Genomic DNA, 230,686 nt, shown 5'->3' with positions numbered 1-230,686 from the left:
TAATAGGTACTTCACGCCAGCCAACAATCGCTAGAGTTTCATCTAAGATCTCTTCTTCAACAATACGCCGGCAGTCAGCGGCAATCGCGTCATCTTGACTTAAAAAGATCATACCAACAGCATAATTGCGTGCTAAGCGCCAACCCTGATCCTGTGCAACTAAATGAAAAAAACGGTCGGGTTTTTGCAATAGCAATCCACATCCATCGCCCGTTTTACCGTCGGCAAGGATCGCTCCACGATGCTGCATTCTTGCAAGTGCGTGGATTGCTGTTCTGACGATTTTATGGCTAGGCTCACCTTCAATATGAGCGATAAGGCCGAAGCCACAATTGTCTTTTTCTAATCTTTTATCGTACAGCATAGATTCTCCGTCGTCTTTCGTACTACAACGTTGTTACCTGCGTTTTGCTCCCTAGTCAGCTTGAACTGTGTCTAAGGATTCATTCTCCTATCGCCGAGTTGTAGTGTGAAATACAGGGAGGAAGAGTCCTGTAAAGACCATAACTACAACTGTTTTAGCGTACTTCTTTGCTCATTCATTACAAATCTAATAAATTCAAATGGTTAGTTTCTATAAGCAGAACGAACTCATTGTTTTTAATTTACTCATTTATTATTTATTCATTATTTTTAGTGGCTAATCTTCTGCGCACACCAAATGACAGCGTCAGTAATTCGCTGTTTTCATTATTAATAAAAATAAACAGTGTATGAGGGTAATCGTTATGTATACGTCATCAGATGAGAGGGCGGACACGGTAAGGTTTTAAATTAGCGAGATTCTTTTTCTAGGTCAAATAGCGCGTAAATAACATTATTTGCGATATAAAATAATGTTATTTAATTGATTAAGAAGAAAAAAGTTACCAAAAATGCTTTTGTGACACAGGTCTTGTTTTTGTAAATGCTGTGATATACATCACTAATAAGTGTGCTTTTTGGTCGCAACTCTATCGGGTTTTACTTATTAGGTAATGATATATTTTTAATTTTTAAATTTATCTGGTTTTTTGCTCTGTTTTTTGTCGTTTTATAAAATTAATAAGATAACGGGAAATCATCATAAATACTTATGATTTTGAAAAATAAAGTTTATTTTTCATTTTTGGTGCTATTTTGGCTTGATTATATTAAATATTACATTATTTTATTTGGTAATAATAAAGCGATGACCATAAAGATTTCACCGAGTACGGTGAAATATCGTGTCGATAAAAACACTTAAGATTAATGAGCCGGATCGACATTTTTTACCAACAATGAATCGAATGTGCCTCATTTGATATATGATTCAGTGAGTATCATATTAAGGGGTGGTTATGAAAGTACTTCGCGGTCTTGCGCAATATTATGTCGATCTCATGATGAAGCTAGGGCTAGTTAGGTTTTCTCTCCTGCTTGCATCTGCGTTAGTCGTTCTGGCGATGATAATGCAAATGGCAGTAACTATTGTGTTACGTGGGCAGGTCGATAGTCTCGATCTCGTCGGTTCTATTTTCTTTGGCTTAATTATTACGCCTCTGGCTGTTTATTTTTTATCTGTTGTTGTTGAACAGCTGGAAGAGTCACGACAACGCCTCTCTCGCATGGTTGATAAGTTGGAGGTGATGCGTAAGCGTGATGCAGAACTAAATAGTCAATTACAAGGCAATATTGAGCAGCTAAATCAGGAAATTATTGAGCGTGAAAGGGCAGAAAGAGCCCACCTTGAGTTGCTTGAGCAATTAAAACAAGAAATGAAGCATCGCGAGCAAACTCAAATTGAGCTTGAACAACAATCTGTGCTGTTACGCTCATTCCTTGATGCCTCACCTGACTTGGTTTATTACCGCAATGAGAATAACGAGTTTTCAGGGTGTAACCGAGCCATGGAGTTACTCACAGGTAAGAGTGAAAAACACCTCGTTGGTTTAACGCCGATGGATATCTATGATATTGAAATCGCCTCAAAAGTTATGGAAACCGATGAAAAGGTTTTTCGTCACAATGTCTCGCTTACCTATGAACAATGGCTTGTTTATCCTGATGGTAGAAAAGCGTGTTTCGAGCTACGTAAAGTTCCTTTCTATGACAGAGTGGGTAAACGACACGGTTTGATGGGCTTTGGTCGAGATATTACGGAACGTAAGCGTTATCAAGAGGCTTTAGAGAACGCAAGTAGGGATAAAACAACGTTTATTTCTACAATCAGCCATGAATTACGTACACCACTTAATGGTATTGTTGGGCTGAGTCGTATTCTATTAGATACCGACCTAACAGCTGAACAAATGAATTACCTAAAAACGATTCATGTCAGTGCAGTCACATTGGGGAATATTTTCAATGATGTGATTGAAATGGATAAAATTGAGCGTCGTAAGGTACAACTGGATAACCAGCCTGTCGTATTACCGCAATTTGTTAATGATTTAGAAAACCTTAGTGGCTTGTTAGTGCAACCGAAAGGCTTGAGATTTGTGATGGATGTTGCGACAGGCCTACCAGAGACAGTGCTGACAGATGGCACACGACTTCGTCAAATTCTATGGAATTTAATTGGCAACGCCGTCAAATTCACGCAGCAAGGTGAGGTTAAATTAAGCATCTGGCGAGAAGGAGAAGACAAACTGTTTTTCAGTGTGCAAGACAGTGGTATTGGTATTCCGAAAGACGAACTCGATAAAATTTTTGCGATGTATTATCAAGTGACCGATAGCGCTGGTGGTAAACCTGCAACAGGAACTGGCATCGGTTTATCGGTATCGCGTCGTTTAGCCCAAAACATGGGGGGAGATATTCAGGTTGAAAGTGAAATAGGCAAAGGTTCAACCTTTACGCTTTCGATCGTTGCCCCTGTTGTTGAAGAAGAAGTTATCGATTCTCAAGAAAGTGATGATGACTATCCATTACCAGCCTTGCATATTTTGCTGGTGGAAGATATTGAACTCAATGTGGTTGTGGCGTGCTCTGTGCTAGAAAAATTGGGTAACACCGTTGATGTCGCAATGAATGGCAAAGAGGCGTTAGCGATGTTTACCCCTGGTGAATACGATTTAGTGTTGCTGGATATTCAGCTCCCTGATATGACTGGAATTGATATCGCACAACAATTAAACCAGCGTTATCGCAAAGACGAACTTCCTCCGCTCATTGCACTGACTGCAAATGTTCTAAAAGATAAGAAAGAGTATTTCGACGCAGGAATGGATGGCGTTTTAAGTAAACCACTAGCGGTATCCGCCCTTAAACAGGTCATAGAGCAATACTGGGGTGAGAATACCAACGAAACGCCTCAGGATGGCGTACAAAGCGTTTCTAGCGATACCGATGAGTCAGTACTCGATTGCGAAATGCTAGAACAATACTTGTCGTTGATCGGTCCGAAGGTCATTTACGATGGCCTTGAAGTCTTTGAAAAAATGATACCGGGATATTTGGCTATTTTAGATTCCAATATGGTGGCTAAAGATCAGAAAGGTATCGTTGAAGAGGCGCATAAAATTAAAGGGGCAGCCGGTTCTGTCGGGTTGAAGAACCTACAAAACATCGCCCAGCAGATCCAATCACCTGAACTTCCTGCTTGGTGGGATAATGTACAAGAGTGGGTTGATGAATTAAAGCAAGATTGGAAGTCGGATATAGAAACTTTAAGAAACTACGTTGATAGACGTACAAAAAAATAACCCCAACCGAAGTTGGGGTGCGCGAATACTGCGCCAACACCAGGGAAATCGTTGATCTACCTATGGTTTTCTTTTTGGGCAGACCTTTAAAATTTGATTACTGCTCAAGGGAATAATACCAAGATACCAAATATTAGCGATTTTGTTACAAGATTCATTAAAATCTGTGATGAAGATTGATGTTTATTCCCTTTTCGCGGTTCAGTGATAATTTACTACAAATGGAGCAAGATATGAAATCAATTGCGGTTATTTTAAGTGGATGCGGTGTTTTTGATGGAAGCGAGATTCATGAGTCAGTGTTAACTATGCTTGCTTTGAGTAAAAAAAATGCTGAAGTTCATTTTTTTGCACCAAATGAATCTCAACCTACTGTAATAAATCACATTACTGGTGAATTGAAAAAGGATAATCGTAATCAAATGGAGGAAGCTGCACGTATTTCTCGTGGGAAAATAGCGCCTTTATCCTCTGCTGACGCAAATAAGCTGGATGCCCTCATAATTCCTGGTGGTTTTGGTGCGGCAAAGAATTTATGTGATTTTGCGGTTAAAGGAAGTGACTGTGAAATTAATAAAGAACTATTAAGTTTAGTCCAACAAATGTACCAGCAGAAAAAGCCTCTAGGTCTGATGTGCATAGCACCGGTCATGCTTCCTAAGCTCCTCAATACTTCAGTTGAATTAACAATTGGTAATGATAAGGAAACGATTGCTCAGATCGAAAAGATGGGGGGTAAACACATTACCTGCACAGTGGATAATATTGTAGTCGATCATGCTAATAAAGTTGTTACGACTCCCGCTTATATGCTGGCTCAATCAATCTCCGAGGCTGAAGTCGGTATTAATAAGCTCGTTGAGAAAGTATTAGAAATGGCATAATTGACTCGATGAGCATGATAATTTCTCGATTATGGCGCTGGTTACGGAAAGTTTTGCTTTCGCTAGTCGCGGTTTGGTTTTTGACTGTGATTGCGTTTAAATTCGTGCCAGTGCCATTTTCTGCTGTCATGGTAGAAAGGCAATTATCCGCATGGGTAAACTTAAATTTTTCTTATGTTTCTCGTTCGGAATGGGTTGATGAAAATCACATTTCTCCTTACTTATATTTGGCTGTTATAGCAGCAGAAGATCAAAATTTTCCTCATCACTGGGGTTTTGATCTTGAAGCTATAGAGAAGGCTTATAAGCATAATATGAGTAAAAAAAGCACAATTCGAGGGGCTTCAACTATCTCTCAACAGACAGTAAAAAACTTGTGGTTATGGGATGGAAGAAGCTGGATAAGAAAAGGCCTTGAAACATTGATGACTCCTGTTATGGAGCTTATGTGGTCAAAAACAAGAATATTGACTGTTTATTTAAACATAGTTGAGTTTGATGAGGGGGTTTTTGGGGTTGAAGAGGCATCAAAAAAATTCTTTAAAAAGTCAGCAAATCAACTAACTATGGAAGAAGCTGCACTATTAGTGGCTGTTTTGCCGAATCCTCACAGGTTTAAGGTGAAATCACCCTCTTCATATGTGTTAAAGAGACAGGCTTGGATCTTGAATCAGATGTACCTTCTTGGGGGTAGGAATTATCTGAAAAATAATACCATCGGTCCTGACGAATAAAAAAGTCATGAATTTTCATTCATGACTTTTCTTTTTATAACAATATATTATTGTTTATGATTAATTGAGATAGGTGAAAGCGGTCGTGACACGACGAACACCTTCTGTTTCACTGGCGATTTTTGCCGCAGCATCCCCTTCTTGTTTGGTTAAAATACCCAATAAGAAGACTTCACCATTTTCAGTAATCACTTTCACGCTGGATGACTTCACAGCATCACTGGTGAGGATCTTTGATTTCACTTTCGTTGTCAGCCAAGTATCTTTTGACGCGGTGCCTAAATCAACAGGTTCACCTTGACGAACTTCATTATAGACAGCGTTAGTTCCTTCAACATTTGCTGCTATTTGTTTTGCTCGCTCAGCCCAAGATAAATCAGGGCTTTGACCTGTCAGCAAAACATTTCCTTTATAAGCGGTCGCAATAATGCGAGCTTTGCCTGTTATGTCTTTATCTTTATTCAATTGGCCGCTGACGCGCGCTTCTAACGTACCATCATCAACTTGTTGGCCGACAGAACGTGGGTCAGTTGCGCTTTTTGTCGCAACTGCTGCAGAACCGACAACGGCAGCGCCGATACAGCCTTGTAGCATTGTCATACTAAGAATAATGGCTACTATTGGGAGTAATCGCATTTTTGCTCCTTAATCATCCTGATGAGGGAAAAGTGTATTATCGATGAGATCACAAAGACAATTCACCGTAAGAAGATGAACCTCTTGGATTCTGACACTACGTTGTGATGGTATACGTATTTCAACATCTTGTGGTCCCAAGAGACCCGCAAGTTCGCCGCCATCATAACCTGTCAGAGCAACAATTGTCATATCACGAGTGACAGCAGCTTCAACGGCTTTGATAATATCACTGCTATTACCATGTGTTGAGATAGCCATTAAAACATCACCATGCTGACCGAGTGCTCTCACCTGTTTAGCATAGATTTCAGTGGGTTGTTTGCTACCGGAAATGGCCGTTAACACTGCATTATCCGTATTGAGAGCGAGTGCGGGTAGGCTTGGACGCTCAGTTTCAAATCGGTGGATCATGCTAGTCGCAAAGCGTTGCGCTGTTGCGGCAGAAGCCCCATTTCCACAACATAAAATTTTGTTACCGTTTAGCAGTGATTGAACCATCATCATTGCTGCGCGTGATATAGCATCGGGCAGCGCTTCTGCTGCTGCTATCTGAGTTTGAATACTTTCTGTAAAACAGACTTTAATTCTATCCAGCACTTGCTTATTTTCCTGTGAAATTAACCAACATGTTCACTATCGTTAAAGGCATTCTGTATCCATTCAAACTGACGATCAGTAATCGCACAGATATCAAAACGACATGCAGTAGTTTCGAAGCTTTCTTGTTTTTCGGCAAGCCAATATTTAGCAGCAGCAATCAGTTTCCTGCGTTTGCATCTATCGATTGATAAGAGTGCGCCACCATATCGTTTGTCTTGACGAAAACGTACTTCAACAAATACCCAACCAGTATCATCGCGCATAATTAGGTCGATTTCACCATGGCGATTTCTGGCATTTCGCTCAACAAATGTTAACCCCTGTTGTTGCAGGAAGGCCTGTACTTGACTTTCATAGTACCGACCAGCTAACCATTTTAATGTTTTTTTGAGAGGTTGCATGACGTCCTTGTCTTAAAGTTGGGCAATCATCCTAATTGCACGGCAAGATTATCTTGCTAATTTGATTTGTCCTTGGTTGAACTGTAACCAAGGAAGGTCGCGGTAAACAACACAGTTTTCTCCCACACTCAAAGTACCTGATGCACCTTGTAGACGGAATTGGGCATTTTGTTGTAGTTGATCGTAGTTATTCGCTAGCGACCAAGCATCGATACCTAACGCATAGAGGCGCAACAACGAATAATCATTATTTATCTTTTGTTGGGCCTGTTTGCGTAAATTGTTATTTGCACCAGCTAATAATGGGATATCACTGAATTTTAAGCCTTCCATTTCGAAACGAAAATCAGCGCCATTGCCTGCTTGGTTACTGCGTGAACTTGCATATAGGGCTGGGCGTTGACGGCTACTAATCGCCATTTCAATCATCGGCTTGATCAAGGTTAGCTCATCACGAGTAGCAACAATATAGACCGCATCGATAGAATTAGAGGAACTCATTTGAGGCTCTGGTTGTGAAAGCTCAGGATAGTTTTGCCCATCAATCGATTTTGCTGCAACTGGGGGATTGATGACGACAGGTGTACCGGTCATACGAATCCCCGCGCCTCGGTTAATCGACTCTTTCAGCGAGGCCACAGAACCAAAAGATTGTTTAAGGACGGTAGACCCCCCTTTTGATTGCCACTCTTCAGCAAATGCTTTGGCAATACGTTCACCAAAGGCATTGTTCGGCACTAAAATTAATGGCGCTCGTTTACCTTCCGCCATGATATGTGCTGCGGCATTCTTAGCTTCATCTTCAGGAGACAGTGAAAAATAGCAAAGGTTGGGGCGGGGCTGCAATTTATCGGCATCTAACTCATTCAGTGTTAGGACACTTAACGGCGAACCTGCTTGTGCAATCGCCTGTACTTCAGGTTTCAATAACGGGCCTACCACTAAAGTAAAGCCTTCACTTTGGGCTTGTTGCAACAACTGAGAGATTTGCTTTCCATTGGTATCAAATACTTTGATACTTTGGGAATTGGTTGGTGTAGCTGCAATACTCAAAGACGGGTTAACGATATCTGCATCATTGGTTGCATTATCATTACCTGTTGCCGCGGCCACCTCAGCGTAAATTTGCTCTAATACATCATTATGACTACTTTGCTCAGGCGTTGGTGCTGTATTTGACGTTGCAGCCGGCGCTTGTGGTAAACCTTTTTGTGCATCCATGAAGCCTTTCATGATAGCTTCACCGAAAACTTTTCCTTGACCACTCATTGGCAGAAAAAGGGCTATTTTAGGGTTTTTACCGACAGGTGGCTGCATGGATTGTAGCAGTTGGCTCGGCGGTGTTTGTGCTGCTGGGTGATTTGGATAACGAATTTTCCAATCATCAACACCTGCTTTTAGCGTTGCAACATCATCTCGATTATTGAGATAAATATCGAGTAAATCGACCCAGCCTGCTAAGGTGATTTCGTCAGCGCCAATGCCTTGAATTTGCTCAGGCGTCATTTGTGTTAACATTTGCCATGTGCTATCGATATTGGCTTGGCGGGCTGTTTGTTCGGTCAATAAGGCTTCTTGACCAATATAAGCACGCAGAACATCGCTAGAAGGCTTACCTTGCGCGGAATCAATGATAGACTGATACCGATTTATTTCGGAACTGATCTGTTCCGGTGTCGTTGGGGTAATAGGTGCTTTGTTATCCCCTGTAAGCTGACAGCCTGACAGCATTAAAGCTGATAGCATTGCTGTGCAGATTAACCCTTTTTTTACATGCAAAAAAATTGAAGGACGCATACTGTATCCAGTGGTGTATTTTCAGTTGCTTAATTTTAAACCGGCTATTCGGATGAAACAATGAATCAACCTAATCAAGCAGTGGTTATGGCATCCACGCTGTATATCGTGCCCACCCCTATCGGTAATATGGGCGATATCACGCAACGTGCGTTGGATGTTCTTAAACATGTTGACCTTGTCGCTGCAGAAGACACACGGCATTCAGGAATACTGTTACAGAATTTTGCCATTAATGCACGCATGTTCGCCTTGCATGATCATAATGAACAGCAGAAGGCAGATCAATTAATTAGCAGACTTCAACAGGGCGATAGTATCGCATTAGTTTCCGATGCAGGTACACCTTTAATTAACGATCCTGGCTATCATTTAGTCACTCGTTGCCGTGAAGCGGGGATCCGTGTTGTGCCATTACCCGGAGCATGCGCTGCAATCACGGCGCTTAGTGCCGCGGGTTTGCCTTCTGACCGTTTTTGCTATGAGGGATTTCTGCCCGCCAAAAGTAAAGGCAGAAAAGATGTCCTTAAAGCACTTGAACGAGAAACGCGTACATTAATTTTTTATGAGTCAACACATCGCTTACTCGATAGTTTAGCAGACATGATTGAAGTTTGGGGACCCGAGCGTCATGTGGTGCTTGCTCGTGAAATCACAAAGACTTGGGAGTCAATTGAAGGACGGCCTGTCGGGGAGCTATTCGCTTGGGTAAAAGAGGATGAAAATCGTCATCGTGGTGAGATGGTGCTGATAGTCGAAGGCTATAAAGCAAATCCGGATGACGATGACATTTCACCTGATGTTATCCGTACGTTGAATCTGCTACAGCAGGAGCTCCCCCCTAAAAAAGCGGCAGCGATTACTGCTGAAATTTATGGCTTAAAGAAAAATCGCCTTTATAAATTGATGCTTGAACAACCTAATAACGATTGATAACTGCATAAACCCCTATACAAGGCTAGGCAAAGTGCCTATAATCCGCAGCGGAGTTGGCCAGACAACCGCTGCTCTATCGTTGTCCTTCGGGAGACGGGTAGAGGGGAGGAAAGTCCGGGCTCCATAGGGCAGGGTGCCAGATAACGTCTGGGAGGCGCAAGCCTACGACTAGTGCAACAGAGAGCAAACCGCCGATGGCCTGTTTACAGGCACAGGTAAGGGTGAAAGGGTGCGGTAAGAGCGCACCGCGCGACTGGCAACAGTTCGTGGCACGGTAAACTCCACCCGGAGCAAGACCAAATAGGGGTTCATATGGTGCGGCCCGCATTGAACTCGGGTAGGTTGCTGGAGCCAGTGCGCAAGTGCTGGCCTAGATGAATGGTTGTCCAAGACAGAACCCGGCTTATCGGCCAACTCCAATTTTTTCATCATACTTCAAACCGTGGCTGCGTTGGCCCTAGTGACATACCTTTGTATGCACCTAGGGATATCTTCGTTTTGCCGCCTTGCCACAACTGGAATGACTGAGCAAAAATTCCAGTGATCCAGTTGCTGCCTTACCATAACGTGAGTTACTGAGAAAAAACGTCAGTGCTATTCAAACTTATTAAAAAAGAATCACTGCTGACGGTTTTTTAAATGGCTACTTAACGGCTTGTTTAACCATTTCTAGCAACTTACGCACATCGTCTGGACGGGTGTCGCCGCTTTCTTTATCAATGATTGAACTGTAAATGTGCGGAATAATTTTCTTCACACCAGCATCGAGGGCGATTTGCAGGATTTGTGGAAAATTCTCCAAATCAATGCCACCTGTTGGTTCTAGTGAAAAATCAAACTTAGCACAGGCTTTAGCAACCGCTTTATATTCTTCAATATAAGTTAATCCTTTCATATTAAAGAACTTGATAGAGCTTGCCCCCATATCTTTCAGCATCATAATGGCGGTTTCAACAGGAACGATTCCTTCTGGCGCCTGAGAGCTGAGTGGGCCAGTAGAGATTTTTACCATACCAACAGTACCACTCGGTGAGACTAACGCGTTGACAAACGTTTCATTTTGTCCAAGCAGTGCACGGCTAATCGGTGCACCTGTGAACACTTGGTTGACGTGCTGTGGTTGGATTTCCTGAGAAATTAATGAAACTATGGTGGATTGATTAGGGTCACCTGCCCCAAGTCCTACAGATAGCGCATTATCGGTCTCTTTTGCGTAAACACGCATATCCGCAATCGCGCTATCTAAATCAGGGTAATTTTTCGATAGTACACCAACAACGACAAAGGTTTCAGCTGCTTGATAGATATCTTTGGCATTTTGATGGCTGCCAGCGAGGACATTCAGGCAAACACGGTTTTGGTAAAAATTTGGTGATAATTTCATGTTAAATTCCTTTGACTAACAAACGGATACGCTCTGCAATGATATTCAGTTGATCATTGCTGACACTGCGAATATCCGCTTCTACCTTACCTTCATTGGCTTTATATTCGCGAAAGTAGATTGCAGTATCCCCTTGTTTTAATTCGCTCATGATTTGATAGGTCGTTTTACCCATCATTTTTTCATCAAAGCTAATTTCAGCGCGGGCGATATCACGTCCGGCAGCATCCCATACGATGCGAGCCGAAATCGCAGGGATCCCATTGAGCTCTTCAATAAAGCCATTCATGCGATTCACCATTTCAGCGCCAGTTTCTTTTGTGGCGGTTAAGTATTGTTCTATCGCCAGTGTTAATCCTAAAATGCCTTCCTTGCCGACTTTCATTGCGCGGCCAATACCTTGGCTTTGGCGTTTTACCCATTCGATATAGGTTTTTTTACCCACAACGAGGCCGCTGGTTGGTCCTTCGATCGCTTTAGCACCACTGTAAATCACTAAATCAGCGCCTGATTGATAGTAGCTGGTCAGATCTTCCTCTGCCGCGGCGTCAACGATCAGTGGCACATGATGTTGACGAGCAACAGCCGCGGCTTCGCTCACGCTAAGCATACTTTTTTGCACTGTGTGGTGGGATTTGATGTACAGAATAGCTGCTGTTTGTGGCGTGATCTTCGCGGAAAGTTGAGCCGCCGAACATTCATTAGCAAAACCCGCTTCAATCACTTTGCCGCCACCGAGTGTGATCATCGTATCGACGGGGGCACCAAAATTAACGTTATGACCTTTGGGTAAGACGATTTCACGTGGAACAGCCTTAGAGGATGAGTGTAAATTTAGCAGCAAGTCATCGTTATCACGTACAATCACAGCAGCAACGGCTTGTGCGATCCCCGCGGAAGCACAAGAAACCACAACGGCACTTTCAACATCAAGTAATTTCGCAATGTAATCGCCAGTTTTATTCACTAAATCTTTAATTTCAAAATAGTGATTAAGGCCATAAGCGACACGTTCAACCACCTCTGGTGTTGGGGTTGAAACGCCAAGAATGGTCATGCGGCCAGAGGCGTTAATCACGTGTTTTAGTTGATACTTCTCATAAATCGATTGCATGTTCAGATTCGCCTTCTGCATGAATAATATGTTTTCCACCAATAATCGCGGCAATGGGTACAAAGCGATGAGTACCGATGCGGCGTTCGCCTTCAGCATCCGTGAGTTCAGTGGCTTCTTCTTTTAAATCAAACAGTGTGATGTCGGCATCAAAGCCAGGCTTTAAATAACCTTTTGCAGGTAGAGCTAATAAATCGGCGGCTTTTTCTGTCACACAGCGCAATATTTTTTCTGCGCTAAAGCCCATACACAGGAATTTGGTCATCACAAAAGCAAGGCTATAAACTGGACCATTAACCCGATTTCGATGATAGATATCAGAGCTAATAATGTCTGGATAGGTACCAATACGCATCGCTTGTTCTGCGACTTTAAAGCTAAAGCTTTCACCGCCATGACCGACATCTAAGATCACACCGCGCGCAAGTGCACGTGCAATCGACGGTTTTAAATTTCCATCACTATCAAGAATGCGATTCGGCTTACCATTAAAGCAGTGAGTAATAATATCCCCACGCGTCAATAAATCTGCAATCTCATCAATATTAGGTGGGTTATTACCAATGTGTACCATTAATGGCAATCGATGCTTTTTCTGCATCTGTTTGGCTTTGAGGAGGGGAGCAATACCGTTGTCACCAACGACACTTTTACTCATGCGTGCTTTCATTCCAACAACAAAACCTTCGTGGCGTTCTATAGCCTCTTGGAAACAGGTTTCGTCGATATTATTCATATCAGATAATTCATTTTGCGCGATAATACCGATACGTGAAATGTTTAATAAGGAAAATACGTTAGTCTGGGCTTTTTGTGTTAGCTGATAAAATTTATCAATATCATCAGCACCGACACTGCCTGCATCAACCAGTGAGGTAACCCCACCAGCAGCACCTGCTAAATCGGGGTCATCGAAGTAAATAGGTGACTCCACAAAACAGTGAGCGTGCGAATCAATCCACCCTGCGCTGACATAGGTTTTTCCTTTTAGATCAATCCATTTTTCAGCTTGTTGGTTGCAGGCCAACGCCGGGCCCGCAGCTTCGATCTTTCCATTTTTAATCAGAATATCGATTAATGTTCCATCGATATGTTTACCCTGTTTGATGATTAAAGAATACATAATTACCTTCTTTGCTATTTAGTCATTAGGCGGCGAGAGGGAAGAAATAACCAAATAACATCGCGCCTAAAATTGCACCACCTGCGACAGGTTTCTGCCATACATAGAAGATGAGTGAACCAATCAGCGAACCAATACCAATCGGAATGGAGGCAGCCATCGCAGCCAAAATAATTAAAGGACCTAAGAAACGACCGGACGTATTACCTGCTCCCATCATTATGTCAGCACCGAATGTCGAGTTGGCTTGTGCGATGGTAAATTTACGCGCAAATACAATGATCAAGCCAATTAACACGCCGAGTAACAAACCAGTAATCAGGGAGATCCAGAAATTGGTAACCAAAATATCCCAACCCGCCGCAAGAAATAGCGCTGGGACGCCAAGGCCAATACCTGTTTGTAATGCACCACCGATATCCAAAATACCGACTAGGGAGCCTTCGATGATCCGTGCGAACAGGAAGCTCGCACCAAATGCCGCAACAGCGCCATAAACGCCTGTATCTAAGCCTGCTTTTAACATTGCGACGAAAGCAACTTCGTTAAATGCGCCGAATCCGTAAACAACATACATGTGAGTCCCAGCAAAAATGCCTGCTGATAATAGCCCGACAAAAATAGGGAACGACCACTCAGCGTACCAAAAATCTTGTTTGTTAATTTCAGTTGTCATAATTATTTCCCGCTCAGTAATCCATGGATGTATTCAAGCCACAGAGGTTTATCTAAGTTGAAAGAGGTGATCATCTTCAGGTCAAACTCACGGAAGAAGCCACTTAAAACAAACAGTAAGACAACGGTGATCATCATCGTACGTGTGACACGGTTCCAGCCGTTATCATCAACACCTTTACCGATCAGGATACCCAGAACCAAGCCAGGGATAGCATTTCCCATAATGAGTTGTGCACAGCCACCGAAAAGGGTAGCCCAAAAACCTGAGCGTCGACCTGCATCCATCGCGGCTAACCAGAAAATAACTGGCATTACGGTATTTACCAGTAGGTTTGCAGCAGGCACTAATACGTTGATTGCTGTCGTTTGTAACGCAGCAGGAACAGCGGACGCTGTTGTATTTAAGAAGGCAACAACCAATGCACCGATAATGGTACAAGCTAGAGCCATTTTTTTCGGGTTATGCAGTGTTTCAGCGACATTACGGTTTTTAGAGAGCAATGCAGCCGCACCCCAGTTAGGAATGATGCGGTGGTCAACGTCTTGTGTGAATGCACCGGCGGCAACCGAGGATGCCCATGCGTTAAAGAAGAAGCCTAAACCGAACGAGAAGTGAGAAGCAGGATCGCCTTCACATGCATTCAGTTCACCGAGTGTACGGAATGCCCCCATCCCTTGGACTGTAGGAGCGTGGAACATGCGGGCAGCACCTGCACCAAGGCCAAAGCCACATAGGCCGCCTATAATGAGGGACATACCCAGTATTTCTAAGAAAGATGCAGTTTCACTCATGGAAATGCCTCCAGACCTGAATTGTTTTTATTGTTCTGTAAATGGTATTTCGTTGACAGAAAGTAGGGTGACATCTAGCGAAACGTCGAGCACCACACGGAAATGTTCACGTTTGCGCGGCAGAAAAACGAAAAGAAACTTTTCTGTCCGCGAGTGCGAATATGCACTCACAACGGCAACATCCTTAGGTTCGATTCGCAGGATAATGTCATTGCTCTCTTTTAGTACCGTGCGTTGAATCGAGTTCAGTGCATCAGCAATGGCTTTTTGTTTGCTGTCACCTTGCCCAGAGACTCGCACAACCGTTTCGATAGATTTCTTCATTACGCGTCGCCGTATTTTTTGAGGTAAGCTTTAACTAAGCGCTCGCCTAATTCTTCTTTATCCATAAAGCCAAAGCCTAAAACAGTGCAACCCTCAGCAATCGCGGTTTCACCTTCCTCAATCGAGCGCATGCCATAACGCGCCTTATAGCCGTATTTAGTTTGTGCTGTGATAGCACCTGCACCACCACTTCCACAAAAGGAGATACCTAAATCAGCGTGTTCAGCATTCATAACATCACCGAGCTTCATATCTGCCGCTACACCCGGGACAACAATGGCTTTACCGCCTGCACTTTCAACTCCTACTGCCACTTTTTGGCCTTTTCCTAAACGGTCTCCGATAGCAACAACAACTTGTTTCATAGTGATATTCCTCAAAAATTAATCATTCGAACGGATAACTTCAAAGTGAACAGAGAGTAAAAATGTCTCTTCTGGCGCGAGCCCTGGTAGGGTATCGACAACACGTTGCGATAAAGCAATCGAGTGTTCTGAAATCTCATCAAATAGGCTGATATCGACTTCAGGTAAGGCTTCACCCGTTTTAGCTCTAACCACCATGGCTCTAAGATGAGACTCCAACATCTGTTGTTGTACATCCGTGGTGTAGCAATTTTCCTGTTTAAGCCAGCCACTAATGACGGCCAGCAGTTCTTGTGTTACCTCATCGATATCGAGGTTATTTTCCGACATCTTAAAAACGACAACTGATTCACTCATAACTGTTTAAAATCCAAGGTAATAATGCAATTAAACTGCTTTGTTCCTTTATGATAAATACCTTAGTCGCTTCAAGAGAACTTGTGCAGACATTGAATTTCCACTTGTAAGTGGAAATTAATTGGAAGGATATAACGTGCTTTTGTGTATGAAATCCGAGCTAATCGGAAATTAAATGGAAATTTAGACTTTTTTCGATTATTGAAAATAAGTAGTCTTAAGTAGGGAGCTACATTAATGTATTAAAATTCAACCTATTAATGATTTTCTGCTAGTGATGGAAAACAGGCATTGTGATTAAAAAAGAAGTGGAAATGAAAAAGTGGAAATAGGCGCTAAAGGTCATTTTGCATTTCCACTTACGAATATGGCACAACAAAAAGGCGATTTTGGTGATAAATAAAATGATGGATTTGCGGTCATGATCACGCAAAATGCCGGAATAGCGATTTTTCCAATAATAAGTGGAAGCAAACTATACGTCGCTTTCATTGAGAAGTGCATCTTAATGATGAAATATAACCTGATTGTTAAGGTGTTAAATGACAAAGTAAACCGCAATATACTAGCGTCTCAAGTCAAAATTCTTGGTCTAGTTACTGAATATGGTGATACAAAAAAATATAACAGTTAGGATATAGAAGATAAAAAGTACACCTTTTGGTAAAGGGAATGATCTAGTGCATCAAACCATTAGATGACTACCTGTAACTTTTCCTAGTATTTGTCTAAATAAGTTTGATAAGAAAAACATGGGTGATTGGATTATCATCTTTTATTGAGTCCTGTACAACTATAAAGAGGGGTACAATCTATAGCGATAGTATTAATTCCTCACATAAAAATGTCGTATGATTTTGTTTCAAATTTAGAATAAATAACAGTTAAATCCAATAATGATTTTTATCTGCAATATCATCTCAGCATAGTTACGATGATATTGCGCTTAGCAGCTTATCTTAAAATAATAAATTATTCTAAGAGTGATTTTTTATTGATGATTTGCCATATTCTTTGAATATATCAGAACGGGCGAGCTGATAGAGCTGACATAATAGCGGTCAAGACATCAATAAATATCATTGTTTATTAGTTAATTTATTAATTTTACTGATTTTTCTTTAAGGTCCTAATAATTTTAAAGAAAAGGTATTAGCTTGTTAGGCTGTTAACGATAATAACCATTACATCGGCGATATCTTTGCGCTGCTTATATGCATTCTGGTACTCAATAGAATGGTAACATGAGAGTGCGGTTTCATAGTCTTTAAATTCTATAACAACATGTTTCTCATAAGTTTTTCCCTCTAATGTTATGGCATTTTCTCCTCTTGCAAGAAATTTGCCTTGATATTTCTGTAAGGCTGTCGCAGCAAGCTGCATATATTGAGGATATTTTTGAGTATCAAAAACGGTAACATGTGCAATCCAGTATGCGGGCATATTATTTTTCCTGTTTTTCTAATATAGATTTAGCAATAATCGATGCTTCAGTTAAGTGTTCAACCACCGCAGTTTTAGCGGCTTCACCATCATTTTTCTCAATGGCAGAGTAGATTCGTTTCATTCTTTCGAATCCTGTTATTTTTCGATCTTTTGTTTTTAATGTCATAGCTCTTAGTCGGCTAATTCTGCTATTTAGGCGCTGAACAATTTCCCAAGCAATAGAGTGTGTAGCGATAGAAAATAACGTTTCATAGAATTCAGTTGAGGCAGTGATTGATTTAAAATCATCCTGACTTAATGAAGCATCATCAATTTTTTGCAGTTTATCTAAAAGTATTTTTTTATCCTGAGCGGTCGCTTTTTCGGCACAGGCTTTAGCCGCTTCTTGCTCTAGTAAGATACGGATATTATATATTTGTTCAGCTTGCTGCCAATTTAACATGGCAACAATAGGCCCTTTTTTGGCTAATATCTCAATTAATCCTTCAGATTCAAGATACCTTAAAACTTCTCTGACAATACTACGACTAACTCCAAGCTCTTCACATAAACTTCGTTCTACTAGCCTATCACCAGCTTTAAAGTAGCCAGAAATAATAGCTTGACGAATTTTTTCAAGAGCGATCTCCCGCAGTGTTAACGGAACATTATTAATTTTTAATGAATGTGAACTGTCCATTTTTACCCATTTAATCATCAAATATTTGATCTCTACTATACAACAAAAAAGTTTTAATAGTAAAAATTTGACATCTTGTATGTTGGTATGCCAACTTACAATAATACAATATAGGCTTGACAATTAATTAACAAGAGGTCGTTATGCATCCAATAATCCGTAAGACAATTTTGAGCACCGAAACGATTTATATTGATGGTCATAAAGAAGCAGATAAGCCGCTTATCATGATTGCTGCGGCAGCAGTAATAAAAAATCCATGGGTAGGGGAAGGATATGTTGATGATTTATCCTTAAAAATTAGAGAGCTAGCACCTGTATTAGGAAAAGTGCTAACGAACATGATTATTGAAGAAGCTGGTGGTGGTGAGTGTATTGAAGCTTTTGGTAAATGTGCAGTTGTTGGATTAAAAGGTGAGCTTGAGCATGCATCGGCTTTGATTCATACGTTACATTTTGGTAACCATTATCGTAATGCAGTAGGTGGAAAATCTTATTTAGCATTCAATAACACTCGAGGACCTGCTAATTCACCGATTTTAATTCCTATGATGGGTAAAAACGATGAAGGGAGCCGAGCTCATTATTTAACTTTCCAATTCAATATTTCTGATGCTCCGTTTGAAGATGAAATTGTCATTGCGTTAGGTGCTGCATTAGGTGGTCGCCCTCACCACAGGATTGGCGATCGTTATCAAGATTTAAAAGAGTTAGGTCATGATCAGAAGAACCCAGCAGCTATCTAATTTAAATATGGAAGTTAGCTACTTAGAAGAAGGCCAAGGTAGGCCTCTTGTTTTAATCCATGGTGTCGGTATGTGTGCTGAAACATGGGAAGAACAAATTGAGTCTTTGTCAGCTTTTTATCAAGTGATTGCGGTGGATATGCCGGGTCATGGTTATAGTTCGGGTTTTGTATATCGGCCAGAACTACAAAATTATGTTTCTTGGATGGGGGCATTCTTACAATCTCTTGGTTTAGCAGATGTCATATTAGTTGGCCACTCTATGGGAGGCTTAATTACTGGGGGAGTGTGTATTGAATATCCGCAATTAATCAAAGGTGCCGTCATTATCAGTAGTGTATATCGCCGTGATGAACAGGCAAAAATTGCAGTTAGACAAAGAGCAATAGAACTTGCCTCTGGCCAAGCTCAGATAGATGCGCCATTGCAGCGTTGGTTTGATGGCTCAAAAGAACAGCAACAAATTAGGCGAAAAGTTATGAATTGGCTGAATCAGGTTAATCTTGATGGTTATGCTAAAGCTTATTATGCCTTTGCTAATGGTGATGATATTTACGCAAAAAACTGGCATGAGATAAGTTGCCCCCTTTTAGTTATTACAGGGGAAAATGACAATAATTCTAGCCCAAGTATGGCAATAAAAATGGCAGAGAATAGCCAAAAAGGAAGGGCAATTATTATTCCAGGTGAAAGGCATATGCTAACACTCACTGCATCTCGGCTAGTTTCTTATGAAATAAAAGAATTTGTTGAAAATATATGTAATTCAGAAAACTACATGATGTGAGGGTAATTGTATGGAAATACAAGATCGCCGACAATTGAGAGATGCATTTGGCTCTTTTTTAACGGGAGTAACAGTAGTAACTAGCAGAGACTCAAATAATGAACCTATAGGATTTACTGCGAATTCATTCTCATCAGTGTCATTAGATCCTGCTTTGTTACTTATTAGTATCGATAAACGTTCTGCAAATTTTGATAATTTTACACGTTGTGAGCATTTTGCTGTAAATATACTTTCTGAGAAACAAAAAGACATATCCAATATTTTTGCACAGAAAATTGAAGATCGTTTTTCACATGTCAATTGGTTTACTGCGACATCAGATAGTCCAATTATCAGTGAAAGTTCCGCTTGGTTCGATTGCAGCCTATATCAAGTCATTGATGCTGGAGATCACGCCATTCTTATTGGAAAAGTAGTCGATTTTCATTCGGAAGGTACAGCAGGGCTTGGTTTTTACCGAGGTGCTTATTTTACTCCTTATGAGAGTGCGCAATCAGTTATTCAAAATCCAGAATTAATCATTAGTGCACTTATAGAATCTGAAAATAAAGTCATTATGTTTAGAGACAGTTTGAATAATTATTGTCTACCTTCTAGCGTTATTAGTGAAAAAGGAGTTCATGAAACATTAGAATATTTGTTTAATAAAATAGGTATTCAAGCCAGCCCAGGGTTTATTTATTCCGTTTACGAAGATAGAAAAAATAAAAAACAACATATTGTTTTTTTATGTGCAGTTGCGACTGATACATTTTCAATACTGAAAAATGGTCAATTTATTAATATCGATGAACTATCAAAAATTAAACTTGATGATTATGCCGTAAATTCGCTGATTAAACGTTTTACTCAGGAAGCCACAGCCGGAAATTATAGTGTGTATTACGGTGATGAGAATAATGGACAAGTAAAACAGTTAATAGCTTAAATTTAAATAAAGGATCATAGTATGCAATTTTCACTTTTTATCCATATGGAAAGAATTTCACCTGAGGAATCACAAGAGAAACTGTATCAAGAAATGATTGAACTGTGCAAGATAGCAGATCAAGGAGGGATGCACGCTATTTGGACAGGAGAGCATCATGGTATGAATTTTACTATTGCTCCTAATCCATTTATTAATCTTGTTGATATCGCAAGACAAACTAAAAATGTTCGATTAGGAACGGGAACTATTGTAGCGCCTTTTAACCACCCCATCCGCTTAGCTGGTGAAGCTGCTATGACGGACTTAATTACGGATGGTCGTCTTGATCTGGGAATTGCTAGAGGAGCATATTCATTTGAATATGAAAGATTATCACCAGGCTTAACGCCTTGGGAAGCAGGGCAACGCATGCGTGAATTAATTCCAGCCGTAAAAGCGCTATGGAAAGGAGACTATGAACATAAAGGTGAGTTTTGGTCTTTTCCTTCAACAACATCCGCTCCCTTGCCAAAGCAAAGACCTCATCCCCCGATTTGGGTAGCAGCACGTGATCCTAATAGCCATGAATTTGCAGTGAAAAATGAATGTAATGTGCAGGTTACACCATTGCATCAAGGTGAAGAGGAAATCGCACGATTAGTGACATGCTTTAAAGAAGCGAAGGAAAAATTTCCACCTAAAGTACCATTAAAGATCATGATGTTACAACATGGTTATGTTGCTGATAATGAAGAGGATGCTCAATTAGCAGCCATTGAACTAAATCGCTTTTATCAGTATTTCGGAGCTTGGTTTAAAAATGAAAGGCCAATAAAACAAGGTTTAATTGAACCATTAACTGAAGAGGAAATTGAGCGGAATTCATACTATACACCTGAAATCATGAGAAAAAACCTTGCTATAGGCCCAGCGAATGAAGTCATTGAGAAATTAAAAAAATATGAACGAATGGGATATGACGAGTTTTCCCTTTGGATCGACAGTGGTATGCCATTTGAACGCAAAAAAGCGTCATTAGAGCGTTTTATTACTCAAGTCATGCCTGCATTTGCATAATAGTGAGGGGAAAATGGAAAAGTTTCAATTATATATTAATGGGCAATTTGAACTAGGGGTGAGACAGTTCGAAAGTATCAACCCTGCAAATGAAAAACCGTGGGCACAAGTTGCAGAGGCAGGACGTGATGAAACAGAACGTGCCGTCGAGTCAGCTTATGAGGCCTTTCATTCCCCAATTTGGAAAGCTTATACAGCGAGCCAAAGAGGAAAATTACTCTTACGTTTAGCCGATTTGATCGAACAACATGCAGCTGAACTTGCAAGATTAGAAACACAAGATACCGGAAAAATTATTCGGGAAACACAAGCTCAAATTTCTTATGTGGCTGAATATTATCGTTATTATGCTGGTTTGGCAGATAAGATGGAAGGTGCTTATTTGTCTATTGATAAGCCTGATATGGAAACGTGGATCCGACGTGAGCCAATCGGTGTTGTCGCGGCTATTATTCCATGGAATAGCCAATTATTTTTATCAGCAGTCAAAATTGGCCCAGCAATAGCGGCTGGCTGTACCTTGGTAATTAAAGCTTCTGAATACGCCCCTACACCGTTACTTGCATTAGCAAGCTTGATCCATCAAGCAGGATTTCCAGCTGGGGTTTGTAATATTATTACAGGTTTTTCATCGGAATGTGGGGAGATACTGACGCAACACCCGAAAGTGAATCATATTGCATTCACAGGTGGTGTTGAGACGGCAAAGTATATTGTTCGTAATAGCGCTGAAAACCTTGCAAGCCAATCTCTTGAATTAGGTGGTAAATCCCCTTTTATTGTTTTTGATGATGCAGACCTAGAGAGTGCAGCAAATGCGCAAGTTGCTGCAATATTTGCAGCATCTGGTCAAAGTTGTGTTGCTGGTTCACGCCTATTAGTTTCTCAATCTATTAAAGATGAATTTTTAAATAAACTAAAAGAGAAAGCTCAAGCTATCGTTATTGGTGATCCTAAACAACATAGTACCCAGTTTGGGCCACTCTGTACTTTAAAGCAGATAGAAAAAATAAAACAAGTTGTTGATAACTCTATAAAACAAGGCGCTGCATTAATTACGGGACATTATGATGTAACAGAAAAGGGTTATTACTATCCCCCCACAATTCTTGATTGCACAAAAGTACCAAAAGCAGATTGTGTAAAACTTGAATTATTTGGCCCCGTACTTTCTGTTCAAAGCTTTGATAGTGAAGCCGAAGCACTCGCATTGGCGAATGATTCTGACTATGGTCTTGCTGCCGGCATTTTTACTAAAAATCTTACTCGTGCACACCGCCTGACAAAGCAATTACGTACAGGGATTGTATGGCTGAATACCTATCGAGCAGTCTCTCCTTTGGCGCCTTTTGGTGGTTATAAGCTATCTGGCCATGGTAGAGAAGGAGGTTTGGATGCTGCAATGCAATATACCACTACAAAAACGGTCTGGTTACGGACGAGTGATGAAGCAATTGATGACCCATTTATAATGAGATAATAGTTATGAAAAACGTACTTTTACGCGAGAAGGGATGGGTCAATGGAGAATGGATCGATTCCATTAATGGAGCTACCACCCCTATTTATAACCCTGCAACAAAAATGTTGCTTGGGGAAGTTGCTAGCTTAGGCGCTCAGGAAACTCAAATAGCTATAGATGGGGCACAGCTGGCATTAGTTGACTGGAAAAAAGTGCCAGCCCGTCGGCGTGCAAATATATTACACCTTTGGTATCAGTTAATTATCAAATATCAAAATGAATTAGCTGATATCTTAACTCAAGAACAAGGAAAAGTTTTATCAGAGGCGCGTGGTGAAATTATTTATGCAGCAAATTATGTACGTTGGTTTGCTGAAGAGGTATTGCGTATTAATGGGGAAGTACTCCCAGGTGAATCAACGAGTCAAAAAGTTATTGTTTCTAAACACCCTATAGGGGTTGTTGCTGCGATTACACCATGGAATTTTCCGGCGGCAATGATCACGCGTAAAGTTGCGCCAGCTTTAGCGGCGGGTTGTACTTGTATTGTTAAACCGTCACCTGAAACACCTTTTACTGCGTTGGCTTTAGCAGAATTAGCTGCACAGGCAGGGTTACCAGCAGGATGCTTAAATATTGTTCCTGGTGATGCAATTGATATTGGCAGTACATTGATGCAAAGCGAAGTTGTCAGAAAACTCAGTTTCACTGGTTCAACTCCTGTCGGGAAATTATTGATGGCTCAGGCTGCACAAAATGTAAAGCGACTTTCCCTTGAGCTTGGTGGAAATGCACCTTTTATTGTTTTTTCTGATGCTGATATTACAAAAGCTGTTGATGCTGCAATGTATGGAAAGTTTAGAAACTCAGGCCAAACATGTGTTTGTATTAATAGATTTTTAGTGCATGAATCTGTACATGATAAATTTACTAATTTATTAAAAAATAAAATGCAAGCATTAAAGGTTGGTAATGGAATAATAACAAGTTCTGATATGGGACCACTTATTAATCAACAGGCAGTTGAAAAGATAAAGGAGCATATTTTAGATGCAATAGAAAAAGGGGGAGAATTATTATGTGGTGGAGATTATTTCCAACAAGAAACATTGTTTTTCCAACCAACGTTAATAACTAATGGTCACTCAGATATGTTGGCATTTAGTGAGGAAACGTTTGGTCCATTAGCTGTTATTTATCCTTTTAGCACCGAAGAAGAAGCAATTAATTTAGCAAATAAAACAGAGTATGGCCTTGCTGCATACTGTTTTACTCAGAGTTTAGCTACTGCATGGAAAATGCAAGAGGAACTTGAATACGGTATGGTTGGTATTAATTCAACACATATTTCTAATGAAATAGTACCTTTTGGTGGAATTAAACAATCTGGTTTTGGACGGGAAGGCTCTCATCATGGAATTAATGAATATTTAGAAATTAAATATACGCTTTTTGGAGATTAATTGTGAAAAATAGTCATCAATCGTTATATGAAAAAGGTTTAAAAATAAGGAAAGATGTTTTAGGTAGTGAATATGTTTTACAATCAATTAATAATGCTACCGAGTTTAATAAACCTCTTCAAGAGTTAGTGACTGAATATTGTTGGGGGGCAGTATGGGGGCGTAATGGTTTAGAAAAAAAAGAGCGAAGTATGATTAATCTTGCCATGATATCGGCCTTAAATCGTCCACATGAACTTAAGTTACATGTAAAAGGCGCTCTACGAAATGGTTTAACGCCAGAGCAAATTAGTGAAGTATTGTTGCAGGTTGCTATTTATTGTGGGGTGCCAACAGCAGTTGATAGTTTTAGAATTGCGACACAGGCTATAGATGCTGTCTCTAATCCACTTTGAATGTTCCCGCCGGCCCCTACCTTCCTAACTCGGATTAATGTCCTTCCGCTAACAACAATATATCCGTCAGCGCACTTAACGCCTGTAAACAAGGCTGTGAACAGAATTAATTGAAAGTAAATCTATCGATTATGTTCCAGAAAATGAAAGACACGGTAAGCCTAGAGATTTATTTACCCTTTGGTTTTGTACAAACATTGCACCGTTGGCAATATTTGTAGGGGCAACGTCAACACAAGTCTACAATCTCAATATTATTAGTGCAATTATAGCGATTATATGTGGACATTTATTTGGTGGCTTATTTCTTGCGCTAACCTCTGCACAAGGGCCACAGGTTGGTATTCCCCAAATGGTTCAAAGTCGAGCTCAATTTGGCCGATATGGTTCACTATTAGTTATTATATTTACCGCGGTCATTTACTTAGGTTTTTTTATTTCAAATATTATTTTATCTGGAAAGGCATTGCATATTGTAGCACCCAAAATAGAAATCCATTTTGCAACTATTATCGGTGCAATCAGTGCAACATTTATTGGTGTTGTAGGTTATAATTTTATCCATAAAATCAATAAAATTGGTTCGTGGGTGATGGGGGAGCACTATTATCAGGCTTTATTTATATGCTTTCTCAACCTTTGCCTAGTGACTTTTGGTATAAAGGTTCATTTAGTCTTGTAGGATGGTTTGCTGTTTTTAGTATTAGTGCCGTCTGGCAAATAAGTTTTTCTCCGTATACTTCTGATTACTCAAGATACTTACCGAAAGATGTTGGGATAGCTAAACCTTTTTGGTATACCTATTTTGGGGCATGTGGGGAACTATTTTAGCATTTTTGTTTGGCGTTTTTGCTGTAAATAGTGCACCGCATGTTCAAGAATCTATGGAAGCGGTAAAATTAGTTACTGGCTTTTTAGGTCCAATATTAATGATACTTTTTTTAATTAATATTATCTGCCATAACGCTATGAATTTATATGGTGCAGTTCTTTCTATTATTACTGCGATTCAAACGTTTATACCTCATTGGAAAACATCAACAAGTGTAAGGGTTATTTATTCTACTATTGTTTTGTTGGGGGCAACGCTTATCGCATTGGCTTCATCTGCAAGTTTTGTTTCGTTCTTCTTAAATATGATATTTGCACTTAGTTCTGTGTTAATTCCTTGGGCAATTATTAATCTTTTAGATTTTTATTTAATTAAAAAGAAAATTTATAATATTAATGCTATTTTTGATGAGAAAGGCGGTGTGTATGGTTTATTTAATGTAAATTCCCTATCAGTATATTTTATTGGAATACTAGTTCAGATACCATTTATTAAAAATACTTTTTTCATAGGTCCGTATGCAGAATTGATTCAGTGTTGATCTTTCATGGTTAATTAGTCTTGTTTGTACTTCACTACTTTATTCACTTTTTCATAATAAGAAACATACAATGAGTCAGTTAGAGGTTTATAATCAAAAGTATTAACTTGTATCTAATGTATAAAATTATTTTAGAGACTATTAATAAATTATACTTATAGTAACCTTATTTTTCACATTATTTATTTGATTGTTGTTTTTATAATCAGTTTGTTTCTCATGCGTGAGATGTTTCATTGTAAAAATGATTATCATACTCACTCTATTGAGTGAGTTTGTTTTAAATCAATAATAAGGAAAAAAGATATGAAATCTTTTGTATAAATAAAAATTAATTAATGAATTTTTATTGAAAACTTTAGTTTCAATGAAAAATAAAAATATATTTATTTAATGAAGAGTGTCGTGTTTTTAAATGTTGTGTTATTGATTAATTTATTTAGCTATAATGCACCATTGCCTATCTCTGGATATCCAAAGAAATAGGCAGTGCTTTCATTCTAAATTGATATAACCCCTATATTCGCGCTAGGCTGTCCTTAGCAATGACTTGGAACTCATTGAAATTCTTAACAGTGATAAGTCTACGGGTGGTTTTTTCTTTCACAAACGTGACAAACAGGTCGTAGATCGCCATGGCTTCTTCATAGTCAGCTTTACTGATTGCCAGCAGGAAAATCACGTACGCGTTTTCTTTCGTCTCTCTATTCCATTCAATACCTTTGGGGGCGACAATGGTGACAACCACCGTTTTATTTGCCAGTAAACCTAAAGAGTGGGGTAATGCAATTCCTTCACCAAGCAAAGTAGAAACAATCGATTCACGTTCTTGTAATGAGGGATAGAAATCAGCAGTGACATAGCCATCTTGTTGTAATTTATGGCAAACGGTTTGGAATAAAGTTTCTTGGCTGATCTTGTCATTAATCACCATAAAGTAACGTTCATCAAAGAAGCGTTCAATAATATAAGGGCGAGTTTGATCCATCATTGCCAATTTACCGACTTGTTCTAATTGATAAGGCGTCGGGAAAGGGGCTATTTTTATGACAGGCTTATTCTTTTCCGAAATACGCACTGTGGTGATCACAAAGTCTTCCTCGACCTCATCTAACGACTCATATTCTTGCAGTGTTAGTCCTCGGCTAAATTTGAGTTGTGGAAACTCACGCATGATCTTTGATTCAACAACTCGAAATGTTGAATTTCCAGCATCGGTGACGACAAGCACTTCTGTTTGACGAATTGACCCTGCACCATAATTCCTTTCTAGACTGACGCCGATATGCACCGCAAGGTAGCCAAGTTCATCTTCATTGATGGGGTAAGGTAGTAATTGCTTACTGGCACTGGTGAGTGCGCTGAGAGTGACATCATATGCAAAGGGATAATATTGTTTTATATCACTTAATAATGGATTAGGGGTAATAATGTGATATTGAAGCCGTGTCATTAATGCAGCGATGTGAGTATTGAGATCCTTTTTCAGCTTTTCATCACTGCGTAGGTCATAGTTATACAATTCGTTAATATAATTAAGAATATATTCAACCAATTCATTGTGATTAGCACTTTTTTGCTGAGCGGCATCTTGATGACTGATCCGCTGGGCGATGATTTGATCATGTAGGTAACTCAGCTCTGCACTGGATAAGTCGTTTCCAAGAAAATAGATCAATCCTTTAGAGACTTCTTCACAGGCTTTACGTAGCGTCTCTTCACTATCATGGTTTTTCACCGTAGATGTTAATTCATGACCACGAGTAATACGTAAGATCGTCACAGCACAGTTGAAAACCAAATATAAGTGCCCCTCATTACTTAAGCGAACATCGAAACGGTTCATGCTGTTATGAAGAACCTTATCGATATAGGTTAAATCGAGGTTATCTAAACACTCAGGCTGAAAAATGGATAAGTCCTGATTGATTTGCAATGAAAAACGTCGCCAAAGGGTTTCTGTCATACAGGCCCGAATAGCCCATTCGCTTCCGTTTAAACGGATTCCTTGATGTGGAATGCTTTCTAATAAGATCTGATATTTCTGCAAATGTTCTCTGACAATGCTCATGTCTTGTTGCAGGGTTCCACGGCTAATAAACCACTCTTCGGCAATATCATCCAATTTTACTGGCAAAGACAGCATTAATAGTTTTAGCAGTAAGGCATCGACACGCTCTTTACTTGTCCGAGGGATACTATTTTCGACTTGAGTTTGTTGGGTCAGTTTAGCAAAAAGCCCTTCATCATCGATTTTTAAGCGATAGCCACGGCCTCGCTCATAGAGAATATGGGCACTGTAGTTTTGTATTAGCTCATTTATTTCATTGATATCAGAGCGTATCGTCCGTGTTGAAACAGAAAAACGCTTTGCGAGCTCATCTTGAGGGACAACCTCTTCGAGTATACTTGCAAAAATTTGATTAAGTCGCTGTTGAGTGAATAAAGCCACAAAAATACCTTCTAGACCTAAAATAATAAGCTTAATAACCAAAATACCCACTCTATTTTGGCTGACTATTGCTTGGACTCTATCATAAGGCTATCAACATGCGGAGTATGGAAGATCATAAATTTGAGAATATCTTCGCAAAAAAAGAGGATTTTTAGGAGGAAGGCATTTTTTGAGGGGCCAAAAAAGAAAGTTGGCCCTTCAAAGGTTATTCACCAATATCAATAAGTAAAGCGCGCATTGATTTTGCTGATGAGAGTGTTAACGTATTTTCGTCCTGAATGAAAACGCCATCATTGCAACTCATTTCTATTGTGTTACCACTACTACCTTGTAGGCGAGCTCCACCGTGAATAGATTGGAGATAAGCATTTTTTCCCCTCAACTGAATGTGTTGTGGATTATCTGACGTGACATTAAGCTGTGTAACCCAAATTTGTTGACGTAATTGAATACTGCCATTTACCCCATCGGGTGAGGCGACTAACATGTTACTTTCTGTTGGTAAACTGATCTTTTGAGTCGGATAATACTCTTGTTGCGGGCAAGCATTTAACCACAACTGTAGGCGTGTTAAGGGTTTATGTGAACACATATTGTGTTCGCTGTAACTTAAATCAGGGCGTGGTGAGAAGCGGATACATTCACCTTCACTGACTTCAATTTTATTTCCTAAACTATCGCGATACTCTGCACTGCCTTGTAATACAAAATTAAGAATATCCACATGTGGGTAGGTTTTAGGCTGAAAAGCACTCTCAGGTGCGATAACTTCCTGATTAAGTACTCTTAATGTCTTAAATCCCATAAAATCAGGATCAAAGTAATGGCCGAAGGAAAACGCGTAACGCGCTTGTAACCAACCATAGTCAGCCTTACCACAGTGTTTTACTTGTCTTAATGTCATCATGGTGGCTAACCCTCCTTCAATCGACAAAAATATACAAAAATTTATATTGTTATAATAAATAGCTGGACGTTGAATTGTTAGCCAGTTAATCTGTTTACTTCATTCAAATTTACTGAAAGAGATATTCCATGAGTAAAGAGAGAGCATTAACACTTGAATCATTAAGGGTGATGGATGCAATCGACCGGCGTGGTAGTTTCGCTGCTGCTGCTGACGAATTGGGTCGAGTGCCCTCGGCGCTCAGCTATACGATGCAAAAATTAGAAGAAGAATTAGATGTTATTCTATTTGATCGTTCAGGGCATAGAACGAAATTCACTAACGTTGGCAGAATGCTGTTAGAGCGAGGCAGAGTATTACTTGAAGCCGCGGAAAAGCTAACCTCCGATGCTGAAGCGCTGGCTAAAGGCTGGGAAACTCACCTGACAATTGTATGTGAAGCATTAATACCTGCATACTACTTATTCCCCTTGGTTGATAAGTTAGCAGAAAAATCAGACACGCAACTTTCTATTTTAACGGAAGTACTCGCGGGAGCGTGGGAGCGGCTTGAGAGTGGTAAAGCTGATATTGTCATCGCTCCAGATATGCATTTTCGCTCATCGTCTGAAATTAACTCTAAATCCTTATACAGCATTAACCATGTATATGTGGCTAGTCCAGAACACCCGATTCATCAAGAACCAGAACCGCTTTCGGATACAACTCGCATTAAATATAGGGGGATTGCTGTTGCTGATACAGCACGGGAGCGTCCTGTTATCACTGTGCAGCTATTAGATAAACAGCAAAGATTAACGGTATCAACGATCGAAGATAAGCGTAATGCTTTATTGGCTGGATTAGGCGTGGCAACGATGCCATATCCTATGGTTGAACAGGATATACGTGAAGGACGTTTACGCGTTGTTAGTGCGGAATATAGCCATCAAACGAATATTATTATGGCATGGCGTCGAGATAGCATGGGAGAAGCAAAATCTTGGTGCTTACGAGAAATACCTAAATTATTTGTTAATAAATAACGAATAAAAAAGCACCTCTATACAAGATATATAGAGGTGCAAACCAAAGTCGGTTATCAAGTTAAGATAAGGCTAATGATGAAAAAGACGTTTATTACCACTTTTTATTGAGTAAGTGGTCAATACTCAATTTACCAGGGCCTGTGACTGCTAGTAATAAATAGCCGCCAGCGATGGTCATATTTTTCATAAACATCAAGCTATTAGGCGCTACACTGAAATCAATATGGAAAAGCAGCGATGTTAATACACAAAAAATCGCAGTAAAAATAGCCACTGTTCTTGTCAGAAAACCAAACAGAACAGCGAGTCCACCCCCAAGCTCTAATAAAATCGTTAGAGGCAGTAAAAATCCTGGAACGCCCATCGCTTGCATATATTGTTGAGTACCTGCGTAAGCATCACCTAATTTGCCATACCCAGCGACGATAAACAGAATTGGCATCATAATTCGAGCGAGTAATAACACGCTACTTTCTAAATTTTTCATTAAGATTCTCCAGCTAACGAGGGTCAGCAAATATCAATAAAATGCGACTTTTATCGCGATATATTGTTTTTTTTAGCACTAAATGATTAGAAATCATTTGATATGGCTATATTAGTTATTTGTAGATTCAATAAAAAGCAAAGGTTATTAACAAAGATGGGCAAAAAATTTGAATAAGAGACGAATGAAGAAAAACCTGAAAGAGGTTACTTCAGGTTTAGAGAGGAAAAAGATTATTTTTTACTTATATTTACCGCATTCTGGATAGAGCGCACTAATCCCCATGTTGTTAGTGCTTTTTTTCCTAGAGAGAAGATCCGCTTAGGTTGCTTTAGGGTATAAATAGATATCAAACCAGCGGCAGCAATGAAAATAGGGCGAAAAGAGACAAAAATTTGCCACGACCGATCGTAAGGTTCAGTGACTTCCAGCCATTCCTTTGACGCCATAGATAGCTGATGACGCTGCTGTTCAATTTGCTTGATCAAGCGTTGTTTTTTTTCAGCCACTGATTGTCGCTTATTTTTGTTCATCTTCTGCGCTCGTTAGTGCCTTCGAATCTTCCTTCAACTGTTCTCGGGTTGCACCTAATAAAGTCGACTGCCTTGCTTTTTTTAGCGTCCAAATGGCGCCAGTGATGGCGAGCAATATGAGAACTCCGGTCGTAATAGCAAGAGCTTGATAGCGATAAATCGGATCAACTGACCAAAAAATTAAGCCGATAAGGCACATTAAACCGAATGCAGTGAAGAGTAGGGTGATACCCGCCATTAAAATAAGTTGAATCAGTGTGGCTTTTTCTTCCTCTAATTCAACGGCAATTAACTGGATGCGAGTCTCAACCATTTGTACCGCAATGCCTGCGATACGTTGTAGTGTGTTAAGGACCCCTTTACCGGGGCCCTGACGCTCTTGTTGTTCCATACAAATTAACGCTTAGCGAGTAGTACGCCTAGAACGACACCAACGGCAGCACCAATGCCAATACCCGTCCATGGATTTTCACGGACATAGTTATCTGCTCGGCCTGCAATTTCTTTGGTCTGCTCTGTAATTTTTTCACTTGCTTGGTTTAGTTTAGCGCGTGAAGTATATAGAGCGTCCTGAGCTTTTTGTTTTAGGCTGTCTATTTCTTCTTTCGATTTGTTTCCAGTATCGTTAAGCATCGCTTCGAGAGAGTCAGCCAGTGATTTTAGTTCTGCGCGTAGATCTTCTGATGAATTGTTCGATGACATAATGGAACCTCCTATCAATAGAAAAAATATAAATTGTAGTTATTAACAATAGCTATTTTTACAGTAAGTGCAATGACTAATAGGCTAATTATTGATTAAATTAATGTAAAAGAGTGTGCGATTTTAAATAAGAAAAAATAATGTAAAAGTTATGTAAAATAAAAAGCAGAATTCATCAAAAATAGATTATTCAATAGTGAGTTATCGGGAAGGTAAGAGAAACATGAGAGGCTTATAGAGCCTCTCATCGGTTAGTTCGCTTTTTTTGTGGAAAGCTTTTTCTTAATCACCACTGCAATGCTGCCAATCAGGCCAATGATAAGGAGGCCTACAGGGATTAGCATCAACACGTTCATAATATGATGTTCATACTGAAGAAATATTGGGCTCTTCCCGAAACCAAAACCGATGGCTGTCAGGATTAATACCCAAAGTAGGCCACTTAACCAGTTAAAGACTTGAAAGCGACCATTTTGCAGTCCCGCGAGCCCAGCAATTGTTGGTAGCAGTGTTCTAACAAAAGCAAGAAAGCGGCCAATTAATAATGCAGCCAGACCGTGACGATGGAATAAACCATATGCACGTTGGTGATAATGCTCAGGGAGATGCGCTAGCCAACCCTTAACGAGTTTGGTGTTGCCAAGCCATCGACCTTGAATATAACCAACCCAACAGCCAAGGCTAGCTCCTGCTGTCAAAATGACAATCGTTAACGGGTAGCTTAGTGTTCCTTTTGCTATGAGAACACCAACGAGGATCAATAAACTGTCACCTGGTAGGAATGCGGCAGGAAGCACCCCATTCTCAAGAAAAAGAATCGCGAATAACATAAAATAAATAGCCCAGACCAACGCTGGGTTGGATAGGGTTACGTAGTCTTGATGCCAAAGGGCAAAAAATAGTTCTTTAACTAATTCCATTAATGTTTCCTAAACGGCAATAACAGCAACAATCTTATTGTTGGGTAGGGAAGACATGGATTATGCGAATACCTAAAAGAAAAGTCATATTTCCTCAGGCTGTTAGTTTAAAGCATGCCCACTTTAACAAAACAAAAAATAACTAAACAGCAAATTCTCGTTCTATTTTTAGAATTCATTTAAGTTTTTGAGTTAGTGGCCCTTCTTGGAGACTATCACTATAAGGGATAGATAACGTAAAAATAGCGTCTATTAGTGTATTTTTTGATGAAAATGGTAAAAAAAGCGCTTTGCTAGTGCAAGGGAATTTGAAAAATTATTCGTTAAATAGGCTTTGCTAATTATTGCTTTTTAGGACTAATTACCCTATCTTATGCATCATAGCAAAGGGGAGTAACTTCTTCTTGTCGGTTTATCGTCATTACGGTGCATAAAAAAGCACCCGGTAACCGAGCACCACGATTTCCAATCTTGGGTTATTGTGTTGTAAGTGAGACCTTGCCAGAAGGCGAGGTATGCTCATTGTTGACAACCAAAAGATAATAACTCTAGGTTAAAGCATTTAAGCGGCTGATGTCTTCTGAAGATGTCAGCCGTTTTTTGTTATTAAGGAAATAATATGCACTCTGTTGGTAACCCTGTTTTATGGGGTAGTTTCGCCGTTATCATACTCATTATGTTACTTGTTGACCTGTTTTGGCAGGGTAAACATAAAGGCCAAGCGATGTCGATGAAACAAGCCGCTGCTTGGAGTACGGTTTGGGTCACTCTATCGTTAATTTTTGCTGGCGGCTTTTGGTGGTATTTAAATGATACGGTTAGCCCTGAATTCGCCAATAGCCAGACCATGGCTTTCTTAACGGGGTATCTGTTAGAAAAAGCGTTGGCCGTTGATAATGTTTTTGTATGGCTGATGTTATTTAGCTATTTTGCGATCCCTGCTAATTTGCAACGAAGAGTGTTGGTCTACGGCGTACTGGGTGCGATTGTTTTACGTACCATAATGATTTTCGCAGGGAGTTGGTTAGTTTCTCAATTTAGCTGGATTCTATATATTTTTGGCCTGTTTTTGTTGTTTACAGGGATTAAAATGGCTTTCGCTAAAGAGGATGATTCTCCGATTACGGATAAGCCATTAGTGAAATGGGTGCGCTCTCATTTACGTATGACGGATGAATTGCACGGCGAGAAATTTTTCATTAAACGCAATGGCTTACTTTTTGCGACCCCACTGATTTTAGTGCTGATCCTCGTGGAAATCAGTGACGTCATCTTTGCTGTTGATAGCATTCCTGCAATTTTTGCGGTGACAACAGACCCATTTATTGTATTGACCTCTAACCTATTTGCGATTTTAGGCTTACGTGCGATGTACTTTTTATTGGCAGGGGTAGCTGAGAAATTCAGTATGTTGAAGTATGGCTTAGCTGTTATTTTGACCTTTATCGGCATAAAAATGTTGCTAATGGATATTTATCACATTCCAACAGCAATTTCGTTAGGTACAGTCGCGGCTATTTTAATTATCACACTAGTGATTAATGCGATCGTGAATAAGAGAAACGAAGCGAAAAACTAACATTTCACTCCTAGTTAGATTCAAGCACTCGACTTAAAAAATCGAGTGCTTTTTTATTTAAGAGACTGAAAAATATCATACATTTTCAATGTTGAGATCCTACTATAAGAAACAAAATACAATTAGGATCACAGATATGTAAATATATTGTTAAATAAAATAAATTATTGTCTATATTTAAAATAATCGCCTTTTAATAAGGTATTTATTCCTTATACTGGCAAGGCAAACACATTTTATTCCTAATAATGATTAATAAAATATAGGTCTTCTATGGAAACGAACAAAACAGGGTTATGGCAAGTTATCACTAAGGGCAGCTTAGTTAAGCAAATACTCGTTGGTTTGATTGCGGGTATTTTATTGGCGTGGTTATGGCCTTCAGCCGCTAAAAATGTTGGGTTATTAGGTGATTTATTCGTTAGTGCGTTAAAAGCAGTTGCACCGATATTGGTTTGGGTATTGGTCATGGCATCGATCGCTAACCACCGTAAGGGGCAAAAAACTAATATTCGACCCATTTTAGTATTGTATATTCTAGGTACCTTCTTTGCGGCATTAGTGGCAGTGGTTGGCTCATTTATGTTCCCATCGAAGTTGGTATTGGTGGTAGGTGATACACAACTGACGCCACCGGGGAATATAGGGGAAGTACTTAAAGGGTTATTAATCAATATATTTGCCAACCCCGTTGATGCGCTGATTAAAGGTAATTATATCGGCATTCTTGCTTGGGCAATTGGTCTTGGTATTGCTTTACGTCATGCAAATGACACGACGAAAAGTATGATCCAAGATTTCTCAGAAAGCGTGACTCAGTTAGTGAGAGTGGTCATTCGCTTAGCGCCATTGGGGATTTTTGGCTTAGTATCTTCAACGATTGCAACCACTGGATTTGCAACGTTAAAAGGTTACTTCCATGTCCTCGCGGTATTGATTGGCTGTATGTTAATCGTTGCATTAATTGTTAACCCATTAATAGTTTATTGGAAAATTAAACGCAATCCATATCCATTAGTGTTTGCATGCCTACGTGAAAGCGGTGTTACCGCCTTCTTTACCCGCAGTTCAGCGGCGAATATTCCTGTGAATATGGGGATGTGTCGTCGTATGAATTTACATGAAGACACTTATTCAGTTTCTATTCCGCTAGGAGCGACGATTAACATGGGCGGTGCAGCAGTGACAATCACTGTACTGACACTCGCTGCTGTGATTACCTTAGGCATCCCTGTTGATATTCCAACGGCTCTGTTGTTGAGCGTAGTAGCGGCAGTCTGTGCGTGTGGCGCTTCAGGTGTGGCTGGCGGTTCTTTATTACTTATTCCATTGGCTTGTAACATGTTTGGCATTTCAAACGAAATTGCGATGCAAGTGGTTGCGGTTGGTGTCATGATTGGTGTGCTGCAAGACTCGGCTGAAACAGCGCTGAACTCTTCAACGGATGTCTTGTTTACCGCTGCGGTTTGCCTAGCTGAAGATGAAAGGCTGGCTGATCCAATAGCGCAATTATCACAAGAAGACTAATACATTATTTAATCATAAAAACCCGCTTCAATAGCGGGTTTTTATTGTCTATTCATGATGATAAATAACGCTTGTTATATCTGGTAGGCGACCTTCATTCCTTGCTCTATCGCTCTTCTTGCATCAAGTTCTGCTGCAACATCGGCACCACCAATGACATAAGCCTGAATACCTTGCTCTGCAAGCGACTCTTTCAACGGATGATAGGGTTCTTGGCCAGCACAAAGAATCACGTTATCAACGGGAAGGCAATGTAATTTGTCTTGGTAGCGAATATGTAGCCCTTCATCATCAACTCGCATATATTCAACACCGTTAAACATCTGCACCCCGCGTTTCATTAATGATAAACGGTGCACCCAACCAGTTGTTTTTCCAAGACCAGCACCGACTTTACTATTTTTTCGTTGCAGTAAATAAAGTTGGCGAGATGATTGTACTGGGGTAGGCCGGCTATTAAAAATCCCTCCCGCAGAATGAATACGGGTGTCAATATTCCATTCTTGGTTGAATAGTGAGCTATTTAAGCTGCTGCTTTCACCTTTTTGACTTAAAAATTCGGCAATATCAAAACCAATACCTCCGGCTCCAATAATGGCCGCTGACTGGCCAACAGAACGCTTACCAGTTAAAACATCAATATAAGATAATACTTTTTGATGCTCTCTTCCTTCTAGACTAATGGTTCGAGGGACCACACCTGTCGCGATAACCACGTTATCAAATCCAACGAGATCACTGGCTTTTGCTTGATGTTCAAGTTTGACATCAATATTCAATATTTCTAATTGACGACAAAAATAACGGATCGTTTCATGAAATTCTTCTTTACCTGGGATCTGCTTTGCCATGTTAAATTGGCCACCGATTTGATCAGCTTTTTCAAAGAGTGTGACTGTATGGCCGCGTTTGGCTGCATAAATCGCACATGAAAGCCCCGCGGGACCTGCACCGACAACGGCAACCGATTTTATCTGCGTTGCTTTTTCATTTGGAAAATCTAGCTCTCTAACCGCTTGTGGATTAACGAGGCAAGTCGCAAGTTTGCCAATAAAAATTTGATCAAGGCAAGCTTGATTGCAACCAATACACGTGTTGATTTCATCGGCTCGATTCTCTTGGGCTTTACGAACAAACGCTTCATCGGCAAGAAATGGTCGAGCCATTGAAACCATGTCAGCTTGGCCTGATTCGAGGATCCGTTCAGCTACAAATGGATCATTTATTCTATTGGTTGTAATCAGTGGAATAGCGACTTTGCCCATTAGTTTTTCAGTTACCCAGCTAAAAGCATGCCGTGGAACTTGTGTGGCAATCGTTGGAACCCTTGCTTCATGCCAGCCGATACCAGTATTAATCATTGTTGCACCGGCCTGCTCAATGGCTTTTGCGAGATGCTCGATTTCTTCCCAATTGGAGCCATCCTCAACAAGGTCTAACATAGAAAGACGGTAAATAATAATGAAGTCGCTTCCTACCGCTTGGCGAGTTTGGCGCACAATCTCAAGCGGAAAGCGGATCCGATTATCGTAGCTACCACCCCATTCATCGGTCCTCTGATTGGTACGTTTTGCAATAAATTGATTAATTAGATAGCCCTCAGAACCCATAATTTCAACGCCATCATAACCAGCTTGTTGCGCCAGCTTAGCGGTGGTGACAAAATCACTTATTGTTTTCTGGATTTGCTCGGGCGTTAGTTCTTTCGGTGCAAAAGGAATGATTTCTGCTTGAATGGCGCTTGGTGCCACGATATCAGGGTGTAGGCCATAGCGGCCCGCATGTAAGATCTGTAGAGCGATTTTACCGTCAGCACGATGTACCGCTGAGGTTATTTCTTGGTGGAAAGGGAGCTGTTCAGTTTTATCGAGTACTGCGCCATGTTTAGTCAATGCCCCTTCTTGATTCGGTGCAATCCCACCAGTAATAATCAGACTTACGCCATTTTCTGCCCGTAGCCGATAAAAGTGAGCTAAACGGCGGCTTCCTTCAGGATGTTCTTCAAGACCCGTATGCATGGATCCCATTAAAATACGATTTTTTAATACGGTGTGCCCCAAATCAAGAGGGGTGAAAAGATGTGGAAAATTGCTCATATTTATACTCCCCAGCGGGATTTTGTAACAGGTCAGATGAGTTAACTCTAGCTCAATGGGGCTATCAATAGAAAAATATGTTAAAAAAATGTGATATTTATCATATGATTTATGAGTAAATTGCTGACAAGTTGACTGAGCAACGGTTATTTTATTTTTTTGTCATACTTAAGGTGTAAAACAATTTTGTTATCAAGGTCGTTAGCCAATAAGTCGTTAGTTTTTCCGTCACGTACTGATAAAGAGGATTAATTATGAAAGAACTTCACCAAGCTATTGAACTTGAAGGCAAGTACGTGAGACTTGAGTTGCTAACCCATCAATATGACCAGCAGTTTAGGGAAATTATCCAGCGGGATAATCTGCATAAGCTGTGGTATACCTCAGTACCCGAACCAGAAAATGTCACTAAAGATGTGGATCGTCGTTTAAAGCTCTATCAGCAAAAAGAGATGCTGCCTTTTACCGTCATCGATAAAAGTTCTAATCAGCCAGTTGGGATGACTTCTTACAATAAAATTGATCAAGAGACTCGTCGTGTGGAAATTGGAGCGACATGGTATAGCAAAGAAGTGCAACGAACGGCTATTAATACAGAAGCGAAGTTTTTATTGCTGCAACATGCGTTTGATAGCTTATCTTGTGTCGCTGTTGAATTCAGAACGCATTTTTTGAATCAACAAAGCCGAAGAGCAATTGAAAGGCTTGGCGCAAAACTGGATGGAATTTTAAGAAGCCATGTTTATACCCGAACAGGGGAGCTACGTGATACCTGCGTTTACAGTATTATTATGTCTGAATGGCCATCAATCAAACGACATTTGCAGTGGCAGATGGAGAGACCGCGTTAGTATTAACTTTGGTGTTTGGCTAGCTATTAGATAGTCGTTTTGATCCTTATCTATATGTTCATATGGTCAATTTCAAAGAATTGGGAGCAGCCTCTAAATGCTATGATTTAATTGAGAATGATAGTTTTTGATAATGATATGTTGCTGAACAATAAGGCGGTTAATGGAGATGGACAGAAAATCACCATACAGTTTTTAAAGACTAGACCTGAGAGAAAACAGCACGTATAATCGCTCCCACTTCGGCCCCTTAGCTCAGTTGGTTAGAGCAGTCGACTCATAATCGATTGGTCGCTGGTTCAAGTCCAGCAGGGGCCACCAAATTTTAGCTGTTAAATCAGCGCATTAAGCCACTTTGAAAGAAGTGGCTTTTTTGTATCTAAAAGCCAATGGCAACAAAATGGCGACAGAGATTCACCACTGTTATGACTAATTCCGTTTTCTTCTCCAGCAGTCGAGTGCTATTGAATCTAGAATGTGATAATTTGCTGCAAACTTAGGAGTAATCAATGGCTGACCCTTTAGCAACGGTTTTAACGCATTTAACTAACTTAGTGTCCTTCAAATCATCTTTAAGGTTACTAATTATAGCGGGTTCAATTATTTGTAGTTGGGTATTCATTGAACCCAGCCTAAGCCCATTCAATTTACCAAGTGAATTATCTCTTACTTTAATAACAGTGATAGGCTTTTCATTAGGCGCATTAGCATCTTCAATATTATTTAGCTCATTAGCTTTAGTTATTAATTATACGAAAAGCAATATCAGTGCTAGAAAAAATAAATTAGAACTTCAAAATCAAGCACTGAAAAAGGAGAGTGCTGATAGAAGAAAAATAGAGCTAGTTAGGAGTAGTTTCGATGATTATTCTTATTCTGCCCGTAATATATTATTAAAACTAAAAGATAATGACTGCACTATACCATCAGATTCATATCGAGATTCCGAGCATAACAAAGCTTTCCTAGGGCTACTTGAAAGCAAGATAGTGCTACCTGAACATAGGCTAGATAAAAATAACACGTTTTGCACCATTAACCCTCTTTACAAAGAAGTTATAAAACAATTATTTGAAGAAAAACACCGTAAAGATGTTGAAGCATTATTTGATTTGAATCCAGACGGATTTAAGGTGTTAATAAAAAAATTCCAAAATTTAACCTATAAAGAAGAACATATCTTCCATATAGCTTATTTAATGTATAACAACAGGTATAGCTATACCCCTGTCATAAAGCATGAACTATATGAACTAGGTGAATTTATCGATAACTGTAATATTCAATTTTATATTCCTGATGAGTACTACCCATTTATCTGTGAAAAGTTAGGGGGAGAGATAAGGGGGTATGTGCTTGGCAAGTATGACGAAGAATAGGCCATTAAGCGATGTGGATGATCGGTATCTTAATACGAACTTTTCCATTTAACAGGGATAGCCTGAGTACAGTTTTTCAGTAGCGTTAGATGTTTCATACACACGTAAAGCCACATGGTTACTGACTTTTTAAAATTGCGTAGCTAATATCGCAATCCAATCAAACTCACGTAAAATAGAAATTCTCTATATCTTTCATTGTGTTGTGTTTTTAACGCGATCCAGTTGGCGATCTGAAAATTGAAATCTATTGAAATCCTTTTCACACATTTCAGTTTGAGATTTTCGGCAAGTCCCTAGTATTGGCGCGGCTTGGCGATATGGTTTGTAGAATTTTAAAACTGAAATAATTTTTAGATCCAAATTGTGCAGGCGGGTGCGGTGTAGTCAAGATTACGTGGTGAATGATTTTACTTCGTGGGTTCTGTAATTCCTCAGTACTACGCAGTGAGCGCGATCCGTTTTATTTATTGCTGGATGTGTTTACATTTATTGATGTGGCTGTAGTAGCTATGAGGTGGTTTTATCAGTGGTATAAATATTAAAGGCTACCGATGGTTAGTCGGTAGCCTTAATTACGTTTTCGTTATTACATGAATGAACGAATCAATTTTAGTACTGCTGTCGCAGCTTCTAAAACGATGATCAAGGTATCAAGTACTTGCTTCATCCGCATCACTCCTTAAATTAAGGAGTGCGATTAACCTAGCATCACCCATACACTGCCTGTCAGACTAGGCCTCATCCAGTGTTAGTTGAAGAGTGTCGCACAACTTGGCTAGGGTATTAAGCCAGCACCACCTGTCACTTAATCAGGACTTTTACTTTCCGTATAAATACGAAATGCAGAATTCCGTTTCTACTAATCAAAAAGAATACTTTTTGATGTGTATAAGACCATGTTAACGACACTCATCTAACAAGGCATAATTATAGGGGGAATTCAAAATGGATCAATCGATTAAATTTGATAATGTTAAAAAACAAAAAAACCCAACTGGTGAGGTTGAGTTTCTTTGTTTTTCAAGCTAATGCTTGATGTATGTTTGCCCTTGTTGGTGCAAGGGGCGCATAATATAGCGCAACACTCTTCAACTAACAATAGAGAGTCTAATACTTTTGTTATTAAATCTCAACCAATAACAGGTGAGTATTTTTGTTGATCAGTAACATTATTTTTTATTTTAATCTCAATATTTTTATTAAGCTTTTGTTGTAAAACACTAAGTTCATTTTGTGAAAATGTTGTAGATGGTTTGACACCCCTAACCGAGGTAAACTCAACCCCAACTCACCTTAAGCGGTAAGTGATTGAATGAGTAGGGGTTTTAAGTAAGCAGTTACTATACCCTCACTCGCCAAGCCTAGCAGTTGATTATCCGGGTGAGTGGGGGAGTAAGATTTTCAAGGAAGATCCCAGCACTGAACAGGGATCTTTATACATTTAAAAATCAGACCACTCTGCGTAGCTAATATCATCTTCGGTTAATTCAGTAAAGCCATCTTGACTTAGCATTTTATTAAAATAAAGGATCGTATCTTCTAACGCCATCCTCGATGGTATCTCCATACCCAATAGCACATTCGGGAGAACCATCAAATTTTCTTTTTATTGCTAACTCAGTCATTTCAGTGAAATTTCCAGATTGGCTTTCATAAATTTTCACCTTCATTTTTGAATAAGGTAAAATAGGGATCATCGTAACCGTGAATTCAGCAACTGTTTTTCTTATCCGACCCACATTCGTAATATGTAAATCATGCCACATAACGTATTCACCTTTTATTGTTTTCCAAACGATATTATCTTTCCATCGACTGTTTTATCTAGATATTTTCCATTTTTATAATAACGAGTTACATTATCAGTCGCGCCTCTTATCTTAGCAGTTCGAGCGCCTTTTAAATTACAGTCTCGGTTTAAAGTCTGGATCTTCATCATCATGATCCCAAAATGGGTGGGGTTCCATGTAATCGCCGTTTTCAATGACTGAACACCATCCAAAATCGCTATAAAAAACGCAGAGATCAACGACTCTATACATCCCTCTACTAGCACGACTTAATGTTATTAAAGATGGCTCATTATAGATATAATTGCCACCAGCTCTGGCTATAACTCTTTGTTCGAACAATGTTCTATTATATTCGCTCACTTCTCCAATAATTCTTGTTGATTCAATTTCAAAAACAACTTCAAACTTATTAGATACTTGTATGTGACAAGGTATTTTTTTTTGCTGTTCTAGTTGACTTAACAATAAATTATCTGGAAATTCGATTTGTAAAATCATTTCTGCCATCCTTTAGGAATAATCACTTTCCCTGTAAAGTGTTTTCCCATGGTTCTCTAATTGCGACAACAGGGATGCCATTCCTACTCGCTACTCTATCAACAGCAAAACAACAATATGAAGAAAATATTCCCATCATTTTTATCTATAATTCTAACCATAATAGGTGCTCCATTCGAAGTATAACGAGATATGTCATTAACTTTACGACCAGCCCATGCACTTGCTTCAACATCTTCTGCTTTTAAAATTCCAGCGACTTGCATAGGTGTTGTTCCCCTCGGTGCTGAGGGAGTTTTATTGATCAAGTCTACTATATTTACAGGTTTACCCATTGTATCTAAAACCATTCCATAAGAATTATGCCCACATGTAGGTAGCACTCCTTGGTTAACAATAGCTCTATCACCATTTCGAGGAATTGCATCATCTAGCAAAGGATGTTTTGTACCAGATGGCGATGTTGCTGTAGGAGGAAGCTTTTCTATCTCATTTTTAGATTGAGCAACCTTCTGAAGTGTTTTTGCCATTGCTCCAGAAACTACGACGCTCCTACCTGCATTTCCTAGAATTTTACCTTGTCATGCACCTAATATTGGTTCTACCAAATTAGGATCATTAGCTAACGCATATTCATACAGCTCATCCCATTGAATTGCTGAAACTTTAATTGCATCAATAGTCTGATCATAATTCGAAATAGCTGTCGATAAATCTATAACAGTATCAATAGGATAAAGAATTGAGTTAACAATGCCTTCTAAAACGTCAACAGCACCATCTTTTAAACCTTCTTTTTTTACTAAACAAACCCAAAGCATAGCCTTTGTCGGTGATTCGATTTATTGCCCGTCGTGTAAAAGCAGAGACAATTATTGAAGGTGATAGCGTAATGAAAGTTAAGGTTATTCCTGTTACGTTAGAAGGGAACAAAATCGTTTTTGAATGTTCAGGTGGCTGTCTATTTTCCGCAGCAAAGTAGATTATAATACAGACAATAATTAATCAATATTCTCTATGTATTTAACTGTTCGATAATAATGATTAAAAAATAGTGAGTTTATGCTCTTTATTTATATTAAAAGAGTGTGATTTTGCTTTTTAATTAAAACTTAAATACGTGGTGTGTTAAATGTATAAACATAATTGTCGTTGTTGGTTTATATATGACAATGCTTATGAATGAATCGTTCTATTTTAAAATTAGAAATTCTATAGGGGTAAATTTATCATTCATTTATGAAGCTGAGTAAGTTTTAATTGTTTTCGTTTTTAATTATTTTTCATTTGGTTAATATCAATATTATGATGTATTCGTTTATTAATTATCTTAATTGGATGTTCTTTATTGGTCTTTTTTGTATCTAGTGAATACGAGTCATTAATTTAATTAATGTAATTGTTCTCTAGCCTTATGTGGGTATATTCAAAATATATAATTTAGGGTTTATAGTGATTGTTGATTTTGGATTATCACTTAAGTTGAATATGTTAATAATTTATATTTTATTAATAATAATGTTGATAATCGTTATGCTTATTCTATTATATAAGTAATTTAATATTGTAAGAATGGGCTTATTTATAACATTAATAAGAATAAGTGTTTATAGGTTTATATGACTATCAGATGAGATAATGTTTATGGAAAATATATTGTCGGTTTTGGATGTTCCAAATACAGCCTTTATGTTGCTATGTACAAGTTTAGTTATGTTAATGACTCCAGGACTGGCTTTTTTTTATGGTGGCCTAGTTTCTCGTAAAAGTGTTATTACCATAATGTCCCAAAGTTTCTTCTCTATGGGATGGGTGGCTATTATTTGGTTTGTTGTCGGTTATTCATTATCTTTTGGCCCATCGATTAATGGCATCATTGGCGATCCGTTTTATTATGCGTTTTTAAATAACATTAGTCCTCAAACGATGTATACAGGAAATGATGGCGGGCTACCCATACTGGTGCATTTCAGCTATCAGATGATGTTTGCCATTATTACACCTGCATTAATTACAGGCGCTTTCGCAAATAGGGTTAACTTCCCTGCTTACCTAATCTTTTTGACCTTATGGACGTTATTTGTTTACTGTCCATTTGTTCACATGGTGTGGAGCCCAGAGGGGCTTTTTGCTAAGTGGGGTGTTGTTGACTTTGCGGGTGGGATTGTTGTTCATGCAACAGCAGGTTTTGCTGCTATAGCATCAGCGCTGTATGTTGGCAAACGAATGGTGCCATCAGACGGAACACATAATATTCCTTATATTGCATTAGGTGCTGCTTTACTGTGGTTCGGTTGGTATGGCTTTAACGCTGGTTCTGAGCTGCAAGTGAATACAGTAACGGTTTCTGCATTTTTAACTACTGATATTGCGGCGGCTTTCGCAGCAGTCACTTGGTTTATCATCGAGCGTCTGCATACTGGTAAGCCAAAACTAGTTGGTTTCTTAACGGGAGCCGTGGCCGGTTTAGCAACGATCACTCCGGCTTCAGGTTATGTGTCAATCAGCTCAGCGGCAATCATTGGTATTATTGCTAGCCTTGTTTGTTATTTCTTTGTTTTCTTAGTGAGACGTCATTTAGACGATGCACTTGATGTTTTTGGTGTGCATGGTGTAGGTGGGATCACGGGTTCTATTTTGGTCGGGGTATTTGCTTCAACCGTTTGGAACCCTAAAGGACCTGCTGGTTTACTTGAAGGAAATGGCATGCAAATTGTTAAGCAACTTGTTGCTGTTGTCTTTACGAGTTTATGGTCGTTCGTATTTACATTGTTAATTCTATGGGTCATCAATAAATTTACCCCAGTCAAAGTGAATCAACAGACTGTAGGTGATGATTTAGATATCACTGAATTTGATGAAGATGCTTATAGAGAAAAATCCAACTAGTGTTTAGTCACTAAGCCACTTAGGTGGCTTAGTTTCTGATTAAACCTATTTTTAAATAACAATATTATAAAAATGAACAAAATATGAAGAGGATAAGATGAAAAAGAAATTAGCAATAGCGATTCAAGCTGCATGCTTAATGGGGCTATCTATGGGGGCTTTAGCCGATTCTATCCCACAAGATCAACATACTTTACGTCTGGCGATTGGTTCTGAGCCAACAGAAGGTTTTGACCCTATGTTAGGGTGGAGCCATGGCAGCTATATGCTTCTTCATAGCCCGCTGTTAAAACAGAATGCAGATTTATCATGGCATAGTTATATGCTTGATAAATATGAACATTCTGATGATGGTAAAATTTGGACGCTAAAATTAAAGAAAGATTTAAAATTTTCTGATGGTTCGCCATTAGCGGCAAAAGATGTGGTTTTCACTTATAACAATGCCGCTGCAAGTGGCGGTAAAGTGGATATGGGGAATTTTGCTAAGGCTGAAGCGATTGATCCGTTAACCGTTAAGATTACATTATCATCGCCTCAAAGTACCTTTATTAACGTATTAGGTTCATTAGGTATTGTTTCTGCTGATAAGTACGATGCTAAAAAATATGCACATAATCCGATTGGTGCGGGTCCATATCGTTTGGTGGAGTTTCAACCTGGACAGCAATTGATTGTTGAACAAAATCCATACTATGCGGGGCCAAAAAACGATTTTAATAAGATGGTTTTCGTATTCCTTGATGAGGACTCCGCTTTTGCGGCGGCACAGAGTCGTCAACTTGATATCGTGCGTATTCCTGCTGCTATCGCAGCTAATGCTAAAAATGTCAAAGATATGAAATTGGTTGAACGCCATAGTGTAGAGAATCGAGGGATCTCTTTCCCTATTCCTCCCGCAGGTGAAAAAGATGCGCAAGGTAATCCAATTGGTAACGATATCACCTCCGATGTAGCAGTGCGAAAAGCGATTAACTATGTGATCGACCGTAAATTATTGGCTGAAACAGTACTCGAAGGATTTGCTATCCCTGCTTATACAGGGGTTGAAGGGCTACCTTGGAATAACCCTAAATCATCGTTTAAAGATGGTGATGTAGAAAAAGCGAAAGCTATTTTAGAAGAGGCGGGCTGGAAATTAAATAAAGATGGTCTGAGAGAAAAAGACGGTAAAGTTGCCAAGCTGACCCTATGGTATGCCAGCGGTGATACGACTCGTCGTGATTTAGCTCAAGCGGTCAGAGCAAGTTTGAAACCTATCGGTATTGAGATGGATCTGAAATCAGGAAGTTGGGAAACCGTTGAACGCTACATGCATGCCAACCCAACATTATTTGGTTGGGGTAGCCTTGATCCAATGGAACTTGTGCATAACTATAGCAGTAAGGCTGCTGGTGTTGGCTTCTATAACCCTGGGTATTATAAAAATCCAGCCATCGATGAAGTTATTGAAGAGGCATTGCGTCAACCAGACCAAACCGCAGCGATTCCATTATGGCAGCAAGTGGACTGGAATGGTCAAACAGGAACGGGTATCCAAGGGGATGCGGCTTGGGCATGGTTGATGAATATTCAACATATCTATTTATTAGATAACTGTGTTGAATTAGGTAAAGGTGCACCTGAAATTCATGGTTCTTGGTCTGTATTGAATAACGTTGATGATTGGGCTTGGACCTGTAAATAATGCGCACAACAGTAGGGCTTTTACTGCGATTTATTTGTTTGTTATTGGTGACAGCGATAGGGGTTTTTATCCTCTTAAGCTATTCACCTATTGATCCGATAAAAGCTTATATTGGTAATGATTTAATGCATGTTCCCCCTGAGCAGTATCCACTGATTGCTGCTCGTTGGGGACTTGACCAGCCATTATGGATGCAGTTCTGGCGTTGGTTTTCGCAGCTATTACAAGGTGATATGGGCTATTCTATGCTCTATAACACGCCAGTATCACAAGTCATAGCTGATAGATTAGCGCCTTCATTAGCATTATTGATATCAGCGTGGTTATTTTCTGGGATTATAGGTTTTGTCTTAGGATTAGTGGCGGGGCGTTACCTGAATCGTTGGCCAGATAGGGTGATTTCAACATTATCCTACTTATTAGCTTCTATCCCTGTGTTTTGGATAGGATTGTTATTACTGTCATTATTTGCAGTTTCGTTGCATTGGGCACCAATTTGTTGTGCGTGGCCAATCGGCTTAGATGAACAAACAGCGACATGGTCACAAAAAATCCATCATTTGGTGCTACCAGTGATTGCTCTAGGGCTGCTGGGAGTGGGAAATATCGCCTTACACACTCGTTCTAAAGTGGCGGAAGTGATGAATAGTGAGTTTATCCACTATGCGAAAGCGCAGGGTGATAAAGGGTGGCCAATGGTGAGTTTTCATGTTTTAAAACATGCGATTACACCAGCGATGTGTTTACAGTTTGCTTCGGTGGGGGAATTACTCAGTGGTGCATTATTGGCTGAAAAGGTATTTGCGTACCCCGGTTTAGGGCAAGCGACTATTGATGCAGGGCTACGGGGAGATATTCCATTGCTGATGGGGATTGTTATGCTGTGTGCAGTAGTGATCTTTTTCAGCAATAGCCTTTCAGATTTGTTATTGAAAAAGATTAATCAGGGAGTGATTAGAGGATCATGACCTATAACCCAAACCGAGCTTTACTGAAGTTAGTTATTTCTTTAGTTTGTTTATGTGTGTTAGCGATTTATGCCATATGGCTTTCACAAACGGATATCGAAGTAAACCTGTTAGATCGTCGTCAAGCACCGTCATTAGTTCATTTATTCGGTACTGATAATTTGGGGCGTGATTTATGGGATAGGGTATTTCAAGGTTTAGCGACTAGTTTACAGATTGGTACGACGGCAGCGATATCGAGTGGTTTAATCGCAGTCGTGATGGCGGGTTTATCGTCATTTAGCAAAACAATGGATTACATCGTACGTGGTATCATCGATTCATTATTAGCACTGCCTCATTTGCTTTTGCTGATCTTAATCTGCTTTACCCTCGGGGGAGGGAAGGCGGGCGTTATTTGGGCGGTTGCATTAACTCACTGGCCAAAATTAACGCTTATCTTACGTTCTGAGTTATTGCGAGTGCAGCAAGCAGATTACATCATGTTATCGCGTCGCATTGGTAACAGTGCGCTATACCGTTGCCGATATGATTATCTGCCAATGATTTTACCGCAGTGGATGGTTGGAACATTATTGATGTTTCCACATGCTATTTTACACAGCGCTGCATTGAGTTTTCTGGGTTTTGGCTTGTCACCACATGAGCCATCGTTAGGGATCTTATTATCGGATGCGCTGCGTTATTTAAGTACAGGTGCTTGGTGGTTAGCGATGTTTCCGGGGCTTGCATTAGTAGGATTGGTATTGTTATTTGACCAGTTTGCTAAATCTGTCCAGAACTTATGGTTAAGGGGAGCATGATGTTAAGTTTTGATCATTTAACCGTAGATGTGGCACAGTTTCGTTGGCTAGGAAAGAAACGTTGGCAGCCATTGTTGAACGATATCTCATTGGATGTCCGCCCTGGAGAGATGGTTGCGCTAGTGGGCGGCAGTGGTGAAGGCAAAAGCCTATTATTACAAAGTGGCTTAGGCCTATTACCTGACAATATGCGCTGTCATGGCAATATCGTGTTAAATGGTAATAAGCTAACGGAAAAAACTAAGCAGCAGTATCGTGGTAACTCTTTATGTTATATACCACAAGGGGTGAGTGCTTTAAATCCTTTAATTCGGATCGGCCCTCAACTAGAAAGGGCTGCCGTGCTCAGTGGGCAACATATCAAAATGCATGATGTGGCTCAGCATTTGCAGCAATATAACTTGCAATCAAGTGTGGTGAATAATTATCCAAGTCAATTATCAGGTGGAATGGCAAAACGTGTTCTAGCCTGTAGTGCTACATTATCACGTGCTGAATATATCTTAGCCGATGAGATTTCTTCTTGGCTGGATGATGAACATGCCATCCAACTATTGGAACATATCAAGTCATTGTGTAGAGATGGGAAAGGTATTTTGTGGGTAACGCACGATCTTGCGATGGCTGTTCGTTTCGCTGATCGTATTGCACTTTTACGCAATGGGTCACTGGAAGAAGTATTAACGAGTGAAAAATTACAAAATGGCGGAGGGGGTAAATGGCTTCAATCGTTATGGAACTCTTTACCTGAGCATCAATTTATGAAGTTTAAACAATAACTATTTTGCGCTTAATTAAATAGGATGCCAAATTTTTTAATCTAAAATCATTAATAATATTAACAAACTTATTTTGACTAATCATTTAATGATTGTCTTTTTAATAAAATAAGATGCTTTTAATATGAATGTTTTTTAAATACAGCGAACTTGTTATTTGTTTTTACAAGGAGTCATATCGCAACGGATTGTTTATATTTGTCATGCTTTAAGTTTCAGTGGGAGTGACTACGCTCAGCGAGCCGGACTATATCGTTTATCTATGTCCACGCCTATTTTCGATTGTCGCTAACCTACATCTCGAATTATTTTTAGTATGGCTATTTAACGCGTTTAATAAATATTTATCTGTATTGATAAATACAAACTTTTATCAATCGAGGAGGCGTTATGCAATTAACCCCAAGGGAAATTGAAAAATTGATGGTTTATACACTCGCAGACGTTGCACAAAAACGTCGTGATCGTGGTGTGAAATTAAATTATCCAGAAGCGGTTGCCATTATTACGGTTACGGCTTTAGAAGGTGCACGCGATGGTAAAACCGTTGAAGATGTGATGAAAGAAGCCGCATCTGTCTTAACTAAAAAAGATGTTATGGATGGTGTGTGGGATTTAATTCCAAACGTACAGGTTGAAGCTATTTTTACTGATGGCACACGTCTGGTGACTGTTCATAATCCGATAAAATAAGCTAATGACGAGGTGAACATATGAGCAACGCGAAAACAGATACAAAAGCACCTACACCTTTAGGTGGGGTTATTTTAGCGGATACCCCAATTGAATTTAATGTAGGCAAACCTGAAACTAAAATAAAAGTGCGAAATACAGGTGACCGCCCGATACAAATAGGTTCTCACTTTCATTTTTTTGAAGTTAACCACGCATTAGAATTTGATCGTTCTGCGGCTTATGGTAAGCGTTTAAATATTGCTTCTACGACTGCAATACGTTTTGAGCCAGGCGATGAAATTGAAGTATCACTTATCCCTTTCGGTGGAAAACAAACTGTTTATGGATTTAATAACCTCGTTGATGGTTGGGCAGGTAATAACGTCGCAACAACAGAACGTCCAGCAAAAGCGATTGCATTAAATGAAGCGATCGCTCGCGGTTACAAACATAAAGAACAGTAATTGTGTTGTTTATCGATAACGATAAATAACTATGTACCTTATTAACTTTAAAGGTAAATAAAATGCCACAAATTTCTAGACAAGAATATAGCGGCCTATTTGGCCCAACAGTCGGCGATAAAATTCGTTTAGGTGATACAGATCTGTATATTGAAATCGAGAAAGATTTGCGTGGATATGGCGAAGAGTCTGTCTATGGTGGAGGTAAATCTTTACGTGATGGTATGGGGGCAAATAATACCTTTACCAGTGATAACGGCGTTCTTGATCTCGTTATTACCAACGTCACGATTGTGGATGCACGTTTAGGTGTGATCAAAGCTGATGTAGGGATTAAAAACGGTAAAATTGTTGGGGTTGGTAAAAGTGGTAACCCAAATGTTCAAGACAATATTACCCCTGGAATGGTCGTGGGTGTCGCAACGGATGCTATCTCAGGTGAACACTTAATTTTAACTGCCGCAGGTATCGATACCCATATTCATTTAATTTCACCTCAGCAGGCTTATGCGGCGTTATCAAATGGTGTGACGACTTTCTTTGGTGGGGGCATTGGACCCACTGATGGCACTAACGGTACCACAGTAACTGCGGGTCCATGGAACATGCGTGCGATGTTGCGTGCCATTGAAGGCTTACCAATCAACGTCGGTATTTTGGGTAAAGGTAACTCATATACGCGCGAACCATTAATAGAGCAATTGGTTGCTGGTGCAGCAGGTTTAAAAGTACATGAAGACTGGGGCGCAACAGGTAACGCAATCCGTCACGCACTGCGTATCGCGGATGAGTTTGATGTGCAAATTTCTGTGCATACAGACAGCCTGAACGAAGGTGGTTATGTAGAAGATACGATCGAAGCTTTCGAAGGCCGTACTATCCACACCTATCACACTGAGGGGGCGGGTGGCGGTCACGCACCAGATATTATTAAAGTTGTTAGCCAGCCCAATGTGTTGCCAAGTTCAACTAACCCAACACTTCCTTTTGGTGTTAATAGCCAATCAGAATTGTTTGATATGATCATGGTTTGCCACAACTTAAACCCCAATATTCCATCAGACGTTTCTTTTGCTGAAAGCCGTGTTCGTCCTGAAACTATCGCAGCGGAAAACGTATTGCATGATATGGGAGCAATTTCGATGTTCTCGAGTGACTCACAAGCGATGGGTCGTGTTGGTGAGAACTGGTTAAGAATCATTCAAACTGCTAATGCCATGAAAGCTTCACGTGGCAAACTGCCTGAAGATGCACCGGGTAATGATAACTTCCGCGTTCTACGTTACGTTGCAAAAATCACCATTAACCCAGCGATTGCTCAGGGTGTGAGTCACATCTTAGGTTCAATCGAGGTTGGCAAAATGGCTGACTTGGTGTTGTGGGATCCAAAAATGTTTGGTGCTAAACCAAAACTGGTTATTAAAGGTGGCCTGATTAACTGGGCGGCAATGGGGGATCCAAATGCATCACTGCCGACACCACAGCCAGTATTCTATCGTCCAATGTTCGGTGCTATGGGTAAAACAGTTAATGACACATGTGTCACATTTGTTTCCCAAGCGGCATTAGATGATGGTGTTAAAGAAAAAGCAGGTTTAGAGCGCCAAGTTGTTGCGGTTAACAACTGCCGTGCGATTGGTAAGCGTGATTTAGTTCGTAATGGTGAAACTCCGAACATTGAAGTTGATCCTGAAACTTTTGCTGTAAAAGTAAATGGCGAACATGCTACTTGCCAACCGATTAGTGAAGCAGCGATGAACCAACGTTATTTCTTTGGTTAATACTGCGACACGTCCCGTAATTTGATTGTTTTACTTTCTGCCTGCTTTAAGCAGGCAGAATTAACGTAATAGGTAATGCGATGATCATCATTGAACAAATTCTTGGAAATGTAAAAAAGGATCCAGTTTGGCAAGAAAAAAGTCAAAAAGCGCAGCTAGATGTTTTGATACTTGACCAACGTGAAGCACAGAAGAGTCGTTGTCGTAAACATACAGAAAAAGGCCTAGATCTCGGTATAGCATTAGATCGTAATGTTTTGCTTTCTGATGGCGATGTAATTTTATTTGATGAAGCTGCCAATACGATGGTTATTGTGCAAATTTCTTTGCGTGACGTGATGATGGTTAATTTGCAACGTCTGCAAACGCTCAGCGCTGAAGAGCAAATTCGTGTCAGTTTTGAACTGGGGCATGCGTTAGGAAACCAGCACTGGAAAGCAGTTTTAAAAGATAATCAAGTTTATGTGCCATTAACCGTAAGTGAAAAAGTCATGGAATCGGTCATGCGTACCCATGGTTTTTCTCCAGATACCTTTGCCTTTGTAAAAGGTGAGTCTATTTTACCAAAACTGACTCATTCAGAAGCACGTTTATTATTCGGTGGCGCAGAAGATACTGATACGCATGTGCATGTTGCAATTGGTCAAATCCATGAACATGCACATAGTCACTCACATGACCACGATCATGACCACGACCACGATCACGACCATCACCATCATGGGCATAGCCATACACATAAGCATTAATGGTCATTGCCGGTAAGGATTATGGTATGAAGGCATCTGATTTAATTAGGATAATGCAGTTTGGTGACTCAGCGCTACCTATCGGTGCATTTACCTTTTCGAATGGCGTAGAGGCGGCAATACAAAAAGGCGTTGTGCACGATAAAGAAACGCTAAGGTCATTTGTCCGTACATCACTCAATGTCGCGGCAAGCTCTGATGGTATTGCGGTAGTTGCTGCCCATAGAGCTGTTATCGCACAAGATAATGAGGCATTAATTAATATCGATTGGGCTGTACACAATCGTAAATTAAATGAAGAAGCGAGAATAATGACTACCCGTATGGGAAAGAAACTCGCTGAGATATCAGTACATATATTTGAAAACCAGCAGGTTGCTTGGTGGCTAGAACAAATAAAAAATGGCACAGCGCCAGGAACTCAGCCAGTGACACAAGCCATTGTAATGGCGGTTCAAGGGATAACAGAAAGAGATGTGGTGGTCATGCATCAATATGGTATTGCCATGACTATTTTGAGTGCGGCGATGCGCTTGATGCGTATTACGCATTATGAAACACAACATATTCTGTTTGAATTGAATGAAGATATCGACATTTTTTGTGACATTGCAGCATGTGGCGATATTCAACAAATGGCCTCGTATGTGCCAGTGATTGATGTACTGGCAGCGGTACATACAAAATCGTTTGTTCGCTTGTTTATGAACTGATGATTAACTAAAAAATTTTTGAGGAATAATGATGAAAAAAATGACTCGGATTGGTATCGGTGGACCAGTAGGTTCAGGAAAAACAGCAATTATTGAAGTAATTACTCCGATCCTCATTGAGCGTGGTGTTAAACCGTTAATTATCACTAATGACATTGTGACCACTGAAGATGCGAAACAAGTTAAACGTACTTTAAAAGGAATTTTAGACGAAGAGAAAATTTTAGGTGTCGAGACCGGAGCATGTCCACATACTGCTGTTCGTGAAGATCCAAGTATGAACATTGCCGCAGTAGAAGATATGGAAGAGCGTTTTCCTGATAGCGATGTGATCATGATTGAAAGTGGTGGTGACAACCTAACATTGACCTTTAGTCCAGCATTGGCTGACTTTTATATCTATGTTATCGATGTGGCTGAAGGCGAAAAAATTCCCCGTAAAAATGGTCCTGGTTTAGTACAGGCTGATATTTTAGTGATTAACAAAATTGACTTAGCCCCCTACGTTGGCGCGAGCCTTGAAGTGATGGAGCACGACACGAAAGTGGTTCGTGGTAATCGCCCGTATGTGATGACTAACTGTAAAACTGGGGAAGGTGTTGTTGAACTGGTTGATATGATTATGGATAAATTCTTATTTACCCATCAATCATCAAGGGGCTAAATATGACTCAATTCAGGGCAGATATCGCAAATACACCATCACGTGTTCAAGCACATACACTCGGTAACAATGCACCTGAACTTGCCATCTATCAAGATGAGCCTAAACAAATGCAAAGCGGTGCGGTGGGTAAAAGTGGTTATCTCAAGCTAAGATTCGCACAAGGCGAATATCGCAGCGAGCTCGTAGAGATGGAACGTCGTGTTCCATCTTTGGTGCAAAAAGCACTCTATTGGGATGAAATGATGCCACAGTTACCTTGTGTCACCATGATTTCTACGTCAGGGTGCCTATTGCAGGGTGACCGCCAAGCGCTAGATATCATTGTTGAAACGGGGGCATGTGCTCATGTAACCACACAATCTGCAACGAAAGTGCATATGATGGAAGCAAATTATGCAACACAATTCCAAAATATTATCGTTGAAGAAGATGGTTATTTAGAGTATTTACCTGATCCCATTATACCTCATCGTAATTCACGTTTTATTACTGATACTCGGATTAATATTCATCCGAGTGCGACAATGATATATTCTGAAATATTGATGTCGGGGCGTAAATATCATCACCAAGATGAGCAATTTGGTTTTGATATTTTTTCTTCGCATATCAGAGCAGAGTCTTCATCAAATAAAGAGTTGTTTGTTGAGAAATATATTTTAGAGCCTAAAAAAGAACAATTAATGACTACTGCGGTGATGAATAAGTTTGATACGTTCGGTAATGTTATTTTGTTAACGCCAAAAATTCACCATAGTCGTATTTTAGAGCGCCTAGAAGCTATTTATGATACAGAGAACAATATTGCATTTGGGGCGACTCAATTACCGAATGATTGTGGTTTAATTTTTAAAGCATTGGGTGTTGATAGTCCAAAAGTGAAAGAGGCTGTGAGATATTTCTGGCAAATAGCACGTGAAGAAATATTGGGAATAACTTTACAAGAGCCTTTTTTATGGCGTTAAACCTACGAGCTTATTAAGTTACAAAGATAATTCGTCAAATAATGATAATTAGGATCGTGGATTAACGATCTTAATTATCCCTATGCCAAGGACTAGAAGGGACATTACGATGAACACTTCAACAATAAATAAAAATGCTTGGAATCAGCTTGCTGATAAAAATATAACAGTACAGTTTATTGATGTCACACTTCGTGGCTGTGCTCAAGTGATGTTTCAAAATAACCCATTAACTGGGCTGCTATTTTTTATCGCAATTTTTATCGGGGCATTTTTAGAAAGTATGCCCGCAGTGGCTTTTGGTTGTTTACTTGGTACGGTTGTATCAACGCTAACCGCTTATATTAGCAAGCTGGATACAGCCTCATTGCGCTCAGGGCTATATGGTTATAATGGTTGTTTAGTCGGGGTGGCTTTACCCACCTTTTTAGAAAATACTCCCTTTGTTTGGTTATCGATTGTTTTAGGTAGTATTGTTTCGGTGATCGCGACCATATCATTAATGGATTTCTTGAAAAACTGGAAAGTTGCGGCATTAACTGCGCCTTTTGTATTGGTTTCTTGGACTATCTTATTAGCAAGTTATAGTTTTTTAGGCATAAAAGGTGTTGCTTTACCAGCACCAGCACTTCCTCAACAATTTATTGAACCAATTGGTAGTATTCCACATAGTGATATTGTTGCTGATATTTTCCGTGGCGTTTCTGAAGTCTTTTTACTGAGTAGTGTGATTGTCGGTATTATTTTTGTTATTGGACTTGCTGTGAGCTCAATATGGGCGGCGGTGTTTGCCATTGTTGGTTCGTTATTAGCATTTATTGTTGCAATATTATTGAAAGGCGATTTTGTTAGCATCCATACTGGATTATATTCATTTAGTGCCGTTTTAACGGCAATTGCTTTAGGTTCAACATTTAATAAGCCGAGTTATCGAGTATTAGCCTATGCCATCGTTGGCGTTATTTTTACTGTTTTTGTTCAAGGTGCATTAGACATTATTTTGGAGCCATTTGGCATACCGACATTAACGATGCCTTTTGTATTAGCGTCATGGCTATTTTTAGTACCGAACCAAGATATTATGCCTGAGCATAGGCAGTCATAATTAGAATATAATTTTAGGTTATATCAATATGAAAAAGAATGCAATTTATAAATACATTCAAAATATGACGATAATAAGGACAACATTAGCTTTATTGATCTTACTTGATGGGCTATTGATAATACTCCCTATTTTATCATCATATAATATTAATTTATCCTCACAACACCATAATTTTGTTGATTGGTTGCAATCCTTAGGTTTTATTAAACTGCTCGATATCCCTCGGTTTGCTATCGGGGTTGTATTGATTATTTTGGCATTACCTATTTATTTAGGTATCAGAATAGGATGGGTATTTAGTTGCTTTATGCTGTTTGTTCTTGTTCTCATTAACTTGCTATTAGCAAGAGAAAATGTATTAACGGGAACTCTCTCATTGCTGATATTAATTGCATTGATTGCAAATTGGAAAATATTTCACCGTCATAGCTTATCAGGTGCTGGCTTTGTTGCATTTGTCAGTTTGATTGCTTTACTGGGATATTCAGTATTTGGGTCATTGTATCTTGGTGACCAATTCCAACCTCATATAACCGATATCTCCTCTGCATTTTATTTTGCACTGGTTTGTATGACAACGGTAGGATTCGGGGATATTGTTCCTATTAGTGTAGAGGCAAGATTATTTACCATTTCTATTGTGATATTAGGTATTACAATTTTTACCACTTCTATTGTTTATTTTTTAGGCGTGTTTGCAAAGAGCACACAAGAGATTGTCAAAAAGAGATTATTCCGTATGAAAGATCATTATGTCATTATCGGTGCTAGCCCTTTAGCGTTAAACACCTACCATGGATTAAAAAAGCGTGATTTAGATGTCATGGTGCTGTGTAAAGAAGAACACAAAAACAATTATCCAGATAATGCTCCAGTGATCACGACATCACAAATCAATAAAAAAAGTTTAAACCAAGTGAATTTAGCTGATGCTAAGGCATTGTTTATACTTGGAGATTTAGATGCCGAAAACACGATTGCCATGCTGGCGGCTAAAGAGATCGTTGGTGCCAATATTAAAAGTGTTATGGTCGTCAATGATGATAATAACTACGAAAATCTGAAATTACTGCACGCGGATCTGTTGATCTCTTTGTCGTCATTAGGCAGTGAAGTATTAATTAAAATGATTTTTGGTGAGAATATTAATAGCCAAATAATTGAAAGTATTATTTTCTCGAACAATATTCTAGATACTTAGAAGATGAGTAGAGAGATGACTATGAGCTGTGAAGTGACGACAGCTCATTATTTTATTTTAGTTTAGTTCAAATGAAATAATACAAGAATAAAAATGGTGAGCTAAATATGGATTCAATTATTATTATTTTCGTGCTTGTTTATATCGCGATGGCTTTTGGCACGTTTCCAGGAATAAAAATTGACCGTACGGGGGCGGCTGTTGCAGGCGCCTTGGCAATGATTGGTTTTGGTTTTATTACTCCGCGAGCTTCTTGGGATGCGATTGATTATCAAGCCGTTGGATTACTATTTGGGTTGATGGTGGTATCGGCTTCATTCACCGTTTCTGGCTTTTATCATAAAGTCGCGAATGAAATGGCTATCCTCAAAATTAGTCCACCAAAGTTGTTACTTGTCTTTATTATTGTTGGTGCTGTGCTAGCGTCGATACTGACTAATGATGTGGTGGTTGTGGCAATGACGCCATTATTAATTTCAATCACATTAGCAAGAGGACTGAACCCAATTCCATTTTTATTGGGTTTTTGTTTCGCAGCAAACAATGGGGCGGCAGGTTCATTGATTGGTAGTCCTAAAAATATGATAGTCGCCCAAGGCTTAGACCTTTCATTTATCGGAGTGCTACATATTACCGCTATTCCTGTATTGCTTTCTTTACCTGTCGTTTGGTGTGTCATTAGCTTACTTTATCATAAAAATTGGTATTTACCTGAAAGCCAAAAAGCTGCGTTACCTCCTAAAACACATACGGTGATCCCATTTAATCAATGGGAAACGGGCAAAGCAGCCATTGTAATTGCCATTGTGATTATTGCGTTTTTGTTTACAGACTTACCTAGAGAGTTAGTTGCACTCTCCGCGGCTTGTTTTTTATTATTAAATAGGAAAATCGCCTCTAGTGATATGCTAAAACATGTCAATGGTGACTTGTTGCTGCTAATAATGGGGCTGTTCATTATTAATGCCGCATTTGCTAAGACCGGCGTCCCGCAGGATATTTTGCATTATTTATTAAATAAAGGCATCGACCTGAGTAGCCCTATTACGCTATTTTTGGTCTCAAGTATTATGAGTATCTTTATTGGTACAACACCGACTGTGATGCTGTTAATTCAATTCGTCTCCCCAGATGGTAATGCCGACCCACTCGGTGCAGCACTCATTTTTGGAGCCTGTTTTTCAAGTAACATTTTTGTTTTTGGTAGCCTTGCAGGCATTATTTCTGTCGATCAATCAGCCCAACATGGTATTAAAATTTCATTTTTAGAGTTTACAAAGTCAGGCGGTATTATTGCATTAATCTGTATGTCGATTGCAGCGGGTTGGATCTTATTTAGCTAATAATGATTATTTTTGAGTGTAAGGAGGAGGGGGGATGTTAGAAGTAAAAAATATACGTATCACTCAGGGAGGGAATACACTATGGAGCGACCTTTCTTTTTGCTTACATAATAATGAGCGCTTAGGATTTTCTGCACCAAGTGGTTTTGGTAAAACCACGTTAGGTCGAGTATTAGCGCAATGGCAAGCGCCCTCTAATGGTTCAATTTTATTTGAAGGTAAGCCATTACCGGCAACAGGTTATTGTCCAATACAGTTGGTACCTCAACATCCAGAGAAAAGTTTTAATCCATACCGAACGGTTGGCTCGAGTGTCAATGATGCATGGGAACCAGTCGCGGAATATCTTGAACGTTTGTCAATTAAAGCAGAATGGTTAGAAAGACGCCCGAGTGAGCTTTCGGGCGGAGAACTTGCACGTATTGCGCTATTAAGAGCACTTGATCCCCGCACTAAAGTATTAATCGCCGATGAAATAACCGCGCAGCTTGATGCGCATTTGCAAAAAGATATTTGGCAATTTCTGATTGAATTATCACAAGAAAGGCCATTAGCAATGATTATTTTTAGTCATAATAAAATGTTATTAGAAAAGGTATGTACGTCAGTTTGGGAAATATCCTCTACTTGAAGTATGACAATGATATTTTAAATTAAATAAATTGGGGCACTCAATATGGTTGCTTTTGATATAGCGTTAGTCGGTGCTGGTGGTGGAATCGGTTCATTATTACGCTGGTGGATTGGGCGTTTAGTCGGTGAAAAATACCACGGTAAGTTTCCTTTATCGACCTTCATTATTAATGTGTCAGGTGCTTTTATAATCGGTTTTTTAAGCAGTTATTTTTTGTTAGATTGGGATGACCGTTATGGCTCATTCTTACAATCAGCCATATTAACTGGCCTATTAGGCGGTTATACAACATTTAGTAGTATGCAGCTTGATGCGTTAAAGCTGACACAAACTAAACAAAAAATGTTAGCGTTGCTTTATTTATTACTGTCAATTATTGCGGGTCTGATTGCTGCGTTTTTTGGCGCATGGTTGATTAACTAAAGGATAAGAATATGAATATTGCAATCTTAGTTTTTATCGGTGGTGCTATTGGCGCAATTTTTCGCGAGCTATTAATGATTTCTGTACCGAAAATGGCAGACCAGTTCCCTTTAGATATCTTTATCGCCAATATTAGTGCTTCGTTTTTATTGGGTATTGTTGCAGGGCTACTCACCAGTAAACGCATTGGTCAATCAATGAATGCTTTTTTTGCCACAGGCGTGATGGGAGGGCTGTCTACATTTTCTAGTTTTGTGTACGGTGCAGTAGAGATAATAAAATATCCTCAATATGTATGGACTGGCGTCGTATATTTAATATTGAGTGTTGTCGTTGGATTTATGGTTATTTATTTCGGTTATATATTAGGTAGCAAAAAATACAGAAACAGCCCTAATCATAGTGTTTGATTTTAGTATATGCTCGTCATACTTCAAATTTCAGCAATTTTGTTAAGGTGTAGTATTCCTAGCGACTGACTCAATGGTTAGGAATCTCAGTCAATACAGTGTGCATTAATGGGGATCTCTATACCTCCATTAAATTCTGGCTATTTTATTGTTGCCTAACCATGAGAAAAGAAATTTGATTAAACTATCATCTCAAAGCCAAATAATAGGCTCTCAGTTCCTAAATTGTGTTTTGCTAGTGGCACCTTTAGCTATTGGTATTTGAGTAAGGGATAATATTAGTTAAATGCATGGTTTGTTATATGGGCTAAGCGACTGTACTTGCCAGAGTAATCATTTTATCGTTATATAGAAAAATAATATTGAGATTATCATTTTTATTCTCGTAGCTTCTATAGCTATCCATTTCCTTTTCTTAAAAATCAATTTTTTAACTTTAGAGCCAATTTAAACATCAAATCTAACTTATAAACAATATAAGTTAGATTTGATTTTGCTGTTTATTTTTGATAAATGGTTCTATAAAAATTCACCAGTAATCTAAAAAAAATTGTGTTTTGGGTTTTAAATCTGTATTTTTATTGTTCTCTGGCTTTATTTAATTTTTTATTATGTTTTTTTATAATTTTAATGTTGTAAATTTTGTGGGTTGAGTTTTTATTGGGTTTTTCTACTGTTTTTTTATCTATTTTGTTGGGATTAGTCTTAAATGGCACTTTTTTATTTGCGTTAAGGCCTGCTTTTATTGCTTTTTTTATTATTAGATTTTGTTTAATGCGTTGATTTTATTGGCTTTTGATTTTTTGTTTGATGTGTTTTTTAAATTTATATATTGAATTAGGTACCTTTTCAGTATTGAAATTTTGAAAGTGCTAGAATAATATTGAACACGAATTAGGTGTAACGACGATTTAAATATGTTGGTTAAATTTAGATTATACTCGCTGTATAAATAGCTTGTTCCTCCCAGGTTTAGCTTTAATAGCGATACTATATTCTTAAGTTTAATTTTTTGTCTATATTGCTATTTCTACAATCACAATTATTTATTAACTTTTGGTTACTGTATATTTGTGTTGTAGAAATGGTTTTTTTTTAGTGAAAATCTTTGTGCATTAAAATCTGTTATCTTGATGGTCTATCTATCGGTCATTAATCTGATGAGGACTTAAGAGAAATAATGTCATTTATTTTCTTTAAGTAAACGGTATCTAGCATCATATAATACTGAGTTACATTTAGGAAAACGAAATATTTTAATAGGTATAACCTATTAAAATAACCTGATATTCTCAGCTGAAGTATGATTTATCAAAAAAATAACCTGATATTCTCAGCTGAAGTATGATTTATCAAAAAGTTATTAAAGTACTTTATACGGCTGATAAAACTGAATATTCGTCTATCTCCTGACTAGCCGCATTCGTGGTTTTGTGAGATTGATATTATATAGAGTCATCAGAGAATAGCCGTGTTCTCGATCTATTGAATATCTAATTTGGTATTTTATTCTTTATTATTAAGGACTTTGATATTTAGGAGGCTAATACCTAAGTCCTTATGTCATTTATTTAAATGTTATGGCTTTGAGCGCACCATAAAATAAGCAGCTAAAACCAATGAACATAGAATACATAAGATAGCAAAACTGATAAATGGCATCATGTTTGTCGAGTTCGCTATTATATATCCACCAATAGCAGGCCCAATCGCCATCCCTCCACCAATGACTAAATTCATGTTGTTCATTAACCTACCGCTGGTATCTAGCTGAGATACCGCCCCCATAATAAATGGGAGTACAAATGTCCACGTGAATTTAAATAATAGCGCGGCTATGACAAATCGTACTACAGTCGGTGAGGCAATTAATAGAAGAACGCTTATCACTAATAGTGTATACCCTAGCAAAACTAATTTGCTGGTTTTAAAGCGGGTAGAAATAACAGCCGCAATAATTGCTCCAATCATGCCTAAAATCGTCGCAATTGCCAAAACTTGGCCATTTTCTTCAGCATTTAATCCACTGTTCTGACCAAACACGCTTATAAAGGTCCAAACTTGGCTCAAAAAAATATAAAAAATCAATACGGCTAAAATGGCGATCGCTTTATTCGCGAATGTACTTTTTAAATTGACGGGTGTTGATTGATGTTGCTCTTCGCTCATTATGACATTGGGAAATGCACGAATAAGAGGAAAAGAAAGGAGCATACAAGCCGCAAGTATAAAGTAAACAATACGTAGCCCGTATAGTTCAAATAAAGGTGGTAAAACAAGCAGACCTATAGTCCCTAATGCGAGTTGTCCAAGTACCCAAAAAGCATACATTCGGCTTGGGTTTTTTGTTTTGCCAGCGCTTGATATGCATAAGATCATCAGCGTTCCACCTGCAAATGATGCAATAAAACGAATAATCAGTAAAACGGTGTAGGTGGTTGCGAATGCAGAAATTAAGTTACCAATAATAAAAATGATTGCGGAGATAATCGCTATTTTTTGCCAGCTAATGCGGTTGATCCAATACCATGCAGGAATAGTGGCAAAGCTCATTGCACCTAGCTCTGCTGAAAATAAATAACCGATTTTGTCAGCAGATAAATGCCATTGTAAGCCCAGTTGTGCTGCAACAGCGGGAGCCGTCATTAGAATACCGGGTGCAATAGCGGAAAAAATAATAATCGCAAGCAATAAACTTAATGAGGATTTTAGAACAACGGTAGAAGGTGGAGCATTGACATCTTGTGTGTGCAGCGATTCGCTCATATTAGCACCTCGGTCAATAATGAATATTATTTTATGATATTTGTTAAATAAAGGTTAAATCACGGTCGATTTTAGTGCGAAATTACGGATAGTGACTATCATTCTAAAGAACGAATATTAGGATTTTATGGTGATATACGGAGTAGGTATAAGAAGTAAACGGAATCAATGTAGAAAGAGGGAGACCGTGAGCCCATTTAAACTCACGGCTATAGATTCTAAAAATGGGTAGAGCTTTGCCTTTCCAATTCTAAACAAGCTTTTTCTAAACCCCCCTTACAAGCCAGCTCAAAATAGTAGCGTGCGGCATAGGGTGAAGCATTTTCTACTTCACCTTTTTGCATTAACCACCCTAAATTATATTGTGCATAAGCATTACCTTGCTCTGCTGAGCGCATAAACCATTTTTGAGCTTTTTCAATTGAAGCAGGAATCCCATCACCTTGATAATAAATTAAGCCAAGGTTTAATTGTGCATCTTTATCACCTAACTCTGCGGCCTGAATAAAGTAGTTCAATGCTTTTTCTTTATCAGTGATCCCTGATTTACCTTCCCAATAAAACCACCCTAGGTTATTTAATGCATATGGATTATCTTGGTTTGCCGCTGCTTGATACCATTTTAATGCTTCACTGATATTCGGTTGCCCATCTGCACCATTTTCATATAACCAGCCTAGCATATTTTGTGCGGATGCATGCCCTTGCTCAGCGGCGGCTTTAAACCATTTCATGGCAGATTGTTGTGAGGTTTGATTGCTTTCATTTTCTTCCATATATAGCCAACCTAATTGGTGCTGTGCATCTGGGTCCCCTTGCTCAGCAGCAAGAGTTAGCCAATACAATGCTTGGCTACGTGATTTCTCGACTCCTTCCCCCTTTTCATAAATCAAACCTAATTGATATTGGGCGGGTAAGTTACCTTGTATAGCGGCTTCTTTAAACCAATGGACTGCTTCTGACCATGATTGTTCTACACCTAATCCTGATTCAAATAATGCTGCTAAATAAAGTTGGGCGTCTTGGTTACCATGTTCGGCGGCTTGTTTAAAATATTTGGCAGCCTGTGAGTAATTAGGGGGATCAGCGTTATAATGGGCTAGGCCTTCCATAAAGCTGTTTTTAGCATCAATAGAAGGTGACGCTGTTTCGGCTGATTGTGAACTTTCAGGAGAGGCATTATCACCACAACCTACAACCAAAACTGAAACTATTATAGAAAAAATTAAGATTGATATTCTCATAGCCATTTCTGATATTAACGTGCTGTTGTCGGTTTTATATCGGCAATACGTAAGGTATACATAATGGATGCTCCAGGCGGTACTGCCGGTGGATAACCTTCATCACCATAGGCTAATTCAGGCGGGACAATAAAAGTGATTTCCCCATGATTTTGTAAATGCTTAATTGCTGATTGGAAGAGAGGAGGATAACTGTCTAAAGGGAGTGTTAGTGATTTGTCTTGTAAATCCATGTCACTTACCACGGTACCATCTAATAATGACTCTTTTACAACAATACTAACGGTATCGTTTTCTTGAATTTTACCTTGCCCTACATAGTTAATTTTATAGGAATAGCCTAGCGGGTCAGAAACAACGCCTTTTTGTTTTGACCAATTAGATAAAAAGTTTTTTGCCAGTTTAGTTTGTTCTTCTTTTTTAGCATCACGATTTTTTGTGACTGCTGAATTAGAGGCAATTAATGCTGTCTGTAATTCGGTTGGTGAAAGTAAAGAGCGACCCTCAATAGCATCGGTAATACCGGCTAAATATGCTTTTTTATCCATATCTTGACCAAAAGATTGATTCTCTTTATGGATAGTCATTGCATCTTGGCCAATAGCAATACCGGCAGCATAAGCTTGTTTTAAAGCTTCACTGCCTTTTAATTTTTCAACCGCTATGGGTTGTTTGAGAGATAGCGCTTGTTCGATTGCTATTTTTTGTGCTTTTTCTGATTCTTCGAGTCTTTGACTTAATAATTTTATATTGTTGCTCAAATTAAGATTGTCATTTTTGGATTTATTTAGAGATTCTTCTATTTGAGACTGTAGTTTTTCTTGTTGTTGTAACTTTAGTTGCATATTTTGCTTGTTCAATAAAATTGATAAGTCATCATTAATTTTATTCATCTTAGCTTGTAATAGCTCTTTCTCTTGTTGTTGAATTCGTATTTTATACTGTCTCTCATTAATACTTAATGCCTGAATTTTCTGGTTGAGTATCTTCAGTTTTAGTTGAGGTAATTGAATTCCACTTTCTTCATCATCATAAGGTTGGTTCTCCTTAATACCGTTCAACCGTTTTTTTTCTTCATACTCATTAGCAAACTTTAATAACCCAGGAAGTTGATTTTCATTTGCTGATAGAGAATGTGAAAAGATAAAACTTGATGAGGTTATCGACAAATAAGCGATATAGTGAATGATTTTATTCATAATAAGATCTCGAAAATAAGTAAGCCACCTTCACTTAATGATGACTTTTCCAAAGTGGATTAGGTATTAATGATAATTTTTCTTAATTAAGAAGGATTCTATCAGAATATAAATAAAAAAATAAATGTTCAATAAAAATAAGTTTTCTATCTCATTTAATGTTGAATAATTAGTGTTATTAAAATTGTATTACAGATATTACAAAATATAATATCCAAAAAAGAAGGAAACATAAAAAGCAGGCTGTCATATAACCATTTGATTTTAATGGATTTGCTTTATTTTAATTATCGAAATAAAATTTTTTCACATTATCATACCTAGGTGTTATTACTTAATATCTGAAAAAGTGTAAATTTAAGAATTATTTATCTATTTAACAATCTTTTTGGGATTTTTTCAAGATAAAGCTCTGGGCTAATTTGTACCTTCTTAATAAGAATGTTGAATGTATCAGGGGAATGTGATTTTTTGTGCTCTGATTACTCGTTATTTGGATATTTAGCTTATATCAATAACTGCTTGATAGATATTGGCTTGTTTGATTTTATGTGGCAGGTAAAGTAAATTTATTTGCAACAAAGCGAGGCAATAAACATTTTCGTACAAGCGGGCTTTAATAAATGAAGTTAGTTGTATCAGGAATTGGGAGCCTAATATGATAGTGGAACAAGAAGTGTCAAAAAGTATTTTTATGACTGCGGTAGGAAAAGAGATATTTCGCTTAAGGAAGAAGCGAGGGTTGACGGGTAAACAGTTAGCTGAAAAATTAAATGTCTCTCAGCAGCAAATATCTCGGTATGAAAGAGGGGTCTGCAATATTAATGTTGATACTCTCTTTGTTATTTTACATGAGTTAGATTGTAGTTTAAGTAATTTCTTCAGTTCGGTTTATCTTAATATTAATGATATGGAAAAGAATGTCAGTTCTCATTATATTAATTTATTTTTGCCTCCAGCTCCTTACTATAAAGGTGAGAATGCTCTGTCAGCAAAGATGAATAATTTAATCGGCTAATGCTAACGTAGTCGATTAATATTTCACTGAAGAATATTGAGTTATTTAAAGTTTTAAATTTAACTGAGAATAAAGAAAATACTTTCTGTTCTCAGAAAGTATTCTATTTGTTTTTATTTATTAAAAATAAATACCATTAATTATTTAACCAAGTGAGCTTATTAATAGCTTGCTCTTTTTAGTGTTCATCGTAAAGGCGTAACCAATATGAAAAAGATTATTTTAGCAACCCTGATTTCTGGCGCAATAAGTGCATCGGCTTTAGCTGTTGATGCAGGCTCAGGTACTGTAACGTTTAACGGTTCAATCATCGAAGCACCTTGCTCAATCGCGCCAGGTGAAGAAAACCAGACTGTTGAGCTGGGCCAAGTTTCTAACGTCACTTTGGCTGCGGGTGGTGAATCTTCAGCGCAACCTTTCTCTATTAAATTGGAAGGTTGTAACTTGGAAAAAAATAACCAAGTAACTATCACTTTCGCGGGTACAGAAGCCGTTGATGGCGAAGCAGCAAACACGGGTTTACTGCAAATCACTGGTGATGCAGCGGGTGCAGCTGTCAAAATCATGAACTCTTCTAGCGCACAAATCAATGTTAACGCTGGTAGCACTCAAAACTATGTTCAAGGTAGCAACGAACTGAAATTCCAAGCTGCTCTGAAAGGCCTTGCTGGTGCAACTGTTATTCCAGGCAACTTCTCTGCGGTGACTAACTTTACTTTAGCATACAACTAATTTTTAAAAATTAAGGTATGTACGTCATGAAGTGCTTTTGCACTTCATGACTTATTCAGTAATGGAGGTGATCGTGAAGCGAACAGGACTGTTAAAGGCAGCACTATTGTCGGTTAGTGCATTAGGCGCAATGCCTGTACATGCGGCTCCAGGGGAACTTTGGGGTAAGGTGAGTATGCAAGGTAGCATCGTTGATACCGCTTGTGCCATTGATACAGGCTCTTATGAGCAATCTATTGATATGGGTATTTTACCAATTGGTTTGTTACGCCAAGTTGGGCATGGACCTATACAGCCTTTTTCGATCACCTTGATTGGTTGTCAATTAACTCCCCAAGATGGCGACAATTGGCAAACTTTTTCTGTCACTTTTGATGGCCCTGCAAATGGTGAATGGTTCAGCGTTTCAGGTGCAGCAAAAGGTGTCGCTCTATCATTGCAAGATGCGTCAGGACAGATAGTTAGACCTGGTTTAGCGACAGCAAAACAAGATATCAAACCCGGTAATTATATTCTTAATTATGGTTTAAGACTGGTATCAGATGAAACGCCGCTCCGTCCAGGAGAATACCAGACAGCGATTCGTTTTAAGCTCGACTACTACTAATAAAAATGCTGATTCTTCCTGATACTGAATTTTAGGGATGTTACTTATGTCTTTGTTCAATGCTTGTTTACCAAAGCCTCGCTTGTTGAGCGTGATTATTGCGATGGCGCTTCACGGGGTCGCTTTACCTGTTATAGCGGCAGAAGCTATTCAATTTAATACCGATGTATTAGACCTCGAAGACAAAAGTAACATTGATTTAAATCAGTTTGCGCGCGCTGGTCATATTATGCCAGGAACTTATTCATTAACACTGAAAGTGAATGATGAAACATTACCTGAAATCAGTGTGCCATTTTATGTTCCCGAGAATGATCCGGAAGGCAGTGTAGCCTGTTTAGCGCCTGAATATATTAATCAACTTGCTTTGACCTCATCATCGCTAAAAGAGTTAACGTGGTGGCATGATGGGCAGTGTTTAAACCCTGAAAGTCTACCAGGCATGCAGATCCGCGGTGATCTCGCAACGTCATCACTGTATGTCAGTATTCCACAAGCCTATATGGAGTATACGGCACCTAATTGGGATCCTCCCTCGCGTTGGGATGATGGTATTCCAGCGATTCTGGCTGATTACAGTATCAATGCCAATGCAAATAACTCTTACCGTAAAGGTGGTAACAACAGTTATCAAGTGAATGGTAATGGCGTTGTGGGGATTAACGCAGGTGCATGGCGCTTGCGTGCAGATTGGCAGGGTCGTTTAAGCCATCAAAATGGTAAAAACGCAGGAACAGATAAAGATTTCCAATGGAACCGTTTCTACGCTTATCGTGCAGTTCCAACATTGCAAGCTAAATTAACGCTGGGTGAAGATTATCTTGAATCGAATATGTTTGACAGCTTCCGTTTTACAGGGGCAAGTTTGCGTTCAGATAACAATATGATGCCACCAAGCTTACGTGGCTATGCACCGGAAGTGACAGGTATCGCCAAAACTAACGCAACCGTCACGGTGAGTCAGCAAGGACGAATTTTATATGAAACTCAAGTCGCACCGGGGCCATTTAGGATCCAAGACCTGAGTGATGCTATCAACGGTAAACTTGATGTCACGATTAAAGAAGAAGATGGTTCTGTACAAGAATTCCAAGTTGATACGGCAAATCTACCGTACTTAACGCGTCCGGGTCAGGTTCAATATAAATTAGCGTTAGGTCAACCAACTAATTATGACCGTCATAGTCAAGGGAATAGCTTCTTAACAGGGGAGTTCTCTTGGGGGGTCAACAACGGTTGGTCACTGTTTGGTGGGAGCTTAAATAGTCAAAACTATAATGCCTTATCAGCAGGTATCGGACGTGACTTACTGGCCTTTGGTGCCGTCTCTTTTGACGTAACGCAGTCTTTTGCACGTTTACCGGGTGAAAGCACCATTAGTGGTGGTTCATACCGTGTTAACTATTCAAAGCGTTTTGAACAGTACGATAGCCAAGTGCAGTTTGCGGGCTATCGCTTCTCTGAACGTGACTTTATGTCAATGTCAGATTACTTGAATGCGAAAGAAACCGGCGTACGTTACGGCGGAAGTAAAGAGCTGTATACGATCTCCGTTAACAAAAACTTCCGTGACGCGGGGGTGTCTCTGTATGCCAACTATAACCACCAAACCTATTGGGATCGTCCAAGTAATGATTATTACAGTGTGATGCTCTCGAAGTATATGGATATTGGCTCGATTAAAAATATCAGCATTAACTTATCAGCAAACCGCAGTGTTTATAACGGTGTGAATGATGATAGTGCTTATCTGTCACTCTCTTTCCCTTGGGGAAATACGGGTAGCGTTGGTTACTCATTAAATACTAGCCGTAATGATACCACTAACCGTGCTACTTATTATGACCGCATTGATGACCGTACGACCTATCAAGTCAGTGCGGGGAGTAGCCGTTACGGGGCTTCAACCAGTGCATTTGTTAACCATCAAGCAGACATTGCTCGGGTCAGTGCTAATGCCAGCTATCAACATGGTCAATACAGTGCCTATGGTTTATCGGCATCAGGTGGTTTTACCATGACGGCTGAAGGTGGAGGCTTCCATCGTGTGAACTCGATGGGGGGGACACGTATGGTGGTGGATACTGATGGCGTCGCAGGCGTACCAATCAAAGGTTTTGGGGCTCCAGTAGAATCTAATATGTTTGGTAAAGCGGTCGTGGGTGATGTGAACAGCTACTACCGCAGTAAAGCACAGATTGATTTGAATAAACTGCCAGATAACGTGGATGCCCAGCAGTCCGTGGTACAAGCTACTATGACCGAAGGAGCGGTTGGCTTCCGCCGCTTTGAGGTGGTATCAGGTCAGAAAGCCATGACGATTCTAAGTTTGACTGATGGTTCACATCCACCGTTTGGTGCGCAGGTAAAAAATGCCAAAGACCAAAATACAGGCATTGTCGGGGATGCGGGTAGTGCTTATATCAGCGGTATAAATCCAGGGGATGCGATGACGGTGACATGGGGCGAAAATAAGGCCTGTAAAGTGACTTTCCCTGCACAGTAAGGCTCACTTGAACAAGCGCTGTTATTACCTTGTGTCCCTATTGTGGCTGCGAGTACTCAGCCTCAAGAAATTACGCAACGTTAAGTGTGATTAACAATCGGTTTTTAATGTAAATAGGTTGCTCGGAAGATTAACCGAGCAACAAAAAATAGGTTACTACAGCATGAAAAAGATAACTCAACTCAGTGTTGTTGCAAGTTTAACGGGTCTTGTTCTGTGTTCTTCGGTTGCACATGCAGCGGTATCAATGGATCGCACCCGCGTCATTTATGATGGCGGTCAAAAATCCATCTCATTAAATATTTCCAATAACAATAAGCAGTTGCCTTACTTGGCTCAAGGTTGGATGGAAAACGCAGAAGGCGAAAAAATCAACTCACCACTGGTGGTATTACCGCCTGTTCAACGCTTAGAGCCCGGTAAATCAAGCCAAGTCAAAATTGAAGCATTGCCAGCAGCCAATATGCTGCCTAATGACCGTGAGAGTTTGTTTTACTTTAACTTGCGTGAAATTCCACCCAAAAGCGATAAGCCGAACACATTGCAAATTGCTTTACAAACTCGAGTGAAGTTGTTTTATCGCCCAAAAGCCATTATTCCTGAGAAAAATGCCGCACCAGCGCAAGATAAACTCACTTTAGAAAAACAGGGTGAAACGGTGATGTTGAAGAACCCAACGCCTTACTACGTCACCATTATTAATGCTGGCGCAACCGCAAAATCCGACGCAAAAGATTTTACGCCAGTGATGGTTGCGCCTTTTGCGAGTGAAAATCTCGGGGTAAGTGCTAGTAAGCTGGGTAACTCACCGGTACTGACGTATATCAATGATTACGGTGGTCGTCCAGAGCTGAATTTCCGTTGTCAGGCATCAAGCTGTCAGGTTGTTACTGAAACAAAATAATCGATTATCTCAGGCCTGTCGGCATGAATGGAAAGGAGAGAACCATGACTCAACAAAAATTGACTCAGCATATTCGCAACAGCCTTTTAGCTTGCTTATTTGCAGGGGCAAGTAGCTTATCTGCATTTGCAGATGATAATAACCGTGCTTTGTACCGTCCTGTCGATAATTGGAATACCGATGGTCAACATGGTGTGCTCTATGTGTCTGGTTCATTGACTGAAAGCCCATGCCGATTAGCAATGACTTCAAGTTATCAATCTGTCTTACTCGGCAACGCTGAAACGGCGGATTTTAAAGGTACGGGGGGGCAAGGCCGTCCTATCCCCTTTCAAATTGAGTTACTGGATTGTTTAGAAACACCAACGTCACTAGAAAACGTCCAAACAGGGCAAACGGCTTGGAGTTCAACGCAACCCGCAGTCAAAGTGCGTTTTTTAGCCCCCACGGTTCCGTTTATGCCGAACTATGCGCGAGTGAATGGCGCACAAGGCATAGGCTTAGTGCTTAGTGATAGCCAAGGTCAAACCTTGCCATTAGGTCAAGAAAGTAACCCTATATTGCTAGCTTCTGGACAAGATAAGCTGACCTATTATGTGACTCCAGTAAGAACCTCTGGGCCATTAGAACCGGGTGCGTATTCAGCACTGATCGCCTTTGAAATGATTTATGAGTAAGGGGCGGAAGATGAATTCTATCACAAAAAAAATAGTAGGCTACAGGCCAGTGAAATCATTACTTACAGCAATGATCTCGGGGGGATTATTGCTAGTGAGTGGGCAAAGTAGCGCTGAAGTTTTTACTATTCAAGTAAAAGTGACTGTTGTTGAAAAAACCTGCGATATTTATGGTAATGGGGGAAAGAATGGCCCTATTACAGTGACTTTCCCTGATTTAGTGATTAGGAATATTGATGGTATAGCATATGGCGCTACACCAATTGAATATCAATTAGATTGTGAAGATGCAGCAGATAACCCTGCGTTAAAAATCCAGTTTATAGGTGTGGATGCTCAGGCGGTGCCAAATAGTACCTTTAAGGAAGCTGGAAAATTAAAAACAACCGACAATAACCTAGCGATTAAAATAACGGCAAATGGCCAACAATTAAAATTAAGGGATTGGTTTCCTTTTAATTATAAAACAAAGCCAACATTAATGGCGGTTCCTGTACCTAGTGATGCAGGGGGAATTCGTGGTGGTGAATTTACTGCAACGGGCACACTAAGCGTGGAGTATCAATAATGTTCATTCAGAGTTCTAAGAATAGGGTATTAGGATTACTTGGCGGTGTAGCATTATTGACACTTAGTACCGCGCAGGCGGTTGAAGTTAATTTTTCAGGAAATTTAATTGAAAATCCGCCTTGTGATGTCGCTGGCCTTAAAGGGCCTAACCAGCCAATTAAGGTTGATTTTGGTGAAATCGGTATTACTAAAATTGATGGCGTTAACTACCAACAGGATTTTACTTTAACTTTAAGTTGTGGGCCTGAATTAGGTAATTCAGTCCCACTCTATTTGCAATATATGAGTCCTTTTATTGCTTCTTTTGATAATAAAGCGTTAAGAACAAGCATCAATGGATTAGGTATCCGTCTTTATCATGAAGGCGTTGTCATTGCGCCTAATACGGGCTCTCCAATAAAGATGTCTAGCAATGGAACCGCAACATTACCTTTATATGCCGTTCCTGTTCGCGACCCTAAGATAACTTTATTTGAAGGTGATTTTACTGCATCGGCAACAGTTCAAATGTTGTATCCCTAAGGAGCTGATGATGAAAAAGCAGAGTTTTATTAGTGGTTTTCTTTTTGCCTTAATGGGGATATTACCTTCAGCTAGCTTTGCTGAAAGCAGTAATACCATCGAATATAGCGGTAGTTTGATTGCCTTGCCTTGTACTGTTAATCCTGGCTCTGAAAATGGTTATGTCTATTTTGGTGAGAACGTTAATGCGAAAGACTTATATACAGGGCAACGTGGCGCATATAGCGATAAAGAGTTTGATTTTTATCTTGATGATTGCGACACCTCTTTAGGTAATACCATCTCAGCTAAATTTAATGGGAATGCAACAGCGGATGGCTTATTAAAATTTGATCCTGAAAGTGAAGCCAGTGGAGTAGTGATCGGTTTAGAAACCATGAGTGGTAAGCCATTACCTATTAATGATGCGAAAGTTGAGCCTATTTATCCAATTAAAGACGGTGATATGGTTATTCCAATACGTGCTTATTTAAAAGCGGATGCTGATGCATTAAAAAATAAAACCATTAAGCCTGGTTGGTTTAGCGCTACGCTGACTTATACCCTAGTGTATGAATGATAAGTGGCGTCACAATTGGATATTAGCCTATCACTGGCTTTGTCAACGGCGGCAACATTATCCGGCTAATACCGACGTTTGGCACCTGCGTTTTCATTGGCAAACAAAATGTGAGGTGTTATGGCAACGTATTCGTTTAGGCCAATATCACTTGAAGCCGATGGAAGTGATTACAACTTGGGATGGGCGACGAACGGTACAATGGTGTGCAGAAGATGCATTAGCCCTTAAATGGCTAACTTTATGTTTAACACCATTATTGCCAAAACATCCCACTTGTCGTCACCTAAAAGGCCATGGTGGTGTACAGGGTTCAATTTTGGCGACAAAACTGGCGATAGCGGGTGGGGAATATCAATTTGTTTATCGTACGGATATAAAAGGATATTACGAACACTTCCCAAAAGAACGTTTATGGCAATGGTGTCAGCAATACACAGATTCACCCGTACTATTAAACTTATTGTCTCAGTATATCGATTACAGTGTAGAAGAAGGTGGTGAATTTAATATGTTGGCACGCGGTATCTGCCGTGGCTGTGCCCTGAGTCCATTGATTGGCGGCTCTTATTTATATTCACTGGATAACGAATTAGCAAACCGAAAAGGTCTTTTTTATGAAAGCTATATGGATGATTTTTTGCTGTTATCGCCAACGCGCTGGCCCTTAAAGCGTGCGATAGCAGATTTACAAGGTTCTTTGGCATTAGATGGCTTTACCTGTCACCCGGATAAGACCCAAATGGGACGGATAGAAAAGGGATTTGATTGGTTAGGTCAGTGGTTTACGGCGACTGAGACGACCCGTTCACCGCGTTCATTAGCCCGTGCAAAAGAACGAAAAATTGAAAAAGAACAACGCCTACGGCTTTATGAGCAAGCTTGTGTTAATAGACAAGTGTAGGGTTTCATTTTATCTTTGTATCGTAAAGATACAGCCAGCGAAGAAGAAAGAACATATGATTAATATCGCACGCCTACTCCATTCTTCCTCTATTCTAACTATTCTACTTGCGTCGTTTTCCTCGTCTCCTGCGACTCCGGAGTTAAATATTTATGAGGGGATCGCTAATTGCTCTTATACCTACCCCGCTTGTTCTGAAATTGAAAGCCCCTATAAATATAATTATGAATATCGCGACATCTCAGTGAACGGCCAATGGTTTCCTTCTCTCGGTGGGGCACTAACCGCGGAATTTTTGATGAAATTTCAGCCCTGCGACTTGGAATTACGTGCAGAATTTACTTACCATTCTGGCTATCCTGCATGGACCGGTGGGGCGACACCTGCTGGTTTCACCCCGTCAAGTACAGGCCATTTCAAACGCAAAGACCCCCGCGATTGCCTATCCGCCGTCCTTGACCTCGGGGTAGGTATTGGTACCTTCAGCAACACCAACATGCGTCTCAAGGGAGCCTATCATGGTATGGAAAGTGGGATAAGAGTCTATGTCTCCGTCGTCGGTCGTGATTATGACTACCTTTATGGCCGATGCACTACTGGTGACCAATACTGGAGGACTTGCGGTTCGCCCTCTGCCGTCCCTAACTACACCTGCTCCATCGATATCCCTCCGACGATCGATATGGGCCTGATCGGGCTCACCACCGGTCCGTCTGAATACTCCGAACAGATTAAGATACAGTGTTCGGGGCCAGATGTACCCAATGCGGTTGTCCTCAAGATCGAAAATGAAACCACCGCAATTGGTGACGGGATTCTTACCTCGAACCTCTGTAATGAACAAGGGGCTAGCTGTTCCTCCAGTGTCACTACCGGGGTTAACTCCCTCGTGGTGATGAAATTTATCGCCGCCGGGTTCTTAAGTCCGGGACCGAAATCAGGCAATGTGATAGTGACCTCATCATATAATTGATTAAATGTTCGGCACTCGCTTGGACCACATCCCCTCCATCGATTGCCGAATTATCCTTCACTGAGTAAATGCTCCATTAATCCTCTGAGGTTCTGCTGTATATTATCTTCCACCCTTTTGTTGTTCTGACCTGCATAAATAAGACCGAACTCTTGCTTCATTATCATGAATCTATTCCCCGCCTATCGTATACCGACCTGTTTACTCTACTCCGATATATTATTACATCTGGGTACCACTTTAGGCCGCCGTACGCAGTTAAACATATGTCCAACATCGGTGGCCTCTTTTACATTTTCCGGTTTTTAGTTTCTGTTACACCTGGAGCGGAACTCGTTGCTGTTCCGTCTGGTTAGAACATGGATTCCGATGCAAGAGCTGAGCTATTAGCGCTTCGATAATATAATAAAGAAATTAGGATGGAGAAAGAGATCATAAAACAAACCAGCGCGCTCCTGTTCTAGGAAACCGAGTATCGATAAAAACGTGTAACCAATTGTCTATCCATGGGCGTGATGCCGCGCTCAGATTGGCTTAACTAGTCGTTCAGCCTAGTCCGCCTGGCTTCAACTCCCTGCTGAATTAAATCACCGCAGAACAACTTTGCCTGTACCGAAGAGATGAAATTATCTTTGAACAGAGTCGAAATCGCTTAGGGAACAGAACGTTAATCAACGGTTATGCAAAGAGGGCATGAGCTGAGCGCTTATGGCGTCCAAAGGCTAATGGCTCCGCTTGGTCTAGTCGTCACTCCGCGTGTTGCTTAGAAAGTCACCACCGAACGGTAACACCGTGATGCCGTCGTCGAGCAATTTGAGCAAACACAATTTCTAATCCTCACGCGCTCCCCGCAGTGTGAGCGGGTGATGTGACCTATTTATAAAAGGGGGATGGCTAGATGTATTTCGCCATCCTGATGAACTTATACTCACTCCGTCTTGTAGGTTGGCATTTCGATAAACGGATGACGGCAGTTTTAGTCAGTAAGACCTTGATGAAAGCGTATAACTTACGTCACCCCGAAAAAAGCTTAGTCTTTCATAGCGATAGGGATTACAATATACGAGTAAGCGCTATCGTCACTTACAGAAAAGTTATGGAATTCGAGCAAGTATGGGCGATGTCGGAGCCTGTTGGGATAGCGCCGTTGTTGAACGATTTTTTGGTAGTTTAAACCCGATTGGGTACTGAAAATCCCTCGGCCATAACGGAAAGCTGATGAAAGGAGATGTTATCTCGATATGCGCTATTACACCATAGAAAGGCTTCTTACTCCCAACGGTGATCTGCCACCCATTGACTATGAACAAAATTCCTTAAGAAAAGGTCCTGATTTAGTTGCGCAGAACATTAACCATTGAATGAAGTTTAAACCCATAAAACTCGCCCTCGCTACCCTGAGCAAATTGACTGTGCTACTACAATTATAACAAATTTACTATTACTAGTAATATTTTAAGCCTATTGATTATCAATTATCAGTGAAGTTTTTTATTTTTAATTTTAATATTCACTGAAAGTGTCAATAAATATACATAATAGGCGTAAAAACAATGTTATCAACTTTAGCTTTTTCCTAATACAGTAAGATGTAATAAGTGATTTGACTTAGAATGGCAATTCGTATTTGATCTCTTGTGTTATAGCAGGCTAAACCATGGAAAAACAAATTATAGGGACACTTATCGAGTTGACCTTTCGAGGCAACGATGATGTCAAGATTGCAGCGATCTCCGCATTGGGTGATTATAAAGCGACAATAGAACAACAAGATGCAGTGATTAGATTAATTGAACTATGCAAAGATCCAAATAAAGAAGTGGCGGTATCTTCCATCCGCTCTTTAAGCAAGCTATCTGAGCATTTTAGTCGCTTAGTTACATATAATGACTGAGGCTCTCTGATAAATTAATTTTATGATATTGACCAACCTTTAATTAGTTTAAAAATATTAAACAATAATAATTTATACTCTCTTTAGTATGTATTTTTATTTCAGCTTTTTAACAGCAAAAAATTTTTTGTTATGTTGTTAATTAGTTGTCATTAATAATGACTTATTTTTTGTTATTAAAATGACTTAATCGGATGGTCGCTTTTGTTTTATTATAATCTTATTATCCTAATAAGATTATATAAACTTTAATAAGTTTGTGATAAAAATAAACAGCCACATTGTTATGCATTATTTATACACATAAGAGGTTTATAATGAAAAAGATTGTTATCTCTAGCGTTTTAGCTGCAATGGCAGCATTCTCTTTTAATGCGATGGCTGCGGACTCGAATATTGTCACGCCTGAAAAAATGACTTGTCAGGAATATATTAACCTGAACCCGCAAAGCTGGGCACCTGTTGCATTGTGGATCACCAATATGGATACACAATTTAAAGGTGGTGATTATGTTGCGTTAACAGAACAGAGTGTTGCAGAAGCGCCACAAATCGTTGAGTTCTGTAAGAAACATCCTGAAGGCACACTACAAGATTACTTAGCGTCAAAAAAATAAGTTAAGTTTATACCCTAAATAATTTGAGTTTAACTTAGGTGATAAGTGAGCAAGTCGTTAAGCACAGATAAATGTTGTGGCGAGTACGAGCTAACCTAATCAGCAACGTTGTCACTTGAAATATCATGGGTAGTACAAAATCAAAGCCTTGTTAATGTGGTGTTTGTTTTTAGTTTAATTAAAGGCAAACACCCTACTATTTGTTTTATATATCGTTTTAATTAGAGCAACGCTTTCTAGCCACTTTATTTATAAGTGTCCATTAATGGCAATTCAAGATTCGATAATTCTGCTTTTTGTCTGACCTTCTCCAACATTTCTTTTTCTGATTTATAAATATTCTGCTTTTCCCTCTTCTTTCCGTCGGCGATGTCTAAAAAAAGACGCAAGAATGATAATAGTTCTTAATAGTATGTTTATTATCAGTTAAAATTATCCGCTAATTTAGCCGGATAAAAAGCCGTAATGTTATCGGCAGCGGCCTGTAAAAAAACACGACAACCTATTAGGATCTTAGGCACATGAAAATTAGGCATCTTTGGATACTCTCTCCATGTTTTGCTTCTTTTATTGCACCAGCAACATTCGCAGCAGAAAACAAACAAGATGAAATGACAGTCTCGGCAACGCGTTCTTATCGAAGTGTGTCGGAGATGGCTCAAACTACTTGGGTTATCGATAATGCGGAAATAGAACAGCAAGCAGAAGGAGGTAAAGAGTTAAAAGATATTCTGTCACAATTGATCCCCGGCATGAGTGTTAGCGGTCAAGGGCGTACTAATTACGGTATGAATATGCGTGGCCGCTCAATGATTGTGATGGTGGATGGGGTCCGTTTAAATTCTTCACGTAGTGATAGCCGCCAATTAGATTCTATCGACCCGTTTAATATTAACCATATTGAAGTGATTTCTGGCGCCACTTCTTTATATGGTGGCGGTAGTAGTGGTGGATTAATTAATATTGTCACCAAAAAAGGCCAAGAAGAAAAACAAGTCGACTTACAAATTGGCGGAAAAACCGGCTTTAGTAATGGCAAAGATCATGATGAAAATATTGCCGCGGCCATGAGTGGGGGGAATGAAAACGCCCATGGTCGTTTATCCGTTGCCTATCAACGTTATGGTGGCTGGTATGATGGCAAAGGTAAGGCAATTAATATTGATAATACACAAACAGGCCTACAATTTTCTGACCGCTTGGATGTCATGGGCGCTGGGGTTATTAATATTGATGATAATCAGCAGCTACAAGCCACGGTTCAATATTATAAAAGTGAGTCCGATGGTAAACATGGGCTTTATTTAGGCAAAGATTTTGCGGCGGTGAAAGGCCAAGGCGAGGCTCATAATAGTGATAAATTAAATTCAGATCGCTTACCTGGGACTGAGCGTCACATGCTGAATTTACAATATTCGAATGGTGACCTTTGGGGGCAAGATTTTGTTGCCCAAGTTTATTATCGTGATGAGTCACAAAAATTCTATCCATTCCCTACGCTAAATAAGGCAAAGGATGTCACCAGTATTAGCGCCTCTGATCAAAAAACCAATTTCTATGGTACTAAGCTGACGTTTAATAGCGAGCCGGTTGAGCATTTGACGCTGACGTATGGTGCTGACGCTGAGCACGAACAATTTCGTGCCAACCAAATGTTCTTTAATTTAGATAAAGCGAAAGAATCGGGTGGCATGGATTTGAAAAAAGCCTATCAAGTTGGGCGTTATCCAAGTTATACCACAACCAATATGGCCGCTTTCTTGCAAAGTAGCTACGATATTAATCCAATATTCACTTTAAGCGGCGGTGTGCGCTATCAATATACTGAAAACAAAGTGGATGACTTTGTTGGGTATGCGCAACAACAGCAAATAGCAGAAGGTAAAATTAAATCTGCCGATGCTGTGCCGGGGGGGAATACCGATTATAATAACTTGTTATTTAATGCAGGCTTATTGGTGAATTTAACTGAAAACCAGCAAACATGGTTTAATTTCTCTCAAGGTTTTGAAATTCCCGATATTGCCAAATATTATGGAACAGGGAAATATGCAGCAACCCCAGATGCTAATGGGCATCTTGCATTAGAAAATAGCGTTAATATTAATGATACTAAAGTGAAAGGTATTAAAGTTGACTCCTATGAACTGGGGTGGCGCTATACTGGAGATAATTTACGCACACAAATTGCCGCTTATTATTCATTGTCAGACAGAAGTTATGACATTAATAACGCGGATATGACTATCTATATGAAGTCAGATAAACGTCGTATTTATGGCGTGGAAGGGGCTGTTGATTATTTCTTTGAAGATAGTGATTGGAGTGTTGGTAGTAACTTTAATCTGCAAAAATCAGAAACCAAAGTGGATGGTAAATGGGAGAAATGGAGCGTTAAATTTGCTAGCCCATCAAAAGTGACTGCATATGTGGGATGGGAGCCAAATGATTGGTCTCTACGTTTACAAAGCCAGCAAACCTTTAATGTTTCCGATGCGGATGGTAACAAGCTTGATGGTTATAATACCGTGGATTTCTTAAGCAGTTATTTATTGCCAGTTGGTAAAGTCAGTTTTGCGGTAGAAAATTTACTGGATGAAGATTACACCACGATTTGGGGGCAACGTGCGCCAAAATTATATAGTCCGAATTATGGTGCAGCAGATCTGTATACCTATAAAGGTAGAGGAAGAACTTTTGCGTTGAATTATAGTGTGACGTTTTAAGTTGAATATCTTGTGAGCCATCTTATTGATGGCTCATCTTTATGACTCAATGAGGTTATTGAATGAAATGGCTATTAACTGGGTTACTATGTTTAGTCAGTGTGATTGCATCAGCTAAAACGCCCACTGTGATGACTGATTTGCAAGGCCGCAAAGTGAGTGTCGATCTTCCCGTCGACAAACTATTTTTGATCGATGGGCGAGATATTTTATCGGTCGATATTGCGGGGGGAAAAGACGCTTTCTCACGTATTGTTGGCTGGAGTGATTCGTTAGAACAGTACGCGCCTGATTTAAAACAGGCTTATTTTTCTGCGGTTCCTGAATTAGCTAACATACCAACCTTAAGAAAAACCCGCGAAACGGGCATTCAAATTGAAAAATTACTTGAGCTGGCGCCTGAAGTGGTATTAATGCATAAATCTAATTATGCAGCGATGCGCGATAGCCAATTTATGCCACAACTGGAAGCCGCAGGGATCAAGGTTATTTTTATTGACTTCCGTATGGATATCGCCAATAACACGCCAAAAAGTATTGTGTTATTAGGCGAATTATTAGGAACTCAGGAACGTGCAAACCGCTTTGCGACACTGTACCAAGAAAAACTAGCCGCCATTGAAGGGCAGCTGAAAAAACCTTACCCGTCGGTATTAATTGAGGCTAATGCAGGCTTATTTGCCGATAGTTGTTGCCAACTTTATGGTCGTTCAGGTTTTGGGGTTTTAGCAAGCCTTGCGGGTGGTAACAATTTAGTGGAAGACAGTTTTCCGGCTAAAGGTGCTGAAAGCTCAATTGAAAATATTATTACCTTAAACCCTGAATTTTATGTATTAACCGGTGCAGATTGGCAGAATTTTAATCGTCGCTCAACGGCCGTTAAACTGGGTTATGATGCAGATGCAACGGTGGCTAAAAAGCAATTGGCTAAGCTTGTCGATCGCCAAGGGATTTCATCGCTGACAGCAGTGAAAGAGAAGCATGTCATGGCGATTTATCATAACTTCTATAATAACCCAATGAATATTTTTGCTATTGAAGCTATGGCTAAGTTTATGCATCCGCAAACTTTTACAACTTTACAGCCTGAACAAAATTTGCAGGAATTCTTACAGCAGTTTACGGCTATTAAAGCGAATGGGGTGTTTTGGATAGCCCTTTAATATACTCGTCATACTTTACGCTTTGCTGATGACGCTGACTCACACTCACACAAGTCTGTGCTCTAGCGCCTTAGTCATTTATTGCCTAGCCGCACCTAGCGTTATTGACAGTTGCGATGCTATTTTAAGGCTGTGTTTCGATGAGACACGGCTTTTTTATAGGCTAAATTTTCCAACTAAGTAATCAATAAATACACGAGTTTTTGCAGGTAGAGTGGTGCTATTGGGATAAAGTAGCTGAATATTCTGTGAAGGTAGATAAAACTCAGGTAGTAAACGAATGAGACGCCCTGCATGAATATCATCATTAACTAGCCAATCAGGACAGATAGCGACACCTAGAGAGGCCAGTACCATTTGGTGGATCACCGATGCTGAATTCGATTCATATTGGCCTTTTATGATGGGAAGAGGGTATTTTTCCCCTAGCGTATTTTTTAGAACGTATTGTGTATCTTGCCAATTGAGTAATGAATGGGTTATCCAAGGAATTTGTGCTAAATCGTTAATCCCTTTAACGGGATAGTGTTTTAATAGTTCAGGGGTCGCCACAATAGAGATTTGGTATTCACCAATTTTACGTATTTTTAGGGATGAGCTTTTTAAATTACCTAAACGTATCGCGAGATCTAATTTTTCGGTGACCAAATCATCTAATGATGAATTAAAGCTGTATTGCAGGCGTAACTTCGGGTAAAGGCGACAAAATTCAGGGAGTAATGGCAAAATATAACGTTGGCCAAATTCATTCGTGGATGAAAAACGCAGTAAGCCTGTGACGTTTGTTGCTAAATTTTGGCTTCTTTCAAACGCTTCTTCTATCTCTAGTTGAATACGTTTAAAGTCATCATAAAAATGCTTACCCGCCTCGGTGAGGGCAATATTGCGCGTATTACGTATGAGCAGGCTGACATTCAGCCGTATCTCTAACTGCTTGATATCAATACTGACCATAGAGCGGCTCATGCCTAAAATATCAGCCGCTTTGGTAAAAGATCCCGAATCAACCACTTGTAGAAAAGTGGTTATTTGCTTAAGGTTTTTTTGCATAATCAGTCTGATTGTTTGCCATTATTAAACAATGAGTTTAATCCTCTTATATCGACAAAGAAAGGGGGAATACCTACTCTTGTGCGCTGGAGGTAGGTATGTCTTATCGATATAAAATCGCAACTGTTTTTTTAATTGGCTTCTTTATCGACTGTATTAATATTTTTATGTCAGCGATTGCATTGCCTGATATTGCTTCAGCGTTTTCTACCAGCCAATCAATGGTGGCTTGGGTCGCTAATAGTTATATCTTAGGTTTAGTCTTGATCATGCCATTGAGTTTATGGCTAGCAGGACAATTAGGTAACCAAAAGCTGCTCAGTCTGTCTATGTTGTTATTCTCAGTCAGTGTTTTATTGTGTGGACTGAGTCATTCAATTTATAGCTTGATCATTTGGCGTTTTATTCAAGGTGTTGCTGGTGGGTTACTGATCCCTGTGGGACAGGCGCTTGTTTTTGAGCTATTTCCAGGTAAAGAGCGCCATCGTATTTCAACCTTAATTATGGTTGTCGCCCTAACTGCGCCTGCATTTTCTCCGGCGGTAGGGGGAATGATTATTGATTCATTCTCGTGGCGCTGGGTATTTTACGCAAATCTGCCTTTTTCATTATTTGCGGCAATTTTAGCGTGGTCATGGGTGAAAAATGATGGACGGCAACAAAGAGAAAAGCCTGATGTATTAGGGTTGATTATGGTGAGTTTTAGTTTACTGTTCTTGTTGTTATCTTTTTCCTTTTATAACGATTATCACAGTACCGTACTAGCTCTGAGCAGTTTTCTATTTTCTGCTTTTATTCTGGTTTTATATCTTCAATACGCCAAAAAATGTTCGGCGCCTATTTTGAATTTTCAGTTACTCGTAAATAGTCATTTGCGTAATGCTTTTATTGTTTATTACGCAGTACCTGGTGTATTTACCGGTGTCAATTTACTCAATATTTTTAACTTACAAAATAATTTACATTTTAGCGCAGCTCAGACGGGCATGTTTATGCTGTTATATGCCGCGGGGGCACTACTATCAATGCTAAGTGGTGGTTATCTCTATCACCAGATTGGTAAGAAAACGCTATTTTTTGCAGGAATTACGACTCATAGCTTAGGGATTATGTTGCTGTTTTGGGTATCAAGTTACTCAGATTTGGCCTTACTCATAGTTGCTTATTTATTAATGGGAGCAGGTGGAGGGCTGTGTACTAATACTGCTCAGATCAGTGCATTAATTGATTTTACAGGGAAGGATTTATTGCAAGGTAGTGTGTTATGGAACATTAATCGCCAAGTTGCGTTCAGTGTAGGAACGGTCGTGTTGGTGTCTATTTTTAGTGTCGTCAGCGTCCAAAATGACTTATTGCGCTATCAATATACTTTTATGGCCGCAGCGATTATCGGTTTACTGTCATTAGTCGCAGTATTAAAAGAGAGATAAACTATGGGTAACATGGAAAAAGCATTGCAGAGTGTGATAGATCTGCATATTTCGATTGAAAATGTATTTACTGGTAAAGATCAGAATGCATTAGGGCCTTTATTAGCTAGCTTTGATAAAAATTTTGCCATGGTGACAATAAAGGGAGAACGCATCGGTTTAGAACAGATTAACACCTTATTTAATCATAATATGGGAACAAGACCTTCATTAAAGATCACGCTTTCTGATATTAAACCTATTTTAGATACAGGGGAGTATTGTTGGCTACAATACCAAGAGCGACATGAAACAGCGGATTCATGGCTATTACGAACTTCCACGGTATGTATTAAGGTAGATGGAGAGCATTGTCTTTGGGTATACTTACATGAAACTCCTCAGCAATAAATATTAATTGATAGGTTTAAGTGTTAGCTTTTAGTCAACGCTAACACTTAACTAGATGATTTTTTTAATTGTTTAATCTATTTTTCTGCTTATTTTCTTGAATTATTTCAATATAAATACCATCCAAATTTTATCTACAGTGCATTACTACACGTTCGTTAATTTGCTTTTTAAATCGAACTTATTTCACTTCTATCGTTAACTTAACCTATTTTCTTTATTTGAATAATAAAGATATTACAAAATAGATGATTATGACTCGTTTGATGAGTTATGTTATGTATCACTAAAAACGACTTATTTAGATTGTCTTTTTAAAAACATAATGCGCTAATTTTTGTAGCGCATGCAGTAAATGACAATATTTTTGAGTAAAAGTGTTTTTATCTCATCGTCAATTTAAATCACAGGGAGTAAAAATTGAGAAACGCATAATAAGAATTATCTTATGCGATAAAAAGTTTTGTACTGACGCTATTTGTCACTGAGTTTGATATTCTTTGTGCAATCAATCTTAACCTAAATCATAGTTGGTGATAAAATGGATGACTATAAAAAAAATCAAGGAGTCAGATTAGCGACAATTATTCTCGAAACTTATCTTTATGGTGAAGTCGATAAATGTGAGCTAGCTTCTCGTTTTAAAGTCAGCGAGCGGACAATTTATCGAGATTTGAATTCATTAAGCTTAATTTTAGAGCATAAAGGGAATTCGAAGTACGGTTTTTCGACAGTTGTCGAATATTATAAAATGATTTCTTTTTTTGGCATAGATAAGTATTTACCTGATTTTAGTCAATCTTTTCTGAAAAGTATTCCTGAGACTATTCAGAATAGAAGTGTTCTCATTAAATTTAATGGTATTGAGCATAAGATTAAGAGTTACTTAAAAAAACATTATGAAAAAATAAGGTATGCAATTGATAATAAAAGAGAATGTCATATTCTCTATAAAAACAAAAATCGGACAATACATCCCTATAAACTGGTATGTCACAATACGATTTGGTACTTGAATGCAATGGAAGAGGGGAAGCTTAAGTCATTTTCATTGAATAGAATTGAATGGTTAGATGTAAGCAAAGTAACATTTTCACCAGATGATAATATTTTGAATATATTAATGGGAAGTAAGGACCCATGGACTAGCCATAATAATTTTAATGTTCGAGTACAGGTTTTATCATCAATATCTGATTACTTCAAGAGAAGGGATGTGTTACCAAATCAGTATATTGTTGATGAAAATAGTGAGTATTTAACAGTTTCATGTTCTGCAATGAGTGAAAAACAGATTTTACCTTTAATCCAATACTGGATCCCAAATATTAAAATATTAGAGCCAGAATGGTTAAAGGTAAAGTTTGAAAAAAAATTACAAGATTATATTAGTCACTTGTAACGAGTTATTTTAATTTTATCAAAATTGAGAGGATTGTATGGCAATACCATTTATTATTGCAGGTGCGGCTATTGCTGCCGCCGCGTTTGGTGGAAAGAAAGCTTATGACGGTTACCAAACAAAATCAGAAGCGGATGATATGTTAGCGAAAGCTCAACGCCGTTATGATGAAAATAAAGAGGTTCTGGAATCTATTAATGTCAGTACGACCAATGAATTAGAGAAGCTAGGTACGCTTGAATTACAAATTGGTGAAAGTTTCAGTAAGTTTAATACTATCGCACAATCAATATTAAAACAGCTAAATGAATCAGGACAGGATATTTCTATCTCTATTCCTCGTCATGAAATTAATAAAATTGAAAACTTAGCGATTTCAGCAACAGAGTATCTAGGAACCTTAGTCGGTGCCGGTGCATCAAGTGCTGCGGCAGGTTTTGCTGTTTATGGCGGTGTGATGGCATTTGCCGCGGCATCGACGGGAACACCAATTGCAGCGCTTTCAGGTGCGGCTGCTTATAATGCGACAATGGCGGCTATCGGTGGTGGTTCACTGGCCGCTGGGGGATGGGGGATGGCCGGTGGCGCAATGGTGTTAGGCGGTGCCGTTGTTGCTCCTATCTTAGCTATTGCGGGTTGGGCTTATAATTCCCATGCCGAAAAAGCGTTAGATAATGCTCGAAAAATTCGTTCTGAAGTTAATGGTGCCGTTGCAAAAATGACTTTAGCACATGAGAATTTAACGAAAACTAAAGAGTATGTTGTCGCTATTTATCATGTTTTGGAAGCACAATTCAATGTGTTTAAACCCTATTTATTGGCGCTTATAGAGGCAGACAAGATAATTCAACGTAATAAAGCATTGGGCAACACAAATACCCATGGTATTACGGATGAATTAAAATTGACCATTAATAATGGCTATAAGCTCGCCGCTATTATGACCAATCTAATTACGACACCATTATTTAAGCCAAAATTAAATGAAAATAATGAGGTTGTTATCGTTGATGACGTTATCGAAATTGAAACGGATAGCCACGGGCTAAAAGTTATCAATCAGGATTGCCTAGATAAACAGTTAGATGAAACTGAGCGTTTTACTCTATCTTAATGACATCATAAATTATAAGTAGCAGTGCTCGGCTGCTACTTATCGGTAAAGCATATGCAGCAGAAAAATTATAATTGGCAAAAGGAAGTGAACGATACAATTGTTCAAAGTTTAGTGACTTCTTTTGGTTTAGATTTTTTATTATTAAAAGATAAAAAAGGGGGCGATGTTGATACCATCCATAATGTCAGAAACGATATTTGGGCGACAGAAGTAGAAAAAGATCGTTATGAGAATCGTGGGCAATACGATTCTCATGAATATCACAGTCATGAAAACTACAAAGAAACAAACCGTAGAGGTAAGCAACAAAAATTATCCGGTGAATTAATTGATTCTTACACTGGCGAAACTTTTAGTCAGCAAGATGTGACTAATCTTGATCACATTATTGCCGCTTATGAGGTCCATAATGACCCTGCACGTGTTCTTGCTGAAATTGATGGTGCGGATTTAGCGAACCGTGACTCAAATTTGACCTTTACGAATGAAACATTAAATAAGTCGAAAAAAGCCCAAAAAATGGCAGACTTTATGGTGAATTTAAAATCACAGCAAACACAGATTAAAACAGAAATTAATGTGTTAGAAAGTAAAGGGCAACTAACCGATATTGAGCTAAAAAAACTCAAGACACTTAAGAATAAGCAAAAAGCCAATTTTGATGTCATGGAGGCTATCGATAAAAAGGCCAGAAAACAGTATGACGCTGAAATTAGTCGTAAGTACTACAGTAGCAGTAAGTTTTTTGTGAATACGGCCTCAGCGGCCATTAACACTGGGTTGAGAATGGGAGCAAGGCAAATGCTAGGGATTGTATTTGCAGAGCTTTGGTTTGAATTAAAAGACGCTATCCCGAAGTTGATTGAACAGCATAAAACAAACTTTAAACTTAAAATCTTCATTGAAGATTTGAGGGATGTTGTTACAAATATTTGGGAAAGATTAAAGGTCCGTTTTAAAGATTTTTGGACTGAGTTTAATAATGGGCTGTTTGGTGGGCTATTAGCGAGTGTAACAACTACGATGCTGAATATCTTCCTGACATCCACAAAACTGATAGTAAAATTAATTCGAGAGTCAGTAAATAGTTTATTTTCAGCGGCTAAGCTACTATTTTTTAACCCTGAAAATTTAGCATTAGGCGATTTGCTAAAATCAGCCATTAAAATTATTTCGACCAGTATCTCTGTTATTTTAGGTTCAATGATAACAACATACTTGAATGGAATATTATCATTTCCTTTCGGTAATGATGTGGCAGTATTTATTGGCGTTTTGATTTCCGGTTTATTGACATTGGCGATGTGTTATTTTTTAGAACATAGTGAGTTCATGCAAAAAATTTGGAATTTTTTGAATAAATTCCGAAATAAATATGAGCTGACATTACAGTACTACCGAGAAGTTAATGCGGCTTTAGATGAATATCTTGTCAAACTTGTTCAGCTCGAGTTTAACTTTAATGTGACTGAAATGCAGGTATTTACCAATGCATTACAAGTGACGAATTCAGAATATGAGCGAAAAATTATTCTCAATCAGGAAATTAAGAGAAATAATATTGTATTGCCCTTTGATGCAGAAAGTGATGATTCATTCAGCGAGTGGCTGGACTCATTATGAGCTTAGAAACCGAGTCGCTATTTCCTTGTGATAAATGTGGGGCATGCTGCCGCCATGTTGATCGTGCGCATGAAACTCAATTTCTTGATCGAGGTGATGGCGTTTGTAAGAATTATAATGAAACTAATATGTTATGTACTATCTATGATGAGCGTCCAGATATCTGCCGTGTCGATAAACAGTATTCGCTTCATTATCACAAACAATATACATGGCATGAATTCATTGAAATTAACAGAATTGCTTGTGAGATAATACTGGGCAGTGAATAGTGTTGATGTATGACATGCTGATTAATGAAGTCATGACTAAAATGGTCATTTATCGTTTAGTGACATAAAAAAACACCTGCCGAAGCAGGTGTTTGATGACTAATTAAAGGCTCATTATTCGTCAAGGAAGCTACGTAGAACTTCAGAGCGGCTTGGATGACGCAATTTACGTAGAGCTTTAGCCTCGATTTGACGAATACGCTCACGCGTAACGTCGAACTGTTTACCCACCTCTTCTAAGGTATGGTCGGTGTTCATATCGATACCAAAACGCATACGTAGAACTTTTGCTTCACGAGCCGTCAGACCTGCTAGCACTTCATGAGTTGCTGAACGCAGACTTTCTGATGTCGCTGAGTCTAATGGTAGCTCTAACGTGTTATCTTCAATAAAGTCGCCGAGATGTGAATCTTCATCATCACCGATTGGCGTTTCCATTGAGATTGGCTCTTTAGCGATCTTCAGGACTTTACGGATCTTGTCTTCCGGCATCATCATACGTTCCGCTAACTCTTCAGGGGAAGGTTCACGGCCCATTTCCTGTAGCATCTGACGAGAGATACGGTTCAGTTTGTTGATGGTTTCAATCATATGTACCGGAATACGAATGGTACGAGCCTGATCCGCGATAGAACGTGTAATTGCCTGACGGATCCACCAAGTTGCATAGGTCGAGAATTTATAACCACGGCGATATTCAAATTTATCAACCGCTTTCATCAGACCAATATTACCTTCTTGGATTAGGTCAAGGAATTGCAAACCACGGTTGGTATATTTCTTCGCGATAGAAATTACCAGACGTAAGTTTGCTTCAACCATCTCTTTTTTCGCACGGCGTGCTTTCGCTTCACCGATAGACATACGACGGTTAATATCTTTTACCTGTTCAATTGTCAGGCCAGTTTCTTCTTCAATTTGACGTAATCTTTGCAGACAACGCAAAATTTCTTCTTCAACTTCTAGCAGCTTTTCACACCAAGGCTTGTTCATCGCTTTGGCTGCTGTTAACCAAGTTTCACTGGTTTCATTGCCACTGAATAACGTGATGAAGTTTTTCTTAGGCATTTTGCACTGTTCAACACATAGCTTCATGATAGTACGTTCTTGGAAACGAACGCGATCCATCATTTCACGCATGTTATTGACCAGATAGTCAAATTGCTTAGGCACTAAACGGAATTGCTTGAAGACTTCAGAAAGTTCTTCGATAGCAAGTGCTGTTTGTGCATTGCTACGACCAAACTGCTTAATGTGCTGACGCGTTTTTTCGTATTGCGTACGCAATTCACCGAATTTTTCACGGGCTAGTTCAGGATCGATGCTGTTATCATCATCGCTATCACTGTCATCGCCGTCTTCGTCTTCATCATCGTCTTCATCATCGTCTTTATCCAACTCTTCTTGTGGAAGCTCAGAACCAACGTGTGTTGCGGTTGGTGCTAAATCTTCTTCAGCGTTAGGATCGACGAAACCAGTAATCAAATCGGATAAGCGGCTTTCGCCTGCTTCAACGAGGTCATACTGTTCGAGTAGATAAGTAATGGCTTCAGGGTACTCTGCAACAGAGCACTGAACTTGGTTGATGCCATCTTCGATACGTTTTGCTATGTCGATCTCACCTTCACGGGTTAAGAGTTCGACGGTACCCATTTCACGCATGTACATGCGCACAGGGTCTGTAGTACGACCAATTTCACTTTCCACACTGGATAGAACTTGAGCAGCGGCTTCTGCTGCATCTTCATCCGTATCGGAAGTGGTTTCAGCGAGTATCAAATCATCGGCGTCAGGTGCTTCTTCCATGACCTGGATGCCCATGTCATTAATCATCTGGATGATATCTTCAATCTGATCTGAATCGACGATATCTTCCGGCAGATGGTCGTTGACCTCAGCATAGGTTAAGTAACCTTGCTCCTTACCCTTGGTTACGAGTAGCTTAAGCTGCGACTGCGGGTTTTGCTCCATAAGACGGTATCCACACTTCTGAGTATTTAGATTGGTGTCGGTCGGCGAAACAATCGGCCAACAAGAACATTCAAAGGGGATTTTTATTGTTACGCTACGCCCCTTTAATTTCGTAGCATTTTACAGGCATTTGCCTTTAGTAAATCGGCACTTAAGCCGTTTGGTATTCATTATATTTTCACACGTGACAGTGTGATAAGGCGGACTTCGGCGCGTTCTTCTGGGGTCAGCCCTTCAGTTCGTTCTTTGGCTATCAAATAGTCAAAACGCTCATCAAGCGCGCTGTTAAATAGATGGTTTAAAGCATCTTTAAATGTCTTTTCCGCTATTTCCTCTATTTCTATATCGTTCCAAGTTGCCAGTTTTTCAAGTTGATTCGCAAATTTATTATCACGATACAGCTCAAGCAACTGCCCAGTCGTCATTCCGGGGTTGGATTGGCAAACATCGACCAATTCCTGAAATAGAGAAAGCCCCGGCATTTGAATATGGGCGATCCCCTCTAATGAGGGAACGGATTCCGAAAAACTCGGATTCTGCACCAACAAAGCGATTAAAATTCGCATTGTGGTTGGTTTTAATTTTGGTGCTTGGTAACTGACCGGTTCAGCATTCTCTCTATCAATCATAGCAAGAACCTGAGAAATATCAGGTATACCGATAAAATTTCCCAATTCTTGTGCCATATAGAGGCGCAATGTTTCACCAGGTATTTGTTTTATCAAAGGGATGGCAAGTTTACTAAATTTTGCTCTCCCTTCTTGTGTCTTTAAATCAACCTGTGGTACGAGTGAGTCGAATAGAAATGACGATAATGTTTGTGCGTCATTCATTCGTAATTCAAATGCCTCTTTACCTTCTTTGCGGACTAAAGAGTCAGGATCTTCACCATCAGGTAAAAACATAAATCGTAACTGGCGGCCATCAGTCAAATAAGGCAGTGCTGTTTCAAGTGCACGCCACGCTGCTTCTCTTCCTGCTCGGTCACCGTCATAACAACAAATAACAGTATCTGTTGAACGATAGAGCAATTGAATATGCTCAGACGTTGTCGAGGTACCGAGTGATGCAACCGCATAACGGATGCCATATTGGGCTAACGCCACGACATCCATATAGCCTTCAACAACCAGTAACTTATTAAGTTCATTACTGTGTTGTGTCGCCTCATAGAGACCAAATAATTGACGGCCTTTATGAAAGATATCGGTTTCGGGCGAGTTTAAATATTTAGGTAACGCATCACCTAAAACTCGGCCACCAAAAGCAATAACACGACCACGACGATCACGAATTGGGAACATGACTCGTTCCCTGAATCGGTCATAAGTACGGCCATTATCATTGGTCACTAACATGCCTGCATCATCAAGCTGTTTGCGACTTTCTGGGTTTACAGCAAATTTTTTGAGCAAATTATCCCACCCCGCTGGGGCAAAACCTATCGAAAAATGCTCAATAATGTCAGCTGTTAAACCACGTTGGCTTAAATAATCTTTAGCTTTAGTTGCCGATGGATGACTTAAGGCAGCGTGGTAAAAATGGTTTATTTTCTCCATCAATTGGTACAGATTTTGCCGTTGATGAAGTTCGATTTGGCTTGCGCCTGTTCCTGTTTCATAAGGAACATCAAGGCCATGTAAAGCAGAAAGTTCTTCGATGGCTTCGACAAAGTCGAGCTTGTCGTAATTCATCAAAAAGTCGATCGCATTACCATGTGCACCACAGCCAAAACAGTAATAAAACTGCCTTTCACTATTTACGGTGAAAGAAGGTGTTTTTTCGTTATGGAACGGACAGCACGCGTGATGATTTTTACCCTGTTTTTTTAACGGGACTTTTGCATCGACTAAATCGATGATGTCGGTTCTCGCTAACAAATCATTGATAAATGAACGCGGGATTCGTCCAGCCATAAGCCTCTTTTTCGCCTGTTGATGAACGATAATAAGCCGCGCTTCCCTCAGGAAAGCACGGCCTTTAACTGCTAACTAATACTGCCTGCTATGGTTGCGGTGGCTACCGCGCCCAAATTAGTACAGACGAGTACGGCGTGCGTTTTCGCGAGCCAGTTTCTTAGCGTGACGCTTAACAGCAGATGCTTTAGCGCGTTTACGCTCAGTCGTTGGTTTTTCATAGAATTCACGACGACGTACTTCAGCTAAGACTCCTGCTTTTTCGCAGGAACGTTTGAAACGACGCAGTGCAACGTCGAATGGCTCGTTTTCACGTACTTTAATTACCGGCATGTGCCTCTCACCTCAATAGAAATCGGGTTGTTGCTGGCTTTATTCAACCAGCCGTCATTTAAAATGGTGCGGAATTTTACTTCAATGAGTACGGGTTTGTAAAGTGCCGTATAAAATTGAAACACACAAGATTACCAGTTCGTTGTTTTATTTGATGAAAAAAACAGCGAAGTAGGGTAATAATGAAATTAGCCACACGAAATTTATTACAGGGTAGTGATTATAGACTATACAACAGGAAAAGTCAGCCTTTTGGCATCATAAATTATACGATAGATTGAATTTAATGGTAGACTTTGCCTTATGCAATAAACAAGGGTAGTGCAATGCGCGTTTTAGGTATCGAAACATCCTGCGATGAAACCGGAATCGCAATCTATGATGATAAGGCCGGTCTATTAGCTAACCAATTATACAGTCAGATAAAAGTCCATGCTGACTACGGTGGGGTGGTCCCTGAACTGGCTTCTCGCGATCACATTCGTAAAACGGTTCCACTGATTCAAGCTGCGCTCAAACAAGCCAACCTGACAAGTGCCGACATCGATGCTGTCGCTTATACAGCAGGCCCAGGGCTTGTTGGAGCATTAATGGTTGGTGCGACAGTGGGACGCTCGCTCGCGTTTGCATGGGGCGTACCAGCAGTTGCTGTTCATCATATGGAAGGGCATTTACTCGCTCCTATGCTTGAAGAGAAAAGCCCTGAATTTCCATTCGTTGCTTTGCTCGTTTCGGGGGGACACACCCAGTTAATTAGCGTAACGGGTATTGGTGAGTATGAATTACTTGGTGAATCGATTGATGACGCAGCGGGCGAAGCGTTTGATAAAACAGCAAAACTATTAGGGTTAGATTATCCGGGTGGTCCAGCGTTATCACGTATGGCGCAGCAAGGTACGCAAGGGCGCTTTGTTTTTCCGCGGCCAATGACCGATCGCCCGGGACTGGATTTTAGTTTTTCAGGCTTAAAAACGTTCGCAGCAAATACCATTCGAGAAAATGCAGACGATGAGCAAACACGTGCGGATATTGCCCGTGCTTTTGAAGATGCGGTTGTCGATACGTTAGCAATAAAATGTAAGCGTGCACTTGAGAAAACAGGCTTTAAACGCTTAGTGATGGCGGGCGGGGTTAGCGCAAATCGCACATTACGCGCCAAAATGGAAGAGGTGTTGAAACAACGCGGCGGTGAAGCATTTTATGCACGCCCTGAGTTTTGTACCGATAATGGTGCCATGATCGCATTAGCTGGGCTAATTCGTTTAAAAGGTGGCGCAACAACGGGATTAGGTATCACAGTTCGTCCTCGTTGGCCGTTGGCAGAATTACCTCCGTTAGTGGAAAGTGATCAATAAGCCATCCGGATTGATTAAGAAAAATCAACGGCGACATTAGGTATTATGGTGAGTCACCGTTGATTTTTTACTGTGTTATTTCCCTTCTGTTTTTAATCAAAAATAGCGTTTTTATGACGCTAATTCATTGATGATTAATGTAAAATAACAATGGCATCATCAAGTCGTATGGCATGTTTTTGGACGATTTCTGATGCGTTGGCACTTTGTTCTACCAAAATGGTATTTTTCTGAGCGATCGACTCAAGTTCAAATACCGCTTGAGTGATTTCTGTCAGTCCAGCGGCTTGTTCAGAGGTTGCATGGCTGATGTGATTAATTAATTGGGTCACATTTTGCACTTGATTGACCACGTCTTGTAATGTGTCTCCGGTGGTATGAACATGAAGTTTGCCGGAGTGCACTTTATTCTCACAGTCATCAATAAGATCTCGGATATCATTAACCGCGCTGGCACTGCGACTGGCTAGACTACGCACTTCATCGGCGACAACGGCAAAGCCTTTTCCTTGCTCTCCGGCTCGGGCCGCTTCAACCGCGGCATTGAGTGCCAAAATATTGGTTTGAAAAGCGATGGTTTTTATCACATCGGTTATGGCGTTGATTTTGCTGGTACTGTGAACGATCTCATCCATGGTGTGTACCACGTTTTTCATGGCTTCTGCCGCATGTAACGCGGTATCACTGGTTTCGCTGGACAGTTTATCTGCTCGAATTGTATTTTCAGCATTCATTTGTACTGAAACGGATATTTGGTTCATTGCAGCAACGGTTTGTTGTACATAGCCAACGGTTTTTTGCGTGTGTTGCTCAAGCTCATCACAGTCTTTTACTAATAATTCACTTTCTTGATGTACATTGCCAATTTGGCAAGACACATCATTGGTTAGCCAACGACAGACTAATCCTAACTGGCCAATAGAGCGTAACATCATGCCAATTTCATCAACACGATGTAGAGGATTGATGCTATGTTTCTGACCTCTAGCAATATCAAGTGCTTGTTTGGCTACATTTTCAATAGGTTTGGCAATCATCTGTTCAAGTAAGAAATTACCGGTGCCCAGTATGATTAAAGCGAGCAGTGTCGTGAGAAAAAGAGCAGAGCCTTGCAGGCTTGATAACGCAGCCAAGCTTATCCACGTTGTTAATAATAGCAGCATGAGTCCGCGAATTCGCCAGCGTATTGACAGGGCGGGGTATTGGCTAAACCAATACGACGTCAGCACCAATCCTTTATGAAGTTTGCGATGACGATGACCTTCATTTAATGATTGATAGAGTGGCTCAGCCACGGCAATTTCCTCGCGTGAAGCCTTAGTGCGAATTGACATGTAACCCGTCATCACGCCTTCTCTCACCATCGGACAAATATTGGCTCTCACCCAATAGTGGTCACCATTTTTACGGCGGTTTTTCACTATCCCCGTCCAGGGTTCGCCATTTTTTAACGTGTTCCACATGTCGGCAAATGCCGCTTTAGGCATATCGGGGTGGCGGATGATATTGTGAGGCTGATGCATGAGTTCAGAAAGTGAATAACCACTAACTTTTATAAAGTCATCGTTTGCGTGTGTGATATTTCCCTCTAAGTCGCTAGTGGTCATGAGGGTGGTATCGTCTTCTAGTTGATATTCGTTTTGTGTAATAAAAGGAATGCTCGTCATAAGTACACCATTATAATTGTTGAGTTTCTCAATGGTATATTTCGACTTATTTCAAATTATCATTAGGCATTATTTAGAATTATTTGAAGTTTATCTTATTTTTTTTGCAATATGCCTTAAGTTTGGTACAGAGTTTGGTTAAATACAGTGAGATGTGAAAAAAAGGCTGTTATTACAGCCTTTTAATATTAATCCTCTTGTTCTTGCTCTTTTGCTTCTTGGGCTATCTCTTTCGCCGTTTTTTTCTTTTTATTTTTTAGTTTTTGCCAAATCCGACTTTCTTGGCCTCGCCATAGTCGTTGGATATTACCATGGTGACGTACCAAGATAAGACACGAGAGCATCGCAACGGGAAAGGTGAATTCTGGCTTAAACCACCACACGTAAAAGGGGGCAAGTAGGGCACCAACAATAGCGCCTAATGATGAATAACCACTGAGAAGCACAGTCAGCAGCCAAGTACCAGCGATGACTCCAGAGAGATCCCAACCGATAGCCGCAATAGAACCGAATGCTGTCGCGACGCCTTTTCCTCCTTTAAAACGGAAGAAAACGGGATAAATATGCCCAAGGCAAGCTGCAATTGCGACAAAGCCAAGATAGAATGGTGGAACTTTTAAATAGTAAGCCAACCAAACGGGTATCATCCCTTTGAGGATGTCGCAAATGAGGACACCAGCAGCAGCTAATTTACCGCCGACACGCAAAACGTTTGTTGCTCCGGGGTTACCTGAGCCATGTTGACGAGGATCGGGTAATCTTGCCAATCGGCAGATCAGTATAGCACTCGAAACTGAGCCACAAAGGTAGGCAAAGATTATCATGCCAAGCGCGGTTGCACTCATAGCTAACTCCAAAACAGTTAGTGTAAAGACTCTGAATAATTCGAGTTGCAGCTAGGCGACAAGTTAATGAGCCGCTTAGAGCAATATCGGTCTGTGACTCGTGCAAAATGCGCGTAGTCAACAATGCTACAACTTGAAGTATAACGAGCGTAGATTCACAATTTATTTCACTTCTTGGATAATACGCACATTTTCCAAGAAGTGGTATCAATTCAGCACATAAACGAGAAAATGACGTGATGGATATCGTATTTATTGAACAATTATCAGTCATCACCACTATTGGTGTATATGACTGGGAACAAGAAATTGAGCAGAAACTGGTGCTCGATATCGAAATGGGATGGGATAACAAACGAGCATCAAGGAGCGATAAAGTAAAAGATTGTCTCGATTACGCGCAAATTAGCCAAGCCATCATAACTCATGTTAGCAAAAATAAATTTGGCTTAGTAGAGAGAGTTGCTGAAGAGGTGGCTCAACTTTTATTAAATGACTTTTGTAGTCCTTGGGTGCGCATTAAAGTCGCTAAACCCGGTGCCGTTGCCCGCGCTAAAAGTGTCGGTGTAGTGATTGAAAGAGGCACTAAAAGGGCTTAACTCCTGTCATTGGCGGTCAACTACCGCCAATGATTATGGATGAAGTGATAAGGTGGTTTGTTGTTGTCGCCACTGTTCTACATGTGCAATACGTTGACGAGTGAGTTCTTCGCGGATTTGTGGCCCTTGAAAGCCTTGCTCGATAATAGGTTTAACACTGACTGTTTGCGCGGTGGCAAAGGCTTGGCGCAGGAATTCTCCTTGTGGGTAAGCTTGCTGTTCAAGGCCAGCTCGTCCACGTGCGTCAGCCTCACTGATTAGGCTTAACTGAATAATTCGTTCAGGTTTACGCCAACTATCCAATCCATCAAACAATTGAATGAGTTCTGTCGCGCTTAGCCTATTAATCACATGGATTTTGTCATGAAAACGGGCACTGAGTCGTGCCTGCTCTCTAGCACTATTGGGAACTTTCAATCGATCGCATAAATTATCTATCAGCGCGACACCTGCTTCACCATGATTAGGGTGGCTAGGCCAAAGATGTTTTGGTGTGAGTGCCTTACCGACATCATGGCAGAGTACAGAGAAGCGAATGTCGACGTCAGAGCTGAGTTCTGCTGCCATACCTAATGCCATGAGAGTGTGGATACCCGTATCAATTTCAGGGTGCCACTTGGCTGGAGCTGGAATACCAAACAGATTATCAATTTCAGGGAACAGAACCGCAAGGGCACCGCATTGACGCAATACCTCAAAGTAGACCTGTGGCGAGTTTGACCTCAGCGCTTTTTCAGTTTCGGCCCAAACACGCTCTGCGGTGAGATGTGTTAGCTCACCGGATGCGGTCATGGTTTGCATCAACGTCATGGTTTCAGGCGCGATCTGAAACCCCAGTGCTGAGAAACGTGCGGCAAAACGTGCAACACGCAGTATACGTAGTGGATCTTCAGCAAAGGCATCGGAAACGTGGCGTAGAATACGTGCGTTGAGGTCATCTACCCCATGATAGGGGTCAGTGAGTTGGCCTTGGTCATCTTTAGCGATGGCATTAATGGTGAGGTCGCGACGTAAAAGGTCATCCTCAATAGTGACATCTGGCGCTGAATAGCAACTAAATCCAGTATAGCCAGAACCTGTTTTACGTTCTGTTCTGGCTAAAGCATACTCTTCATGCGTTTTCGGATGCAGAAATACAGGGAAGTCCTTTCCCACCTGTTGAAAACCTTGTGCCAACATCTCATCGGGTGTTGACCCGACTACCACATAGTCTCTATCGGAGACTGGAAGCCCAAGCAATTCATCGCGAACGGCTCCGCCCACCAGATATATTTTCATCATTAACGTGTTAGCTCATCCAACGGTCATTACGTTTTTTACGGCGTGGAATAATATGTGGCAAGATCAGACCAAAAATAAGCCCAGCACCTGCAACACCACCACCATACATAAACCATTGTAGTATAAGTTCACGACGGCGATCATCCAGATTGACCTCGGCAATTTCTAATTTCTTACCTGATTTGATCAATTCGTTTTTCAGTTTTTCATTTTCTGCTTTCAGCTGATTGACGATTTTATCGTTATCAGCGACGCGTTGTTGCATATCAGCGGTTCGGGTATTCCAAGTGCTATCAATGTTTTCGAGTTGCTGGCGTAATTTTTGATTTTCGGCTTCTAATTCAGGAATACGAACTTTCATACTGGGGGTGTCACTAAGTTGGTTTTCTGGCAGCCATACTGTGCGCCCGCGTTCGTCTTTGACTTGAGCGAAATTACCATCCGTTGAAATCAATTCAACACTTTCACCCGCATTGAGCGTACCAACAATGCGGTATTTCGTTCCTGGTCCACTATGCACATAAGTTGATAAGTCGTCAGAAATATAGCGTTTTTCAGCCGCAAAGGTGCTGACTGATAGGCTTAGCCCCATGATTGAAAGGAGTAATAATGGTATTTTTCGCATAATCGTATTTACTTTCTATTCTTTATGGTGAATGAATGCGGCATATGTGTGTAGATCTACTTTACATAATTCGAGATACAGCGTGTCGATAAGTGTTTAACTCATGCTACAACTTGAAGTACGACGAGTATAGATACTAAAGAGTTAAGTTTGCGTGTGCAAATGTAAAACCAGAATGGGAACTATCCTAACTCACTATATAGCGTATAATTCCTTGCATTTCTTGACACAAATATCTGGAATAAATAGAGACGATAGAATTTTTGGTTTCAGTGCGCTTTATTTTCTCACTCTACGCTGATTGGGGTAATATGATGTCAGAGATATTATCAATTAAGGAAATGTATGAGCCACATCGAAGTTGAACTTAAATTGGCTGCTCAAACTGCCGCAATAGAGCCAGTACGCCAATTTTTATCGACGCTTGCCCACCAACATATTGAGCCTAAGAAACTGACTAACATTTATTTCGATAGCGAAGATCGCTTGCTCCGTCAATGGGATATGGGCTTACGTATTCGTGGTTGTGATGGGCATTATGAAATGACGATAAAAACCGCGGGTCAAGTTATCGGCGGATTACATCAACGTCCTGAATATAATGTGGACATTGATGTACCAGAATTGAATTTAGCTGCTTTTCCTACCGAAATTTGGCCGGAAGGAACGGATACGCAACAGTTACAATCTCAATTACACATTCTGTTTAGTACGCATTTTATGCGTGAAAAGTGGTTGGTAACATTTGAAGACAGTGAAATTGAAATTGTTTTTGACCAAGGAGAGATCTCCGCTGGAGCCCGTGAACTGCCTATTCAAGAATTTGAGTTGGAACTCAAACAAGGTTTTGTTGCTGACGTACTGAATTTAGCAAAAAAGTTAGCAGATATTGACGGCCTACGCCTGTCTTCCGCCTCGAAAGCGGCTAGAGGATACTCTTTGATGCAAACCGAAGAGGCTCCACTGCAACAGCCTGAAACGATATTCGATTATGAACAGCTGCCAATAGAGCAAGCGTTGTTGCATATACAGCAGTTATGCCAACAGCATGAGGCTTATTGGCTGGCAGATGAAACCGCAGCTCGTGAAGGGTTTGATGTATTTTTGCGTTTTGTCCAAGCATTCTTAGTCCACTATCGCAATTCTGCACCACAGTTTATCCAAGATATCCCATTAGACCAGCTTAGAGCCGACCTCGCAGATGAAAGCTTAAGTGCGGAAGCCTTTTGCTACAGCAGTCGTTGGTTAAAATGTAAGCTAGCCTTTACGCAATGGCTAATTGCTTTGAAGTATACTGATATTCATTAAGGTGTTGATATGCATCCTTTCCCTGAATTATTACATCGCCAACGTCAACACGTTCTCGCACGTTTAGCGGATCAGCAAAGTGAATTGTTGCCATTGAACGATGAAGAAATGACGGTCTTAAGCTTCAGTGATTTTGTGTTAAAGCAGGTGTTATCCCACTCTCGCTTTTTGCAAAATATCCGTCAATCCGAGCCAAAGCCTGATGAATGGCAACATTACACATCGTGGTTGGCCGAGGATCTTGCATCGGTTGTCGATGAAGAGCATTTGATGCGGGTGTTACGAATATTTCGTCATCAAATGTTAGTCAGGGCTGCTTGGATGCAGACATTAAATGTCAGCACTGAGAATGAAACATTACAACAATTGAGCCAGCTAGCCGAAACGTTGATCGTTGCAGCAAGGGATTGGCTATATCAGCAATATTGTCAATCATGGGGCACGCCTAGCGATAGCGAAGGAAATCCACAGCCATTATTAGTTTTAGGCATGGGAAAACTGGGGGGTGGGGAGCTTAATTTTTCTTCTGATATCGATTTGATTTTTGCTTATCCCGAAAATGGCGTGACCCGTGGGGGACGCAAAGAACTCGATAATGCGCAATTTTTTACCCGTTTAGGACAAAAATTGATCCGCGTACTCGACCAAGTCACTGTTGATGGTTTTGTTTATCGTGTTGATATGCGTTTACGTCCATTCGGCGATAGTGGGCCTTTGGTTTTCAGTTTCTCCGCTTTAGAAGATTACTATCAAGAACAGGGGCGTGATTGGGAACGTTACGCCATGGTCAAAGCCCGTATTATGGGGCCAGATAGCCTACATTATACAGATACTTTGCGTCGGCTACTGCGGCCTTTTGTTTATCGTCGCTATATTGATTTTAGTGTGATTCAATCGCTACGTAATATGAAAAATATGATTGAGCGAGAAGTCAGACGCCGTGGCTTGGTTGATAACATTAAACTTGGCGCAGGCGGTATTCGAGAAATTGAATTTATTACCCAAGTGTTCCAATTAATTCGTGGTGGGCGTGAACCCGCATTGCAGTCTCAATCATTATTATTAGCGATGAAAGGCATCCGTGAGCTTGGGTTGCTTCCTGATGAGCAAGTGGAGCAACTAGAGGATAGCTATTTATTTTTGCGGCGCGTTGAAAACTTATTACAAAGTATTGATGACCAACAGACCCAAACGCTTCCTGATGATGCGCTTAATCAAACGCGTTTGGCGTGGGGAATGGGGTTTGAGTGCTGGAATGATTTCTATCAAGCGCTAATGCAAAGAATGGCGATGGTTCATCATGTTTTTACTGAGCAAATTGGTCAGGATGACGAAGACGATAATCAAGATACGTTCGATGAAATTTATATCACACTGTGGCAAGGCGAGTTGTCTAAAGACGAACTCGCGCCTTATTTGCCTTCTCAAGATGAAGAGATAGCACAGAAAATCATCCATGGCATTTTGATGTTCCGCCATGATCTCAATAAACGCACTATAGGCCCTCGAGGGCGAGACGTCCTTGATGAGTTAATGCCAAAATTGTTGGCAAAAGTTGGGGAAAGGGCAGATGCGGGGCAAGTCATTGAGCGCTTAACACCCTTGCTATTGAGTATTGTTAGTCGAACAACTTACTTAGAGTTGATACTTGAATTTGATGAAGTGCTTACGCATGTTATTCGTTTATGTGCGGCATCTCCGATGATAGCAGAGCAACTTGCTCGCCACCCTTTATTGCTCGATGAATTACTTGATCCTAAATCCCTTTACCAACCATTACCTTTAACCTCATATCGTGATGAATTGCGTCAATATTTAATGCGCGTGCCTGAAGATGATGAAGAGCAACAACTAGAGGCTTTAAGGCAATTTAAGCAAGCGCAATTATTGCGTATCGCAGCGGAAGACATTACGGGTGTTTTGCCTGTTATGAAAGTGAGTGATCACTTAACGTATTTGGCTGAGGCGATTATTGATGCTGTTGTCCGCCAAGCTTGGCAAAAAATGGTCAAACGCTATGGCGAGCCTGCGCACCTAGTCCAAGAAGAAAATAAGCAATATGGTTTCGCAGTATTAGGTTATGGAAAATTGGGGGGATGGGAGCTTGGTTACAGTTCTGATTTAGATTTAGTGTTTTTATTTGATTGTCCTATGGGCGTTGTGACGAACGGCGACCGTTCTATCGATGCCAGACAATTTTATTTGCGTGTCGCCCAACGCATTATCCATTTGTTTAGCACTCGTACTGCCTCAGGAGTGCTGTATGAAGTGGATGCACGTTTAAGGCCATCAGGTGAGTCAGGCATGTTAGTCAGCACTATTGAAGCTTTTGATGATTATCAAAAAAATGAAGCTTGGACATGGGAGCATCAAGCTTTAATTCGTGCTCGAATGGTTTTTGGTGATGCCAAACTGCAACAAGAATTTCATCGAATTCGTCATGAAACCTTATGTATGCCACAAGAGGCAGAAACGTTGCGTCAACAAGTACGTGATATGCGGCTAAAAATGCATCAGCATTTAGGGAGTCATCAACAGGATCAGTTTGATTTAAAAGCCGATCCCGGTGGAATTACCGATATTGAATTTATCGCACAATATCTCGTTTTACGCTATGCATCTGAGAATCCCACATTAACGCGTTGGTCGGATAATGTCCGTATTTTTGAGTTGATGGTACAAAATCATTTAATGGCCGCGGATGAAGCGAATGCCCTCACTCAAGCCTATGTCACCATGCGTGATGAACTGCATCATCTTGCTTTACAGTCGTTGCCTAGCCGTGTTGATATCAGCCGGTTTGTTGCTGAACGGGAACAGGTGCTAGCAAGTTGGGCAAAATGGTTGGGGGTAGGTGAACAGCGTGATTAACGCGAACTATTGCTTTGTGATAATATCGCATTAATTAATGATAGCTTCCTTTTGAAAACTGGAGTTTTGGGATGAAAGTGATACTCCCTGATTATAAACAAGCAGGCGTACTTGTTGTTGGTGATGTCATGCTAGATCGTTATTGGCATGGTCCAGCAAGTCGTATTTCACCAGAAGCACCGGTTCCGGTGGTTAAAGTCAACATGGTTGAAGAGCGTCCTGGTGGTGCTGCAAACGTTGCAATGAATATTGCTTCATTAGGGGCGCAATCTTATCTTGTCGGCTTAACGGGTGTCGATGATGCGGCTAAAGCCCTAACTGACAGCTTGCATGCCGTTAAAGTACGTTGTGACTTTGTGCCTATCCCAACACATCCCACGATCACAAAATTACGCGTTTTATCACGTAATCAACAATTGCTACGCCTTGATTTTGAGGAAGGCTTTGAAAATGTTGATGTACAACCAATGCTGGAACGCATTGAGCAAGCCTTACCTAATATCGGAGCGTTAGTGCTCTCTGATTATGCGAAAGGAGCGCTCTCTCAAGTACAGAAAATGATCGCGTTGGCAAATAATGCGGGTGTTCCTGTGCTGATCGACCCGAAAGGAAACGATTTTGAACGCTATCGTGGTGCAACGCTGTTGACACCAAATATGTCTGAATTTGAAGCGATCGTCGGTCGCTGTCGTGATAATCAAGATGTTGAAGAGAAGGGAATGCATCTTTTGCAATCTCTTGATTTAACTGCATTATTGATCACGCGCTCTGAGCAAGGCATGAGTCTGATCCGCCGTAATGAACCCCCATTACATTTACCGACCGAGGCGCAAGAAGTTTACGATGTGACAGGAGCTGGGGATACTGTTATTGGTGTATTAGCCGCATCTATCGCGTCAGGTCGTCCATTACATGAAGCTTGTGCATTAGCGAATGCCGCTGCTGGCGTGGTGGTCGGCAAATTGGGAACTTCGACTGTCTCGCCAATCGAACTTGAAAATGCAATCCGCGGACGTGCTGATAATGGTTTTGGCGTTATGGATGAAAACCAATTAAAACAGGCCGTAGCAAATGCGAGGCAGCGTGGCGAACGTGTTGTGATGACCAATGGCTGCTTTGATATTTTGCATGCAGGGCACGTATCTTATCTCGCAAATGCGCGTAAGCTTGGCGATAGGCTTATAGTGGCCGTTAACAGTGATGCATCGACACGTCGTTTAAAAGGGGAAACTCGTCCGGTTAATCCATTGGAACAACGTATGATCGTGCTCGGCGCGCTAGAGTCGGTTGATTGGGTGGTTCCTTTTGAAGAGGACACACCACAACGCTTAATCAGTGAAGTTCTTCCTGATGTACTGGTTAAAGGTGGCGATTATCGTCCAGAAGAGATTGCAGGGAGTGAAGAAGTTTGGGCTGCGGGTGGTGAAGTTAAAGTCCTGAATTTTGAAGATGGTATTTCGACCACTAATATCATTAAAAATATAATGAAAAGTAGCTAAGACCCCTTAAATATCCATGAGATAAGGCCTGTGATAGGAAAATTCACAGGTCTTACAGAAAATGATTAATGTTCTGACGGTTTCTCTTCAAGCGCTTTTGTATCGTTAAAACGTTCTTCTAACGCTTTTACACGCTGTTCCATTTGCGCTAATTTTTCGCGAGTACGCAGCAACACTTGAGTTTGAATATCAAACTCTTCACGGCTAACCAGATCAAGTTTGCCAAGCTGTGATTGCAGCAGTGAGCGTAGTTTCTTATCAAAGTCTTCACCCAGATCACGGACACCTTTTGGTAAAGCGCCTTGAATTTGACGGGCTACTTGTTCAATTTTTTTCGGATCGAGCATTCGCGGGTCCTTAAGTTTTAAAAGATCAATTTGCCGATAGTGTAATACTAGAATGCTTTGTAATAAAGCCCATATACCTACCGAACATGAAGTTAGGCTAACGATATCGCAAGTTAAGCTAACCCTTGATACCTTTTCGTTTCTGTATTCACTCATTTTAACAAGTTCATGCCCAATTTGTTATTAAGCATTGAGCTATCTTGTTAGCGCCTTATTTTTTATTGATTTTTTTGACTTAAAATGTGAGTTGAATGCCAAATTTAGGCTTGCCCGTTGCACGTTATAATTATTGGCGCTATATTGGGGACGCTTATCTCAGGGCGGGGTGGAAGTCCCCACCGGCGGTAACATGCTTATGCATGAAGCCCGCGAGCGCTTTATCATCGATGAGGGTAAAGGTCAGCAGATCCAGTGTGAATCTGGAGCCGACGGTTATAGTCCGGATGGGAGAGAATAACGGTATTAGCATCATTGTGCTGTTAGGCACTGTATTGCTTTTCATATCTGAATATGCAGAAAGCACGTTTACGGCTATTGTGTTTATTCAGTTCTCGTACTCCTAAGACTGCCCTGATTCTGGTAACTAATAAATTATCACTTAAGAGGTTTTTACCATGAATCAGACGCTACTTTCCGAATTCGGTAATCCAATCGAACGTGTTGAACGTGCTATTGAAGCATTGCGCCAAGGTCAAGGCGTACTCGTACTTGACGATGAAGATCGTGAAAACGAAGGTGACCTTGTTTTTGCTGCTGAGACGATGACACCAGAACAAATGGCAATGACAATCCGTTATAGCAGCGGCATTGTTTGTCTATGCATTACTGAAGAACGTCGTAAGCAGCTTGAATTACCAATGATGGTTCAAAATAATACGAGCCAAAATAACACCGCTTTTACGGTTACGATTGAAGCCGCAAAAGGAGTCACGACAGGGGTTTCAGCCGCCGATCGTATTACCACTATTCGTGCCGCTATCGCTGACAATGCAGTGCCTGCGGATCTTCACCACCCAGGTCACGTATTTCCATTACGTGGTCGTGATGGCGGTGTTCTCGTACGTCGTGGTCATACCGAAGCAAGTATCGACCTTGCAACATTAGCCGGCTTTAAACCTGCGGGCGTATTGTGTGAATTGACGAATGATGATGGCACGATGGCGCGCGCTCCAGAAGTTGTCGCTTTCGCAAGAGAGCACAACCTGACGGTATTGACCATTGAAGATTTAGTTGCATATCGCTTACAAGCCGAAAAGAAAGCAAGCTAAATCAGATAACATACAGAAACGTTTAGCCTATAAGATGAAAGCCACAAAGTTGCACACCTTTGTGGCTTTTTCAATTTATTTGATGAAGATAGTCAAGCCTACCTTACTGTCATTCACCCTAAAACTGAGTATTCTGGCAATAGAATTCGTAAGATGGAGCATGAAATATCATGTCAACGAACAGAATGCCAGCTCTTTTCATTGGTCATGGCAGCCCAATGAATGCCGTGTCAGATAATCCTTATACTCAGGCATGGGAAGCTCTCGGTCGCTCTTTACCTAAACCTAAAGCGATATTGATGGTATCGGCGCACTGGTATACTCGCGGAACTGCTGTCACTGCGATGGCTCAACCAAAAACAATACATGATTTTGGCGGTTTTCCTGAGGCGTTATACCAAGTGCAATACTCTGCCTCCGGCTCCCCTGAACTCGCACAACAAATTGCAAATTTATTAGCCCCATTACCCGTTTATTTAGATAACCATGAATGGGGGTTAGACCATGGTACATGGGAGATCCTTGTTCGTATGTATCCTCAGGCAGATATCCCTGTTGTACAACTCAGTATAGATGGCACAAAACCTGCCACTTGGCACTTAGAAATAGGGCGTAAATTGGCTTTATTAAGGGAGCAGGGCGTGATGATTATGGGCAGCGGAAATGTGGTACATAATCTACGTGAAATGGATTGGCAAAATGCAGCGGCTAAGCCTTATCCTTGGGCGCGTACATTTGAACAATTTGTGATTGAGCACTTAGGAAGCAAGCAGTCACCTCATCCTTTAACACAGGCTCTTGAAAGAGAAGATGGTCAGCGTTCAAATCCATCACCTGAACATTTTTTACCTTTGCTGTATGTTATTGGTTGCTGGGATGGTAAAGAACCGATATCAACACCGACAGAAGGCATTGTATCTGGTTCATTGAGTATGCTATCGGTGCAGATAGGCGAATAAAATGGATAATCGTTATTTTATTCTGGTTGCGAGATAAATAATTATTGCGTGTTTTATCGTGGCCATGAAAGTCAACGGCATGCATTCACATGCCGTTGATGAATCAATCAATGATAACGTGAGGATAGAAACGAGAAAGATCTTGAGTGATTAGCTCTTTATCTTCACGAATACAAATCCCAGCAGGTTGATCATTAACCAGCCAACTCCCCACTAAGGTATAGTTACCTTCAAATTGTGGTAATGGATGGAATTGTTGGATGATCATTCCTTCCTCGCCATAGGGGCCATCCGCTGATGCGATTTCTTTACCGTTTTCAATAACACGGATATTCGCACCTTCGCGAGAGAATAATGGTTTTACCACATAGCTTTCTAATGCTGGCTGATTACCATCGGCAAAGTAGGCAGGTAGTAAATTAGGATGATCAGGGAACATCTCCCATAACATAGGCAATAATGCTTTATTGGAAATAATGCTTTTCCATGCAGGTTCTAACCAACGTACACCAGCATCTTCCAATTTGGTTGAGAACATCTCTCTAAGCATAAATTCCCATGGATACAGTTTGAACAGATTACTAATGATCTGATCTTGTGTATCCGTAAATTCACCGCGTTCACCTAAACCGATTTCATCCATATAGAGAAATTCAGTTGCCACACCAGCTTCATGAGCACAGTCTTGTAGGTACTGCACGGTACCGCGATCTTCTTCGGTATCACGGCAGCACGCCATATGTAACAGGCGGAAACCATGTTGATCTTTAAGCTGGGTGAAGCGTTCGATCAATTGTTCTTGAATGCTATTAAACTGATCAGCACCTTCAGGTAAGTTACCTGCCTCTAATTGATCTTCTAGCCAAATCCATTGGAAAAATGCCGACTCGTATAATGAAGTTGGAGTATCAGCATTATTTTCCAGCAGTTTAGGTGGGTTAACACCATCGTAAGCTAGGTCAAGACGCGAATAGAGAGAGGGTTGGCTCGTTTTCCATGAATGGCGTACGAAGCCCCAGCAATGTTTTGGAATTTGAAAACGGGTGAGTAACTCGTCGCTTTCAATAACACGCTCAACCACCTTCAAACACATTTGGTGTAGTTCAGCCGTCGCTTCTTCAATTTCGTCAATCTGCGCCATTGAAAATTGGTAATAAGCATCTTCAGACCAGTATGGTTCGCCATACATAGTGTGAAAACCAAAACCAAATTCAGCTGCTTTTTCGCGCCAATCAGGGCGCTCAATAATTGGAACTCGTTTCATTACTTATCAACCACCCATTGAACGGGAAGATGAAGAAGATTTAGAAGACGACGACTTCTGAGCCATTGCTTGTTTATTTACTGTATCGCCAAATCCACCACGCGTGATAGTTGATGTGGTTGGTGGCTTAGGTGCCATTGCGGTTTTTGGTACGCTGATCGAACGGCCACCGGCAACCGCTGGGCCATAGCTTTTACCTGTCGCGTCAACAAATTTTCCGTTTGCTGGGCTAGCTGGGTTTTTAGAACTGAATAATGGTTGAGAAGGTGCACCTCCGCCCATCATACGGCCCATCATATAACCCATCATAAGAGGCATCCACATGCTACCTGAGCTGCTTTGTGCTTGAGCGGTTTGTTCCCCATTCCCTGTGTTCGTGGATGAAAAACTTGCTTGTGCTGGTGCTTGGGTACACATAGCTTCACCAAATTCAGCAATACAATCTTCTTGAGTCGCATACTTAGGGGCGGTCTTCGCTGCTTCTTGTAATGCATTGTTATAGGCTAGTGTGCATTGCTCCGCCTGAGAAGGGTTAGCTTGGCTACAATCTTGTGCGTTAGTATACAAAGAAACAGTTTCATCACTTTCTTCACAAGCAGAAAGCATAAATACAGCACTGACAGCGATAGCAACAGGTGCTAAACGATATGAACGCCAAGACTTACGAAATGCGTCTTGATTGATATTCTTGGTACGCTTCATGGTCATGGTAATTACCCTGAATTAAGAGTGAGTAAGATGTGAGTTTTGTTAACACTAGGATAGGGGAAATACGCTGAAAATTAAAGCAGAAATACCAATGAAATGAGATTTAATAATAAATTTTGCAAATTCATGGGGACAAGTAATACGTAACACGAGAATTTTCTGAAAAAACAGCGTTATTTTTGTTGAATTTCAATAAATTGTATTTTATTTATTTGTTGATGTATCACCTAATATTTATTATCGATATTCATGATTTCTGGCTAAGAAAGGTATAATAAGGCGATGTTAGATACATTTATAGGATAAAGAGAATATTTATATTAGTTTCTATGGTGACGATATGCTGTTGTAGGTTTTTTTGAGCCTTGAAAGTGTAGGTTTAAGTGATTGTTACCACAAAATCGAAGGGGCTTTATGGGGGAAAGATGGCTAGCTTGCGACATAATGGGTGACTTACATACATAAGTGCACCCATTCATGTGAAAACGGACTATGGTCTTGGAGGTGTTTTCGCTTTAATTTTTTTCGGTGCTTTTTTCTTTTTCGGTGGCGGTATTGGTTTTTTGTTTTTATGTATTTTCATTGGTGATGCAGCCGCTTTTACCTCAGGATGGTGAGGCTGTGGTGCTGCTTGTACATTCACTGTTGGTAATATAAGTGTTGTGCATAAAGTAAGAAGAATAACTCTCTTCATAATATTTCCATCTGTTATCTCTTTATTCAGAAGCCAGCGTTATATCACTCTCTTATTTTTGATAAAAATGGCTTTGCACTCACTGACATAAACTCCATAATTTATACTTATTTCTTGTTTAATATATTGATTTTATTTATAAAACTATTCGCATAAGATTTATGAATAACCTTATTATTATGAGGTATTAAATAATAAAAAATAAATTAATAGCGTTGTTAGAGGTAAAAATGAGAAAGGAAGTTAGGCGAGAAATAATAAATCTGAGGGGGTCAGTTGATTGACCCCCTTTGCAACACATTACTTAATTTGTGGTGCTTCGATATTACGAATGATGCTGCTGGATGAGGTTGAAACCTCTTTTCCTAGGCTTGCATTCAAGCGAGCAATATCTTCTTCATTCAGTGTGCCACGTGCAAACTCAATGTTTAATTGATTAATCATATAATCATAACGTGCATTAGACAGGTTTTGTTTAGCCTGATAGAGGGCAGTCGTCGCGGTTAACACGTCAACGATAGTACGAGTTCCCACTTGGTAGCCAGCTTCCATCGCATCTAATGAACTTTGCGCCGAAACGACGACTTGTTTATATGCATTGATACTACTAATAGAAGATGACACGTTATTGTAAGAAGAACGGACTAACTGAATCACGTTACGATACACACTTTCAAGTTGTTCACTCGCACCTTGGAAACCATATTGTGCTTGTTCTACTTGTGAACTTACCGCACCCCCACTATATAATGGTAGGCTTAATGTCAGGCCGATCGAGTTTTGTCCTGTGTAGCTATTACGGTCAAGACCTGTGTAATTACTACCATGGTTATGGGTATTTGCCACACTGGTCGCCGCATCAAGATTAACGGTTGGCATATGGCCAGTTTCCGCTAAACGAATGTTCTCACGCGAAACGTCTTGCGCTAAGCGAGCACTTAGAAGGCTGAGGTTACGCTCTTCCGCTTCTTTTAGGATCGCTTCAACTTGATCTGGGTTTACCGTTTTGAAGCGGTCGATATTCAGTGATGCTAGCTGGTTATAATAGACGCCGCTGACTTGACGAAGTTTTTCAACCGCATTTTCTAAGTCATTACGACCAGCAACTTCTTGTGCTAATACGCTGTCATAGTTAGCACGGGCGTTTTGTACGTCAGTGATAGCAACTAAGCCAACATTAAAACGTTGAGTCGTTTGGTCTAATTGGCGGTAAACAGCTTCTTTATTTGCTTCAATATAGGATAAGGCATCAATCGCCTTTAATACGTTGAAATAAGCGGTCGCAGTATCCAAAATCAGCTGTTGTTGATTGGTTTGATACGTCACATCAGAGATACCAGCCGTTTTTTCTTGCACACTGAGTTGGCGCCATTTTGACATATCAAAGACGACTTGAGTCAGTTTTAAAGAGGCATTTAAACCATTACTTTCAGTGTCTCTCGCATCTCGATAACCACTTCCATAAGTCATACCAGCACCTAAGCCTAATTGTGGTAACAATGGGCTACGAGCTTCATTAATCTTTTCGAAAGCTTGGTTGCGTTCTGCTAATGATTTTCTCAAATCAGGGTTGCTTTCTTTCGATTTTTGGTAAACCTGAAGTAGATCTTCTGCGTAGCTATTCGTACTGAGACCCACAAAACTCAATGCAATAAAAAGGGGAAGCAGTTTCTTCATTTGGATTCCTTGATTAAACAGCAAATAGGTGGAGTCTGTTACCTATATGCTCACCATACTTCAAGTTGCCGCGTTGTTGGCGACGCTCACTTGCGTGAGTCACATACCTCAGTATGCTTCTAGCGACTCGCTGACTTGTCGCCTAGCAGCATCTTGAATGATTTAGAGCATAGCCCATCTGAGATTAAGACGGATAAATAGGGCGATCACCGTAAACTAAATCATCAGCACTATAAACAAAATATTAAAACAGACTCTGTTGTTGCCCATAAATTTAAATAATGGTGCTTATTGTAGCAGAGTATCGCTTGTCTTAACGGTAGCGTTTTGTGCCATTTTGTCTCAATTTATTTAAACATTAACTCAAATAAGGAGAAAAAGCCCTAAAAACTATTTTATTCCATCATTTTTCCTTAATATGGAAATGAGCAGCTTAGGAGATTGTTATGACAAATCGTGTAGAACAGCCAATTAAATACAATAAAAATGATGTTGAAATTATATCTAAGCGTAAATTATTTAATGGTTTTTTTCAAATGGTCGAATATCGTTTTCGTCATCGGTTATTTGAGGGGGGATGGAGCCCAGAAATTACCCGTGAGGTTTTTGAAAGAGGGCATGCTGGCGTCATTCTCCCTTACGACCCAAAGGCAGATAAAGTTGTACTCATTGAACAAATTCGCTTACCTGCAATTGAAACCAGTGAAACACCTTGGCTACTCGAAGCCGTTGCCGGCATGATCGAACCCAATGAAACCGTTGAAAATGTGATCCGTAGAGAGGCAGATGAAGAAGCGGGGCTTGCCATCGGTCGTACTGAAAAAGCGTTAAGTTATTTATCTAGCCCAGGTGGTACTTCTGAACGCATGTATGTTTATGTGGGGGAGGTTGATAGCTCTCAAGCCTCTGGAATTCATGGCTTACAGTCAGAAAATGAGGATATCCGTGTTCATGTGGTGAGCCGTGAGCAAGCCTATCAGTGGGTTGAGGATGGTGTAATTGATAATGCGGCAACGGTTATTGTCATTCAGTGGTTACAGCTCAATTATGAAAAATTGCAACAAAAGTGGGTGAAACTGTCTTAAATAACCATTAATCTAATGAAATGTGTGCTATTTAGCAGATATTAACCTTACGTTAACGCTAGAATAGCAAAACAACAGTGACATTTTTTATGGGAACAAGGAAAACTTTTGGACAGCCAGCTCGAAGTGACTGCTCGTAATTCGAAGGTAGTCAGGATTTTACAAGTTACTGATACGCATCTCTTTGCTGATACAGCGAATACCTTATTGGGAATTAACACGCACCAGAGCTATCATGCCGTCCTTGATGCTATTTTAGAACAAAATCAGCCTATCGACCTGATTGTGGCTACGGGAGATTTGGTTCAAGACCAATCACCGGAAGCCTATCAGCACTTTGCAGATGGCATTGAGCTGATACCCGCCCCTTGTGTTTGGTTACCAGGTAACCATGACTATCAGCCGGCTATGGTTCGTTCTTTAAAGCTCGCCGGTATTTCCAGCGCGAAAGAAATATTGATTGGCGATGACTGGCAAATTTTGATGCTGGATAGCCAGTTACAAGATGTCCCGCACGGTGAATTATCTGAACAGCAACTTGATTGGATGAAAGCGTGTTTGGATAAACAGCCACAGCGCACCACGCTTATCATGCTGCATCACCATCCATTGCCTTCAGGCTGTACTTGGTTGGACCAACACAGTCTACGCAATTCGCATATTCTTGCTGAATATTTAAAAGGATACCCACAAGTGAAAGTGATGCTTTGCGGTCATATTCATCAAGAAATGGATGAGAATTGGCATGGTATTCGTTTACTTGCTACCCCTTCAACTTGCGTACAGTTTAAGCCTCATTGTACAAACTTTGCCTTAGATACTGTCGCTCCGGGATGGCGTTATCTTGAACTAACGGTTGATGAAAAAGGTCATAGGCATATTAGTACTCAAGTACATCGTCTAAATACACAAAAATTTAGTCCTGATTTTGATTCGGACGGTTACTAATGTCGACACTTCTTTATATCCACGGGTTTAATAGCTCACCTCAATCAGTGAAAGCCAATGGTCTAAAACAGTGGGTTAATGAGCACTATCCGCATATTAAGATGATTGTGCCGCAGTTGCCTAATTATCCGCAGCAAGCGGCGTCGATGTTAGAAGAGATTGTATTACAGCATAAAGATGACCCAATGGGGCTAGTGGGGTCCTCATTGGGCGGCTACTTTTCTATTTGGTTTTCGCAACGTTTTAATTTGCCTGCTGTTGTGGTCAACCCAGCAGTTCGTCCTTTTGATTTACTGCAAGACTATCTTGGTGAAAATATCAATCCTTATACCCATGAGCGTTATTTTCTTGAACCTAAACATATGCATGAGCTTAAAGCATTGCATCTGCCTCAGGTCGAAAAACCGGATTTAATTTGGTTGTTACAACAAATGGGTGATGAAGTGCTTGATTATCGTCAAGCGGTTTCCTATCTTGAAAAATGCAAACAAACTGTTGAACCACAAGGCAATCATGCATTTGTTGGCTTTGATACTTACTTTCCTCAGATCATTCGTTTTCTGAGATTGGCAGAGAAATAATGCCAAAACGTATGTACACTGTTATTATCAACAGTAAATCACTGATTGAGCGATTTGAATCGTTCAATTAATCACCTATTACCGCAGAATGACAACATGACTCAATCTAGTTATAACGCAGAGGCCATTGAAGTCCTCAGTGGTTTGGAACCTGTTCGTCGTCGCCCTGGGATGTATACAGACACCAGTCGACCGAACCATTTAGCACAAGAAGTAATTGATAACAGTGTCGATGAAGCACTGGCAGGGCATGCAGGACATATTGAGGTTATTCTATATCCTGACCAGTCACTTGAAGTGATTGATGATGGGCGAGGAATGCCCGTTGATATTCATCCTGAGATGAATGTCTCTGCTGTTGAGCTTATTCTTGGACAATTACATGCTGGTGGTAAATTTTCCAATAAAAACTATCAATTCTCAGGTGGCTTGCACGGTGTAGGTATTTCCGTTGTTAATGCTTTGTCTAAACGTATTGAAGTGACAGTGCGCCGTGATGGTCAAATTTATCAAATAGCTTTTGAGAATGGTGAAAAGGTTGAAGAATTACAGGTCATTGGAACGTGTGGCAAACGTAACACTGGAACCAGCGTACACTTTTGGCCTGATGAAAGTTATTTCGATAATCCACGTTTCTCCGTTTCTCGGTTAGCTCATAACTTAAAAGCAAAAGCCGTTTTATGTCCTGGCGTGAAGATCACGTTTAAGGATCAGCTTAATAATACGGAGCAAAGCTGGTGCTACAGTGATGGGTTAACGGATTACTTAATGGAGGCAGTAAACGGCTTAGAGCTGTTACCTCCTCAGCCGTTTACAGGGGAGTTTTCTGGGGAAACTGAGGCCGCTGAGTGGGCTCTTCTTTGGTTACCTGAAGGGGGAGAATTACTCACCGAGAGCTATGTTAACCTTATACCTACTGCGCAGGGCGGTACCCATGTCAATGGCTTGCGCCAAGGCTTGCTCGATGCCATGCGTGAATTCTGTGAATTCCGTAATATTTTACCGCGTGGTGTAAAACTTTCGGCTGATGATATTTGGGAACGCTGTGCTTATGTGCTCTCTGTTAAGATGCAAGACCCACAATTTGCAGGGCAAACGAAAGAACGTCTGTCTTCTCGCCAATGTTCCGCTTTTGTTTCAGGCGTAGTAAAAGATGCCTTTAGCTTGTGGCTAAACCAAAACGTTCAGGTAGCGGAACAGCTAGCGGAAATGGCAATTGCCAGTGCTCAGCGCCGTATGCGCGCCGCCAAGAAAGTGGTTCGTAAAAAATTAACCAGTGGGCCTGCTCTACCGGGGAAATTGGCTGATTGTAGTTCTCAAGATTTAAGTATGACAGAATTGTTTTTGGTCGAAGGGGACTCTGCGGGCGGATCTGCAAAACAAGCTCGTGACCGTGAATACCAAGCCATCATGCCGCTACGAGGGAAAATCCTGAATACATGGGAAGTCTCCTCTGACGAAGTGCTGGCGTCTCAGGAAGTCCATGATATTTCTGTCGCCATCGGTATTGATCCTGATAGTGAAGATTTAAGCCAATTGCGTTACGGAAAAATTTGTATTTTGGCGGATGCTGACTCCGATGGGTTACATATTGCGACACTTTTATGTGCGTTGTTTGTACGCCATTTCCCGACATTGGTCAAAGCCGGTCATGTGTACATGGCTATGCCGCCATTGTATCGGATCGATTTGGGCAAAGAGACTTTTTACGCATTAGATGAAAGCGAAAAAAATGCGGTACTTGATAGGCTTAGCCGTAAAAGAGGCAAACCGAATGTCCAACGCTTTAAAGGATTAGGGGAAATGAACCCAATTCAATTGCGTGAAACGACGTTAGATCCGAATACACGACGTCTTGTCCAGTTGACTATAGATGATGAAAACTACAAAGAAACATTGGCCGTTATGGATATGCTGTTAGCGAAAAAACGCTCAGAAGATCGCCGTAATTGGTTACAAGAAAAAGGCGATATGGCTGAAATTGAAGTTTAACATTCATCACGCTATCAAAAAGAGTAAGGAAAGTATCGAATGAGTGAAATTACTCATGACGGCGTAGAGCGTTTACCCCTCCACGCGTTTACTGAGAACGCCTATCTGAATTATTCGATGTACGTCATCATGGATAGGGCGTTACCGTTTATTGGGGATGGGCTAAAGCCTGTTCAGCGTCGTATTGTTTATGCCATGTCCGAATTAGGGCTAAACAATACAGCTAAATATAAGAAGTCGGCTAGGACGGTGGGTGATGTATTAGGTAAATATCACCCTCATGGTGATATTGCCTGTTATGAAGCGATGGTATTAATGGCTCAGCCATTCTCTTATCGTTATCCATTGGTCGACGGGCAAGGGAACTGGGGGGCACCCGATGATCCTAAATCCTTTGCCGCGATGCGTTATACCGAGTCACGCCTATCAAAATATGCAGAAGTGCTACTCAGTGAGCTTGCTCATGGCACGGTGGATTGGGTTCCGAACTTTGATGGCACCTTAAATGAACCGAAAATGCTGCCGGCACGTTTACCGAATATTTTACTTAACGGTACAACGGGTATTGCCGTCGGGATGGCGACGGATATCCCTCCTCACAATGCGCGCGAGGTGGCTCAAGCGCTGGTGGCATTGCTGGAGAGTAAATCCGCGTTGTCACTTGATGACATCATGACTTATGTGCCAGGTCCTGACTTCCCAACTGAAGCGGAAATTATCTCATCTAAGGATGATATTCGTAAGATCTATCAAAATGGTCGCGGCTCAGTTCGTATGCGTGCAGTGTGGGAAAAAGAAGACGGTAATGCTGTTATTACCGCGCTGCCTCATCAGGTTTCTGGCGCTAAAGTGCTTGAGCAGATAGCGAGCCAAATGCGCGCTAAAAAATTACCAATGGTTGAGGATTTGCGTGATGAATCGGATCACGAAAATCCAACACGTTTGGTTATTGTGCCACGAAGTAATCGTGTTGACCTTGAGCAAGTGATGACTCACTTATTCGCGACGACAGATCTAGAAAAAAGTTATCGCGTTAACCTCAACATGATTGGTCTTGATAATCGTCCCGCAGTCAAAGGTCTCGTTGAGATACTCAATGAGTGGATTGTTTATCGCCGTCAAACAGTACGAAATCGTCTTAACCATCGTTTAGATAAGGTTCTGAAACGATTGCATATTTTAGATGGCTTATTAATCGCTTATCTGAATATTGATGAAGTGATTGAGATCATCCGTAACGAAGATGAGCCGAAAGCAGTATTGATGTCGCGCTTTAATATTACTGAGACACAAGCTGAAGCCATCCTAGAGTTAAAATTACGTCACTTAGCAAAACTCGAAGAGATGAAAATTCGCGGTGAGCAAGACGAATTAGCGAAAGAACGTGATGAGTTACAAGGGATCTTAGAGTCTGAGCGTAAACTGAATAACGTCATTAAAAAAGAAATTCAGGCTGATGCTAAGACTTATGGTGATGAGCGTCGTTCTCCATTACAGGAGCGCGAAGAAGCAAAAGCGCTGAGTGAACATGAAATTCTACCTTCAGAGCCAATTACCGTTGTGTTATCTGAAATGGGATGGGTACGAAGTGCCAAAGGGCATGATATCGAGCCTTCTAATCTCAATTATAAGGCCGGTGATAGTTTTAAAGGTGCAGCACGAGGTAAAAGTAACCAGCCGGTTGTTTTCCTAGATACGACAGGGCGCAGTTATTCCGTTGATCCATTAGAGTTACCTTCTGCTCGTAGTCAGGGAGAGCCACTCACAGGACGCTTGACGTTACCACCGGGGGCAACAGTTGAGCATGTATTGATGGCTCAAGATGAGCAAAAATACTTGATGGCATCGGATGCGGGTTACGGGTTCATTTGCACATTCAATGATCTGGTCACTAAAAATAAAACTGGAAAAGCGCTAATCAATTTACCCGATAATGCTAAAATTCTTTCCCCTATTGAGGTGAATAATGAGCAGGAAGATATGTTGCTCGCCATTACTAAGGCTGGCCGCATGTTAATGTTCCCTGTATCTGATTTACCGCAATTATCAAAAGGGAAAGGGAATAAAATTATTAACATTACAGGCGCTCAAGCCGCAAGCGGTGAAGATCTGCTTGTTTGGCTACTCATCTTGCCTGCTCAAGCTTCAATTACGCTTTATTTTGGCAAACGGAAATTGAGACTTAAGGCGGAAGAGTTACAAAAATATCGCGCAGAGCGTGGACGCAAAGGAACATCATTGCCACGAGGCTTGCACAATATTGAGCGAATTGAAGTTGAGTCTGCCAATACAGACCAATAATCATTTTATATTATTATAAGGCGGAATTTTACCGCCTTATTTTTGAACAGGACAGAGGTCACTATGTTAGCGCTTATTCGTACCATTATTGTGATTATCTATACAATATTGGTGTGTGTGTTTGGGGGGATTTATTGTTTATTTAGCCCTCGAAATCCAAAACATGTGATGACATTTGGTCATATGTTTGGGCGATTATCCGTCGTTTTTGGTATTAAAATTATTAACCGTGTACCTGAAAAAGCGAAAAAATATGGTCCGAGTATTTATATTGGTAACCATCAAAACAACTATGACATGGTCACCATGTCAAATGGTGTGGTACCAAGAACGGTTACCGTAGGCAAAAAAAGCTTAGTATTTATTCCTTTCTTTGGTTTTCTGTATTGGATCACGGGGAATATTTTGATTGACCGCGCTAATCGTTCGAAAGCGCATAACACGATTTCACAAGTAGCGGATCAAATTAAAAAACATCAAATCTCAGTGTGGATGTTCCCAGAAGGCACACGTAGTCGTGGGCGGGGTTTATTACCCTTTAAAACGGGGGCATTCCATGCCGCGATTGCTGCTGGTGTTCCTATCGTACCTGTATGTGTTTCTAGCACCCAAGGACGGATTAAATTAAACCGTTGGAATAATGGTCATGTGATTATTGAAATGTTAGAGCCAATAGACACAAAAAACTATTCAAGAGATCAAGTGAGAGAACTTGCTGAATACTGTCATACCTTGATGGAAGCCAAAATCAAACAGCTTGATAAAGAAGTCGAAGAAATAGAGAAGAATAATAAATAAGAAAACATTATATCTAATCATGCCCTTTTTTGTATTTTTAGTATCGTCAAAAAAGGGCTGCTTTAGCCAGTGATTACTTGATCCTGTTTACTCTCCTAAATGTATTTACTCTTGTCATTTTTGACTATTAAATTTTATTTATCGTCATAGATATTTTTAGAGTTTCATCTATTTTCGCGATATCATTATACCTATTTATATCGAGTTTAAAGTAATAGCCCTACTGTGGGCTATGCTAGCGCGAACCAAAAATTAATGCTTAATTGAGCGGGTATTACCAACTTCTAACAATAATTAGCGCTGCTATTTTTAGTTTAGTGGAGAATTTATGTCATTCAGTCGACGCCAACTTCTGCTCATGGCTGGGTTGGTTTTATGTTTGGTCAATGTGCCAAATAGTGCTTTTGCAAGCGGTAATGGGAAAACACCGCTTCCTGTTCCTCCATTGTTAGAGTCTAGATCGGGGCAACCACTGTTTTTGACATTACAAAAGATACATTGGTCTTTTGATGGCAAATATTCGGCCGATGTATGGGGGGTAAACGGCACTTACCCTGGGCCGACGGTGAAAGTTAAAAATGGCGATGATATTAAGCTTATTTACAGTAATCGATTACCTGATCCTGTCTCAATGACGATCAGTGGTCTACAAGTGCCCGGCACGCAAATGGGAGGCGCAGCGAGATTAATTTCTTCAGGTGCTGATTGGTCTCCTGTCATTCCTATTCGGCAGCCAGCAGCCACACTTTGGTATCATGCCAACACTGAAGGCAAAATGGGGCCTCAAATTTATAATGGCCTGCTGGGAATGTGGATAATTGAAGATGATGCGACAAAAAATCTGAGAATACCAAAACATTATGGTGTAGATGATTTTCCGATTATTATTCAAGACAAACGATTAGATAACTTTGGGGTTCCAGAGTATCAGGCGAATGAAGATGGGTTCTTAGGGGATACATTATTAGTCAATGGTGTTCAAGATCCGTATGTTGAGGTTTCTCGTGGTTGGATCCGTTTGCGCTTACTGAATGCTTCAAACTCCAGACGCTATGTTATGAAGATCAGCGATGGGCGCCCTTTCGTGATGGTTGCCTCTGACCAAGGATTATTGACGGCACCTGTTAGTATTCCAGAGCTTTCTTTGGCTCCGGGTGAGCGTCGAGAAGTGTTAATTGATATGGCCAAAACAGAAGAGCTGACGATCACGGCTGGTGAGTCAGCGACTTTTATGGATAGAGTGAAAAGCTTATTTGAGCCGTCGACCACACTCATCTCTACGAATGTATTAACTATTAAAGCGACAGGGTTAATGTCATTAGTGACCGATGATGTGCCTACTCAATTAGTTGAAGACAAGACGCAAATTACCTCATCTATTCGCAATCGTGATATCCATCTTAATGAGCCTTATGGAATAAATAATGCGACAAAAGATACGCGTCGTATCGATTTATCCAGTCAACAGGGCGGATGGGAGCGTTGGGCGGTGACGAGTAATGTCCCTCAGTCTTTCCATATTGAAGGTGTACGCTTTAAAGTCATTAACCATAATGGGAAACCAACTCCCCCAGAGGATTTTGGCTGGAAAGATACGGTGTGGGTTGATGGTAAAGTCGAGTTGTTAGTCCAGATGATGCAACCTTCGTATGAGCACTTTCCATTTTTATTCTACAGTAATAACTTAGAAAAGGCGGATTTAGGCTCAGTGGGGCAATTGGTTGTCGCACCTGAAAATTAAACATTCTTGCGTGAACGAGCAGGCTAGCGATATGAATTAGCCTGCTTTTTTTATTCTCAAAATTAGCTCAGTGCGACACGTATTCCAAAAGCAATTAATACCGCACCTAGCACTTTATCAACATACTTTTGTACTTTGGCTAGGCCTTTTCTGACCGGTGCGCTTTGAATTAAACAAACCAGCAGAGGCCAATAAATTGCAGCCAATCCCCAAATAATAAAGGCGAACCATAATTTTTCACCAAAAGTGGAGTCAACACTTAAAACTTGCGTGAAAACAGCAAGAAAAAACAGGGTTGCCTTTGGATTGAGGACATTACAGAGAAACCCTTGCATAAAGGCTTTCTTGAAGGTAACAACCTCATGTTGCGTGTTGTTGAGATCTATCTTTTGCCCTGAATTTGGCATTAAGCTTTTGATACCGATCCAAATTAAATAAGCGGCGCCAGCATATTTCAATACATTAAATAGCCAAGGGGTTGTCGTAATCAAAACGGCAAGTCCAGCGACACAATAGGTCATATGGAGCGCAACTGCACTAATCACCCCCATTGCGGTCATTAAGGCTGCTGAGCGTTGATAACGCGCTGCATTTTTAAGAATAAGGAAGAAGTCAGGTCCAGGGGAAAGCATACCTAATGTAGCGATGGTGGCGATTAATATGGAGGTTTCGTACATTCGTTTTCTCTATAAGCTAAATTTGTTTTTTAATGTTATTTTTAGTCGGTCGGATCACTATTTGAGTATAAATTAATAACCACTTTTTAAGGAAGATTAAATTTAGTCGACGAAGCATTTCTGTTTACGTATAGTGGGCACAAAATTGTATATTAGCCTCTAAGGTGACTAAATGAATATTAGTTTAATCGCAGCTATGGCGATTGACCAAGTTATCGGTATGGAAAAAACGATGCCTTGGCATTTACCTGGCGACCTTGCTTGGTTTAAACGTAATACTTTAAATAAACCAGTGATAATGGGAAGAGTAACATATGAATCAATTGGCCGTCCGCTTCCTCAGCGAGTCAATATCGTCTTAAGCAGCAAGGTAGGCGCTGATGATAGTGTCATCTGGGTTTCTTCTGTCGAAGAGGCATTAGCTGCCGCTAAGCAAGCTGGCTCGGGTTCAGATGATGATGAAATTATTGTCATTGGAGGCGGTAAAGTCTACCAGCAGTTCTTACCCCTTGCGAGTAAACTGTATTTAACTCATGTCGATGCAGAAGTGATTGGTGACACACACTTCCCTATTTATGAACCAGATGAGTGGGATTCTATTTTTACCGAGTATCATGAAGCCGATGAAAATAACTCCCATGGTTATTGTTTTGAAATATTAACCAAAAGAATTTAATGTTGTTCTCAGTTTAAAAACGGAGCGTATTGCTCCGTTTTTTATTATCGGTATGAATGTTGTCTTTTTTAATTAATATATTTAATTAAAAAAATTACCCGTCATTTTACGATATGTAAAATAACTGTTATTTAATTAACTTTATTTAAGTATGAAATAAAGTTAATTAAACGATTAATCTTTATGGCGCTTTTGCAATGATTTTTGATGGTAATATTGTTTAGTTTCCCAATGGAACAACGTTAACTCTCCACCCCAGCAACAGCCAGTATCTAAACCATAAATATTTTCAGGGGTATGTTTACCTTCCAAGGATGCCCAATGACCAAAAAAGACAGAATAGCCTTCAGGTAATTTACTCGGTAGGGCAAACCAAGGTTTCAGTGGTGACGGGGCTTTAGCTGGGCTTTCCTTACAAATCATATCGAGTTGCCCATGAGGGAAGCAGTAGCGCATACGAGTTAATACGTTGGTGCTAAAACGTAGGCGTGGGAGCCCCATTAAGTTTTCAGACCAATTATTCGGCATATCGCCATACATAGCGTCAATAAAGAGTGGGTAAGCATCACTGGATAAAACGGACTCGACTTCTCGCGCGCACATACGAGCCGTCGGCAGATCCCATTGTGGTGTGATACCAGCATGGGCCATGATAATTTTTTTCTCTTCATCAACTTGTAATAAGGGTTGGCGACGCAACCAATTAATTAACTCGTCAGCGTCAGGCGCATGGAGTAACTCATCAAGATGATCTTTGGGTTTATTACGGCTTATTTTGCAATAAATACCAAGAAGATGTAGGTCATGGTTGCCGAGTACTAAGCGTACCGATGAACCAAGGCTTTTAACATAGCGAAGGACTTGCAATGACTCAGGGCCTCTAGCAACGAGATCCCCTGTAAGCCACAGCGTATCTTTTTGTGGCTCAAAATTGACTTGTTCTAGCAATGCACGTAATTCGCGATAACAGCCGTGTACATCACCAATAAGATATGTTGACATAATTAATTAATCAAAGTTGGTAGCGCAAGGCGAAATGCAGGGATATCAACGTGAAAATGTTCCCCACGATGGTTTAACATGACGTAATATCCTTCCATCGTTCCCATTGGTGTTTCCAGTATAGCTCCGCTTGTATAGCGATACACAGTACCCGGTTGAATGATAGGTTGTTCACCTACAACACCTTCGCCTTGGACTTCAGTTTTATGACCATCACTGTTAGTAATGAGCCAGTAACGGCTCATTAATTGTAGAGCCTCTCGGCCTAAGTTACGGATCGATATAGTATAAGCGAATACATATCGCCCCATTTCAGGCTGAGACTGACTGACGATATAGACACTCTGTACTTGAATGCTAACATTCGGTTCGTTAAGCATAGTGCCTCCTTTTCAATCCTTTATACTCGTTATCTTTCAAGTAGTAGTATTGTTGTTGACTACTTTCACTGACTTTTGTTGGCCAGTGTTATCTCAAATTATACAGAGTACATTTGGCTAATTTGCTAGATAGTTTGCCATTTTGCAATAAGCCTCAACGGAAATATTCTCAGCGCGAGTACCAAGATCAATACCGAGTTCAGTGAGCTGTTCAACACTGAGTAAGTCCCCCAAACTATTGCGGATGGTCTTACGGCGCTGGTTGAACGCTTGCGTAGTAATACGGCTAAGCATTTTGATATCTTTCAGTAAATAAGGGTTTTCTCGATGAGGGATAAGCCTAACCACTGCTGAGTCAACTTTAGGGGGTGGTGCAAATGCAGTTGGTGGGACTTCTAGCACAGGAACAACTTGGCAATAATATTGTGCCATCACACTCAAACGACCATAGGCTTTACTTCCAGGACCTGCGACAAGTCGATTAACCACTTCTTTTTGCAGCATAAAATTCATATCTGCAATAGAGTTAGTAAATGTGAATAGATGGAACATTAACGGTGTTGAAATATTATAAGGTAGGTTGCCAAATACACGTAAAGGCTGCCCAGCTTGTTTTGCTAATTCACCAAAATCCACCGTCATGGCATCTTGCTGGATAATTGTCAGCTTATCTTTTAATTGTGGGTGCACTTGCAAGCGTGCCGCGAGATCGCGGTCTAGCTCAACAACGGTCATTTTATCAATTCGGCTACCGACTGGCTCAGTAAGCGCACCAAGACCTGGGCCAATCTCAACGATAGCTTGTCCCGGTTGCGGATGCATTGCATCCACAATACTGTCGATAATAAATTGGTCAGTTAAAAAGTTCTGCCCGAAACGTTTGCGGGCAAGATGCCCTTGGTGGACTCTATTATTCATGAATTCTTATATGTCATTTGGATAGCTAACTTTAATGCGGTGATAAAACTGCCCGCATCAGCACGACCCGTACCTGCTAACTCTAGCGCTGTGCCATGATCAACGGAGGTACGAATGAAAGGCAGACCAAGCGTAATGTTCACGGCTCTACCAAAACCTTGGTATTTTAACACAGGAAGGCCTTGATCGTGATACATTGCGAGTACAGCATCTGCATCTTCTAAATATTTAGGTTGAAATAAAGTATCGGCAGGAAGCGGCCCGATCAGATTGATCCCTTCAGCACGAAGTGTCTCTAGTGCCGGAATAATGGTGTCGATCTCTTCCATGCCCATATGGCCATTTTCGCCCGCATGTGGATTTAGACCACACACATAGATATTTGGTGCTTCTACACCAAATTTTGTACGTAAATCATGATCTAAAATCGTGATCACTTCACGTAAGCTTTGTTGACTAATGGCAGCGGAAACCTCTTTCAAGGGCAGATGAGTTGTCGCAAGAGCGACTCGTAACTCTTCTGTTGCTAACATCATCACGACACGTTGGCAATGACTTCTGTCTGCAAAAAATTCGGTGTGCCCGCTAAATGCAATACCTGCATCATTAATGATCCCTTTGTGTACAGGCCCGGTCACAATAGCAGAGAACTCACCACTTAAACAGCCATCACACGCTCTTGCGAGTGTTTCTGTGACATACTCACCATTGGCAACATTCAAAACACCGGCTTGTGTGGGAGCTTTTAAATGCACTGGAATAATCGATAAACTACCGGGCACTTGCGTGTCATGTTCATCGTGTGGGTTATAGATTTTTAATGTGAGTGGGAGGTTAAGCTGTTTCGCACGAGTGAGAAGTAATTCAGGATCCGCACAGGCAATAAGCTCGACGGGCCAAAACTCTTGAGCGAGCTGGATGAGTAAGTCCGGACCTACCCCGGCGGGTTCGCCGGGGGTTATAACAATGGGTTTATTGAGATTTTTCGTCATTAGATTGGTTATCACGTCCATCGATGACATTAACGTATGCCGCTGCACGTTGTTCTTGCATCCAACTTTGCGCTTCTTCGTTAAATTTACGGTTAAACAGCAAACGATAAGCCTGATCTTTTTGTGCCGCATCTGTCTTATCAACATTACGGGTATCTTCTAACTGAATCAGATGCCAGCCAAAGTTTGAACGAACAGGTTGGCTGATCTCGCCTTTATTCAGTTTCATGAGAGCATCACGAAAAGCAGGGTCATAAACATCAGGCATGTTCCAGCCTAATTCACCCCCTTTTAAGGCGCTACCTGGATCTTCAGACACTTCTTTTGCTGCATCTTCAAACGTTGTTTTGCCGTTACGGATATCTTGTGAAATCTGAACTAGCTTTTGTCTCGCTTGGTTATCATCCATAATTGGCGATGATTTAATCAAGATGTGACGAGCCTTAACTTCGGTAACGGAAATCGTTTTATTCGCGCTATTAATATCGTTTACCTGCAAAATGTGGTAACCGACACCTGAACGGATTGGGCCGACAATATCGCCTTTTTTCGCACTTTTCAGTTGTTCTGCAAAGACAACCGGCAGTTCTTGTAGACGAGACCACCCCATATTGCCGCCTTTCAGCGCTTGAGGGTCCGCAGAGTAGGCAATGGCTAATTTACCGAAATTCGTCCCCTTTTTCAGTTCACCCATGATTTTGGTTACAATAGCGTCTGCTTTTTGTAATTGCTCTTGGGTTGGGTTTTCAGGGAGAGGGATCAGGATGTGACTTAAATTCACATTCGCTTCGTAGTCAGCTTGGTTGCTGATCTGCTTAGCCAGCGAATCCACTTCTTGCGGCAAAATAGTCACACGGCGACGAACTTCATTATTACGAACCTCGGCGATCAACATCTCTTTGCGGATCTCGCTACGGTATTTGGCCATATCGATGCCATCTGCTTTTAGGCGGGCTTGCATTTGTTCGAAAGTTAAGCCGTTTTGACGTGCAATATCCGCAATCGTGGCATTCACGGCATCTTCAGGGATATTAATCTGCATCTGATTGGCCATTTGCAGCATGATGTTATCAGTAATCAAACGATCAAGGATTTGATGGCGAAGCGTTTGATCATCAGGAACTTGTTGGCCTGCATTGCGTGCGTTTAATTTTACGGTGTTCAACATGTTCTGGACGTCACTTTCCAGTACAACCCCGTTATTGACAACAGCAGCAACTTTATCCATTTGCTGTGGTGCAGCCAATACTGTGGAGCTTGTAAACATCAGTCCCAGAATAAGCGTTTTCCAATTCTTCATAATGGTCCTATTCATTGATTTAGGTTCCGCCCAAGGCAGGTTAATCGTTTGATTCGTGCTGCTTTTACGTTCTCGTTTGCGAGCTGAAAAGGGTATAGCTCGAAGTATTTGAAGTTAGTTAGCAGCACATGTAAGTATATAATTATTATCAGAATGCACGCTGATAAGGCATGATACCTCTATTCAGCATTTCCTGACTACCTAAACTATGATTGTTATTTAGGCCTCTAAGTTCCACATTGAATGACCATTTATTATCATATTCGCTGCTAAACTTATCTTCTTGCCAACCAACAATCTTACGTTCATAGCCTACGTTAAACGCCCAACAACAGGTGTTGTATTGTAAACCAACCAATTGGCTGGCGGACTGTTGTTGTTTCGTATCATAGTAGTAAGAGCCAACAAAGCCCCAACGTTCACTCAGTGGCCAACTTAATACGGCACCAACCTGTGAGATACCTTTTTGGTATTCAGGGAGGGTGTAAGTATAGCCGCCTGATTCATCACGACGGAATGTTGCTTGAATATAGTCACGGTCAACAAAGCGGTAGTTTAACTGTAACAAACGATCCGCATCAATGCGATACTCGGTAATCGCATTTCCCATCGTGACGTTGCCTAAACGGCGGTCATATTGAAGCCCACCGCGGACACCCCACTTATCATTAATACGCCAGTATGAATCTGTCGCCCATAATAAGGAACCGGTATTACTCTTATCGTCGATCTGTAGGCTTGAGTTACCTGCGCGAGGACGTTCAAAGTAGTAAATTTGTCCAACAGAAAAATTAAAACGCTCTGTTAGGGTTTCATCATAAATACGCGTCGTCACACCAGTGGTAAATTGGTTTGCCGAAGCAATGCGGTCAAGACCACTATAAATACGGTCACGGAATAAACCGTTATAGTCGGATTGAAGCAGTGCGGAGTCATAGTTATTAATATTGTCCTGATCTTTATATGGAATATACAGATACTGAACACGCGGCTCTAACGTTTGGACAAAATCACTGCCTTCAAGCAGGTTACGCTCGAAAACAACTTTTGCATCGCTTTTAAACATCGGCAACACACGGGTGACATTTTTTTCTAAACTCTCATTTTTATTCGATTTAGGGATGTCTTGATCATAATGTGTTGCTAACAGTTTGAAGCTGTTATTCATATTTGCCCAACCGTTTGATAGCGGTAGGCTGAGTTCTGGTTCGATATGCAGACGAGTTGCATCTGGGTTGTTTTTACCTACACTCGTGAAACGCGCGGCTTGCGCATAGGTGTGTAAATCAAAAGCACCTAAATTATTCTTGTAGTAGTTAAAATCCAGTTGAGGCTCGGCTTTGTATGCGCGTCGATTTGGATCTTCCACAAAAATTTGGAACTGTTTATGAGTTAAAGTGGCATTCCAATTTTCAGCGGAATAACCCGTACTGAATTTTTGGGTCGCATAGCCGTCAGTAGTACTACCATACTGAGAACTAAAGTCTGTAAAATATTGACGATCGCTCACTTTGGTATAATCGGCATTGAAGTTCCAATGCTGGTTATACGTCCCTGAATGGCGCCAATAGAATAACCAGCGGTCATTACTGTCACGTGCATCCCGTTTATTACGCTCTTTGTCTTTGATATAAGCACGGTCGTGATTAATAAAATCAAAGGCGATTGTTCCCGTACCTGGCGTAATCAAATAACGGAATTCATTATTTAATTTTACACCTCGATGGGTCATAAATTGCGGCGTAATCGTGGCATCGTAGTTTGGTGCAATATTCCAATAATATGGCAGTGAAAATTCCAGCCCATCATTATTGGAGTAACTGCCTGTTGGAATTAAGAAGCCTGAACGACGTTTATTACCAATCGGTAATTGCATGTACGGGCTATAAAATACCGGCACATCGCCAAGGCGAAAACGGGCATGCCAAATTTCAGCGACTTCTTCTTCACGGTCAATGATGACTTCTGAGCCAGCGACACTCCAGCTATTATTGCCGGGTAGGCAGGTGGTGAATGTGCCGTTTTCCATGATGGAATAACGGTTTTCACCACGCATTTTCATTTTTTTCGCTTCACCGCGTCCTTGGCGGCCAACCATCATGTAGTTGCCATCATCGACATCGGTATTCTTATTATTCAAATTAGACCATGCGCTTGGGCCTTTTAGAATAATCTGTGGGTCGTCATAGTGAACGTTACCTGTTGCGGTGACTTCACGGATCGGATCAGCACTATCTGGGTTTGTTTGTGTCAATCTTACGGTATCAGCGGTTAACGTTTGGTTACCCTGTTGAATATCAACATCACCTTTGTATTCGACAAAGTTAGGGTATTCACCCTGAACGTCTTCAGCAGTGATACGTATCGGTAAATCTTTAGGATCGCCCTTAACCAGCGGTTTGTCATAAACAGGGACGCCCAGCATACATTGTGCTGCAAGGTCAGCATGCGCTTGCTGACTGTAAATTGCCGCCCATACCATGGTGGCAAGTAGTGTTGGATAGCTTTTTTTCATCATTAAATATGCGGTTCCGTCGTAATTGGCATAGCCGGCAAACGCTCAAAGACTAACTTAGCCAACTACATTGCGCCAGTATAATGTAAAAAACTTTACGCGCTTGTAGTTATGCACCGAGCAGAATGGATAGTATGATAATGCAAAATTGCATTCTGAGCATTGAAGAATTGAGGGATATATGCACTATTGGGGCAAAATTATAGGTGTTGTACTCGCAATAGTCTCGGGTTTAGGCTTCTGGGGCGCACTTGTAGGGTTAATTTTAGGTCATGGTTTTGATAAAGCATCAGCGCAACGTAAATTTTCTGGTGCGATGAATAAGCGCGATCGCCAGATCATATTCTTCGCCAGTACCTTCCAAATTCTCGGGCATTTAACAAAAGCAAAAGGCCGTGTAACCGAGACAGACATTCAATTAGCATCAAACTTGATGGACAGAATGCAGATACATGGCGAAACACGTAAGGCGGCTCAACAAGCATTTAGAGAAGGTAAATCACCTGATTTTCCATTGCGTGATGTCCTTAAACAATTACGTATGGCTTGCTATGGTCGCTTTGACTTAATTCAGATGTTTCTGGAAATTCAACTACAGGCGGCATTTGCCGATGGCAACCTGCACCCAAATGAAAGAAAAGTCCTGTTTATTATCGCTGAAGAACTGGGGATCTCGAAAACACAATTTGAGCAATTCTTAGACATGATCCAAGGAGGGCGGCAATTTGGACATGGCTACTCGCATCAATCAGGTGGTCATTATCAGCCTTCTAATGGGCCAACAATTGAAGATGCATGCAAAGTGCTTGGCGTCTCCATTAATGATGACCCCACAACCATTAAACGCGCATACCGTAAATTAATGAGTGAGCACCATCCAGATAAACTGATAGCAAAAGGTTTGCCTCCAGAGATGATGGAAATCGCGAAACAGAAAACGCAGTCAATACAGGCTGCCTATGATTTGATTAAGAGAGAGCGGAATTTCAAATAATCTCTTTTCCCGTCATATTTCGTTCTATAGCATTGTTATTTTCATTGGCGAGTCCTTAGTCACATACTGATATATGCTGCTAGGGAGTCGCATCACAGGATGCTTAGCTTTAGCACGAACTATTGAGGAAAATGCCTATCCGATATTGAGTATTTATGAAGTATCGCGTTAAAGGCACATGTTATATCAAAAACAGAACAATACTTTTTAAACCATCATAACGTGGTGCTATTGGCATTACGTATGATGGTTTTTTATTCATATGATTAAATAAACCTAAAAATCGGGTTGGCAGCTAAAATGCATAGGAGTGCCGTAGGCTGGGTGAGTAATATAAAGCGCTTGCGCATGTAATTGTAAACGTGGAGCCAGTGCACGTGCTTGTTCATGAGCATAGAACCGATCACCGAGGATAGGGTGGCCTAGCGCTAACATGTGAACGCGCAATTGATGTGAACGGCCGGTGATAGGGGAAAGTTTTACACGAGTTGCCTGCTCTTCATATTCCAAAACTTGGTATTCAGTTTGTGCCGATTTCCCAGTCTCAAAACACACTTTTTGTTTTGGGCGATTTGGCCAGTCGCAAATTAGAGGCAAATCAATGAATCCTTCTTGCTTCTCCAGATGGCCCCAAACACGCGCAATATACTGTTTTTTCGGTTCACGTTCGCGAAATTGGCGTTTAAGTTCCCGTTCTGCTGGCTTGTTCAGAGCAACAGCCATGACACCACTGGTCGCCATATCTAAACGATGAACAGATTCTGCATTCGGGTGATCTCGAAGGATACGACTCATAATACTATCATGATGTTCAGGGGCTTTACCGGGAACAGACAGTAACCCACTTGGCTTATTTACGACAATGATATGTTCATCTTGATACAGAACATATAGCCAAGGCTCGATAGGGGGATGGTAGGGTTCCATCATAAAAAATAAAGCTCCTGAGTCTTATAAAAATGATTTCTCCCTCATTTGAGGGAGAAATCATTGACGATTTAACATTAAAAGGATGTGATTATTGATGAGTCACAACAACTAATCGAATCGCATCAAGACGCCATGTCGCTTGTCCGATATTATCGATCAATTGTTTACGTTCCTCTTCAATGACAGACAACTCTTCATCACGAATATTCGGGTTAACTGCTTTCAGCGCTTCAAGTCGTGCCAGTTCCAGTGATAGAGCCTTATCTGCGGCTTCTTTTGCATTAGCAATCAGCACTTCAGCTTCTTTTTCTACCATAGGCTCCGACAATTTTAGTACCGAATGCACTTCATTTTGAACCGCATTAACCAATTTGCTTGCCATATGGCGATTGATCGCATTGAGTTGGCGGTTAAAACTTTCAAACTCAACTTGTGATGAAAGGTTATTCCCTTTGAGATCAATTAATAAACGAATCGGCGTTGCTGGTAAGAAACGGCTAATTTGCAGGTTTTTCGGTGCTTGCGCTTCGAGAACATAAATTAATTCCGTTAGCAATGTACCGACAGGTAGCGCTTTGTTTTTCAATAAAGAAACGGCACAGCTACCCGTGTCACCAGATAAAACTAAATCTAACCCATTGCGAATAATTGGGTGTTCCCAGCTAATAAATTGAGTGTCTTCACGAGACAGCGCTTGCTCACGATCAAAGGTGATGGTGCAGCCATCTTGTGGTAAGCCAGGAAAATCCGGTACTAACATATGATCTGAAGGGGTTAAGATCAGTAAGTTATCACTCTTGTCTTCTTGATTAATACCTACAATATCAAACAGATTGAGTGCAAAATTGACCAATTCAGTATCATTGTCTTCAGCACCGATGGTTTCAGCTAATTTAATACCTGATTCCCCCCCATTAGAGTGCATTTCGAGCAAACGGTCACGGCCTTGTTCTAGCTGTGATTTTAATGCTTCATGCTCTTCACGGCAGGTTTTTAAAAACTCATCAAAGCCGTCTGTGACTGTTGGCTCAGCCATGTATTGCAACAGTTGTTGATAGTATTTATCGTAGATGGTGCGGCCTGTAGGACAAGTGTGCTCAAAAGCATCTAAGCCCTCATGATACCAACGTAATAGCACGGCTTGTGCGGTGTTTTCTAAATAAGGCACGCTTAAGATAATATCGCGAGTTTGACCAATACGATCTAATCGACCAATACGCTGTTCTAAAAGATCAGGGTTAAATGGTAAGTCAAACATCACCAATTGGTTCGCAAATTGGAAGTTACGGCCTTCAGAACCAATTTCAGAACAAAGTAGCACTTGTGCGCCATCTTCTTGAGAAGCAAAGTAAGCCGCGGCACGGTCACGTTCAAGCAATGACAAGCCTTCATGGAATACCGCGGCTCGGATCCCTTCACGTTCACGTAAAACCTGTTCTAATTGTAGCGCTGTTGCAGCTTTCGCGCAGATAACCAGCACTTTTTCATTGCGGTTTGCCATTAAGTAGCCGAGCAGCCACTCAACCCGAGGATCGAAGTTCCACCACGTTGCGTTTTCACCTTCAAATTCTTGGTAAATTTGCTCAGGGTATAACATCTCTTTAGCGCGGGTTTCGAGATCTTTTTTCGTCCCCATAATACCTGCAACTTTAATGGCTGTTTGGTATTGGGTAGGCAGTGGCATTTTTAATGAGTGCAACTCACGGTGTGGGAAGCCTTTAACGCCATTACGTGTATTTCTAAATAATAGGCGGCTGGTACCGTGTCGATCCATTAGCATGCTGATTAACTCTTGACGGGCGGCGGTGCCGTCTGCACTGTCAATATTCGCTGCTTTCAATAATGGCTCGATATCTTGTTCTTTGATTAACTCATTGAGAAGATTTTGTTGATCATGCGTGAGCGTTTCACCTGATAACAATAATGAGACAGCGTCGGCGACAGGGCGATAGTTAGCCTGCTCATCGATAAATTCTTGATAGTCATGGAAGCGATTTGGATCAAGCAAACGAAGGCGCGCAAAATGGCTTTCTTGGCCTAATTGTTCCGGCGTTGCCGTCAGTAGCAACACAGATGGAATATGTTCAGCTAAGCTTTCAATGACCTGATATTCACGACTTGGTGCAGCCTCACTCCACTGTAAGTGGTGAGCTTCATCCACAATCATCATATCCCAGCCAGCCTCGACAAGTAGGTCGAAACGTTGCTTGTTACGACGAACAAAGTCTAATGAGCACAGAACCAGTTGTTCTGTTTCAAATGGATTATCGCTGTCATGTTGCGCTTCACTATAACGACTATCATCAAACAGAGAAAAGCGTAGGTTGAAACGACGCAACATTTCAACCAGCCACTGATGTTGTAAGCTCTCAGGTACAATAATCAGAACACGTTCTGCTCGGCCTGCCATCAACTGTTGATGGATAATCATACCGGCTTCAATTGTTTTACCTAAACCGACCTCATCTGCAAGTAATACGCGCGGATGGTGACGTTTACCGACTTCATTGGCAATATGCAATTGGTGAGGTATTAAACTGGCACGAATGCCTCGTAGACCTGTTGCTTGGTGTTTCACTTGCTCACTTTGAAACTTGCGGGCACGATAACGTAAGGCAAAGCGATCCATGCGGTCAATTTGACCTGCAAATAGACGGTCTTGTGGTTTATTAAATGTTAATTTACTGTCGAGAAAAACTTCTCTCAGGGTAACATCTTGTTCATCTGTATCAAGGCGAGTACCACTGTAAATAAGTAGGCCGTTATCCTCTTTGACACTTTCGACCTTGAGCTGCCAGCCTTCATGACTGGTAATGGTATCACCTTCATTGAACATCACTCGGGTAATAGGTGCATCATGACGTGAGTAGAGACGATTCTCACCACTGGCGGGAAAAAGTAAAGTCACCATACGGGCATCAATAGCCACAACGGCGCCTAATCCGAGCTCGCTTTCTGTATCGCTGATCCAGCGCTGACCAAGAGTAAATGGCATAGGTTTAACTCAATTCCATAATTTTGATAGTTTGTTTTTAGATTTTTTCAGGCTAATTATATATTTGCCGTCACTTTGTGTTGGTAAAACAAGGGCAATATGAATATTAATTGTAGTCGTTGCCCGAAGGACAATTATTGCTAATTGTCTCGCAAATTTTTGTGTAGTAACGAAGTGCGAGATACCAAAGGGGCGTTATATTAATTCAAGCAAGGCTTATCGTCACCTGTTAAAAAAACAACAACGTATTATAAAATACTATTTTTTTTATTGTTGCTTAATATTGTGTTTTCTCTTTGCATTTACAAGAGAGGCTCCCACTTTAAAACGGGATGGATAGCCCATTATTTTAGCAAAAAATTGCACAAAAATTAATCCTTTTAAAACAGTAAATTTATCTGGCCTGTCAAAATGGTATCAAAATCGTCTTGTAAAAAAGGCAAAATAGCATCGGCGATAGGTTTTATCTGTTTCAGAACATAGTGCTCATAGTCAGGTTTAGCCGTAATAATCTCAAGGGGTTCAGGACCTGCAAGCGTGATGATATAGCTTATCCAACCGCCATTTTGATATTGTTGGGGACGCTGTTGTGCCAAGTTATACTCATCTGCCTTGCGGGCGGCTTTGACATGTGGTGGTACATTACGTTGATAGTCAGATAGTTTGCGGCGTAACCGTTTACGGTAAATGAGACGTTTATCATAGTCGCCATGACGAATAGACTGTACATATTCGCGGATAAACTCACGATAGGGCTGACGATGAAAGATACGTGTATAGAGCTCTTTTTGAAAATATTGCGCTAAAGGTGTCCAATCGGAACGGATTGTCTCTAATCCGCGAAACACCATGTTATCGCCACTGAGTCCAGCATATCGCTTTTTACTGCCAGAGTCTGACCCTCGGATAGTTGGCATTAAAAAACGTCGATAATGCGTTTCGAATTCAAGTTCAAGAACCCCATTCAATTGCCATTCATCACGTAAATGTTCCTTCCACCAATTATTCACGTAATCACGGAGTTCAAAGCCAATTTGTTGTGCTTGCTCTTGTGTATGCGACTTTTTTAGCCACACAAAGGTTGAGTCAGTATCGCCATAAATGACTTGGTAGCCTTTTTCCTCAATTAACTGTTTAGTGATTTTCATGATTTCATGGCCACGCATCGTAATGGATGCGGTAAGGCGAGGATCAAAAAAGCGACATCCTTCAGCGCCTAACACCCCCGCAAAGGCATTCATAATGATTTTTAACGCTTGCGATAATGGCGCATTATTTTGTTGTTTCGCTTTATCTCGTCCTTGCCATATATGGCTAACAATATCAGGTAAGCAGTGAACGGTACGTGAAAACCATGCATCACGAAAACCGCTGACAGACGCGTGTTGATTCGGGGAGGCAAGTCCTTCAACCATGCCAGCGGGGTCGATTAAAAAGGTGCGAATAATGGATGGGTACAAGCTTTTATAATCAAGAACTAAAACTGAGTCATATAAACCAGGCTGTGAATCCATCACAAAACCACCGGGATTATGCTGTAATTTTTGTTCGGTAAGATTTGGTGCGACAAACCCTAGTCGATGCAGGCGCGGGATATATAAATGTGAAAATGCAGCGACAGAGCCACCCATTCGATCAACGGCAAGTCCTGTGACGGTGGAACGCTCTTGCAAGAAAGCCATTAAATCTGTTTTCTCAAAAATGCGATGGACTAAAATACAGTCTTGAATGTTATAGTGTGCAAGCGCTGGTTTATCATGATGAAACCGCCGATTGATTTCATCCATGCGGTCATAAGGACTATCGATTGCTTTTCCTTCCCCCAGCAATTCTTGTGCAACAAATTCTAAACTGAATGAAGCGAAATTCCACGTGGCAGCTTTGAGAGCATCAATCCCATCGATAATTAGCCTCCCTTCAGCAGAGGCAAAAAATACACCTTGTTTAAAGCCATGTTCACGCCATTCTAACTTTTTTCCTTGGCGCCCAAGCAACAGTGGGACGCCGTAGCGCTCGGCATGTTTGTGTAATATGTTTAAATCAAATTGAATGAGATTCCAGCCGATAATGGCGTCAGGATCAGACTGTTGTAGCCATTGATTGAGCTTTTCCAGTAATTGAGGGCGACTATTCACATAGACTAGCCGGTGCTCTTGAGTGAGTGCAGCTCCTTGCTCAGGCCCTAGCATAAACACGACATTATCACCGCAGCCTGAAAGCCCAATGGAGTATAGCTCGCCATGTTGACTGGTTTCGATATCTAGAGAAACAGCTTTAATTGAGGGGCGATAACTTTCACAAGGTTTAAGGTGATATTCACCATATTGATTTTGTGAAAACCAGACTGGCGCAGTGATAAAACGTTCCATGAGATAGCGCTCGCAAGGGCGAATATCCGCTTCTAGCAGTTTTACGCCCAACTCTTGGCAATGCTTATCGAGATTTTGTAACTGGCGGTATTGATGGCAATAGATTGCGCACACTTTTTCACGATGAAAATCGCGCAGTTCGACGGGGCGATATGTCAAATTAGCTTGCTTGTCTAACCAAGGTTGTATTGTGGGGAGCGATGAAATAGGAATAAATGCGATGGCTTGTTGGATAGGTACAGTGACCTTGCGAGCGCCATGATCAGTCAGCAGCCAATAGCTGACTTCAACCCCTTGGCGGGTATCTTTCCAATGACGGCTGAGAATAAAGCCTTTTTCAGCAGGAGACATAAATTGAGGCATAGAGAGGCTCGCGTCAACAATTAACGAACCTACTATACGATATAGGTGGGGTTTTATACAGTATTTTTTGTAATACCCAGTAATTCTGACGCGGGATTGCTCCCTGATAATAATGTCTTGGTGCTACCATCGTACGCAATAGCGCCATCATGAATGATCATTGTTCTAGGTGCTATTTGTAAGGCATCTTCTATATTATGCGACACCATTACCAGTGTTATGGCTTTAGATAGGCAAATTTCATCGAGTAGTAACAACATCTCATTACGTAAGGCGGGATCGAGGGCAGAAAATGGTTCGTCTAGCAACAAGATAGGCTGTTGGCGGATTAAACAACGTGCTAATGCGGCTCGTTGGCGCTGACCTCCTGATAACTGAGCCGGTAATCTATCTAAAAATTCATCAAGGCTGACCTGAGCTGCGATCAATTCGACTTGTTGTACCTGTTGTTGATTTAACCGTAAACCGGGGTGTAGCCCTAATCCAATGTTTTGCCTAACACTCAAATGAGCAAAGAGATTATTTTCCTGAAATAACATGGATACAGGGCGTTTCGCTGGGGGCGTATAGGTATGATCCTCTCCATTTAATAGAATGGCGCCACTTTTTGCTAATTGAAAGCCGCTAATGAGGCTTAACAATGTGCTTTTTCCTGCACCACTAGGCCCCATGATGGCAACTCGCTCGCCTGCTTGTATGGAAAAATTAAACTGCATATTCAGGCTATCATATTGATAATCAATTTTATTTAACTCTATCATGATCTTTTCCTGATATACGTTCGAGTAGGCTAAACAAAGCAAAACAGATTAAAAGTAGCAACATAGCGGTAACGGCACCATCATTTGTTCGATAAGCCCCTATTTGTTGATACAGGTAATAGGGTAGGGTGCGAAAATCTTCATTGCCAAATAGTGCCACCACACCAAAGTCACCAATAGAAATGACACAAGCAAAGGCAAGGGCTTGAGAGAGTGGTTTTTTTAAGGCTTTCAATTCAATGATACGTAATCGATGAACACCGCTAATACCCAATGAATGGCAAAGTGGATTATAACGCTCTGCGAGGTCTCGCATAGGATTTTCCAATACTTTTAGTGCATAAGGGATAGCCAGTAACGCATTGGTCATTATCACTAACGCATACGGGGAGTCAGGTAGGCCGATTGTTTCATTAAATAGAATAAAAAAACCGGTGGCGAGGACAATTCCCGGCATCGCTAAAATCAATAATCCACTAAGCTCCATTGCTTGTCCTAGCTTGATTGCACGGCGTAAACGAAGTTCACGGCTGCTCCAGAGCAGCATCATTGTGAGTAAAACACACAGTAGGCCAGCACATAAGGCGATAAATAGTGATGTAGCAGCGGCTTGCCAAAGCGCGGATTGACTGAGAACATCAAGTAGACGCCCGTTTAAACCATCAACGATAATTGCTAAGAGCGGTGGCACAAGAAATAAAATAGCCGCAATAATCACAATGGCGTCACGTATGCGACGGAAATTATTATCTGAAGGATCATACCATTGAGCATGCTGACTATGGCCTATTGAAAATAGGCTGTTTATCTTTTGGCTCAGAAACATTAAACCGACACAAAAGGTAAGCTGGATTAGAGCAAGAATGGCTGCACGTCCAAGGTCAAAGTCGTAGTTTAAGGCTTGATAAATCGCAAGCTCGATAGTGGTTGCTGCTGGCCCTCCGCCAAGAGCCAGTACAGTAGCAAAACTGGCGAAGCAGAGCATAAAAATAAGTGCTGCGGTAGGCAACATCTGCCTACGCAAGTAAGGCCACTCTAAAAGACGAAACTGTTGCCATTCATTTAGGCCTAGTTGTGCGGCGATTTGACGTTGTTCTATCGATATACTCTCAAGTGATTGCAACAACATACGCGTCGCGAGTGGCATATTAAAGAAAATATGCGCGAGCAGTATGCCTTGAAGGCCATAGGGGGTGAAATGATATTCAAGGCCAACATATTGAAATACGAGAGCAAGCCAACCTGTTTTTCCGTAAATAGATAAAATACCAAACACAGCCACAAGCACGGGTAAAACGAGCGTCATAGCACAAAGACGTAATAACAGGGTCCTACCTAAAAACCTACGCCGATAAAGCGCTCTAGCAAGTATAATCGCGGGAAGAACAGAAAATAGGGCAGAGAGAAAAGCTTGCCAAAAAGTAAATCCAATGACATGCCATAAATAGCTGTCGTTAAAAATGTCGTTAACGGAGATGACGGGCGAAAAAATCCAAAGTGCACCAAAAGCCAATAGTGCAACCGTGACTAATAAACCGGAGGCTAACGCCCCCGGAATCAGCGATAAATTAATTAACGGCTGACGGCGGATTGCCATAACCGGATCCATGATTGACGTTCTTTAGCTACCTCTTGAGCACTAAACTGTAATGATTTTTTAGGCATAGGAAGAACCTTGTATACGTCAGGTAGCGGTATATCAATCACTGGATACATCCAATTGGTGGTGGGTAAGGTATTTTGAAATTCAGGGGTTAACATAAAGGCTAAGAATTGCTTAGCTAACTCAGGTTGAGAACTCGTCTTTAATCTTGCCGCAACTTCAATTTGCATGTAATGCCCTTCATCGAATAGGGCTGCGGCATAGTTATCTTTATTATCATTAAGGATCTGATAGCCGGGTGATGATGTATAGCTAAGGACAAAATCCCCTTCACCTTTTAAAAACAAACCATAGGATTCGCTCCAACCTTTTGTCACGGTAAGGGTTTTGCTAGCCATTTTTTGCCATGCATCTGCTGACTTATCACCATAAAGTTTTTCAATCCACAACATTAAACCGAGGCCCGGTGTGCTTGTGCGTGGATCTTGATAGATAATTTTCCAAGGTTGTGTGCTATCTAATAATTCACTCATACTCTTGGGGGGATTTTTGATTTTGTTGGTGTCATAGATAAAAGCAAAATAACCATAGTCATAAGGAATAAACGTGGTGTTATCCCACGCTATGGGTAATTTCATGGTATCGGTGTTGATATCTGCGGGTGCGAATAAACCCGTCTCTTCAGCGGAAACAATAAGATTATTATCGAGGCCTAATACAATATCAGCTTTCGTTTTTTTCCCTTCCATGCGTAAGCGATTGAGGAGGGCTACACCATCTCCAAGTGACACAAGTTTGAGTTCACAACCACATTGTGCTTCAAAATTCTTTTTAATTTGTGGCCCAGGCCCCCACTCGGCAGCAAAAGAATCATAGGTATAAACAGTTAATGTTGGTTTTTCTGCCCATGCAAAATGGGCCAAACTGAGTGTTGTGAATGCCAACAAAGAGCGAAAGAGTGAATTTTTTAACATTTTATTTCCTGCGTTAGAGAGAAAACTACACAGGATTTGAGAAGGCACCTTAGCAATATTATGCTGCTGGTAGCTCAAATCCCTACGCCGGCATTGCCCGGATCAGGTTCTACGGGTTAATTCTCAGCCTAAATAACCATTTCGGCACCCCGTTGAGACAGAGGCTATTGTAGTGTCTTTGCTCATATCTGCAAACTCTATTGATATAGGTTTACCAGTTTGGGTATGTGTGAAACAATTAGCCATCTTTCAAATTTGGTTATTGAGGTAGTCTGGTGATCGATGATGATGGCTACCGCCCGAATGTAGGAATTGTAATTTGTAATCGGCAAGGGCAAGTTTTATGGGCTCGCCGTTATGGTCAACATTCATGGCAATTCCCTCAGGGGGGAATAAACCCAGGGGAATCGCCAGAACAGGCTATGTACCGTGAACTGTACGAAGAAGTTGGCCTACAACGAAAAGATGTTAGGTTATTGGCTTCAACTCGCAATTGGTTGCGTTACAAATTACCCAAGCGTTTGGTGCGTTGGGACACAAAACCTGTTTGTATTGGGCAGAAACAGCGTTGGTTTTTACTACAACTTCAATGCAATGAAGCAGATATAAACGTTCAGCGCAGTAAATCGCCAGAATTTGATGGCTGGCGATGGGTCAGTTATTGGTACCCTGTAAGACAAGTGGTCTCTTTTAAACGGGAAGTGTATCGCCGCGTCATGAAAGAGTTTGCACCCGTTGTAATGTCATTACAGGAACAAAAACCGGCACAGAGACCTGCGTTTACTCACCGTAGACGCGGGGCGAGATAAAATCATGTTGACGCGTCTACGTGATATTGTTGAAAAAGTAGCAATGGCGACAAGCTTAACCGAGGCGTTAGAAGTCTTAGTTAACGAAACTTGTTATGCGATGCAGACGGATGTTTGTTCCATTTATTTGGCCGACCATTCGCGCCAGTGCTATTACTTAATGGCAACCCGCGGGTTGAGAAAACCTAGCGGTGTTGCTATTCGCCTTGGATTTGATGAAGGGGTAGTGGGGGCGGTTGGACGCCAATCTGAAATGCTAAACCTCGCTGATATTCGCGAACATCCCGAATTTAAATACCTTCCCCAATTAAAAGAAGAGCGACTAAAAGCCTTTTTAGGTGTGCCTATTGTCTACCGTCGTCAGCTATTAGGTGTTTTAGTTGTTCAGCAGCACGAGCGGCGTTTTTTCAGTGAAACCGAGGAATCATTCATGGTGACACTGTCAATGCAACTGGCGGTTATCTTATCACAAGCTCAGGCTAAAGGCGTGTTTGGTCAGTACAGGCAGAGCCGTATTAAAGCAATTCCTGTTTCTCAAGGGATTGTGATGGCTTATGGCTGGCAAGATAGTTCACAGCCTTCATTTGACAGTATTTGTGAGGCCAGTGCATTAGACCAAAATGATGAAAAACAGCGTCTCATTACCGCTATCGAAAATGCAGCATCTGAGTGTCGACGTATTAGTAAACGCTTTATTGCTCATTCTCAAAAAGAAAGTGCGGCAATTTTCGATTTATATAACCATTTATTGCATGATCCTCAACTGAAAAATAGGCTTTTTTCCGCTATAGAACAAGGCTTTGTCGCTGAGTGGGCGGTGAAGACAGTTATTGAGGATTATGTTGAGCAATTCTCTCGTTTACGTGACCTCTACCTACGAGAAAGAGGAGCCGACCTTCGTGCATTAGGCCAACGCTTATTATTCCATCTAGATGATAGTTTATCTTCAATAGACCAATGGCCAGAACGCTTTATCCTCGTGGCCGATGAGCTAAGTGCTAGCCTATTGGCAGAAATGCCTTTAGAGCAGTTGGCTGGGGTGATCGTTCGTGATGGTGCGACACATTCTCACTCCGCTATTTTGATCCGCGCGATGGGGATCCCTGCAATCATGGGAGCAGATATTGATCCATCCCTATTGCATAACCGCTTTTTGATCCTTGATGGCTATCGAGGGGAAGTTTTTATTGAACCTGAAAATATTATTACTCAGGAATATAAGCAAATCATCGCAGAAGAGGATGTGCTTAGCCGTTTAGCGGAAGGTGCCCTTGAGCAAGAATCTGTGCTGAAAAACGGTGAATCAGTTCATATTCACCTAAATGCAGGATTAAGCCCCCGTTATGAGCAACAAATTAATGTGGCAGTTGATGGTGTTGGGCTGTATCGGACGGAATTGCCTTTTATGCTGCACAATGGTTTTCCATCAGAAGATGAGCAGAAACTGTTGTATCAAGAAATCTTGCACTTGTTTGCAGATAAACCGGTGGTACTCAGGACGTTGGATATCGGTGCAGATAAGCAATTGCCTTATATGCCTATCAGTGAAGAAAACCCCTGTTTAGGTTGGCGTGGTATACGCGTTATGTTGGATCAACCCGAAATTTTCTTGATCCAATTAAGAGCGATGCTACATGCAAACGTGTTAACAAAAAACTTGCGCATACTGCTGCCGATGATCACCAGCATCAATGAAGTCGATGAAGCTATTGCATTGATTAACAGAGCAAAAGAGGAAGTCAGCTTAGCGATCGGCCAAACGGTACAAACACCTAAAATTGGCGTTATGTTTGAAGTTCCTTCTTTACTGTTTTTGCTTCCTGAGTTAAAAGAACGGGTAGACTTTATTTCAATTGGTACAAATGACCTGACTCAGTATTTGCTTGCCGTAGACCGCAATAACACGCATGTGGCTGCTATCTACGACAGCCTTCATCCCGCAATGCTCCGCTTTTTAGCTAAAGTTTATGAAGAGTGTCATCGTCTTGATTTGCCGGTGAGTGTGTGTGGTGAAATGGCAGGACAGCCTTTAGGTGTGATAGCGTTGATTGCTTTGGGGTATCGTTCTTTAAGTATGAGTGGAAGAAGTGTACCGAGAGTTAAGTACCTTATCCGTGGGCTACAGTCTGATATGGTCGAAAAATTAGTTCCTGATATCTTAAAGGCTGAGACAAGCGAGAACATCAGGTTGATCATTAGCCAATTTATGGAAAAAAACGGGCTTGGTGGTTTTGCCCGAGGTGGGATCTAATCAGCCTTATTCACCTGCGTATGAGCTGTGCTATGATGCGCAATGATTTTAGATTAACAAATAAAGTGGGGAACGATGAGTAACAGCTACTTAGCATTTCCGGAAATTGATCCCGTAATGTTCTCGATTGGGCCAGTATCGCTTCACTGGTATGGGTTTATGTATCTTGTAGGGTTTGTTTTTGCTTTATGGCTGGCAGGTCGTCGCGCAAATAAACCTAACAGTGGTTGGACAAAAAATGAAGTTGAGAACTTACTCTACGTTGGCTTCGTAGGTGTATTTGTTGGTGGAAGACTCGGTTATGTCTTCTTCTATAATCTTCCTGTTTTCCTTGATGACCCACTTTATTTATTTAAAGTTTGGGATGGCGGCATGTCCTTCCATGGTGGTTTGATTGGTGTGATCTGTGCAATGTTATGGTTTGCACACCGTACTCGCCGCCGTTTTTTACAAGTTTCTGATTTTGTTGCACCGTTAATTCCTTTTGGCCTTGGAATGGGGCGGATCGGTAACTTCATTAATGGTGAGTTATGGGGACGTGTGACACTTGATACACCGTGGGCTTTCTTATTCCCTCATTCGCGCAGTGAAGATATTCAGCTTGCGGCACAAGACCCTTCATTGCTACCTACTTTAGAGCAATATGGTGTGCTTCCACGACATCCTTCCCAACTTTATGAGATGTTTTTAGAAGGTATTGTTCTGTTCCTGATCCTGAACCTATTTGTGCGCAAACCTCGTCCTATGGGGAGTGTGTCAGGTTTATTTTTAATTGGTTACGGCGCATTCCGGATTATTGTTGAATTCTTTAGGCAGCCAGATGCGCAATTAGGTCTATTTGGCGGTATTAGTATGGGACAAATTCTATCCATACCAATGATCATAATTGGTATCTTAATGATTATTTGGGCCTACAAATACGGTAAAAATATTCCAGCGCATAAGCCAGAAAAAGTAGAGCAAGCCAGTAAATAAAGGTTGCTTTGCCATACTCAAGTTATCGAGTGGTTGAAAATGTTTATGCATGTTTACCCCATTCTTGAGTATGTTTTGCGTGGCTTACATTGCCATTTAGCTAGGGGCTGATGAGTTAAAGCATTATAAATACAATAAGGTAACGGATGTTGATGACATTTGTTATCTCGCGAGTAAGAGAGTCACTATGAAGCAGTATCTTGAGTTATGTCAGCGTATCATTGACGAGGGGCAGTGGGTTGAAAATAAACGTACGGGAGTACGTTGTTTAACCGTGATCAATGCCGACTTAGAATATGATGTCGCGAATAACCTGTTTCCATTAATCACAACCCGTAAAAGCTTTTATAAAGCAGCGATTGCTGAATTATTAGGTTATTTACGTGGCTATGATAACGCAGCACAATTCCGTGAAATTGGTTGTAATACATGGAATGCCAATGCCAATGAAAACCAAGCTTGGTTAAGTAATCCTCATCGTAAAGGGGAGGATGATATGGGCCGTGTGTACGGTGTTCAAGGACGCTCTTGGCAACGTCCTGATGGCACACACCTCGATCAACTTAAAAAGGTGGTGAACAACCTAAAAAATGGCATTGACGACCGAGCGGAAATTATTACCTTTTATAATCCTGGTGAATTTGAAATGGGGTGTTTGCGTCCTTGCATGCACACCCATACATTTTCTTTATTAGGTGATACTCTCCATTTGACCTCTTACCAACGTAGCTGTGATGTGCCGCTTGGTTTGAACTTTAACCAAGTACAGTGTTTTGTACTATTGGCACTCATGGCGAGAATTACGGGTCATAAAGCGGGTAAGGCTTATCATAAAATTGTGAATGCACATATTTATGAAAACCAATTGCCACTAATGCGTGATGTACAGCTAAAGCGTGAGCCTTTCCCTTTGCCTTCATTGCTGATAAACCCTCAAATTAAAACATTAGAAGATATTGAAACTTGGGTGAGCACAGATGACTTCACGATTGAAGGCTATCAATGTCACGAAGCTATCAAATACCCCTTTACGGTATAACGCAGTTTAAACTGATTTAAGAGAGCTAAGGCGATGGTCATTCCAACCGTGCCTTAGCTTTTTTTATCGCATTTCTAACGCACTTCATGCTCTTTTCTTTAACTTGTTCTGCTTGTTACGAAGCGCTACCTAAAATGGCTGAAAATGATTGCCAATTTTACATTTTATTGCGAAGCATCGCGTAACTTAGTCGTTTGGGGCTATTTTTATGCCGTCTTGCTATCCATAGTAAACACTCATTTTGCAAAGGACATTGCAGCAATATATGGATATTGAAATAGAAAAGCATAACAAAGGCTTCACGCTTATTGAGATGTTAGTGGTGATGTTCATTTGCTCTGTAGCATTGCTACCCGCTTTATATAGCTGGCAACAACAACAGAAAAAATTACAGTTAGTTGATGCCGCTCGGCAAGTAAGCGTATTTATTTATCGCCATTTCATGGAGGGTATTTATTTAAATCAGCACCGTGTTTTATTCATTGATACCACACAAGGGGATTGGAAGCTTACCTTTAAAGAAGCAACAAACCAGAGGCAAATAGCGGTATTAGCATCGACTCCGTATGCAGGTGTTGAAATACAATCCGTAAGTCGTTTATCTGTCGATTTCTATGGTAAACAAGGAACAAGTCGTGCTTTTAGTCTCAAGCTAAAAAATAATTTTGGGCAGATAACCATTGTTCTGTCAGCTTTAGGGCGCTTGAGACATTGTAGCAATAACAAAATCGTAGGCATTCCTCGTTGCTAGGGTTTTTCAATGAATATAAATAAGCAGCAAGGGTTTTCATTAATAGAGGTATTGCTCGCAATGGCAATCAGCAGTTTGGTTTGTATTGCGGCAACTGCCGTTTTTTCTCGTTTATTTAAACAAACTCACCAGTCGTATATTCAATACGAGATTGACAGGGAGATCAGACAAGTGCTTATTAATATGGAAAAGGATTTTAGACGAATTGGGTACTGTAGTAGCGCCTCATGCCAAGGTGAGGCAATGAAAATTGATGCGAAATTTTTAAGTCATCATCCTAATTCATGCATTATTTTTGCTTACGACCAAAACTTATCGGGTTCATGGCGGCCTGTTAGAGCGAGAAGCAAAGAGTCTGATTTTTTTGGTTATCGATTAAATGGTCACAAATTGGAGTCGAATCGAAATGTGGAAGATTGTGACGGTAAACGATGGCAATCCTTGTTTGATCCTTTAAGGATTAGCGTGAATTCATTGCGATTTAATTGGCATGAAGCGGAGTCAATACTTGAAATGTATTTAAGCGTTGAAAGCCCCAATTTACCTAATAAACGTTTTCACTATAAAACAGCTGTTTTGTTGAGAAATCTGTGATGCGTCTAGGCGGCAACCAAACAGGCAGTATCGCTTTGGTGATGGTAATGATATTGATGACGATGGGGCTGTTGTTGTTAAAGGCATTACACATTTATCAAGAAAATGCACGTGATGAGTTTTTTCGTGAAAAGAAATATATAGAAGCTTTCAATCTGGCGGAATCAGCGCTGGCATGGGGGTTGCAACAATCTTGGCGCTTAAGCACCTATCGGGGGGGCGACTTGGCAATGTCAGTCCATGCCAATACAGGGAGGAACAAGCTGCATTAAACATTATAAAGGAGGGCAATTTGTTTTATTAGGCCGAGGAGAATATCAAGGACGATATCATGTCACCGTTTATCGCTGGGTAGCTGCGATTCCAAAATCGCAAAAAATTCGGCCACGCATAAAAGGTTGGATTGATTATTGCCCTGTTACACAAAAAGGATTTTGTTGATGAAAGCTCTCTATGATAAGCAGCGAGGTTTTATATTAATAGAATCAATGGTTGCTGTGGTCGTTTTTGCTATCCTGTTAATGGCGTTATTAAGCTATAATCAACACATAGCCTTAAATTTCAATTGGATATATCATCATTCGCTCGTATTTCGAGTGTTGCAAAATAATTTAGAGCGTCAAGCGGTGCTGATGGAGCCACAGCTTGAAAATACAGAGTTTATTTCTCCCGATTGGCAGATAAACTTACAGACTCTCTCAGTGTCTGAGAGTTGTAGTGATACAACAATCATGCTATCAACGGCTAAGCAATCATTTTCTCTAAACCGCTGGTTTTGTAGAACAGGAGATAACAATGTTTCAGGTTTATCATTCTAATCAATTAGAGCTACTAAAGGAGTTAATAGCTCATTTAATGGAGAATGAACCGCTTTCTCATCCGTTCGCACAAGAAATCATCTTGGTACAAAGCCCCGGTATGTCTCAATGGCTTCAGATAGAATTAGCAAAACGTTTTGGTATTGCTGCGAATATTCATTACCCTTTACCTGCAACTTTTATTTGGGATATGTTTCGGCGGGTATTGCCTGATATTCCGAAAGAAAGTGCTTATACCAAGCAAGCAATGACATGGAAGTTAATGAAAATTTTACCTACGGTGATTGATGAGGATGACTTTGAGCCGTTACGTCATTACCTTGAGCATGACTTAGATAAAAGAAAGTTACACCAGCTTGCAGGGAGAGTAGCAGACTTATTTGACCAATATTTAGTTTATCGGCCTCAATGGATTGAAAAATGGCAGCAAAATGAGCTTATTGATGGTTTAGGGGTAAACCAATTATGGCAAAAACGATTATGGTTGCAGTTGGTCGATTATACTCAATCACTGGGTCAATCACCGTGGCATCGAGCTAACCTGTATCAGAGTTTTATTGATAAGTTATCTAACAGTCAAAATCTACATAATGTGCTGCCAAAACGTATTTTTATTTGTGGTATATCTTCATTACCCCCCGTTTATCTGCAAGCATTAAGTGCCATCGCGGAACACACGGATATTCACCTCATGTTTACCAATCCCTGTCGTTATTATTGGGGGGATATTCACAGTCATTCTTTTTTGGCAAAGCTACAGAAAAGAAAATTACGTCATTATATTGATAAGAATGAAATATCGCGTTTTAAAATAGAGGAGCATGCACAAGAACTGTTCAATGATGAGGGGGAGCAAGAATTAGCTAATCCATTACTTGCCTCATGGGGAAAATTAGGACGAGATAACCTCTACTTTATTTCGCAAATTGATAGTGCAAATGAGATTTCAGCATTTGTCGATACGAACCGCAATAGCCTGCTAGAGAATTTGCAGCAAGACATTTTAGACCTCGAAAACCACGCTCAGCTTGGAACAGATTTAAGGGCTTATAGTACTAGTATCGGTAAGCGAGTTTTAGCACTCTCTGATCAGTCTGTTACTTTCCACTCTTGTCATAGCGCACAAAGGGAAGTGGAAGTATTGCAAGATAAATTATTGGCGTTATTTGAACAAGATCCCACTTTAACGCCGAGAGATGTCATTGTGATGGTTTCAGATATTGATAGTTATACCCCCTTCATACAAGCGGTTTTTGGAAATACCGCGACTAAGCGATATATCCCTTTTTCTATATCTGATAGAAAAGCCTTGCAGGCTCACCCCATTTTGCAGGCATTCATACTCTTGTTAGACCTGCCACAAAGCCGTTTCTCTACAGAGCAAGTCCTTACGTTACTGGAAGTTTCGGCTTTTGCTGAACGCTTTGATATAGATGAAAGTGAGCTAGGGTTACTACGCCGTTGGGTGAATGAATCAGGCATTCGCTGGGGGTTAGATGATGATAATGTGCGTGCATTATCACTGCCTGTTATAGGGCAAAATACGTGGCAGTTCGGATTAAGTCGAATGTTACTAGGCTATGCGATGGACAGTCGATATGGCCCTTGGAATGGTGTTCTACCTTACGATGAATGTAGTGGTTTAGCCGCACAGTTAGCGGGCAAACTGGCTTTACTGGTTAGCACATTAAAAGAGTGGCGAACGTTATTAGCAACGGAAAGAACACTTGATGAATGGCAAGATATTTGTCAGCAACTCATTGAGAGTTTCTTTCAAACAGATAGTGAGACAGAGTTAGTACTCACTCTTGTGACAGAGCAATGGCATAAGATACTGCAAAATGCCATAAACTCAGGCTACGATGAGCAAATATCTTTACGTTTAATTCGAGATGAGTTGGCGGTGTGCTTTGATGATGAAAAAATTAGTCAGCGTTTTCTGGCCGGGTCAGTTAATTTTTGTACTTTAATGCCAATGCGGTCGGTACCTTTCAAAGTGGTTTGTTTGCTAGGGATGAATGATGGTATCTATCCAAGAAGTATTCCGCCACTAGGGTTTGATTTAATGGCAGAAAAGCCTGCTAGAGGAGACAGAAAACGTAGAGATGATGACCGCTATTTATTTCTAGAAGCGTTGAACTCAGCAGCCAAACAGCTTTATATCAGTTACATCGGTTTATCAATACAGGATAATCAAGTTTGTAATCCATCGGTGTTAGTGACTGAATTGTTGGACTACATTTGTCAGAGCTTTTGCCTACAAGGCGATGACAAACTGAATATTGATGAAAGTGCGTTAAGGCTTAAAAAACATCTTGTATTTCAACATAACAGAGTTCCGTTTGCTAAAGAAAACTTTATGGCTAATTCGCCATATCAAAGCTTTGCTAGTGAGTGGTTACCCGCAGCAGAAACAGTGCTGCAAGAGGGCAAGCCATTTATCTATGAGCTAGATGAACGTGAAAGAGTGACAGATATCTCTATTGAACAGTTATTACGTTTTTATCGGCATCCTATTCGCGCGTTCTTCCAACAGCGCTTAAAAGTTCATTTCACAATTGAAGAAACAGAATTACCAGAAGATGAGCCATTTCTTTTGGACAAATTGCAGTGTTATAAAATGAATGAACGGATTTTGGCGCTGTTAATCAAAGATGAAAATCCGCAGCCTTTATATCAAGCGCTAAAAGCTTCAGGGCAACTGCCAGCGAAACAGTTTGGTCAATTGTATTGGGAGCAACAAATTAACGATATAGCGCCTTTAGCGGAAAAAATAAAACAACAAAATGTCCAACCAACTGATTATGTTATTGATCTTCAAATTAATGGCATCAAAATAAGCGGAGTGTTAAGAAATGCCCATGAGAAGGGAATACTCAGATATCGGCCTGCTTATTTAACAGCACACGATGGTGTTCAGTTATGGATAGAACATCTGTTATTTAATTTAGCGATTAATGACGGTGAAAGCGTTGCCTTGGGCCGAGAGAATAGCATTTGGCATTTTTCTAGTGTAAAACAAAGTGATGCGAAGAATTACTTAGAGCAGCTAATCGCTGGCTACTGTAAAGGGTTAAACACACCTTTATTATTACTGAACCAGAGTGGTTGGAACTGGCTGTCAGCTTGTTTTGATAAAAAGACAAAGCAGTATGACTTTGCTTCTGAAGAGATCCAACAAAAAGCGTTGTCTATTTTAATGCAGAGCCTTCAGGGGTCTTCGATGAAAAGAGGTGAAATGGAAGATGACTATGTCTTACGTATCTGTAGGAATATCGACCAACATTTAATTCAGGCGCTGTTAGAGAATACTCAGCGTTACCTTCTGCCAATGGCAGAACATTTAAAATAAAAAAGGAGAGCATTAAAGGATGCTACGTTTATCCAAAAGTATCGCTCAATTTTTCTTATTGTTAACCTTAATGGTTTGGGGGGCGACGGTTATCGCTCAGCCCCTTTGGCAAGTTTTGCCTGAAACTATCAATAAGAGTGAAAATGATCCAAGAACTTATCAAGCCATTAAGCTGAATAATGGGATGATCGTTTTATTGGTTTCAGATCCAAAAGCGACAAAATCATTAGCCGCGGTGTCGATTCCTGTTGGGAGCTTAGAAAACCCAGACAGCCAGCTAGGTTTAGCTCATTATTTGGAGCACATGGTATTAATGGGTTCTAAAAAATACCCAGAGCCAAGCAGCTTATCTGAATTTTTACAAAAACATGGTGGTAGCCATAATGCTAGCACTGCTGCACATCGCACCGCGTATTATTTAGAAGTTGAAAATAGTGCACTCAAAGAGGCAACTGATAGGTTGGCTGATGCATTAGCTGAACCATTACTTGATCCCACAAATGCGGATAGAGAGCGCAATGCGGTCAATGCTGAGCTAACAATGGCGCGTTCTCGAGATGGAATGCGTTTATGGCAAGTTCGTTCAGAAACATTGAATCCTAAACATCCAAATTCTCGTTTTTCTGGTGGAAATTTAGAAACACTAAAAGATAAGCCGAACAGCAAATTACAAACTGAGTTAGTCGATTTTTATAAAAAGTATTACTCAGCAAATTTAATGAATGGGGTGCTTTATGGTGACCAATCGATTGAATCATTAGCAAAGATAGCCGCAGATACTTTCGGGCGTATTCCTGATCATAAGGTGACGGCTCCTTCAACAGAGGTGCCAGCTGTTACTGATAATGAAAAAGGAATTGTTATTCATTATGTGCCAGCTCAGCCTCAAAAAGCCATTCAGCTTGAATTTAGTATCAAAAATAATATGGCTGATTTCCGGAGCAAAAGTGATGAATATATTGGCTATCTAATTGGCAATCGTAGTCCCGGTACACTTGCTGATTGGTTAATATCGCAAGGGCTTGCGGAAGGGATCAGTGCATCATCGCTTCCGAACGCGGACCGTAATTATGGCTCTTTCTCCATCTATATTACGTTAACGGACAAAGGTCTGGCTGAGCGTGATGAAATTATTGCGGCTGTTTTTTCTTATATTGATTTGCTGAAAAAACAAGGTGTTAATAAAAATTATTTTGATGAAATAGCGAATGTACTAAATCTTTCGTTCCGCTATGGTTCTATTGTTCGGGACATGAACTACATTGAGTGGTTATCTGACCAAATGATCAATGTTCCTGTGAACCACGTACTGGATTCCGATTATATTGCCGATAAATATGATCCTGCGGCTATAAAAGCTCGCTTATCTGAGCTGACCGCTAAGGATGCTAGAATTTGGTTTATTAGCCCAGAAGAGCCCCATAATAAAAAAGCTTATTTTGTTGATGCACCTTATCAAGTCGATAAGATTACAGCTCAACAGTTAGCTAAATGGGAACAGCTTGAATCTAAAATGAAATTTAGATTACCGGAGTTAAATCCCTATATACCAGATAATTTGTCTTTAATTAAAGTGGATAAGGAATATAAACATCCCGAATTAGTGTACCAAGATCAGAATACCCGTGTTCTGTATATGCCAAGTCAGTACTTTGCGGATGAACCTAAAGCAACCATTAATTTATTGCTGAAAACTAAAGTTGGTGAGCAGGACGCTAAATCTCAAGTCACAGGCGCCTTACTGCAATATATTGCCTCTTTAAAAATGGATGAACTGCAATATCAAGCCTCAGTGGCAGGGATGTCTGTTTCTGTCTCACAAGGGTTAGGTTTACAGTTTAATGCTAGTGGTTATACACAGCATTTGCCTGAGCTGTTTTTATCCATGACTAAGCTTTATCTTAGCTTTGAACCCACTGATAGGGAATTAGCTCAAGCCAAATCTTGGTATCAAGAGCAAATTAAAGTCGCTAATAACGCTAAAGCTTATGAGTTAGCGATGCAACCTTTGCGTCGAATTGATACTGTACCTTATTTCGAGCAAGAAGCACGGTTAGCAGTACTGGATGATATTTCGCTAAAAGATCTTACCGATTATCGTACTAAAGTTGTGGACAGTGCCGCACTACAAGCCATGGTAATTGGTAATTTGACTTCAGAGCAAAGCATAAAAGTCATTCAAGATGCACAGGCATTACTGAAGAGTAAAGGTACCAACTGGTGGCGGGGTGATATTGTTGCCATTGATCAAGCCTATTTGGCTGATTTCCATCGACAAGCTCAAAGCTCGGATAGCGCATTGGCAGAGATCTTTATTCCTGAAGGCTATAGCCGTATCGAGGGCGCTGTTCTCTCGGGATTACTATCCAATATCATTCAGCCATGGTTTTATGACCAGCTCAGAACGAATGAGCAACTTGGCTATGCTGTTTTTGCTTTCAAAGTCGGTATAGGCGATCAGTGGGGTATTGGTTTCTTATTACAAAGTAATGCGCAAACGCCAGCTTATCTCAATACTCGTTATCAAGAGTTTTATAATGTAGCGTTTGATAAATTGAAAAAATTACCGGCTCAAGAGTTTGAACAGTATAAACAATCAATTATTACTCAAATGAAACAGCCTCCTCAAACTTTCTATGAGGAAGTAGGACGCTATTCATCTGATTTTAGTCGTAATATTTTTACTTTTGATACTCGCGATAAGGTTCTGGCGCTTTTTGAAAAAGCAACTCAGCAACAGGTTATTGATTATTATCAGCGTGCTGTTATGAAACGTCAGGGATTGGCATTAGCCTCTCAAGTCATTGGTCAAGACGTGAATGAGAAAACGGGCTATGCGCCATTAAAAGGCTGGGTGTTTTATCCTAACGCTTCAGAATTTCAAAAGATTTTACCTATTAAGGATGATTTACAGTGAGTAAAATGCAGATAAGTTCCCAACTGTTAGATGCTTTTTCCCTACCCTTACAAGGGCAGCGGTTAATTGAGGCATCGGCGGGTACAGGTAAAACCTATACGATAGGGATCCTCTATCTGCGTTTATTATTAGGGTTAGGCCGAGAGAATGCCTTCTCTCGGCCTCTTACTGTAGAAGAAATCCTAGTTGTTACCTTTACAGAAGCTGCCACTAATGAACTACGAGGACGTATCCGTGAGCGAATCCATAAAATGCGTCTTGCTTGTATTCGTAATGGCGTTGGTTTTGAAAAAGAACCTGAATATTTAGAGTTGCTTTCACAAATTACGACACCAGAGCAACGAGAGTTTGCGATTAGTTGGTTGCTGACAGCTGAACGCCAAATGGATGAGGCGGCGATTTATACCATTCATGGATTTTGCCAAAGAATGTTGGTGCATAATGCTTTTGAATCAGGGGTTTTATTCGAACAAACCATGATCCAAGATGAACTTCCGATTCAAAAGCAAGCTTGTGCAGACTTTTGGCGACGACATTTTTACCCGCTTGATTATTCAATGACGAAGGTTGTTTTGTCGCAATGGAATAGCCCTGAAGCACTGCTGGCGGAAATTAAACCTTTTTTACAGGGTGATATGCCCGATATCGTTAACGAACAGCAGCGTACGGAAACGTTTGAAGAGCGCCATCAACGCTTAATAGAGCTGATCACTCAAGTGAAGTCTTTATGGCTAGCGAATTGTTCTGAATTTGAACGGCTTATCTCTAATTCAGATGTTGATAAGCGGAGCTATAGCTCTCGTTTTTTACCTAGCTGGTTAGAAAAAATGCTGCGTTGGGCGGAAGAGGAAACTCAGGATTATCAATTACCAAAAGAAATTGTGCGTTTTTCTCAAGCAGTTTTGCATGAGAAATCAAAAAGTGGTTCAGGGCCAGAGCACGCCGTTTTTGCGCGTATCGACGAGCTACTTTCCCAATCATTAACAATTAAAGACTTGATCATCCCACTGGCAATAACTGAAGTGAGACAAAATATTATTCAGGAAAAATATCATCGTGGGGAGATGGGGTTTGATGATTTACTTACTCGTTTAGACAGCGCACTAAAGCAGCAAGGTGGAAAATATTTAGCAGAAGCAATTAGCCAACGTTATCCCGTGGCAATGATTGATGAATTTCAGGACACAGACCCCCAACAATATCGTATTTTTCAACGAATTTATGGTGGTGTCGAAAATAGCGCATTGCTGTTTATCGGTGATCCAAAGCAAGCGATATATGCATTTCGTGGTGCTGATATTTTTACTTATATTGAAGCGAAAAAACAGGTCAATGCCCATTACACATTAGAAACTAACCATCGCTCATCACAACATATGGTGGAAGCGGTTAATCATGTTTTTAGCTATTGTGACAATCCGTTTATTTTTGAACAAATTCCATTTAATCCCGTCAATTTTGCAGAAAGAAACGCTGGTAAGATGCTTTGTCATAATGGTGAGGCAGTAAAAGCGCTAACTTTTTGGCAAATTAATGCTGAAGCCGTTTCTATTGCTGATTATGAACACACGATGGCCGCACAATGTGCCGCACAGATTAGCCAGCTATTACAAGGTGGCTTGAAGGGAACCACCGTTTTTCAGCAGCAAGATGGGAAAGAAATACCCGTCTCTGCTGCTGATATTACGGTACTGGTAAGAAGTCGGCGCGAGGCAATGTTAATACGCGATGCCTTAAACCAGCTTAGTATCCCATCTGTTTTTCAATCGAATCGAGAGAGTGTGTTTTCAACCCAAGAAGCACGAGACTTACTGTGGATCCTTCAGGCCGTATTGTCACCTGAGAAAGAGCGTGTTTTACGTAGTGCATTAGCGACAGGCACATTAGGATTAAACGCTAAAGAAATTGATACTCTCAACTATGATGAAAAAGCGTGGGAAGCTTTAGTTGATGAATTTACCCGATACTCCATTATCTGGCGTAAGCAGGGCGTTCTACCGATGCTTAGGGTGTTAATGTCTGAACGGCATATTGCTGAAACTTTTCTTTCTTCAGTTGACGGTGAACGACGTCTAATGGACTTTATGCATATTGGTGAGTTGCTGCAAGAAATGTCTCTTCAACTCGAAGGGGAGCATACATTGGTTCGTTGGCTAACTCAGCAAATAGCAGATCCTGACCATCAATCTAACGCGCAGCAAATGCGTTTAGAAAGTGATAAACACCTTGTTCAAATTAGTACTATTCATAAATCGAAAGGGCTTGAATACCCAATAGTTTGGTTGCCTTTTGCCAGTAATTTTTTACCTCAATCAAAGGCGCTTTATCATGATAGGGATAATTATCGGACACGTTTAGACCTTGCGGACAACGAAGAAAACATTGCTTTGGCAGATGAAGAACGTTTAGCGGAGGATCTACGATTACTCTATGTCGCCTTAACTCGAGCGATTTATCATTGTAGCGTAGGTATTGCACCAATCATCAAAGGCAACCGTAAGAAAAGTGGAGAAACTGACCTGCATTTATCGGCTTTAGGCTATTTAATTCAAAAAAGTGAAGCGGGTGATTTTACGTTGCTCGATAAAGGGCTAGCAGAATTAACGAATACAGTGATTAATGTTGAGCGAATTGAACAAATAGAGCCAATTTCGCTAGCGTTGAATCAAGGTGACTCAGAGGCGCTATCAGCAAGAAATGTGACGCGCTTCTTTGATGATCACTGGAGAGTCACGAGTTATTCGGGGTTAAGTTATCGCAGGTCTTACGGTGAGAGTGAGCAAGTAATTAGTGCAGAGCAGTTGGCAAGTTCGCTTGCACCAAAGATGGATATTGAAGTCAGTATCGATACCACTTTACCCTTAGCGGATGAGCACATTTTAACACCACACCAATTCCCTAAAGGGACCGCACCCGGAACATTTCTGCATGAATTAATGGAAGAAATTGAGTTTTCAAAAGACGTTCCTCTAGAGTGGTTGCAGGAAAAGCTTCAAATATCGGGCTTTGATACGCAATGGGCTGAAATGCTACAGGAGTGGTTAATGGCGATTGTTCAGGCGCCACTTGCGGAAGATGGCCTATGTTTATCCGCTTTAGCGCCTCAAGATATGCTCGATGAGATGCAATTTTATTTACCTATAGATAAGTTATTAGACCCCCAAGCCGTTGACCGCGTTACTCATCAATATGATCCTATATCTGCTGCTTGCCCTCCACTGAGTTTTGAAGAAGTACAGGGCATTTTAAAAGGTTTTATTGATTTAACATTTTTGTGGAATGGTAAATTTTATCTACTTGATTATAAATCAAATTACCTTGGAGGGGATGCCAGTTGTTATACGCAATCGGCGATGGTCGAGGCCATGATAGATCATCGTTATGATCTCCAATATCAATTGTACTCATTAGCATTACATCGTTATCTAAAACAACGGGTGCCTAACTATCAGTACGATATCCATTTTGGCGGTGTTTATTATCTCTTCTTACGCGGTATTGATAAGGCTGAGTCAAATAACGGTATTTTTTACTATCGACCTGAGCCTGAATTTATAGATGCATTTGATCAGCTATTTCTCAATGTACAAGAAGGGAGCACATCATGATGAAAGCGCTGTTCAATAAAGCGATCGAAGCTCGTTTGTTTACGCCTCTTGATATTCAATTTGCCTATAACATCACAGAAGAACGCAGCCCAATATTACTTTTTATTACTGCATTATTAAGTGCAGAAACGATGACGGGGCATGTTTGTTTATCCTTAGCAGACGTCAGTTTGGAAAAGATATTTGCTGGACGTCATCCTGAATTAGCTCATGAATTTTGGTGTGCAATAGGAAAGCCTGATCAAGAAACAATTTATCAAGCAGTTAAGAACGCACCTTTTATTACTTTAGCGGATGAAAACCAGCCATCACCTTTAATATTATCAGGTGAATTTCTCTATTTTCAGCGGTTATGGCAATACGAACGTTGTGTCTCTAGGTACTTTTCACAGACTGTATTCGCGCAATATGATTCATTGCATCTTAAATCAATTTTAGATGCGCTTTTCCCTCACAGTCGTGAGATAGATTGGCAAAAAATTGCAGCTGCGGTGGCTGTGACCAGCCAAGTGTCGGTTATATCTGGTGGGCCCGGTACGGGCAAAACAACAACGGTTGCTCGAATTCTTGCGGCATTAGTGAAACTTGCTGTTGAGAATAAACACAATGTTCAAATTGAATTAGCTGCCCCAACAGGTAAAGCGGCTGCTCGTTTGACTGAGTCATTAGGCGCTGCTCTGGACGGTTTATCATTAAGTGATGAAGAACGAGGCATGCTCCCTAATCAAGCTAAGACGTTACATAGACTATTAGGGGCTCAGCCGGAAAGCCAGCAATTCCGCTATCATAGCGATAATTTATTATCATTAGATATCTTAATTGTGGATGAAGCTTCAATGGTAGATTTACCTATGATGGGAAAACTCATCGAAGCTTTACCTTCTCATGCAAAATTAATTTTTTTAGGTGATAAAGACCAGCTAGCTTCAGTCGAGGCGGGGGCAGTACTCGGTGATATCTGTCAGTTTGCTGATTGTGGTTATAGCCCCCAAAGAGCGCAAGAACTTAGCGATCTGACGGGCTATTCACTGGCGCATTTTGTCTCTGAGGACGGACCTTTTATCAGAAATAGTCTGTGCTTATTGCGTAAAAGTTATCGGTTTTCTGCCTCTTCTGGCATAGGGCAGCTTGCGTTTGCGGTTAATGAAGGGGATGTGAAGCGTGCTGAGAAAGTCTTAAATAGTTCCTTCAATGATGTGCAGACCTATGGACAGGAAAGTGAAGACGATTACGCTCAGATGTTAATGGACGCTGCGAAGTTTTATCAAGATTACCTCTTATCAGTGAAAGCCGCTCATGACCCAGCAGAGATATTGTTTAAATTTAATCAATTCCGCTTACTTACCGCTTTAAGAGATGGGCCTTATGGTGTGATCGGAATAAATGAAAAGCTGGAAAAGCTACTGCATCGTCAAGGGCTTATTTATCGGCCATTTAATCAGACCAATAAACACTATGCAGGACGGCCAATTATGATTAGCCGAAATGATAGCCCGCTAGGGTTATTTAATGGTGATATAGGCATAATATTGCCCGATGAGGAAGGGGCTCTTAGAGCTTACTTTCAGTATCCAGATGGTTCGATTAAAGGCATTCAGCCTAATCGATTACCTCTACATGAAACGGCATATGCTATGACGGTGCATAAATCTCAAGGTTCAGAATTCGCCCATACCGCATTAGTATTACCGAAGGTATATTCACCAGTAGTGACTCGTGAACTGGTGTACACCGCGATAACGCGAGCTAAAAAAACGCTTTCTTTGTATTGCAATATGAAAATTTTACGTCGAGCTATTGAAACGCCAACAAAACGGCGTAGTGGTTTAGCAATACAATTAATGAATGTAAAATAGAGTCACAAGCAGTAGCTGTGGCTACGTAAATCAGACTTAAATGCAAAAGGTAATAATATGGATAACCAGCCAACTATGACGGCGTTAACGGTAACACTGAAAGCGAGAATCGAGCCGGAAAGACGTGCTGATTTAGAAGATGCATTTACACAAGTCATGCAGGGGATGAATAAAGATATTCAGGTGACTGGAGGTGGTACTTTACTTTCAGACAGCGGTGAAATTGAAGAATGTGATATCGAGCTTTCTGTGGCTGAGGCTAACGACGAAAATATCAGTCTGATAATTCAATTGTTCTCGTCTATGTTAGCGCCAAAAGGTTCTCGATTGATTGTGCATGGAGAAGATACGGTAATTGAATTTGGTGATGAAGAAGGCTTAGCACTCTATTTAAATGGCACTGAATTGCCTGATGAAGTTTATGAGAATAGTGATATCAATGATATTTTCGACAAAATGGATGAGGCTGTCGAAGATATTGGTGCTATCCATGGGGTATGGGAAGGGCCGACTGAAACCGCTTTCTACTTCTATGGTTCATCCTTTGCCGAAATGTCAGCATTGCTACAGCCCATTATCGACAGTACGCCACTCTGCCAGAAATCACGAGTAGTCCAAATTGCTTAAGCTGATTTACTGAATAACTAACCTGATCTCAATAAAGGATCAGGTTAGTTTGGCTTGCGTTATTTGTCGGTAGGCGCTTTTAAATCTAACATTAAAATTTTTGAGCGGCGTTGGTAGTTATATAAAGCTTGTTTTTTCAATGGCAACATTTCAATCTCAGCAGGAATAAAGCCTCTTTCTTGAAACCAATGAATGCTACGCGTCGTTAGCACAAATAATTTTTCTAATCCTATTTGCTTAGCCTGTAGTGCAATGCGGTGTAGCAGTTCTTCTCCCCGCGAAGAACTACGATAGTCAGGATGTACTGCGACACAGGCCATTTCACCCAGTTTTTCTTCTGGGTAAGGATAGAGTGCTGCGCAAGCAATGACTAAATTATCTCGTTCAATGATGGTAAATTTATCGATTTCCATTTCGAGTTGTTCTCTTGAACGCCTAACTAAAATACCTTGTTGTTCTAGTGGGCGGATTAATTCAAGAATACCACCAATGTCGTTAATATTGGCGCGGCGAATTTGCTCTGCACTTTCCATGACGATTTGAGTACCGATACCATCGCGTGAAAACAGCTCTTGAATCAAAGAACCATTTTCTTGGTAGCTGAGCAAATGACTACGACGCACACCACGGCGACAGGCTTTCGCTGCGCCACGTAAAAAACGCACTGTTCCTGAATAATAATCGCCTTCAGCTTCCAGCTCTTGGATCCTATTTTCTGCCTCATTGGGAAATAATTCAGATAGAATATTCCCTTCTTTATCGGCAACCCCTTGCGAAGAGCAAAATCCTATTAATTTTTCTGCTTTCATTTTGACTGCAAGCTGAGTTGCGATTTCTTCTGAGGTGAGATTAAAACTTTCTCCTGTTACAGAAACTGCAACTGGCCCAATTAATACAATAGAACCATTATCAAGTTGCTTATTGATAGCATCTTCATCGATACGACGAATACGACCGCTATGACAATAATCAATACCGTCATCGACACCAAGTGGTTGGGCGATGACAAAGTTTCCACTGACAACGTTGATGTGAGCGCCTTGTAAAGGAGTATTGCTAAGACTCATCGATAAACGAGCAGTGATATCAAGTAATAAAGCGCCTGAAGCTTGTTTCACATATTCAAGTGTATTCGAATCTGTCACCCGAGTATGTTTATGATAAACCGCTTCATAATTGTGTTCAGCCAAGATGTTCTCAATCTGAGGGCGAGCGCCGTAAACAACAACAATGCGGATGCCAAGGCTATGTAATAAACCTATGTCATTGACAATACTTGGAAAATTTTCATGCGCAATTGCTTCTCCGCCAAGCATAATAATAAATGTTTTGCCGCGGTGGGCATTAATATAAGGTACCGAATGGCGAAACTCATCAACCAGCTCGGTGCTGCGCTCTTTCATAACCATCCTCATAATTGAATTTTTATTCGCAATTAATGTATTTTTATTCTTTTTGGCGATAAATATCAAGTAAAAGATAGAACAAGACTTGTAACATTTTTATTATTTGAGTTTACATATCTCTATATTTAAATGTGTATTCTTGATGACAGCATGCGAATGATTCGCTAGAGTTTATGTTTCTGGCCTCAATTTGGCTTTTATTCTAAAATCACCTGATATTCAGTTTTAGGTTCGGAATTATTGATGAGTCACCAAGATCACTGTCCATCTAAACGTCGCCTTATACAGGGGGCGGCTGCGGTTATGTTACTTAGTGTCAGCCCATTTGGTTTCGCTGCGAATACAAATGTTATTGCGGTGCGTATATGGCCGGCATCAAGTTATACGCGCGTAACGCTAGAATCTAATGCTCCATTAAAATATCGTCAGTTGGTATTGCATAACCCTGAGCGCATAGTGATTGATCTCGAAGGGGTACAACTGAATAACATCCTGAAGCAAATGGGAACTCAGATTCAATCGCGAGACCCCTACCTTAAACTCGTTAGAGTGGGGCAGTTTGACCCGAAAACTGTACGTCTCGTTTTTGAAGTAAAAAATAAGGTTAGTCCACAGATCTTCACGATGGGGCCTGTTGCCGAGTTTAAAAACCGTTTAGTGATGGATTTTTATCCAGGGCAAGGTGTGGAAACATCCGATGACCCTCTGTTGGCTTTGCTAGAGGATTATAATAAAGGTGATTTAGAAGAAAAAATGCCTGCTCAGGCCAAAAAGCCCGGTAAAGCAGGAACTGATCGCCCAATTATCATTATGATTGACCCAGGGCACGGCGGTGAAGACCCCGGAGCGATGGGCAAATATAAAACACGCGAAAAAGATGTTGTGTTACAAATTGCACGGCGTTTGAAGGCGTTGATTGATAAAGATCCTAAAATGCGTGCCTATATGACCCGTAATGAAGATGTGTTTATTCCATTGAAAGTTAGGGTCGCTAAGGCTCGTAAAATGCAAGCAGACCTGTTTGTGTCTATTCACGCGGATGCTTTCACGAATCGCTCTGCTCATGGTTCTTCTGTATTCGCACTATCGACGAAAGGGGCGACAAGTAATACTGCACGTTACCTTGCGCAAACTCAGAATGAGGCCGATTTAATTGGTGGTGTTAGCAAAAGTGGTGATGCGTATCTGGATCATACAATGCTCGACTTAGTTCAAACTGCAACAATTAATGATAGCTTGAAGTTCGGCGATGAAGTTTTAAAACGTATGGGAAAAGTCAATCGACTGCATAAAAACAAAGTCGATCAGGCGGGCTTTGCGGTACTAAAAGCACCAGAGATCCCATCAATTCTCGTGGAAACGGCTTTCATTAGTAATTTAGAAGAAGAGCGTAAGCTGAAAACAGCTAAGTTCCAGCAACAAATGGCAGAGTCTATTTTTCAAGGAATTAAAGCTTATTTCCGTAATGGTGGTGAGTTAGCGATTAGAAATTAGTTTCTGTATTGCAAAATTTAAAATAGTGTAGGGTGATGAACTGAAAAGTGAGTCACCTTTTTTCTTTCATGGTAGGTTTGGGAAGATAAGGGAAGTATAACAAGTGGTTGCGGGGGCCGGATTTGAACCGACGACCTTCGGGTTATGAGCCCGACGAGCTACCAAGCTGCTCCACCCCGCGACTGAAGAGGTCAATATAACAGGGGATATTGGTTGCGGGAGCCGGATTTGAACCGACGACCTTCGGGTTATGAGCCCGACGAGCTACCAGGCTGCTCCATCCCGCGCCTGAAATATTTTTGATGTTGATTTTTTATTGGTTGCGGGGGCCGGATTTGAACCGACGACCTTCGGGTTATGAGCCCGACGAGCTACCAAGCTGCTCCACCCCGCGTCCGATAGCGGGCACTATACTCGGGATGAGATCTGATGCAAGTTTTTTTGTGTTTTTTTTTCAAAATCCAGCACGGATAGAACAAAATATCATCATTGTGGTGTTTTTTTAATCGTTAGGGGCAATCATTGAAGTCGTAATGGGTTTTGTCTAAGGTTCTACTTAAAAACGTTTAACTGGATAATTTATCGACAATAAAATGAATTCACGATGCCGATAGAGCCTGTGTTCAGTAGCATTTTTGGGAAATTAGGTTGAAACCATTCTAGCGACCATGAGTATATATATGATTAGCCGTTTCATTATTTATTGGGGTTTGCTATTGTGCGCTTCATATTGGATTGATGTGGGCGATATCATATGAAATTATGGAAAAAGTGGTGTATAGCAAGTGCGCTTGTTACTTTGCTTGTTGGCTGTCAGTCTCATCCGACAGACAAAGGACAGCAATATAAAGATGGACGTTTAAATCAAGACCTTCAGCAAGTCAGTCAACTGAATGTTCAAGGACGCCCTATCAATTCACACGATTTTAGTCAGCAAGTTTATGAAATCAAAAATGCATCGCCGCGTTTATTTCAAAATAACAATGACACCTACCATGCTATCGAAAATTGGTTAATGGCAGGAGGAGACCCGAAAAAGCTGACTAATTTCAATTTAACGGCATTCCAAATGGAAGGTGTCGATAATTATGGCAACGTACAATTTACAGGGTATTACACCCCAGTTATTGAAGCGCGCCGCACAAAGCAGGGCGCTTTTCAGCATCCCTTGTATGGAATGCCGCCAAAGGGGAAAAAACGCTTACCAAGTCGAGCCGCGATTTATAATGGCGCTTTAAGTGACAATTTAATTTTAGCTTACAGTAATTCTGCTATCGATAATTTTATGATGGAAGTTCAAGGTAGCGGTTATGTTGACTTTGGCGATGGTAGCCCTTTGAATTTCTTTGGTTATGCAGGTAAAAATGGCCATGCTTATAAGAGTATTGGTAAAGTGCTTGTTGACCGCGGTGAAGTACCCCTAGAAAAAATGTCACTGCAAGCCATCCATGATTGGGCCAATAGTCATAGCGAACAAGAAGTGCGCCAATTGCTTGAGGAAAATACTTCTTTTGTCTTCTTTAAGCCACAATCATTTGTGCCAGTCAGAGGAGCGAGCGCGGTTCCGTTAATCGCTAAAGCGTCAGTTGCTTCAGATAAAACCCTTATCCCCCCAGGCACAGCGCTGTTGGCAGAGATTCCAGTACTTGATAACACAGGTAAATTTACGGGACGCTATGAAATGCGTATGATGATTGCCTTAGATGTTGGTGGTGCGATTAAAGGTCATCATTTCGATATTTATCATGGAACAGGCCATGAGGCAGGAAAAATGGCCGGTTATTATAATCATTACGGAAGAGTGTGGGTCTTGAAAAAGAGCCAGCCACTGTTCGGTAGCAAGTAGTTATTAAGGTTGTTATTGACTATGCAAACTAAGCTTTCAGATGCTTGGATGCAGCGCTTTGCTGGGATCGGGCGCCTTTATGGACAACATGCATTATCGCTTTTTGCCCGCTCCCATGTTTGTGTTATTGGCGTTGGAGGGGTCGGGGTTTGGGCTGCTGAAGCCTTGGCTCGAACTGGAATAGGCGCGATTACGCTGATTGACATGGACGATATCTGTGTCACTAACACTAATCGCCAGTTGCATGCCCTAAAATCAACGATTGGTCAGCCAAAAGTTTCAGTGATGCAAGCTAGGCTGCTCGAAATCAACCCTGAATGTACAGTGAATATTGTTGATGATTTTGTGACGGTAGACAATGTGGCAGAATTGCTCTCGACTGGGTTTGATTATGTGATTGATGCGATTGATAGTGTCAGGCCTAAAGCGGCGTTGTTAGCCTATTGCCGTCGTTATAAAATTCCTGTCATCACGACGGGAGGCGCAGGCGGACAGATCGATCCAACGCAAATTCAAGTAACCGATTTGGCAAAAACCATTCAAGACCCGCTCGCGGCTAAATTACGGGAACGTTTAAAATCTGATTTTAATGTGGTTAAAAATAGCAAAGGTAAATTAGGCATAGATTGTGTCTTTTCAACGGAACAATTAGTCTATCCACAAAGTGATGGCTCAGTCTGTGCTGCTAAGAGTACTGCCGACGGTTCCAAAAGAATGGATTGCGCCTCAGGCTTTGGCGCGGCAACGATGGTCACGGCAAGTTTTGGATTTATTGCTGTTTCACATGCGCTTAAAAAGATGGTTGCAAAATTAGAGCGAGAAAATAGAGCAAACAACTGAGGCTATAGCAATAGCCTCTAGTGCATTATTCGGTAGGTGTCATTTCGCTAGCAAAATTACGGATAGTCGTGATTAATGCGGCTATTCCATTTTGTCGTGATTCGCTTAACTGACCAGACAACCCAGTGCTATTGAGGATCTCTTTAAAATCGATAGCAAGGATTTCTTGACTGGTTTTGTGTTCTACCGCCGCTAATAAAATCGCAAACAACCCTTTAACGACGCGTCCTTCACTATCACCGTAAAAATGGAAGGTGTTGTCGTCATTCAATCTCGCGCCAATCCAAACTCTATTTTCACATCCTTTCACTTCCTGAGTGTGTTGTTTCTGTTCTTCAGTCAGCGTTGGTAATTGGCGAGCAAGTTGGATGAGTGAACGATATTTATCTTCCCACGCCTTTTGTGTTGAAAATTGCTCTACTATTGCCTCAATTTTCAGTTCTGTTCCGAAAGGATGCGGCGCAAATGTTGGTGTTATTGAAGTCATTAGGCTTCCTTATTCATCATTCAGTATTGAGAGTGCAAACTTTAGCGCATTAATAAATTTATCAATATCTTGCAGATTATTGTATGGCATGACAGAAATACGTAAGCAGCCTCTAATATCGAGTGCATCCATTAATGGTTGTGCACAATGTTGCCCATAGCGTAATGCAATTTTTTGTTCAGTCAATAATAGGCCCAAATCACTATGGTGTATGCCGTCAAAATTGAAGGAAAGCAAAGGGGTATTGGGTTCGCTGTAGCAAGTAAATCCTGGGAGTGACTTCAGTTGCTCATGGGCATAATTTATCAATGAGCAGCAATGCGCCTCACGGTGGTGTAAATCGATTTCAGATAACCAATCCAGCGTCGCTGAAAAAGCGATGACCCCAGCAATATTCGGTGTACCAGCCTCAAAACAATGGGGAATAGGAGCAGGGGTAAAGTGGTCAAAACTGACTTCTGACAGCATTTTTCCGCCGCCGTGCCAAGGAGACATTGCTGCCAGTAAATTAGGTTTACCGTAACAAACCCCTAGGCCAGTCGGTCCATAAAGTTTGTGAGCGGAGAAAGCATAAAAGTCGATATCCATGGCACAAACATCCATTGGGCTATGTACAACGCCTTGTGCGCCATCAACGACAACGAGAGCACCTGCCTTATGTGCCAGTGAAGTAATCGCTGTTAAATCCGGTTGATAGCCTGTTACGTTTGACATTTGAGTGATAGCAATCACCTTGCTATTAGGGGTAAGCAATTGCTTCAATTTCTCAATATGTAGAGTTTGGTCTTGATTGATCGGCCATTTGATTATTTTTGCGCCCGTTTGCTGAGCGAGGATTAGCCAAGGCAGTAAATTTGAATGGTGTTCTAATTCGCTGACAATAATTTCATCATTAGGCTTTAAATGATGCCTAAAATAGCTTTGCGCAATAAGATTTATAGATTCTGTGGTGCCGCGTGTCCAAATAATTGTGTTTTCATCTTCTGCGTTAATCAATTTCGCAACACGTACTCGGCCTTGTTCGTAATTTTGAGTTATTCTCAATGATTCAGGAGATTGCCCGCGATAAACCGAACTACCGGAGTGGAGATAGTAGTCATTTGAGGCTTGAGACATGGAGATTGGTTTTAAGGCTGTCGCGGCACTATCTAGGTGAACGGTATGAGACTGGATAGCGGGAAATTGTTCTCGAAACTGCTTGGCAGAAAAATGATCCATTGTATGTGTTCTTTGTCTGAATATGTGTTTTTTTAACCGACGTTGTTAATACTTTTTAAATTTACGCGCTGCACTTTTTATTGTGTTAATTTTTGATGGTGACCCGTGATGGTGCGAGAAATTTAGAAAGTATTTTGGAATGATTATGTCTTTTGCGACAGATTGCAATCACTTTTCTTTTATCATTATTGGTGACGAGATATCTCATTACGTTAACTTCAAGATTAATCTTAAATATCTAACGATGAAGATTTTCTGTAAACTTGTTTACACGTTGTCTTTTTTAGATTTTTTCTTTTGCTTGTCTGCAAAAAAAAGCACCGCAACTTAGGCGGTGCATCACAAAAATCACTATGGACAGACAGGGTAAATGTACAGGAAGTGAAAAAAACAGTAGCTAAAGCTACAAAGTCTGGCATTCCCAGACAACTTGCAAACACAACATCACAACCACAAAGCCAAAAGTTTCAAAGTAACCAAACTCTGTAACTTTTCGTTCCGGCTTAGGAAGTGCGCATACTATAGGTATTTACTGGCGTATCCTCAATGGACAATTTATAATGCTTCGGATGAAAAAAACTAATGCATATAACCCTGTCGAGTAGAAGTGATTATGTCTAAAAGATTACCGCCACTTAATGCGTTAAGAGTATTTGATGCAGCCGCTCGTCATTTAAGTTTTACTAAAGCGGCAGAAGAGTTGTTTGTAACCCAAGCTGCTGTTAGCCACCAAATGAAAAGCTTGGAAGATTTCCTTGGGTTGAAATTATTTCGCCGCCGTAATCGCTCTTTGCTATTAACGGAAGAGGGGCAAAGCTACTACCTTGATATTAAAGAAATATTCTCCTCTATCAATGAGGCTACAAGGAAATTACAGGCACGTAGCGCCAAAGGGGCACTAACAGTCAGTTTATCTCCTAGCTTTGCGATACAATGGCTTGTGCCTCGTCTTTCTAGTTTTAACCAAGCATATCCAGGGATCGATGTGCGGATTCAAGCAGTTGATCGAGAAGAAGATAAATTAGCCGATGATGTTGATGTCGCTATTTTCTATGGACGAGGGAATTGGTCTGGGCTTAGAACAGACAGATTATATGCTGAATATTTAATGCCGGTTTGTTCTCCGGTATTATTGACCGGACAATATCCATTAAAGCAACCCGAAGATTTGGTGAATCATACTTTATTGCATGATTCTTCTCGCCGGGATTGGCAAGCTTATGTTCGCCAATTAGAATTGCATAATGTTATTAATGTCCAACAAGGGCCTATTTTTAGTCACAGTGCGATGGTCATTCAGGCTGCCGTTCACGGGCAGGGTGTGGCATTAACGAATAATGTTATGGCTAAAAATGAAATAGACGCAGGTCGTTTAGTTTGCCCATTTAGCGAAGTTTTGGTGAGCAAAAATGCGTTTTACCTTGTGTGTCAGGAAAACCAAGCTGATTTAGGTAAAATAGCCGCATTTCGTCAATGGATTTTGGCCCAAGCGGCAAGCGAACAAGAAAAATTGGGTTTTATTACAGGTGATCAAGATATTGCACTTATTTAGTAATTATACATGCCCATTATTCTTCAAATTGTAGTTAGTTGCATAGTGAAAACGGCACTCAGTTGATTGAATGTATAGGAATGTTATTAGGTCATCTTAAGGCGACTGGGGTTATTTCGGTTATAGTAAATAAAAGGTGTTACTGTGAATAGTCGTTTGATGTTAATTTTTGCTGGGATTAGTGGGTTTTTTACGGTGGCCTTTGGTGCTATTGGTACTCACGCACTGTCATCGATTATGAGTGCCCATCAGATGGAATGGATTGAAATTGGTTTGCGTTATCAAATGCTACACACAGTCGCCTTAATGGTACTGGGGGCTATTTTATTACGCAAAGTGATCCTTTGGTTTTACTGGTGTGGTGTTTTTTTTGCTGTAGGCATACTTCTTTTTAGTGGTAGCCTTTATTGTATGGCCTTGTTACAGGTAAAATACTTTTCCTATTTTACGCCAGTAGGGGGAGTTTGTTTTCTTATTGGCTGGCTGTTGGTCGTTATCGGCGCTATGCGTCTAAGGAAACCGGCGTTACGCCATGAGTAATAAAATTGCATTATATTGTCGTCCTGGATTTGAAAAAGAGTGTGCGGCAGAAATTACAGATAAAGCAGGGCAAAAAGACGTTTTTGGTTTTGCTCGAGTCAAAGAAAATAGCGGCTATGTTATTTTTGAGTGTTATCAGGCTGAAGATGCCGATAAACTTGCCCGTGAGCTGCCTTTTCGTGAATTGATTTTTGCACGTCAAATGTTTGTGGTTGGCGAATTGCTGAAAGATTTGCCTCCTGAAGATCGCATTTCACCGATTGTAAGTGTACTCAGCCAGCAGGTGGAGCGGGCTGGTGATCTTCGTGTTGAAGTTGCTGATACTAACGAAAGCAAAGAGCTACTGAAGTTTTGCCGTAAGTTTACAGTGCCTTTGCGTAATGCACTGCGCAAAGAAAAAATTTTGCTAGCTAAAGAAAACTTTAAACGTCCAATTATTCATGTTTTCTTTATTGCGCCTGGTTGCTGCTATACAGGCTATTCATATAGTTCGAATACTTCTCCATTTTATATGGGGATTCCGCGTCTTAAATTCCCATCGGATGCGCCTAGCCGTTCAACGTTGAAGCTAGAAGAAGCGTTCCATGTCTTTATTCCCTATGATGAGTGGGAAGAGCGTTTAGCGAGTGGTATGAATGCGGTTGACCTTGGTGCATGCCCCGGTGGTTGGACGTATCAATTAGTTAAGCGAAGTATGATGGTACATGCCGTGGATAACGGCCCGATGGCACAAAGTTTGATGGATACAGGGCAGGTTAGGCATCATCAGGTTGATGGGTTTAAATTCGAGCCAAATACCAAAAATATCACTTGGTTAGTCTGTGATATGGTTGAAAAACCTGCAAAAGTTGCTGCGTTAATGACGCATTGGTTATTAGAAGGTTGGTGCCGAGAAACCATTTTCAACTTAAAATTGCCAATGAAGAAACGTTATGAGGAAGTTTCTCATATTCTGGATAAAATGTTTACTCAGTTAAAAGAGCAAGGCATTAATGTCCGTATTCAAGCAAAACAGCTTTACCATGACCGTGAGGAGATCACCGTACATGTTCAGCGAATTTGGTCGGCTTATGCGCCAATACGTGACTAAACATTAGACGGGTCACCTCACTTATCACTGCACCCCAAACGCTGATAAATGGCGAAGTAAGGTGCAGTTTTTTTATGAAGATGATTTAATCTGATAACGTAGTTGGTTTAGGTTGCCTTGTAATGCGATATCCGTTCTTAATGTCGCAATATCACGACAAGTTGTGGCAATATCGAGCTGGCCAATGAGTTTTTTTCTCCATTTCTCGTCAACATTCTCTAAGTTAGCAAATAAATTTTCAATTGAGTGATACTGCTGTAAAAGTAATGTGGCGCTTTTCGCTCCAATCCCTGTAACGCCGGGGACTTTACTGCTACTAATGCCCGCTAATCCCCAGTAATCAGGTAGTTGGTGTGGCTGTACGCCAAATTCTTTCTCAATAAATGGGACATCTAGCCAACGTTTTTGAAAATAATCACGGATGCGAATGGCGGGGGAGAGTAATTGGCAATAGCCTTTATCGGTCGACACTATGGTGACGGTTTGTCCGGCATCGGCGATTTTTTTTGCTAAGGTGGCCGCAAGATCATCGGCCTCATCCCCATGTGATTGCCAACAATGAATACCTTTGGATTCAAACTGGTTGATTAATGTCGGGAGCTCAGCCTGTAAATTATCAGGCATGGGTTGTCGGCCCGCTTTATAGTCAGGTAACTTTTTATGCCGCCAGCTATTATGCCTACCTTCTTCATCAAATACCGCAACGATATGGGTGGGAGAGGTATGCGAAATAAGCTGCAATACAGCGGATATACAGCTGTCACCACAAGGGCTACCTTGTACCGCATGTATGCGACGAATTAAATTAAGTGCATCAATAATAAGTAAGTGGATCATCATGTTTTTGCCATCCTTGGCTTTTATCCATTTATTTCACAATTTCATAGCAAGGCTCATAGGCAGTCCCGCCTGGGAGCTTCATACGATGTTGACTTACAAAGCCTCTTAGCAGAGTATCCATGCGTTGCATGATCTCTTTATCTCCATGAATTTTAAATGGTCCATGCTGTTCGATAGCTTTCATTCCAACTTCTTTCACGTTACCTGCCACGATACCAGAGAACGCTCTACGCAGGTCGGATGCCAGTTTCTCTGGTGATTGACCTGGGTGTAAGTTCAAAGATGCCATGTTTTCATGAGTTGGCTCGAAAGGATGCTGTAGCTCTGGGCTGATTTTGATTGACCAGTTAAAGCTATACGCATCACCTGTACTACGGCGATTATCTTTTACTAGAGGCATGTGTTTTTTCATAACACGAGCCACCTCTTGGGGATCATCAATGATAATTTGGTAGTGTTTACTTGCCTCATCACCAAGGGTGTGACGAATAAAGTCATCAAGTACAGCGAAGTATTCTGCACTTTCTTTTGGCCCCGTTAACACCAAAGGGAGAACCTGTGCACTATTTTCAGGATCCATCAAGATACCTAATAAATAGAGTAGTTCTTCTGCGGTACCCACACCACCAGGGAAAATAATAATGCCATGCGCTAGCCGTACAAACGCTTCAAGACGTTTTTCGATATCAGGCATAATAACCAACTCATTCACCAATGGATTCGGTGGCTCAGCGGCAATGATAGACGGCTCTGTTAAGCCAATAAAACGGCTATTTTTATAACGTTGTTGAGCATGACCAACCGCCGCACCTTTCATTGGTGCTTCCATAGCGCCTGGCCCACACCCCGTACAGATATTCAGCTCTCTTAAACCAAGTTCATTACCGACTTTCCGGCCATAAAGGTACTCAGTTTCATTGATTGAGTGGCCGCCCCAGCAAACGATCATGCTGGGATCTTCATCAAGATGAAGTGTGCGAGCGTTACGTAGTATAGAGAAAATGATGTTAGTCAGGTGCGCGCCATTTTCTAAATCTAATTGCAGTTTTTGTTCTGCGTAGATAATTTGCGCATGAACGAAGAGGATATCACGTAGGACAGCAAACAGGTTTGCTTGTATAGAGCGGATGATTTTACCATCGACAAAAGCATCTTGAGGTGGATTGATGAGCTCTAGTTTTACGCCACGTTCACGGCGTAATACGTTGATATCAAAGTCAGTATGCTTATCCAATAAATCTTTACTGTTATCTGTTAAGCTTCCTGAATTCAAAACCGCTAATGAGCAGTTTCGAAATAGCCGATAAAGATGGCTGCTAGCAGTGCGCTTTAACATATCAACTTCAAGTTGAGATAGTAGATCCATGGATCCTAATGGACTGATATGAGTAATCAAGTAACTCTCCTTTATCCCAAAGGGATCTTGATATAAAAATATAACAATGAACTTAAAGTACTTATTGCCGTGCTAAACGTCCTACGTCGGGCGTAAATTGTGTATTGCTACGCCATGGGTTGATATCGAGACCACCTCGGCGAGTATAGCGCGCGTAAACACTGAGTTTTTCGGGTTTACACAATTGCGTTATATCATTAAAAATACGTTCGACACATTGCTCATGAAACTCATTATGATGGCGGAAAGAGACTAAATAACGTAGCAGAGCTTCACGGTTAATCTTAGGGCCACGATAATGAATTTGTACTGAACCCCAGTCGGGCTGGTTAGTAATCAAACAATTTGATTTTAATAAGTGGCTAACCAGTGTTTCTTCCACAAGTTCATTTTCTGTGCAATGTGTTAGGTAATCACGATTAAATTCATAGTGATTAATTTCAATATCGAGTTCATCGATACAGATCCCGTCGAATGGGCTAATCGCACACTGTGAAAATTCATTTAGTTTATGGAGTGTAACGCTAACTTCCCCATTAGCACAATTGCAGAGGTCGTTTTGCAAAACGCTTCGCACATTTTCCCAAGTTTCAAAGCGAGTTTGGTTAAAACTATTCAGGTAGAGCTTGAAGCTTTTTGATTCGATCAAATTCTCACTTCGCGCATCAACATGCACTGAGCCAATAGCCACTTGCGGTACACCTTTATTATTTAGCCAAGAAAGCTCATATAAGGTCCAAATATCAGCACCATGAAAGGGGAGGTTACCCGCATGAATATTCAATGGATCTCTATTTAGACTACGAGGAACCGCTTGAAGCAGGCTCGGATCATATTGATCATAATAGGCCGTTTTTTTTCCGAGAGTCAGTTTATCCAGCGCTGGGTTATTTTGATATTGTGACATGTTGATCCTTAAACTTCATTTACTGAGATAGCGACCTACTATAAGCAGCTAAAAATAAGAGCAATTCATTCATTGGTTAACTTCTGTCATAATATCACTTATTAGTGATATTACCGCTATTTCAATTAAATCCAATCATTAGACAATGAAATAATTATGAATATAACAGTCTCTGAAGCACTGACTCAGTTTACCGAACAATATGTGAGCAAATGGATGGCACAAACAGGCTTACCGCCTGCTTCTAGCGATCTATATGGGATTCCTTCACCTTGTATCGTTCGTACAGGTGAAAATTGGGTTTATTGGGAGCCTCAATCATTTTCTTTACAAGATAAAAATTTAAATAAAGTGGCGACTGCACTCGATATTGAATTACAGCCGATGATCCATCCTTTTTACACAACTCAATTAGCTGGAGATATGAAAGCGCAGTTCCAAGGTCATACGCTGAATCTAGTGCAAGTGTGGAATGAGGATGATTTCATACGGTTACAAGAAAATTTAATTGGGCACCTAGTGACCCAGAAGCGTTTAAAACTATCCCCCACACTGTTTATAGCCACATTAGAGTCCGATTTAGAAATGATTTCTTTATGTAATTTAACAGGGGAAATTATTTTAGAAAAATTTGGCAGTAAGGAAAAACAAGTATTGGCACCTGATCTTATCCATTTTATTCAGCAGTTATCGCCAGTGGTAGAGCCATTAGCGTAAGTAGCTATAGATAGAATTTGTAGGAAATAACTTACAAATTAATTAGGAAATGCGCTTTAAATTTCTTCATTTATCTAAATCGGTATTATTTAATATTTAATTTCATGTAGTTACTATCAATTAAAGAAACTCAAGTTTTACAGCGATTATTTAGTTTGTTTTACTAGGTTGTTTCATTAGTGTTTTTAATACATTCTTAATTGGCTGTGTGAAGACAGGGTTTTCGTTTTCTACCAGTAGAACAGCGGTCAAGGATGGCTAAGTGAGGTGACTCACTAAACTGTTTACAGAAGACAGGATGTCGAACGGCAGGAAGTCGTTTTTTGCAGGATGCTGTATACCATTTAAAACATGAGATAAGCCAGTCAACCCAATTGTTGGCTGGCTTTTTTTTAATTGAGTGTTTTCGTATTACGATTTGAGGAAACTGAGTATGCGACCAATGAGCCTAAAACACTTTGGTACATTGCCTCTCTTAATGCCTCGCGCTTACGAAATGCGGAGCGATGCTGGCTTTTTACCGATTCAATATCGCGAACGGGTTCAGTTAAAGGCAAATGATACCAACCGTCAGCGGAAATAACACCATTACACTCTTGCCAAAAGTGGTCATAGCTTGACTTGAGATGCTGACGTTTGATGTGGCAGTTATTTGAAATACCCATTATTGATGTGCAATGGAAAAAAGCGGCAACAGCATAAATAGATGACATCAATAGGTTTTTAGGACGCATGCCATGCATTTGCTTAGTAATTGATTTAACTTGCTCGGTGCTCTGTTCTGTTGAAGGCCCTTGCAGAGAGCAAATATAAAGTTGCCCTTCCGTTCCAAACGAAAAGCTCATTAAATAGATATCGTCACCCATTTCATTAAGCAGGTGTAAGGTCAGGTCACCCTCTCGAGGATATTGAGAATATACGAGTCTTAACTGCGCATAATCACCTGATTTTAATTCAATATCTGCAACTTTAAGACCTTGACGTTCTGTTGAGAACATCTCTTTAATGGCCTCAAGTGTGAATGTTTTTTCTATCTGCTCTAAGGTATGGCTAGCGGTGAGTAACTTCTGCTTCCCATTCCACTCGCGATGTAAATACTTATTTAAAGGGCGTTCAGCAAAATCAGGGATATTGTCGAATTGTTTAGACATGCGAGCACAAGTGTAGTTTTCACACATCATTTGGAATTGCTGATAAGGTTTAGAGGGGAGTTTGGCAATACGTACCTGTCGTTTTAACTGTACATAACTATTATTAATAGATTGCCAAAATTTATTTTGTTTACGCCACTGCTTCAATAAGCCCATATATAAACCATATTTATCGTTGACTATTTTTTATTCAGAGAATCAAAAAACGTTAATCATATACTTATTAACTACAACAATAGATAAATAAACTTTAAATAAACTGACAAAAGGGCTTGAAATGTAAATTTTTAATTAACAGTGATTGTGCTTTTGATAGTGATTGATGATTTGGGATTGTGTTGCACCCCATATTTACGACAGAATTAATGAGCAATATGCCGTATATTTCAGACTACGTTTATTAAGTGAGTTTTTATATGAATATTGAACAACGTATCATTGAAAAGCTTTGTCATATTGAAGAAGAAATGAAGTCAAAAGCACTTTGGCGGGAATTACCGCCAAGTCCTGAAGCATTTGAAAGCACTGAGCCTTTTTCAATTGATACGATGGAAGCGATTGAATGGTTGCAATGGGTCTTGATCCCGCGTTTATATGCCATCATTGAGCAAGGCGCGGTTTTACCAAGCGCATTTGCTATTGCCCCTTATTTTGAAGAGGCTTATAAGCATGATGAAGAAGAACAATATCAATTATTACTTATGCATCTTCGTGAGTTAGATAGTTTTTTTAACAGCCAATCAGGTAGGTAACTCATTGATGTTAGAAATTATTTATCAAGATGAGTTTATAGTCGCGGTGAACAAGCCAGCCGGAATGTTGGTCCATCGTAGCTGGTTAGACAGCAAAGAAACGGTTTTTGTCATGCAGACCTTACGTGATCAAATTGGCCAATTTGTATATCCAGTTCATCGTCTTGATAGGCCGACGTCTGGGGTGTTACTGTTTGCCCTCTCAAGTGAGGTCGCGAGGCAGTTGGCGACGCAATTTGAGTCACATCAGATTGAAAAAATTTATCATGCCGTGGTTCGCGGCTATGTTGAAGAAGCACAAACCATTGATTATCCCTTGCTTGAACAATTGGATAAAATTGCAGATAAGCATGCAACCAAAGAGCCTGCATTGCAGGAATGTATTACGCATTGCCTGCCAATTGCACGAGTAGAATGCCCCGTTGCGATAGGGCGTTATTCGACAGCTCGCTTTAGCCTGTTAGAGCTAAAACCTGAAACAGGTCGTAAACATCAATTAAGGCGACATATGTCGCATATTCGTCACCCTATTATTGGTGACAGTAAACATGGTGATTTGCGTCAAAATCGCGGTGTCAGCGAAAATTTTGCCGTTTCACGGCTCATGTTACATGCCACCCAGTTAGTATTAGATCATCCCATTACCGGAGAACGCCTATCACTTGTTGCGCAGTGGGATGCGTTATGGTTGTCATTGATAAATCAGTTTGGCTGGCAAAATGAGGCTAATAAATTGGGAATGAGTGGGATGAACCCATCCATGTAGGTACTGAGTTAATAGGAGGTGTTCGTGTCAAAAATTGGTATTTTTGTAGGCACTGTTTATGGAAATTCCTTAGCAGTTGCGGAATCGGCTCAAGAAATATTGGAACAACAGGGTCACGAAGTCACTATTTTTGATGAGCCAACATTGAGTGATTGGCAACAATATAATGCAGGTGAAGGGATCGCATTAGTCATAACATCGTCAACAGGACAAGGCGATTTACCTGATACGATAGCTCCATTATTTTATGAAATTCAAGATGTTGTAGGCTATCAACCCGAACTGCGTTACGGCGTAATTGCGCTTGGTGACAGTAGTTATGACAACTTTTGTGGTGCGGGAACACGCTTTGATGAGTTATTAACTGAGCAATCAGGAACGCGAATCGGCGATGTGCTGTTGATCGACGCAATGGAAGACGATGTGCCAGAAGAATATGCTAAGCCGTGGATTCAGTCTTGGGGCGAATTGTTGTAAATGTCTGCACCGTGAAAATATTTCTCGGTGCAGTAACGATCTGAAACTTGCGTATAAAAACTATTTGCGAGTTAATTTTTCAAGGTCAGCTTCAATTTCAGCAATTTTATTGGATACGACATGTTCCAGATGGCGTAAGTCATCCAAAATTTTGTGTTTCAAGTCGATATCATTAGTGTCGTTTTTGCAAATTTGGTCTAATTCTTCAATCGCATAGCGAAGATTAGAGTTAATTTCGTTAATTTCTTTGAAATTGTTGCTGCCATCAGCTGCCGCGACTGTTTTGCGTTGGCGTGGATATTTAAATTTCACGCTTTTCGCAAAAAACTCCCCTTTATCTTTGCGAAAATAGATTTTCAAAATGTCGTTATTTGCTTCTTGGCGTAGCGTGTAACGATCAATGTCTTGAGGATTGCTAATACCTAAACTTTTCAGATTATCATACATGTTATTCACCGAATTATAGGAAACCAAAATTTGTAGAGACACAGAGAGCGATAGCCTTGTCGACTGGAACAATATTATTCTATTTTGGGCATAAATTAAAAACGCCAATATTAAAGTCAACAATACTTCAATATGCAGGTAATAAGCGCTTTTACTAGGCAAAAAATAAAATCATACAGTTTATATGCTAAAAAGCCTGACAATGGCTAAGCTAATATTATGCGCGAAATCAGAAAATTGACAAACCCCTCTTCACAAGAAAAAGAGGTCTATCATTTTTTAGATTGGGTAGAGGAGGTCTTTTTCTCTCTAGCCATATAGGGAGGAAGGATTAATCGATGCTTCTTAATAGCTCGTTAATACCGACTTTACCGCGGGTTTTTTCATCGACTTTCTTAACGATAACAGCGCAATAAAGGCTATAGCTACCGTCTTTAGATGGCAGGTTGCCTGATACAACAACTGAGCCAGCAGGTACACGCCCGTAGTGAATTTCACCCGTTTCACGGTCATAAATTTTTGTGCTTTGACCGAGATAAACTCCCATTGAAATGACAGAACCTTCTTCGATAATGACGCCTTCAACAACTTCAGAGCGAGCGCCTATAAAGCAGTTATCTTCAATAATCGTTGGGTTTGCCTGTAATGGCTCAAGCACACCACCAATACCCACTCCTCCAGATAAATGGACGTTTTTACCAATTTGAGCGCATGAACCCACTGTAGCCCATGTATCAACCATTGTCCCTTCATCAACATAGGCACCGATATTGACATAAGAAGGCATCAATACGCTATTTTTGGCAATATAAGCGCCTTGACGAACCGCTGCCGGCGGAACGACTCGGAAACCTTCACGCTCAAAACGAGCTTGGTCATAATCGGTAAACTTCATAGGAACTTTATCAAAATAACGGCTTTCAGCACCATCAATCACTTGATTGTCATGAATGCGGAATGAAAGTAATACGGCTTTTTTCAGCCATTGGTGGGTGACCCAAACGCCAGCGATCTTTTCTGCGACACGAAGTTTGCCACTATCTAATAGGGCAATAGTTTCTGTAACTGCTTGGTGGACAGCGGGTGTTACCGTAGACGGTGTAATGGCAGCCCTGTCTTCAAATGCTTGTTCAATGATGGCTTGTAAATGCTGCATTGATTGTTTTTCCCCTTTAAGAACACGAGTAATAATATTGCTTTATGGCCTATCATTTATCCTTCGAGTTAAGGGTTTCTGTCAACCTTTCTGATAACTCTTGTTGCATTTTTTTATCGAGAGCTTTGTGATTTTTATCAGCCAGCACGAAAAAATCCTCTACCTTTTCGCCAATGGTTGTGATCCGAGCACCATGCAGTGAAATTTCCATCTGCGCCAGCACATGACCGACTCGGGCGAGTAGGCCGGGTTGATCGAGTGCAAATAACTCCATATAACTGCGACGTTCATTGGTGGAATGTAAAAAATTCACTTTCGTGGGAACCGTAAAGTGACGTAGTTTTGAAGGTAGAGTGCGTGTCTGAGGCAATGGTACTGCTGGTTGTTGAACCGCGTGTAGTAACGTTTTACGGATTTGCTCATACCTATCTTTCGATAATGGCGCACCATTAGGTTCCAATACGACAAAGGTATCCATTGCCATATTATCTTTATTGGTAAAAATTTGTGCGCTATGAATACTGAGATTGCGCCTATCAAGTTCCCCAGCAACCGCTGCAAATAGGTGAGGTTTATCTGGGCACCAAATGAAAATTTCAGTTCCACCATGTTTAGGTTGTGTGCTAATCAATACAAGAGGCTGCTCAAGATCATGTTTTAATAAATGACAAGCGTGCCAAGCCAGTTGTGATGGAGTGTGCCGTAGAAAATAATCGGCATGGCACCGAGACCATAATTTGTTCAGCTTTTCTTCATTAATGGGTGATTGGCGCAGTAATGCCAATGCTTGATGACGATGGTGACGAATACGTTCACGTAAATCAGGTGTGCTTTGCATACCTTGATTGAGTTGATGTTCCGTTGAAAGAAACAGCTCACGGATCAGGCTCTGTTTCCAACTATTCCATAGGGTACTGTTCGTTGCGCAAATATCTGCAACGGTTAAACACATTAAGTAATTCAATCGTGGAACCGTTTTGACTTCCAGAGCGAATTGTTTAATCACATCAGGATCTTGGATATCTCTACGCTGTGCGGTGACCGACATTAATAAATGCTTTTTAACTAACCAACACGCCAGTTCCGCTTCTTTTTGTGGAAAGTTATGCTGTAAAGCAAACTCATACACAAATTCAGCGCCCAAATCGGAATGATCGCCTGAACGCCCCTTAGCAATATCGTGAAATAGCGCCGCAAGTCTCAAGGTTTCAGGGTGTAATAGCTTAGGGTAAACGCTAACGCAGAGAGGGTGGTTACGACGATTTTCTTCATGAGTGAAGCTGTCGATTTTTTGTAATACACGGATGGTGTGCTCATCGACAGTATAAGCATGAAAAAGGTCAAATTGCATTTGCCCGACAATGTTGCTCCAAAGCGGAGTATAGGCGCTCAAAACACTATGTAGATGCATTGGAACAAATGCGCCTTTAATGGCTCTAGGGTGGCGCAATATTTTAATGAATAGTTGTCTTGCTTCCGGTAATTCACATAAAGGGGCGGTCAAATTACGTCTCGCAAAGCGTAGTTGGCGTAAAGTGGTTGAATAAATTCCTGTGATATTTGGGTAGCGAGCCATCAAATAGAACATTTTTAATATGGCTGCGGGCTGTTTAATAAACAGCATATCATCAATGACATCAATTAATGGGCCACGTAATTGAAATTGCTCATCAAGGGGACGAGGTTTTTCATCTGGGTTAAGTGCAAGAATGGCATCGTCAAACAGCTGCAATAACATTTGATTGAGTTCACGAACACGTCGAGTAACACGATAAAAATCTTTCATCATTAATTCAACGGGTTGGTTTTTTTCGCCTTGATATCCAAGCAAGCGCGCCACACTGAATTGACGATCAAATAAAAGACGGTTGTCGTAACGTTTGACGACTAAATGCAAAGCAAAGCGAATTTTCCATAGAAAGGCAAGGCACTCTTTCAGCTCTTGACGCTCTTCCTCAGTGAGAAAGCCAAACCCAACCATCTCATCAACGGTTGTAGCGCCAAAATGGCGCCTACCGACCCAAAGTAGGGTATGGATATCCCTTAAGCCGCCGGGGCTACTTTTAATATCAGGCTCTAGGTTGTAGCTGGTACTGTGGTAGCGTTGATGACGTTCTTGTTGTTCTTCTTGCTTAGCGGCAAAAAAGGTGGCTGATGGCCAAAAATTGTCACTGAAAATCGTTTTTTGTAGGCGTAAAAAAAGCGCGATATCCCCACAAATAAGGCGTGATTCAATCAGGTTTGTCGCGACGGTTAAATCGGCGATACCAGCATCGATGCACTCTTGTAACGAACGCACACTATGGCCAATATCAAATTTTAGATCCCATAAAAGTGTAATAAATTGCCCAACCTTCAGGGCAATGTGGTCAGCGAGCGGCGCAGCGCTTAAGACTAAAATATCAATATCTGATAACGGGTGAAGTTCATGTCGACCATATCCGCCAACCGCAATTAAAGACATATTTGGTTGTTGGTCAAATTGATACTCTTTCCACAAACGCGTTAGTAGGGCATCTAAGTAATCACTGCGGGCATGAACCAAATCAATGGCGGATTCACCTTGGTTGAAGGCTTCTTCTAAGTAATTATGGAACGATTCTACATGTTGTTTTAGTCGAAGTAGCTCAAGGTCAGAAGCTTGAAATAAAGAAGGTGATAAAAACGCTACAGGAGAAGGTGTCATCATTATCTTTCCGCATCGATAGCCTGAACAGGGGAATTTACAGCTTACTGGGGATTGTTGAGGATGAACAGACTGAAGTTGAATTATTTCACATGAAGTCGTTGGTAGGGGAAATGAATAGGTGACATGTCATGGTCATCAGCCGTTGCCATATGCATGGCATGCCACAATTCATTTAATTATTCATTAAGCATTGACTAACACCGCTGAGATAAAAGGCTCTTCTTCTTTACGCAATGTCATAATTTCACAACCGTTGTCGGTCACAACGAGGGTGTGCTCATATTGTGCAGACCAGCTTCTATCTTTGGTTTTTACCGTCCAACCATCATTCATGGTACGGATGCGATAGTCACCAACGTTGACCATAGGTTCAATGGTAAAGGCCATCCCTTTTTGCAGCACAACACCGCTGTCATCGGCATCGTAGTGCAAAACTTGGGGTTCTTCATGGAAGCCTTCACCGATACCATGACCACAATATTCACGAACCACGGAGAAATCATTTTTCTCGACAAACTCTTGGATTGCTTTACCTAAAGTGCGTAGGCGAATACCCGGTTTAACCATGCGTAGTGCTAAATAGAGGCTTTCTTGAGTGATGTGGCAAAGACGTTCGCCTTGGATCGTTGGCTTGCCAACAATAAACATTTTCGAGGTATCGCCATGAAAACCCTCTTTAATAACAGTTACATCAATATTGACGACATCACCGTCTTTGAGGATTTTATCATCACTAGGAATGCCATGACAGATCACATCATTAACTGAAATACAGACTGATTTTGGGAAACCGTGGTAGTTCAAACAAGCAGGAATGGCTTGTTGTACATCGACAATATGTTGATGGCAGATACGGTCAAGCTCCCCCGTACTGACGCCCGGTTTCACGTGGGGGGCAATAATTTCGAGTACTTCCGCTGCTAGACGACCAGCAACACGCATTTTCTGAATATCTTCTTCAGTTTTGATAATAATAGCCATGAATTCAGTCCATTTATGTCAGCAATTGGTAGGTGACATAGTTTAAATAAAAAAAGGTCAATAAATGGGTAATAGCGCCATTTATTCAACATCAATGATGATTATATGGTATCAGGCACCGCATTTTCTGCCAACTAAACATCAAAGTCTCTTAGCTGCTTGGTATAGGCTTAGGGTACGCTGGATGGCTTAGTCGGTTTATCATTTTGAGCTTTGGGTAGCACAAATTGCCAAAAATAGGAAAGATAAAAAATCAAATCAGTGACACTTTTTGGTCAGGCTACCCAGCCATTCAAGCCCGTTAATTAGGTTTTTTTGCACAGTAAAAAAACAACAAAAGTTGGCTTATTAATCCGATTTATGGTATAAAGCGCGCCGGAAATCCATTATCTATTCGAAATGTTATTCGGTCTAAGGCCAAGAAGCTTATCTGATTAGAGTTTTGGAATACCGTAAACTAAACTCAATTGTGTATAACACACACGGGTCGACACATGCACCGGGGTGCTCTTATGCGTTTAGGCGCAGCTTTAGAGTCGGTGTTATGGGATTCGTGGAGGCATAACCCCAATTACTTAAATACAGAGGTATTAAATGGCAACTGTTTCCATGCGCGATATGCTACAAGCGGGCGTACACTTTGGTCACCAGACTCGTTACTGGAACCCTAAAATGAAACCATTCATTTTCGGCGCTCGTAACAAAGTACATATCATCAACCTGGAAAAAACTGTTCCAATGTTCAACGAAGCTCTGGCTGAATTGAATAAAATTGCTTCTCGTAAAGGCAAGATTCTGTTTGTTGGTACAAAACGTGCAGCAAGCGAAGCCGTTCAAGAAGCTGCTAACAGCTGTGATCAGTATTTCGTTAACCATCGTTGGTTAGGCGGTATGCTGACTAACTGGAAAACCGTTCGTCAGTCAATCAAACGCCTGAAAGATTTAGAAGTTCAGTCTCAAGATGGTACTTTCGACAAACTGACCAAAAAAGAAGCGCTGATGCGTTCTCGTGAACTTGGTAAGTTAGAAAACAGCTTAGGCGGTATCAAAGATATGGGCGGTTTACCTGACGCTCTGTTCGTTATCGATGCAGAACACGAACACATTGCTATCAAAGAAGCAAACAACCTGGGTATCCCAGTATTTGCTATCGTTGATACTAACTCTGATCCAGACGGTATCGACTTCGTTATCCCTGGTAACGATGACGCAATCCGCGCAATCAAATTGTATCTGAGCGCTGTAGCTACTGCCGTTCGTGAAGGTCGTTCTCAGGATCTGGCTGTTCAAGCAGAAGAAGGCTTAGTAGAAGCTGAATAATAAGGCCTGCTCTAATTAAGAGCCCTTATAAACCAGGTATTGCTATATGGTTAGAAGGGGGCCTATCTGGCCCCTTTTTTATCTATCTGAATCAGAATGATCCTTGTAGGGATTCTCCTATGAGGTATATCGAGGAATAAATCACATGTCTGGAATTACCGCTGCATTGGTAAAAGAACTGCGCGAACGTACTGGCGCAGGTATGATGGAATGTAAAAAAGCGCTGGTTGAAGCTAATGGTGATATCGAATTAGCAATCGACAATATGCGTAAATCAGGTCAGGCTAAAGCGGCTAAGAAAGCAGGCCGTGTAGCAGCTGAAGGTGTTATCCTTGCAGAAGTTTTTGCTGATGGCAAAAGCGGTGCTCTGATCGAACTGAACTGTGAAACTGACTTTGTTGCTAAAGATGCTGGCTTCTTGGCATTTGGTAAAGAAGTGATGGCTTCTGTTATCGCTGACAAAAATACAGATGTTGAAGCTGTTAAAGCAAAATTCGAAGATGCTCGTACGGCTTTAGTCGCTAAAATCGGTGAAAACATCAACATTCGCCGCGTAGCGATCCTTGAAGGTGCTCAAGTTGGTAGCTACCTGCACGGCGCACGTATCGGTGTTCTCGTTGCAGCAGAAGGTGCTGACGAAGAACTGCTGAAACACATCGCGATGCACATTGCTGCAAGCAAGCCTGAATATGTGACTCCTGACGATGTACCAGCTGACGTTGTTGCTCACGAGCATCAAATCCAGCTAGACATCGCTATGCAGTCAGGTAAACCACGCGAAATCGCAGAAAAAATGGTTACTGGCCGTATGAACAAATTCACTGGCGAAATCTCTCTGACTGGCCAGCCTTTCGTTATGGACCCAAGCAAATCTGTTGGTGACCTACTGAAAGAGAAAAATGCGAAAGTCACTAACTTCATCCGTTTCGAAGTGGGTGAAGGTATCGAGAAAGTTGAAACTGATTTCGCAGCAGAAGTTGCTGCAATGAGTAAATAAGTCGTCAGCTTTAAAGGAGCCGCCAATAGGCGGCTCTGTTTTAATATCGCTCATAAGTAAGACAACGAATTAAATCATTAAGGTACGTAGAAGCTGTTTTTAACCATTCTACGTGTGTTACCCCAATAAATTATCTGTGTAGGACAGAACACCATGGCAACCAGTGCAAAACCCGTTTATCAGCGTATCCTGCTTAAGCTCAGTGGCGAAGCCTTACAAGGCGCAGAAGGTTTTGGAATCGATGCTAGCGTTTTAGATCGTATGGCTCAGGAAATTAAAGAACTCATAGAACTGGGTATACAGGTCGGTGTCGTTATTGGCGGTGGTAACCTGTTTCGTGGAGCTGGTTTGGCACAGGCGGGCATGAATCGTGTGGTCGGTGACCATATGGGAATGCTGGCAACTGTGATGAACGGGCTCGCCATGCGCGATGCTTTACATCGTGCTTATGTGAATGCAAGACTGATGTCTGCTATCCCATTAAACGGCGTGTGTGATAACTATAGCTGGGCTGAAGCTATTAGTTTATTGCGTCATGGCCGTGTTGTCATTTTTTCTGCTGGAACAGGAAACCCATTCTTTACAACAGACTCAGCTGCTTGTTTACGTGGTATTGAGATCGAAGCTGATGTTGTATTGAAAGCGACAAAAGTGGATGGTGTTTATTCAGCAGATCCTGCAAAGAACCCAGATGCCGTACTGTACGAAACTCTCACTTATCAAGAAGTGCTGGAGCGCGAATTAAAAGTGATGGATTTGGCTGCATTTACGCTAGCTCGTGATCATAACTTGCCTATCCGTGTTTTTAATATGAATAAACCGGGTGCTTTACGCCGCGTTGTAATGGGTGAAAATGAAGGAACTCTGATTTCTCACAATTAATACTCAGAGACATCAACTGAGTTTAACTGTATTATCTAATGTAAATTCAGAAAATTTAAGCGAGGCTGCATAGTAGCCTTTAATAACCAGTTCTTAAGGGTTGAAAACGTGATTAATGAAATCAAAAAAGATGCTCAAGACCGCATGGAAAAGAGCGTTGAAGCACTAAAAAACCAAATCAGCAAAGTGCGTACGGGTCGCGCATCACCAAGCTTACTTGATGGTATCATGGTCGATTACTATGGCGCGGCAACACCGTTGCGTCAATTAGCAAACGTCACCGTAGAAGATGCTCGTACTTTAGCTATTTCTGTTTTTGATCGCTCAATGTCACCTGCGATCGAAAAAGCAATTATGGCATCGGATTTAGGTTTAAACCCATCTTCAGCTGGAACCGTTATTCGTGTTCCGCTTCCTCCACTGACGGAAGAACGTCGTAAAGATCTGATCAAAGTTGTTCGCGCTGAAGCAGAACAAGGTCGTATCGCTGTACGTAACGTTCGTCGTGATGCTAACGATAAAGTTAAAGCATTGTTGAAAGACAAAGAAATCAGCGAAGATGATGAACGTCGCTCACAAGATGACATTCAAAAACTGACTGATGGCTACATCAAGAAAGTTGATGAGGCGTTAGCACAAAAAGAAGCTGAGTTGATGGAATTTTAATCTATCCTGTAGCTTATAAAGCCATCAAGAGAAAAATCTTTGATGGCTTTATTCATTCATATCAAAATATCTAATAAAAATCCTTTCTTCCCTTTCAAGCTGATATAATCTCAGTATTGAGTAAATACAGAGCATCCGCATAATGAAACGTCTTACTATTCTTGGATCAACAGGGTCAATTGGTAAAAGCACACTTTCTGTTGTTAGAAATAATCGCGATAAATTTCAAATCGTCGCGTTGGTTGCAGGCCGAAATGTGACTGAGCTGGCGCATCAATGTCTTGAATTTCAACCTCAATATGCCTCAATGGCCGATGAAGCCTCCGCACAATCACTACGTGCAATTTTGTCTGAAAATAATTGCCAAACAGAGGTTCTCTCAGGAAGCGAAGCTGCTATTCAATTAGCCGGTCTTGATGACGCCGACCAAGTTATGTCAGCGATTACGGGAGTCGCTGGGCTTTTACCTACACTAGCCGCCATCCGCAAAGGTAAACGAATTTTATTAGCGAATAAGGAATCGTTGATTACCAGCGGCCGTCTATTCTTTAATGAGATTCGTCAACATGGTGCAACAGTCTTTCCAATTGACAGTGAACATAATGCGATTTTCCAGAGTTTGCCTGAAAATATTCAATTGAACTTAGGCTTTGCTGATCTCTTTGCATCTGGAATATCAAGTATTATCCTGACAGGCTCCGGTGGCCCTTTTAGAGAGACGCCATTGTCATACTTAGACAATGTTACACCGGATGAGGCTTGCAACCATCCTAATTGGTCGATGGGGCGTAAGATTTCTGTTGATTCGGCAACCATGATGAATAAAGGTCTGGAATATATCGAGGCTTGCTACTTCTTCAATGCATCTCAACAGCAAATGGAAGTGATCATCCATCCTCAGTCAGTTATTCACTCTATGGTGCGTTACCGTGATGGCAGTGTGATTGCTCAGTTAGGTACACCCGATATGTGTACACCAATATCTTATAGTATGGCTTACCCGAGCCGTATCTCTTCAGGGGTCGAACCGTTAGATTTTTCTAAACTATCTTCATTAACTTTTGTTCAGCCTGATTATCAACGTTATCCTTGCTTAAAACTGGCTATCGACGCATGCCATCAAGGTCAGGCAGCTACAACAATTTTAAATGGCGCTAATGAAATAACGGTTGCAGCCTTTTTGGAAGGGCGTATCCGTTTCACAGATATTGCAAAAATTAACTTGGCTACATTAGAAAAATTGCATTTATCTGAACCTGTTTCAATCGATGAGGTCTTAGACATCGATAATCAGGCGCGTCGTGAGGCTGAACAATTAATCAGACAGACATTTTCAGTCTAGTATGTGATTTATTTAGTTGCTGATAAGCACAATAAGTCTTTAATATGTGACGCTTATAAAAAAGAAAGATAATGTCAGTATTTAGCGGAGAATTAAGGATGTGTCTTATCAGCAAATTCAACAATAGCGGTTATGATGATGCTGAATTCTCAACGCTATGCACACAAGGATTACTATTTAATGAACTCTAGTGGTGAAAATTCCTCCAATTCAGTGTTGCCAAAGCATGTTGCTATCATTATGGATGGTAATGGGCGCTGGGCAAAACAGCGAGGTAAGTTAAGAATAACTGGGCATAAGGCTGGCGTTGAGTCTGTGCGTAATTCGGTGCGTTTTGCAGTAAAAAATAAAATTAATTCACTCACACTGTATGCTTTTAGTAGTGAGAATTGGAGACGGCCGGAAAAAGAAGTCAGTTCACTGATGGAGCTTTTTGTTTTTGCATTGGATAATGAAGTCAAAAATCTGCATAAGAATAATGTAAAATTATTGATTATTGGTGATAAAAGTCGATTTAGTGAACGCCTTCAAAAACGTATCCAAAAAGCCGAAGAACTGACTGCAAATAATACTGGGTTAAGGTTAAATATTGCAGCAAACTATGGTGGTCGTTGGGATATTGCCAATAGTATGAAGCAAATTTTTGAGCGCGTGCAAAATGGGCAATTGTCTATTGATGATATCAATGAAGAAACAATCAATAGTTATGTATGCATGCATGACCAAGATAATGTTGATTTAGTTATCAGGACAGGTGGTGAACATCGTATCAGTAACTTTTTATTATGGCAGGTTGCTTATGCGGAATTCTATTTCACCAATGTACTGTGGCCAGATTTTGATGAAATGGTGTTTCAGGATGCAATTAATGCTTTTAGTCAACGCGAGCGGCGTTATGGTGGGGCTGAGTCAGATGATGAGCTCGTTAAATAAAAGGGGTCAATTGTGCTGAAATATCGTTTACTAACAGCGATAGTGTTAATACCGCTGGTCATTGCTGCGCTTTTTTTACTGTCACCCGCTGCTTTTGGTTATGTGGTGATCGCGGTATGTGCATTAGGGGCGTGGGAATGGGCACAATTTGCAGGTTGGCGTACTCAACCTAAACGCATTGGCCTCGCGATTGTTTTTGCTGTCGTGTTATTGGCGATGCAATGCTCTTTTGCTGACATGATACATTTGGAGAATGAGCCGCTAATATTATATGGTTTATGGGCTGGCCTTGTTTGGTGGCTTGTGGCAATTTTGCTTGTCGTTACTTTCCCGACATCGGCAAAAACATGGGGTCAATCAGTAGTGATACGCCTACTATTTGGTGTGTTAACGATCATTCCTTTCTATTGTGGGATGATGGTACTCAGAACGATTGGTTACCACAGTGACACTTTCTTTGGTGCTTGGTGGTTACTCTATGTTATGTTGCTGGTATGGGGCGCAGATTCTGGCGCCTACGCATTTGGGCGTACGATGGGACGCCATAAAATGGCACCAAGAGTCTCCCCCGGTAAAACGTGGGAAGGATTAGTCGGTGGCTTAATCACGGCAGGTATCATCTCTTGGCTATTTAGTTTATTCGCGCCAATCCCTGTCATGCCGGATTATTTGCTAGTTACATCAATTATTGTTGTTGTAGTATCTGTATTCGGTGATTTGACTGAAAGTATGTTTAAGCGCCAATCAGACATTAAGGACAGTAGTCATTTAATTCCGGGGCATGGTGGAATTCTTGACCGAATTGATAGTCTAACAGCAGCGATACCAGTATTTGCGGGTTTAAATTTATTAGTTTTTAATGGATTTGGTCTCTAGGATAAGACATGGGCTTTTTTTGGAGTTTAGCGGCATTTATTATCGCCATTGGCGTGTTAATTACCGTACATGAATTTGGGCACTTTTGGATCGCACGTCGCTGTGGCGTTTATGTCGAACGTTTTTCGATCGGGTTTGGGAAAACGTTATGGCGTAAGGTAGACCGACAAGGTACTGAATTTGTTATTGCCATGATCCCATTAGGTGGCTACGTCAAAATGCTTGATGAGCGTGTCGGTGATGTGTCACCTGAACGTCGTCATATGGCATTTAACAATAAAACCATTGGACAGAGAGCCGCGATTATTAGCGCAGGACCAATTGCGAACTTTTTACTAGCAATTGTTGTCTACTGGGTGGTGTTTATGATTGGTATTCCGTCAGTACGCCCAGTGGTTGAAGATGTCAAATCCGGATCGATTGCGGCGACAGCCAATATTTCGCCGGGTATGGAACTAAAATCGATTGATGGTATCGAAACGCCTGACTGGAATGCAATTCGTTTAGCGCTAGTGGGAAAAATTGGTGATCGTGAACTCACGATGGAGGTGATACCTCAAGGGTTTAATGAACCTATCACCAAAACGGTTGATTTAACCACATGGCAATTTGATCCTGAAACACAAGACCCTGTTCTTTCCATAGGGCTCATGCCTGTTTCTGCTCGAATCGACCCTGTGATATCGAAAGTGTCACCGGGCCTTGCGGCTGAACGCGCGGGTTTACAACCTGGGGATAGAATTGTTAGCGTAAATGGGGAAGCCGTCGATCTGTGGAATCCAGTGACTCGATTTATTCGTAATAGTCCGAATCAGCCATTGAAATTAGAGGTTGAAAGAAATAATCAGGTCATTGCGCTGGTATTGACGCCAGACAGCCAAAATGGAAAGAATGGAAAGCAAATTGGATTTGCGGGAGTTGAACTAACAGTGTTACCGTTAGCGGATGAATACAGAATGGTACAGCAATACGGACCATTCGCTGCTATTTATCAAGCTAGCGATAAAACATGGCAGTTAATGAAACTGACCGTCAATATGATGGGTAAATTAGTTGTTGGGGATGTCAAACTTAACAACTTGAGTGGACCGATATCGATCGCTAAAGGTGCGGGGGTATCGGCAGAATCAGGCTTGGTATATTATTTGATGTTCATTGCGCTGATAAGCGTGAACTTGGGCATTATCAATTTGTTTCCATTGCCTGTTTTAGATGGGGGGCACTTGCTCTTCCTGTTAATTGAAAAAATTAAAGGGAGTCCAGTGTCTGAGCGAGTACAAGACTTTAGTTATCGGATAGGTGCAATGGCATTGATTCTGTTAATGGGACTTGCACTTTTTAATGATTTCTCTCGCTTCTAACAAGTAAGCTGGGGACCAGTAAGGAATACGCATAACAACGATGGCGATGAAAAAGTTGCTCATAGCGTCGCTGCTGTTTGGCAGCGCCACTGCATACGGTTCAGACGGATTCGTAGTTAAGGACATTCGTTTCGAAGGTCTACAACGCGTCGCCGTTGGTGCAGCATTATTGAACATGCCTGTTAGGGTAGGTGACTCGATTGATAACGAAGATATTAGCCGTTCAATCCGTTCTCTATTCTCTACCGGCAACTTCGAAGATGTTAGGGTCCTGCGTGATGGAAACACGCTGATCGTTCAAGTTAAAGAGCGACCAACCATCGCGAGTATCACTTTTACAGGCAATAAATCTGTTAAAGATGATATGCTCAAACAAAACTTGGAAGCATCAAACATTCGTGTCGGTGAAGCTCTTGACCGTACGACGATAGCGAACATTGAGAAGGGTCTAGAAGACTTCTACTATAGCGTTGGTAAATACAACGCGACAGTAAAAGCCGTTGCTACGCCACTGCCGCGTAACCGTGTTGATTTAAAATTTGTGTTCTCTGAAGGCGTGTCTGCAAAAATTCAGCAGATTAACGTTGTGGGTAACAAAAATTACACGACGGCAGAATTGGTTAACAAATTCCAATTACGCGATGATGTACCATGGTGGAACTTAGCGGCAGACCAAAAATATCAAAAACAAAAACTGGCTGGTGACTTAGAAACTCTGCGTAGCTTCTATCTTGATCGTGGCTATGCGCGTTTCAACATCGACTCCACTCAAGTCAGCTTGACGCCAGACAAAAAAGATATCTACATTACGATTAATGTCACTGAAGGCGATCAATATAAGATCTCTGGTGTGGAAATTAATGGTAATACCGCAGATCATCTAACGGAAATTCAAGAACTCATTACGATCACGCCGGGTGAATTGTATAACGGCACCCAAGTGACGAGTATGGAAAATAAAATTAAGGACCTTCTCGGTCGTTATGGTTATGCCTATCCTCGTGTAATGACGCAGCCTGAAATCAATGATGAAGATAAAACAGTTAAACTGCATGTTAATATCGATGCAGGTAACCGTTTCTATGTTCGCCAAATTCGTTTCCAAGGTAATGATACGAGTAAAGACTCTGTTCTCCGTCGTGAAATGCGTCAGATGGAAGGGGCTTGGCTGGGGAACGACTTAGTTGAATTAGGTAAAGAACGTCTCAATCGTACAGGTTTCTTTGAAACAGTTGATGTTGAAACTCAACGGATCCCAGGTAGCCCAGACCAAGTCGACGTGGTTTACAAAGTGAAAGAACGTAATACAGGTTCCATGAACTTTGGTGTCGGTTTTGGTACTGAGAGTGGTGTGAGTTTCCAAGTTGGTGTCACCCAAGATAACTGGTTGGGAACAGGTAATGCTGTTGGGATCAACGCAAGTAAAAATGATTACTCAACCAACGTTGAGATGTCATTTACGGATCCTTACTTTACCGTTAACGGTGTGAGTTTAGGCGGTCGTATATTCTATAATGACTTCCGTGCAAAAGATGCAGACCTGTCTGGTTATACGAATAAGACTTATGGTTTAGATAGCTTCTTAAGCTTCCCATTCAATGAAAATAACTCATTCCGCCTCGGCGCAGGTTATGTTCATAACTCATTGTCTGATATGCGTCCGCAAGCCGCGATGTGGGATTACCTCTACTCAATGGGAGATAAACCACCAATCAATGATGATGGCCGCAATAAAGAGAAGTTTAATGCAGATGACTTCACTGTTAACGTAGGTTGGACTTATAATTCATTGAACCGTGGTTTCTTCCCAACATCGGGTAATAAAACCAGTGTTTCAGGTAAGATTACTGTTCCAGGCTCTGATAACGAGTACTATAAACTGCGTTTCGACACCGCTCAATACGTTCCACTCAACGAAGATGAAACGTGGGTTATCTTAGGTCGTGCACAAGCAGGTTTCGGTGATGGTATCGGCAGTAAGCAAATGCCATTCTACGAAAACTTCTATGCGGGTGGTTCAAGTACTATTCGTGGTTTCCGCTCTAATAACATCGGGCCAAAAGCGGTTTATCTGAAAAATGTGAATGGCAAAGTCGGCCCAGAACCAGGTAGCCCATCGAGTGATGCCGTTGGTGGTAACGCAATGTATGCAGCGTCTTTTGAGCTGATTACACCAACACCATTCATTGATGAGAAATATGCGAATACGGTGAGAACATCATTATTTGTTGATGCAGGAACCGTGTGGGATACCAATTGGAATAGTATTAATCCTGAGTGGCGTGCAGGCATGCCTGATTATGGTAAAGCGACGAATATTCGAGCTTCCGCTGGGGTTGCTTTACAATGGATGTCACCACTTGGACCTCTGGTCTTCTCCTATGCGCAGCCTATTAAGGACTACGAAGGGGATAAATCAGAACAGTTCCAATTTAATATTGGTAGAACATGGTAATCTAGACTGTGTCTATTTAAGGAAAGCCCTCACACATTAATGTGAGGGTAACTAAAATTTCCAGCCATAAATATGGGTTAAGGAGTTTCGTGTGAAAAAATTGTTGTGTGCGGCGGGTGTGAGTCTGGCTTTGGCTATGTCTGCGGGTGCTTATGCAGATAAAATTGCTGTCGTGAACGTTGGTGAAATTTTCCAAAACATGCCAGCACGCGAAGCCGTTGCTAAACAGCTTGAAAGCGAATTTAAAAGCCGTGCGACAGAGTTGCAGAACTTGGAAAAAGATCTACAGTCACGTGTCGAAAAATTGCGTCGTGACGGTGCAACAATGAAGCAAAGCGAACGTGAAAAACAAGAAAAAGAGCTGATGACCAAGCGTGATCAGTTTGCAGAAAAAGCTCAGAAATTTGAAGAAGACAATCGTCGTCGTCAAATGGAAGAACGTAACAAAATCCTAAGCCGTATTCAGGATTCTATTAAATCTGTCGCTGCCAAAGAAGGCTATGATGTGGTTATCGATGCAAATGCAGTTGCTTATGCAAAAGATAGCGTAGACATTACCAGTCAGGTTCAAAAGCAGGTTAAATAATAGATGTCCTCAATTCGATTGGCTGACCTTGCTCAGCAGTTGAATGCACAGTTACACGGTGATGGCAATATTGTCATCACCGGTATTGCTCCGATGTATTCAGCAAATAATCAACAAATCACATTCCTGTCAGATAGCCGTTATAGCGATAAACTTGCAGAGTGTCAGGCTGCTGCGGTTGTGTTAACAGCTAAAGACCTTAGTGCTTGTAAGGTTGCAGCGCTGGTGGTTGATAATCCTTACCTTGCTTATGCACGCATGGCACAAATCATGGATACCACACCAAGTCCAGCAGAAAACATTCACCCTTCAGCAGTTATCGCTGAAGATGCGCAGGTTGGTAGCAACGTGGCGATAGGTGCAAATGCGGTTATTGAAAGTGGTGTTGTGCTTGGTGATAACGTTGTAATTGGTGCGGGTTGTTTTGTGGGTAAACATGCCCGTATTGGTGCCGGTAGTCGTCTCTGGGCGAATGTTAGTATCTATCATCATGTTGAAATCGGTGAGCAATGTTTGATCCAGTCAGGTACGGTGATTGGTTCCGATGGTTTTGGTTACGCAAATGACCGTGGCAATTGGGTTAAAATACCGCAACTCGGCACAGTTATTATTGGTGATCGCGTCGAAATTGGTGCCTGCACAACGATTGATCGTGGCGCATTGGATAACACGGTTATTGGTAGCAATGTCATTATTGATAACCAATGCCAGATAGCGCATAACGTTAATATTGGCGAGGGGACCGCTGTCGCCGGTGGCGTTATCATGGCTGGCAGTTTAAAAATAGGTCGCTACTGTATGATTGGTGGCGCCAGCGTCATTAATGGTCATATGGAAATTTGTGATAAGGTGACCGTCACAGGTATGGGAATGGTTATGAGACCAATCACAGAACCTGGTGTATACTCTTCTGGTATTCCTTTACAGCCTAATAAAGTTTGGCGTAAAACAGCAGCGTTAGTTTTGAATATCAATGAGATGAATAAGCGTTTGAAAGCTGTTGAACGTGAATTGGACAGCCAAACTCAAAAAAAACAGTAATCATTTTGTAATTCAGGTTAAAATAAGTGACTGAGTTACGTTTTTCCGGCCTGCCAGTTAACCTAAGTTTATGGTTAAAGCAGGCCGATTCGTTAATTAAATTGTATTTATAGACAGGAAGAGTATTTCGATGAGTGATAATCATACTCTGAATATTGAAGAGATTTTAGAACTACTTCCACACCGCTATCCGTTCCTTTTGGTTGATCGCGTACTGGATTTTGAAAAAGGAAAATCTCTGCGTGCAGTAAAAAATGTTTCATTTAATGAGCCATTTTTCCAAGGGCATTTTCCAGGCAAACCGATTTTCCCAGGCGTATTGATTCTAGAAGCCATGGCACAAGCTACAGGTATTCTGGCATTTAAAAGTGTCGGTAAACTAGAGCCGGGTGAATTGTATTATTTTGCAGCGATTGATAATGCGCGTTTCAAACGTCCTGTATTACCGGGAGATCAAATGATCCTCGAAGTCGAGTTCATTAAAGAACGTCGTGGCGTTGCACGTTTTAAAGGTGTTGCAAAAGTAGATGGAGAAGTGGCCTGCGAAGCTGAAATGATGTGCGCCCGTCGCCGTGAGGTCTGATATGATTGATAAAACAGCCTGTATTCATCCCTCATCGATTGTCGAAGATGGAGCTATTATCGGTGCCAATGTTCGTATTGGCCCTTTTTGTTATATTGGTGCTAACGTTGAAATAGGTGAAGGCACTGAGCTCAAATCTCACATTGTCATTAATGGCTATACCAAAATTGGTCGTGATAATGTGATCTTTCAGTTTGCTTCGATTGGTGAAATTAACCAAGATCTGAAATATCAAGGTGAGCCAACACGCGTCGAAATCGGTGACAGAAACCGGATTAGAGAAAGTGTGACTATCCATCGTGGCACAACCCAAGGTGGTAGCTTGACCAAAGTGGGTGATGACAACCTATTTATGGTCAACGTGCATATCGCTCACGACTGTATTATTGGTAACCGTTGTATCATTGCCAACAACGGTACATTGGGTGGCCATGTTATTTTAGGTGATTTCGCGATAATTGGCGGTATGACTGCTGTTCACCAGTTTTGTCAAATTGGTGCTCACGTTATGGTTGGTGGTTGTTCTGGTGTGGCACAAGATGTCCCCCCTTACGTTATCGCACAAGGTAACCATGCAACGCCTTATGGCCTAAACATTGAAGGCTTAAAGCGCCGCGGCTTTGATAAAGAGTCTTTGCATGCGATCCGTAATGCTTATAAAACCCTTTATCGTTCAGGCAAGTCACTTGAAGAAGCACGTAGTGAAATTGCCGAGCTTGCTCAAGCAAATCCTCACGTAAAAGTTTTCAGTGATTTCCTTGAAAACTCGGCTGAGTCTAACCGTGGTATTATTCGCTAATTGTTCTTTACGCGAGTGAAGTCAGGTCGTTAGCCGGGGGTTGTTTACCTTTGTTGTTTATTATTACCCTGATTTAAGGGAATTAATAAGCTGATGATTCAAGTATGATATTGAATAAAATTAGGTTCATTTAAACCGAAAATTAGAAAGCGTAGCCCTCGGGTTCGATAAAAACCGTTTTTTTTATGTTAAGAATTTTTGTCGAGATAAAACGGTTTAATGCGAATAAAAATTGACCACCAAAGGTAAGCAGCCCCTAAGGAGAGAATTTTGGCGAATCATAACCGCCCACTGACTATCGGCCTTGTTGCTGGAGAAACATCTGGCGATATACTCGGCGCTGGGCTTATCCGAGCACTGAAAGAACAAGTTCCTGATGCACGTTTTGTTGGCGTGGCGGGGCCTTTAATGCAAGCGGAAGGTTGTGAAGCTTGGTATGAAATGGAAGAGTTGGCAGTGATGGGTGTCGTTGAAGTATTAGGTCGGCTCCCTCGGTTACTTTCTATTCGTAAAGACCTGACCAAACGCTTTACACAGTTGCAGCCAGATATTTTTGTCGGTATTGATGCACCTGATTTTAATATTACCCTTGAAGGCAAATTAAAATCAAAAGGCATTAAAACTATTCATTATGTTAGTCCATCCGTTTGGGCATGGCGACAAAAGCGTGTTTTCAAAATTGGGCGCTCGACAAACTTAGTGCTTGCTTTTTTACCTTTTGAAAAAGCGTTTTATGATCGCTTTAATGTTCCGTGCCGCTTTATTGGGCATACCATGGCCGATGCAATTCCTCTTCATGTCGATAAAATAGCGGCAAGACAACGTCTTGGTATACCTGAGGAAGGAAAATGTTTAGCGCTATTACCGGGAAGTCGGCACTCTGAAGTCGAAATGCTCAGTGCTGATTTTTTACAAACCGCTAAAATTTTGCACCAGCACTTTATTGACCTGCATATTGTTGTACCTCTCGTCAATCAAAAACGTCGTGAGCAATTTGAATCGATTCGTCAACAGGTCGCCCCTGAGTTAACGATTCATCTGTTAGATGGGCAGGCTAGAGATGCCATGATCGCGGCGGATGCGACCCTACTTGCCTCGGGTACTGCTGCGTTGGAATGCATGTTAACCAAGTGTCCGATGGTGGTTGGCTACCGTATGAAGCCTTTCACTTTTTGGTTAGCAAAACGGTTAGTGAAAACACCTTATGTTTCACTGCCAAACTTACTGGCTGAAAAAGAAATAGTTAAAGAGTTGCTCCAAGAAGAGTGCCAACCTGATAATTTAGCTCAGCAGTTAATTCCATTATTGGAAGGGGGGGAGCAGGTGGAACAGTTAAAAGCAACATTTTTACAGCTTCACCAATTGATTCGCTGCGATGCAGATAAACAAGCGGCTGATGCTGTATTGGATTTGGTTCGAAATTAATGGATTTTATATACCCTAAAGCCAACTTAATTGCTGGCGTAGATGAAGTCGGACGTGGTCCGTTGGTGGGGGCGGTTGTCACCGCCGCGGTCATATTAGATCCTACCAAACCGATCATCGGTTTGACGGATTCGAAAAAATTAACGGAAAAAAAGCGCGAAAAGCTGTTTGTTGAAATCCAAGAAAAAGCCTTATGTTGGTGTATTGGCCGAGCAGAACCAGAAGAAATTGATGAACTCAATATTCTGCATGCAACAATGTTGGCGATGCAGCGGGCCGTTGCTGGTTTAAGTATGACACCGGATTTTGTCTTAGTGGATGGCAATCGTTGCCCTACATTATCGATGCCTTCACAAGCCGTCGTCAAAGGTGATAGTTTAGTTCAGGAAATCAGCGCCGCTTCCATTTTAGCAAAAGTGGTTAGAGATCGTGAGATGGTTGAGTTGGATATAGCTTACCCTGAATATGGTTTTGCTAAGCATAAAGGCTATCCAACCGCATATCATTTAGAAAAACTCGCACAATTTGGTGCAACAAAATTTCATCGTAAGAGTTTTGCTCCAGTGCGTCGTGCATTAGAAGCGAAAAATTGAGTATAAATTAGATGGCTGAACCTCGTTTTATTCACTTACGTGTTCATAGTGATTATTCAATGATTGATGGGCTGGCAAAAACTGGCCCATTAGTCAAAAAAGTGGCAGCAATGGGGATGCCAGCACTTGCTATTACCGATTTTACGAACCTGTGCGGTTTAGTAAAATTCTATGGAGCAGCGCACGGTGCTGGTATCAAACCCATCATTGGGGCTGACTTTTTTGTTGAAAGCGAGCAACTCGGCGACGAAATCGCACACTTAACCGTGTTGGCTCGTAACAATGAAGGGTATCAAAACCTAACTCTTTTGATCTCAGAAGCGTATCAAAAAGGTTACGGTGCGATTGGCCCGACCATTCACCGTGATTGGCTGGTAAAACATAAAGAAGGACTGATTTTACTGTCTGGTGGCCGCCAAGGGGATGTCGGGCAGTTTTTATTACGTGGTAATCAAACGCTGGTTGATGAATGCTTAGCATTTTATGAAACCCACTTTCCTGGTTGTTATTATCTTGAATTAATTAGAACAGGAAGGCCTGATGAAGAAAGCTATTTGCATGCGGCGGTGGAGCTTGCCACACAGCGTGGTTTGCCGGTTGTTGCAACGAATGATGTACGCTTTATTGAAAGTAGCGATTTTGATGCTCATGAAATACGTGTAGCAATCCATGACGGATTTACCTTATCTGACCCTAAAAGGCCTAAAAAATATAGCCCTCAGCAATACTTACGTACGGAAGAAGAGATGTGCGAGCTATTCGCCGACATCCCTGAAGCGCTTGAAAATAGTGTAGAGATTGCTAAGCGTTGTAATGTCACCATTCGTCTCGGTGAGTACTTTCTCCCCCAATTCCCTACTGGGGACATGAAAACAGAAGACTTTTTGGTTATGCGCTCAAAAGAAGGATTAGAAGAGCGCCTCGAGTTTCTATTCCCTGATGAGAAAGTGAGAGCAGAAAGACGACCTGAATATGATGAGCGTTTAGACATTGAGCTTAACGTTATTAACCAAATGGGGTTCCCTGGTTACTTTTTGATCGTGATGGAGTTTATTCAATGGTCGAAAGATAATGGCGTACCAGTTGGTCCAGGGCGTGGTTCCGGTGCGGGGTCACTTGTTGCATATGCGCTGAAAATTACCGATTTGGATCCCTTGGAGTTCGACCTCCTTTTTGAACGATTCTTAAACCCAGAACGTGTTTCCATGCCGGACTTTGACGTCGACTTTTGTATGGAAAAACGTGATCAGGTGATTGACCACGTTGCTCAAATGTATGGGCGAGATGCCGTTTCTCAGATTATTACATTCGGTACTATGGCCGCAAAAGCGGTGATCCGCGACGTAGGGCGAGTATTGGGGCATCCGTATGGCTTCGTGGATCGGATTTCGAAATTGGTTCCTCCTGATCCGGGTATGACTCTAGATAAGGCATTTGAAGCCGAACCACAGTTACCTGAAATTTACGAGGCAGATGAAGAAGTTAAAGCGCTGATTGATATGGCGCGTAAACTTGAAGGTGTCACGCGTAACGCAGGAAAACATGCGGGGGGCGTTGTTATTGCCCCCACCAAAATTACAGACTTTGCGCCGCTTTATTGTGATGCGGAAGGTAATAACCCAGTTACTCAGTTCGATAAAAATGATGTCGAATATGCGGGGTTGGTCAAGTTCGACTTTTTGGGGTTACGTACCCTAACGATCATCAACTGGGCATTAGAGATGATCAATGCAAGGCGAGCCAAGAAAGGGCTTGAGCCTATCGACATTGCCGCAATCCCGCTGGATGATCAAAAAAGTTTTGATATGTTGCAACGTTCAGAAACGACCGCGGTATTCCAGCTGGAATCCCGAGGCATGAAAGATCTGATCAAGCGGCTACGTCCTGACTGTTTTGAAGATATGATCGCATTGGTTGCCTTGTTCCGTCCTGGTCCATTGCAATCAGGGATGGTAGATAACTTTATCGACCGTAAACATGGTCGTGAAGAGATCTCATACCCAGACGTACAGTGGCAACATGAATCATTAAAACCTGTCTTGGAGCCAACTTACGGTATTATCTTATACCAAGAACAGGTTATGCAGATTGCACAGGTATTAGCGGGTTATACGCTAGGTGGCGCAGATATGTTGCGCCGTGCAATGGGGAAAAAGAAACCCGAAGAGATGGCGAAACAGCGTTCTGTTTTTGAAGAGGGCGCGATCAAAAATGGAGTCGATGGGGAACTGTCGATGAAAATCTTTGATCTGGTAGAAAAGTTTGCTGGTTATGGATTTAACAAGTCTCACTCAGCGGCTTATGCTCTGGTTTCGTATCAAACATTGTGGCTGAAAGCTCACTATCCAGCTGAATTTATGGCTGCGGTAATGACGGCGGATATGGATAATACCGAAAAGGTTGTCGGTCTCGTCGACGAATGTTGGCGGATGGGATTGAAAGTATTACCACCTGATATTAATAGTGGACTTTATCATTTTCATGTTAACGATGAAGGTGAAATTGTTTATGGCATTGGTGCCATCAAAGGGGTTGGTGAAGGGCCGATCGAAGCCATTATCGAAGCTCGCCAGAAAGGTGGTATATTTAAAGAAATATTTGATCTTTGTGCTCGCGTTGATCTGAAAAAAATTAACCGCCGTGTTATGGAAAAACTGATCATGGCGGGGGCATTTGATCATTTAGGTCCCCATCGTGCGGCCTTGATGTCTTCATTAGAAGATGCTTTGAAAGCGGCGGATCAGCATGCAAAAGCAGAAGCTATCGGGCAAACGGATATGTTTGGTGTGCTGGCGGAAGCACCCGAACAAGTAGAAAGTTCATACGCAAGCGTCCCCAAATGGCCTGATCAAGTCGTACTTGATGGCGAGCGAGAAACATTGGGGCTTTACTTGACAGGGCACCCAATAACGCGCTACTTAAGTGAGATCGAGCGCTATACTAATGGTTTAAGATTAAAAGATGTGAACCCAACCCCTCGTGGTCAAGTGACAACTGTGGTAGGTTTAGTACTTTCGGCCAAAGTTATTACGACTAAGCGCGGCAATCGAATCGGAATTTGTACGCTTGATGATCGTTCCGGTCGTCTGGATATTATGTTATTTTCAGATGCACTAGATAAATACCAGCACTTGCTGGAAAAAGACACTATCCTGATTGCCACCGGTCAGGTCAGCTTTGATGATTTTAACGGTGGTAATAAAATGACAGTACGGGAGTTAATGGATATTAGTGAAGCAAGGGAAAAATATGCGCGAGGACTTGCTATTTCACTGTCAGATAAACAAATTAATGATCAGTTGCTGAACCGACTTCGCAGCACTCTTGAACCCCATCGTTCAGGAACGATTCCGGTTCATTTGTATTATCAGAAGGATGACGCCAGAGCCAAACTTAAATTTGGGGTTATTTGGCGTGTGACACCCGTTGATGACCTTCTGAACTCTCTGCGAACTCTGCTGGGTAATGAGCAGGTAGAATTAGAATTTGACTAAAATAGGAATATTATGAGTCTGGATTTTCTTGATTTTGAACAGCCAATTGCTGAATTGGAAGCGAAAATTGATTCGCTGACTGCAGTTAGCCGTCAAGACAACAATTTAGAAGTCAACCTAGATGACGAGGTTGCTCGTTTACGTGAAAAAAGTCTTGAGCTGACGCGTAAGATTTTCTCTGATCTGGGTGCATGGCAAATTGCTAAGCTTGCTCGTCACCCACGTCGCCCTTATACATTAGATTATATTGCTCGTATATTCACAGATTTCCAAGAGCTGGCAGGTGATCGTGCTTATGCCGATGATAAAGCTATCGTGGGTGGCATCGCGCGTTTAGATGGTCGTCCAGTGATGGTGATTGGCCACCAAAAAGGCCGTGAAACGAAAGAAAAAATTCGCCGTAATTTTGGTATGCCAGCTCCAGAAGGTTACCGTAAAGCATTGCGCTTAATGAAAATGGCTGAGCGTTTTAATTTACCTATTATTACCTTTATCGATACGCCGGGGGCTTATCCTGGTGTTGGCGCTGAAGAACGTGGCCAATCCGAAGCAATTGCACGTAACTTGCGTGAAATGTCTCGCTTATCTGTCCCAGTCATTTGTACTGTTATTGGCGAAGGCGGCTCTGGTGGTGCATTGGCTATTGGGGTTGGTGATAAAGTGAATATGCTGCAATACAGCACCTATTCGGTTATCTCTCCTGAAGGCTGTGCCTCTATCCTGTGGAAGAGCGCGGATAAAGCCCCATTAGCGGCAGAAGCGATGGGGATCACCGCACCTCGCCTTAAAGAACTCAAATTAATTGATAATGTGGTGACAGAGCCTTTAGGTGGTGCGCATCGTAATTACGATGAAATTTCAGCTTCTTTAAAAGCGCGTATTGTTGAAGATTTGGACGAATTGCTTGAGCTTGATGAAGAAGCATTAAAAAATCGTCGTTACCAGCGTTTAATGGAATACGGCTATTGCTAATTAAGGTTGGCTAGTCACGAAAAACGGGGGTTTGGTTTATCCAGCTCCCGTTTTTTATTATGATTTCTCGAACAATTGAAAGTAAACCTAAGTAAGGGAGATGGATGAGGCAATATAACTATTTAATCTATGCCTTAATGTGTGTACTGATATGGAGCTTTATTCCGATTGTTTCTCGTTTTGGGCAAGAGGGCTTAGATAGCTTTCAATTTTTATTTTGGTCCAACCTAATTTCAGCAATTGCGGTGATATTGGTCGCGATGAGTGCGGGTTATAAACCTGCTAAGCTATTTATTTTGCCGTCTAATACGCTAATTAAAGTGTGTATTTTAGGTGTCTTAGATTGCTTGTTTTATTTGCTTTTGTATTATGGCTACTCGATTGAAAATGGTATTGCCGTACTCGTTATTCAGTATAGTTGGCCTTTAATTATTATCTTATTGTCTGTTTTTTTATTAAAGGACAAGCTAGCAACTCGGCAAATTGCCGGTGTGATTATCGGCTTTATCGCGGTGATTATCACCTTTACCAAAGGTCATATAACTCAGCTGCAAGTTGAACATCCTCTAGCTTTACTATTAGTGTTTAGTGGTGCATTTTGTTTTGCGTTAATGTCTGTATTCTCTCGTCAGTATTCTATCGACCCCTATATTAGTACTGTTTGGCTCTTTATTTTTTCGACCTTAACATCATTGGTATTATTACTCTCATTCAGCGCATTTCAGTTGCCCACGGAGACATCGCTTTGGCCAACGATAGTGAATGGGGTACTGATTAATGGCGTATCCTATATTTTATGGTTTAAGGCGATGAATACGGGGCACTCCGCTAAAATTGCCTCTATTGTGTTTTTATCTCCAGTATTATCGGTACTTTGGTTAGTTGTTATTCTAAGCGACCCATTTGAAATTGCTTATATTATCGGGGTGTTGTTAGTGATTATTTCCGGTATCTTATGTGTTGGGCAAGCTAAAAAGCATTAATCATCGTTTAGAAGGGCAGCGAAGAGTGAAACTACCACAAACAATCATTGAGCACGTATTCAATAAGATTGGTAACTATAGCAAAATACTGGTTGGATTTAGTGGTGGTGTTGATTCAACGGTATTACTGCATGCTCTTTATCAAATAAAGAAACATCAACAACCGTTTCTTGAAGTGCGCGCTATTCATATTCATCATGGGCTAAATTCGAAAGCAGACGCTTGGGAAGCGCACTGTTCGAGTTTGTGTGAACAATGGGAAATTCCCTTTATTTGTACGCATGTCACGGTTGATTCTACAAATAGTGGCGTTGAGGCAGCTGCGCGAGAGGCTCGCTATCAAGCTTATCGTGATGCGCTGTTAGAAAATGAAATTATCGTGACGGCACAACATCTGGATGATCAAGCAGAAACATTTCTGTTGGCATTAAAACGAGGTAGCGGGCCAGCAGGGCTTTCATCGATGCCAGAATTATCGACATTTAATGGCCACTACGGGCAAACTTGCCTGCTTCGTCCATTGCTAGCGATATCTCGCGATGATTTAGAGACATATGCCAATGAAGAACAGCTTCCGTGGGTAGAAGATGATAGTAATCAAGATGACCGCTATGACCGTAATTTCCTACGATTGAATATTATGCCTGTTCTGGCACAGCGTTGGCCTCATTTCGCGAAAGCCGTATCACGTAGCGCGGCTTTGTGCGCAGAACAGGAAAACTTGCTTGATGAGCTATTACAAGATGCCCTAGAGGACATGATGGATTATCGTGGTGGTCTATTCATCGATGCATTACAGCCTTGTTCTAGCGCTAAACGTAACGCATTGCTACGACGTTGGATTGGCCTACATCAATTACCCATGCCGCCTTTTAATCAATTACACCGTATTTGGCAGGAAGTCGCACTTGCTCGTCAGGATGCTGAGCCTATTTGCCAATTAGGCCATATTGATATCCGTCGATATCAAGGTGCTTTATGGGTTGTGCGTCGTATCAATCAGTTATTGGGGCAGCAGTATGCTTGGCATTATCCTGACCCGTTTATTTTACCTGAAGCTTTAGGCATTATTGAGGTCATCGCTGATGAAGGGCAAATCCGTCCTCCATTACCAACAGAAAAAGTCACCGTGCGCTTTGGTTTGCAAGGAACACTTAAAATTGTTGGGAGACTGCATTCAAGAAGCAGTAAGAAAATTTGGCAAGAACTGGGAATTCCTCCGTGGATGCGAGAAAGAGTTCCCCTGATTTACTACAATGAGCAGCTAATTACTGCAATAGGGTGTTTTATTACACCGGAAGGCCTTGCCGATGATGATAAACTTGGCATTGCTTTTCATTGGGTCAAATTCGATGAATATCGGTTTAATCAGTAAATGAAAAGAAGAAACCCCTTATGACTGTGATCTTTCATAAGGGGCATAGAAGGACTCAATGGTGTATGAGTTTTAGTGAGAGCTATCGACAACGATAGTGCCGATCTCAGGATGACTGAAGGTATTGATATAATCCAATCGCAGCTCTTTCGTCCCATCTTGAGTTTCTAAAATTAAATACTCAACTTTCTTCCGTAAGAGCAAATCGCTGGCTTTACCCTCAATGATTTCGCCGCCATGAAGCTTTATTTCAAGTTTCAACTGACGTTGGCATGCGATTTCAAGATATTCGTAATCATCACAATTGATAGGTTGATATTCAGTATCTGTAGACATATTCCCTCACCACTGTGTTAGTGGCGGTTATTGCCGCCTTGACTATTTTCACCAAGCATCATGTGCTTGATAGGATAATAGCACAGTAATTTTAATAACAATAATCAGTGATAGATGAAAACTTAAATAGACAGTTCGTGAATGCTTCTCGAGCCCCTATACATCAGCAAAGTCCGAAATATCATAATAACAACATTTTTATTAGTGTAAGATGCTATGATGTAAATGCAGACTAAAAATATAAGAATGAAATAGTTAGGAGACAAAGGTAATGAAAAAAACACTATTTTTAGCATTAATGGCGACAGGCATAATGGCATTAGCTGGATGCCAAAGCGCAGACAAACAACCTAGCGTGACTTATATTGATAGAGCATATACGGGCACTTTGCCATGTGCAGATTGCTCTGGTATCGAAGCAACCTTGCTGGTGAACCAAGATGGTACTTATGTTGAGCAATTAGTTTATTTAGGCACGCGTGATGGCAACCAAACTTTTTATGAAACAGGGTCATGGGCAAAAGAAGGGGATAAATTACGCATGACCAATGCCAATGGTGAACGTTCATATTTCTTACCTTCTGCTGATGATAAGTCAATGGTATTGCTTGATCAGGAAGGAAATAAAATTCAATCACAATTGAATTACACATTAAATCAAGTCACAGCAAGTAAAAAAGTTGGTGAATACCGTTATTTAGCTGATGCTGCAACATTTACTGAATGTAAAACTGGGCGTACTTATACTGCTTCAGGCCTTGATCTGGAAAAAGGATACAGTGCGACAGGTGTAACGGGCGGAACGCCAGTTTATGCTGAAATTGAAGGCTATTATACCGTAAGACCTTCAATGGAAGATGGTCAATTTGACCCTGCATTAGTACAAACCGGTCATATTATGTTTGATAAATCTAGCTCATGTAAATAATAGATTTAATTTATATAATTAAATACCCTAAATATCGACTCAATAAGAGTCGATATTTTTTTAGCCATAAAAATATTGGTAAGGATTGAAGTCAATATAAGGTAAAGTGATTATATTTACTGATATCAAGTAAATTATAATTAATTGATAATTTATATATAAAAATATATTTTTTTGAAATGTGAGGGGCGTCATAACGATAAGTCAATGAGAAACAATTCTCCATAGCCACGAAATATCAACAGTAAAGGAGATTACGTATACTTTATTCAACTAGAAGCAACTCGCGGATAACGCCAGCTGAATTTAGAGAATAAAAACGTAAAATATCTCATGAGGCTAATAGATATTTATAGTGGGCAGTATGACTGGGAGAGCTTATTGTGGAAAAAAAGCTTATTTATCTGTTTTGTTCGGCGGGAATGTCAACCTCTCTTCTTGTATCAAAAATGCGTCAACAAGCTGAAAAATATGATGTTCCAGTTGTTATTGAAGCGTTTTCGGAAACCCTTGTAGCACAAAAAGGTATCGATGCGGATCTTGTTTTACTTGGTCCTCAGATTGCATGGAAAAGTTCTGAAATCCAGAGAATACTTCCAACTAAACTCGTTGAAGTTATTGATCCGATATTGTATGGAAAAGTTGATGGTCTGGGCGTGTTAAAAGCAGCAGTGGCAGCAATAAAAAATAAATGATGTTAATTAATTTTTAGTTTTTAATAACTTCAATTCTTTATCTATTTGTTATGGTTGTTTTAGCAAACAAGATATGTGATTAAAGTATCTAAGGATATTCTATGAATCATATGCTCACTTCTCTTGAAAAAGTATTGCTACCAATTGCATTAAAATTGGGCAATCAACCTCATATTAATGCAATTAAAAATGGCTTCATTAAATTGATGCCTTTAGTATTAATTGGGGCTATGTTTGTTTTGATTAATAACGTTTTTCTTAGCTTTGGTGAAGGGTCATTTTTCTATTCGCTAGGTGTTCGCTTGTCACCTGAAACAATAGAATTTTTAAATAAGTTCAAAGGAATTGGCGGTAATATTTACAATGGAACATTAGGTATTATGTCGTTAATGACCCCTTTTTTTATTGCAATGGCCCTGGCTGAAGAACGTAAAGTGGACTCAATAGCGGCAGGGATTATCGGTATCGCTGCATTTATTACGGTAACGCCATTTGATGTTAATGGTGCTTATGCGATAGGGGCTAATTGGTTAGGTGGGGCCAATATCATTTCAGGTATTGTCATCGGTTTAGTGATTGCCGAAGCTTTTGCTTTTATTGTTCGGCGTAAATGGGTTATTACATTACCGGATACAGTTCCACCTGCTGTCAGCCGTTCATTTTCAGCATTAGTTCCTGGTTTTATTATTCTTTTAGTTGTCGGAATTATTGCATGGATTTTATCAGCTCAAGCAACTAATTTTCACCAATTTATTATGGATACGATCGCAACGCCATTAGCTTCTTTAGGTGGTGTTGTTGGTTGGGCTTACACCATTTTTACCTCCTTATTATGGTTTTTTGGTATTCATGGTGCGCTAGCGCTGACAGCCCTTGATTCAGGGATTATGACTCCTTGGGCGTTGGAAAATGTGGCACTATATAATGAATACGGTTCTATTGATAATGCAATTGCCGCTGGGCACACTTTCCATTTATGGGCGAAACCTTTATTAGATTCTTATGTCTTTCTGGGAGGGACAGGTGCGACCCTTGGATTAATCATTGCAATATTTATTGCATCACGCCGTCCTGATTATCGACAAGTTGCTAAAATAGGTTTACCCGCAGGCATATTTCAAATTAATGAACCTATTATATTTGGTATTCCTGTTATCATGAACCCGATACTTTTTATTCCATTTATTATCATTCAACCGCTATTAGCTGCAATTACCGTTATTGCTTATTATGTGGGAATAATACCGCCAATAACCAATATAGGACCATGGACAATGCCTGCTGGCTTGGGGGCATTCTTTAATACAAATGGGAATATTTCGGCTTTATTATTAGCCTTGTTTAACCTCGGAGTTTCCATCCTTGTTTATTTACCCTTTGTTATTATTTCTAATAAAGCTCAGGGAATGATAGATAAAGATGAAAGTGAAGAAGATATTAAAGATGCACTGAAGTTTTAATTGATAAATATAAAGCAGGGAATAAAAAAATATGATTGATATAGATAATAATGGTGTTCTTTCTTTTGATGGCCTCGAAGAGGTCGTGATGGGGCTTATCATTAATTCTGGGATGGCAAGAAGCTTAGCCTATAAGGCATTAAATTGCGCCAAGGAAGGCCAATTTGTTGAGGCCATGGAATTAATGGAGCAATCAAAACATGCATTGAGTGAAGCTCATCAAGTTCAAACAAAAATGATTGAAGCTGATATGGGAGAGGGGAAAATTAAAGTTAGCTTAATATTGGTTCATGCTCAAGATCATTTAATGAACACCATACTTTCGCGTGAGTTGGTCATAGAGCTAATAGAGCTTCATAAAAAAATAAGCCAATAACTGAGGAGGAATGATGCAGCCACTAATAAAAAACGATAATTCTAATATGGATATTAGAATGGTTTGTGAGAATGATATATTTAATGACAAGGATTTTCATGTTGTTATTTATAATAAAACTGAAAGCGTTACAGGGCTGCATCAACATGATTATTATGAATACACTATCGTTCTCACTGGGCGCTATTATCAGCAAGTGAATGGTAGAAAGGTGTTACTTGAAAGAGGTGACTTTGTTTTTTTACCCATTGGCTCTAGTCATGAAAGTTTTTATGAGTTTGGAGCAACTCGAATTTTCAATGTTGGAATAAGAAAGGCATTTTTTGAAAGCTATTTTTCACCTTTACTTCCCTCATTTTTTGTTGCTTCACAAGCCTATTCACTGAAAAGTGAATTTATGGCTTATATTGAATCCGTCATCGCATCATTAAATTTTCGTGACAGTGAGTTTAATGAATTTATTGAAGTAGTCACTTTCAATGTCGTTAATCGATTACGTCACTACAGAGAAAGAAAATTACATGACGATACACCTCAATGGTTAAAAAATACCATTGAAGAAATGCATGAAATTGCAATGTTTAATGAGCATGCATTAGAAAATATGGTCGCAATTACAGGGAAGTCTCAAGAATACTTGACGAGGGCTACAAAGCGTTATTACGGCAAGACGCCCATGCAACTTATTAATGATATTAGGATTAATTTTGCTAAAAAACAGCTGGAAATAACAAATTACTCTATTACAGATATTGCTTTTGAATCTGGTTACAGTAGCCCGAGTTTATTTGTTAAGAAATTCAAAGAGGCAACATCGTTAACACCAAGTGAATATAGAAAAAGCTTACAGTAACTTAATAAATATGATGAAGATAGGATGAAACATAACGCGGTATAAGTTAACTGAACACTACCATTCATAGCTATTAATAAAATAGGTAGAGGATTAAATGGAACATAAATTAAAAATTGTGACTATTGGCGGTGGAAGCAGTTATACCCCTGAATTAATTGATGGTTTTATTAAACGTTATCCTGAACTACCTATTAGTGAATTATGGCTAGTGGATATTGAAGAAGGAAAGGAAAAGTTAGACATTATCTATGATTTAAGCTTACGGATGATAAAAAATGCCAATATTCCGCTTAAATTATATAAAACGTTAAATCGTAGAGAAGCGCTCAAAGATGCTGATTTTGTGACGACGCAGTTAAGGGTCGGGTTATTAGATGCACGAGAAAAAGATGAAATCATACCTTTACGCTATGGCTATTTAGGGCAAGAGACTAACGGTGCTGGCGGATTATTTAAAGGATTACGGACTATTCCAGTGATCTTTGACATTATTAAAGATGTTGAAGAGCTCTGTCCTCAAGCTTGGATAATTAATTTTACTAACCCTGCCGGTATGATCACAGAGGCTGTGCATAGATACACGAATTTTCAGCGTTTCGTTGGGGTCTGTAATGTGCCTATCGGTATGAAAATGTTTATTACAGAGGCACTTAAATTAACTGAAAAAAATCACTTATCGATAGACCTTTTTGGTTTAAATCATATGGTCTTTATTAAAGATATTTTTGTCGATGGAATCTCCCGGTTTGATGAAATATTGAAGGGTATTATTGCTCATTCATACAGTACAAACTCAGTTAAAAACATTACGGGGTTATCATTCGATAGTGGTTTTTTAAGCGCTCTAAAATTGATACCTTGCTCATACTTGCAGTATTACTTTAAATATAAAGAGATGCTAGCTATTGAGATAGCTGAATTCTACAAAGCGGGCACTAGGGCACAGGTGGTTAAAAAACTTGAAAAGTCACTTTTTGATTTATATCAGGACACTGAATTAAACGTTAAGCCAAAACAGCTTGAACAGCGAGGGGGAGCCTATTATTCAGACGCTGCCTGTGAAGTCATCAATGCTATTTATAACGACAAGCAAACTGAACACTATGTCAATATTCCTCACCATGGACATATCGATAATATCCCATCGGATTGGGTGATAGAGATGACATGTCAATTAGGGCGTAATGGCATAACACCACACAAAAGAATGACGCATTTCGATGAAAAAGTATTGGGACTCATTTATACAATAAAAGAATTTGAGATAGCCACATGTGAAGCGGCTATTAGTGGTAATTTCAATGATATTTTATTAGCGATGAACCTAAATCCATTAGTGAGCTCTGATCATGATGCACGAAATATGGCTAAAGACCTACTTTTAGCGCATAAAGAGTATTTGCCTAATTTTGCTGAGGCTATTAAGCGCCTTGAAGAAGAATCAATGCGTCGCTAAATTTTAAATGGTAGCGGAATATGACACCTTTACTTATCGTCAATGCAGATGACTTTGGCTTATGCAAATCAGTTAATTATGGAATTGTTGAGGCACATCATCACGGTATTGTGTTATCAACGACAGCTATGGTAAATATGCCGGATGTTCACCATGCCGCCAAACTTGCCGCGGACTTACCAACATTAACAGTGGGTATGCATTTTGTATTAACTGCGGGCATGCCATTTACGCCAATGCCATCGTTAGTTCGCCAAGGTATACTTGGGAAATGGTTATGGGAAATCGAAAAACGTGGCCAATTACCGATAGAGGAAATTGTGCAGGAATTACATTTTCAGTATGACCAATTTTGTGAAATTTTTGGTCATCCGCCAAGTCATATTGATGGGCACCATCATGTACAAATGATACCGACTCTCTTTCCTCGCATTGTTGAATTTGCCAATAAAAAAGGAGTTGCATTGCGTGTTGTTCGTGATGGAAATATTGACGATAAAACCACACATATTGCGCGCACAACGGATTACTTTTCAGCTGAATTTTATGGGGAACCTCATTCTATATCTGAATCTCTCTTTTTAAATATTCTCGATACTGCGAAACAGCGAGGGGATAGTTCACTTGAAATAATGTGTCATCCAGCGTTCCTAGGTAAGGAATTATTAAAAAGTCGTTACGCTTATCCGAGATTAAAAGAGTTAGAAATTTTAACTTCAAAAAGATTAAAAGAGACGATTACTGAGAAGGGTTTTTTACTTGGGTCATATTTAGATTTATAACAAAAATGCCCAACCTATATGGATAAACAGGTTGGGCAGAGCATCATTAACGTAAGGTATTCGCGAGTTTTTCTTTTAAGAAACTCACTACGTTATCAAGACCAACAAGGGCTTTCTCGTCACTGCGACGTGCTTTGTACTCAACTTGATTGTTATCTAAGTTTCTATCGCCGATAACAATCGTGTATGGCACACCGATAAGCTCCATATCAGCAAACATAACACCAGGACGTTCTTTACGGTCATCAAAAATGACCTCTATGCCTTGTGCTTTTAAATCCGCATAGAGTTTCTCTGCAACCTCTTTGACACGGTACGATTTGTGCATGTTCATTGGCAGAATCGCAACATGGAATGGTGCGATCGCATCTGGCCAAATAATGCCGCGTTCGTCGTGGCTTTGTTCAATTGCCGCTGCAACAATACGAGTAACACCAATACCATAGCAACCCATAGTGACGATTTGATTGTGGCCCTCTTCATTCTGCACTGAAGCTTTCATCGCTTCTGAATATTTAGTGCCTAATTGGAAGATATGACCCACTTCAATGCCACGTTTGATAAGCAGTGTTCCTTTTCCATCTGGGCTTGGATCACCTTCAACCACATTACGGAGATCGAATGTTTCTGGCTGCTCTACATCGCGTTCCCAATTGATACCGAAATAGTGTTTACCATCAATGTTAGCACCAGCGCTAAAATCACTCATGACAGCGACACTGCGGTCAATAATCATTGGTAATGGCATATTAACTGGGCCTAATGAACCTGGCGCAGCTTTAATTGCCGCTTTGATTTCTTCTTCTGAAGCGAATTCCAATGGGCTTGAAACGAGAGGGTGTTTTTCCGCCTTCACTTCATTCAGTTCATGATCACCACGGATCAATAAAGCGACTAATTGATGACCCGAATTTGGTTTTGCACGGACAATCAGCGTCTTCACCGTTTTTTCAATCGGCAAAGCGAATTGTTCAACCAGCTCGGCGATTGTTTTTGCATTTGGTGTATCAACGAGACGCATCTCTTCTGTTGCTGCTGCACGTGGTGTTAATGGCGCAATCGCTTCAGCAAGCTCGATGTTGGCTGCAAAATCAGATTCTGTAGAGAAAACAATATCGTCTTCACCGCTTTGCGCGAGAACTTGGAATTCATGAGATGCGCTTCCACCGATAGAGCCTGTATCTGCTTGTACTGGGCGGAAATCAAAACCGATACGAGTAAAGATTTTGCTGTAAGCTTCATACATTGCATCATAGGTTTCTTGTAATGATTCCTGTGATGTATGGAAGGAGTAAGCATCTTTCATGATAAATTCACGTGAACGCATGATGCCGAAACGTGGGCGCACTTCATCACGGAATTTAGTTTGAATCTGGAATAAGTTCAGTGGTAGCTGTTTGTATGAAGTAATTTCATTGCGAATTAAATCAGTAATCACTTCTTCATGAGTTGGACCCAAAACAAATGGGCGTTCACCACGATCAGTAAAACGCAGTAATTCAGGACCATACTGCTCCCAGCGACCACTCTCTTGCCACAAATCGGCAGGTTGAACTACGGGCAAAGATACCTCGATTGAGCCCGCATTTTCCATTTCTTCACGGACAATGTTTTCGACTTTACGTAGAACGCGGACACCAGTCGGTAACCAGTCATAAAGGCCTGATGCAAGTTTACGGATCATTCCTGCACGAAGCATCAACTGATGGCTGATCACTTCGGCATCTGCAGGAGTCTCTTTTAGTGTTGAGAGCAGATATTTGCTAGTACGCATTGTATAGGTTCCATTAGAACAACGGGTGATGGCAAAAGGTTTTATTGCCAAATCAATCTAGGCTGCAAAAGCAGCATGATAAACAGCTAGTCTACCAGTGACCGTGCTTTGCCAAAAGGGGTTAGATGATTTTTTCATAAGGCTCGATGGCGAAGACTTCTGTTACATTATTAATCACTCTCCAGCGCACATTAAAATCAAGTAAATGGACGGCATAATCACGGGGCTCTGTCATCGCTTGTTTTTTATATGCGGGGCGGGGATCTTGCATTAATACTTGTTGAATAAATTGTACAATTCCCGGATAGCGTATTTGGTATTTCTCTAAATCTTGTTGAACTTGCGGGTGAAAAATAACGTGCATATCCACAGATGGTGCATCTTGTGCAAAGCCAGCTTGTGCATTTGGAATGGCTTCTGCAAAAGGTAAATAAGGTTTAATATCAATAACCGGAGTACCATCAACTAAATCTAAACTGCCTAACTCCAAAATCACTTGATTGTGTTTTTGGATAACCCCTTTCAATTCGATTAATGACATACCAATAGGGTTTGGTCTAAAGGTCGAGCGGGTGGCGAAGACGCCCATTTTATCATTCCCACCGAGTCTTGGAGGACGTACGAGTGGCTTCCATCCCCCATTCATCGTTTGATGGAAAATAAATAGCACCCAAATGTGACTAAACTGTTCTAATCCTCTGACAGCATTAGGGTCATTATAAGGGGGGTGTAAATGCAGCCGTCCCGAGCCACCTAGTACAAGCCCAGGTTGGCGTGGGATAGCAAATTTTTCCTTATAGGGAGATTCGATATGTCCAATAACATTACATTGGAATGATTGCATTTGATTATTATTCAACAATTTGTATTGCGCTACCTTCACAGATTGTCGCTTGATAGCACCCCGGTGAGGTCATGGTTTGACACTGATGCAACAACACCGCATCGGCTGCGATATAGGCTGCTTTCGATAACATACTTTTTTTAGCCACATTAAGATTGGCTGGCGGGCTTTGTACATTCTCGCGGCATGATTCTCCAGAAACAATCCCTAAGTCTTTAAACGGCATCCCTAATAATTCTTCAGGGCTATTCATAAGCTTGACATTAGTCGTTTCAGGCTTGGTCGTTTTTTTTGGTGCAGGCTTTGATAGCTTCATATTTGTGAAGCCTTTATTTGGACCCTGATGAATGTATTGATTCATTCCACACCCAGCTAAAATAAACGTTGCTAGGGTGAGCAATAACAATCTCATAAGTTTTTCCTTTCTTATCTTATAGGTATTGGGAAAATTACATCTGCTATGTTTTATCTTTATAAAATACAAAAAATACTAGGTGGCATTACACCACCTAGTATATTAATCATTTTTTTACGAATAAAAAAGATTACCAGCCTTTAACTGCGCCACCATCGAAAACTTCATCTGCTTTCTTAGCAACTTCATCTGATTGATATGCTTGAACAAACTTCTTCACATTTTCATCATCTTTATTGTCATCACGAGCAACAATAATATTGACATATGGAGATTCTTTATCTTCTACAAATAAACCATCTTTTGCTGGGGTTAATTTAGGTGTTGCACTACTTGCCCACGTGGTATTGATGATAGCTAGAGCAATTTTTTGATCATCCAGTGCTCGTGGTAATTGTGGTGCTTCTAATTCAACAAACTTCAATCCTTTAGGATTTTCAGTAACATCCAAAACGGTAGGCATTAAACCTGTTCCATCTTTAAGTTTAATGAGACCTTGTTGTTGTAAGAGAAGTAGTGAACGACCTAAGTTCGTTGGATCGTTAGGTAATGCGATTTGTGAGCCGTCAGCAAGTTCATCAACTGATTTAATTTGTTTGGAATATGCCGCGATAGGATAGATAAAGGTATTGCCGACAGGCGTCAATTTATAATTTCTATCTTTAATTTGTTGGTCAAGATAAGGTTTGTGTTGGAATGCGTTAGCATCAATATCACCTTTGCTGAGAGCTTCGTTTGGTAAAACGAAATCATTAAAGGCAACAAGTTCTACATTCAAACCGTATTTTTCTTTTGCGACTTTTTGTGCAACTTCAGCGACTTCCAACTCTTTCCCCATAATAACACCGACTTTGATGCTATTCGGGTCTTTCTCTTTTTCGCCACAACCCGTTAGAACTAATGAGCCTAATAGCGCGCCAACAACGGCAATAGATTTTAACTTAATAGACATAGATATACCCCTTAAACGCTTTCTTTATAGCACCTTAAAGCGGCGCTGCTATTTTTACGGACTATTTATGTGACACTTTTTTCATTAAATATTCGCCAGTAAATTGAATGACGAAGACTAAGATGATTAACAGTACAAGCACGGTATTCATCACTAATGGGTTATAAGTATAGTAGCCATACTGCATTGCTATTTGACCTAATCCCCCTGAACCGACTGCACCACCCATTGCTGAATACCCAACTAGCATAATTAAGGTGATCGTTGCCGCGTTGATGATCCCAGGTAAAGACTCTGGTAATAGAACCTTTTTAATAATTTGTAGTGGTGTCGCGCCCATAGCTCGGGAGGCTTCAATCAAACCACTTGGCACTTCTAATAGGGTATTTTCAACCATACGGGCGATGAAGGGAATTGCCCCAACAGTTAGGGGAACAATGGCCCCTTCAATGCCAATTGCCGAGCCGACTAAAAACTTGGTAAAAGGGCTGATCCAGACTAATAAAATAATAAATGGTATTGAACGGAAAATGTTCACGATTGCTGAAATTACAGCATAAAGAACAGTATTTTCCATAACTTGTCCACGACGAGTCACGTAAAGTAGAACGCCAGTAGGTACGCCCATGATAAAACCGAGGATCGCCGAAACGAAAGTCATAATAATGGTATCAATCGTTCCCGATATAAGTAGTGAAATCATTCCCTCAGACATAACCCAATACCTCTACTTTGACATGATGCTCTTTCAAAAATTCAATAGTTGCTTCAACCCCGCCATTGATACCATGGAGTTCAGCGAGCATTACGCCAAACTTCACGCCACCGGCGTAATCAATCTGAGAACTTAATATGTTGATATCGATGTCAAATTTACGCACAACCATAGAGATAAGTGGTGCATCAACGGATTGACCTGTGAATTCCAGTTTCAGCAAAGGCGATAAATCTGCTGCGGGTTCACTTTTTAGTCTTTCTTTATAGTCATCTGGAATATCAATAACTAATGTTGATTTGATAAACTCTTGGGCAATAGGTGTTTTAGGGTGTGAAAACACTTCACTGACTTTATCTTGTTCAATCAATTGTCCACCGCTAATCACAGCGACTTGGTCACAAATGTTTTTCACTACATCCATTTCATGAGTGATCAATAAAATAGTAAGCCCTAAACGGCGGTTAATATCTTTGAGTAACTCAAGAATCGAACGTGTAGTGGCAGGATCTAGCGCACTAGTTGCTTCATCGCATAATAAAACTTTTGGTGAATTTGCTAAGGCTCGCGCGATAGCAACACGTTGTTTTTGTCCCCCAGAAAGATTAGCGGGATAAGCATCTTTTTTATCAGCCAGCCCAACAAGATCAAGCAGTTCATTGACACGTGCTTTGATTTTATCTTTAGGCGTATTGTCTAATTCCAGTGGTAACGCAACGTTATCAAATACATTTCGAGAAGATAATAAGTTAAAGTGTTGGAATATCATCCCAATACCGCGACGAGCTCTCGTCAAAGATTTTTCAGGCATTGCTGTTAAATCTTGGCCGTCAACAATAACTTGCCCAGAAGTCGGGCGCTCGAGCATGTTTACACAACGAATTAGAGTACTTTTACCAGCACCTGAGGCACCGATAACACCGTAGATTTGCCCAGCAGGAACATGCAGACTAATATCCGTTAATGCCTGAATATTGCGGCTTCCTTGCTGGAAAACTTTATTAATATTTGAGAGCTTTATCATTTATTTCTTCTAAATATATAGGATTCGATTTTTAGATAGTTAAATCTAACATGGTTGGATGTTAAGGCGTCTAGACGTCTAAGTCAATAAAGTTTGCTTTATTTATTCTATTCTCATTTATTTTCTTTTCATGAGATACTTAAAACTCATTTAGTTTGAGGAGTAAATCGGTGAGTAAAGGCATACCTGCAATCTTTTTAGACAGAGACGGCACAATTAATATCGACCATGGCTATGTACATAAGATAGATGACTTTCATTTTATTGACGGTGCGATTGAAGCAATGGCTGAACTCAAAAAAATGGGCTACGCGCTTGTTGTTGTCACCAACCAATCAGGTATTGGACGAGGTATCTATTCTGAAGATAGTTTTATGCAGTTAACAGAATGGATGGATTGGTCATTAGCAGACCGTGGCGTTGATCTTGATGGTATTTATTTTTGCCCTCATCATCCTGATGCTAAAGAAGCTGAGTACCGCCAAGATTGTGATTGCCGTAAGCCAAAACCTGGAATGCTATTAGATGCGCAATCTTTTCTTAATATAGATATGGCTTCTTCTATTATGGTGGGAGATAAGTTAGCTGACATGCAAGCAGGTAAAGCTGCAAAAGTCGGTACGACGATCTTAGTAAGAAGTGGTGAAGAAGTGACTGAAGAAGCAATAAGCAATGCAGATATGGTGATTGATAGTATTGCTGAACTGCCACAGATAGTAAAAAACATCAAAAAATAGGCTTATTAAGTTAAATTTGATGGCAATCTGAGCAAACGAAAAAAAAATTGAAAAAAGGGGTTGCCAGAATTTTCTGACTCCCTATAATGCGCCTCCACTGACCGACGATGAGCCAACACAGAATGTGATGGCAAGCCCAAAAGGCTAACGACGGCAGACGAGAGAATCTGAAAAGATAAGCGAAAAAAAAGCTTGACTCTCGATGAGGAAAGCGTAATATACGCCACCTCGCGACAACAACCTAAACGGTTAATATCGAAAGATAAAGTCGCAACGCTCTTTAACAATTTATCAGACAATCTGTGTGGGCACTCACAGGACACTATCAAAAAAATATTTGATTTTAAGTCTTGAAGAGTGACTAACACGTTAATTCATATATGAACTAACAATGTGCAATTCGATTGTGGAAGGATAACGCGAAGGCGAGTGAGCATTTCCGAGACAGTACTGAGGTACGGCGAGGAAAGCGGAGCGAAGCCGACAATGTTAGCCGAACAGAAGCGAATTGATAAACAGTTTAATTCTTTGAGCATCAGACTACTTTTAATTGAAGAGTTTGATCATGGCTCAGATTGAACGCTGGCGGCAGGCCTAACACATGCAAGTCGAGCGGTAACAGGGGAAGCTTGCTTCCCGCTGACGAGCGGCGGACGGGTGAGTAATGTATGGGGATCTGCCCGATAGAGGGGGATAACTACTGGAAACGGTGGCTAATACCGCATAATCTCTAAGGAGCAAAGCAGGGGACCTTCGGGCCTTGCGCTATCGGATGAACCCATATGGGATTAGCTAGTAGGTGGGGTAATGGCTCACCTAGGCGACGATCCCTAGCTGGTCTGAGAGGATGATCAGCCACACTGGGACTGAGACACGGCCCAGACTCCTACGGGAGGCAGCAGTGGGGAATATTGCACAATGGGCGCAAGCCTGATGCAGCCATGCCGCGTGTATGAAGAAGGCCCTAGGGTTGTAAAGTACTTTCAGTCGGGAGGAAGGCGTTGATGCTAATATCATCAACGATTGACGTTACCGACAGAAGAAGCACCGGCTAACTCCGTGCCAGCAGCCGCGGTAATACGGAGGGTGCAAGCGTTAATCGGAATTACTGGGCGTAAAGCGCACGCAGGCGGTTGATTAAGTTAGATGTGAAATCCCCGGGCTTAACCTGGGAATGGCATCTAAGACTGGTCAGCTAGAGTCTTGTAGAGGGGGGTAGAATTCCATGTGTAGCGGTGAAATGCGTAGAGATGTGGAGGAATACCGGTGGCGAAGGCGGCCCCCTGGACAAAGACTGACGCTCAGGTGCGAAAGCGTGGGGAGCAAACAGGATTAGATACCCTGGTAGTCCACGCTGTAAACGATGTCGATTTGGAGGTTGTGCCCTTGAGGCGTGGCTTCCGGAGCTAACGCGTTAAATCGACCGCCTGGGGAGTACGGCCGCAAGGTTAAAACTCAAATGAATTGACGGGGGCCCGCACAAGCGGTGGAGCATGTGGTTTAATTCGATGCAACGCGAAGAACCTTACCTACTCTTGACATCCAGAGAACTTAGCAGAGATGCTTTGGTGCCTTCGGGAACTCTGAGACAGGTGCTGCATGGCTGTCGTCAGCTCGTGTTGTGAAATGTTGGGTTAAGTCCCGCAACGAGCGCAACCCTTATCCTTTGTTGCCAGCGATTCGGTCGGGAACTCAAAGGAGACTGCCGGTGATAAACCGGAGGAAGGTGGGGATGACGTCAAGTCATCATGGCCCTTACGAGTAGGGCTACACACGTGCTACAATGGCGTATACAAAGAGAAGCGACCTCGCGAGAGCAAGCGGAACTCATAAAGTACGTCGTAGTCCGGATTGGAGTCTGCAACTCGACTCCATGAAGTCGGAATCGCTAGTAATCGTAGATCAGAATGCTACGGTGAATACGTTCCCGGGCCTTGTACACACCGCCCGTCACACCATGGGAGTGGGTTGCAAAAGAAGTAGGTAGCTTAACCTTCGGGAGGGCGCTTACCACTTTGTGATCCATGACTGGGGTGAAGTCGTAACAAGGTAACCGTAGGGGAACCTGCGGTTGGATCACCTCCTTACCATTGAAGTGTTCCTGTGAAGTGTTCACACAGATTGTCTGATGAAAAGTAGAGCAAAGCCAATCTAAGATTGACTGAAGACCTTGTTGTCCCCTTCGTCTAGAGGCCTAGGACACCGCCCTTTCACGGCGGTAACAGGGGTTCGAATCCCCTAGGGGACGCCATTCAGTGTGGGTCAATCGAAAGGCTGCGCGTCGACCTTTCAGCGTTGTGCGGTGCTCGCGATGCTCATGTACTGAATGTACATTCCGCTCGCTGTGCGCCTACGCCTTGAAATGTCTTAGCTCGCACTTTCTCGAAAGTGCTGGCCATAAATAATGATTAAACTAATTCACTGAGTTAGTTTAACAATTATGCTCTTTAACAATCTGGAACAAGCTGAAAATTGAAACAACGCACATTGTTTATCGCTTAAACAATGTGAGAGTCTCTCAAAAATCTCAACGCGAATGCTGTTTTGTCATGATGGCAACTGTAATGAGCGAGCAGTGTGAAATTCAAGGCGGACAGCGCACAGCAAGCGCAGCGTACATTGGTACGTGAGCATTGCGAGCACTGCCCAACGCAGAAGTTCACCACGCGCAGCCATTACCGGTCAGAACGACACGAAAAGACACCTTCGGGTTGTGAGGTTAAGCGACTAAGCGTACACGGTGGATGCCTAGGCAATCAGAGGCGATGAAGGACGTGCTAATCTGCGAAAAGCGTCGGTAAGGTGATATGAACCGCTATAGCCGACGATGTCCGAATGGGGAAACCCAGTGCAATTCGTTGCACTATCGTTTGATGAATCCATAGTCAAACGAGGCGAACCGAGGGAACTGAAACATCTCAGTACCTCGAGGAAAAGAAATCAACCGAGATTCCCCTAGTAGCGGCGAGCGAACGGGGAGCAGCCCAGAGTCTTAATCAGCATCAGCATCAGGAGAACGGTCTGGAAAGTCCGGCAGTAAAGGGTGATAGCCCCGTATCCGAAGGTGTTGGTGTTGTGAACTCGACGAGTAGGGCGGGACACGTGTTATCCTGTCTGAATATGGGGGGACCATCCTCCAAGGCTAAATACTCCTGATTGACCGATAGTGAACCAGTACCGTGAGGGAAAGGCGAAAAGAACCCCGGCGAGGGGAGTGAAATAGAACCTGAAACCGTGTACGTACAAGCAGTGGGAGCCCCATCACTCAAGTGCCTCGGCAATTGAGTGAGGGTTTAAACAACCACCACAAGAACAGCGCAGGATTTGCAAACAAGATTGGCTGATTTTTTCAAGCCGCAGCGCAGTGTACATAGAAGTACACGAGCAGCGGAAGTTAAAAAATCGGGCAAGATTGGCCGCAAAGACAAGCGGGACATTTGAGGATGGGGTGACTGCGTACCTTTTGTATAATGGGTCAGCGACTTATATTCTGTAGCAAGGTTAACCGTATAGGGGAGCCGTAGGGAAACCGAGTCTTAACTGGGCGATTAAGTTGCAGGGTATAGACCCGAAACCCGGTGATCTAGCCATGGGCAGGTTGAAGGTTGGGTAACACTAACTGGAGGACCGAACCGACTAATGTTGAAAAATTAGCGGATGACTTGTGGCTGGGGGTGAAAGGCCAATCAAACCGGGAGATAGCTGGTTCTCCCCGAAAGCTATTTAGGTAGCGCCTCGTGAACTCATCTTCGGGGGTAGAGCACTGTTTCGGCTAGGGGGTCATCCCGACTTACCAACCCGATGCAAACTACGAATACCGAAGAATGTTATCACGGGAGACACACGGCGGGTGCTAACGTTCGTCGTGAAGAGGGAAACAACCCAGACCGCCAGCTAAGGTCCCAAAGTCATGGTTAAGTGGGAAACGAAGTGGGAAGGCTCAGACAGCCAGGATGTTGGCTTAGAAGCAGCCATCATTTAAAGAAAGCGTAATAGCTCACTGGTCGAGTCGGCCTGCGCGGAAGATGTAACGGGGCTAAACCATGCACCGAAGCTGCGGCAGCGACATGTAAATGTTGTTGGGTAGGGGAGCGTTCTGTAAGCCTGTGAAGGTGTGCTGCGAGGCATGCTGGAGGTATCAGAAGTGCGAATGCTGACATAAGTAACGATAATGCGGGTGAAAAACCCGCACGCCGGAAGACCAAGGGTTCCTGTCCAACGTTAATCGGGGCAGGGTGAGTCGACCCCTAAGGCGAGGCAGAAATGCGTAGTCGATGGGAAACAGGTTAATATTCCTGTACTGGTGATAATTGCGATGGGGGGACGGAGAAGGCTAGGCTGGCCGGGCGACGGTTGTCCCGGTTTAAGGATGTAGGCAGGTGAATTAGGCAAATCCGGTTCACTACATGCTGAGGTCTGATGACGAGTCACTACGGTGGCGAAGTAGCTCATGCCCCGCTTCCAGGAAAAGCCTCTAAGCTCTAGATTATCATTAATCGTACCCCAAACCGACACAGGTGGTCAGGTAGAGAATACTCAGGCGCTTGAGAGAACTCGGGTGAAGGAACTAGGCAAAATGGTGCCGTAACTTCGGGAGAAGGCACGCTGGCGCTAGGTGAAGTCCCTCGCGGATGGAGCTGAAGCCAGTCGCAGATACCAGCTGGCTGCAACTGTTTATTAAAAACACAGCACTGTGCAAACACGAAAGTGGACGTATACGGTGTGACGCCTGCCCGGTGCTGGAAGGTTAATTGATGGGGTTATCCGTAAGGAGAAGCTCTTGATCGAAGCCCCAGTAAACGGCGGCCGTAACTATAACGGTCCTAAGGTAGCGAAATTCCTTGTCGGGTAAGTTCCGACCTGCACGAATGGCGTAATGATGGCCAGGCTGTCTCCACCCGAGACTCAGTGAAATTGAACTCGCTGTGAAGATGCAGTGTACCCGCGGCAAGACGGAAAGACCCCGTGAACCTTTACTATAGCTTGACACTGAACATTGAGCCTTGATGTGTAGGATAGGTGGGAGGCTTTGAAGTGTGGACGCCAGTCTGCATGGAGCCAACCTTGAAATACCACCCTTTAATGTTTGATGTTCTAACGTGGCCCCATCATCTGGGGTGCGGACAGTGTCTGGTGGGTAGTTTGACTGGGGCGGTCTCCTCCCAAAGAGTAACGGAGGAGCACGAAGGTTGGCTAAGCATGGTCGGACATCATGCGGTTAGTGCAAAGGCATAAGCCAGCTTGACTGCGAGAGTGACGGCTCGAGCAGGTACGAAAGTAGGTCTTAGTGATCCGGTGGTTCTGAATGGAAGGGCCATCGCTCAACGGATAAAAGGTACTCCGGGGATAACAGGCTGATACCGCCCAAGAGTTCATATCGACGGCGGTGTTTGGCACCTCGATGTCGGCTCATCACATCCTGGGGCTGAAGTAGGTCCCAAGGGTATGGCTGTTCGCCATTTAAAGTGGTACGCGAGCTGGGTTTAGAACGTCGTGAGACAGTTCGGTCCCTATCTGCCGTGGGCGTTGGAAGATTGAAAGGGGCTGCTCCTAGTACGAGAGGACCGGAGTGGACGCACCACTGGTGTTCGGGTTGTCATGCCAATGGCACTGCCCGGTAGCTAAGTGCGGAAGAGATAACCGCTGAAAGCATCTAAGCGGGAAACTTGCCTTGAGATGAGTCTTCCCTGACTCTTTAAGGGTCCTAAAGGAACGTTTAAGACTAAGACGTTGATAGGCTGGGTGTGTAAGCGTAGCGATACGTTGAGCTAACCAGTACTAATGAACCGTGAGGCTTAACCTGACAACACCGAAGGTGTTTTAGAGAGAACGTTGTGAAGCGCACGCAGAGTGCGAGAAATTAGCTTGTTCAAGATTGCTGTTCTGGTTGGTGTAAGCCGACGGGAACGAAAACCGAATTTGTCTGGCGGCAATAGCGCGGTGGTCCCACCTGACCCCATGCCGAACTCAGCAGTGAAACGCCGTAGCGCCGATGGTAGTGTGGGGTCTCCCCATGTGAGAGTAGGGAACTGCCAGACATCAAATTAGTGAGAAAGCCACCCGATGGGTGGCTTTTTTGCGTTTGGGGGATGTGATACCGTTTTATCATCCTTCTGCCTTACTGTCACCACCAACCCCATCCACGGCACTTCCTCACCAATCCTGCACCAGCGAACCGCATATTGATGGCCAATACATTGAGTAGAGATAAAGGAATGGCTCACTATTCGACTTATTTTCATGGTTGAGACCATTTTATAGGATGACTGGTGTTTATTTTTATGAATCGCAATCGGTATCTAAATAACATAATGGTTTAGATCGCTTTATCATACTGAGTACTCGATATCCATCTCATCAACTTATAGGTAAATAACTAGCAAAAATAAAAAAACTTTCTGGTATTGATAGGGGGAATGGATGATATTGATGACCAGCACTTTAGGTATTGTTATAGTTCAAATATTCAGATTTATAGAGGGATAGGTTATGGGGAGTCAATACATGGAAAATATCATCCTCACCAATGATGAAAGAGCGCTTTTTGGCTTGGAGTTGATATCCGCTCAATGGGATAGAGTTGAAATTAAAAAAGGGATGGCTGTTTATTTTGATGGTGATGATATCTGTAAAATTATCTATAACTATGAGCATATTGGTGATGGTTTTATCAATACCCTCTATATTGAAGAAGATAATTTAATTAAAACGAGAAATAGAGAATTCGTTTTGCCTAGAACAGCAAAAGGCAAAGAGAAAAAATTAAATTATACATCGATTAATGGCATGAAAAGTACGGGGTGTCGTTTTAGTTTAACTTTAAGCACTTCAGGAATTGGTGCGGCGTTAAATGTGACGAATAGCCAAAATAGTCTTCGTCTACCGATTCCATTTCCCCAGCAAATTGACACTGTTGAGGCGTTTCGCCAATGGTTAGCCACATTCGTGTCTTCAAGAGATGAACGTTATTTCTCCAAAGTGGAACGCATGAAAAATGCCCCGCGAAAGAATGTGAAATATAAGAATGGCGATATTTTTTGTTATGAAATAGATCTGGAATATTATGGATTTGCTCTGATTATAGGTCAGGTCAACAAAATAAAAAAAGCAGGCCTACTGAAGCAAGAGCATATTTGGAATGATCTCATGACGGTGCCCTTAATTGTCCGAACGTATCAGTTCAAAAGCCAAGAAAAAAATATGCCTATTGAGGAAATTATACAGCACAGCTTATCGGATTCATTTTTCATGATGGATGACCATGTTATGAGAGGTGTATATGAGGTTATTGGAAATAAGAGTTTAACTGCCGATGATATTGAGTTTCCCATTCAAGCGGGAAGATCATTATCTAATGACTCTTTTACTCGATTATGTTGGGGAGTTGGAATAAAAAGCCATCCAAATGAACATGCATCAATGCTACCTAGTGGTATTCAAGATATGGAGTTGTTGAGACATGGTGTTAATTTTGGTGTTAGTTTTTCAGAAATAAAAACCGTAGAGAGATGTAAAACACCGTTGGAAAAACAGGCTTTTGCCCATTTTGGTATCTCTGAAGAGATAACATTTGATGATTTTAATCGGCAATTTGGTGGTATGACTCGTGAAGAATACGCGTTATATGCGAATAAAAAGTAGGGGGAACATAAGTTGGTTAAATCATTACTGGTTTTTATTTTAAACTTTGATATAAGCTATAACCGGCGATAGAGCCCGCGACATCATAAGCGATATCATGCCAACTCCATCCAGTGCCACTGGGGCGGCTGTCATATAATTCTTTGACTACTCCGAGTGAAACAGAAAATAATATTCCAAATTGTGCAGCTTCTCGATGTTGCCAATTTTGTTTATCAGCATATGCATTACCGGCCATTGCCATTGCGGCTGAAAAAGCAAAATGTTGGGCCTTATCCTTTCCTGTCCATTTATCATTAGCGACACGAAAGCTTGAGCAACTTGCGGTATTGAATAATATGCCAATAAGCAAATAAGGAAGTATTTTTTTAAATCGTTTCAATTTATTTATCAACATAATGATATATGAAAAGCACCACAAGGGTGGTGCTACGATAAATTACAAGATACGACTGATTAAGCGGTCTACTCTAATTCGTCTTAAACGGCGAATGAGTTTTTTCACTTTGATTGGATAGGTTTGGATACTATCTAATTCACGATAATGATTCACAATTTTTGTATGAGTGCGAATGCATTCAAGTTCATGTTGACGCTGCTCTTGCATTTCTTGCTTTGGATCGTGGATCAATACGGCATTTTCAAGATCTAATCCCCATGCTCGAGGGTTTAAATTATTTCCGGTGATCAACTGCCATTGTGAATCAACCCACATACCTTTCAAATGATAGGTATTATCGCCATCTTTCCATAAACGAATAGTTAGCTGCTGACTATCAATAAATTTTTGTAAGCGGCTAACAAATCTACGTAGATTTATTTCATATAAATAAGGTAAAGCACCAATAATTTTAAATGGCTCTTCGGGGGGAATATAAAAATCATTAGCAGTTTTATCGCCAATAATTATTTCAACCTGTTTACCTTCACGTAGTAGTCGACTAATAATTCTGACTAATACCGCAGGGAGGTTAAAATAAGGCGTACAGATAATGAGCTTATTCTGTGTTGACCCCATTAAATGGGTAATGGTCCGGTTAAGATCATTTTTCTTACCTAATCCGACAAGCGGGGTAACTGCCAGTTCATTATTGTTAGCATTACCGTCAAAGTGATATGAACACCCTCTGAGTGAAAGACGAAATTGCTTGATAATATTTTTGAATTCAGCCGTTTTGGGTCTATTGGCTGAATTGAGTAGATGGATAGCATCTGATTTTAACAATGCGTCATCAATATAGTTTTTCATTGATGAAGTTAATTGTTTATTTTTGATTAACTGATATCGGTCATAACGATATTTTTCATGACGTTGTAAATAGACGTCATTAATACTCGCACCACTGTATAACAGGGTATCATCAAAGATAAAACCTTTAAGGTGTAAGACGCCTAAGGCTTCACGAGTATTCACAGGAATACCGTAAATTGGAATGTCAATGTCAGGGTACTGTTGTGAAACACTATAGTACCAATCAGCATTGGTTGAATTTGCCGCTGCTCCAATCCTTCCTCGTTGCGCGCGATGCCAATCAACCAGTATTTTAACTTCTAAAGACGGATTCGCTTGTTTTGCTGCATACAGCGCATGAAGAATATCTTTACCTGCATCATCTTGCTCTAAATATAACGCAGTGATGTAGATGCAATGTTGAGCGGTTGATATTTGCTCAAGCAAAACATCACGAAAATCTTCTGTCTTATATAGCGTTTTAACATCAGCAATAGATTGGGAGAGTTTAGGTAAACTCCCTAAATATTGTTGATGTTTTGCTTGTTTTAATTTTGACAACATCACAGTGTAAATTTTCTCTTATTAGTCTAATAGCAAATCGCTTTATTCAAATATACGCTAGGGTATAGGTTAGCGAATGATCCATGGATGATAGCATATTTAGCCAAACCATTTAGTATAAATTAAAATTCCGTTTAATTGTTGTACAAATTGGCGAAGACTATAACTTATAAATGTAATGTTAAGTTTACAACCCCTTCATCAAATTGAAGGTCAACGTCAAACCCTAGCTTTTTAGCTAAACTGATCATGTTGCGATTTTCAGGCATAGTGATCGCGGTAAGCTTTTTAATTCCATGTGAGCGCGTATAGCTCAGCAGCTTGCTCATGAGTTGGTAACCAAGTGTTAATCCTTTCATATCCGATCTAACAAGAACAGCGAATTCAGCTTCTTGATTATCAGGATCCGCCATCGCACGTGTGACACCAATAATTTCAGGGTTTGAATCTTGATTTCTTACGGCGACAAACGCCATTTCGCGGTCATAATCTATTTGCGTCATATTGGCGAGATCATCATGAGTAAACTCACTAATTTCACTAAAGTATCGATAATAAAGATCTTCTTTAGTAACCTGCGCTATAAACGATTTTAGTAATGGCTCATCTTCTGGCAGTATTGGCCTTAGTAAACAGCTGAGGTCATCTTTTAATGCGATCGTTTCTTCGAGTTCACTTGGATATGGTCGAATCGCTAATCTTGATTTTTGAATTTCGTGATCGGGAATTAAAGTCATTGAAACATCAAGCAAAGTAAATTCATCACC

General features: G+C 41.0%; 204 protein-coding genes, 5 tRNA genes, 3 rRNA genes, 1 other RNA gene, 1 pseudogene and 2 riboswitches (2 of these 216 cut by a window edge). Of the genes and pseudogenes, 133 read left to right on the top strand and 81 right to left on the bottom strand.

What is annotated here, in order from left to right:
• Window positions 1-364, bottom strand: partial view of a glutamate synthase large subunit gene (gltB, locus tag G3341_RS16445; protein WP_154621893.1) — the beginning only. Its footprint begins 4,100 nt before the window's first position; 364 of the gene's 4,464 nt are visible here — the first part of the coding sequence; the start codon lies at window positions 362-364; the stop codon falls past the left edge of the window.
• A gap of 958 nt (window positions 365-1,322) precedes the next feature.
• On the opposite strand from gltB, the gene arcB reads away from it, so the two are divergent.
• From arcB to mtgA, 3 genes are all read left to right on the top strand, one after another.
• Complete coding sequence (gene arcB, locus G3341_RS16440; RefSeq protein WP_163862993.1) at window positions 1,323-3,668, top strand: aerobic respiration two-component sensor histidine kinase ArcB; 2,346 nt, start codon at window positions 1,323-1,325, stop codon at window positions 3,666-3,668.
• 233 nt (window positions 3,669-3,901) lie between these two features.
• Window positions 3,902-4,552 (top strand): isoprenoid biosynthesis glyoxalase ElbB, encoded by a 651-nt coding sequence (gene elbB, locus G3341_RS16435; RefSeq protein ID WP_154621955.1) that lies wholly within the window; start codon window positions 3,902-3,904, stop codon window positions 4,550-4,552.
• 8 nt (window positions 4,553-4,560) lie between these two features.
• On the top strand, window positions 4,561-5,286 hold the full coding sequence (mtgA, locus tag G3341_RS16430; RefSeq protein WP_163862991.1) for a monofunctional biosynthetic peptidoglycan transglycosylase: 726 nt from the start codon (window positions 4,561-4,563) through the stop codon (window positions 5,284-5,286).
• Between the two features lie 60 nt (window positions 5,287-5,346).
• Here the strand turns inward: mtgA and dolP are convergent, their stop codons facing one another.
• The 4 genes from dolP to G3341_RS16410 are packed head-to-tail and all read right to left on the bottom strand — an operon-like array spanning window position 5,347 to window position 8,723.
• The gene (gene dolP / locus G3341_RS16425; protein ID WP_154621957.1) at window positions 5,347-5,922 is read right to left on the bottom strand and encodes a division/outer membrane stress-associated lipid-binding lipoprotein; all 576 of its coding nucleotides are present in this window, start codon (window positions 5,920-5,922) and stop codon (window positions 5,347-5,349) included.
• 9 nt (window positions 5,923-5,931) lie between these two features.
• Entirely contained in the window at window positions 5,932-6,522 is a 591-nt protein-coding gene (gene diaA, locus G3341_RS16420; protein WP_070928925.1) for a DnaA initiator-associating protein DiaA, read from the bottom strand.
• 20 nt (window positions 6,523-6,542) lie between these two features.
• Window positions 6,543-6,926: a YraN family protein gene (locus G3341_RS16415; RefSeq protein ID WP_154621958.1), complete on the bottom strand. Its 384-nt coding sequence runs from the start codon at window positions 6,924-6,926 to the stop codon at window positions 6,543-6,545.
• Between the two features lie 48 nt (window positions 6,927-6,974).
• A complete protein-coding gene (locus G3341_RS16410; protein ID WP_154621959.1) occupies window positions 6,975-8,723 on the bottom strand; it encodes a penicillin-binding protein activator in 1,749 nt (582 codons plus the stop codon).
• Between the two features lie 60 nt (window positions 8,724-8,783).
• Between G3341_RS16410 and rsmI the strand changes: the two genes are divergently transcribed.
• Both rsmI and rnpB read left to right on the top strand, forming a co-directional pair.
• Entirely contained in the window at window positions 8,784-9,656 is an 873-nt protein-coding gene (gene rsmI / locus G3341_RS16405) for a 16S rRNA (cytidine(1402)-2'-O)-methyltransferase (protein ID WP_154621960.1), read from the top strand.
• Window positions 9,657-9,708: 52 nt separating this feature from the next.
• Window positions 9,709-10,081, top strand: an RNA gene (rnpB, locus tag G3341_RS16400) — RNase P RNA component class A.
• Between the two features lie 221 nt (window positions 10,082-10,302).
• Here the strand turns inward: rnpB and dagF are convergent.
• The 10 genes from dagF to G3341_RS16350 all read right to left on the bottom strand — a co-directional run bounded on the left by dagF (window position 10,303) and on the right by G3341_RS16350 (window position 17,939).
• On the bottom strand, window positions 10,303-11,043 hold the full coding sequence (gene dagF, locus G3341_RS16395) for a 2-dehydro-3-deoxy-phosphogluconate aldolase (RefSeq protein ID WP_163862989.1): 741 nt from the start codon (window positions 11,041-11,043) through the stop codon (window positions 10,303-10,305).
• A gap of 1 nt (window position 11,044) precedes the next feature.
• Complete coding sequence (locus G3341_RS16390; protein WP_163862987.1) at window positions 11,045-12,157, bottom strand: DgaE family pyridoxal phosphate-dependent ammonia lyase; 1,113 nt, start codon at window positions 12,155-12,157, stop codon at window positions 11,045-11,047.
• Complete coding sequence (locus G3341_RS16385) at window positions 12,141-13,280, bottom strand: amidohydrolase/deacetylase family metallohydrolase (protein ID WP_163862985.1); 1,140 nt, start codon at window positions 13,278-13,280, stop codon at window positions 12,141-12,143. The genes G3341_RS16390 and G3341_RS16385 overlap by 17 nt, the downstream gene beginning before the upstream one ends.
• A 25-nt stretch (window positions 13,281-13,305) precedes the next feature.
• Window positions 13,306-13,956, bottom strand: coding sequence for a DUF4310 family protein (locus G3341_RS16380; RefSeq protein ID WP_154621964.1), 651 nt, complete (start codon window positions 13,954-13,956; stop codon window positions 13,306-13,308).
• Between the two features lie 2 nt (window positions 13,957-13,958).
• Window positions 13,959-14,750 (bottom strand): DUF4311 domain-containing protein, encoded by a 792-nt coding sequence (locus tag G3341_RS16375; protein ID WP_163862983.1) that lies wholly within the window; start codon window positions 14,748-14,750, stop codon window positions 13,959-13,961.
• Window positions 14,751-14,777: 27 nt separating this feature from the next.
• Window positions 14,778-15,074: a DUF4312 family protein gene (locus tag G3341_RS16370; protein ID WP_154621966.1), complete on the bottom strand. Its 297-nt coding sequence runs from the start codon at window positions 15,072-15,074 to the stop codon at window positions 14,778-14,780.
• Window positions 15,074-15,439, bottom strand: a complete 366-nt coding sequence (locus G3341_RS16365) for an SFCGS family glycine-rich protein (protein ID WP_154621967.1) — start codon at window positions 15,437-15,439, stop codon at window positions 15,074-15,076. Before G3341_RS16365 ends, G3341_RS16370 begins: the two co-directional genes overlap by 1 nt.
• Before the next feature lie 18 nt (window positions 15,440-15,457).
• Entirely contained in the window at window positions 15,458-15,796 is a 339-nt protein-coding gene (locus tag G3341_RS16360; RefSeq protein WP_163862981.1) for a transcriptional antiterminator, read from the bottom strand.
• A gap of 1,152 nt (window positions 15,797-16,948) precedes the next feature.
• The gene (locus tag G3341_RS16355) at window positions 16,949-17,239 is read right to left on the bottom strand and encodes a DUF1330 domain-containing protein (protein WP_154623197.1); all 291 of its coding nucleotides are present in this window, start codon (window positions 17,237-17,239) and stop codon (window positions 16,949-16,951) included.
• 1 nt (window position 17,240) lies between these two features.
• Window positions 17,241-17,939, bottom strand: a complete 699-nt coding sequence (locus G3341_RS16350; RefSeq protein WP_230085823.1) for a GntR family transcriptional regulator — start codon at window positions 17,937-17,939, stop codon at window positions 17,241-17,243.
• 125 nt (window positions 17,940-18,064) lie between these two features.
• Here G3341_RS16350 and G3341_RS16345 point away from each other — a divergent pair, with 125 nt between their 5' ends.
• From G3341_RS16345 to G3341_RS20760, 9 genes are all read left to right on the top strand, one after another.
• Complete coding sequence (locus G3341_RS16345; RefSeq protein ID WP_154623196.1) at window positions 18,065-18,667, top strand: amino acid synthesis family protein; 603 nt, start codon at window positions 18,065-18,067, stop codon at window positions 18,665-18,667.
• Entirely contained in the window at window positions 18,639-19,454 is an 816-nt protein-coding gene (locus G3341_RS16340; protein ID WP_154623195.1) for an alpha/beta fold hydrolase, read from the top strand. Before G3341_RS16345 ends, G3341_RS16340 begins: the two co-directional genes overlap by 29 nt.
• 10 nt (window positions 19,455-19,464) lie before the next feature.
• Entirely contained in the window at window positions 19,465-20,385 is a 921-nt protein-coding gene (locus G3341_RS16335) for a flavin reductase family protein (protein WP_163862979.1), read from the top strand.
• A 21-nt stretch (window positions 20,386-20,406) separates the two neighbouring features.
• A complete protein-coding gene (locus G3341_RS16330) occupies window positions 20,407-21,444 on the top strand; it encodes an LLM class flavin-dependent oxidoreductase (RefSeq protein WP_163862977.1) in 1,038 nt (345 codons plus the stop codon).
• 13 nt (window positions 21,445-21,457) lie between these two features.
• Complete coding sequence (locus G3341_RS16325; RefSeq protein ID WP_163862975.1) at window positions 21,458-22,924, top strand: aldehyde dehydrogenase; 1,467 nt, start codon at window positions 21,458-21,460, stop codon at window positions 22,922-22,924.
• Window positions 22,925-22,929: 5 nt separating this feature from the next.
• Window positions 22,930-24,369, top strand: coding sequence for an NAD-dependent succinate-semialdehyde dehydrogenase (locus G3341_RS16320; RefSeq protein WP_154623190.1), 1,440 nt, complete (start codon window positions 22,930-22,932; stop codon window positions 24,367-24,369).
• 2 nt (window positions 24,370-24,371) lie between these two features.
• Window positions 24,372-24,764 (top strand): carboxymuconolactone decarboxylase family protein, encoded by a 393-nt coding sequence (locus tag G3341_RS16315; RefSeq protein ID WP_163862973.1) that lies wholly within the window; start codon window positions 24,372-24,374, stop codon window positions 24,762-24,764.
• 109 nt (window positions 24,765-24,873) lie between these two features.
• Window positions 24,874-25,446 carry a cytosine permease gene (locus G3341_RS20765; protein ID WP_348273357.1) on the top strand — a complete coding sequence of 191 codons (573 nt, stop codon included), beginning with the start codon at window positions 24,874-24,876 and terminating at the stop codon, window positions 25,444-25,446.
• 130 nt (window positions 25,447-25,576) lie between these two features.
• Window positions 25,577-26,137 carry a cytosine permease gene (locus tag G3341_RS20760; RefSeq protein WP_244316446.1) on the top strand — a complete coding sequence of 187 codons (561 nt, stop codon included), beginning with the start codon at window positions 25,577-25,579 and terminating at the stop codon, window positions 26,135-26,137.
• A gap of 517 nt (window positions 26,138-26,654) precedes the next feature.
• Here the strand turns inward: G3341_RS20760 and G3341_RS16305 are convergent.
• Together G3341_RS16305 and G3341_RS16300 are read right to left on the bottom strand one after the other, a co-directional pair.
• Window positions 26,655-28,589: a BglG family transcription antiterminator gene (locus G3341_RS16305; RefSeq protein WP_196713616.1), complete on the bottom strand. Its 1,935-nt coding sequence runs from the start codon at window positions 28,587-28,589 to the stop codon at window positions 26,655-26,657.
• Between the two features lie 208 nt (window positions 28,590-28,797).
• Complete coding sequence (locus G3341_RS16300) at window positions 28,798-29,499, bottom strand: pirin family protein (RefSeq protein WP_154622009.1); 702 nt, start codon at window positions 29,497-29,499, stop codon at window positions 28,798-28,800.
• Window positions 29,500-29,627: 128 nt separating this feature from the next.
• On the opposite strand from G3341_RS16300, the gene G3341_RS16295 reads away from it, so the two are divergent.
• A complete protein-coding gene (locus G3341_RS16295; protein ID WP_154622010.1) occupies window positions 29,628-30,524 on the top strand; it encodes a LysR family transcriptional regulator in 897 nt (298 codons plus the stop codon).
• Window positions 30,525-30,618: 94 nt separating this feature from the next.
• Here the strand turns inward: G3341_RS16295 and G3341_RS16290 are convergent, their stop codons facing one another.
• The 5 genes from G3341_RS16290 to G3341_RS16270 all read right to left on the bottom strand — a co-directional run bounded on the left by G3341_RS16290 (window position 30,619) and on the right by G3341_RS16270 (window position 33,169).
• On the bottom strand, window positions 30,619-31,014 hold the full coding sequence (locus tag G3341_RS16290; RefSeq protein WP_154622011.1) for a DoxX family protein: 396 nt from the start codon (window positions 31,012-31,014) through the stop codon (window positions 30,619-30,621).
• Window positions 31,015-31,247: 233 nt separating this feature from the next.
• Entirely contained in the window at window positions 31,248-31,547 is a 300-nt protein-coding gene (locus G3341_RS16285) for a YqjK-like family protein (RefSeq protein WP_163862971.1), read from the bottom strand.
• Window positions 31,534-31,938, bottom strand: a complete 405-nt coding sequence (locus G3341_RS16280) for a phage holin family protein (protein WP_154622013.1) — start codon at window positions 31,936-31,938, stop codon at window positions 31,534-31,536. Before G3341_RS16280 ends, G3341_RS16285 begins: the two co-directional genes overlap by 14 nt.
• A gap of 5 nt (window positions 31,939-31,943) precedes the next feature.
• On the bottom strand, window positions 31,944-32,249 hold the full coding sequence (locus tag G3341_RS16275; protein WP_154622014.1) for a DUF883 family protein: 306 nt from the start codon (window positions 32,247-32,249) through the stop codon (window positions 31,944-31,946).
• A gap of 251 nt (window positions 32,250-32,500) precedes the next feature.
• On the bottom strand, window positions 32,501-33,169 hold the full coding sequence (locus G3341_RS16270; protein WP_154622015.1) for a DedA family protein: 669 nt from the start codon (window positions 33,167-33,169) through the stop codon (window positions 32,501-32,503).
• 619 nt (window positions 33,170-33,788) lie between these two features.
• On the opposite strand from G3341_RS16270, the gene G3341_RS16265 reads away from it, so the two are divergent.
• Both G3341_RS16265 and sstT read left to right on the top strand, forming a co-directional pair.
• The gene (locus G3341_RS16265; RefSeq protein ID WP_154622016.1) at window positions 33,789-34,748 is read left to right on the top strand and encodes a TerC family protein; all 960 of its coding nucleotides are present in this window, start codon (window positions 33,789-33,791) and stop codon (window positions 34,746-34,748) included.
• 273 nt (window positions 34,749-35,021) lie between these two features.
• Window positions 35,022-36,275 (top strand): serine/threonine transporter SstT, encoded by a 1,254-nt coding sequence (gene sstT / locus G3341_RS16260; protein WP_163862969.1) that lies wholly within the window; start codon window positions 35,022-35,024, stop codon window positions 36,273-36,275.
• Between the two features lie 74 nt (window positions 36,276-36,349).
• Here the strand turns inward: sstT and G3341_RS16255 are convergent, their stop codons facing one another.
• Window positions 36,350-38,371 carry an NADPH-dependent 2,4-dienoyl-CoA reductase gene (locus G3341_RS16255; RefSeq protein ID WP_154622943.1) on the bottom strand — a complete coding sequence of 674 codons (2,022 nt, stop codon included), beginning with the start codon at window positions 38,369-38,371 and terminating at the stop codon, window positions 36,350-36,352.
• Window positions 38,372-38,625: 254 nt separating this feature from the next.
• Here G3341_RS16255 and G3341_RS16250 point away from each other — a divergent pair, with 254 nt between their 5' ends.
• From G3341_RS16250 to G3341_RS16240, 3 genes are all read left to right on the top strand, one after another.
• Window positions 38,626-39,222 carry a GNAT family N-acetyltransferase gene (locus G3341_RS16250; protein ID WP_154622942.1) on the top strand — a complete coding sequence of 199 codons (597 nt, stop codon included), beginning with the start codon at window positions 38,626-38,628 and terminating at the stop codon, window positions 39,220-39,222.
• A gap of 244 nt (window positions 39,223-39,466) precedes the next feature.
• Window positions 39,467-39,543, top strand: a tRNA-Ile gene (locus G3341_RS16245).
• Window positions 39,544-39,731: 188 nt separating this feature from the next.
• A complete protein-coding gene (locus G3341_RS16240; RefSeq protein ID WP_163862967.1) occupies window positions 39,732-40,601 on the top strand; it encodes a hypothetical protein in 870 nt (289 codons plus the stop codon).
• Between the two features lie 1,520 nt (window positions 40,602-42,121).
• Here G3341_RS16240 and G3341_RS16235 read toward each other — a convergent pair.
• From G3341_RS16235 to G3341_RS16220, 4 genes are all read right to left on the bottom strand, one after another.
• A complete protein-coding gene (locus G3341_RS16235; protein WP_163862964.1) occupies window positions 42,122-42,370 on the bottom strand; it encodes a hypothetical protein in 249 nt (82 codons plus the stop codon).
• 138 nt (window positions 42,371-42,508) lie between these two features.
• Window positions 42,509-42,895 carry a hypothetical protein gene (locus G3341_RS16230; protein WP_163862962.1) on the bottom strand — a complete coding sequence of 129 codons (387 nt, stop codon included), beginning with the start codon at window positions 42,893-42,895 and terminating at the stop codon, window positions 42,509-42,511.
• A 98-nt stretch (window positions 42,896-42,993) separates the two neighbouring features.
• Window positions 42,994-43,425 (bottom strand): hypothetical protein, encoded by a 432-nt coding sequence (locus G3341_RS16225; RefSeq protein ID WP_163862961.1) that lies wholly within the window; start codon window positions 43,423-43,425, stop codon window positions 42,994-42,996.
• A gap of 51 nt (window positions 43,426-43,476) precedes the next feature.
• Window positions 43,477-43,716 carry a hypothetical protein gene (locus G3341_RS16220; protein WP_163862959.1) on the bottom strand — a complete coding sequence of 80 codons (240 nt, stop codon included), beginning with the start codon at window positions 43,714-43,716 and terminating at the stop codon, window positions 43,477-43,479.
• A gap of 5 nt (window positions 43,717-43,721) precedes the next feature.
• Between G3341_RS16220 and G3341_RS16215 the strand changes: the two genes are divergently transcribed.
• The 19 genes from G3341_RS16215 (at window position 43,722) to G3341_RS16125 (ending at window position 61,154) form a co-directional block, all read left to right on the top strand.
• Window positions 43,722-43,877 (top strand): hypothetical protein, encoded by a 156-nt coding sequence (locus G3341_RS16215; RefSeq protein WP_163862957.1) that lies wholly within the window; start codon window positions 43,722-43,724, stop codon window positions 43,875-43,877.
• A 662-nt stretch (window positions 43,878-44,539) separates the two neighbouring features.
• Complete coding sequence (locus tag G3341_RS16210) at window positions 44,540-45,784, top strand: ammonium transporter (protein ID WP_163862955.1); 1,245 nt, start codon at window positions 44,540-44,542, stop codon at window positions 45,782-45,784.
• A gap of 139 nt (window positions 45,785-45,923) precedes the next feature.
• The gene (locus G3341_RS16205; protein ID WP_231131823.1) at window positions 45,924-47,471 is read left to right on the top strand and encodes an ABC transporter substrate-binding protein; all 1,548 of its coding nucleotides are present in this window, start codon (window positions 45,924-45,926) and stop codon (window positions 47,469-47,471) included.
• Complete coding sequence (locus G3341_RS16200; RefSeq protein WP_163862951.1) at window positions 47,471-48,439, top strand: ABC transporter permease; 969 nt, start codon at window positions 47,471-47,473, stop codon at window positions 48,437-48,439. The genes G3341_RS16205 and G3341_RS16200 overlap by 1 nt, the downstream gene beginning before the upstream one ends.
• A complete protein-coding gene (locus G3341_RS16195; RefSeq protein WP_163862949.1) occupies window positions 48,436-49,242 on the top strand; it encodes an ABC transporter permease in 807 nt (268 codons plus the stop codon). Before G3341_RS16200 ends, G3341_RS16195 begins: the two co-directional genes overlap by 4 nt.
• Window positions 49,242-50,021, top strand: a complete 780-nt coding sequence (locus tag G3341_RS16190; RefSeq protein WP_163862947.1) for an ATP-binding cassette domain-containing protein — start codon at window positions 49,242-49,244, stop codon at window positions 50,019-50,021. Before G3341_RS16195 ends, G3341_RS16190 begins: the two co-directional genes overlap by 1 nt.
• Window positions 50,022-50,411: 390 nt before the next feature.
• On the top strand, window positions 50,412-50,714 hold the full coding sequence (locus G3341_RS16185) for an urease subunit gamma (RefSeq protein WP_163862945.1): 303 nt from the start codon (window positions 50,412-50,414) through the stop codon (window positions 50,712-50,714).
• Window positions 50,715-50,734: 20 nt separating this feature from the next.
• Complete coding sequence (ureB, locus tag G3341_RS16180) at window positions 50,735-51,160, top strand: urease subunit beta (RefSeq protein WP_163862943.1); 426 nt, start codon at window positions 50,735-50,737, stop codon at window positions 51,158-51,160.
• Window positions 51,161-51,222: 62 nt separating this feature from the next.
• Complete coding sequence (locus tag G3341_RS16175) at window positions 51,223-52,941, top strand: urease subunit alpha (protein ID WP_053110486.1); 1,719 nt, start codon at window positions 51,223-51,225, stop codon at window positions 52,939-52,941.
• A gap of 80 nt (window positions 52,942-53,021) precedes the next feature.
• The gene (gene ureE, locus G3341_RS16170) at window positions 53,022-53,690 is read left to right on the top strand and encodes an urease accessory protein UreE (protein ID WP_163862941.1); all 669 of its coding nucleotides are present in this window, start codon (window positions 53,022-53,024) and stop codon (window positions 53,688-53,690) included.
• Between the two features lie 26 nt (window positions 53,691-53,716).
• Window positions 53,717-54,403, top strand: a complete 687-nt coding sequence (locus G3341_RS16165; RefSeq protein ID WP_163862939.1) for an urease accessory protein UreF — start codon at window positions 53,717-53,719, stop codon at window positions 54,401-54,403.
• A gap of 31 nt (window positions 54,404-54,434) precedes the next feature.
• The gene (gene ureG / locus G3341_RS16160) at window positions 54,435-55,067 is read left to right on the top strand and encodes an urease accessory protein UreG (protein ID WP_053110480.1); all 633 of its coding nucleotides are present in this window, start codon (window positions 54,435-54,437) and stop codon (window positions 55,065-55,067) included.
• Between the two features lie 2 nt (window positions 55,068-55,069).
• Complete coding sequence (locus G3341_RS16155) at window positions 55,070-56,035, top strand: urease accessory protein UreD (RefSeq protein WP_163862935.1); 966 nt, start codon at window positions 55,070-55,072, stop codon at window positions 56,033-56,035.
• A 109-nt stretch (window positions 56,036-56,144) separates the two neighbouring features.
• Window positions 56,145-57,140: an urea transporter gene (gene yut, locus G3341_RS16150; protein ID WP_163862933.1), complete on the top strand. Its 996-nt coding sequence runs from the start codon at window positions 56,145-56,147 to the stop codon at window positions 57,138-57,140.
• A gap of 28 nt (window positions 57,141-57,168) precedes the next feature.
• The gene (locus G3341_RS16145; RefSeq protein WP_163862931.1) at window positions 57,169-58,344 is read left to right on the top strand and encodes an ion channel; all 1,176 of its coding nucleotides are present in this window, start codon (window positions 57,169-57,171) and stop codon (window positions 58,342-58,344) included.
• A gap of 107 nt (window positions 58,345-58,451) precedes the next feature.
• Complete coding sequence (locus tag G3341_RS16140; protein WP_163862929.1) at window positions 58,452-59,687, top strand: SLC13 family permease; 1,236 nt, start codon at window positions 58,452-58,454, stop codon at window positions 59,685-59,687.
• A gap of 34 nt (window positions 59,688-59,721) precedes the next feature.
• Window positions 59,722-60,318 (top strand): ATP-binding cassette domain-containing protein, encoded by a 597-nt coding sequence (locus G3341_RS16135; RefSeq protein WP_163862927.1) that lies wholly within the window; start codon window positions 59,722-59,724, stop codon window positions 60,316-60,318.
• 45 nt (window positions 60,319-60,363) lie between these two features.
• The gene (gene crcB / locus G3341_RS16130; protein WP_154622752.1) at window positions 60,364-60,744 is read left to right on the top strand and encodes a fluoride efflux transporter CrcB; all 381 of its coding nucleotides are present in this window, start codon (window positions 60,364-60,366) and stop codon (window positions 60,742-60,744) included.
• An 11-nt stretch (window positions 60,745-60,755) separates the two neighbouring features.
• Window positions 60,756-61,154: a CrcB family protein gene (locus tag G3341_RS16125; RefSeq protein ID WP_154622753.1), complete on the top strand. Its 399-nt coding sequence runs from the start codon at window positions 60,756-60,758 to the stop codon at window positions 61,152-61,154.
• A gap of 1,578 nt (window positions 61,155-62,732) precedes the next feature.
• Here the strand turns inward: G3341_RS16125 and G3341_RS16120 are convergent.
• From G3341_RS16120 to G3341_RS16110, 3 genes are all read right to left on the bottom strand, one after another.
• Window positions 62,733-63,920, bottom strand: coding sequence for an MFS transporter (locus G3341_RS16120; protein ID WP_163862925.1), 1,188 nt, complete (start codon window positions 63,918-63,920; stop codon window positions 62,733-62,735).
• Window positions 63,921-64,138: 218 nt separating this feature from the next.
• Window positions 64,139-65,164 carry a tetratricopeptide repeat protein gene (locus G3341_RS16115; protein ID WP_163862923.1) on the bottom strand — a complete coding sequence of 342 codons (1,026 nt, stop codon included), beginning with the start codon at window positions 65,162-65,164 and terminating at the stop codon, window positions 64,139-64,141.
• 14 nt (window positions 65,165-65,178) lie between these two features.
• Window positions 65,179-66,363 (bottom strand): FKBP-type peptidyl-prolyl cis-trans isomerase N-terminal domain-containing protein, encoded by a 1,185-nt coding sequence (locus G3341_RS16110; RefSeq protein WP_163862921.1) that lies wholly within the window; start codon window positions 66,361-66,363, stop codon window positions 65,179-65,181.
• Between the two features lie 658 nt (window positions 66,364-67,021).
• Here G3341_RS16110 and G3341_RS16105 point away from each other — a divergent pair.
• The 16 genes and pseudogenes from G3341_RS16105 to G3341_RS16030 all read left to right on the top strand — a co-directional run bounded on the left by G3341_RS16105 (window position 67,022) and on the right by G3341_RS16030 (window position 82,735).
• Window positions 67,022-67,381: a helix-turn-helix domain-containing protein gene (locus G3341_RS16105; RefSeq protein WP_163862919.1), complete on the top strand. Its 360-nt coding sequence runs from the start codon at window positions 67,022-67,024 to the stop codon at window positions 67,379-67,381.
• 207 nt (window positions 67,382-67,588) lie between these two features.
• Window positions 67,589-68,113: a fimbrial protein gene (locus G3341_RS16100; protein ID WP_163862916.1), complete on the top strand. Its 525-nt coding sequence runs from the start codon at window positions 67,589-67,591 to the stop codon at window positions 68,111-68,113.
• 61 nt (window positions 68,114-68,174) lie between these two features.
• Complete coding sequence (locus G3341_RS16095) at window positions 68,175-68,720, top strand: fimbrial protein (protein WP_154622313.1); 546 nt, start codon at window positions 68,175-68,177, stop codon at window positions 68,718-68,720.
• Window positions 68,721-68,757: 37 nt separating this feature from the next.
• A pseudogene (locus tag G3341_RS16090) lies at window positions 68,758-71,223 on the top strand (outer membrane usher protein); the annotation flags it as partial.
• A 166-nt stretch (window positions 71,224-71,389) separates the two neighbouring features.
• Entirely contained in the window at window positions 71,390-72,130 is a 741-nt protein-coding gene (locus tag G3341_RS16085) for a fimbria/pilus periplasmic chaperone (protein ID WP_163862914.1), read from the top strand.
• Window positions 72,131-72,174: 44 nt separating this feature from the next.
• On the top strand, window positions 72,175-72,807 hold the full coding sequence (locus tag G3341_RS16080; protein ID WP_231131813.1) for a fimbrial protein: 633 nt from the start codon (window positions 72,175-72,177) through the stop codon (window positions 72,805-72,807).
• A 49-nt stretch (window positions 72,808-72,856) separates the two neighbouring features.
• Window positions 72,857-73,375: a fimbrial protein gene (locus tag G3341_RS16075; protein ID WP_244316444.1), complete on the top strand. Its 519-nt coding sequence runs from the start codon at window positions 72,857-72,859 to the stop codon at window positions 73,373-73,375.
• Window positions 73,375-73,899, top strand: coding sequence for a fimbrial protein (locus G3341_RS16070; protein WP_163862908.1), 525 nt, complete (start codon window positions 73,375-73,377; stop codon window positions 73,897-73,899). Before G3341_RS16075 ends, G3341_RS16070 begins: the two co-directional genes overlap by 1 nt.
• A gap of 10 nt (window positions 73,900-73,909) precedes the next feature.
• Window positions 73,910-74,458, top strand: a complete 549-nt coding sequence (locus tag G3341_RS16065) for a fimbrial protein (RefSeq protein ID WP_231131811.1) — start codon at window positions 73,910-73,912, stop codon at window positions 74,456-74,458.
• On the top strand, window positions 74,451-75,362 hold the full coding sequence (locus G3341_RS16060) for a reverse transcriptase domain-containing protein (protein ID WP_163862904.1): 912 nt from the start codon (window positions 74,451-74,453) through the stop codon (window positions 75,360-75,362). The genes G3341_RS16065 and G3341_RS16060 overlap by 8 nt, the downstream gene beginning before the upstream one ends.
• Window positions 75,304-76,335 (top strand): hypothetical protein, encoded by a 1,032-nt coding sequence (locus G3341_RS16055; protein ID WP_163862902.1) that lies wholly within the window; start codon window positions 75,304-75,306, stop codon window positions 76,333-76,335. The genes G3341_RS16060 and G3341_RS16055 overlap by 59 nt, the downstream gene beginning before the upstream one ends.
• An 898-nt stretch (window positions 76,336-77,233) precedes the next feature.
• Entirely contained in the window at window positions 77,234-77,509 is a 276-nt protein-coding gene (locus G3341_RS20755; protein WP_231131810.1) for a hypothetical protein, read from the top strand.
• A 483-nt stretch (window positions 77,510-77,992) separates the two neighbouring features.
• On the top strand, window positions 77,993-78,229 hold the full coding sequence (locus tag G3341_RS16045; RefSeq protein ID WP_154635708.1) for a HEAT repeat domain-containing protein: 237 nt from the start codon (window positions 77,993-77,995) through the stop codon (window positions 78,227-78,229).
• A 317-nt stretch (window positions 78,230-78,546) separates the two neighbouring features.
• Complete coding sequence (locus G3341_RS16040) at window positions 78,547-78,846, top strand: HdeA/HdeB family chaperone (protein WP_014657621.1); 300 nt, start codon at window positions 78,547-78,549, stop codon at window positions 78,844-78,846.
• Between the two features lie 521 nt (window positions 78,847-79,367).
• Window positions 79,368-81,572, top strand: coding sequence for a TonB-dependent siderophore receptor (locus G3341_RS16035; RefSeq protein ID WP_163862901.1), 2,205 nt, complete (start codon window positions 79,368-79,370; stop codon window positions 81,570-81,572).
• 62 nt (window positions 81,573-81,634) lie between these two features.
• The gene (locus G3341_RS16030) at window positions 81,635-82,735 is read left to right on the top strand and encodes an ABC transporter substrate-binding protein (RefSeq protein ID WP_163862899.1); all 1,101 of its coding nucleotides are present in this window, start codon (window positions 81,635-81,637) and stop codon (window positions 82,733-82,735) included.
• A 156-nt stretch (window positions 82,736-82,891) separates the two neighbouring features.
• Here the strand turns inward: G3341_RS16030 and G3341_RS16025 are convergent, their stop codons facing one another.
• Window positions 82,892-83,785 (bottom strand): LysR family transcriptional regulator, encoded by an 894-nt coding sequence (locus G3341_RS16025; RefSeq protein WP_163862897.1) that lies wholly within the window; start codon window positions 83,783-83,785, stop codon window positions 82,892-82,894.
• Between the two features lie 98 nt (window positions 83,786-83,883).
• On the opposite strand from G3341_RS16025, the gene G3341_RS16020 reads away from it, so the two are divergent.
• From G3341_RS16020 to G3341_RS15995, 6 genes are all read left to right on the top strand, one after another.
• The gene (locus G3341_RS16020) at window positions 83,884-85,215 is read left to right on the top strand and encodes an MFS transporter (protein ID WP_163862895.1); all 1,332 of its coding nucleotides are present in this window, start codon (window positions 83,884-83,886) and stop codon (window positions 85,213-85,215) included.
• A gap of 3 nt (window positions 85,216-85,218) precedes the next feature.
• Complete coding sequence (locus tag G3341_RS16015) at window positions 85,219-85,605, top strand: hypothetical protein (protein WP_195848168.1); 387 nt, start codon at window positions 85,219-85,221, stop codon at window positions 85,603-85,605.
• Window positions 85,606-86,146: 541 nt separating this feature from the next.
• Window positions 86,147-87,007 carry a helix-turn-helix transcriptional regulator gene (locus tag G3341_RS16010; protein WP_163862893.1) on the top strand — a complete coding sequence of 287 codons (861 nt, stop codon included), beginning with the start codon at window positions 86,147-86,149 and terminating at the stop codon, window positions 87,005-87,007.
• A 37-nt stretch (window positions 87,008-87,044) separates the two neighbouring features.
• Window positions 87,045-88,121 carry a chemotaxis protein gene (locus G3341_RS16005; protein ID WP_163862892.1) on the top strand — a complete coding sequence of 359 codons (1,077 nt, stop codon included), beginning with the start codon at window positions 87,045-87,047 and terminating at the stop codon, window positions 88,119-88,121.
• Between the two features lie 54 nt (window positions 88,122-88,175).
• Window positions 88,176-89,747 carry a cobalamin adenosyltransferase gene (locus tag G3341_RS16000; RefSeq protein WP_163862890.1) on the top strand — a complete coding sequence of 524 codons (1,572 nt, stop codon included), beginning with the start codon at window positions 88,176-88,178 and terminating at the stop codon, window positions 89,745-89,747.
• Window positions 89,744-90,019: a YkgJ family cysteine cluster protein gene (locus G3341_RS15995; protein WP_154624196.1), complete on the top strand. Its 276-nt coding sequence runs from the start codon at window positions 89,744-89,746 to the stop codon at window positions 90,017-90,019. The genes G3341_RS16000 and G3341_RS15995 overlap by 4 nt, the downstream gene beginning before the upstream one ends.
• 114 nt (window positions 90,020-90,133) lie before the next feature.
• Here G3341_RS15995 and rpoD read toward each other — a convergent pair whose 3' ends face one another.
• The 3 genes from rpoD to rpsU form a co-directional block, all read right to left on the bottom strand.
• Window positions 90,134-91,990: an RNA polymerase sigma factor RpoD gene (rpoD, locus tag G3341_RS15990; protein WP_154624197.1), complete on the bottom strand. Its 1,857-nt coding sequence runs from the start codon at window positions 91,988-91,990 to the stop codon at window positions 90,134-90,136.
• 170 nt (window positions 91,991-92,160) lie between these two features.
• Window positions 92,161-93,906 (bottom strand): DNA primase, encoded by a 1,746-nt coding sequence (gene dnaG / locus G3341_RS15985; RefSeq protein ID WP_154624198.1) that lies wholly within the window; start codon window positions 93,904-93,906, stop codon window positions 92,161-92,163.
• 117 nt (window positions 93,907-94,023) lie between these two features.
• Window positions 94,024-94,239, bottom strand: coding sequence for a 30S ribosomal protein S21 (gene rpsU / locus G3341_RS15980; RefSeq protein ID WP_001144069.1), 216 nt, complete (start codon window positions 94,237-94,239; stop codon window positions 94,024-94,026).
• A gap of 326 nt (window positions 94,240-94,565) precedes the next feature.
• On the opposite strand from rpsU, the gene tsaD reads away from it, so the two are divergent.
• Complete coding sequence (gene tsaD, locus G3341_RS15975; RefSeq protein ID WP_154624199.1) at window positions 94,566-95,594, top strand: tRNA (adenosine(37)-N6)-threonylcarbamoyltransferase complex transferase subunit TsaD; 1,029 nt, start codon at window positions 94,566-94,568, stop codon at window positions 95,592-95,594.
• Window positions 95,595-95,728: 134 nt separating this feature from the next.
• Here tsaD and G3341_RS15970 read toward each other — a convergent pair whose 3' ends face one another.
• Window positions 95,729-97,261: a methyl-accepting chemotaxis protein gene (locus G3341_RS15970; RefSeq protein WP_163862888.1), complete on the bottom strand. Its 1,533-nt coding sequence runs from the start codon at window positions 97,259-97,261 to the stop codon at window positions 95,729-95,731.
• A 188-nt stretch (window positions 97,262-97,449) separates the two neighbouring features.
• Window positions 97,450-98,106 (bottom strand): glycerol-3-phosphate 1-O-acyltransferase PlsY, encoded by a 657-nt coding sequence (gene plsY, locus G3341_RS15965; protein WP_154624201.1) that lies wholly within the window; start codon window positions 98,104-98,106, stop codon window positions 97,450-97,452.
• A 239-nt stretch (window positions 98,107-98,345) separates the two neighbouring features.
• Between plsY and folB the strand changes: the two genes are divergently transcribed.
• Entirely contained in the window at window positions 98,346-98,705 is a 360-nt protein-coding gene (folB, locus tag G3341_RS15960) for a bifunctional dihydroneopterin aldolase/7,8-dihydroneopterin epimerase (RefSeq protein WP_154624212.1), read from the top strand.
• Between the two features lie 33 nt (window positions 98,706-98,738).
• On the opposite strand, the gene G3341_RS15955 is transcribed toward folB, so the two are convergent.
• Together G3341_RS15955 and G3341_RS15950 are read right to left on the bottom strand one after the other, a co-directional pair.
• Entirely contained in the window at window positions 98,739-99,983 is a 1,245-nt protein-coding gene (locus tag G3341_RS15955) for a multifunctional CCA addition/repair protein (protein ID WP_154624213.1), read from the bottom strand.
• Window positions 99,984-99,993: 10 nt separating this feature from the next.
• Entirely contained in the window at window positions 99,994-100,611 is a 618-nt protein-coding gene (locus G3341_RS15950; RefSeq protein WP_154624202.1) for a TIGR04211 family SH3 domain-containing protein, read from the bottom strand.
• Between the two features lie 345 nt (window positions 100,612-100,956).
• On the opposite strand from G3341_RS15950, the gene G3341_RS15945 reads away from it, so the two are divergent.
• From G3341_RS15945 to hldE, 3 genes are all read left to right on the top strand, one after another.
• Window positions 100,957-101,919 (top strand): inorganic triphosphatase, encoded by a 963-nt coding sequence (locus tag G3341_RS15945; RefSeq protein WP_154624203.1) that lies wholly within the window; start codon window positions 100,957-100,959, stop codon window positions 101,917-101,919.
• A gap of 9 nt (window positions 101,920-101,928) precedes the next feature.
• Window positions 101,929-104,790, top strand: a complete 2,862-nt coding sequence (gene glnE / locus G3341_RS15940) for a bifunctional [glutamate--ammonia ligase]-adenylyl-L-tyrosine phosphorylase/[glutamate--ammonia-ligase] adenylyltransferase (RefSeq protein ID WP_154624204.1) — start codon at window positions 101,929-101,931, stop codon at window positions 104,788-104,790.
• A 71-nt stretch (window positions 104,791-104,861) separates the two neighbouring features.
• Window positions 104,862-106,289: a bifunctional D-glycero-beta-D-manno-heptose-7-phosphate kinase/D-glycero-beta-D-manno-heptose 1-phosphate adenylyltransferase HldE gene (hldE, locus tag G3341_RS15935; RefSeq protein ID WP_154624205.1), complete on the top strand. Its 1,428-nt coding sequence runs from the start codon at window positions 104,862-104,864 to the stop codon at window positions 106,287-106,289.
• A gap of 65 nt (window positions 106,290-106,354) precedes the next feature.
• Here the strand turns inward: hldE and ubiK are convergent, their stop codons facing one another.
• Entirely contained in the window at window positions 106,355-106,636 is a 282-nt protein-coding gene (ubiK, locus tag G3341_RS15930) for a ubiquinone biosynthesis accessory factor UbiK (protein ID WP_154624206.1), read from the bottom strand.
• 308 nt (window positions 106,637-106,944) lie between these two features.
• Window positions 106,945-107,095: riboswitch (FMN riboswitch) on the top strand.
• Window positions 107,096-107,250: 155 nt separating this feature from the next.
• Here ubiK and ribB point away from each other — a divergent pair.
• Both ribB and ygiD read left to right on the top strand, forming a co-directional pair.
• Window positions 107,251-107,904, top strand: a complete 654-nt coding sequence (ribB, locus tag G3341_RS15925) for a 3,4-dihydroxy-2-butanone-4-phosphate synthase (RefSeq protein ID WP_154624207.1) — start codon at window positions 107,251-107,253, stop codon at window positions 107,902-107,904.
• A 170-nt stretch (window positions 107,905-108,074) separates the two neighbouring features.
• Window positions 108,075-108,863 (top strand): 4,5-DOPA dioxygenase extradiol, encoded by a 789-nt coding sequence (gene ygiD / locus G3341_RS15920; RefSeq protein WP_154624208.1) that lies wholly within the window; start codon window positions 108,075-108,077, stop codon window positions 108,861-108,863.
• A 103-nt stretch (window positions 108,864-108,966) separates the two neighbouring features.
• Here ygiD and G3341_RS15915 read toward each other — a convergent pair whose 3' ends face one another.
• The 4 genes from G3341_RS15915 to tolC all read right to left on the bottom strand — a co-directional run bounded on the left by G3341_RS15915 (window position 108,967) and on the right by tolC (window position 113,206).
• Entirely contained in the window at window positions 108,967-110,127 is a 1,161-nt protein-coding gene (locus tag G3341_RS15915) for a glutathionylspermidine synthase family protein (protein ID WP_163862886.1), read from the bottom strand.
• Window positions 110,128-110,133: 6 nt separating this feature from the next.
• The gene (locus G3341_RS15910; RefSeq protein ID WP_163862884.1) at window positions 110,134-110,835 is read right to left on the bottom strand and encodes a DUF1190 family protein; all 702 of its coding nucleotides are present in this window, start codon (window positions 110,833-110,835) and stop codon (window positions 110,134-110,136) included.
• Between the two features lie 490 nt (window positions 110,836-111,325).
• Window positions 111,326-111,529: a hypothetical protein gene (locus G3341_RS15905; protein ID WP_163862882.1), complete on the bottom strand. Its 204-nt coding sequence runs from the start codon at window positions 111,527-111,529 to the stop codon at window positions 111,326-111,328.
• Between the two features lie 300 nt (window positions 111,530-111,829).
• The gene (tolC, locus tag G3341_RS15900) at window positions 111,830-113,206 is read right to left on the bottom strand and encodes an outer membrane channel protein TolC (protein ID WP_154623793.1); all 1,377 of its coding nucleotides are present in this window, start codon (window positions 113,204-113,206) and stop codon (window positions 111,830-111,832) included.
• Window positions 113,207-113,652: 446 nt separating this feature from the next.
• Here tolC and nudF point away from each other — a divergent pair, with 446 nt between their 5' ends.
• From nudF to ftsP, 7 genes are all read left to right on the top strand, one after another.
• The gene (nudF, locus tag G3341_RS15895; protein ID WP_154623792.1) at window positions 113,653-114,291 is read left to right on the top strand and encodes an ADP-ribose diphosphatase; all 639 of its coding nucleotides are present in this window, start codon (window positions 113,653-113,655) and stop codon (window positions 114,289-114,291) included.
• 108 nt (window positions 114,292-114,399) lie between these two features.
• Entirely contained in the window at window positions 114,400-115,239 is an 840-nt protein-coding gene (gene cpdA / locus G3341_RS15890) for a 3',5'-cyclic-AMP phosphodiesterase (protein ID WP_154623791.1), read from the top strand.
• Window positions 115,239-115,820, top strand: coding sequence for an esterase YqiA (yqiA, locus tag G3341_RS15885; protein ID WP_163862880.1), 582 nt, complete (start codon window positions 115,239-115,241; stop codon window positions 115,818-115,820). Before cpdA ends, yqiA begins: the two co-directional genes overlap by 1 nt.
• Before the next feature lie 96 nt (window positions 115,821-115,916).
• Entirely contained in the window at window positions 115,917-117,812 is a 1,896-nt protein-coding gene (gene parE, locus G3341_RS15880) for a DNA topoisomerase IV subunit B (protein ID WP_154623789.1), read from the top strand.
• A 39-nt stretch (window positions 117,813-117,851) separates the two neighbouring features.
• Window positions 117,852-120,113, top strand: coding sequence for a DNA topoisomerase IV subunit A (parC, locus tag G3341_RS15875; RefSeq protein WP_163862878.1), 2,262 nt, complete (start codon window positions 117,852-117,854; stop codon window positions 120,111-120,113).
• A gap of 63 nt (window positions 120,114-120,176) precedes the next feature.
• The gene (locus tag G3341_RS15870) at window positions 120,177-120,911 is read left to right on the top strand and encodes a 1-acylglycerol-3-phosphate O-acyltransferase (RefSeq protein ID WP_154623787.1); all 735 of its coding nucleotides are present in this window, start codon (window positions 120,177-120,179) and stop codon (window positions 120,909-120,911) included.
• 328 nt (window positions 120,912-121,239) lie between these two features.
• On the top strand, window positions 121,240-122,652 hold the full coding sequence (gene ftsP, locus G3341_RS15865; RefSeq protein WP_154623786.1) for a cell division protein FtsP: 1,413 nt from the start codon (window positions 121,240-121,242) through the stop codon (window positions 122,650-122,652).
• A gap of 62 nt (window positions 122,653-122,714) precedes the next feature.
• Here ftsP and G3341_RS15860 read toward each other — a convergent pair whose 3' ends face one another.
• The gene (locus tag G3341_RS15860; protein ID WP_154623785.1) at window positions 122,715-123,329 is read right to left on the bottom strand and encodes a LysE family translocator; all 615 of its coding nucleotides are present in this window, start codon (window positions 123,327-123,329) and stop codon (window positions 122,715-122,717) included.
• Window positions 123,330-123,501: 172 nt separating this feature from the next.
• Here G3341_RS15860 and folA point away from each other — a divergent pair, with 172 nt between their 5' ends.
• Window positions 123,502-124,005, top strand: a complete 504-nt coding sequence (gene folA / locus G3341_RS15855; RefSeq protein WP_154623784.1) for a type 3 dihydrofolate reductase — start codon at window positions 123,502-123,504, stop codon at window positions 124,003-124,005.
• A 174-nt stretch (window positions 124,006-124,179) separates the two neighbouring features.
• Here the strand turns inward: folA and apaH are convergent, their stop codons facing one another.
• The 6 genes from apaH to lptD form a co-directional block, all read right to left on the bottom strand.
• Window positions 124,180-125,007 (bottom strand): bis(5'-nucleosyl)-tetraphosphatase (symmetrical) ApaH, encoded by an 828-nt coding sequence (gene apaH, locus G3341_RS15850; protein ID WP_154622519.1) that lies wholly within the window; start codon window positions 125,005-125,007, stop codon window positions 124,180-124,182.
• Between the two features lie 2 nt (window positions 125,008-125,009).
• Window positions 125,010-125,387, bottom strand: a complete 378-nt coding sequence (gene apaG / locus G3341_RS15845; RefSeq protein WP_154622518.1) for a Co2+/Mg2+ efflux protein ApaG — start codon at window positions 125,385-125,387, stop codon at window positions 125,010-125,012.
• A gap of 117 nt (window positions 125,388-125,504) precedes the next feature.
• A complete protein-coding gene (gene rsmA / locus G3341_RS15840) occupies window positions 125,505-126,305 on the bottom strand; it encodes a 16S rRNA (adenine(1518)-N(6)/adenine(1519)-N(6))-dimethyltransferase RsmA (protein WP_163862876.1) in 801 nt (266 codons plus the stop codon).
• Complete coding sequence (gene pdxA, locus G3341_RS15835) at window positions 126,302-127,297, bottom strand: 4-hydroxythreonine-4-phosphate dehydrogenase PdxA (RefSeq protein WP_154622516.1); 996 nt, start codon at window positions 127,295-127,297, stop codon at window positions 126,302-126,304. The genes rsmA and pdxA overlap by 4 nt, the downstream gene beginning before the upstream one ends.
• Complete coding sequence (gene surA, locus G3341_RS15830) at window positions 127,278-128,597, bottom strand: peptidylprolyl isomerase SurA (protein ID WP_154622515.1); 1,320 nt, start codon at window positions 128,595-128,597, stop codon at window positions 127,278-127,280. Before surA ends, pdxA begins: the two co-directional genes overlap by 20 nt.
• 148 nt (window positions 128,598-128,745) lie before the next feature.
• A complete protein-coding gene (gene lptD / locus G3341_RS15825; RefSeq protein ID WP_167520935.1) occupies window positions 128,746-131,112 on the bottom strand; it encodes an LPS assembly protein LptD in 2,367 nt (788 codons plus the stop codon).
• A 181-nt stretch (window positions 131,113-131,293) separates the two neighbouring features.
• Here lptD and djlA point away from each other — a divergent pair, with 181 nt between their 5' ends.
• Window positions 131,294-132,106, top strand: coding sequence for a co-chaperone DjlA (djlA, locus tag G3341_RS15820; RefSeq protein ID WP_154622513.1), 813 nt, complete (start codon window positions 131,294-131,296; stop codon window positions 132,104-132,106).
• 276 nt (window positions 132,107-132,382) lie between these two features.
• Here djlA and rluA read toward each other — a convergent pair whose 3' ends face one another.
• From rluA to thiB, 6 genes are all read right to left on the bottom strand, one after another.
• Window positions 132,383-133,036: a bifunctional tRNA pseudouridine(32) synthase/23S rRNA pseudouridine(746) synthase RluA gene (gene rluA, locus G3341_RS15815; RefSeq protein ID WP_154622512.1), complete on the bottom strand. Its 654-nt coding sequence runs from the start codon at window positions 133,034-133,036 to the stop codon at window positions 132,383-132,385.
• Between the two features lie 88 nt (window positions 133,037-133,124).
• The gene (gene rapA, locus G3341_RS15810) at window positions 133,125-136,031 is read right to left on the bottom strand and encodes an RNA polymerase-associated protein RapA (protein WP_163862875.1); all 2,907 of its coding nucleotides are present in this window, start codon (window positions 136,029-136,031) and stop codon (window positions 133,125-133,127) included.
• Between the two features lie 380 nt (window positions 136,032-136,411).
• On the bottom strand, window positions 136,412-138,763 hold the full coding sequence (locus G3341_RS15805; RefSeq protein WP_163862873.1) for a DNA polymerase II: 2,352 nt from the start codon (window positions 138,761-138,763) through the stop codon (window positions 136,412-136,414).
• Between the two features lie 53 nt (window positions 138,764-138,816).
• On the bottom strand, window positions 138,817-139,524 hold the full coding sequence (gene thiQ / locus G3341_RS15800; RefSeq protein ID WP_163862871.1) for a thiamine ABC transporter ATP-binding protein ThiQ: 708 nt from the start codon (window positions 139,522-139,524) through the stop codon (window positions 138,817-138,819).
• Window positions 139,508-141,121 carry a thiamine/thiamine pyrophosphate ABC transporter permease ThiP gene (thiP, locus tag G3341_RS15795; protein ID WP_154622522.1) on the bottom strand — a complete coding sequence of 538 codons (1,614 nt, stop codon included), beginning with the start codon at window positions 141,119-141,121 and terminating at the stop codon, window positions 139,508-139,510. The genes thiQ and thiP overlap by 17 nt, the downstream gene beginning before the upstream one ends.
• The gene (gene thiB, locus G3341_RS15790; protein WP_154622508.1) at window positions 141,097-142,101 is read right to left on the bottom strand and encodes a thiamine ABC transporter substrate binding subunit; all 1,005 of its coding nucleotides are present in this window, start codon (window positions 142,099-142,101) and stop codon (window positions 141,097-141,099) included. The genes thiP and thiB overlap by 25 nt, the downstream gene beginning before the upstream one ends.
• A gap of 61 nt (window positions 142,102-142,162) precedes the next feature.
• Window positions 142,163-142,263, bottom strand: a riboswitch (TPP riboswitch).
• A 113-nt stretch (window positions 142,264-142,376) separates the two neighbouring features.
• On the opposite strand from thiB, the gene rppH reads away from it, so the two are divergent.
• The 14 genes from rppH to G3341_RS15725 all read left to right on the top strand — a co-directional run bounded on the left by rppH (window position 142,377) and on the right by G3341_RS15725 (window position 161,698).
• A complete protein-coding gene (gene rppH, locus G3341_RS15785; RefSeq protein ID WP_163862869.1) occupies window positions 142,377-142,910 on the top strand; it encodes an RNA pyrophosphohydrolase in 534 nt (177 codons plus the stop codon).
• A 4-nt stretch (window positions 142,911-142,914) separates the two neighbouring features.
• On the top strand, window positions 142,915-145,161 hold the full coding sequence (ptsP, locus tag G3341_RS15780; protein WP_154622506.1) for a phosphoenolpyruvate--protein phosphotransferase: 2,247 nt from the start codon (window positions 142,915-142,917) through the stop codon (window positions 145,159-145,161).
• A gap of 75 nt (window positions 145,162-145,236) precedes the next feature.
• Window positions 145,237-146,136, top strand: coding sequence for a prolipoprotein diacylglyceryl transferase (gene lgt, locus G3341_RS15775; protein WP_154622505.1), 900 nt, complete (start codon window positions 145,237-145,239; stop codon window positions 146,134-146,136).
• A gap of 187 nt (window positions 146,137-146,323) precedes the next feature.
• Window positions 146,324-147,175 (top strand): thymidylate synthase, encoded by an 852-nt coding sequence (locus tag G3341_RS15770; protein ID WP_154622504.1) that lies wholly within the window; start codon window positions 146,324-146,326, stop codon window positions 147,173-147,175.
• Window positions 147,176-147,440: 265 nt separating this feature from the next.
• The gene (locus G3341_RS15765; RefSeq protein WP_154622503.1) at window positions 147,441-147,926 is read left to right on the top strand and encodes a prepilin-type N-terminal cleavage/methylation domain-containing protein; all 486 of its coding nucleotides are present in this window, start codon (window positions 147,441-147,443) and stop codon (window positions 147,924-147,926) included.
• 9 nt (window positions 147,927-147,935) lie between these two features.
• Window positions 147,936-148,520, top strand: coding sequence for a prepilin peptidase-dependent protein (locus G3341_RS15760; RefSeq protein WP_163862867.1), 585 nt, complete (start codon window positions 147,936-147,938; stop codon window positions 148,518-148,520).
• Window positions 148,520-148,792, top strand: a complete 273-nt coding sequence (locus G3341_RS20875) for a DUF2509 family protein (RefSeq protein WP_280117357.1) — start codon at window positions 148,520-148,522, stop codon at window positions 148,790-148,792. The genes G3341_RS15760 and G3341_RS20875 overlap by 1 nt, the downstream gene beginning before the upstream one ends.
• Window positions 148,761-148,961 carry a DUF2509 family protein gene (locus G3341_RS20870; protein ID WP_280117352.1) on the top strand — a complete coding sequence of 67 codons (201 nt, stop codon included), beginning with the start codon at window positions 148,761-148,763 and terminating at the stop codon, window positions 148,959-148,961. The genes G3341_RS20875 and G3341_RS20870 overlap by 32 nt, the downstream gene beginning before the upstream one ends.
• Window positions 148,961-149,338 carry a prepilin-type N-terminal cleavage/methylation domain-containing protein gene (locus tag G3341_RS15750; protein ID WP_154622501.1) on the top strand — a complete coding sequence of 126 codons (378 nt, stop codon included), beginning with the start codon at window positions 148,961-148,963 and terminating at the stop codon, window positions 149,336-149,338. Before G3341_RS20870 ends, G3341_RS15750 begins: the two co-directional genes overlap by 1 nt.
• A complete protein-coding gene (gene recC / locus G3341_RS15745) occupies window positions 149,316-152,690 on the top strand; it encodes an exodeoxyribonuclease V subunit gamma (RefSeq protein WP_163862865.1) in 3,375 nt (1,124 codons plus the stop codon). Before G3341_RS15750 ends, recC begins: the two co-directional genes overlap by 23 nt.
• Window positions 152,691-152,709: 19 nt before the next feature.
• Window positions 152,710-155,607, top strand: a complete 2,898-nt coding sequence (gene ptrA, locus G3341_RS15740) for a pitrilysin (RefSeq protein ID WP_163862863.1) — start codon at window positions 152,710-152,712, stop codon at window positions 155,605-155,607.
• A gap of 5 nt (window positions 155,608-155,612) precedes the next feature.
• A complete protein-coding gene (gene recB, locus G3341_RS15735; RefSeq protein WP_244316443.1) occupies window positions 155,613-159,215 on the top strand; it encodes an exodeoxyribonuclease V subunit beta in 3,603 nt (1,200 codons plus the stop codon).
• On the top strand, window positions 159,215-161,071 hold the full coding sequence (recD, locus tag G3341_RS15730; protein WP_195848142.1) for an exodeoxyribonuclease V subunit alpha: 1,857 nt from the start codon (window positions 159,215-159,217) through the stop codon (window positions 161,069-161,071). The genes recB and recD overlap by 1 nt, the downstream gene beginning before the upstream one ends.
• A 57-nt stretch (window positions 161,072-161,128) precedes the next feature.
• Window positions 161,129-161,698 carry a hypothetical protein gene (locus tag G3341_RS15725; RefSeq protein ID WP_154622496.1) on the top strand — a complete coding sequence of 190 codons (570 nt, stop codon included), beginning with the start codon at window positions 161,129-161,131 and terminating at the stop codon, window positions 161,696-161,698.
• A gap of 59 nt (window positions 161,699-161,757) precedes the next feature.
• Here the strand turns inward: G3341_RS15725 and argA are convergent, their stop codons facing one another.
• Entirely contained in the window at window positions 161,758-163,101 is a 1,344-nt protein-coding gene (gene argA / locus G3341_RS15720; RefSeq protein WP_154622495.1) for an amino-acid N-acetyltransferase, read from the bottom strand.
• A 246-nt stretch (window positions 163,102-163,347) separates the two neighbouring features.
• Between argA and amiC the strand changes: the two genes are divergently transcribed.
• Window positions 163,348-164,598, top strand: a complete 1,251-nt coding sequence (amiC, locus tag G3341_RS15715) for an N-acetylmuramoyl-L-alanine amidase AmiC (protein WP_154622494.1) — start codon at window positions 163,348-163,350, stop codon at window positions 164,596-164,598.
• A gap of 104 nt (window positions 164,599-164,702) precedes the next feature.
• Here amiC and G3341_RS15710 read toward each other — a convergent pair.
• The 3 genes from G3341_RS15710 to G3341_RS15700 all read right to left on the bottom strand — a co-directional run bounded on the left by G3341_RS15710 (window position 164,703) and on the right by G3341_RS15700 (window position 164,992).
• Window positions 164,703-164,779: transfer RNA gene (locus G3341_RS15710), tRNA-Met, on the bottom strand.
• A 29-nt stretch (window positions 164,780-164,808) separates the two neighbouring features.
• Window positions 164,809-164,885 (bottom strand) — tRNA-Met (locus G3341_RS15705).
• Window positions 164,886-164,915: 30 nt separating this feature from the next.
• Window positions 164,916-164,992: transfer RNA gene (locus tag G3341_RS15700), tRNA-Met, on the bottom strand.
• A gap of 360 nt (window positions 164,993-165,352) precedes the next feature.
• On the opposite strand from G3341_RS15700, the gene mltA reads away from it, so the two are divergent.
• The gene (gene mltA / locus G3341_RS15695) at window positions 165,353-166,444 is read left to right on the top strand and encodes a murein transglycosylase A (protein ID WP_154622493.1); all 1,092 of its coding nucleotides are present in this window, start codon (window positions 165,353-165,355) and stop codon (window positions 166,442-166,444) included.
• 21 nt (window positions 166,445-166,465) lie between these two features.
• A complete protein-coding gene (tcdA, locus tag G3341_RS15690; protein WP_154622492.1) occupies window positions 166,466-167,284 on the top strand; it encodes a tRNA cyclic N6-threonylcarbamoyladenosine(37) synthase TcdA in 819 nt (272 codons plus the stop codon).
• Window positions 167,285-167,309: 25 nt separating this feature from the next.
• Here the strand turns inward: tcdA and csdE are convergent, their stop codons facing one another.
• Both csdE and csdA read right to left on the bottom strand, forming a co-directional pair.
• Window positions 167,310-167,771 carry a cysteine desulfurase sulfur acceptor subunit CsdE gene (gene csdE, locus G3341_RS15685; protein ID WP_154622491.1) on the bottom strand — a complete coding sequence of 154 codons (462 nt, stop codon included), beginning with the start codon at window positions 167,769-167,771 and terminating at the stop codon, window positions 167,310-167,312.
• A gap of 9 nt (window positions 167,772-167,780) precedes the next feature.
• Window positions 167,781-168,989: a cysteine desulfurase CsdA gene (gene csdA / locus G3341_RS15680; protein WP_154622490.1), complete on the bottom strand. Its 1,209-nt coding sequence runs from the start codon at window positions 168,987-168,989 to the stop codon at window positions 167,781-167,783.
• Between the two features lie 613 nt (window positions 168,990-169,602).
• Here csdA and G3341_RS15675 point away from each other — a divergent pair.
• The 3 genes from G3341_RS15675 to rlmM all read left to right on the top strand — a co-directional run bounded on the left by G3341_RS15675 (window position 169,603) and on the right by rlmM (window position 172,171).
• The gene (locus G3341_RS15675) at window positions 169,603-170,541 is read left to right on the top strand and encodes a transcriptional regulator GcvA (protein ID WP_154622489.1); all 939 of its coding nucleotides are present in this window, start codon (window positions 169,603-169,605) and stop codon (window positions 170,539-170,541) included.
• Window positions 170,542-170,685: 144 nt separating this feature from the next.
• Entirely contained in the window at window positions 170,686-171,081 is a 396-nt protein-coding gene (locus G3341_RS15670) for a DUF423 domain-containing protein (RefSeq protein ID WP_163862859.1), read from the top strand.
• A complete protein-coding gene (gene rlmM / locus G3341_RS15665; RefSeq protein ID WP_154622488.1) occupies window positions 171,074-172,171 on the top strand; it encodes a 23S rRNA (cytidine(2498)-2'-O)-methyltransferase RlmM in 1,098 nt (365 codons plus the stop codon). The genes G3341_RS15670 and rlmM overlap by 8 nt, the downstream gene beginning before the upstream one ends.
• Before the next feature lie 72 nt (window positions 172,172-172,243).
• Here the strand turns inward: rlmM and xni are convergent, their stop codons facing one another.
• From xni to queF, 3 genes are all read right to left on the bottom strand, one after another.
• Window positions 172,244-173,008 carry a flap endonuclease Xni gene (xni, locus tag G3341_RS15660; protein ID WP_163863643.1) on the bottom strand — a complete coding sequence of 255 codons (765 nt, stop codon included), beginning with the start codon at window positions 173,006-173,008 and terminating at the stop codon, window positions 172,244-172,246.
• Window positions 173,009-173,039: 31 nt separating this feature from the next.
• Window positions 173,040-174,407 (bottom strand): nucleotide 5'-monophosphate nucleosidase PpnN, encoded by a 1,368-nt coding sequence (gene ppnN, locus G3341_RS15655; protein WP_154622487.1) that lies wholly within the window; start codon window positions 174,405-174,407, stop codon window positions 173,040-173,042.
• A 61-nt stretch (window positions 174,408-174,468) separates the two neighbouring features.
• Entirely contained in the window at window positions 174,469-175,314 is an 846-nt protein-coding gene (gene queF, locus G3341_RS15650) for an NADPH-dependent 7-cyano-7-deazaguanine reductase QueF (protein ID WP_154623743.1), read from the bottom strand.
• A 156-nt stretch (window positions 175,315-175,470) separates the two neighbouring features.
• On the opposite strand from queF, the gene syd reads away from it, so the two are divergent.
• Entirely contained in the window at window positions 175,471-176,031 is a 561-nt protein-coding gene (gene syd / locus G3341_RS15645) for a SecY-interacting protein (protein WP_163862857.1), read from the top strand.
• Window positions 176,032-176,423: 392 nt separating this feature from the next.
• Here syd and G3341_RS15640 read toward each other — a convergent pair whose 3' ends face one another.
• Window positions 176,424-177,338 (bottom strand): DUF535 family protein, encoded by a 915-nt coding sequence (locus G3341_RS15640; protein ID WP_163862855.1) that lies wholly within the window; start codon window positions 177,336-177,338, stop codon window positions 176,424-176,426.
• A gap of 260 nt (window positions 177,339-177,598) precedes the next feature.
• Between G3341_RS15640 and G3341_RS15635 the strand changes: the two genes are divergently transcribed.
• Genes G3341_RS15635 through G3341_RS15625 form a run of 3 tightly spaced genes read left to right on the top strand, consistent with a single transcriptional unit; the run spans window position 177,599 to window position 179,177 of the window.
• A complete protein-coding gene (locus G3341_RS15635) occupies window positions 177,599-177,934 on the top strand; it encodes a YqcC family protein (protein WP_154623746.1) in 336 nt (111 codons plus the stop codon).
• Window positions 177,935-177,941: 7 nt separating this feature from the next.
• The gene (truC, locus tag G3341_RS15630) at window positions 177,942-178,700 is read left to right on the top strand and encodes a tRNA pseudouridine(65) synthase TruC (RefSeq protein WP_154623747.1); all 759 of its coding nucleotides are present in this window, start codon (window positions 177,942-177,944) and stop codon (window positions 178,698-178,700) included.
• 24 nt (window positions 178,701-178,724) lie between these two features.
• Window positions 178,725-179,177: a flavodoxin gene (locus G3341_RS15625; protein WP_163862854.1), complete on the top strand. Its 453-nt coding sequence runs from the start codon at window positions 178,725-178,727 to the stop codon at window positions 179,175-179,177.
• A gap of 60 nt (window positions 179,178-179,237) precedes the next feature.
• On the opposite strand, the gene G3341_RS15620 is transcribed toward G3341_RS15625, so the two are convergent.
• From G3341_RS15620 to map, 4 genes are all read right to left on the bottom strand, one after another.
• Window positions 179,238-179,624 (bottom strand): DUF3461 family protein, encoded by a 387-nt coding sequence (locus G3341_RS15620; protein WP_154623748.1) that lies wholly within the window; start codon window positions 179,622-179,624, stop codon window positions 179,238-179,240.
• A gap of 331 nt (window positions 179,625-179,955) precedes the next feature.
• Window positions 179,956-180,780 carry a 2,3,4,5-tetrahydropyridine-2,6-dicarboxylate N-succinyltransferase gene (gene dapD / locus G3341_RS15615; protein ID WP_154623749.1) on the bottom strand — a complete coding sequence of 275 codons (825 nt, stop codon included), beginning with the start codon at window positions 180,778-180,780 and terminating at the stop codon, window positions 179,956-179,958.
• 52 nt (window positions 180,781-180,832) lie between these two features.
• Window positions 180,833-183,469, bottom strand: coding sequence for a bifunctional uridylyltransferase/uridylyl-removing protein GlnD (gene glnD, locus G3341_RS15610; protein ID WP_154623750.1), 2,637 nt, complete (start codon window positions 183,467-183,469; stop codon window positions 180,833-180,835).
• Between the two features lie 183 nt (window positions 183,470-183,652).
• Complete coding sequence (gene map / locus G3341_RS15605) at window positions 183,653-184,450, bottom strand: type I methionyl aminopeptidase (protein ID WP_163862853.1); 798 nt, start codon at window positions 184,448-184,450, stop codon at window positions 183,653-183,655.
• A gap of 594 nt (window positions 184,451-185,044) precedes the next feature.
• Between map and rpsB the strand changes: the two genes are divergently transcribed.
• The 19 genes from rpsB to tilS all read left to right on the top strand — a co-directional run bounded on the left by rpsB (window position 185,045) and on the right by tilS (window position 207,133).
• Window positions 185,045-185,770 (top strand): 30S ribosomal protein S2, encoded by a 726-nt coding sequence (gene rpsB, locus G3341_RS15600; protein WP_154623752.1) that lies wholly within the window; start codon window positions 185,045-185,047, stop codon window positions 185,768-185,770.
• A gap of 145 nt (window positions 185,771-185,915) precedes the next feature.
• Entirely contained in the window at window positions 185,916-186,767 is an 852-nt protein-coding gene (gene tsf / locus G3341_RS15595) for a translation elongation factor Ts (protein ID WP_154623753.1), read from the top strand.
• A gap of 153 nt (window positions 186,768-186,920) precedes the next feature.
• Window positions 186,921-187,649: a UMP kinase gene (pyrH, locus tag G3341_RS15590; protein WP_154623754.1), complete on the top strand. Its 729-nt coding sequence runs from the start codon at window positions 186,921-186,923 to the stop codon at window positions 187,647-187,649.
• Between the two features lie 108 nt (window positions 187,650-187,757).
• Window positions 187,758-188,315, top strand: a complete 558-nt coding sequence (gene frr, locus G3341_RS15585) for a ribosome recycling factor (RefSeq protein WP_163862852.1) — start codon at window positions 187,758-187,760, stop codon at window positions 188,313-188,315.
• Between the two features lie 142 nt (window positions 188,316-188,457).
• Window positions 188,458-189,657, top strand: a complete 1,200-nt coding sequence (ispC, locus tag G3341_RS15580; protein WP_154623755.1) for a 1-deoxy-D-xylulose-5-phosphate reductoisomerase — start codon at window positions 188,458-188,460, stop codon at window positions 189,655-189,657.
• A gap of 180 nt (window positions 189,658-189,837) precedes the next feature.
• Entirely contained in the window at window positions 189,838-190,590 is a 753-nt protein-coding gene (gene uppS, locus G3341_RS15575; protein ID WP_154623756.1) for a polyprenyl diphosphate synthase, read from the top strand.
• Window positions 190,591-190,602: 12 nt separating this feature from the next.
• Window positions 190,603-191,466, top strand: coding sequence for a phosphatidate cytidylyltransferase (cdsA, locus tag G3341_RS15570; RefSeq protein ID WP_163862851.1), 864 nt, complete (start codon window positions 190,603-190,605; stop codon window positions 191,464-191,466).
• 8 nt (window positions 191,467-191,474) lie between these two features.
• Window positions 191,475-192,827, top strand: a complete 1,353-nt coding sequence (gene rseP / locus G3341_RS15565; RefSeq protein ID WP_154623757.1) for a sigma E protease regulator RseP — start codon at window positions 191,475-191,477, stop codon at window positions 192,825-192,827.
• Window positions 192,828-192,867: 40 nt separating this feature from the next.
• Window positions 192,868-195,282, top strand: a complete 2,415-nt coding sequence (bamA, locus tag G3341_RS15560) for an outer membrane protein assembly factor BamA (protein ID WP_154623758.1) — start codon at window positions 192,868-192,870, stop codon at window positions 195,280-195,282.
• A 91-nt stretch (window positions 195,283-195,373) separates the two neighbouring features.
• Window positions 195,374-195,868 carry a molecular chaperone Skp gene (skp, locus tag G3341_RS15555; protein WP_163862850.1) on the top strand — a complete coding sequence of 165 codons (495 nt, stop codon included), beginning with the start codon at window positions 195,374-195,376 and terminating at the stop codon, window positions 195,866-195,868.
• A gap of 3 nt (window positions 195,869-195,871) precedes the next feature.
• A complete protein-coding gene (gene lpxD / locus G3341_RS15550; protein ID WP_154623759.1) occupies window positions 195,872-196,909 on the top strand; it encodes a UDP-3-O-(3-hydroxymyristoyl)glucosamine N-acyltransferase in 1,038 nt (345 codons plus the stop codon).
• 130 nt (window positions 196,910-197,039) lie between these two features.
• Window positions 197,040-197,492, top strand: a complete 453-nt coding sequence (gene fabZ / locus G3341_RS15545) for a 3-hydroxyacyl-ACP dehydratase FabZ (protein ID WP_004916757.1) — start codon at window positions 197,040-197,042, stop codon at window positions 197,490-197,492.
• A gap of 1 nt (window position 197,493) precedes the next feature.
• Window positions 197,494-198,291 (top strand): acyl-ACP--UDP-N-acetylglucosamine O-acyltransferase, encoded by a 798-nt coding sequence (lpxA, locus tag G3341_RS15540; RefSeq protein ID WP_154623760.1) that lies wholly within the window; start codon window positions 197,494-197,496, stop codon window positions 198,289-198,291.
• Window positions 198,292-198,561: 270 nt separating this feature from the next.
• A complete protein-coding gene (gene lpxB, locus G3341_RS15535; RefSeq protein ID WP_154623761.1) occupies window positions 198,562-199,716 on the top strand; it encodes a lipid-A-disaccharide synthase in 1,155 nt (384 codons plus the stop codon).
• Window positions 199,716-200,309: a ribonuclease HII gene (rnhB, locus tag G3341_RS15530; protein WP_154623762.1), complete on the top strand. Its 594-nt coding sequence runs from the start codon at window positions 199,716-199,718 to the stop codon at window positions 200,307-200,309. Before lpxB ends, rnhB begins: the two co-directional genes overlap by 1 nt.
• Window positions 200,310-200,320: 11 nt before the next feature.
• Window positions 200,321-203,803, top strand: coding sequence for a DNA polymerase III subunit alpha (dnaE, locus tag G3341_RS15525; RefSeq protein ID WP_163862849.1), 3,483 nt, complete (start codon window positions 200,321-200,323; stop codon window positions 203,801-203,803).
• Between the two features lie 12 nt (window positions 203,804-203,815).
• Window positions 203,816-204,775: an acetyl-CoA carboxylase carboxyl transferase subunit alpha gene (gene accA / locus G3341_RS15520; protein WP_163862847.1), complete on the top strand. Its 960-nt coding sequence runs from the start codon at window positions 203,816-203,818 to the stop codon at window positions 204,773-204,775.
• A gap of 104 nt (window positions 204,776-204,879) precedes the next feature.
• Complete coding sequence (locus tag G3341_RS15515; protein WP_154623765.1) at window positions 204,880-205,758, top strand: DMT family transporter; 879 nt, start codon at window positions 204,880-204,882, stop codon at window positions 205,756-205,758.
• A gap of 25 nt (window positions 205,759-205,783) precedes the next feature.
• Window positions 205,784-207,133: a tRNA lysidine(34) synthetase TilS gene (gene tilS, locus G3341_RS15510; RefSeq protein WP_163862845.1), complete on the top strand. Its 1,350-nt coding sequence runs from the start codon at window positions 205,784-205,786 to the stop codon at window positions 207,131-207,133.
• 72 nt (window positions 207,134-207,205) lie between these two features.
• On the opposite strand, the gene rof is transcribed toward tilS, so the two are convergent.
• A complete protein-coding gene (gene rof, locus G3341_RS15505) occupies window positions 207,206-207,469 on the bottom strand; it encodes a Rho-binding antiterminator (RefSeq protein ID WP_154623766.1) in 264 nt (87 codons plus the stop codon).
• Between the two features lie 271 nt (window positions 207,470-207,740).
• On the opposite strand from rof, the gene nlpE reads away from it, so the two are divergent.
• From nlpE to chbG, 7 genes are all read left to right on the top strand, one after another.
• Window positions 207,741-208,397 (top strand): envelope stress response activation lipoprotein NlpE, encoded by a 657-nt coding sequence (gene nlpE, locus G3341_RS15500; protein ID WP_154635704.1) that lies wholly within the window; start codon window positions 207,741-207,743, stop codon window positions 208,395-208,397.
• Between the two features lie 383 nt (window positions 208,398-208,780).
• Entirely contained in the window at window positions 208,781-209,092 is a 312-nt protein-coding gene (locus G3341_RS15495) for a PTS sugar transporter subunit IIB (RefSeq protein WP_163862843.1), read from the top strand.
• A 101-nt stretch (window positions 209,093-209,193) separates the two neighbouring features.
• Window positions 209,194-210,552 (top strand): PTS N,N'-diacetylchitobiose transporter subunit IIC, encoded by a 1,359-nt coding sequence (chbC, locus tag G3341_RS15490; protein WP_163862841.1) that lies wholly within the window; start codon window positions 209,194-209,196, stop codon window positions 210,550-210,552.
• Window positions 210,553-210,583: 31 nt separating this feature from the next.
• Entirely contained in the window at window positions 210,584-210,928 is a 345-nt protein-coding gene (gene chbA, locus G3341_RS15485; protein ID WP_154625047.1) for a PTS N,N'-diacetylchitobiose transporter subunit IIA, read from the top strand.
• Between the two features lie 46 nt (window positions 210,929-210,974).
• A complete protein-coding gene (gene chbR / locus G3341_RS15480; RefSeq protein ID WP_154625057.1) occupies window positions 210,975-211,781 on the top strand; it encodes a transcriptional regulator ChbR in 807 nt (268 codons plus the stop codon).
• A 97-nt stretch (window positions 211,782-211,878) separates the two neighbouring features.
• A complete protein-coding gene (locus G3341_RS15475) occupies window positions 211,879-213,240 on the top strand; it encodes a 6-phospho-beta-glucosidase (RefSeq protein WP_163862837.1) in 1,362 nt (453 codons plus the stop codon).
• 20 nt (window positions 213,241-213,260) lie between these two features.
• Window positions 213,261-214,022 carry a chitin disaccharide deacetylase gene (gene chbG, locus G3341_RS15470; protein ID WP_154625049.1) on the top strand — a complete coding sequence of 254 codons (762 nt, stop codon included), beginning with the start codon at window positions 213,261-213,263 and terminating at the stop codon, window positions 214,020-214,022.
• 46 nt (window positions 214,023-214,068) lie between these two features.
• On the opposite strand, the gene proS is transcribed toward chbG, so the two are convergent.
• The 6 genes from proS to metN all read right to left on the bottom strand — a co-directional run bounded on the left by proS (window position 214,069) and on the right by metN (window position 219,746).
• On the bottom strand, window positions 214,069-215,796 hold the full coding sequence (proS, locus tag G3341_RS15465; RefSeq protein ID WP_163862834.1) for a proline--tRNA ligase: 1,728 nt from the start codon (window positions 215,794-215,796) through the stop codon (window positions 214,069-214,071).
• Window positions 215,797-215,917: 121 nt separating this feature from the next.
• Window positions 215,918-216,640: a tRNA (N6-threonylcarbamoyladenosine(37)-N6)-methyltransferase TrmO gene (gene tsaA / locus G3341_RS15460; protein ID WP_154625051.1), complete on the bottom strand. Its 723-nt coding sequence runs from the start codon at window positions 216,638-216,640 to the stop codon at window positions 215,918-215,920.
• Window positions 216,641-216,647: 7 nt separating this feature from the next.
• Window positions 216,648-217,052, bottom strand: a complete 405-nt coding sequence (gene rcsF, locus G3341_RS15455; RefSeq protein WP_154625052.1) for an Rcs stress response system protein RcsF — start codon at window positions 217,050-217,052, stop codon at window positions 216,648-216,650.
• A gap of 133 nt (window positions 217,053-217,185) precedes the next feature.
• Window positions 217,186-218,007, bottom strand: coding sequence for a MetQ/NlpA family lipoprotein (locus G3341_RS15450; RefSeq protein ID WP_154625053.1), 822 nt, complete (start codon window positions 218,005-218,007; stop codon window positions 217,186-217,188).
• A gap of 61 nt (window positions 218,008-218,068) precedes the next feature.
• Window positions 218,069-218,722 (bottom strand): methionine ABC transporter permease MetI, encoded by a 654-nt coding sequence (metI, locus tag G3341_RS15445; RefSeq protein WP_163862832.1) that lies wholly within the window; start codon window positions 218,720-218,722, stop codon window positions 218,069-218,071.
• On the bottom strand, window positions 218,715-219,746 hold the full coding sequence (metN, locus tag G3341_RS15440) for a methionine ABC transporter ATP-binding protein MetN (protein WP_154625055.1): 1,032 nt from the start codon (window positions 219,744-219,746) through the stop codon (window positions 218,715-218,717). Before metN ends, metI begins: the two co-directional genes overlap by 8 nt.
• 170 nt (window positions 219,747-219,916) lie before the next feature.
• On the opposite strand from metN, the gene gmhB reads away from it, so the two are divergent.
• The 5 genes from gmhB to rrf all read left to right on the top strand — a co-directional run bounded on the left by gmhB (window position 219,917) and on the right by rrf (window position 226,521).
• Window positions 219,917-220,483, top strand: coding sequence for a D-glycero-beta-D-manno-heptose 1,7-bisphosphate 7-phosphatase (gene gmhB / locus G3341_RS15435; RefSeq protein ID WP_163862830.1), 567 nt, complete (start codon window positions 219,917-219,919; stop codon window positions 220,481-220,483).
• A 547-nt stretch (window positions 220,484-221,030) separates the two neighbouring features.
• Window positions 221,031-222,570: ribosomal RNA gene (locus G3341_RS15430) — 16S ribosomal RNA — on the top strand.
• An 88-nt stretch (window positions 222,571-222,658) separates the two neighbouring features.
• Window positions 222,659-222,734 (top strand) — tRNA-Glu (locus G3341_RS15425).
• 466 nt (window positions 222,735-223,200) lie between these two features.
• Window positions 223,201-226,286 (top strand): 23S ribosomal RNA (locus tag G3341_RS15420).
• 119 nt (window positions 226,287-226,405) lie between these two features.
• A 5S ribosomal RNA gene (gene rrf, locus G3341_RS15415) occupies window positions 226,406-226,521 on the top strand.
• The 16S, 23S and 5S rRNA genes sit together here with 1 tRNA gene alongside, the layout of an rRNA operon.
• Window positions 226,522-226,527: 6 nt before the next feature.
• On the opposite strand, the gene G3341_RS15410 is transcribed toward rrf, so the two are convergent.
• A complete protein-coding gene (locus tag G3341_RS15410; RefSeq protein ID WP_163860651.1) occupies window positions 226,528-226,725 on the bottom strand; it encodes a hypothetical protein in 198 nt (65 codons plus the stop codon).
• Between the two features lie 262 nt (window positions 226,726-226,987).
• Here G3341_RS15410 and G3341_RS15405 point away from each other — a divergent pair, with 262 nt between their 5' ends.
• Complete coding sequence (locus G3341_RS15405; protein ID WP_244316442.1) at window positions 226,988-228,124, top strand: immunity 26/phosphotriesterase HocA family protein; 1,137 nt, start codon at window positions 226,988-226,990, stop codon at window positions 228,122-228,124.
• 34 nt (window positions 228,125-228,158) lie between these two features.
• Here the strand turns inward: G3341_RS15405 and G3341_RS15400 are convergent, their stop codons facing one another.
• The 3 genes from G3341_RS15400 to G3341_RS15390 form a co-directional block, all read right to left on the bottom strand.
• Window positions 228,159-228,521 carry a YfiM family lipoprotein gene (locus tag G3341_RS15400; protein ID WP_154624429.1) on the bottom strand — a complete coding sequence of 121 codons (363 nt, stop codon included), beginning with the start codon at window positions 228,519-228,521 and terminating at the stop codon, window positions 228,159-228,161.
• Window positions 228,522-228,563: 42 nt separating this feature from the next.
• Complete coding sequence (gene pssA, locus G3341_RS15395; protein ID WP_163862826.1) at window positions 228,564-229,919, bottom strand: CDP-diacylglycerol--serine O-phosphatidyltransferase; 1,356 nt, start codon at window positions 229,917-229,919, stop codon at window positions 228,564-228,566.
• A 167-nt stretch (window positions 229,920-230,086) separates the two neighbouring features.
• A protein-coding gene (locus G3341_RS15390; RefSeq protein ID WP_195848189.1) for a bifunctional acetate--CoA ligase family protein/GNAT family N-acetyltransferase crosses the window boundary here: on the bottom strand, window positions 230,087-230,686 show its 3' portion. The gene runs 2,037 nt beyond the window's last position; the window shows 600 of its 2,637 coding nt (coding positions 2,038-2,637); its start codon lies beyond the right edge, outside the window; the stop codon is at window positions 230,087-230,089.

Origin of the sequence: Providencia vermicola, assembly GCF_010748935.1 — a bacterium.
Classification (GTDB): Bacteria; Pseudomonadota; Gammaproteobacteria; order Enterobacterales; family Enterobacteriaceae; genus Providencia; species Providencia zhejiangensis.
This window is presented reverse-complemented; position numbering and strand designations above follow the sequence as displayed.

Coding starts and splice junctions, on each gene's coding strand:
- arcB (WP_163862993.1), top strand. CDS start 1,323: ATGAAAGTACTTCGCGGTCTTGCGCAATATTATGTCGATCTCATGATG.
- elbB (WP_154621955.1), top strand. CDS start 3,902: ATGAAATCAATTGCGGTTATTTTAAGTGGATGCGGTGTTTTTGATGGA.
- mtgA (WP_163862991.1), top strand. CDS start 4,561: ATGAGCATGATAATTTCTCGATTATGGCGCTGGTTACGGAAAGTTTTG.
- dolP (WP_154621957.1), bottom strand. CDS start 5,922: ATGCGATTACTCCCAATAGTAGCCATTATTCTTAGTATGACAATGCTA.
- G3341_RS16415 (WP_154621958.1), bottom strand. CDS start 6,926: ATGCAACCTCTCAAAAAAACATTAAAATGGTTAGCTGGTCGGTACTAT.
- G3341_RS16410 (WP_154621959.1), bottom strand. CDS start 8,723: ATGCGTCCTTCAATTTTTTTGCATGTAAAAAAAGGGTTAATCTGCACA.
- rsmI (WP_154621960.1), top strand. CDS start 8,784: ATGAATCAACCTAATCAAGCAGTGGTTATGGCATCCACGCTGTATATC.
- dagF (WP_163862989.1), bottom strand. CDS start 11,043: ATGAAATTATCACCAAATTTTTACCAAAACCGTGTTTGCCTGAATGTC.
- G3341_RS16390 (WP_163862987.1), bottom strand. CDS start 12,157: ATGCAATCGATTTATGAGAAGTATCAACTAAAACACGTGATTAACGCC.
- G3341_RS16385 (WP_163862985.1), bottom strand. CDS start 13,280: ATGTATTCTTTAATCATCAAACAGGGTAAACATATCGATGGAACATTA.
- G3341_RS16380 (WP_154621964.1), bottom strand. CDS start 13,956: ATGACAACTGAAATTAACAAACAAGATTTTTGGTACGCTGAGTGGTCG.
- G3341_RS16375 (WP_163862983.1), bottom strand. CDS start 14,750: ATGAGTGAAACTGCATCTTTCTTAGAAATACTGGGTATGTCCCTCATT.
- G3341_RS16370 (WP_154621966.1), bottom strand. CDS start 15,074: ATGAAGAAATCTATCGAAACGGTTGTGCGAGTCTCTGGGCAAGGTGAC.
- G3341_RS16365 (WP_154621967.1), bottom strand. CDS start 15,439: ATGAAACAAGTTGTTGTTGCTATCGGAGACCGTTTAGGAAAAGGCCAA.
- G3341_RS16360 (WP_163862981.1), bottom strand. CDS start 15,796: ATGAGTGAATCAGTTGTCGTTTTTAAGATGTCGGAAAATAACCTCGAT.
- G3341_RS16355 (WP_154623197.1), bottom strand. CDS start 17,239: ATGCCCGCATACTGGATTGCACATGTTACCGTTTTTGATACTCAAAAA.
- G3341_RS16350 (WP_230085823.1), bottom strand. CDS start 17,939: ATGATTAAATGGGTAAAAATGGACAGTTCACATTCATTAAAAATTAAT.
- G3341_RS16345 (WP_154623196.1), top strand. CDS start 18,065: ATGCATCCAATAATCCGTAAGACAATTTTGAGCACCGAAACGATTTAT.
- G3341_RS16340 (WP_154623195.1), top strand. CDS start 18,639: ATGATCAGAAGAACCCAGCAGCTATCTAATTTAAATATGGAAGTTAGC.
- G3341_RS16335 (WP_163862979.1), top strand. CDS start 19,465: ATGGAAATACAAGATCGCCGACAATTGAGAGATGCATTTGGCTCTTTT.
- G3341_RS16330 (WP_163862977.1), top strand. CDS start 20,407: ATGCAATTTTCACTTTTTATCCATATGGAAAGAATTTCACCTGAGGAA.
- G3341_RS16325 (WP_163862975.1), top strand. CDS start 21,458: ATGGAAAAGTTTCAATTATATATTAATGGGCAATTTGAACTAGGGGTG.
- G3341_RS16320 (WP_154623190.1), top strand. CDS start 22,930: ATGAAAAACGTACTTTTACGCGAGAAGGGATGGGTCAATGGAGAATGG.
- G3341_RS20760 (WP_244316446.1), top strand. CDS start 25,577: ATGTGGGGAACTATTTTAGCATTTTTGTTTGGCGTTTTTGCTGTAAAT.
- G3341_RS16300 (WP_154622009.1), bottom strand. CDS start 29,499: ATGATGACATTAAGACAAGTAAAACACTGTGGTAAGGCTGACTATGGT.
- G3341_RS16295 (WP_154622010.1), top strand. CDS start 29,628: ATGAGTAAAGAGAGAGCATTAACACTTGAATCATTAAGGGTGATGGAT.
- G3341_RS16290 (WP_154622011.1), bottom strand. CDS start 31,014: ATGAAAAATTTAGAAAGTAGCGTGTTATTACTCGCTCGAATTATGATG.
- G3341_RS16285 (WP_163862971.1), bottom strand. CDS start 31,547: ATGAACAAAAATAAGCGACAATCAGTGGCTGAAAAAAAACAACGCTTG.
- G3341_RS16280 (WP_154622013.1), bottom strand. CDS start 31,938: ATGGAACAACAAGAGCGTCAGGGCCCCGGTAAAGGGGTCCTTAACACA.
- G3341_RS16275 (WP_154622014.1), bottom strand. CDS start 32,249: ATGTCATCGAACAATTCATCAGAAGATCTACGCGCAGAACTAAAATCA.
- G3341_RS16270 (WP_154622015.1), bottom strand. CDS start 33,169: ATGGAATTAGTTAAAGAACTATTTTTTGCCCTTTGGCATCAAGACTAC.
- G3341_RS16265 (WP_154622016.1), top strand. CDS start 33,789: ATGCACTCTGTTGGTAACCCTGTTTTATGGGGTAGTTTCGCCGTTATC.
- sstT (WP_163862969.1), top strand. CDS start 35,022: ATGGAAACGAACAAAACAGGGTTATGGCAAGTTATCACTAAGGGCAGC.
- G3341_RS16255 (WP_154622943.1), bottom strand. CDS start 38,371: ATGAGCAATTTTCCACATCTTTTCACCCCTCTTGATTTGGGGCACACC.
- G3341_RS16250 (WP_154622942.1), top strand. CDS start 38,626: ATGAAAGAACTTCACCAAGCTATTGAACTTGAAGGCAAGTACGTGAGA.
- G3341_RS16240 (WP_163862967.1), top strand. CDS start 39,732: ATGGCTGACCCTTTAGCAACGGTTTTAACGCATTTAACTAACTTAGTG.
- G3341_RS16235 (WP_163862964.1), bottom strand. CDS start 42,370: ATGTGGCATGATTTACATATTACGAATGTGGGTCGGATAAGAAAAACA.
- G3341_RS16230 (WP_163862962.1), bottom strand. CDS start 42,895: ATGATTTTACAAATCGAATTTCCAGATAATTTATTGTTAAGTCAACTA.
- G3341_RS16225 (WP_163862961.1), bottom strand. CDS start 43,425: ATGGCAAAAACACTTCAGAAGGTTGCTCAATCTAAAAATGAGATAGAA.
- G3341_RS16220 (WP_163862959.1), bottom strand. CDS start 43,716: ATGCTTTGGGTTTGTTTAGTAAAAAAAGAAGGTTTAAAAGATGGTGCT.
- G3341_RS16210 (WP_163862955.1), top strand. CDS start 44,540: ATGGAAAATATATTGTCGGTTTTGGATGTTCCAAATACAGCCTTTATG.
- G3341_RS16205 (WP_231131823.1), top strand. CDS start 45,924: ATGGGGCTATCTATGGGGGCTTTAGCCGATTCTATCCCACAAGATCAA.
- G3341_RS16200 (WP_163862951.1), top strand. CDS start 47,471: ATGCGCACAACAGTAGGGCTTTTACTGCGATTTATTTGTTTGTTATTG.
- G3341_RS16195 (WP_163862949.1), top strand. CDS start 48,436: ATGACCTATAACCCAAACCGAGCTTTACTGAAGTTAGTTATTTCTTTA.
- G3341_RS16190 (WP_163862947.1), top strand. CDS start 49,242: ATGTTAAGTTTTGATCATTTAACCGTAGATGTGGCACAGTTTCGTTGG.
- G3341_RS16185 (WP_163862945.1), top strand. CDS start 50,412: ATGCAATTAACCCCAAGGGAAATTGAAAAATTGATGGTTTATACACTC.
- ureB (WP_163862943.1), top strand. CDS start 50,735: ATGAGCAACGCGAAAACAGATACAAAAGCACCTACACCTTTAGGTGGG.
- G3341_RS16175 (WP_053110486.1), top strand. CDS start 51,223: ATGCCACAAATTTCTAGACAAGAATATAGCGGCCTATTTGGCCCAACA.
- ureE (WP_163862941.1), top strand. CDS start 53,022: ATGATCATCATTGAACAAATTCTTGGAAATGTAAAAAAGGATCCAGTT.
- G3341_RS16165 (WP_163862939.1), top strand. CDS start 53,717: ATGAAGGCATCTGATTTAATTAGGATAATGCAGTTTGGTGACTCAGCG.
- ureG (WP_053110480.1), top strand. CDS start 54,435: ATGAAAAAAATGACTCGGATTGGTATCGGTGGACCAGTAGGTTCAGGA.
- G3341_RS16155 (WP_163862935.1), top strand. CDS start 55,070: ATGACTCAATTCAGGGCAGATATCGCAAATACACCATCACGTGTTCAA.
- yut (WP_163862933.1), top strand. CDS start 56,145: ATGAACACTTCAACAATAAATAAAAATGCTTGGAATCAGCTTGCTGAT.
- G3341_RS16145 (WP_163862931.1), top strand. CDS start 57,169: ATGAAAAAGAATGCAATTTATAAATACATTCAAAATATGACGATAATA.
- G3341_RS16140 (WP_163862929.1), top strand. CDS start 58,452: ATGGATTCAATTATTATTATTTTCGTGCTTGTTTATATCGCGATGGCT.
- G3341_RS16135 (WP_163862927.1), top strand. CDS start 59,722: ATGTTAGAAGTAAAAAATATACGTATCACTCAGGGAGGGAATACACTA.
- crcB (WP_154622752.1), top strand. CDS start 60,364: ATGGTTGCTTTTGATATAGCGTTAGTCGGTGCTGGTGGTGGAATCGGT.
- G3341_RS16125 (WP_154622753.1), top strand. CDS start 60,756: ATGAATATTGCAATCTTAGTTTTTATCGGTGGTGCTATTGGCGCAATT.
- G3341_RS16120 (WP_163862925.1), bottom strand. CDS start 63,920: ATGAGCGAATCGCTGCACACACAAGATGTCAATGCTCCACCTTCTACC.
- G3341_RS16115 (WP_163862923.1), bottom strand. CDS start 65,164: ATGAGAATATCAATCTTAATTTTTTCTATAATAGTTTCAGTTTTGGTT.
- G3341_RS16110 (WP_163862921.1), bottom strand. CDS start 66,363: ATGAATAAAATCATTCACTATATCGCTTATTTGTCGATAACCTCATCA.
- G3341_RS16105 (WP_163862919.1), top strand. CDS start 67,022: ATGATAGTGGAACAAGAAGTGTCAAAAAGTATTTTTATGACTGCGGTA.
- G3341_RS16100 (WP_163862916.1), top strand. CDS start 67,589: ATGAAAAAGATTATTTTAGCAACCCTGATTTCTGGCGCAATAAGTGCA.
- G3341_RS16095 (WP_154622313.1), top strand. CDS start 68,175: ATGGAGGTGATCGTGAAGCGAACAGGACTGTTAAAGGCAGCACTATTG.
- G3341_RS16085 (WP_163862914.1), top strand. CDS start 71,390: ATGAAAAAGATAACTCAACTCAGTGTTGTTGCAAGTTTAACGGGTCTT.
- G3341_RS16080 (WP_231131813.1), top strand. CDS start 72,175: ATGACTCAACAAAAATTGACTCAGCATATTCGCAACAGCCTTTTAGCT.
- G3341_RS16070 (WP_163862908.1), top strand. CDS start 73,375: ATGTTCATTCAGAGTTCTAAGAATAGGGTATTAGGATTACTTGGCGGT.
- G3341_RS16065 (WP_231131811.1), top strand. CDS start 73,910: ATGAAAAAGCAGAGTTTTATTAGTGGTTTTCTTTTTGCCTTAATGGGG.
- G3341_RS16060 (WP_163862904.1), top strand. CDS start 74,451: ATGAATGATAAGTGGCGTCACAATTGGATATTAGCCTATCACTGGCTT.
- G3341_RS20755 (WP_231131810.1), top strand. CDS start 77,234: ATGTATTTCGCCATCCTGATGAACTTATACTCACTCCGTCTTGTAGGT.
- G3341_RS16045 (WP_154635708.1), top strand. CDS start 77,993: ATGGAAAAACAAATTATAGGGACACTTATCGAGTTGACCTTTCGAGGC.
- G3341_RS16040 (WP_014657621.1), top strand. CDS start 78,547: ATGAAAAAGATTGTTATCTCTAGCGTTTTAGCTGCAATGGCAGCATTC.
- G3341_RS16035 (WP_163862901.1), top strand. CDS start 79,368: ATGAAAATTAGGCATCTTTGGATACTCTCTCCATGTTTTGCTTCTTTT.
- G3341_RS16030 (WP_163862899.1), top strand. CDS start 81,635: ATGAAATGGCTATTAACTGGGTTACTATGTTTAGTCAGTGTGATTGCA.
- G3341_RS16025 (WP_163862897.1), bottom strand. CDS start 83,785: ATGCAAAAAAACCTTAAGCAAATAACCACTTTTCTACAAGTGGTTGAT.
- G3341_RS16020 (WP_163862895.1), top strand. CDS start 83,884: ATGTCTTATCGATATAAAATCGCAACTGTTTTTTTAATTGGCTTCTTT.
- G3341_RS16015 (WP_195848168.1), top strand. CDS start 85,219: ATGGGTAACATGGAAAAAGCATTGCAGAGTGTGATAGATCTGCATATT.
- G3341_RS16010 (WP_163862893.1), top strand. CDS start 86,147: ATGGATGACTATAAAAAAAATCAAGGAGTCAGATTAGCGACAATTATT.
- G3341_RS16005 (WP_163862892.1), top strand. CDS start 87,045: ATGGCAATACCATTTATTATTGCAGGTGCGGCTATTGCTGCCGCCGCG.
- G3341_RS16000 (WP_163862890.1), top strand. CDS start 88,176: ATGCAGCAGAAAAATTATAATTGGCAAAAGGAAGTGAACGATACAATT.
- G3341_RS15995 (WP_154624196.1), top strand. CDS start 89,744: ATGAGCTTAGAAACCGAGTCGCTATTTCCTTGTGATAAATGTGGGGCA.
- rpoD (WP_154624197.1), bottom strand. CDS start 91,990: ATGGAGCAAAACCCGCAGTCGCAGCTTAAGCTACTCGTAACCAAGGGT.
- dnaG (WP_154624198.1), bottom strand. CDS start 93,906: ATGGCTGGACGAATCCCGCGTTCATTTATCAATGATTTGTTAGCGAGA.
- rpsU (WP_001144069.1), bottom strand. CDS start 94,239: ATGCCGGTAATTAAAGTACGTGAAAACGAGCCATTCGACGTTGCACTG.
- tsaD (WP_154624199.1), top strand. CDS start 94,566: ATGCGCGTTTTAGGTATCGAAACATCCTGCGATGAAACCGGAATCGCA.
- G3341_RS15970 (WP_163862888.1), bottom strand. CDS start 97,261: ATGACGAGCATTCCTTTTATTACACAAAACGAATATCAACTAGAAGAC.
- plsY (WP_154624201.1), bottom strand. CDS start 98,106: ATGAGTGCAACCGCGCTTGGCATGATAATCTTTGCCTACCTTTGTGGC.
- folB (WP_154624212.1), top strand. CDS start 98,346: ATGGATATCGTATTTATTGAACAATTATCAGTCATCACCACTATTGGT.
- G3341_RS15955 (WP_154624213.1), bottom strand. CDS start 99,983: ATGAAAATATATCTGGTGGGCGGAGCCGTTCGCGATGAATTGCTTGGG.
- G3341_RS15950 (WP_154624202.1), bottom strand. CDS start 100,611: ATGCGAAAAATACCATTATTACTCCTTTCAATCATGGGGCTAAGCCTA.
- G3341_RS15945 (WP_154624203.1), top strand. CDS start 100,957: ATGAGCCACATCGAAGTTGAACTTAAATTGGCTGCTCAAACTGCCGCA.
- glnE (WP_154624204.1), top strand. CDS start 101,929: ATGCATCCTTTCCCTGAATTATTACATCGCCAACGTCAACACGTTCTC.
- hldE (WP_154624205.1), top strand. CDS start 104,862: ATGAAAGTGATACTCCCTGATTATAAACAAGCAGGCGTACTTGTTGTT.
- ubiK (WP_154624206.1), bottom strand. CDS start 106,636: ATGCTCGATCCGAAAAAAATTGAACAAGTAGCCCGTCAAATTCAAGGC.
- ribB (WP_154624207.1), top strand. CDS start 107,251: ATGAATCAGACGCTACTTTCCGAATTCGGTAATCCAATCGAACGTGTT.
- ygiD (WP_154624208.1), top strand. CDS start 108,075: ATGTCAACGAACAGAATGCCAGCTCTTTTCATTGGTCATGGCAGCCCA.
- G3341_RS15915 (WP_163862886.1), bottom strand. CDS start 110,127: ATGAAACGAGTTCCAATTATTGAGCGCCCTGATTGGCGCGAAAAAGCA.
- G3341_RS15910 (WP_163862884.1), bottom strand. CDS start 110,835: ATGACCATGAAGCGTACCAAGAATATCAATCAAGACGCATTTCGTAAG.
- G3341_RS15905 (WP_163862882.1), bottom strand. CDS start 111,529: ATGAAGAGAGTTATTCTTCTTACTTTATGCACAACACTTATATTACCA.
- tolC (WP_154623793.1), bottom strand. CDS start 113,206: ATGAAGAAACTGCTTCCCCTTTTTATTGCATTGAGTTTTGTGGGTCTC.
- nudF (WP_154623792.1), top strand. CDS start 113,653: ATGACAAATCGTGTAGAACAGCCAATTAAATACAATAAAAATGATGTT.
- yqiA (WP_163862880.1), top strand. CDS start 115,239: ATGTCGACACTTCTTTATATCCACGGGTTTAATAGCTCACCTCAATCA.
- parE (WP_154623789.1), top strand. CDS start 115,917: ATGACTCAATCTAGTTATAACGCAGAGGCCATTGAAGTCCTCAGTGGT.
- parC (WP_163862878.1), top strand. CDS start 117,852: ATGAGTGAAATTACTCATGACGGCGTAGAGCGTTTACCCCTCCACGCG.
- G3341_RS15870 (WP_154623787.1), top strand. CDS start 120,177: ATGTTAGCGCTTATTCGTACCATTATTGTGATTATCTATACAATATTG.
- ftsP (WP_154623786.1), top strand. CDS start 121,240: ATGTCATTCAGTCGACGCCAACTTCTGCTCATGGCTGGGTTGGTTTTA.
- G3341_RS15860 (WP_154623785.1), bottom strand. CDS start 123,329: ATGTACGAAACCTCCATATTAATCGCCACCATCGCTACATTAGGTATG.
- folA (WP_154623784.1), top strand. CDS start 123,502: ATGAATATTAGTTTAATCGCAGCTATGGCGATTGACCAAGTTATCGGT.
- apaH (WP_154622519.1), bottom strand. CDS start 125,007: ATGTCAACATATCTTATTGGTGATGTACACGGCTGTTATCGCGAATTA.
- apaG (WP_154622518.1), bottom strand. CDS start 125,387: ATGCTTAACGAACCGAATGTTAGCATTCAAGTACAGAGTGTCTATATC.
- rsmA (WP_163862876.1), bottom strand. CDS start 126,305: ATGAATAATAGAGTCCACCAAGGGCATCTTGCCCGCAAACGTTTCGGG.
- pdxA (WP_154622516.1), bottom strand. CDS start 127,297: ATGACGAAAAATCTCAATAAACCCATTGTTATAACCCCCGGCGAACCC.
- surA (WP_154622515.1), bottom strand. CDS start 128,597: ATGAAGAATTGGAAAACGCTTATTCTGGGACTGATGTTTACAAGCTCC.
- lptD (WP_167520935.1), bottom strand. CDS start 131,112: ATGAAAAAAAGCTATCCAACACTACTTGCCACCATGGTATGGGCGGCA.
- djlA (WP_154622513.1), top strand. CDS start 131,294: ATGCACTATTGGGGCAAAATTATAGGTGTTGTACTCGCAATAGTCTCG.
- rluA (WP_154622512.1), bottom strand. CDS start 133,036: ATGATGGAACCCTACCATCCCCCTATCGAGCCTTGGCTATATGTTCTG.
- rapA (WP_163862875.1), bottom strand. CDS start 136,031: ATGCCATTTACTCTTGGTCAGCGCTGGATCAGCGATACAGAAAGCGAG.
- G3341_RS15805 (WP_163862873.1), bottom strand. CDS start 138,763: ATGCCTCAATTTATGTCTCCTGCTGAAAAAGGCTTTATTCTCAGCCGT.
- thiQ (WP_163862871.1), bottom strand. CDS start 139,524: ATGATAGAGTTAAATAAAATTGATTATCAATATGATAGCCTGAATATG.
- thiP (WP_154622522.1), bottom strand. CDS start 141,121: ATGGCAATCCGCCGTCAGCCGTTAATTAATTTATCGCTGATTCCGGGG.
- thiB (WP_154622508.1), bottom strand. CDS start 142,101: ATGTTAAAAAATTCACTCTTTCGCTCTTTGTTGGCATTCACAACACTC.
- ptsP (WP_154622506.1), top strand. CDS start 142,915: ATGTTGACGCGTCTACGTGATATTGTTGAAAAAGTAGCAATGGCGACA.
- lgt (WP_154622505.1), top strand. CDS start 145,237: ATGAGTAACAGCTACTTAGCATTTCCGGAAATTGATCCCGTAATGTTC.
- G3341_RS15770 (WP_154622504.1), top strand. CDS start 146,324: ATGAAGCAGTATCTTGAGTTATGTCAGCGTATCATTGACGAGGGGCAG.
- G3341_RS15765 (WP_154622503.1), top strand. CDS start 147,441: ATGGATATTGAAATAGAAAAGCATAACAAAGGCTTCACGCTTATTGAG.
- G3341_RS15760 (WP_163862867.1), top strand. CDS start 147,936: ATGAATATAAATAAGCAGCAAGGGTTTTCATTAATAGAGGTATTGCTC.
- G3341_RS20875 (WP_280117357.1), top strand. CDS start 148,520: ATGCGTCTAGGCGGCAACCAAACAGGCAGTATCGCTTTGGTGATGGTA.
- G3341_RS20870 (WP_280117352.1), top strand. CDS start 148,761: ATGCCAATACAGGGAGGAACAAGCTGCATTAAACATTATAAAGGAGGG.
- G3341_RS15750 (WP_154622501.1), top strand. CDS start 148,961: ATGAAAGCTCTCTATGATAAGCAGCGAGGTTTTATATTAATAGAATCA.
- recC (WP_163862865.1), top strand. CDS start 149,316: ATGTTTCAGGTTTATCATTCTAATCAATTAGAGCTACTAAAGGAGTTA.
- ptrA (WP_163862863.1), top strand. CDS start 152,710: ATGCTACGTTTATCCAAAAGTATCGCTCAATTTTTCTTATTGTTAACC.
- recB (WP_244316443.1), top strand. CDS start 155,613: ATGCAGATAAGTTCCCAACTGTTAGATGCTTTTTCCCTACCCTTACAA.
- recD (WP_195848142.1), top strand. CDS start 159,215: ATGAAAGCGCTGTTCAATAAAGCGATCGAAGCTCGTTTGTTTACGCCT.
- G3341_RS15725 (WP_154622496.1), top strand. CDS start 161,129: ATGGATAACCAGCCAACTATGACGGCGTTAACGGTAACACTGAAAGCG.
- argA (WP_154622495.1), bottom strand. CDS start 163,101: ATGAAAGAGCGCAGCACCGAGCTGGTTGATGAGTTTCGCCATTCGGTA.
- amiC (WP_154622494.1), top strand. CDS start 163,348: ATGAGTCACCAAGATCACTGTCCATCTAAACGTCGCCTTATACAGGGG.
- mltA (WP_154622493.1), top strand. CDS start 165,353: ATGAAATTATGGAAAAAGTGGTGTATAGCAAGTGCGCTTGTTACTTTG.
- tcdA (WP_154622492.1), top strand. CDS start 166,466: ATGCAAACTAAGCTTTCAGATGCTTGGATGCAGCGCTTTGCTGGGATC.
- csdE (WP_154622491.1), bottom strand. CDS start 167,771: ATGACTTCAATAACACCAACATTTGCGCCGCATCCTTTCGGAACAGAA.
- csdA (WP_154622490.1), bottom strand. CDS start 168,989: ATGGATCATTTTTCTGCCAAGCAGTTTCGAGAACAATTTCCCGCTATC.
- G3341_RS15675 (WP_154622489.1), top strand. CDS start 169,603: ATGTCTAAAAGATTACCGCCACTTAATGCGTTAAGAGTATTTGATGCA.
- rlmM (WP_154622488.1), top strand. CDS start 171,074: ATGAGTAATAAAATTGCATTATATTGTCGTCCTGGATTTGAAAAAGAG.
- xni (WP_163863643.1), bottom strand. CDS start 173,008: ATGATCCACTTACTTATTATTGATGCACTTAATTTAATTCGTCGCATA.
- queF (WP_154623743.1), bottom strand. CDS start 175,314: ATGTCACAATATCAAAATAACCCAGCGCTGGATAAACTGACTCTCGGA.
- syd (WP_163862857.1), top strand. CDS start 175,471: ATGAATATAACAGTCTCTGAAGCACTGACTCAGTTTACCGAACAATAT.
- G3341_RS15640 (WP_163862855.1), bottom strand. CDS start 177,338: ATGGGCTTATTGAAGCAGTGGCGTAAACAAAATAAATTTTGGCAATCT.
- G3341_RS15635 (WP_154623746.1), top strand. CDS start 177,599: ATGAATATTGAACAACGTATCATTGAAAAGCTTTGTCATATTGAAGAA.
- truC (WP_154623747.1), top strand. CDS start 177,942: ATGTTAGAAATTATTTATCAAGATGAGTTTATAGTCGCGGTGAACAAG.
- G3341_RS15620 (WP_154623748.1), bottom strand. CDS start 179,624: ATGTATGATAATCTGAAAAGTTTAGGTATTAGCAATCCTCAAGACATT.
- dapD (WP_154623749.1), bottom strand. CDS start 180,780: ATGCAGCATTTACAAGCCATCATTGAACAAGCATTTGAAGACAGGGCT.
- glnD (WP_154623750.1), bottom strand. CDS start 183,469: ATGATGACACCTTCTCCTGTAGCGTTTTTATCACCTTCTTTATTTCAA.
- map (WP_163862853.1), bottom strand. CDS start 184,450: ATGGCTATTATTATCAAAACTGAAGAAGATATTCAGAAAATGCGTGTT.
- rpsB (WP_154623752.1), top strand. CDS start 185,045: ATGGCAACTGTTTCCATGCGCGATATGCTACAAGCGGGCGTACACTTT.
- tsf (WP_154623753.1), top strand. CDS start 185,916: ATGTCTGGAATTACCGCTGCATTGGTAAAAGAACTGCGCGAACGTACT.
- pyrH (WP_154623754.1), top strand. CDS start 186,921: ATGGCAACCAGTGCAAAACCCGTTTATCAGCGTATCCTGCTTAAGCTC.
- ispC (WP_154623755.1), top strand. CDS start 188,458: ATGAAACGTCTTACTATTCTTGGATCAACAGGGTCAATTGGTAAAAGC.
- uppS (WP_154623756.1), top strand. CDS start 189,838: ATGAACTCTAGTGGTGAAAATTCCTCCAATTCAGTGTTGCCAAAGCAT.
- rseP (WP_154623757.1), top strand. CDS start 191,475: ATGGGCTTTTTTTGGAGTTTAGCGGCATTTATTATCGCCATTGGCGTG.
- bamA (WP_154623758.1), top strand. CDS start 192,868: ATGGCGATGAAAAAGTTGCTCATAGCGTCGCTGCTGTTTGGCAGCGCC.
- lpxD (WP_154623759.1), top strand. CDS start 195,872: ATGTCCTCAATTCGATTGGCTGACCTTGCTCAGCAGTTGAATGCACAG.
- fabZ (WP_004916757.1), top strand. CDS start 197,040: ATGAGTGATAATCATACTCTGAATATTGAAGAGATTTTAGAACTACTT.
- lpxA (WP_154623760.1), top strand. CDS start 197,494: ATGATTGATAAAACAGCCTGTATTCATCCCTCATCGATTGTCGAAGAT.
- rnhB (WP_154623762.1), top strand. CDS start 199,716: ATGGATTTTATATACCCTAAAGCCAACTTAATTGCTGGCGTAGATGAA.
- dnaE (WP_163862849.1), top strand. CDS start 200,321: ATGGCTGAACCTCGTTTTATTCACTTACGTGTTCATAGTGATTATTCA.
- accA (WP_163862847.1), top strand. CDS start 203,816: ATGAGTCTGGATTTTCTTGATTTTGAACAGCCAATTGCTGAATTGGAA.
- G3341_RS15515 (WP_154623765.1), top strand. CDS start 204,880: ATGAGGCAATATAACTATTTAATCTATGCCTTAATGTGTGTACTGATA.
- rof (WP_154623766.1), bottom strand. CDS start 207,469: ATGTCTACAGATACTGAATATCAACCTATCAATTGTGATGATTACGAA.
- nlpE (WP_154635704.1), top strand. CDS start 207,741: ATGAAAAAAACACTATTTTTAGCATTAATGGCGACAGGCATAATGGCA.
- chbC (WP_163862841.1), top strand. CDS start 209,194: ATGAATCATATGCTCACTTCTCTTGAAAAAGTATTGCTACCAATTGCA.
- chbA (WP_154625047.1), top strand. CDS start 210,584: ATGATTGATATAGATAATAATGGTGTTCTTTCTTTTGATGGCCTCGAA.
- chbR (WP_154625057.1), top strand. CDS start 210,975: ATGGATATTAGAATGGTTTGTGAGAATGATATATTTAATGACAAGGAT.
- G3341_RS15475 (WP_163862837.1), top strand. CDS start 211,879: ATGGAACATAAATTAAAAATTGTGACTATTGGCGGTGGAAGCAGTTAT.
- chbG (WP_154625049.1), top strand. CDS start 213,261: ATGACACCTTTACTTATCGTCAATGCAGATGACTTTGGCTTATGCAAA.
- proS (WP_163862834.1), bottom strand. CDS start 215,796: ATGCGTACTAGCAAATATCTGCTCTCAACACTAAAAGAGACTCCTGCA.
- tsaA (WP_154625051.1), bottom strand. CDS start 216,640: ATGCAATCATTCCAATGTAATGTTATTGGACATATCGAATCTCCCTAT.
- rcsF (WP_154625052.1), bottom strand. CDS start 217,052: ATGAGATTGTTATTGCTCACCCTAGCAACGTTTATTTTAGCTGGGTGT.
- G3341_RS15450 (WP_154625053.1), bottom strand. CDS start 218,007: ATGTCTATTAAGTTAAAATCTATTGCCGTTGTTGGCGCGCTATTAGGC.
- metI (WP_163862832.1), bottom strand. CDS start 218,722: ATGTCTGAGGGAATGATTTCACTACTTATATCGGGAACGATTGATACC.
- metN (WP_154625055.1), bottom strand. CDS start 219,746: ATGATAAAGCTCTCAAATATTAATAAAGTTTTCCAGCAAGGAAGCCGC.
- G3341_RS15410 (WP_163860651.1), bottom strand. CDS start 226,725: ATGAAAATAAGTCGAATAGTGAGCCATTCCTTTATCTCTACTCAATGT.
- G3341_RS15405 (WP_244316442.1), top strand. CDS start 226,988: ATGGAAAATATCATCCTCACCAATGATGAAAGAGCGCTTTTTGGCTTG.
- G3341_RS15400 (WP_154624429.1), bottom strand. CDS start 228,521: ATGTTGATAAATAAATTGAAACGATTTAAAAAAATACTTCCTTATTTG.
- pssA (WP_163862826.1), bottom strand. CDS start 229,919: ATGTTGTCAAAATTAAAACAAGCAAAACATCAACAATATTTAGGGAGT.